At 40.7% G+C, this 230,686-nt stretch carries 189 protein-coding genes, 7 tRNA genes, 2 pseudogenes and 1 riboswitch (2 of these 199 cut by a window edge); of the genes and pseudogenes, 81 read left to right on the top strand and 117 right to left on the bottom strand.

All coding sequences use genetic code 11. The annotated features are described in order from the left end of the window. The 5 genes from gap to glk all read right to left on the bottom strand — a co-directional run. A protein-coding gene (gene gap, locus J3455_RS09145) for a type I glyceraldehyde-3-phosphate dehydrogenase (RefSeq protein WP_063705673.1) crosses the window boundary here: on the bottom strand, positions 1 to 847 show its 5' portion. Its footprint begins 158 nt before the window's first position; the window shows 847 of its 1,005 coding nt (coding positions 1–847); its start codon is at positions 845 to 847; its stop codon lies off the left edge, out of view. Positions 848 to 865: 18 nt separating this feature from the next. Next, on the bottom strand, positions 866 to 1,486 hold the full coding sequence (gene eda / locus J3455_RS09150; protein ID WP_130051350.1) for a bifunctional 4-hydroxy-2-oxoglutarate aldolase/2-dehydro-3-deoxy-phosphogluconate aldolase: 621 nt from the start codon (positions 1,484 to 1,486) through the stop codon (positions 866 to 868). Between the two features lie 34 nt (positions 1,487 to 1,520). Beyond that, positions 1,521 to 3,371 carry a phosphogluconate dehydratase gene (gene edd, locus J3455_RS09155; RefSeq protein WP_130052282.1) on the bottom strand — a complete coding sequence of 617 codons (1,851 nt, stop codon included), beginning with the start codon at positions 3,369 to 3,371 and terminating at the stop codon, positions 1,521 to 1,523. A gap of 431 nt (positions 3,372 to 3,802) precedes the next feature. Beyond that, complete coding sequence (locus tag J3455_RS09160) at positions 3,803 to 4,816, bottom strand: LacI family DNA-binding transcriptional regulator (RefSeq protein WP_130051349.1); 1,014 nt, start codon at positions 4,814 to 4,816, stop codon at positions 3,803 to 3,805. Positions 4,817 to 4,838: 22 nt separating this feature from the next. After that, positions 4,839 to 5,837, bottom strand: coding sequence for a glucokinase (gene glk / locus J3455_RS09165; protein ID WP_167657850.1), 999 nt, complete (start codon positions 5,835 to 5,837; stop codon positions 4,839 to 4,841). Positions 5,838 to 6,251: 414 nt separating this feature from the next. On the opposite strand from glk, the gene J3455_RS09170 reads away from it, so the two are divergent. Together J3455_RS09170 and J3455_RS09175 are read left to right on the top strand one after the other, a co-directional pair. Then, positions 6,252 to 7,271 (top strand): LacI family DNA-binding transcriptional regulator, encoded by a 1,020-nt coding sequence (locus tag J3455_RS09170; protein WP_130052281.1) that lies wholly within the window; start codon positions 6,252 to 6,254, stop codon positions 7,269 to 7,271. 192 nt (positions 7,272 to 7,463) lie between these two features. Then, positions 7,464 to 9,650: an OsmC domain/YcaO domain-containing protein gene (locus J3455_RS09175; RefSeq protein ID WP_178927037.1), complete on the top strand. Its 2,187-nt coding sequence runs from the start codon at positions 7,464 to 7,466 to the stop codon at positions 9,648 to 9,650. 70 nt (positions 9,651 to 9,720) lie between these two features. On the opposite strand, the gene J3455_RS09180 is transcribed toward J3455_RS09175, so the two are convergent. The 8 genes and pseudogenes from J3455_RS09180 to J3455_RS09210 all read right to left on the bottom strand — a co-directional run bounded on the left by J3455_RS09180 (position 9,721) and on the right by J3455_RS09210 (position 23,286). Further along, complete coding sequence (locus J3455_RS09180; protein WP_178927038.1) at positions 9,721 to 10,641, bottom strand: hypothetical protein; 921 nt, start codon at positions 10,639 to 10,641, stop codon at positions 9,721 to 9,723. 207 nt (positions 10,642 to 10,848) lie between these two features. Beyond that, positions 10,849 to 11,019 (bottom strand): annotated as a pseudogene (locus J3455_RS19835) (DUF1287 domain-containing protein); the annotation flags it as partial. Positions 11,020 to 11,183: 164 nt separating this feature from the next. Further along, positions 11,184 to 13,583: a glucan 1,4-alpha-glucosidase gene (locus J3455_RS09185; protein ID WP_349561577.1), complete on the bottom strand. Its 2,400-nt coding sequence runs from the start codon at positions 13,581 to 13,583 to the stop codon at positions 11,184 to 11,186. Between the two features lie 12 nt (positions 13,584 to 13,595). Continuing rightward, the gene (locus tag J3455_RS09190; RefSeq protein ID WP_167657846.1) at positions 13,596 to 15,080 is read right to left on the bottom strand and encodes an MFS transporter; all 1,485 of its coding nucleotides are present in this window, start codon (positions 15,078 to 15,080) and stop codon (positions 13,596 to 13,598) included. After that, positions 15,073 to 16,947, bottom strand: coding sequence for an alpha-amylase family glycosyl hydrolase (locus tag J3455_RS09195; protein WP_484581178.1), 1,875 nt, complete (start codon positions 16,945 to 16,947; stop codon positions 15,073 to 15,075). Before J3455_RS09195 ends, J3455_RS09190 begins: the two co-directional genes overlap by 8 nt. 94 nt (positions 16,948 to 17,041) lie before the next feature. Beyond that, a complete protein-coding gene (locus J3455_RS09200) occupies positions 17,042 to 18,892 on the bottom strand; it encodes a glycoside hydrolase family 13 protein (protein WP_349561579.1) in 1,851 nt (616 codons plus the stop codon). Between the two features lie 2 nt (positions 18,893 to 18,894). After that, positions 18,895 to 20,391, bottom strand: a complete 1,497-nt coding sequence (locus J3455_RS09205) for a tryptophan halogenase family protein (RefSeq protein ID WP_349561580.1) — start codon at positions 20,389 to 20,391, stop codon at positions 18,895 to 18,897. Positions 20,392 to 20,496: 105 nt separating this feature from the next. Continuing rightward, the gene (locus J3455_RS09210; RefSeq protein ID WP_130051338.1) at positions 20,497 to 23,286 is read right to left on the bottom strand and encodes a TonB-dependent receptor; all 2,790 of its coding nucleotides are present in this window, start codon (positions 23,284 to 23,286) and stop codon (positions 20,497 to 20,499) included. Between the two features lie 683 nt (positions 23,287 to 23,969). Between J3455_RS09210 and J3455_RS09215 the strand changes: the two genes are divergently transcribed. Further along, complete coding sequence (locus J3455_RS09215) at positions 23,970 to 25,595, top strand: alpha-glucosidase family protein (protein ID WP_130051337.1); 1,626 nt, start codon at positions 23,970 to 23,972, stop codon at positions 25,593 to 25,595. Between the two features lie 59 nt (positions 25,596 to 25,654). On the opposite strand, the gene J3455_RS09220 is transcribed toward J3455_RS09215, so the two are convergent. Further along, entirely contained in the window at positions 25,655 to 26,203 is a 549-nt protein-coding gene (locus tag J3455_RS09220; RefSeq protein ID WP_130051336.1) for a TIGR00645 family protein, read from the bottom strand. A gap of 240 nt (positions 26,204 to 26,443) precedes the next feature. On the opposite strand from J3455_RS09220, the gene J3455_RS09225 reads away from it, so the two are divergent. Further along, a complete protein-coding gene (locus J3455_RS09225; protein WP_054551458.1) occupies positions 26,444 to 26,686 on the top strand; it encodes a hypothetical protein in 243 nt (80 codons plus the stop codon). Between the two features lie 66 nt (positions 26,687 to 26,752). On the opposite strand, the gene J3455_RS09230 is transcribed toward J3455_RS09225, so the two are convergent. The 4 genes from J3455_RS09230 to J3455_RS09245 form a co-directional block, all read right to left on the bottom strand. Continuing rightward, complete coding sequence (locus J3455_RS09230; protein ID WP_130051335.1) at positions 26,753 to 26,938, bottom strand: YrhK family protein; 186 nt, start codon at positions 26,936 to 26,938, stop codon at positions 26,753 to 26,755. A 9-nt stretch (positions 26,939 to 26,947) separates the two neighbouring features. Further along, positions 26,948 to 27,403: a carboxymuconolactone decarboxylase family protein gene (locus J3455_RS09235; protein WP_130051334.1), complete on the bottom strand. Its 456-nt coding sequence runs from the start codon at positions 27,401 to 27,403 to the stop codon at positions 26,948 to 26,950. 147 nt (positions 27,404 to 27,550) lie between these two features. After that, positions 27,551 to 30,208: a type I DNA topoisomerase gene (topA, locus tag J3455_RS09240; protein ID WP_349561583.1), complete on the bottom strand. Its 2,658-nt coding sequence runs from the start codon at positions 30,206 to 30,208 to the stop codon at positions 27,551 to 27,553. Between the two features lie 308 nt (positions 30,209 to 30,516). Further along, on the bottom strand, positions 30,517 to 33,954 hold the full coding sequence (locus tag J3455_RS09245) for an Ig-like domain-containing protein (RefSeq protein WP_349561584.1): 3,438 nt from the start codon (positions 33,952 to 33,954) through the stop codon (positions 30,517 to 30,519). Positions 33,955 to 34,146: 192 nt separating this feature from the next. On the opposite strand from J3455_RS09245, the gene J3455_RS09250 reads away from it, so the two are divergent. Beyond that, positions 34,147 to 35,478 (top strand): dicarboxylate/amino acid:cation symporter, encoded by a 1,332-nt coding sequence (locus tag J3455_RS09250; protein ID WP_130051331.1) that lies wholly within the window; start codon positions 34,147 to 34,149, stop codon positions 35,476 to 35,478. A 77-nt stretch (positions 35,479 to 35,555) separates the two neighbouring features. Here J3455_RS09250 and sohB read toward each other — a convergent pair whose 3' ends face one another. After that, positions 35,556 to 36,572 (bottom strand): protease SohB, encoded by a 1,017-nt coding sequence (gene sohB, locus J3455_RS09255; protein ID WP_349561585.1) that lies wholly within the window; start codon positions 36,570 to 36,572, stop codon positions 35,556 to 35,558. A gap of 115 nt (positions 36,573 to 36,687) precedes the next feature. Beyond that, on the bottom strand, positions 36,688 to 39,120 hold the full coding sequence (locus tag J3455_RS09260; protein ID WP_349561587.1) for a VolA/Pla-1 family phospholipase: 2,433 nt from the start codon (positions 39,118 to 39,120) through the stop codon (positions 36,688 to 36,690). A gap of 228 nt (positions 39,121 to 39,348) precedes the next feature. On the opposite strand from J3455_RS09260, the gene J3455_RS09265 reads away from it, so the two are divergent. Further along, positions 39,349 to 40,092, top strand: coding sequence for a YciK family oxidoreductase (locus tag J3455_RS09265; protein ID WP_349561659.1), 744 nt, complete (start codon positions 39,349 to 39,351; stop codon positions 40,090 to 40,092). A gap of 205 nt (positions 40,093 to 40,297) precedes the next feature. Here J3455_RS09265 and pssA read toward each other — a convergent pair whose 3' ends face one another. After that, positions 40,298 to 41,623, bottom strand: a complete 1,326-nt coding sequence (gene pssA, locus J3455_RS09270; RefSeq protein ID WP_167657838.1) for a CDP-diacylglycerol--serine O-phosphatidyltransferase — start codon at positions 41,621 to 41,623, stop codon at positions 40,298 to 40,300. A 288-nt stretch (positions 41,624 to 41,911) separates the two neighbouring features. On the opposite strand from pssA, the gene trxB reads away from it, so the two are divergent. The 4 genes from trxB to infA all read left to right on the top strand — a co-directional run bounded on the left by trxB (position 41,912) and on the right by infA (position 44,691). Next, positions 41,912 to 42,862: a thioredoxin-disulfide reductase gene (gene trxB, locus J3455_RS09275; protein WP_054551466.1), complete on the top strand. Its 951-nt coding sequence runs from the start codon at positions 41,912 to 41,914 to the stop codon at positions 42,860 to 42,862. A gap of 106 nt (positions 42,863 to 42,968) precedes the next feature. Continuing rightward, positions 42,969 to 43,685 (top strand): leucyl/phenylalanyl-tRNA--protein transferase, encoded by a 717-nt coding sequence (gene aat / locus J3455_RS09280; RefSeq protein ID WP_167657837.1) that lies wholly within the window; start codon positions 42,969 to 42,971, stop codon positions 43,683 to 43,685. Beyond that, the gene (locus J3455_RS09285; protein ID WP_239978021.1) at positions 43,678 to 44,382 is read left to right on the top strand and encodes an arginyltransferase; all 705 of its coding nucleotides are present in this window, start codon (positions 43,678 to 43,680) and stop codon (positions 44,380 to 44,382) included. The genes aat and J3455_RS09285 overlap by 8 nt, the downstream gene beginning before the upstream one ends. Positions 44,383 to 44,472: 90 nt before the next feature. Further along, a complete protein-coding gene (gene infA / locus J3455_RS09290; RefSeq protein WP_002962494.1) occupies positions 44,473 to 44,691 on the top strand; it encodes a translation initiation factor IF-1 in 219 nt (72 codons plus the stop codon). 176 nt (positions 44,692 to 44,867) lie between these two features. Here infA and clpA read toward each other — a convergent pair whose 3' ends face one another. Together clpA and clpS are read right to left on the bottom strand one after the other, a co-directional pair. Next, positions 44,868 to 47,132, bottom strand: a complete 2,265-nt coding sequence (gene clpA, locus J3455_RS09295; protein ID WP_349561589.1) for an ATP-dependent Clp protease ATP-binding subunit ClpA — start codon at positions 47,130 to 47,132, stop codon at positions 44,868 to 44,870. Between the two features lie 69 nt (positions 47,133 to 47,201). Then, positions 47,202 to 47,510, bottom strand: coding sequence for an ATP-dependent Clp protease adapter ClpS (gene clpS, locus J3455_RS09300; RefSeq protein WP_175580379.1), 309 nt, complete (start codon positions 47,508 to 47,510; stop codon positions 47,202 to 47,204). 209 nt (positions 47,511 to 47,719) lie between these two features. Between clpS and cspD the strand changes: the two genes are divergently transcribed. Both cspD and J3455_RS09310 read left to right on the top strand, forming a co-directional pair. Then, entirely contained in the window at positions 47,720 to 47,935 is a 216-nt protein-coding gene (cspD, locus tag J3455_RS09305; protein ID WP_036968098.1) for a cold shock domain-containing protein CspD, read from the top strand. Between the two features lie 439 nt (positions 47,936 to 48,374). Beyond that, positions 48,375 to 50,597, top strand: a complete 2,223-nt coding sequence (locus J3455_RS09310) for an NADP-dependent isocitrate dehydrogenase (protein ID WP_349561590.1) — start codon at positions 48,375 to 48,377, stop codon at positions 50,595 to 50,597. Between the two features lie 119 nt (positions 50,598 to 50,716). Here J3455_RS09310 and J3455_RS09315 read toward each other — a convergent pair whose 3' ends face one another. The 3 genes from J3455_RS09315 to J3455_RS09325 form a co-directional block, all read right to left on the bottom strand. Next, a complete protein-coding gene (locus J3455_RS09315) occupies positions 50,717 to 52,999 on the bottom strand; it encodes an ATP-binding protein (protein WP_349561591.1) in 2,283 nt (760 codons plus the stop codon). A 9-nt stretch (positions 53,000 to 53,008) separates the two neighbouring features. After that, a complete protein-coding gene (locus tag J3455_RS09320) occupies positions 53,009 to 54,277 on the bottom strand; it encodes an ABC transporter substrate-binding protein (protein WP_349561592.1) in 1,269 nt (422 codons plus the stop codon). Positions 54,278 to 54,403: 126 nt separating this feature from the next. Next, a complete protein-coding gene (locus J3455_RS09325) occupies positions 54,404 to 56,422 on the bottom strand; it encodes a hybrid sensor histidine kinase/response regulator (protein ID WP_239978117.1) in 2,019 nt (672 codons plus the stop codon). Positions 56,423 to 56,635: 213 nt separating this feature from the next. On the opposite strand from J3455_RS09325, the gene J3455_RS09330 reads away from it, so the two are divergent. From J3455_RS09330 to J3455_RS09340, 3 genes are all read left to right on the top strand, one after another. Continuing rightward, positions 56,636 to 57,934, top strand: a complete 1,299-nt coding sequence (locus tag J3455_RS09330) for a diguanylate cyclase domain-containing protein (protein WP_250660973.1) — start codon at positions 56,636 to 56,638, stop codon at positions 57,932 to 57,934. Positions 57,935 to 58,022: 88 nt separating this feature from the next. Further along, entirely contained in the window at positions 58,023 to 58,916 is an 894-nt protein-coding gene (locus J3455_RS09335) for a TIGR01777 family oxidoreductase (protein ID WP_130051318.1), read from the top strand. 81 nt (positions 58,917 to 58,997) lie between these two features. After that, positions 58,998 to 60,140 carry a GGDEF domain-containing protein gene (locus tag J3455_RS09340; RefSeq protein WP_167657829.1) on the top strand — a complete coding sequence of 381 codons (1,143 nt, stop codon included), beginning with the start codon at positions 58,998 to 59,000 and terminating at the stop codon, positions 60,138 to 60,140. Here J3455_RS09340 and J3455_RS09345 read toward each other — a convergent pair. Continuing rightward, positions 60,137 to 61,111 (bottom strand): LysR family transcriptional regulator, encoded by a 975-nt coding sequence (locus J3455_RS09345; protein ID WP_297330539.1) that lies wholly within the window; start codon positions 61,109 to 61,111, stop codon positions 60,137 to 60,139. The two genes, J3455_RS09340 and J3455_RS09345, sit on opposite strands and share 4 nt — an antisense overlap. Before the next feature lie 109 nt (positions 61,112 to 61,220). Here J3455_RS09345 and J3455_RS09350 point away from each other — a divergent pair, with 109 nt between their 5' ends. Both J3455_RS09350 and J3455_RS09355 read left to right on the top strand, forming a co-directional pair. Continuing rightward, the gene (locus tag J3455_RS09350; RefSeq protein WP_349561593.1) at positions 61,221 to 62,162 is read left to right on the top strand and encodes a sodium-dependent bicarbonate transport family permease; all 942 of its coding nucleotides are present in this window, start codon (positions 61,221 to 61,223) and stop codon (positions 62,160 to 62,162) included. A gap of 83 nt (positions 62,163 to 62,245) precedes the next feature. Further along, positions 62,246 to 62,665, top strand: coding sequence for a hypothetical protein (locus tag J3455_RS09355; RefSeq protein ID WP_349561594.1), 420 nt, complete (start codon positions 62,246 to 62,248; stop codon positions 62,663 to 62,665). A 13-nt stretch (positions 62,666 to 62,678) separates the two neighbouring features. Here the strand turns inward: J3455_RS09355 and J3455_RS09360 are convergent, their stop codons facing one another. From J3455_RS09360 to J3455_RS09370, 3 genes are all read right to left on the bottom strand, one after another. Beyond that, complete coding sequence (locus tag J3455_RS09360; protein WP_130051313.1) at positions 62,679 to 63,059, bottom strand: hypothetical protein; 381 nt, start codon at positions 63,057 to 63,059, stop codon at positions 62,679 to 62,681. A 125-nt stretch (positions 63,060 to 63,184) separates the two neighbouring features. Then, positions 63,185 to 63,760: a hypothetical protein gene (locus J3455_RS09365; RefSeq protein WP_349561595.1), complete on the bottom strand. Its 576-nt coding sequence runs from the start codon at positions 63,758 to 63,760 to the stop codon at positions 63,185 to 63,187. Positions 63,761 to 63,849: 89 nt separating this feature from the next. Continuing rightward, the gene (locus tag J3455_RS09370; RefSeq protein WP_168990013.1) at positions 63,850 to 64,026 is read right to left on the bottom strand and encodes a hypothetical protein; all 177 of its coding nucleotides are present in this window, start codon (positions 64,024 to 64,026) and stop codon (positions 63,850 to 63,852) included. A 264-nt stretch (positions 64,027 to 64,290) separates the two neighbouring features. Here J3455_RS09370 and sbcB point away from each other — a divergent pair, with 264 nt between their 5' ends. Beyond that, positions 64,291 to 65,736 (top strand): exodeoxyribonuclease I, encoded by a 1,446-nt coding sequence (sbcB, locus tag J3455_RS09375; RefSeq protein ID WP_294087021.1) that lies wholly within the window; start codon positions 64,291 to 64,293, stop codon positions 65,734 to 65,736. A 38-nt stretch (positions 65,737 to 65,774) separates the two neighbouring features. On the opposite strand, the gene J3455_RS09380 is transcribed toward sbcB, so the two are convergent. Beyond that, a complete protein-coding gene (locus J3455_RS09380; protein ID WP_130051310.1) occupies positions 65,775 to 66,656 on the bottom strand; it encodes an NAD(P)-dependent oxidoreductase in 882 nt (293 codons plus the stop codon). Positions 66,657 to 66,770: 114 nt separating this feature from the next. Here J3455_RS09380 and J3455_RS09385 point away from each other — a divergent pair, with 114 nt between their 5' ends. Together J3455_RS09385 and J3455_RS09390 are read left to right on the top strand one after the other, a co-directional pair. Further along, positions 66,771 to 67,286: a glutathione peroxidase gene (locus J3455_RS09385; RefSeq protein WP_130051309.1), complete on the top strand. Its 516-nt coding sequence runs from the start codon at positions 66,771 to 66,773 to the stop codon at positions 67,284 to 67,286. After that, on the top strand, positions 67,252 to 68,235 hold the full coding sequence (locus tag J3455_RS09390; protein ID WP_167657868.1) for a 2-hydroxyacid dehydrogenase: 984 nt from the start codon (positions 67,252 to 67,254) through the stop codon (positions 68,233 to 68,235). The genes J3455_RS09385 and J3455_RS09390 overlap by 35 nt, the downstream gene beginning before the upstream one ends. 106 nt (positions 68,236 to 68,341) lie before the next feature. Here J3455_RS09390 and J3455_RS09395 read toward each other — a convergent pair whose 3' ends face one another. Then, positions 68,342 to 69,667: a sodium-dependent transporter gene (locus J3455_RS09395; RefSeq protein WP_349561597.1), complete on the bottom strand. Its 1,326-nt coding sequence runs from the start codon at positions 69,665 to 69,667 to the stop codon at positions 68,342 to 68,344. A 147-nt stretch (positions 69,668 to 69,814) separates the two neighbouring features. Here J3455_RS09395 and J3455_RS09400 point away from each other — a divergent pair, with 147 nt between their 5' ends. Beyond that, on the top strand, positions 69,815 to 70,552 hold the full coding sequence (locus J3455_RS09400) for a 4'-phosphopantetheinyl transferase family protein (RefSeq protein ID WP_239977622.1): 738 nt from the start codon (positions 69,815 to 69,817) through the stop codon (positions 70,550 to 70,552). Here J3455_RS09400 and lysC read toward each other — a convergent pair. Together lysC and nhaD are read right to left on the bottom strand one after the other, a co-directional pair. Then, the gene (gene lysC, locus J3455_RS09405; protein WP_349561598.1) at positions 70,529 to 71,908 is read right to left on the bottom strand and encodes a lysine-sensitive aspartokinase 3; all 1,380 of its coding nucleotides are present in this window, start codon (positions 71,906 to 71,908) and stop codon (positions 70,529 to 70,531) included. The two genes, J3455_RS09400 and lysC, sit on opposite strands and share 24 nt — an antisense overlap. Before the next feature lie 81 nt (positions 71,909 to 71,989). Continuing rightward, a riboswitch (Lysine riboswitch) is annotated at positions 71,990 to 72,162 on the bottom strand. An 87-nt stretch (positions 72,163 to 72,249) separates the two neighbouring features. After that, positions 72,250 to 73,500, bottom strand: coding sequence for a sodium:proton antiporter NhaD (gene nhaD / locus J3455_RS09410; protein ID WP_130051305.1), 1,251 nt, complete (start codon positions 73,498 to 73,500; stop codon positions 72,250 to 72,252). A 148-nt stretch (positions 73,501 to 73,648) separates the two neighbouring features. Here nhaD and J3455_RS09415 point away from each other — a divergent pair, with 148 nt between their 5' ends. The 5 genes from J3455_RS09415 to J3455_RS09435 all read left to right on the top strand — a co-directional run bounded on the left by J3455_RS09415 (position 73,649) and on the right by J3455_RS09435 (position 80,936). Next, on the top strand, positions 73,649 to 74,923 hold the full coding sequence (locus J3455_RS09415; RefSeq protein WP_130051304.1) for an MksB family condensin complex protein: 1,275 nt from the start codon (positions 73,649 to 73,651) through the stop codon (positions 74,921 to 74,923). A gap of 2 nt (positions 74,924 to 74,925) precedes the next feature. After that, positions 74,926 to 75,471, top strand: coding sequence for a condensin complex protein MksE (locus J3455_RS09420; protein ID WP_062564547.1), 546 nt, complete (start codon positions 74,926 to 74,928; stop codon positions 75,469 to 75,471). After that, positions 75,471 to 78,257 (top strand): Mks condensin complex protein MksF, encoded by a 2,787-nt coding sequence (locus J3455_RS09425; protein WP_349561599.1) that lies wholly within the window; start codon positions 75,471 to 75,473, stop codon positions 78,255 to 78,257. Before J3455_RS09420 ends, J3455_RS09425 begins: the two co-directional genes overlap by 1 nt. Before the next feature lie 122 nt (positions 78,258 to 78,379). After that, positions 78,380 to 78,934: a DUF4136 domain-containing protein gene (locus J3455_RS09430; RefSeq protein WP_130051302.1), complete on the top strand. Its 555-nt coding sequence runs from the start codon at positions 78,380 to 78,382 to the stop codon at positions 78,932 to 78,934. Between the two features lie 163 nt (positions 78,935 to 79,097). Beyond that, positions 79,098 to 80,936, top strand: coding sequence for a TonB-dependent receptor (locus J3455_RS09435; protein WP_349561600.1), 1,839 nt, complete (start codon positions 79,098 to 79,100; stop codon positions 80,934 to 80,936). A 173-nt stretch (positions 80,937 to 81,109) separates the two neighbouring features. Here J3455_RS09435 and J3455_RS09440 read toward each other — a convergent pair whose 3' ends face one another. Beyond that, entirely contained in the window at positions 81,110 to 81,358 is a 249-nt protein-coding gene (locus tag J3455_RS09440; protein WP_349561661.1) for a YkgJ family cysteine cluster protein, read from the bottom strand. A gap of 158 nt (positions 81,359 to 81,516) precedes the next feature. Here J3455_RS09440 and J3455_RS09445 point away from each other — a divergent pair, with 158 nt between their 5' ends. The 6 genes from J3455_RS09445 (at position 81,517) to J3455_RS09470 (ending at position 90,303) form a co-directional block, all read left to right on the top strand. Then, on the top strand, positions 81,517 to 82,689 hold the full coding sequence (locus J3455_RS09445; protein WP_130051300.1) for an efflux RND transporter periplasmic adaptor subunit: 1,173 nt from the start codon (positions 81,517 to 81,519) through the stop codon (positions 82,687 to 82,689). A 3-nt stretch (positions 82,690 to 82,692) separates the two neighbouring features. Continuing rightward, positions 82,693 to 85,845, top strand: coding sequence for an efflux RND transporter permease subunit (locus tag J3455_RS09450; RefSeq protein ID WP_130051299.1), 3,153 nt, complete (start codon positions 82,693 to 82,695; stop codon positions 85,843 to 85,845). Positions 85,846 to 86,003: 158 nt separating this feature from the next. Next, positions 86,004 to 87,620 carry a L,D-transpeptidase family protein gene (locus J3455_RS09455; protein WP_349561601.1) on the top strand — a complete coding sequence of 539 codons (1,617 nt, stop codon included), beginning with the start codon at positions 86,004 to 86,006 and terminating at the stop codon, positions 87,618 to 87,620. A gap of 8 nt (positions 87,621 to 87,628) precedes the next feature. Beyond that, on the top strand, positions 87,629 to 88,492 hold the full coding sequence (locus J3455_RS09460) for a D-Ala-D-Ala carboxypeptidase family metallohydrolase (RefSeq protein WP_349561602.1): 864 nt from the start codon (positions 87,629 to 87,631) through the stop codon (positions 88,490 to 88,492). 70 nt (positions 88,493 to 88,562) lie between these two features. Further along, on the top strand, positions 88,563 to 88,838 hold the full coding sequence (locus tag J3455_RS09465) for a hypothetical protein (protein ID WP_130051296.1): 276 nt from the start codon (positions 88,563 to 88,565) through the stop codon (positions 88,836 to 88,838). 22 nt (positions 88,839 to 88,860) lie between these two features. Beyond that, a complete protein-coding gene (locus tag J3455_RS09470; protein WP_256854843.1) occupies positions 88,861 to 90,303 on the top strand; it encodes a serine hydrolase in 1,443 nt (480 codons plus the stop codon). A 30-nt stretch (positions 90,304 to 90,333) separates the two neighbouring features. On the opposite strand, the gene J3455_RS09475 is transcribed toward J3455_RS09470, so the two are convergent. Then, positions 90,334 to 91,272, bottom strand: a complete 939-nt coding sequence (locus J3455_RS09475; protein WP_130051294.1) for a LysR family transcriptional regulator — start codon at positions 91,270 to 91,272, stop codon at positions 90,334 to 90,336. Positions 91,273 to 91,374: 102 nt separating this feature from the next. Between J3455_RS09475 and J3455_RS09480 the strand changes: the two genes are divergently transcribed. Continuing rightward, positions 91,375 to 92,031 (top strand): nitroreductase family protein, encoded by a 657-nt coding sequence (locus J3455_RS09480; RefSeq protein ID WP_130051293.1) that lies wholly within the window; start codon positions 91,375 to 91,377, stop codon positions 92,029 to 92,031. A gap of 36 nt (positions 92,032 to 92,067) precedes the next feature. On the opposite strand, the gene J3455_RS09485 is transcribed toward J3455_RS09480, so the two are convergent. From J3455_RS09485 to dapB, 6 genes and pseudogenes are all read right to left on the bottom strand, one after another. Further along, on the bottom strand, positions 92,068 to 92,706 hold the full coding sequence (locus tag J3455_RS09485; RefSeq protein WP_502935097.1) for a S66 peptidase family protein: 639 nt from the start codon (positions 92,704 to 92,706) through the stop codon (positions 92,068 to 92,070). Between the two features lie 69 nt (positions 92,707 to 92,775). After that, positions 92,776 to 93,110: pseudogene (locus tag J3455_RS09490) on the bottom strand (LD-carboxypeptidase); the annotation flags it as partial. A 119-nt stretch (positions 93,111 to 93,229) separates the two neighbouring features. Next, positions 93,230 to 93,706, bottom strand: a complete 477-nt coding sequence (greA, locus tag J3455_RS09495; RefSeq protein ID WP_054551507.1) for a transcription elongation factor GreA — start codon at positions 93,704 to 93,706, stop codon at positions 93,230 to 93,232. Positions 93,707 to 93,757: 51 nt separating this feature from the next. After that, positions 93,758 to 96,976: a carbamoyl-phosphate synthase large subunit gene (gene carB / locus J3455_RS09500; RefSeq protein WP_349561606.1), complete on the bottom strand. Its 3,219-nt coding sequence runs from the start codon at positions 96,974 to 96,976 to the stop codon at positions 93,758 to 93,760. A gap of 16 nt (positions 96,977 to 96,992) precedes the next feature. Further along, positions 96,993 to 98,129 (bottom strand): glutamine-hydrolyzing carbamoyl-phosphate synthase small subunit, encoded by a 1,137-nt coding sequence (carA, locus tag J3455_RS09505; protein WP_055020805.1) that lies wholly within the window; start codon positions 98,127 to 98,129, stop codon positions 96,993 to 96,995. A gap of 207 nt (positions 98,130 to 98,336) precedes the next feature. Further along, complete coding sequence (dapB, locus tag J3455_RS09510; protein WP_167657803.1) at positions 98,337 to 99,134, bottom strand: 4-hydroxy-tetrahydrodipicolinate reductase; 798 nt, start codon at positions 99,132 to 99,134, stop codon at positions 98,337 to 98,339. 294 nt (positions 99,135 to 99,428) lie between these two features. Here dapB and J3455_RS09515 point away from each other — a divergent pair, with 294 nt between their 5' ends. Beyond that, positions 99,429 to 100,742: a Na+/H+ antiporter NhaC family protein gene (locus tag J3455_RS09515; protein ID WP_130052276.1), complete on the top strand. Its 1,314-nt coding sequence runs from the start codon at positions 99,429 to 99,431 to the stop codon at positions 100,740 to 100,742. Positions 100,743 to 100,833: 91 nt separating this feature from the next. Then, positions 100,834 to 101,616: a nucleoside-binding protein gene (locus tag J3455_RS09520; RefSeq protein ID WP_130051289.1), complete on the top strand. Its 783-nt coding sequence runs from the start codon at positions 100,834 to 100,836 to the stop codon at positions 101,614 to 101,616. Positions 101,617 to 101,690: 74 nt separating this feature from the next. On the opposite strand, the gene J3455_RS09525 is transcribed toward J3455_RS09520, so the two are convergent. Next, entirely contained in the window at positions 101,691 to 102,488 is a 798-nt protein-coding gene (locus J3455_RS09525) for a M48 family metallopeptidase (protein WP_130051288.1), read from the bottom strand. A gap of 192 nt (positions 102,489 to 102,680) precedes the next feature. Between J3455_RS09525 and J3455_RS09530 the strand changes: the two genes are divergently transcribed. Then, complete coding sequence (locus J3455_RS09530) at positions 102,681 to 103,871, top strand: Bcr/CflA family efflux MFS transporter (RefSeq protein ID WP_130051287.1); 1,191 nt, start codon at positions 102,681 to 102,683, stop codon at positions 103,869 to 103,871. A gap of 102 nt (positions 103,872 to 103,973) precedes the next feature. Here J3455_RS09530 and grpE read toward each other — a convergent pair whose 3' ends face one another. Next, positions 103,974 to 104,582 carry a nucleotide exchange factor GrpE gene (grpE, locus tag J3455_RS09535; RefSeq protein ID WP_054551515.1) on the bottom strand — a complete coding sequence of 203 codons (609 nt, stop codon included), beginning with the start codon at positions 104,580 to 104,582 and terminating at the stop codon, positions 103,974 to 103,976. A 58-nt stretch (positions 104,583 to 104,640) separates the two neighbouring features. Then, positions 104,641 to 105,585 (bottom strand): HrcA family transcriptional regulator, encoded by a 945-nt coding sequence (locus J3455_RS09540; RefSeq protein ID WP_130051286.1) that lies wholly within the window; start codon positions 105,583 to 105,585, stop codon positions 104,641 to 104,643. 120 nt (positions 105,586 to 105,705) lie between these two features. Between J3455_RS09540 and nadK the strand changes: the two genes are divergently transcribed. The 4 genes from nadK (at position 105,706) to J3455_RS09560 (ending at position 109,427) form a co-directional block, all read left to right on the top strand. After that, positions 105,706 to 106,590, top strand: a complete 885-nt coding sequence (nadK, locus tag J3455_RS09545) for an NAD(+) kinase (RefSeq protein ID WP_130051285.1) — start codon at positions 105,706 to 105,708, stop codon at positions 106,588 to 106,590. A gap of 94 nt (positions 106,591 to 106,684) precedes the next feature. Further along, complete coding sequence (locus J3455_RS09550; RefSeq protein ID WP_178927118.1) at positions 106,685 to 107,248, top strand: hypothetical protein; 564 nt, start codon at positions 106,685 to 106,687, stop codon at positions 107,246 to 107,248. A 68-nt stretch (positions 107,249 to 107,316) separates the two neighbouring features. After that, positions 107,317 to 108,990: a DNA repair protein RecN gene (recN, locus tag J3455_RS09555; RefSeq protein ID WP_349561607.1), complete on the top strand. Its 1,674-nt coding sequence runs from the start codon at positions 107,317 to 107,319 to the stop codon at positions 108,988 to 108,990. 38 nt (positions 108,991 to 109,028) lie between these two features. Then, positions 109,029 to 109,427, top strand: a complete 399-nt coding sequence (locus J3455_RS09560; RefSeq protein WP_167657800.1) for a hypothetical protein — start codon at positions 109,029 to 109,031, stop codon at positions 109,425 to 109,427. A 74-nt stretch (positions 109,428 to 109,501) separates the two neighbouring features. On the opposite strand, the gene J3455_RS09565 is transcribed toward J3455_RS09560, so the two are convergent. Both J3455_RS09565 and J3455_RS09570 read right to left on the bottom strand, forming a co-directional pair. Beyond that, a complete protein-coding gene (locus J3455_RS09565) occupies positions 109,502 to 111,100 on the bottom strand; it encodes a hypothetical protein (protein ID WP_130051281.1) in 1,599 nt (532 codons plus the stop codon). A gap of 411 nt (positions 111,101 to 111,511) precedes the next feature. Beyond that, positions 111,512 to 113,107: a type 1 periplasmic-binding domain-containing protein gene (locus J3455_RS09570; protein WP_349561608.1), complete on the bottom strand. Its 1,596-nt coding sequence runs from the start codon at positions 113,105 to 113,107 to the stop codon at positions 111,512 to 111,514. Positions 113,108 to 113,419: 312 nt separating this feature from the next. On the opposite strand from J3455_RS09570, the gene J3455_RS09575 reads away from it, so the two are divergent. Then, entirely contained in the window at positions 113,420 to 115,462 is a 2,043-nt protein-coding gene (locus J3455_RS09575) for an ATP-binding protein (RefSeq protein ID WP_250660993.1), read from the top strand. 66 nt (positions 115,463 to 115,528) lie between these two features. Further along, positions 115,529 to 115,990, top strand: a complete 462-nt coding sequence (locus J3455_RS09580; RefSeq protein ID WP_167657796.1) for a hypothetical protein — start codon at positions 115,529 to 115,531, stop codon at positions 115,988 to 115,990. Between the two features lie 23 nt (positions 115,991 to 116,013). Here J3455_RS09580 and J3455_RS09585 read toward each other — a convergent pair whose 3' ends face one another. The 4 genes from J3455_RS09585 to gltB form a co-directional block, all read right to left on the bottom strand. Continuing rightward, complete coding sequence (locus J3455_RS09585) at positions 116,014 to 116,706, bottom strand: response regulator (protein ID WP_178927122.1); 693 nt, start codon at positions 116,704 to 116,706, stop codon at positions 116,014 to 116,016. A 13-nt stretch (positions 116,707 to 116,719) separates the two neighbouring features. After that, positions 116,720 to 116,932: a hypothetical protein gene (locus tag J3455_RS09590; RefSeq protein WP_233786743.1), complete on the bottom strand. Its 213-nt coding sequence runs from the start codon at positions 116,930 to 116,932 to the stop codon at positions 116,720 to 116,722. A gap of 274 nt (positions 116,933 to 117,206) precedes the next feature. Further along, complete coding sequence (locus J3455_RS09595; RefSeq protein ID WP_178927123.1) at positions 117,207 to 118,622, bottom strand: glutamate synthase small subunit GltD family protein; 1,416 nt, start codon at positions 118,620 to 118,622, stop codon at positions 117,207 to 117,209. Positions 118,623 to 118,631: 9 nt separating this feature from the next. Beyond that, a complete protein-coding gene (gltB, locus tag J3455_RS09600) occupies positions 118,632 to 123,089 on the bottom strand; it encodes a glutamate synthase large subunit (RefSeq protein WP_167657793.1) in 4,458 nt (1,485 codons plus the stop codon). A gap of 694 nt (positions 123,090 to 123,783) precedes the next feature. Between gltB and J3455_RS09605 the strand changes: the two genes are divergently transcribed. From J3455_RS09605 to J3455_RS09630, 6 genes are all read left to right on the top strand, one after another. After that, positions 123,784 to 125,037 carry an efflux RND transporter periplasmic adaptor subunit gene (locus tag J3455_RS09605; protein WP_130052275.1) on the top strand — a complete coding sequence of 418 codons (1,254 nt, stop codon included), beginning with the start codon at positions 123,784 to 123,786 and terminating at the stop codon, positions 125,035 to 125,037. Positions 125,038 to 125,058: 21 nt separating this feature from the next. Then, positions 125,059 to 125,766: an ABC transporter ATP-binding protein gene (locus J3455_RS09610; protein ID WP_130051273.1), complete on the top strand. Its 708-nt coding sequence runs from the start codon at positions 125,059 to 125,061 to the stop codon at positions 125,764 to 125,766. Positions 125,767 to 125,768: 2 nt separating this feature from the next. Beyond that, the gene (locus tag J3455_RS09615; RefSeq protein WP_349561609.1) at positions 125,769 to 127,082 is read left to right on the top strand and encodes an ABC transporter permease; all 1,314 of its coding nucleotides are present in this window, start codon (positions 125,769 to 125,771) and stop codon (positions 127,080 to 127,082) included. 11 nt (positions 127,083 to 127,093) lie between these two features. After that, the gene (locus J3455_RS09620; RefSeq protein WP_349561610.1) at positions 127,094 to 128,299 is read left to right on the top strand and encodes an ABC transporter permease; all 1,206 of its coding nucleotides are present in this window, start codon (positions 127,094 to 127,096) and stop codon (positions 128,297 to 128,299) included. Positions 128,300 to 128,380: 81 nt separating this feature from the next. Beyond that, positions 128,381 to 129,709, top strand: coding sequence for a sigma-54-dependent transcriptional regulator (locus J3455_RS09625; RefSeq protein ID WP_130051270.1), 1,329 nt, complete (start codon positions 128,381 to 128,383; stop codon positions 129,707 to 129,709). Beyond that, positions 129,709 to 131,010 (top strand): sensor histidine kinase, encoded by a 1,302-nt coding sequence (locus J3455_RS09630; protein WP_239977555.1) that lies wholly within the window; start codon positions 129,709 to 129,711, stop codon positions 131,008 to 131,010. The genes J3455_RS09625 and J3455_RS09630 overlap by 1 nt, the downstream gene beginning before the upstream one ends. Before the next feature lie 68 nt (positions 131,011 to 131,078). Here J3455_RS09630 and J3455_RS09635 read toward each other — a convergent pair whose 3' ends face one another. Beyond that, on the bottom strand, positions 131,079 to 131,417 hold the full coding sequence (locus J3455_RS09635; protein WP_054551536.1) for a Grx4 family monothiol glutaredoxin: 339 nt from the start codon (positions 131,415 to 131,417) through the stop codon (positions 131,079 to 131,081). 264 nt (positions 131,418 to 131,681) lie between these two features. Between J3455_RS09635 and J3455_RS09640 the strand changes: the two genes are divergently transcribed. The 5 genes from J3455_RS09640 to J3455_RS09660 all read left to right on the top strand — a co-directional run bounded on the left by J3455_RS09640 (position 131,682) and on the right by J3455_RS09660 (position 138,160). Then, positions 131,682 to 132,263 carry a superoxide dismutase gene (locus tag J3455_RS09640; RefSeq protein WP_054551537.1) on the top strand — a complete coding sequence of 194 codons (582 nt, stop codon included), beginning with the start codon at positions 131,682 to 131,684 and terminating at the stop codon, positions 132,261 to 132,263. A 239-nt stretch (positions 132,264 to 132,502) separates the two neighbouring features. Further along, positions 132,503 to 134,425: a PrkA family serine protein kinase gene (locus tag J3455_RS09645; RefSeq protein WP_130051268.1), complete on the top strand. Its 1,923-nt coding sequence runs from the start codon at positions 132,503 to 132,505 to the stop codon at positions 134,423 to 134,425. Positions 134,426 to 134,451: 26 nt separating this feature from the next. Then, entirely contained in the window at positions 134,452 to 135,738 is a 1,287-nt protein-coding gene (locus J3455_RS09650) for a YeaH/YhbH family protein (RefSeq protein WP_130051267.1), read from the top strand. Between the two features lie 20 nt (positions 135,739 to 135,758). After that, a complete protein-coding gene (locus J3455_RS09655) occupies positions 135,759 to 137,273 on the top strand; it encodes a SpoVR family protein (RefSeq protein ID WP_130051266.1) in 1,515 nt (504 codons plus the stop codon). Positions 137,274 to 137,278: 5 nt separating this feature from the next. Next, the gene (locus tag J3455_RS09660) at positions 137,279 to 138,160 is read left to right on the top strand and encodes a universal stress protein (RefSeq protein ID WP_130051265.1); all 882 of its coding nucleotides are present in this window, start codon (positions 137,279 to 137,281) and stop codon (positions 138,158 to 138,160) included. 50 nt (positions 138,161 to 138,210) lie between these two features. Here the strand turns inward: J3455_RS09660 and J3455_RS09665 are convergent, their stop codons facing one another. Then, entirely contained in the window at positions 138,211 to 139,173 is a 963-nt protein-coding gene (locus tag J3455_RS09665) for a sensor domain-containing diguanylate cyclase (protein WP_130051264.1), read from the bottom strand. Between the two features lie 3 nt (positions 139,174 to 139,176). Beyond that, on the bottom strand, positions 139,177 to 140,181 hold the full coding sequence (locus tag J3455_RS09670) for a response regulator (RefSeq protein WP_130051263.1): 1,005 nt from the start codon (positions 140,179 to 140,181) through the stop codon (positions 139,177 to 139,179). A gap of 205 nt (positions 140,182 to 140,386) precedes the next feature. Here J3455_RS09670 and tpx point away from each other — a divergent pair, with 205 nt between their 5' ends. Beyond that, positions 140,387 to 140,968: a thiol peroxidase gene (gene tpx / locus J3455_RS09675; protein WP_130051262.1), complete on the top strand. Its 582-nt coding sequence runs from the start codon at positions 140,387 to 140,389 to the stop codon at positions 140,966 to 140,968. 80 nt (positions 140,969 to 141,048) lie between these two features. Here tpx and adk read toward each other — a convergent pair whose 3' ends face one another. The 10 genes from adk to J3455_RS09725 all read right to left on the bottom strand — a co-directional run bounded on the left by adk (position 141,049) and on the right by J3455_RS09725 (position 150,453). Next, positions 141,049 to 141,693, bottom strand: a complete 645-nt coding sequence (gene adk, locus J3455_RS09680; protein ID WP_036967590.1) for an adenylate kinase — start codon at positions 141,691 to 141,693, stop codon at positions 141,049 to 141,051. A gap of 179 nt (positions 141,694 to 141,872) precedes the next feature. Further along, complete coding sequence (gene htpG, locus J3455_RS09685; RefSeq protein WP_167657787.1) at positions 141,873 to 143,786, bottom strand: molecular chaperone HtpG; 1,914 nt, start codon at positions 143,784 to 143,786, stop codon at positions 141,873 to 141,875. A 160-nt stretch (positions 143,787 to 143,946) separates the two neighbouring features. Beyond that, positions 143,947 to 144,555 carry a recombination mediator RecR gene (recR, locus tag J3455_RS09690; RefSeq protein ID WP_063705901.1) on the bottom strand — a complete coding sequence of 203 codons (609 nt, stop codon included), beginning with the start codon at positions 144,553 to 144,555 and terminating at the stop codon, positions 143,947 to 143,949. A 10-nt stretch (positions 144,556 to 144,565) separates the two neighbouring features. Beyond that, the gene (locus J3455_RS09695) at positions 144,566 to 144,892 is read right to left on the bottom strand and encodes a YbaB/EbfC family nucleoid-associated protein (protein WP_036967566.1); all 327 of its coding nucleotides are present in this window, start codon (positions 144,890 to 144,892) and stop codon (positions 144,566 to 144,568) included. A 59-nt stretch (positions 144,893 to 144,951) separates the two neighbouring features. Then, the gene (dnaX, locus tag J3455_RS09700; RefSeq protein WP_349561612.1) at positions 144,952 to 147,387 is read right to left on the bottom strand and encodes a DNA polymerase III subunit gamma/tau; all 2,436 of its coding nucleotides are present in this window, start codon (positions 147,385 to 147,387) and stop codon (positions 144,952 to 144,954) included. A gap of 3 nt (positions 147,388 to 147,390) precedes the next feature. Next, the gene (gene apt, locus J3455_RS09705; RefSeq protein ID WP_130051259.1) at positions 147,391 to 147,936 is read right to left on the bottom strand and encodes an adenine phosphoribosyltransferase; all 546 of its coding nucleotides are present in this window, start codon (positions 147,934 to 147,936) and stop codon (positions 147,391 to 147,393) included. 151 nt (positions 147,937 to 148,087) lie between these two features. Next, positions 148,088 to 148,210, bottom strand: coding sequence for a hypothetical protein (locus tag J3455_RS09710; protein ID WP_254907726.1), 123 nt, complete (start codon positions 148,208 to 148,210; stop codon positions 148,088 to 148,090). Between the two features lie 91 nt (positions 148,211 to 148,301). After that, positions 148,302 to 149,054, bottom strand: coding sequence for an HvfC family RiPP maturation protein (locus tag J3455_RS09715; RefSeq protein ID WP_256854835.1), 753 nt, complete (start codon positions 149,052 to 149,054; stop codon positions 148,302 to 148,304). Continuing rightward, a complete protein-coding gene (locus J3455_RS09720; RefSeq protein ID WP_349561614.1) occupies positions 149,047 to 149,910 on the bottom strand; it encodes an HvfB family MNIO-type RiPP peptide maturase in 864 nt (287 codons plus the stop codon). Before J3455_RS09720 ends, J3455_RS09715 begins: the two co-directional genes overlap by 8 nt. A gap of 54 nt (positions 149,911 to 149,964) precedes the next feature. Further along, positions 149,965 to 150,453, bottom strand: a complete 489-nt coding sequence (locus tag J3455_RS09725; protein WP_349561616.1) for an HvfA family oxazolone/thioamide-modified RiPP metallophore — start codon at positions 150,451 to 150,453, stop codon at positions 149,965 to 149,967. 172 nt (positions 150,454 to 150,625) lie between these two features. Between J3455_RS09725 and J3455_RS09730 the strand changes: the two genes are divergently transcribed. Both J3455_RS09730 and J3455_RS09735 read left to right on the top strand, forming a co-directional pair. After that, positions 150,626 to 151,603, top strand: coding sequence for a tRNA-dihydrouridine synthase (locus tag J3455_RS09730; RefSeq protein WP_130051256.1), 978 nt, complete (start codon positions 150,626 to 150,628; stop codon positions 151,601 to 151,603). Between the two features lie 51 nt (positions 151,604 to 151,654). Beyond that, positions 151,655 to 151,990, top strand: coding sequence for a TraR/DksA family transcriptional regulator (locus tag J3455_RS09735; RefSeq protein ID WP_130051255.1), 336 nt, complete (start codon positions 151,655 to 151,657; stop codon positions 151,988 to 151,990). 14 nt (positions 151,991 to 152,004) lie between these two features. Here J3455_RS09735 and J3455_RS09740 read toward each other — a convergent pair whose 3' ends face one another. From J3455_RS09740 to pyrC, 10 genes are all read right to left on the bottom strand, one after another. Further along, entirely contained in the window at positions 152,005 to 153,009 is a 1,005-nt protein-coding gene (locus J3455_RS09740) for a hypothetical protein (protein ID WP_349561617.1), read from the bottom strand. A gap of 56 nt (positions 153,010 to 153,065) precedes the next feature. Next, positions 153,066 to 154,325: a tetratricopeptide repeat protein gene (locus tag J3455_RS09745; protein WP_130051253.1), complete on the bottom strand. Its 1,260-nt coding sequence runs from the start codon at positions 154,323 to 154,325 to the stop codon at positions 153,066 to 153,068. 11 nt (positions 154,326 to 154,336) lie between these two features. Next, positions 154,337 to 154,954: an energy transducer TonB gene (locus J3455_RS09750; protein WP_054551556.1), complete on the bottom strand. Its 618-nt coding sequence runs from the start codon at positions 154,952 to 154,954 to the stop codon at positions 154,337 to 154,339. Continuing rightward, positions 154,954 to 155,358 carry an ExbD/TolR family protein gene (locus J3455_RS09755; RefSeq protein WP_054551557.1) on the bottom strand — a complete coding sequence of 135 codons (405 nt, stop codon included), beginning with the start codon at positions 155,356 to 155,358 and terminating at the stop codon, positions 154,954 to 154,956. The genes J3455_RS09750 and J3455_RS09755 overlap by 1 nt, the downstream gene beginning before the upstream one ends. Positions 155,359 to 155,372: 14 nt before the next feature. Next, positions 155,373 to 155,897, bottom strand: coding sequence for a MotA/TolQ/ExbB proton channel family protein (locus J3455_RS09760; RefSeq protein ID WP_062570716.1), 525 nt, complete (start codon positions 155,895 to 155,897; stop codon positions 155,373 to 155,375). Further along, complete coding sequence (locus J3455_RS09765) at positions 155,897 to 157,261, bottom strand: MotA/TolQ/ExbB proton channel family protein (protein ID WP_130051252.1); 1,365 nt, start codon at positions 157,259 to 157,261, stop codon at positions 155,897 to 155,899. The genes J3455_RS09760 and J3455_RS09765 overlap by 1 nt, the downstream gene beginning before the upstream one ends. Before the next feature lie 6 nt (positions 157,262 to 157,267). Further along, positions 157,268 to 158,038, bottom strand: coding sequence for a DUF3450 domain-containing protein (locus J3455_RS09770; protein ID WP_054551560.1), 771 nt, complete (start codon positions 158,036 to 158,038; stop codon positions 157,268 to 157,270). A 474-nt stretch (positions 158,039 to 158,512) separates the two neighbouring features. Next, positions 158,513 to 159,127: a response regulator transcription factor gene (locus J3455_RS09775; RefSeq protein WP_130051251.1), complete on the bottom strand. Its 615-nt coding sequence runs from the start codon at positions 159,125 to 159,127 to the stop codon at positions 158,513 to 158,515. A gap of 430 nt (positions 159,128 to 159,557) precedes the next feature. Beyond that, positions 159,558 to 159,767 (bottom strand): cold-shock protein, encoded by a 210-nt coding sequence (locus J3455_RS09780; protein WP_036967526.1) that lies wholly within the window; start codon positions 159,765 to 159,767, stop codon positions 159,558 to 159,560. A 345-nt stretch (positions 159,768 to 160,112) separates the two neighbouring features. Then, positions 160,113 to 161,159: a dihydroorotase gene (gene pyrC, locus J3455_RS09785; protein WP_349561618.1), complete on the bottom strand. Its 1,047-nt coding sequence runs from the start codon at positions 161,157 to 161,159 to the stop codon at positions 160,113 to 160,115. Positions 161,160 to 161,350: 191 nt separating this feature from the next. Between pyrC and J3455_RS09790 the strand changes: the two genes are divergently transcribed. Next, a complete protein-coding gene (locus J3455_RS09790) occupies positions 161,351 to 163,720 on the top strand; it encodes an EAL domain-containing protein (protein WP_130051249.1) in 2,370 nt (789 codons plus the stop codon). A gap of 58 nt (positions 163,721 to 163,778) precedes the next feature. Here J3455_RS09790 and J3455_RS09795 read toward each other — a convergent pair whose 3' ends face one another. Continuing rightward, positions 163,779 to 166,058, bottom strand: a complete 2,280-nt coding sequence (locus J3455_RS09795; protein WP_349561619.1) for an acyl-CoA dehydrogenase — start codon at positions 166,056 to 166,058, stop codon at positions 163,779 to 163,781. 168 nt (positions 166,059 to 166,226) lie between these two features. On the opposite strand from J3455_RS09795, the gene J3455_RS09800 reads away from it, so the two are divergent. After that, positions 166,227 to 168,077, top strand: coding sequence for a M2 family metallopeptidase (locus tag J3455_RS09800; RefSeq protein ID WP_130051247.1), 1,851 nt, complete (start codon positions 166,227 to 166,229; stop codon positions 168,075 to 168,077). Positions 168,078 to 168,134: 57 nt separating this feature from the next. Here J3455_RS09800 and J3455_RS09805 read toward each other — a convergent pair whose 3' ends face one another. The 11 genes from J3455_RS09805 to J3455_RS09855 all read right to left on the bottom strand — a co-directional run bounded on the left by J3455_RS09805 (position 168,135) and on the right by J3455_RS09855 (position 178,679). Continuing rightward, positions 168,135 to 168,923 carry a putative porin gene (locus tag J3455_RS09805; protein WP_349561621.1) on the bottom strand — a complete coding sequence of 263 codons (789 nt, stop codon included), beginning with the start codon at positions 168,921 to 168,923 and terminating at the stop codon, positions 168,135 to 168,137. 220 nt (positions 168,924 to 169,143) lie between these two features. Further along, positions 169,144 to 169,518 (bottom strand): PH domain-containing protein, encoded by a 375-nt coding sequence (locus J3455_RS09810; RefSeq protein ID WP_130051245.1) that lies wholly within the window; start codon positions 169,516 to 169,518, stop codon positions 169,144 to 169,146. 2 nt (positions 169,519 to 169,520) lie between these two features. Beyond that, the gene (locus J3455_RS09815) at positions 169,521 to 170,429 is read right to left on the bottom strand and encodes an ABC transporter ATP-binding protein (RefSeq protein ID WP_349561622.1); all 909 of its coding nucleotides are present in this window, start codon (positions 170,427 to 170,429) and stop codon (positions 169,521 to 169,523) included. Next, positions 170,426 to 171,244 carry an ABC transporter permease gene (locus tag J3455_RS09820; protein WP_167657779.1) on the bottom strand — a complete coding sequence of 273 codons (819 nt, stop codon included), beginning with the start codon at positions 171,242 to 171,244 and terminating at the stop codon, positions 170,426 to 170,428. The genes J3455_RS09815 and J3455_RS09820 overlap by 4 nt, the downstream gene beginning before the upstream one ends. Before the next feature lie 114 nt (positions 171,245 to 171,358). Beyond that, on the bottom strand, positions 171,359 to 172,537 hold the full coding sequence (locus J3455_RS09825) for a cystathionine beta-lyase (protein WP_130051242.1): 1,179 nt from the start codon (positions 172,535 to 172,537) through the stop codon (positions 171,359 to 171,361). A gap of 19 nt (positions 172,538 to 172,556) precedes the next feature. Beyond that, positions 172,557 to 173,474, bottom strand: a complete 918-nt coding sequence (nudC, locus tag J3455_RS09830; protein WP_130051241.1) for an NAD(+) diphosphatase — start codon at positions 173,472 to 173,474, stop codon at positions 172,557 to 172,559. 114 nt (positions 173,475 to 173,588) lie between these two features. Then, on the bottom strand, positions 173,589 to 174,383 hold the full coding sequence (gene nagB, locus J3455_RS09835) for a glucosamine-6-phosphate deaminase (protein ID WP_349561624.1): 795 nt from the start codon (positions 174,381 to 174,383) through the stop codon (positions 173,589 to 173,591). Positions 174,384 to 174,593: 210 nt separating this feature from the next. Continuing rightward, positions 174,594 to 175,724 carry a transmembrane glucosamine N-acetyltransferase NagX gene (nagX, locus tag J3455_RS09840; RefSeq protein WP_130051239.1) on the bottom strand — a complete coding sequence of 377 codons (1,131 nt, stop codon included), beginning with the start codon at positions 175,722 to 175,724 and terminating at the stop codon, positions 174,594 to 174,596. Between the two features lie 61 nt (positions 175,725 to 175,785). Further along, positions 175,786 to 176,898 (bottom strand): N-acetylglucosamine-6-phosphate deacetylase, encoded by a 1,113-nt coding sequence (gene nagA / locus J3455_RS09845; RefSeq protein ID WP_349561625.1) that lies wholly within the window; start codon positions 176,896 to 176,898, stop codon positions 175,786 to 175,788. Further along, complete coding sequence (gene nagK, locus J3455_RS09850) at positions 176,898 to 177,812, bottom strand: N-acetylglucosamine kinase (RefSeq protein WP_130051237.1); 915 nt, start codon at positions 177,810 to 177,812, stop codon at positions 176,898 to 176,900. Before nagK ends, nagA begins: the two co-directional genes overlap by 1 nt. Positions 177,813 to 178,184: 372 nt before the next feature. After that, the gene (locus J3455_RS09855) at positions 178,185 to 178,679 is read right to left on the bottom strand and encodes a LabA-like NYN domain-containing protein (RefSeq protein WP_167657775.1); all 495 of its coding nucleotides are present in this window, start codon (positions 178,677 to 178,679) and stop codon (positions 178,185 to 178,187) included. Positions 178,680 to 178,834: 155 nt separating this feature from the next. On the opposite strand from J3455_RS09855, the gene J3455_RS09860 reads away from it, so the two are divergent. Next, positions 178,835 to 179,452, top strand: coding sequence for a hypothetical protein (locus J3455_RS09860; protein WP_167657774.1), 618 nt, complete (start codon positions 178,835 to 178,837; stop codon positions 179,450 to 179,452). Beyond that, positions 179,449 to 180,195, top strand: a complete 747-nt coding sequence (locus tag J3455_RS09865; RefSeq protein WP_167657773.1) for a DUF3307 domain-containing protein — start codon at positions 179,449 to 179,451, stop codon at positions 180,193 to 180,195. Before J3455_RS09860 ends, J3455_RS09865 begins: the two co-directional genes overlap by 4 nt. Before the next feature lie 62 nt (positions 180,196 to 180,257). On the opposite strand, the gene J3455_RS09870 is transcribed toward J3455_RS09865, so the two are convergent. Further along, positions 180,258 to 181,664, bottom strand: coding sequence for a DEAD/DEAH box helicase (locus J3455_RS09870; protein WP_130051233.1), 1,407 nt, complete (start codon positions 181,662 to 181,664; stop codon positions 180,258 to 180,260). Positions 181,665 to 181,867: 203 nt separating this feature from the next. Next, positions 181,868 to 182,710: an isopenicillin N synthase family dioxygenase gene (locus J3455_RS09875; RefSeq protein WP_130051232.1), complete on the bottom strand. Its 843-nt coding sequence runs from the start codon at positions 182,708 to 182,710 to the stop codon at positions 181,868 to 181,870. A gap of 238 nt (positions 182,711 to 182,948) precedes the next feature. Here J3455_RS09875 and J3455_RS09880 point away from each other — a divergent pair, with 238 nt between their 5' ends. Continuing rightward, positions 182,949 to 183,836, top strand: coding sequence for an MBL fold metallo-hydrolase (locus tag J3455_RS09880; RefSeq protein WP_349561628.1), 888 nt, complete (start codon positions 182,949 to 182,951; stop codon positions 183,834 to 183,836). 7 nt (positions 183,837 to 183,843) lie between these two features. On the opposite strand, the gene J3455_RS09885 is transcribed toward J3455_RS09880, so the two are convergent. The 5 genes from J3455_RS09885 to aspS all read right to left on the bottom strand — a co-directional run bounded on the left by J3455_RS09885 (position 183,844) and on the right by aspS (position 187,851). Then, positions 183,844 to 184,548 (bottom strand): alpha/beta fold hydrolase, encoded by a 705-nt coding sequence (locus J3455_RS09885; protein WP_502935093.1) that lies wholly within the window; start codon positions 184,546 to 184,548, stop codon positions 183,844 to 183,846. Positions 184,549 to 184,576: 28 nt separating this feature from the next. Then, a complete protein-coding gene (locus J3455_RS09890; RefSeq protein ID WP_349561631.1) occupies positions 184,577 to 185,164 on the bottom strand; it encodes a GNAT family N-acetyltransferase in 588 nt (195 codons plus the stop codon). Positions 185,165 to 185,178: 14 nt separating this feature from the next. Beyond that, complete coding sequence (locus J3455_RS09895; RefSeq protein WP_502935094.1) at positions 185,179 to 185,769, bottom strand: pentapeptide repeat-containing protein; 591 nt, start codon at positions 185,767 to 185,769, stop codon at positions 185,179 to 185,181. After that, entirely contained in the window at positions 185,766 to 185,972 is a 207-nt protein-coding gene (locus tag J3455_RS09900) for a hypothetical protein (RefSeq protein WP_058585269.1), read from the bottom strand. The genes J3455_RS09895 and J3455_RS09900 overlap by 4 nt, the downstream gene beginning before the upstream one ends. A gap of 109 nt (positions 185,973 to 186,081) precedes the next feature. Further along, the gene (aspS, locus tag J3455_RS09905; RefSeq protein WP_349561632.1) at positions 186,082 to 187,851 is read right to left on the bottom strand and encodes an aspartate--tRNA ligase; all 1,770 of its coding nucleotides are present in this window, start codon (positions 187,849 to 187,851) and stop codon (positions 186,082 to 186,084) included. 227 nt (positions 187,852 to 188,078) lie between these two features. Between aspS and J3455_RS09910 the strand changes: the two genes are divergently transcribed. Further along, complete coding sequence (locus tag J3455_RS09910; protein WP_349561634.1) at positions 188,079 to 188,927, top strand: DUF72 domain-containing protein; 849 nt, start codon at positions 188,079 to 188,081, stop codon at positions 188,925 to 188,927. Between the two features lie 34 nt (positions 188,928 to 188,961). Further along, positions 188,962 to 189,456, top strand: coding sequence for a M48 metallopeptidase family protein (locus J3455_RS09915; RefSeq protein ID WP_250661015.1), 495 nt, complete (start codon positions 188,962 to 188,964; stop codon positions 189,454 to 189,456). Positions 189,457 to 189,465: 9 nt separating this feature from the next. Here J3455_RS09915 and J3455_RS09920 read toward each other — a convergent pair whose 3' ends face one another. Together J3455_RS09920 and J3455_RS09925 are read right to left on the bottom strand one after the other, a co-directional pair. Continuing rightward, entirely contained in the window at positions 189,466 to 190,482 is a 1,017-nt protein-coding gene (locus tag J3455_RS09920) for a DUF5924 family protein (protein ID WP_348708801.1), read from the bottom strand. Positions 190,483 to 190,829: 347 nt separating this feature from the next. After that, complete coding sequence (locus J3455_RS09925; RefSeq protein ID WP_349561635.1) at positions 190,830 to 191,510, bottom strand: DUF3334 family protein; 681 nt, start codon at positions 191,508 to 191,510, stop codon at positions 190,830 to 190,832. Between the two features lie 118 nt (positions 191,511 to 191,628). On the opposite strand from J3455_RS09925, the gene cmoA reads away from it, so the two are divergent. The 5 genes from cmoA (at position 191,629) to J3455_RS09950 (ending at position 195,986) form a co-directional block, all read left to right on the top strand. Next, the gene (gene cmoA, locus J3455_RS09930; RefSeq protein ID WP_063706202.1) at positions 191,629 to 192,354 is read left to right on the top strand and encodes a carboxy-S-adenosyl-L-methionine synthase CmoA; all 726 of its coding nucleotides are present in this window, start codon (positions 191,629 to 191,631) and stop codon (positions 192,352 to 192,354) included. Between the two features lie 27 nt (positions 192,355 to 192,381). After that, positions 192,382 to 193,350, top strand: coding sequence for a tRNA 5-methoxyuridine(34)/uridine 5-oxyacetic acid(34) synthase CmoB (gene cmoB, locus J3455_RS09935; RefSeq protein ID WP_130051225.1), 969 nt, complete (start codon positions 192,382 to 192,384; stop codon positions 193,348 to 193,350). 191 nt (positions 193,351 to 193,541) lie between these two features. Beyond that, complete coding sequence (gene purM / locus J3455_RS09940; protein ID WP_130051224.1) at positions 193,542 to 194,594, top strand: phosphoribosylformylglycinamidine cyclo-ligase; 1,053 nt, start codon at positions 193,542 to 193,544, stop codon at positions 194,592 to 194,594. Further along, entirely contained in the window at positions 194,594 to 195,241 is a 648-nt protein-coding gene (gene purN / locus J3455_RS09945) for a phosphoribosylglycinamide formyltransferase (RefSeq protein ID WP_130051223.1), read from the top strand. Before purM ends, purN begins: the two co-directional genes overlap by 1 nt. Further along, a complete protein-coding gene (locus J3455_RS09950; RefSeq protein ID WP_130051222.1) occupies positions 195,186 to 195,986 on the top strand; it encodes a DUF3108 domain-containing protein in 801 nt (266 codons plus the stop codon). The genes purN and J3455_RS09950 overlap by 56 nt, the downstream gene beginning before the upstream one ends. Before the next feature lie 17 nt (positions 195,987 to 196,003). Here the strand turns inward: J3455_RS09950 and J3455_RS09955 are convergent, their stop codons facing one another. Next, positions 196,004 to 196,768 (bottom strand): class II glutamine amidotransferase, encoded by a 765-nt coding sequence (locus tag J3455_RS09955; protein WP_138599717.1) that lies wholly within the window; start codon positions 196,766 to 196,768, stop codon positions 196,004 to 196,006. Between the two features lie 337 nt (positions 196,769 to 197,105). Here J3455_RS09955 and fadE point away from each other — a divergent pair, with 337 nt between their 5' ends. The 4 genes from fadE (at position 197,106) to J3455_RS09975 (ending at position 202,947) form a co-directional block, all read left to right on the top strand. Next, complete coding sequence (fadE, locus tag J3455_RS09960; RefSeq protein WP_130051220.1) at positions 197,106 to 199,562, top strand: acyl-CoA dehydrogenase FadE; 2,457 nt, start codon at positions 197,106 to 197,108, stop codon at positions 199,560 to 199,562. A gap of 198 nt (positions 199,563 to 199,760) precedes the next feature. After that, positions 199,761 to 201,686, top strand: a complete 1,926-nt coding sequence (locus J3455_RS09965; RefSeq protein ID WP_294091364.1) for a S9 family peptidase — start codon at positions 199,761 to 199,763, stop codon at positions 201,684 to 201,686. A 303-nt stretch (positions 201,687 to 201,989) separates the two neighbouring features. Beyond that, entirely contained in the window at positions 201,990 to 202,427 is a 438-nt protein-coding gene (locus tag J3455_RS09970) for a SulA-like leucine-rich domain-containing protein (RefSeq protein WP_130051218.1), read from the top strand. A gap of 40 nt (positions 202,428 to 202,467) precedes the next feature. Beyond that, the gene (locus tag J3455_RS09975) at positions 202,468 to 202,947 is read left to right on the top strand and encodes a YchJ family protein (RefSeq protein WP_130051217.1); all 480 of its coding nucleotides are present in this window, start codon (positions 202,468 to 202,470) and stop codon (positions 202,945 to 202,947) included. Here J3455_RS09975 and J3455_RS09980 read toward each other — a convergent pair. Beyond that, a complete protein-coding gene (locus J3455_RS09980) occupies positions 202,944 to 203,768 on the bottom strand; it encodes an alpha/beta hydrolase (protein ID WP_349561641.1) in 825 nt (274 codons plus the stop codon). The two genes, J3455_RS09975 and J3455_RS09980, sit on opposite strands and share 4 nt — an antisense overlap. 2 nt (positions 203,769 to 203,770) lie before the next feature. Further along, positions 203,771 to 204,415 (bottom strand): alpha/beta fold hydrolase, encoded by a 645-nt coding sequence (locus J3455_RS09985; RefSeq protein WP_240701309.1) that lies wholly within the window; start codon positions 204,413 to 204,415, stop codon positions 203,771 to 203,773. Positions 204,416 to 204,777: 362 nt separating this feature from the next. Between J3455_RS09985 and J3455_RS09990 the strand changes: the two genes are divergently transcribed. Further along, a complete protein-coding gene (locus J3455_RS09990) occupies positions 204,778 to 205,665 on the top strand; it encodes a LysR substrate-binding domain-containing protein (RefSeq protein ID WP_054551603.1) in 888 nt (295 codons plus the stop codon). Positions 205,666 to 205,720: 55 nt separating this feature from the next. Then, positions 205,721 to 206,485 (top strand): YdcF family protein, encoded by a 765-nt coding sequence (locus J3455_RS09995; protein WP_349561642.1) that lies wholly within the window; start codon positions 205,721 to 205,723, stop codon positions 206,483 to 206,485. A 6-nt stretch (positions 206,486 to 206,491) separates the two neighbouring features. Here J3455_RS09995 and J3455_RS10000 read toward each other — a convergent pair whose 3' ends face one another. Next, a complete protein-coding gene (locus tag J3455_RS10000) occupies positions 206,492 to 207,244 on the bottom strand; it encodes a Nif3-like dinuclear metal center hexameric protein (protein WP_349561643.1) in 753 nt (250 codons plus the stop codon). A gap of 150 nt (positions 207,245 to 207,394) precedes the next feature. On the opposite strand from J3455_RS10000, the gene J3455_RS10005 reads away from it, so the two are divergent. Continuing rightward, positions 207,395 to 207,772: a hypothetical protein gene (locus J3455_RS10005; protein WP_054561783.1), complete on the top strand. Its 378-nt coding sequence runs from the start codon at positions 207,395 to 207,397 to the stop codon at positions 207,770 to 207,772. Positions 207,773 to 207,802: 30 nt separating this feature from the next. Here J3455_RS10005 and J3455_RS10010 read toward each other — a convergent pair whose 3' ends face one another. Further along, on the bottom strand, positions 207,803 to 208,279 hold the full coding sequence (locus J3455_RS10010; RefSeq protein ID WP_130051213.1) for an HPP family protein: 477 nt from the start codon (positions 208,277 to 208,279) through the stop codon (positions 207,803 to 207,805). A gap of 99 nt (positions 208,280 to 208,378) precedes the next feature. On the opposite strand from J3455_RS10010, the gene J3455_RS10015 reads away from it, so the two are divergent. Further along, positions 208,379 to 208,921 (top strand): TetR/AcrR family transcriptional regulator, encoded by a 543-nt coding sequence (locus J3455_RS10015; protein WP_294091359.1) that lies wholly within the window; start codon positions 208,379 to 208,381, stop codon positions 208,919 to 208,921. Between the two features lie 55 nt (positions 208,922 to 208,976). Here J3455_RS10015 and J3455_RS10020 read toward each other — a convergent pair whose 3' ends face one another. The 6 genes from J3455_RS10020 to J3455_RS10045 form a co-directional block, all read right to left on the bottom strand. Beyond that, entirely contained in the window at positions 208,977 to 212,162 is a 3,186-nt protein-coding gene (locus J3455_RS10020) for an amidohydrolase family protein (RefSeq protein WP_349561644.1), read from the bottom strand. 107 nt (positions 212,163 to 212,269) lie between these two features. After that, positions 212,270 to 213,094 (bottom strand): M90 family metallopeptidase, encoded by an 825-nt coding sequence (locus J3455_RS10025; RefSeq protein ID WP_130051210.1) that lies wholly within the window; start codon positions 213,092 to 213,094, stop codon positions 212,270 to 212,272. Positions 213,095 to 213,183: 89 nt separating this feature from the next. Beyond that, on the bottom strand, positions 213,184 to 216,090 hold the full coding sequence (locus J3455_RS10030) for a ligand-binding sensor domain-containing protein (protein WP_130051209.1): 2,907 nt from the start codon (positions 216,088 to 216,090) through the stop codon (positions 213,184 to 213,186). A 131-nt stretch (positions 216,091 to 216,221) separates the two neighbouring features. Next, positions 216,222 to 216,878, bottom strand: coding sequence for a CatA-like O-acetyltransferase (locus J3455_RS10035; protein WP_502935095.1), 657 nt, complete (start codon positions 216,876 to 216,878; stop codon positions 216,222 to 216,224). Positions 216,879 to 217,014: 136 nt separating this feature from the next. After that, entirely contained in the window at positions 217,015 to 218,055 is a 1,041-nt protein-coding gene (locus J3455_RS10040; protein ID WP_294091355.1) for a Leu/Phe/Val dehydrogenase, read from the bottom strand. 400 nt (positions 218,056 to 218,455) lie between these two features. Beyond that, the gene (locus tag J3455_RS10045; RefSeq protein ID WP_062570698.1) at positions 218,456 to 219,982 is read right to left on the bottom strand and encodes a fumarate hydratase; all 1,527 of its coding nucleotides are present in this window, start codon (positions 219,980 to 219,982) and stop codon (positions 218,456 to 218,458) included. Between the two features lie 181 nt (positions 219,983 to 220,163). Here J3455_RS10045 and pabB point away from each other — a divergent pair, with 181 nt between their 5' ends. The 3 genes from pabB to J3455_RS10060 all read left to right on the top strand — a co-directional run bounded on the left by pabB (position 220,164) and on the right by J3455_RS10060 (position 223,581). Beyond that, positions 220,164 to 221,507, top strand: a complete 1,344-nt coding sequence (pabB, locus tag J3455_RS10050) for an aminodeoxychorismate synthase component I (protein WP_349561645.1) — start codon at positions 220,164 to 220,166, stop codon at positions 221,505 to 221,507. 17 nt (positions 221,508 to 221,524) lie between these two features. After that, positions 221,525 to 222,103: an NUDIX hydrolase gene (locus tag J3455_RS10055; protein ID WP_349561646.1), complete on the top strand. Its 579-nt coding sequence runs from the start codon at positions 221,525 to 221,527 to the stop codon at positions 222,101 to 222,103. Between the two features lie 101 nt (positions 222,104 to 222,204). After that, on the top strand, positions 222,205 to 223,581 hold the full coding sequence (locus tag J3455_RS10060) for an L-serine ammonia-lyase (protein ID WP_130051204.1): 1,377 nt from the start codon (positions 222,205 to 222,207) through the stop codon (positions 223,579 to 223,581). Positions 223,582 to 223,637: 56 nt separating this feature from the next. Here the strand turns inward: J3455_RS10060 and cysB are convergent, their stop codons facing one another. After that, on the bottom strand, positions 223,638 to 224,615 hold the full coding sequence (gene cysB / locus J3455_RS10065; protein ID WP_130051203.1) for an HTH-type transcriptional regulator CysB: 978 nt from the start codon (positions 224,613 to 224,615) through the stop codon (positions 223,638 to 223,640). Between the two features lie 298 nt (positions 224,616 to 224,913). Between cysB and J3455_RS10070 the strand changes: the two genes are divergently transcribed. Beyond that, a complete protein-coding gene (locus tag J3455_RS10070; protein ID WP_130051202.1) occupies positions 224,914 to 225,672 on the top strand; it encodes a hypothetical protein in 759 nt (252 codons plus the stop codon). A gap of 26 nt (positions 225,673 to 225,698) precedes the next feature. On the opposite strand, the gene J3455_RS10075 is transcribed toward J3455_RS10070, so the two are convergent. After that, positions 225,699 to 226,991, bottom strand: a complete 1,293-nt coding sequence (locus tag J3455_RS10075) for an NCS2 family permease (protein ID WP_349561648.1) — start codon at positions 226,989 to 226,991, stop codon at positions 225,699 to 225,701. Positions 226,992 to 227,112: 121 nt separating this feature from the next. On the opposite strand from J3455_RS10075, the gene J3455_RS10080 reads away from it, so the two are divergent. Next, positions 227,113 to 227,577 (top strand): SEL1-like repeat protein, encoded by a 465-nt coding sequence (locus tag J3455_RS10080; RefSeq protein WP_239977563.1) that lies wholly within the window; start codon positions 227,113 to 227,115, stop codon positions 227,575 to 227,577. Positions 227,578 to 227,600: 23 nt separating this feature from the next. On the opposite strand, the gene J3455_RS10085 is transcribed toward J3455_RS10080, so the two are convergent. The 9 genes from J3455_RS10085 to J3455_RS10125 all read right to left on the bottom strand — a co-directional run. After that, positions 227,601 to 228,326: a helix-turn-helix domain-containing protein gene (locus J3455_RS10085; RefSeq protein ID WP_130051201.1), complete on the bottom strand. Its 726-nt coding sequence runs from the start codon at positions 228,324 to 228,326 to the stop codon at positions 227,601 to 227,603. 229 nt (positions 228,327 to 228,555) lie between these two features. Next, positions 228,556 to 228,632 (bottom strand) — tRNA-Asp (locus tag J3455_RS10090). Positions 228,633 to 228,682: 50 nt separating this feature from the next. Next, positions 228,683 to 228,759, bottom strand: a tRNA-Asp gene (locus tag J3455_RS10095). Positions 228,760 to 228,790: 31 nt separating this feature from the next. Then, a tRNA-Asp gene (locus tag J3455_RS10100) sits at positions 228,791 to 228,867 on the bottom strand. 37 nt (positions 228,868 to 228,904) lie between these two features. Continuing rightward, positions 228,905 to 228,981: transfer RNA gene (locus J3455_RS10105), tRNA-Asp, on the bottom strand. 29 nt (positions 228,982 to 229,010) lie between these two features. Further along, positions 229,011 to 229,087 (bottom strand) — tRNA-Asp (locus tag J3455_RS10110). 41 nt (positions 229,088 to 229,128) lie between these two features. Further along, positions 229,129 to 229,205 (bottom strand) — tRNA-Asp (locus J3455_RS10115). 27 nt (positions 229,206 to 229,232) lie between these two features. Next, positions 229,233 to 229,309 (bottom strand) — tRNA-Asp (locus tag J3455_RS10120). Between the two features lie 98 nt (positions 229,310 to 229,407). After that, positions 229,408 to 230,686: the 3' portion of a TIGR03503 family protein gene (locus J3455_RS10125; protein ID WP_178927157.1), read on the bottom strand. Its footprint extends 95 nt past the window's final position; 1,279 of the gene's 1,374 nt are visible here — the last part of the coding sequence; its start codon lies beyond the right edge, outside the window — the gene reads right to left on this strand; the stop codon is at positions 229,408 to 229,410.

Here is a 230,686-nt window from a genome sequence, read left to right on the forward strand (position 1 = left end):
AAACAAGCGGTAGTTCGTTGTATTCAAGAATACCTTGCATTGCACCTTCTGATGCTGCTTTAACTACTTCGTTGATTTCTGCTGCAGTTGTTTCACGCTTAGCAACGAACGTTAAGTCTACTAAAGAAACGTTGATTGTTGGTACACGTACTGCCATGCCGTCTAGTTTACCCGCAAGTTCAGGAAGTACTAAGCCAACTGCTTTAGCAGCACCTGTTTTAGTTGGGATCATTGACTGAGTTGCGCTACGTGCACGATATAAATCTGGGTGATAAACGTCAGATAAGTTTTGATCGTTTGTGTATGCATGAATTGTCGTCATGCTACCTTGCTCGATACCTACTGTGTCGTTGATTGCTTTTGCAATCGGCGCTAAACAGTTTGTTGTACACGATGCATTTGAGATAATGTTGCTGTCAGCGTTTAATACTTCACTATTAACACCATGAACAACAGTTGCATCCATATCAGTACCAGGAGCAGAAACGATTACTTTTTTAGCACCTGCTTCAATGTGTTTAGCCGCTGCCTCACGTGAAGTGAATAAACCAGTACATTCTAGAACGATATCTACGTTTAGAGCTTTCCAAGGAAGGTTTGCAGGATCACGCTCTTGCGTAAGGGTAATTTCGTCATTACCAATTAGCATGGTGTTTTCAGCAAGTGTTACTTTTTGAGAAAATTGACCGTGAACTGAGTCAAATTGAGTTAAATGCGCGTTAACATTTGCTGGTGCTAAATCGTTAATTGCAACGATTTTGATTTCGTTGTTTTGAGCTGACTCATAAAGGGCACGTAATACGTTACGACCGATACGTCCATAGCCATTAATTGCAACATTAATCATTCTAATATCTCCCGTTAATTATTTTACTTCACTTGCTTGGCGAGCAAGCGCTTCAATGGCTTGCCAGTCTTTGTTTTCAATAAGTTGTTTGTCTAACATCCACGTACCACCCACACAGATTACGTTTTTAAGTGCGAGGTAGTTAGGTGCTGTTTCAAGGCTAATGCCGCCTGTTGGACAAAATGTTACTTGTGGTAAAGGGCCACCAATTGATTTCAGCATTGCAGTGCCACCCGCTGCTTCTGCAGGGAAGAACTTTAGAAACTTAAAGCCTTGGCTTGCTAATTTCATTACTTCACTTGGTGTCGCAGCACCTGGTAAAAATGGAATATCAGACTCTTTAGCCAGTGCTAATAATTCGTCGTTTACGCCAGGGCTAACCATAAAGTCAGCACCGGCTTCAACTGATGCATTAAATGTCGCTTTATCAACCACAGTACCTGTGCCAACGTATGCTTCTGGTACGGCTTCTTTCATTAGCTTCACTGCTTCTGCCGCAATTGGCGTACGCAAAGTAATTTCTAATGCTTTTAAGCCACCGTTATAAAGCGCACGTGCAAGGGGTGCTGCATCTTCAAGTTTTTCGATAACAACAACCGGTACCACAGGTGCCGATGATAAAATTTTCTCAATGCTCATTGTTTGTTCCTCATAGCCCAGTAACGGCGTATTATTATTCTAAACCAAAGGCGCTAGCGCCTAGGTCTGCACTACTTACTATATTTCTGAAACCTGCAAATAACTCTCGACCTGTGCCGTATGTTTGGCTTGGTTGGCTAAGTTGTAATTCACGTTTTGCTAATTCTTCATCGCTTACATGTACTTTCAATACACCTGCTGGTGCGTCAAGCGTCACTAAATCACCTTCGTGAATTTTAGCGATTACACCACCTTCAACAGCTTCTGGTGCTAAGTGGATTGCAGCAGGAACTTTACCAGATGCACCCGACATACGACCGTCTGTGACAATCGCCACTTTGTAGCCTTGGTCTTGCAGTGTTGCCATTACTGGCGTCAACTTATGAAGTTCAGGCATGCCTTTCGCTTTCGGACCTTGCTCTTTAATTACAGCAATAAAGTCTGTGTTTAATTCACCGCGGCTATACGCTTCTTGTAACTCACCTTGTGAGCTAAATACTTTAGCTGGTGCAGAAACAACTTGGTGTGACTCTGCCACTGCTGATACTTTAATAACTGCTTTACCAAGGTTACCAGTAAGAAGCTGTAAACCACCCTGCTTACTAAACGGGTTATCAATTGGGCGCAATACTTCTTCGTCGTGTGACTTTTCAGGACACGACACCCATTTAACTTTGCTTGGGCCTGTGCTGTTAGTCATAATCACCGATGAATCTTTATCTAACATTGGCTCCGTGGTGTATGCTTCTAACCCATCACCGACAATCGTTTTCACATCGTTATGTAAGTAACCTTTGCTAAGTAGTTGCTTCATTAAGAAGCCCATACCGCCAGCTGCTTGGAAGTGGTTCACATCAGCTGAGCCGTTCGGGTAGATACGCGTAAGAAGTGGCACAACTTCAGATAAGTCAGCCATGTCTTTCCACGTTAGGATCACACCTGCAGCTTTCGCAATAGCCACTAAGTGGATTGCGTGGTTTGTTGAGCCGCCTGTTGATAACAAGCCAACTAAACCATTAATAATTGTTTTTTCACTTACTACATCTGCAAGGCAGTTAGCATCTTTTGTTTCGATTAACTGCTTTAACATAGTTTCTACAGCATGACCTGTTAAACCATCACGTAGTTCTGTGTAAGGGTTAATGAAAGAGCTACCTGGTAAATGTAGACCCATGATTTCCATTAACATTTGATTCGAGTTTGCCGTACCGTAGAAAGTACATGTACCGGCACTGTGATAAGATGCGCTTTCAGCTTCAAGAAGCTCTTCACGACTTACTAAGCCTTGTGCAAATTTTTGACGAACACGAGCTTTTTCTTTATTCGGGATACCCGATTGCATTGGACCTGCTGGTAAAAAATACGTTGGTAAATGACCAAATGATAAAGCACCAATTAAAAGTCCTGGGACGATTTTGTCACAAACACCTAAACAGAAAACACCGTCGAATACATCATGCGATAAAGAAACCGCAGTAGACATTGCAATCACGTCACGTGAGAACAATGATAACTCCATACCGTCACGGCCTTGTGTTACGCCATCACACATTGCTGGTACACCGCCAGCAACTTGTGCTGTTGCATCGTACTTAGTCGCAAGGTTTTTGATGATTTCTGGGTAATCTTTGTAAGGGACATGCGCAGAAAGCATGTCGTTATAAGCGTTGATGATAGCTAGATTTGGTTGCTCGTCTGCTTTTAAACGATCTTTGTCATCGCTGCTACAAGCAGCCATAACATGTGCAATATTACCACAGCCTAAACCTGCACGAACTCTTGTTTGTTTTTTTGCGTGCGAGATTCGCTCTAAATAAGCTTGGCGGGTCTCTTTACTGCGTTCGATAACGCGTTCGGTGACTTCTTGAATACGAGGATGCAACATATAAATTCGACTCATCTCTATAGTTAGAGGATAAAGGCTCAGTAACAATTACAGACTCCACGAAAATAATTGTACTGAGCATCTTTGATTTACCCGTTCAAAGGTACGCTGACAGGCTGTCTCTCACAACCAACCTGACACCGGTGTCACTGTATTAACTCATGACTGTGACACCGGTGTCAACCTTATCTGTTAAATTTAGTTTAATTTTTTTAAATGACCAAATAATGAACAACTTTATTTTAGTAGAATATGAGCAGAATTCATATGAAGTACTACTATCAAAGGCGTACCCTCTAGCCTAAGTTTGTAGTTAGTTCTATTTTAAAACAATGAGTTAAAGTGTTGTTATCCATTTTTCCCATCTGAAATAAAAAAGCCCGAGAACGCGTCACTCATTCTCGGGCTACTGTGAAAAAACAAGATGAAATTTATTTAATTGCAGCTGTCGACTCACGAGTAATGAGTTTTGCTTCAAGGGTTACTTGATAAGGCGACTCTTGTGGGTCACTAATATGAGTAATCAATTGCTTGACTGCTTGCTGAGTCATTTCTTCAACTGGTTGAGCAATGGTAGTTAACCCTGGCCAGATATGACGAGCAATTGGAGCGTTATCAAATCCAGCGATAGAAATATCATCTGGCACTCTTAACTGCATTTGCGTAGCAAGTTTTAACACCGCTGCTGCCATGTAATCATTTGAAGCAAATACCGCCGTTGGCCGAGGATTTAAATCTAGAATAGTACGGGCACTGTCAACACCAGAGTGATAACTGAAGTTACCTTCTTCAACTAAGCGCTCATCAAACTCAATGCCGTTTGAAGCAAGTGCTCTTCGGTAACCTTTAAAACGTTGCTCTGTAGCACTGTGATCAGGGTGACCTTTAATGAAAGCGATTTCTTTATGACCAAGCTTAATAAGATGCTCAGTTATTTCAAAAGCTCCCTGCTCATCATTACTTCTTACAGAAATAGAGTCGTCTTCAAGTACCGCTGATGCGACGCGAGCATACGGGATCTTTTTCGATTTTAAAAAGCTTACAAGTTCAGGAAAATCTGAAAATGGAGGGGTCAGTACAATACCGTCTAAACGCGAGGTTTGAATCAACTGCTCAATATTACTAATTAATTCGTCGCCACGTAACTCACAAGGATGGATCAATAAGTTGTAATTAAGCTCATGACAGGCAGCTAAGGCACCAGTTTGGACACGGGTAATATAGCTTTTACTAGGATTATCGTATAAGCAACCAATAATAAAACTACGGTTTTGTGCCAAACCTCGTGCAATTGGGTTTGGCGTGTAATCAAGCTCTTTAAATACTTTAAGTACTTTTTCGCGCGTTGCATCACTCACGTTTGGCTCGTTGTTGAGAACGCGAGATACTGTTTTTTTCGATACACCGGCATAGCTGGCGACACTGTTGATGGTTACTTTCTTCATCCGCTCTACATCCAACTGCTAATTACGCGTTACTTTTAACATGTATACACGCAGCAGCACCAATGAATGGAATGTTGTCTTGTGTTACAAGCGTAACAGGGATCTGTGAAGTATATTGCGACATTATGCCTTTGTCTGCAAAACGTTCAACAAATCGACTAGATAATAGACGTTGTTGCATGCGAGGTAAAATACCACCACCAATAAATACGCCACCTAATGCGCCAAATGTCAGGGCTAAATCCCCTGCTACGCTACCAATCCAATCACAAAATTGATTTAGCGTTGCATCACACACTTCACATTGACCTGTAGTTGCCAACTCACTGATTTGTGCTGCATCTAAATTCTTAGCTTCAACGCCTTTTACTGCAGCCATAGCACGATATAAATGCGCTATACCAGGGCCTGAGAACACAGTCTCTACAGACACATGATTTAATTGCTTTTTAAGTTCAGTAATTAGCAACCGGTCTAATTCAGTTACTGCTGCAAGAGTAATATGGCCTGCCTCGCAGCTAAGAACAGCGCTGCCTTGAGATGTTCGAACTAAACACGCAGCACCAAAACCTGTACCAGGTCCCATTACGGCAATATTAGCATTTTCATCAGCTTGGCCTGCTTTAACGGCCATATTTTGTGAATCATCTAAATAAGGAGCCGCATAAGCAAATGCAGCAAAATCGTTGATTACTTCAAGTTGCTCAAATGCGAATTCAACTTTTAAGTCTGCAACATTAAAGTGCCAGCCAAGGTTTGTTAAATGTACTTGACCTGCTTTAATCGGACCCGCTACCGCTAAACATGCACGGTTTGGCTTTGGAAATGAAATTTGGCTGAAATACTGAGTAATTGCACTTTCTAAAGAGCCAAAGTCAGCACTTGGGAATGTTAAATTATGCTCGATAACAAACTGGTTAGTTTGTGCATTAAAGTCAGTGATTAAAGCGAAACGAGCGTTAGTGCCGCCAATATCGGCAACAAGAATAGGAGCGAATTCTGTCGTTGTCTGTGTGTTCATGTTGTTTTCTCTATTTGTCTAAGCTAGTTGCCGCTTATTTTTCTAGTTTTCAATGGCAAAGCCATTGTGTCTGCTAAACTTTGGGTCATTGCCTCAAGGAAGCTATCTTTTGTATTAAAAAAATGCTGCCCAATTGAATGGGCAGCCAAATACGTTTTGACAACAAAATGATAAAACAGTGACATTATGACACCGGTGTCAGATTGGGATCAATAAAAATTTTCATTATTTGTGCATGCATACGTATTTATTAAGAAAACCTGCGTATTAAGTATCGAAAAAGCATATATATACGCATAAAAAATGCCTAGCTGTGTACAGAACAGTCACACACACGCCGCTTGTCACAAATAGCTTGAAAAAAATATTAAATAGCCGAAAATGGAAATACTTCTTCTGTTATTTGGTAACCATATGAAAGGTAAGGCGACATCATTTGACATTGCACATTATGCGGGTGTGTCACAGTCAACCGTGTCTCGCGCGCTGCGAAATAGCCCTTTGGTCAACGAAGAAACGCGTCGACGTGTTCACGAGGTAGCAAAGCAGCTCAACTATAAAGTTGATAAAAATGCCAGTAACTTAAGAACACAACAAAGTAGCACCCTGGCACTTTTATTATTTGAAGATCCAACCTCGGATGAATCACAAATAAATCCTTTCTTCTTAGCAATGCTAGGCAGTATTACAAGAGCCTGTGCAAAAGAAGGCTACGATTTACTCGTATCGTTTCAGTCTAGCAGCTCTGATTGGCAAGCTGATTACGAAGACAGCCACCGTGCAGATGGCCTAATTTTGCTTGGTTATGGTGATTACCTCGATTATCAGCCTAAGTTTAAAACCTTAATTGACCAAAACACTAAGTTTGTATGTTGGGGGGCAAGCGTAGATAACCGCCCAGATTTAACTGTCAGCTGTGATAACTACGGTGGTGGTAAATTAGCTGCTGAGCATTTACTCGCAACCGGAAGAACTGATTGTGCATTTATTGGTGATGCCTCTGATCATAGCCCTGAGTTTTTTGCTCGCTACCAAGGTTTTAAAGATGCATTCTTAGCCAAAGGCGTGGCTTTAAACGAACGTAAGATGGCTAATGCTATTTCAACAGAAGAATCTGGCTATCACGCGACTCGTTCCCTCATAGCAAATAACATTCGTTTTAACTCATTATTTGCGGCCAGCGACTTGATTGCTATTGGTGCTATTCGCGCGTTAAAAGAAGCAAAAATCAAGGTCCCTGATGATGTACATGTTGTTGGTTTTGATAACATTGCGGTTGCCAGCTTTGTAAACCCACCACTTACCACTGTTCAACAAGACACTACCCTCGCCGGACAAATGTTGGTAGATAACCTGCTCAAACTCATTCGGGGTGAAGATGTAGAGAATACCCTTTTACCACCACGGTTAATTATTCGTGGTTCGAGTGTTTAATTTTTAGCGATAACAGCTTTGTTATCGCCTACTCCCTTCCCAACCAGAAACTTATTGCATTAAAATTAGTTTTTTTTCGATTTACCCAAGACTATTACTTCGAAAAAGCAGATAATTACACCTATTATGATGAAAACGCTTATCTGGCACACAAAGCTTAGATAGCAACGCGCACAAAGGTGGAATTTTTTAATGGAAATTAAAGTTAATTTTCTCGACAACCTCAGGCTTGAAGCTAAGTTTGATGATTTCTCTGTCATTGCAGACCAACCTATACGCTATAAGGGTGATGGCACTGCACCAAGTCCATTCGATTACTTCTTAGCTTCATCTGCATTGTGTGCGGCTTACTTCATTAAAGTGTATTGTAATTCGCGCGATATCCCGACAGATGGTATTCGTGTTGCGCAAAACAATATCGTTGACCCAGAAGACCGCTATAACCAAATTTTCCAAATTCAGGTTGAATTACCAGAAAGCCTTTCTGAGAAAGACCGCACGGGTATTTTACGCTCTGTTGAGCGTTGTACAGTAAAACGTGTTATTCAAACCGGCCCTGAATTTAAAATCGATACTGTTGAAAGCATTGAAGCTGATGCGCAAGCAATGCTGATGGCAAAACCAGGTGATGACAGCAACACGTTTATTTTAGGTAAAGATTTACCGCTTGAAGAAACCATCGCAAATATGACGACCATCCTTGAAGAGTTAGGGATGAAAATCGAAATCTCTTCTTGGCGTAATATTGTGCCAAATGTGTGGTCTTTACATATCCGTGACGCTGCGTCGCCAATGTGTTTTACCAATGGTAAAGGTGCGACCAAAGAAAGCGCGTTATGCTCAGCTTTAGGTGAATTTATTGAGCGCTTAAACTGTAACTTCTTCTATAACGACCAGTTCTTAGGCGAAGACATTGCCAATAGCGAGTTCGTACATTACCCAAATGAAAAGTGGTTTGCACTAACTGACGATGACTCGCTACCAGAGGGTATTTTAGATAATTACACCCGTGAAATTTATAATCCAGATGGTGAACTTTGTGGCTCACACCTAATCGATACCAACTCTGGTAATAAAGATCGTGGTATTTGCTCTATTCCTTATGTTCGCCATTCAGACGGTGAAACTGTTTACTTTCCTTCAAACCTGATCGAAAACTTATTCTTAAGTAATGGTATGAGCGCAGGTAACAATTTTGCCGAGGCAAAAGTACAATGTTTATCTGAAATTTTCGAGCGTGCCGTTAAGCGTCAAATCATTGAACAAGAAATTGTTTTACCAGACGTACCACAGGAAGTATTAAATAAATACCCAGGTATTGTTGCGGGTATTAATGGTCTTGAAGAACAAGGTTTCCCTGTTGTAGTAAAAGATGCCTCGCTAGGTGGTCAGTTCCCAGTGATGTGCGTAACACTCATGAACCCTAAAACAGGAGGGGTATTTGCCTCTTTTGGTGCGCACCCAAGCTTTGAAGTTGCGTTAGAGCGCAGTTTAACTGAGTTATTACAAGGCAGAAGCTTTGAAGGCTTAAACGATGTACCTAAGCCAACGTTCAATAGCATGGCGGTTTCTGAGCCTGAAAACTTTGTAGAGCACTTTATTGACTCAACGGGCGTGATCTCATGGCGTTTCTTCAGCGCTAAACACGATTATGATTTTGTTGAATGGGATTTCTCTGGCAGTAATGAGGAAGAAACAGCGAGCTTATTCGGAATTTTAGAAAGCTTAGGTAAAGAAGCTTACATTGCTGAGTTCTCAGACCTTGGTACTGCTTGCCGCATTTTGGTGCCCGATTACTCAGAAGTTTATCCTGTAGAAGACTTAATCTGGGACAATACCAATAAAGCACTGAACTTCCGCGAAGATATCTTAAACCTACACCGTTTATCAGAAGATCAACTTGCCGATTTAGTTGAACGCCTAGAACAAAGTGAACTAGATAACTACATTGATATCATCACCTTAATCGGCATTGAGTTTGATGAAAACACAGTGTGGGGTCAGTTAACGATTCTTGAGCTAAAACTGCTTATTTATTTAGCACTCGGTGATTTAGAAGCGGCAATGGAGCTGGTTGAAGCTTTCTTACAATATAATGACAATACCATTGTTGAACGTGGCCTATTCTACCAGGCAATGCACGCAACGTTAGAAGTAGCACTAAGCGATGACCTTGAGATTGAAGATTACATTCACAGCTTCACTCGTATGTTTGGTCAAGAAACCATGGATGCTGTAGTTGGCTCAATCAATGGCGATGTGATGTTTTATGGCTTAACAGAAACCAGCATGAAGCTTGAAGGTTTAGATAGACACCTTCGTTTAATCGAAAGTTACAAAAAGCTACACGCTGCTCGCGCGAAAAAAGCGGGGCTGTAACCAAGGAATATCCGAGCCGCACGTTTTCACAACGTGCGGCTTTACTTTTTCGCGACACTTAAATGTTAACTTAGCGAAAATGCACGCCTGTAATATCATACTCAGCAATAAAGCGGCCACCATAAGTGTCTACAAACATAAACTCCATCTCTACTTTTTCTCGTTGGCCTTTATGTTCAAGCAATTCAATAATAAAGTATTTATTCGAATTAAGGTCAAAAGAACGGCCTTGCGTTTCTCGTATAATATTAAACTTTGTAGGGTTACCGATTCTGTCAAAGTACTCAAAAAGTACGTTTAAACCGCGCGCATAAATCCCTGAGGCTCTTTGTGAGGAATTAGGTTGTTGTTGGGCCAACAACCACGTTTTGTCTTTTTGATTTACAGCTTTAATAAACTCAGTAATTAATTGTTGGTGTTCAACCAAAGGCGGCATATTTACTTTTTTAAGTGCTTGTATGAGTTTATCACCCGCTATACCTGTTCTCGCTATGTAATTATCAAATCCGGCCTCTATCGACATATAACTTAGATAGTCAGCAAGACCATCTCTGTACACCTGTTCAAATGTGCCATATTCTTCCGAGAGAATACGTTCAAGGCGATTATAGAAAGAAAAAGCATGCGCAGAGTCTAATTTTTTCAATTCCGAAGTATCTATCAATTGACCAAAAAGTAGTGCATTTAAGTCAATTACATTCGTTTTGTCGTCAAACGTAACTATTTCTTTAGCCCACTCTTTATTGGCTTTGGCAAGTTGCAAATAGTAACGTTGAAAAGGTGCACCATGCTCATCAGCGATGGTTATTTTCTTTGTCGAAAAGTCATAAATTTTAGCGTTTTTTGTAGGGCCAGTTCTAACACTTACCTTAAAGCCTTTTGACAGTGCAGTAAATTTATCAGACTTCTCAATCACAACTTCCTTTGAAGCAAAAACAGTCGTCGTAAAGAGCAGTAAAAAGCTGGCAACGAACCATCTAGCAGTTTTCATATTAATTCCTTTTTATGCTAAATTCAGGTTTACCTAGTACAGGTTCAAAGATAACTTAAATGTATATTAAAATGGTAAGTAATTGAAGCCCAATGCAAATGCTAGGGTTTTAGGTTTATAACGTTAATGTCCTGTCATTTTGTAATTAAGTAACATATCTTAGTGATTAGGCCATATCGTTACTATGAGTGGCCTTGTTGTAACTCCTTATAGTTCAGCTGTCACTATTCCAACATGGGGTAAGTTGCCAGATAGTATCCAAGTTACAATATCTCTCCTTTTATAATTACTAACGTCTTCACTTAAAGTCAGGCTCTGCACATGTCGTTGAAATAAATGCTGTAAGTAAGGGACACGAAGGTGATCAATATTTGAATCCGACTTTGTTAGACCTCATATTCTGCTTGATGGATATAAAGTAAAGTTATCACGCATGCCTTCATTAACAACGCAGTGATTTGTTCGCTACTTAGAGGCAGGCGACTTTAAAAACAAAAGCCACAGCAAGTGCTGTGGCTTTTGTGTCAATGCGTTAGTAAAACTTACTTCAATGCGTCTTCAACAACTGGGTAATGATCCCATACTTGTTTATCGCTCACTGAACGAAGTAACTTGATGTATTCAGCGTGAGTCCAAGCAAGCGGTGTTGCCGAGTTTGTGCCCTCACCTAGCTGATAACCAGCTTTATTGTTACCTACGCCATCCCAAACTTGTTCAGGTAACATCATGCCTTCATTGGCAAAAGCTTCCATTCCTTTTACATAGGTGTCTTTAATCGCTTGTTGCTTCATCGCATCTAGGCTATTGGTTGCGTTTGCCGCAGCGATTTCATAGTGACCACGCTCACCCGTGAAAAACGGCCATACACGACCACGTTGACCAGGGGTGTTGTTACCACCTTCAGCGTAGTTGTTACCGGTCACTTCATCTTCACCGTAACCATCGTTACCATAGCGACGGTAACCAGGGAATGAACCTGAGCCATCAGCAAAGTTAAAGGTATAGCGTACTTGAAGGTTATCAACTAAGGTTTCGTCATCATACTCTGGTAATGTTTTTACAATGCTCGGAGCAAGTGCATCACGTACACCATAGCGTACAAGCTCTAAGAAACCACCATCAAGGATTTGCTTTTTATCAAAGCCTTCACGACCATTATTGGCATTAAGCGTAGTTGATGAGTTTGGATCTTTGTCTTGACCGATACGAATGAAGTATTCACCATCACTGTCTTCAGACTTAAGATTACCTTGAGTCGTAAACATCGTGCTTTCAATTTCACTGTTATAGGTTTTAGCCGTTGCTAGGTAACGCTCTGCATTTTTAGTGTCACCTGCTTTTTTAGCAATATCAGCAGCTGTCACTAGACCTGCAACAACCGCAGCTGTTGTTGATGGAGAAAAACCATTTTGTTCTTCCCAGCGCTCTTGTTGCGTTGCTGGAGGTGTAATTTGCGTGTCGTTCCAAAGAATTTTGGCAAGGCCACCATCAACCAAGAAATCAGCAGCTGGTTTTAACATTTTGCCATACCAATCTGTCAGCTCTTGATCGCTAAGTACGCCTGCTTGATGAAGTTTCCAAGCTAACATAATTGGCATTGCTGTTTGGTCAAGCTGTACACCTACCCACTCAAGTTCACCATCAACATGTGTCTTTTGTAAGAACCAGCCAGTGTCACCACCATTGCCTAGTGTGTTATCTGTTACTTGTACTTTTTCTAGATACTCAAACGCCGTTTTAGCAGTACGTGCATCACCCATGGCCATAAATGCCATTGCAACTTGATAGAAATCACGAACCCAAACCGCTTTATAACCGGTAGAACCTGTTTTAGCCGAAACCGTTTCACCCCAAGGGTTAGAAAGTGACGCAATTAAAGCACCTGCATGAGTTTTATCTTCTTGCGCTTTTAACACCATAGCACTGGTATAGAGCAACTTACCATTATCAGCAGTGCTGTTAGTTAATGTGCTCAAAGGTTCAAGGCTTGTTAAGTAGTCTTGCCAACCAATGGCAGCACCTTCACCGTTATATGCAGCAAGCACTTTTTGATAGCCTTGGTTTAAACTTGCTTGACCTTCTTTGAGGCTTGCAACTTCAGATTTACCAAAGCTTAAAGCTAAATCAAAGGTGGTGTTTTTTGATACTTCGCCCAGCTCTGCAAGTAAGCTTACATTACCCGACTTATCACCGGTATTTTGGTAAGTAGTTGGTAAAGATTGCGATGCTCTCAACTCTTTTAAGTCATCACTTACACCCGTAAAGCCAACGCTTGCTTGTTTGAATGGTTGAGCGGCTTGTAAAGATAAAAAGTTATCATCTTGCCAAGCAACTAGACCCTTGTCAGTCACTTTTGCAAAATCATCTAAGCCATTGTTATCGATATAAGGATTCACATTAACGTAGGCTTTCACATCTTCAAGGTCTGTATTAAATACACTACGAACAAACAGTGTTTGCCCGTTAGGATCTGTAAAGATATGTTTTTCTAAGGTGAAACGACCTTGCTTGTCTTTACTTACTACTTTGTACGCAAGCGATAATGGGCGACCTGCGTCATCTTTATATAAATAATCAATGCTTACATCCAGATCATCGTTCTCTGTTACGGTAAAATCTTTACCAACGACAACAAATTGCATATCTTTGATTTGTGCTTGGTGAATTAAACCAAACATGGTTTCTGTGATCATGCCTTTAGCAATTGAAAACCAAACTTTTGATACTTTGCCGGTAGCAGCTGCGTCGCTATAGTGACCGTCTTGGTATTGCTCATAAGAGGTACCAATACCTGTTTTACCAGAATATGCCCAAAAAGGCTCAACACCCGGTGCACCCGGTGCAGAAACTTGGTCTACCGCTATATTTGCTGATTGTTCTGAACTACAAGCTGTTAAACCTAATGCTAAAAAGCTTGCTGTAATTAGATTAAATTTTTTCATTGTGTGTCCTTATTATTGTTGCTTAACGCGCAGTACGGCGACCGCTGCTAGTACGAATGACACTGCACCTAGCACTAACGCATAAATCGGTTGATTATCAAAAAGGTGGCGTAAAATTAGGCCTAATACGCTTGCCGCTAAAAGCTGCGGGATAACAATAAAGAAGTTAAAGATACCCATGTACACACCCATTTTCTTACTTGGTACTGAGGTACTTAACATTGCGTATGGTAAAGAGAGAATTGACGCCCAAGCAAAACCGACCCCAATCATTGGCCAGATCAGTAAACTTGGATCTTTAATAACAATAAAGCTGACCAGCCCTAATGCACCTAACACTAGGTTGATAGCATGGGCCATTTTTAGTCCCACTTTTTTAACGACAATCGGAATACACAGTGCTGCAATGGCAGCAAAGCCATTGTAAGCGGCAAATAACACACCAACCCAATCCGCACCATTGTTGTATGCAAGTGAGCTTGTATCACTGCTGCCATAGTGGAAACTTGTTACCGCCGAGGTGGTATAAATCCACATTGCAAACAATGAGAACCAGCTAAAAAATTGTACCCAAGCTAATTGCTTCATTGTTTCTGGCATAGTGAATACATCATTCACAACTTGATAAAAGCCACCACTGGTTGCATTTTTAGCTTTTAGAGCACCGGCTATAAATTGAATAACACCAAAACTAATCAAACCACCAGCAAGCAAATAAAGCTCTTTTTCAAGAGATAGACCTGTAACAATTCCAAGAACGACAAGGCCAAGAACCGTAAAAATTGCAGCCCCTTTGTTAAAATTCACATCGCTTTGAACATCGCTCGAGTCATTGCTTTGCTCTTGCTCATGAAAACTTTCTAGCTCTTCTGGGGAATATTCTTTAGTGGTAAACACAGTCCAAAACACTGCAATAATTAAAACTACTGCACCAAAGTAAAACGAAAATTTTACAGAATCTGGGATTTGTCCAGCTGGTGCTGTATTGGCAATATCGAACCAGTTAGTCATCATCCAAGGTAATGCCGACGCGACAACCGCACCGATACCAATGAAGAAGCTTTGCATTGCATAACCAGTTGCACGTTGCTTTTTAGGCAGGTTATCACTAACAAGTGCACGGAATGGCTCCATGGTCACGTTAATTGACGCATCCATGATCCATAGCATACCCGCTGCAATCCAAAGGCTTGGTGAGTTAGGCATAATGAATAACGATAACGTTGTTAGAATAGCCCCATAAAAAAAGAACGGACGACGGCGACCTAACTTATTCCAAGTTTTATCGCTCCAATAACCGATGATCGGTTGTACAATAAGACCTGTAAGCGGCGCTGCAACCCAAAGGATTGGAATGTCATCAACATTGGCACCTAAGGTTTGAAATATACGGCTCACATTACCGTTTTGTAATGCAAAGCCAAATTGGATCCCTAAGAATCCAAAACACATATTCCATATTTGCCAAAAGCTTAGCGTTGGTTTGTTATTAGTCATAATCAGCCTTTAGAGTAAATACTGCACTGCTTAAACCATTCATTTGTAATTGAATTGGCCCATTCGTTGTTGCCTCAGAAATCACAATGTCGGCATGATTTTCTAGGTTATCAGTTAACGTTAAATCACTGTGGTTAAGCTTAGGTAACAACGCTTGGTTAAGGTTAAGCTCAACATTTTGTGGGTTCTCTGAAAAATTACTTACTACAAGCACCAGTTGTTGGCCAAGCTTACGCGTAAAGGCAATGACTTGCTCTGAACCCGTCAATTCAACCGCTTGCATGTCACCACCAACAATGGCAGGAAGCGTGTTTAACGACATTAACTTAGTGTAGTAAGCGCGTAGATCAGCTTGCTGCTTTGAAAGCGCACCACCATCGAATTTACCATTATTCATCCACGCTTGATGCGCAGGTACACCCATGTAATCGAAGATACTTGTGCGGGTTGGGTCGCCAAAGCCACCATCTTCAGAGCCATCTTCACCGACAGCTTGACCAAAATAAAGTAATGTTGGCGAACGCGACATTAATGTAGAAACCACCATAGCCGGCTTACCTTTTTCACTGCTGCCCGCGAAATCTGGGCTAGCAATACGTTGCTCATCATGGTTTTCTAAAAAGTGCAGCATGTGCTCTTCAATATCAGCCACTTGGCTTTGGATATCGAAAATAGTATCCGCTGATTGCTTGCCTTGCATCACAGCTTTAACTGTGTCGTAAAAACCGACTTTGTCGTAAAGGTAATCCATCTTACCTTGCTGGATATATGGGCGGTAAAGCGTTGGGTTATAAACCTCAGCCAAAATAAAAGCATCGCTTTTTTGCATCTTGATTGATGAATTTAAAAAGCTCCAGAACTCAACAGGCACCATCTCTGCCATATCATAACGAAAACCATCGACACCTTTATCTAACCAATAAAGCGCGATATCGCGGAATTTATACCAGCTATTTGGTAGCTCTTTATCTTGCCAAAATGCGTAGTGCGCACGGTAATCTTTATCAGCGTAATCAGCAGGTAGCGTCGGGAAATCGTAGCTGCCATCTGGTTTCACGCCGTAATTAATTTTAACTGTTTCGTACCAATCATTGATGTCAGGTTTAGCTGCACGTGCCCCATTACCCGTCCATTTTGCTGGTGTTTCAGCAAACTGATTATCTGCTAGAGGATGCGGGTTACCACCTAACACTTGGTAGCTATCGCTGGTAGGAACTTGAAATGACTGCCCTGTTACATAGTAAAAGTTATTATCGCGAGCATAAGTTTTCGTCGTGTCATCTTCAGCACCAAAATCTTTAACACCTTCAGGCTTTGCGACCGACTCATAGTTACGCGCTACATGGTTTGGCACAATATCAATAACAACTTTCATACCGTGCTCATGAGTACGATTGATTAGCTCTTCGAACTCTTCTAAGCGGCGCTCAGGGTTAATTGCTAAATCAGGATTAACATCGTAATAGTCTTTCACTGCATAAGGTGAGCCTGCACGGCCTTTTACAACATCAGGGTCATCTTGTGACAAACCGTATTCGGTATAGTCAGTTACTAAAGCATGACGCGGTACACCTGTGTACCAAACATGTGTTGTACCTAGCTCTTTAATGCCTTGTAATGCAGCATCATTAAAATCAGCGAATTTACCTACTCCATTTTCTTCTAATGTACCCCACGGTTTATTGGTGGTATTTGTATTACCAAATAATCGAGTGAATACTTGATAAACCACAGGCTTAGAGATAGCTGCTTGGCTCGATTCTGATTGCTGCTTTTGCGTGTTCTGCTGTACTGGCGCATCGTTACCACAGGCAGTTAAACCTAAAACCGAAGCCACTACTAACGCAGTTAGTTTGTATGTTGTCATCATTACTTCATTTTTCTGTAAATATCAGTTAATACTAATGTTAAGGGCTGCATACGGACAGTAAATGCATACGTATTCAGCCTATTAGTTGCAATTATTCAAGCTCGATTAAGCGTGCTTGCATAGCTTTTAAGCGGATTGGCGCTGCAAGTTCAACGCGTTTTTTGCTGATTAAATCTCGTCCTTTATTATTGCCTTTCAGCACTTCTTGCATGTAGCTTAAATCCCAATCAATAGCTTGTTGGTTTTTGTTAAGAACGACCAATACAGTTTGGCCATTATGCTCTCTCACATAGCTGTAAACGCCTTGCTTTGGTGAAAAATGCATTAAACGACCTTCACTTAGCGCTGGTTTTTCTTGGCGCAGCTTAAGCAGTTTTTTAATGGTACTTAACATCTCTTGCTGATCAGTTGAAAGGCCTTTGCCTGTGAATGCATTTGTTTTTTGACCCGTAAACCCACCAGGGAAGTCAATGCGAATATCACCGTGGTCATTACTTGGCGTGTTATCAAGCAAAAGCTCTGTACCGTAATAGATTTGTGGAATACCGCGAGTTGTTAACAGCAGCGTCATGGCTAATTTAGTTTTTGCGAGGTCTTGACCAAGCTCAGTGTAAACACGGCTCATGTCATGGTTATCAGCAAACACTAAAATGTTATCTGTATCAGCATATAAAAAGTCATTCGCCAGCGATTGATATACTTTTATCCAACCTGTATTCCAGCTTTCTTCTTCGTTAAGTGCATGGATTAATGCTTCTTGTAATGAAAAGTCCATCACACTTGGTAAATCAGAGGTATATCCATCTTGATTGACTTTGCCGCGCTGCCAATAAGATGCAATTGCCGGGTTGGTTGTCCACTCTTCGCCAACAATATTAAAGTTTGGATACTCGGTCATAATCGCTTTAGTCCAATCGGCTAAAAACGCTTTATCTGAGTATGAATAGGTATCAACACGAATGCCGCTTAAGTTGGCGTATTCAATCCACCAAATGGCATTTTGAATCAAATAAGTTGAGAGTAACGGCTGGCGCTGATTTAAATCAGGCATCGACTCAACAAACCACCCATCATTAAATTGACGTTTATCGTATTGGCTGGCATGAGGGTCTTGAATTGTTTGTCTGGCGTGGCTTGTGGCATTTTTACCGTTTTCAAACTTGCCATCAAAATTAACCCAATCTACTGTTGGCATGTCAGTCATCCACTGATGCGATGAACCAAAGTGGTTAAGTACCATGTCCATCACTAAGCCGATACCATGCTCTTTCGCTTCTGCTGATAAGGTTTTATAAAGCGCATTACTGCCCATACGCGGATCAACCTTGTAGAAGTCAGTAATAGCATAACCATGATAAGAATAACTTGGCATGTCATTTTCAAGCACAGGTGTTAACCAAAGTTGCGTTACACCTAAGTCCTCAAGATAATCTAAGCTATTAATAACACCTTGAATATCACCGCCATGACGACCTCCTTTGAAGCTCGGATTTGCAGCCTCCTGCATACCTGCAACGCTGTCGTTACTTGGGTCACCATTTACAAAGCGATCAGGATTGATTAAATACAGCGTATCTTTGTTTGTAAAGCCATCGCGGTTGGCACTTTGCTTATCTCGAGCATTTAATGGGTAAGTAAACGTTGTGCCATCTTCAGCTTTAAAAGTCAGTTTTCCCGGCTTTGTATTATCGCTGATGTTTAAATCTAAAAAAGCGTAGTTAGGGTTATTTGTTGTTGTCACCCCTTTAAACTCAACGCCCTTGTAAGGCATCATTTGCCACGCTTTGTTAGCAATATTGTTATCGTAAAGCATTACTTGCAAAGAATCGTTTTGCATTCCAACCCACCAATTTTCTGGTGAAGCGGTAAGTGCAAAACTCGCTGTCGAGTTAAAAAGTGTAAATGCGGTCGTTAACGCTAAAAATGTCTGTGTTTTTTTCATAATTAATTTTGTACTTTTTCTAAAAATTGACTGTGACTCGGTAGCTGCTCTACGGTGTTATTAATCAACGTTTTTAAATTACTAAATAACTCATTTAACTGCTCATCAGATAAGGCATCAGTTAATGGATGATGATCGTCTGCAATAAGACCTTGCCCTATCATGACTTGCTGCCAAGCAACTTCAGCAAATAGCTCTTCGTCTTCTCTTACGAGCTTGCCGCTGGATTTAAATAGCTCAATTTTATTTTTAAGACTGCTTGGAATATCCATGCCTTTGCAAAAACGCCAAAATGCAGTGTCATCACGTTCAGTTAGCTTGTAATGAAGGATAATAAAGTCACGAATTCGCTCAAATTCTGTTTTACTTTGTTTATTAAATTCATCAACTAAGCTTTGCTTAATACCTTGATGAGGAAAAAACTTAATTAAACGAATGGCTGCACTTTGAATTAAATGAATACTGGTCGATTCTAAAGGCTCTAAAAAACCACTCGATAAGCCAACCGATACCACATTTTTATGCCACTGCTTTAAACGACGCCCTGTTTTAAATTTAATAATACGTGGCTCTGTCAATGGCTTAGCTGGTAAGTTGTCCAGAAGCTGTTGTTTAGCTGATTCATCAGATAAGAAACGAGACGAATATACAAGGCCGTTTCCTACACGATGCTGTAATGGAATTTGCCATTGCCAACCAGAGTCTTTTGCAATTGACCGTGTATAAGGAATTGCATCCGTAGCGGATTCACTTTGCACTGCAACAGCACTATCACAAGGTAGCCAGTGTGACCAATCTTCAAAACCTGTATTGAGTGTTTGTTCTATCAATAAGGCACGCAGGCCTGTGCAATCAATAAATAAGTCGCCATCCATTTGCTTGCCATTTTGCATCAGCAAAGAAGTAATATATCCGCTTTGATGGCATTGATTAATCGATTCAATTTTGCCTTCGATACGTTTTACGCCCCGTGATTGCGCTAATTCTTTTAAGAATTCGCCATATCGTGTGGCATCAAAGTGATAAGCATAATGTAAGCCTGCTAATTGGGTATTAGGAATATGACTAAGGTGGGAAAATTTATGTGCTTTTGCAGCTTGGTAATTAAGTGAGAAATCCCAAAAATCAGGCGCGTTTTGTGTTTGATTTGCTTTTAGCCAAAAATGATAAAACTCACAAAACGGAAAGTCTTTACCTATCTCACCAAAGGCATGCATATAGCTATGGCCTTGGCTGCGCCAATTTTCAAACTCGATACCTAGTTTAATCGTTGCGCCAGTGGCCTTTATAAATTCTTTTTCAGAAATGCCAAGCGCACCATTTAGATGCAAGATAGGTGGAATGCTCGCTTCGCCTACACCAACAGTGCCAATTTCTGCTGATTCAATAAGCGTGATATCAAGCACTTTCCCAAGCACTTTATTAAGTAACGCAGCGGTTATCCAACCAGCGGTACCACCACCGGCAATCACTACCTTTGTAATTTTTTTTGATTCCATAGTACACCTAACGCCAAATTCAATTCATTGAGTGTAGCTCACTGATAAAAAAAAGCCCTTGTAAAACAAATCACAAGGGCAATTTTCTATCGCTGTTTTAGCTAATTACAGCTTATAGCTGAAGCCTAACAGGAATGTACGACCGTAGTCTTGGTAATCACGTACTTGAAGTGAGTTATCACCTTGTAGTGATGTAAACGGCTCTTCAGTGATGTTCTGTACTTGGAAAGTGACAGATAAACCGTCAAGGCTCTCTACACCACCTTCGCTGAAGTCATAACCAATTTGAGCATCCCAAATTGTTTCGCCTTTAATATCAACTTGTGTAGTAGCAAAACCTAAACCGTATACGTCACCTTTAAAGTCGCTACGCTTACGCATGCTGGTACGCGCTTGGAAACCATTACGCTCAAAGTAAACTGTTAAGCTATCGATTTGATCAGATAGGCCAGGTAGCTCATAGTCGTTACCATTTTGGTCAGTTAAGTCTTGCTCAACACCTGTATGGCTTGCGATTAGGCCAAAACCGTCTAAAGATTCGCTGAACATTGTGAACGGTAGTGTTAATGAAAGCTCATAACCCCAAAGGTCACCAGAACCACCATTTACTTTACCAGAACCAGTACCAGTTGAAGTCGCAGGGATTTCACCAGTAGACGGGTCAGCTACACCACTCATATCAATTTCATAAGTACCATCGAAAATCCACTGAGTGATATCTTTGTAGAATACAGCTGCAGCGAAATAACCTTCTTCATGGAAGTAATTTTCGTAGCTTAAATCAAAACCAGTTGCTTCTTTAGGCTCAAGCTCTGGGTTACCACCAGATACACTCCAGTAGTTACCGTTTTCATCTGGTTGTTGATTATAAGATGCATTAACTGATGAGTTCATTTCGTCTAAGCGAGCACGAGAAATCGTTTTCGCTGCGCCGAAGCGTACAGTTTGCTCTTCATCAATTGCAAACGATAAATTGATGCTTGGTAAGAAGTGGCTGTAGTCATGGCTTACATCGGTCTCTGATACAACAACTAAACCATCAACAGTGTTTGCAGCAAAACCCTGTGAAGACTGTTCAGTTTTCACATAACGAACACCAATATTACCTGTTACAGGGATTGAACCCAGCTCAGCATTGATATCAGCTTGAGCAAAGAATGCTGTTACTTCTTCTTGTACAGTCCAAGATTGTGTTTTGTGCTTTGAATCAGTAAGGCTTTCTTGAAGAAGGTTATAATAACCATCATTTACTAAACCATTGGTATCATAAGCAACCATGTTACCCATGCCGATGAAATCAAGACTCGCTGTACCTAAGCGGTATTGCTCCGGGATTGATACCATGCCAGGGTTCGATAAAGAGAAGTCTTTTAATGTCATGAAGTAACCTTCCGACAACTTACTCTTTTCACGGTCACGGTATGACATACCAAATGACACTCGGCTGATGTAAGCATTATCAAGTACTTTGCTTGCAGCAAGTTTTAATGTGCTTAGTTCATCATTAATTTCTGGCGCATTAATAAAGCCATCTTGCGCTGTATTTTGATACTCAGTACCTGTTAAACCATACTTATCGTTAAGTGCAGCACTTGCACCCCAAGATAATGGGCCACCAAGTTGAATTAAGTCGTAGTCACTGTAATCAAGGTTATGACTAAATTGCGCGCCAGTGTTACCACCGTCAAACTCATAGCCGATTGTATCAGCAACACCATTCGCGTCACCTCGACCTGTACCTGAGTAGCTTTCGATACTCCAAATTTGACGTTCAACCTCAGAACGGCTTACGTCAAATTCTACTGACCAATCATCGCTAATGTCATATTTTGCATTAAAACCAAACTGAGTGAGCTCAGCATTACGCTCTTCGTAGTCATTACGAACAACAACACGTTGGCCTTCTGTTACTGCACTAGTAATGAAACCAGTGTCAGCGTCAACAACTGCTGAACTTGGGTCGATTGAACCTTGGCCCCATGCGAATGGAACTTCTATACCACGTAGGATTTTTTCATCTGAGAAATCTACATATAAGGCATCAAATGTCATGTTTAAGCGATCAGTCGGCGCAGCTTCAATTACAAGCATTGCTGTATCACGCTCAAGAGTCGATGAACGTACAAATGGCTTAGCACCACCTAAAATTGAGTATGTATTGCCATCTTCACCCGTAAACTCAGGATAACCCCACGAGTTCCAACGTTTTTCTTGGTTTGGTGAGCTCATCGTGTTGTATGCAAATGCAACACCGATTGTGTCATCAGCAAATTGGTCAATGTATGAGAACGTACCGCGGAAACCTTGGTCGTCACCGTCTGGATTTAATTTATCAAAACCTGTTTGCTCATATTGACCGTTGAACATGATAACTTGTTCACCTTTACTTAAAGGTTTCACAGTTTGCATGTCGATTACACCAGCAATACCTTCAGCTTCAATACCTGCACTTGGTGTTTTGTATACCGTTACGCCACTCATAATTTCTGATGGATAAAGGTCAAATTCTACACCACGGTTGTCACCGATTGATACTTGCTCACGACCGTTGAATGTCGTTGCACTTTCGTTTTCACTGAAACCACGAACACTTACACGGCTAGCTCGACCGTCTAGGCGTTGTGCTGTTAAACCAGGAAGGCGTGCGATTGATTCTGCAATTGATGAATCAGGTAATTTACCGATATCTTCTGCAGAGATTGACTCAACAACTTCAGGAGTGAAGCGTTTAGTATTAATAGATTCTACAACACTGCCACGAAAACCTTTAACTTCGATAACTTCAACGTTATCGTTTTTCGCTTTTTGGTCTTCTTCTGCAGCATACGCTACAAAGCTATTTAAACCTGCGGCTGTTAAAGCCAGAGTTAATATACTTGGTTTGAACATAGACATGATGTTTTCCCATTACCCAAATTGTAATGCCAACGTGTTGCAGTTATTCATTAACATAATAGCTGAAATTCGCTGACTGATTTTGTTGTCGAATTGAATATTAACGCTCTGATTATTTTCTTAACAAATTTATGCATACGTATTCAGCGTAGCTCACCCTCACAAAAATTAACAACATTTTTACAAAACCAACCTTCAAGCCACTGAATTTAAAGTGTTTAATGATTTTTACGTCTTAGTTAATAGTAATGAAACATTTTTGCTATATTTAAGAACCTAATTTGGTTACAGAAATGGATACTAAGCCATTTATCTCGCTTAAATAGCGACATGACGCAATTATATTAGGAACAGACCTGCAAGAATGATAATTGGTCTTACCAATTGTGATGGTGCACCATTCTGGTGTAATCCAGCTATTTTATGCACCAAGCTGGAGTTTTCATTTGTTGATAAGAGAAGGAATATCTAATTGGTAAGTTTTATTAATTGATATTCGAGTTGTTTACTTTTAAATCAAGTTAATGAATTTTACTGAGCACATAGATGAATTTGGCGTGCATACGTATGCAGAGTTTTTACAGTATCTCACCCTTCACGTATGCTTTTGACATTCCGGCAACATATTGCATTAACGGTTGCCTAACAGTTTACATACACTGAGTGTCACGATGGAGAAAAACATGGCTCAAAAGCAGTGGTATAAAGGTGCGGTTATTTATCAAGTTTACCCGCGCAGTTTCCAAGACACCAATGGCGATGGCATTGGTGATATCAAAGGTATCATTGATCGCATTGATTACATTAAAAGCCTGGGTGTTGATGCTATTTGGGTTTCACCTTTCTTTAAATCGCCAATGAAAGACTTTGGTTATGACATCAGTGACTACCGTGATATCGACCCATTGTTTGGTAACCTTGATGATTTTGATGAACTCATTGCACAAGCGCACCAACGTGATATTAAGATCATTATTGATCAGGTATTGAGCCATACCTCTGATCAACATCAATGGTTCCTTGATAGCCGTGAAGATAAAACTAACGACAAAGCTGATTGGTATGTATGGGCTGATGCAAAGCCTGATGGCACACAACCAAATAACTGGTTATCAATTTTTGGTGGCCCTGCATGGCAATGGGAACCGCGTCGTGGTCAATATTACTTACATAACTTCTTTGCTGAGCAGCCAGATTTAAACTTCCATAACCCTGAAGTTCGTAAAGCAGTATTAGATAATGTTGAGTTTTGGCTTAAGAAAGGCGTTGATGGTTTCCGCTTAGATGCAATCAACTTTTGCTATCACGATGCTCAATTACGTGATAATCCAGCTAAGCCACCAGAGAAGCGTCAAGGCCGAGGCTTTAGCGAAGACAACCCATATGCGTTCCAGTATCACTACTACAATAATACGCAACCTGAGAACCTTAGTTTTATGCAGGACATCCGCGCCCTACTAAACAAGTACCCAGGCACAGTTGCTCTAGGTGAGATTTCATCAGAAGACTCACTAGCAACCATGGCTGAGTACACATCAGGTGGTGACAAACTTCATATGGGTTATAGCTTTGAGCTACTGACAAACGACTATAGCGCGGAATATATTCGTAATACAGTTAGCACTTTAGAGCAGCGCATGACTGAAGGTTGGCCATGTTGGGCATTTAGCAACCACGACGTTGAACGTGTTGCTAGCCGTTGGAGTCAAGGTGAAAAAATTGAGCCTCAGCAATGTAAGATGCTAACAGCCCTACTTGCTTCATTACGTGGCAGCGTATGTATGTACCAAGGTGAAGAGCTTGGTTTAGGTGAAGCTGAAGTTGCATTTGAAGACTTACAAGACCCATATGGCATCACATTCTGGCCAAACTTTAAAGGCCGTGACGGTTGTCGTACACCGATGCCTTGGGATGCAACGGATGCAGAGCAAGCTGGCTTCTCATCAGTAAAACCTTGGTTACCTGTGGGCGATGCGCACAAATCAGTTGCGGTAAATACGCAAGATCAAGATAAAGATTCGATTTTGAATGCCTACCGTGAATTTATGGCATGGCGTAAAGATAAAAACGTTCTCTTAGAAGGCGATATTGAATTTATAGATACGCAAGAGCCTGTGCTTGCTTTTTATCGAACGCTTAACGACACTAAAATGCTTTGTGCATTTAACTTGGCTGCGCAAAGTAGTGAACTGACAATCTCTGACTCTGTGTCTTCACAGCATACTGAGATCTCTCATCACACAGCTGAATTAAACAATAATACAGTCACTCTGCCCGGGTTCGGTTGCTTTTACGCAACCCTGAATTAAGAATCAGTTGTTAAAAACCAAGCCCTGCTATTGCAGGGCTTTTTTATGGAAGATTGCTATTAATGGTTCATGGTTTTACTATTTATGTAATCCGTTAGCGCAAATAACACCCCCGACACCACAAAAGTAACATGAATTAACACCTTCCAGAGTAACTCATCTGTGGAATGATTGTTTGAGCTGATAAACACTTTTAAAAGCTCGACAGCCGATATAGCAACAATTGCACTGATCAATTTCATCTTAAGACCCGAGAAACCAACCTTACCCATCCAAACAGGTCGATCTTCGTGATTTTCTATATTTAACTTTGAAACAAAGTTTTCGTAACCACTGAAAATGATAATAAGCAAAAGCCCTGCTAGTAGCGCAGTGTCAACTAAAGTCAAAATGCCCACCAAAAGCTCTTGGTTTGACGCAGTGAACGTATTTAAGGCCATACTGTATAAGTATTTAAAGAACTTTAGCAGCAGTAATACCACAGCGACTAATAAGCCAATAAAGAATGGCGCTAATAACCAACGCGAGCGAAAAATAAAACTCTCAACAACGTGTTCTAGCTTGCTTGGTACTTTCTTTATTTTTGAATGAGTCACTTGTTCAGACATAACTTAATTCACTTTTCTTTTTAAAATTAGCGCGATAATACGTGTATTAGCCTCACCATTGCTAGCCTTAGAGGTAAAAAGAGTGGTTATTTTTTGCTTATCTTTACGATAAAAAAATTTCGTTATCTTTTTTTGAAATTTAGTTTATAAATTCACTCAAGCAAAGTGAGATACACATTGCGCACCATTACTGTGCAATTGAGCCGGTAATAATTACTTTTGTTGATTAGGAATAATTAAATGAAAAAAGCATTGCTAGCACTAATTTTGGCACCTGTTTTAAGCGTGTCAGCAACGAATGCAATCGCTAATGAAGCACCAGAAGCATCAGCTGAAATGATCAAAGAATACACCGAAATGTGTTTAAACTGGGCAAAAGATGATGACATCAGCAACGAAGAATTAAAGCCATACGTATTAAAGTGTGTGAACGATGAGCTTGAAGCTGAAGGCTATAAAAAAGTAAAAGACGTACAAATCTAATTTTACGCCAGCTTAGAATATGGAAAACCGGAATGACACAAAGATGTGCGCTCCGGTTTTTTGTTATTAATGGCTGTAATAATCAGCGAATGCACTTAATAAAAATAATAACGAACCTATCATGAATAACACCACCCCCAATGTGGCATATTCTATAAATGCAGGTAAAAATAAGGTACTACCAAAGAAAAAGGCGCATGCTGATAATATATTTACCAACGCATTAACCCTAGGTGCGAGTGTAAACTTCATAATTATTCTCTACTCCGTTAACTCAGGGATAAAGTGAAACGCTTTAACGATACGGTTCCAACTATTAATCTCTAACACAATTGCCGTCAGTGCCACGACATCTTTTTCAGTAAATATTAAAGACACTTGGTTGTACACATTGTCTTCAACATGCTTATCAATGATATTTGTTAATGCTTCTGCCCAGGCTAATGCTGAAACTTCTTCCTCTGAGAACACTGGAACTTCACGCCAAGCAGCCAATACATCTAATCGTTGCTGATGCTCTCCATGGCGTCTTAACTCTGCTGAGTGCATATGCTGACAAAATCCACAGCCATTTATTTGCGACACTCTGAGTCTTACTAGATCTACAATCCTACTAGTTATTTTTGAATCTTCTGGTAGTGTGCTCAGTCCAGTTAAATGTTCAACAAGTCCTGGGTTAAGTGAATATACCTGCTGTTGGGATAAACGAGTTTGCATTATAAATCTCCTATCTTAATAATGGAGACAGAATAGCAACTGATTAAAAGCAAAGATTGGTAAAAAACGACATTAGCAAATGTCATAAAAGCACAAAAAAAAGGATTGCAACTGCAATCCCTTTTTATGATCTAAATAGATGTAAACTTACTTTTTAGTCGCCGCTTTTTTCTTAGGCGCTTTCTTTTTACTCTCTTCTACCCATTTTCCATTTTGGTAGTGAGCAGTCCAGCCTGTGGCTTTGCCATCTACTTCACTCATTACATACTGCTCTTTATTTTTACGGCTGTAACGTACAATTGAAGGATTGCCATCAGGGTCTTGTGCCGGCGCATCGGCAAGATAGTAAAACTTTTCAGAAATGCGGTCTCTGAAGCGTTTTAACTCTTCAACTTTAGGCGCACGCGTTTCACGTGATTTAGGGAAGGTATTTGCAGCTAAGAAAATACCCGATGCACCATCACGCAGTACAAAATAAGCTTCTGATTTTTCACACTCTAGCTCAGGTAAATGAACTGGATCTTCCTTCGGCGGTGCAGCTTCACCATTTTTAAGTAACTTACGAGTATTTTTACACTCTTCATTACTACAGCCAAAGTACTTACCAAAACGACCTGATTTTAACTGCATATCTGAACCACATTTATCACATTCAATAATGGGGCCGTCGTAACCTTTAATTTTAAAGGTACCTTGTTCAACGATATATCCTTTACACGCAGGGTTGTTACCACATACATGTAATTTGCGTGTTTCATCGATTAAGTATGAATCCATTGCCGTTTCACAGATTGGACAACGCTTCATTTGCATCAGTGATTCTGTTTCGACGTCTTCAACATCTGCAGCAATTGCTTCATCGCCTGACACCAAGTTCATAGTTGTTGTGCAACGCTCTTTTGGTGGCAGGTTGTAACCCGTACAGCCTAAGAACACACCGGTTGATGCAGTTCGGATACCCATCTTGCGACCACAGGTTGGACAATCGATGTCGGTTTCAACCATTTGATTTTGGCGCATACCGCCGTGCTCTTCATCACCTGAGGCAACTTCAAGCTGGGTTGAAAAATCCGCATAAAACTTATCTAGTACTTGTGTCCAGACACGTTCACCTTCTGCGATATCATCCAGACGACCTTCCATCTTAGCGGTAAAATCAAAGTTCATTAGATCTTCGAAGTTTTCAACTAACCGGTCCGTAACAATCTCACCCATTTTTTCAGCGAAGAAACGACGGTTCTCAACACGCACATAACCACGGTCTTGAATTGTTGAGATGATAGATGCATACGTTGAAGGACGACCGATACCACGCTTTTCTAATTCTTTAACTAAGCTTGCTTCACTAAAGCGTGCTGGTGGCTTTGTAAAATGTTGTTTAGGGTCTAACTCTACTAGCGTGAGTACATCACCTTCTTTAACTGCAGGCAGTGACTGATCTTCTTCGTTTTTCTTACGAACAGCTGGCTGAACTTTTGTCCAACCGTCAAAGCGAAGCACACGGCCTTTTGCTTTTAATTGATAATCACCCGCGCCAACCGTTAAAGTTGTTAAATCGTATTCTGCAGGGACCATTTGGCAAGCAACAAACTGACGCCAAATTAGTTCATATAACTTTTTAGCATCGGCCTCAACACCATCTAAATGACCAGATAACACAGTGACACTCGAAGGACGAATCGCTTCGTGAGCCTCTTGTGCATTGCCTTTAGAACTATAGCTGATAGGTGCTTTAGGTAAATACTTTTCACCAAATTGCTCAGTCACGTAATCACGACACATTTCAACGGCATCTTTCGATAAGTTAGTTGAGTCGGTACGCATGTAAGTAATGTGGCCAGCTTCATACAAGCGTTGAGCCAACATCATCGTCTTCTTAACACCATAACCTAGGCGCGTACTTGCTGCCTGTTGCATGGTTGAAGTAATAAATGGTGCACTCGGTTTACTCTTGCTTGGCTTTTCTTCAACACTAATGACCTTGTAGTCAGCTTTTTCAAGTTGACTAACGGCAGACATCGCCTGCTCTTCATTAACTGGCTTAAAAGGCTTGTCAGCGTGTTTGGTAACTTCTAACCTTAAAGCTGCTTCAGTATTTTTTACATCAGCGTGGACATCCCAAAACTCTTCAGGAATGAATGCTTTAATCTCACGTTCGCGTTCAACGAGTAGACGCACCGCGACAGATTGAACACGACCAGCTGATAAGCCACGAGCAACTTTTGCCCATAATAGCGGCGACACCATAAAACCTACAACACGGTCAAGGAAACGACGTGCTTGCTGCGCATACACCATATCAGTGTTTAGTTCGCCCGGTGTTTCGAATGCCTGTTGAATAGCATTTTTCGTAATTTCGTTAAAAACAACTCGCTTATATTTTTCAGGCTCGCCACCAATAATCTGTTCGAGGTGCCATGCAATGGCTTCCCCTTCTCTATCCAAATCGGTTGCGAGATAGATTTTATCTGCATTTTCAGCAAGTTTTTTTAATTCTTGAACAACTTTCTCTTTGCCTGGCAAGACTTCGTAATGTGGCTCCCAGCCTTTTTCAGGATCAATACCCATGCGGGCAACAAGATTTTTATAATCGCGTTGCTTTTTGTAGGCAGCTTTTTCTTCTGGTGACATTTTTCGAACTTCAGCAGGCGTTTTCGTCGCTGCAGTTTTCGTTTTGCCTGAACCTGAAGTTGGTAGATCACGCACATGCCCAACACTGGACTTTACGATGAAATCGTTACCTAAGTATTTATTAATTGTTTTTGCCTTTGCTGGAGACTCTACAATTACAAGTGATTTGCCCATAGCTGCCTATTTCTGACCGAATATTTTAAAAGTTTTTTGCCCTTATAAATGTATATCCATCACATTAAACAAATAAGTATGATTTTTTAACATTGGAGCACGAATATTTATAGGTATATCTACAAACACCAATTGTTACAAGCTTTTAATCGAAACTTTTCTTCATTGACTGAATAATTAAACAATTTTTGTTGCTAATTTAGTCAATGTGGCGTTTTGCGGTAATTTCAAGAGGAATATATAGAACAGCAACAAAAATGCCAACCTTCTGGTTGGCATTTTTTTAAATTTAAACAAATAACTACTTATTAGCCATCATCAGTAATTGCAATTCGAGCAGTTGAAATGTTGCCTTTTCCAGTTGTAAATTCAACAGTTAAAAAGCCTTCAGTTTTACCATTTCTTTCTGACTCTCGACTTATTGATAAAACTTCTCCAAACGCTGCTGTCGCAGCTGAATTTCGAAGCTCAAAGCCATCAGTGCCGCTGTATTCTCCATTATCTGCAGTTACTGAAACACTGGTCCCTGCAGGCATTGGATTATTAAAAATATCAGAGTAATAAACTGCAAAAGTTAATGCGGCTAATTCAGTACCAGAATCAGCAGTTGTAATGTTTATATTTCTCACATCACAATAATTAGTATCAGCTGTTTCCTCTAAATCGAGAACAAACGCACCTTTTACATCAGCTGCAGGAAAACGTCGGATTGGATTACATTCCTCAATATCCCTAGCAAGTTGCATTGCATTATCTGTGAAAACTGTAGGATCATCTTCAGTTGTTTCAGCAAGAGCATCAGCAAATCGGCTACGCAGCTCATTTTTTGTAACTACAAATCGACTGTACGCAGTACTACCAGACATAATAATTTCAAAAGAATCTCGAATATCAACTAATTCTTTAGTACATAGGCTTTCAAAAGTATCACCATCTGTTGGCGTTGTTGCCTCTGACTTACATACTAAACCATTATATTTTCCATCCGCTAGTGTATGCATGCCATTAAGGTCAATATCCCAGCTTTCTTCGAAGTGTCCGGCATTCGTATTTTCTGGACTACACGGATCATCAGTAGCACCTTCTTGACAATTTTCAGCAGCCTTTGTCACTGATGCAGTAACTGGGTCGTAAATTGCTGCTAAACCATCATAAAAACCATTTTCATTATGATCGATAAATGCTTCTGTCAGGTCATAGCCACTGTAATATTCGTTGGTGTCAAAACGGCCGTTACCATTAATGTCGATGAATGACTCTTGACCTTTTGCTGTGACAAGTACTGTGGCACGGCCTCCTAGCGGTACGCCATTTTCATTGAATGCAGCGTTTAAAATACCTGCCATACAAGGCGCTGCGGCTCCAAAGTAAAGGTCACAGTTAATTGCATCAGTTTTTGGATTAATGCTGTTGATTCTGTTACCCCACTTAGCTTCTGTAAATGGTTTTGGATTTTGTGAACGCCACTGGGCAACACATTGTCCATCAACTGTATTACACTCAAGCTGAGGGTTAAACTCTGTGCCATCAATTGTTCCTATAGCACCGCCTTCTGTTGTTAAATATACAGATGTGCCATCAGGTACAGGATTATTAAAATGATCTGCAAGATAAACGTTAATTTCCTCAAGAACACCGTTATAATTTAATGCTTCGACATTAAAGTTTGTTGGGGCAGCCGTAAAACTATTACCATCAGGTAAACCTGAACTAATTGAAACAAGATCAGATACGGTTGTTATTTGCTCATCTAATGAAACTAAAGAAAGCTGACCTGTTGGACATGAAACATTGTTATCTCGCTCAGATTCATCAAGAAGGCATTCATCATAAAGCTCTTTCCAACAAGTTACATTATCGTTTTGGTTTTCAGGAATCAGTTCATCTGGTATGTAGCACGCTTGTACGCGAACAGCTTGAGGTACAAAGCCTGAATTAACTTGAATTCTTGCTAAGCCCTCTGAATCTGTAGAAACACTTGCATGCGAATAACCTGTCGCATCTGTTACTTCAGAAAGTGAAATGCCACCATTAGTCGAGCTCAAACGAAAATCTAATCGCTTTTGTTTTGCCGTATTACCAATTTCGTCAGTTAACTTAAATGTAAGTTGACTAATTTCTTTGCGAGATACACCACCAGTCCCTTTTAGTGCAATTACATTCTCGGTAGCTTCAACAAACTCAATCGAACTTACAGCTGCGGCCGATACTGGCACATTCACTGAAACAACTTTTGGTGTTCCCCCGGTAAGGACTGTTGCTGTGACCGTATCACCTTGTGTTGTGTTACAGCCGTTACTTCTATATGTTGCAGTTGCAATACCGCTAATACTCGTTGCGGTGTCATCCATAACAGCGAGGTCAGATTCAACGCAACCAGATGTAAACTCAACATCTAATGGCGTTACAAACAGCTCACCGTCAGCATCATAAATACTAACTGTAATAACCGTTGTTGCACCCGCTGCAAGTGGCACAAATTCGTCATCAATTACATTACCGGCGTCATCTACCTTGTTATATAAGCCATTTGAAATTTCTACACTTAACTCAGCAGTTGCAATTTCGAATGCTTTCGATGCAGTCACCGATTTAGCAGATACAGATACTTCACCTGCACCACTATTTGCGCCAGGTTGTAGTTTTAAAATTGCAAAACCAAAGTTGTCAGTAAGCGCTTTTCCTGATTCTGGTAATAAAGCGCCAAGATCAGTCGAAAGCTCAGCGATAATACCGTCGATACCATCACCCGAACTTGTATCAGTCACTTTTACCATAACGTCGATGAGTTCGTCAGATGAAAACTGATTTACGACGCTACACCCTGAAGCTAGGTAAGTTGTTTCAAGTGATGTTGTATTACGATTAGCCTCCCAGTTAGTTGCGCACCCTTGTAACAGCTTGATATCAAGTTCCGCTTCGGCACTTTCAACAGGGGCATCATCACCATTTGAAATAAAGCCTGCAATTTTAGTGATTGTGTTACCGCTTTCATCCGTGTATGTAGCAACTACTTGACCAGCCCCTTTAGAATCACCACTACTTAACGTTACTGAAGCTTCACCATTTGCATCAGTTAATGCAGTGCCTAATACAGGAGTGATTTTGCCTGTATAATTTGTTGTAAAAGAAATTAGCTGCCCCTGTAAAGGCTGTTCTTCTTCTAATAAGGTTGCAGTAACTGTCCCTTTATTATCTTTGCTAACAGGGTTTTCTACTGTAAATGGCGAGCCTGTGCTGTCTAAAATTGACACATCAAGAGTAATACTGCCACTAACACTTGAGTCATCTGTTTCAGAGCCATCTGATGTAAAGCCAAAGGTATCACTGAATGTTTCATCACCAACAACATAAGTAGCAGTAATAATCCCTGCACCCGCAGTATCACCCGCAGTTAGTGTAATTGACGCGACACCACCAGCATTAGTCAGAGCAGTTCCAGAAACAGGATCAAGCAAGCCAATGTCACCATCTAAACTAAAGCTTATAACTTCACTTGAAACCGCATCACCATTACTGGTCAGAGAAACTAATATAGTTAATGGTGTATCAGATGTTACTGAGCTCGATTCTTGATCTGTGTCCTTTACGAAACCTTGAACAGCAACGACAAAACTTGGGTTATCGGTTGTACCATCATCCCCACCACCAAGTGAACCACTATCATTCTCTAATGACCCACCGCCGCCACAGGCAACTAACAATGAGCTGAAAACTATAATACTTAGCCATCGCAATAAAGGCATTGACCTCTCCCTAGTTAGCTATTTTAAAATTATTTATATATTTACCTAATATTAACCTAAAAATTAAACGAAGATCATAATTTTTTTCCTTTAAAGGCAACGAAATTCTTTAACTATTTATCGAATTTTTCTGTATAAAAATCTTCATGCTGGTAGTCTATGGCAAAATTTATAAAAAAATAGACTGTGTGTATGTCAAAAGTACGATCTTTAAGCCTTACATCTCGTATCATGGTAGGTATGGTACTGGGTGTAATCGTTGGTTTTATCTTTCAAGCCATTTTAGCGGGTGAAGACGATTTCCTTATTCCACTAGGGTTATTCTCTTTACCAATTAAAGCATTTTTCGTTGATGGAATTTTCCATGTTGGTGGTCAAATATTTATCGCAAGCTTGAAAATGCTTGTGGTACCACTGGTTTTTGTATCATTAGTCTGTGGTACTTGCAGCTTAAGCGACCCCAAGAAATTAGGACGTTTAGGTGGTAAATCAATTTTGCTTTATTTAGCGACTACTGCAATCGCTATTACCGTTGCTATTACCTTAGCGTTATTTGTAAATCCAGGAGAAGGTATCAATCTACCTTCAGATGCTAATTACAGTGCAAAAGAAGCGCCAACTCTCGCACAAGTTATCATTAGTATGTTCCCGACAAACCCTATTGATGCAATGGCAAGCGGTAATATGCTACAGGTTATTGTTTTTGCATTATTATTTGGCGTAGCGATGGCGCTTAGTGGTAAAGCGGGTCAACGAGTAGCAAATGTATTTGAAGACTTAAATACCGTTATTCTAAAGCTAGTTACTTTGCTTATGAATATTGCACCCTATGGTGTTTTCTTTTTAATGGCAAAACTATTTACTACTATAGATTTAAAACTAATAAAGAGCCTTGCATTGTACTTTGGTGTAGTTGTTTTTGCCCTACTCTTCCACGGTATTGTTAACTACAGTGTGTTGTTAAAAATGTTTACAGGTCTTAACCCTATTACGTTTTTAAAGAAAATGAAAAATGCCTGCCTATTTGCATTTAGCACATCAAGCTCAAGTGCAACCATGCCTATTACCCTAGAAACTGCTAGCAAAAAATTAGGCGCACATAATTCAGTTGCCTCATTTACCGTGCCTTTAGGTGCAACCATTAACATGGACGGCACAGCAATTATGCAAGGTGTTGCTACCGTATTCATTGCACAAGTATTTTCTGTTGATTTAACAATTTCAGATTACTTAATGGTTATTTTAACCGCAACACTTGCATCTGTAGGTACTGCTGGTGTGCCTGGTGTTGGTCTTATTATGTTAGCGATGGTGTTAAACCAAGTAGGCTTGCCTGTAGAAGGTATTGCTATCATTATTGGTGTAGACCGTTTACTTGATATGACGCGTACTGCTGTCAACGTTACTGGTGACTGTATGGTGACTTGTGTAGTTGCGAAATCTGAAGGGGAATTTGATGAAGACGTATTTAACGACCCAAATGCCGCTAAAGATTTAGAAGACTATCATAAATCGATTAAGTAATTATTTACTGGCTATTTATAAGTAAAAAACCCGCTTGAACAGCGGGTTTTTTATTTTAATTTTATATTTAGCACAACCTAAGGGTTTAAGCCTTTTAAGCGAGACATTAAACTCACACCCGCTTTACTTACACCCGAACTTAAACCTATAGCTAATTTGTCACTTAAATTTTTCTTAATACGGTATTTCACTTTAAAGATTTGGCGCTCTTTAGCTTGGCTCAATAAAATGTCATCACTGGTATCAATCTTGTCAACTAAGCCTTTATCAAACGCTTGAGTTGCAAACCAGTGCTCACCTGTAGCAACAGTATCAATATCAAGAGATGGACGCTGCTTACTAACAAAGGTTTTAAATAAACCGTGAGTTTGTTCAATTTCTTCTTTGAATTTTTCACGACCTTTATCGGTATTTTCACCAAAGATAGTTAAAGTACGTTTGTACTCACCCGCTGTGATTTGCTCAAAATCCACATCATTCTTTTTCAAGATTTTATTAAAGTTAGGAATTTGTGCAATAACACCGATTGAGCCTACAATTGCAAATGGTGCTGCGACAATCTCATTGGCAACACACGCCATCATATACCCTCCACTGGCTGCTACTTTATCTATGGCAACAGTTAAATGAATTTCGGCATTACGTAAGCGCTGTAACTGTGATGCTGCAAGACCATAACCGTGAACCACACCACCACCACTTTCTAGACGAATAAGCACGCGATCTTTTTCTTTATTAGCAATAGTTAAAATAGCCGTAATTTCTTCTCTTAGGCTTTCTACTTCATGAGCATCAACACTGCCGTTAAAATCTATGACATATAAGCGCGCTTTTGGCTCGTCGCTTTGCTGTTTTTTTGCCTCGAGTTTTTGCTGCTTGTGGTGTGCTTTAAGCTCTTTCTTTGAAAGGGTGTTTTCAATAAAACTTTGCTTTAAATCGTCAAGTTGTTCACTTAAGTCATCAATTGTTATCTCACCTTTTTTAGCTTTGGGTTTCACTGCAGCGCCCATAATAATGGCAACAATCACTGCAATTGCGATGACAAATGTGAGGGTCTTGGCAAAAAATAACCCATATTCGTATAAAAATTCCAATCAAACTCTCCATTTATTAATGATTCGCCACAATTTACCACGCTTTAAAGCAAAAAAAAGCCACATGAAGTGGCTTTTTACTTAATTGGTTATTACTTAATTAACAAGGTTTCGTTTATTCAGTGACAACATCTGAGTTTGTAACCTGAAGATACTGACCACGGCTTGCTAAGAAAGTCGCGATTTGCAATTGCATTTCAGCCGTTGCTGCAGCACTTTCTTCGGCCGTTGCGCCTGAGTCAGGTGTAGCAACAGGTGTTAATACTGAGCTGTGGTGACCTTTGGTAAATTTAACAACATAGCTCATTGCGTCCGCTGTTGGGCCTTGTGTTTGTGCAACTGTTGTTAAACCCATTAGATTAGCAAGAGGTAAACTACCTGCAATTGGATTACTCGCTACCATTGGTGGAATAACCATATCAGCATTATTGTTCGCACCATCACCGACAACTACACTCATGTAAACTGGTGTGCCAAGAGCTGCAACTGATGCTGCATAGTTAGAAGGGTCGCCACTATCAAGCGCTGTTTGAGCTGCAAATGCAAACTGAGTTACCACACTTTGAATGTTAGCTAATTTTTCGGTTTCACCAGCTACTGTTAACGAACCTATGTACTCTTTATAAGCACATGTAACATAAGCTGTTTGATTTGAAGCAAGTGAACCACAGTTAGATAATGCTTCATTTTGAGTATAAGCGCCAAACTCTGCTGACTCTGCAGTACCAGCCGCAAGTAATATAGAACCTTGTACAAAAGGACCAAATGTATTTGATTCAATCAAGAAGTTTGCAATACCACCGCCACCACTGGCAAGAGCTACACTTTTAACGTTGAACATTGGGTCAACTTGAGCTGCTAAAGGTGCATTAGTCACAGCAACAAAAGCTGGTGCAACAACAGAGCCTAATGAATGTCCTAAGAATGATACATCTTGCGCATTTAAATCAGCAGCACCAGTAAAGTTCAAGCCTAAACGCAAACCAAGCAAATCAGCTACAGACTGACGTAAACTATCACGAGCTACCAATAAAGACTGTAAATTCATGTAACTTAGTACAGAACCTGTAGAGGCATTAAAGTCGTCAGTACCGTCGCCGTCTACATCTACACCACGCTCACCATGCATTGGGTGATCGATTGCAGCCGTTGCAAAACCTTGCATTGTTAATTGCGCTGTAATTGCTAGCATATCTTCTTTTTTAGAAGTAATGCCGTGCTGAAGGATAACAACAGGCCAGCCTGTCTCAGGCATGCTCAATGCGTCTAAGCCAAGCTGAGCTCGCACTGCATTAATAACAGGTAAAATTGGTTTAGTAATTTGCACTGGCACATTAGCAATGCTTTGTGTTTTTGGAATTGTGTTGTACTTAGTTAAGTGTTTTGTTTGATCTAAGCCTAAATCACGTAACTTGCCTCCACTTAACGCCATACAAAGGCCATCAGTTTCGCTAATAGGATCGGTTGGGAATGAATCACCCGCTGCAGCTGCATAGCCTAAAACAGCAACACCACTGTCACAAAGCCCTTGCCAATAAGTCGCAGATAAATCATCAACCGTTTTACCTGTAGGAGTTGCTAAATACATAGGTAACATCACGCTACCTTTTTGATATTGCACCCCACCAAAAACGGGTGAAACACCTGTAATACCTTGCGATGCAAATACTTGCTCGACTGTAATAACCGGTTGCTCAGGAATTTGAACCATAGGTGTCGGCAAGGCTGGTTGCGAAAGACTCGCTGCTAGGAGTTGCTTAACTGTACCAAGCACTTGACCTGCTGACTGCATTGTCATCGCTGCTGAATAGATAATTTCATCTTTTGTGATTGCACCACCTGATGTCACTGCATCTTCATAGCTATTGATAACAGCTTGAAGTGACTTCTGTGAATCAGTGATAAGTGCTGTCTCTTCGCTCACTAACGCGTAAGTTGAAGAAGGCTCAATTGAACGTCCTTCAGAGTCCATTAATGACGTTGTTAAAACGTTAATATAGGTACTACCAGCTTTGAACGGTTTAAGTGGGATCACAGCCACAGCATCGCCAGAACCTTGAGTAATAAAGTCAACACCAAAGGTTAATTCAGACACCAATTTACAGGCAATACCCGCAGGCACTTGCGAACAAGTTTCATCTGTTTGGCTTGCGCCCATGATTACTTCAAATATACGTACTGCACCAGGAGAAGCAGCAGATGCCGTATCAAGAGAGATACCCGCAGGAAAAGTTAAATCGATTTTAAACGGAGTTTGTGTTGACCAACCATCAAGTGCGCCAAGTGCAAGTTGTGGATCAGCATACGCTGCACGTTCAACACTAACATTGTTGTCATCTAATTCACCTGGCATGTTTAAAGTGCCATCAAGAGTACCACTCATTAATAAATCATTTGGTACTGAGATCACACTATTTGCTGGGTCAAATTTTACTGTCGCGGTTGGGAGAACAGGTGGATTATCATTTTTTACATCTTCTAATGTTTCCCCTCCACCACAGCCAGTAATGGCTGACGCAATGGCTAGTGAAAGTAGCAGTTTTTTCATAATTTCGCTCCGCGCAAATCTTATTGTTATTGTGTGTTCAAGGTAAAAAGTAGTTATTCTACTACCATTATTCTAAGTTAATTTAATGTAATTGGAATATTAATAAGACATTAGACCAGTTAAAGTTAACGTAAAGTTTCGATTTTCGCCACCTTAATTTGCAATAAATTCGATAACTTGGCTTTTTGCTATGGTAAAATGGCGAAAAATCTAATCAATGGTACGTTTATGCATACTTATAAAGCCGCAGAGAATGCGCTAAAAGACAAAGTAATTTTAATAACAGGTGCCGGTGATGGCATTGGCCGTGTTGCCGCATTAACTTATGCTAAGCATGGTGCCACTGTTATTTTACTCGGGAAAACAACAAATAAACTAGAATGTGTATATGATGAGATCGTAAATGCAGGATATCCACAACCTGCTATCGTACCGATGGATTTAAAAGGTGCGACTAAACAAAACTACCGAGACTTAGCGGCAACCATTGAAATGCAGTTCGGTAAGTTAGATGGCTTATTAAATAACGCAGGTATTTTAGGATCATTAGGTCCGCTTGAGCACTTCTGCGTTTCAACCTTCGAAAATATTATGAAGGTTAACGTAACTGCGCAAGCTATGATCACTAAATTTATGTTCCCACTGCTTCGCAAATCACCAAGTGCATCTGTTATTTTTACTTCGTCAGGTGTAGGCCGCCAAGGCCGTGAACATTGGGGTGCTTATGCTATATCAAAATTTGCTGTTGAAGGTATGATGCAAACTTGGGCTTGTGAAGTAGGTAAAACCAATATTCGTGTTAACTGTATTAATCCAGGTGCTACCCGTACATCAATGCGTGCTTCTGCTTACCCTGGTGAAGATAGAGATAAATTAGCAACACCTGAAGATTTAGTGCCAACTTACCTATACTTAATGAGCGATGACTCAAAAGAGGTTAACGGTAAATCTTTAGATGCCCAACAAAAGTAAGCTAATAACTAAATATAAAAAAAGCAGCATTTCGCTGCTTTTTTTATATTTAGGCAAGACAGAACCCATATAGTGTGATCGTTCCACAAAAATAGGCGATAACGCAGTATCAATGTCAAACGCGCTCTGCCGTCCGGGGTCTTCCTAAAGGCGATTAAATCGCCCCTAGAGAGAACAAATTTTAATCTTCAAAGGTCAACACGCCCTAAATAAAACGCTTGATAATAAAATCAACTTTTACACGTTTTGCCTGACCTAATAGTTTTTTAACCGGTGCTGGGTAATCATCCATCGTTTCTAAATCTTGCGGACCTGTTAAGCGGCGGCAATGTTTCAAAATAGCTTGTTTTTCATTCTCTATTTGCTTAAGGATATGCTGTTTAGGGTCGTCGATTAAAATACCATTTTCAATATCTAAGCCCCATGCACGTGGGTTTAAATTATGCCCACTAAGCAAGTGTAAACGTTTATCAGAACAAATTCCTTTTAAGTGGAAAGAGTTACTTTCATGCTTCCAAAGATAGACATTCAAATTGCCGTTACTGATATGTCGTTTCTGAGACTTTAAAAACTTATATAAAATCGTTTCGTATAAATATGGTAATGCACCAATTTTACTAAACGGCTCACTTGGTGGCAGATAAAAATCATTCGCGGTTTTATCACCTACGACAATAGTCACTTGCTTGCCTTGTTTTAATAAACGTCGTAATGACCGCATTAAAGGTGCAGGAAAGTTAAAGTAAGGGGTATAGAGAACAAGCTCTTGTTCTGTCGTATCAAATAACGATTTGATTAAACGATTCAGCTTATTGCTACGGCGCCCTAAACCTAAGAACAATCGGACACCAAGCTCACCAGCACTTGCTTCTGCGGCGCTTGCGTAACTTGCCGATTTAAGGTCGCGCATCAATTGCTTCTGCGCGACTTTAATATCGTTAAATTTTACGAGTGGGCGCATATCGATGCGTGGTACCGCAACAGAACTTAAAAGATGAGTTTCAATAAATTCGATGACCGAATTGCATAATCCAGCTTGATGAACTAAAAAATAGCGATCTAAACGATAACGCTCATCTTGCTGAAGGTACACATTATTTAAGCTTGCACCGCTGTATAACAATGTATCGTCAATTACAAAGCCTTTTAAATGCAGAACCCCGAAAAGCTCTTTTGCCTTTACAGGTACACCATATACTTCCACATTTGACTGATACTGCTCTTGAAAATCACAATACATGCTGGCATTGCCATCAGATTTAGCTGCTCCAATCAAACCACGTTGGGCACGATGGAAATCAACCAACACTTTTACTTCTAAATCAGGATTAGTAAGTGATGCCTGATGTAACGCAGTTAATATTTCGCGCCCAGCTTCATCGTCTTGAAGATACAATGCGGTAATATAAATCCTGTTTTTTGCTGAACCAATTAAACGCAATAGTTCAGTGCGATACTCTTTTGCATTGGTTAAGACTTGTACGTCTTGTGTAGTCAGCCCAAAAGCGGGCTTTTCCTGCCAAAATACCATAATTGCCTGTTCGTTTAGTTAGCTCATAGCACGAGCTAATATCAAAATTAGCTAAAACATATCAAAAAATTATTGCTTGGTCATGAATTACCGTACTTTGAAGGCATAACAATTGGCAATTAGACCATTTTGTGAGCAAAAAGAGCTATTTAAATTATAATAAGTAAGGATTATTTGACAGCTTAGCGATTTGACTAAAAAAATAATCAGGGCTTTTGTTTACATCCGCCTTGTTTTTCTTAGAATCGGGCGCATAGACATCGTATTGAAACGTTTTTAGGAAAAAACATGAGTGACGCAAAACACTGTAAACTATTAATCTTAGGTTCTGGCCCTGCGGGCTACACAGCAGCGGTATACGCAGCACGAGCTAACCTAAACCCTGTCCTTATCACTGGTATTCAACAAGGTGGTCAGTTGACTACGACGACTGAAGTTGAAAACTGGCCAGGCGATGCACACGGCTTAACGGGTCCTGCATTAATGGATCGTATGAAAGAGCATGCTGAACGTTTCGAAACTGAGATTGTCTTTGATCATATCAACAAAGTTGATGTATCAAAACGCCCTTTCACTTTAACTGGTGACTCTGGCACATATACTTGTGATGCATTAATTATCGCGACAGGCGCATCTGCTAAATACTTAGGTTTAGAATCAGAAACTAACTTCCAAGGTCGTGGTGTTTCTGCTTGTGCAACCTGTGATGGTTTCTTCTACCGCGGTCAAAAAGTAGCGGTTGTAGGTGGTGGTAACACAGCTGTTGAAGAAGCGCTTTATTTATCAAACATTGCTGATGAGGTTCACGTTATTCACCGTCGTGATAGCTTCCGCAGTGAAAAGATCTTAGCTGATCGTTTAAAAGAAAAAGCAGAAAACGGTAACGTTGTTTTACATTACAACCGCACTTTAGATGAAGTGCTTGGTGATGAAATGGGCGTAACTGGCATTCGTATTAAAGCAACTGATTCTGAAGAAACAGAAAATCTAGATCTTGCGGGTGTATTCATTGCAATTGGCCATAAGCCAAATACTGACATGTTTGAAGGTCAGCTAGAAATGAAAGACGGCTATTTAGTAGTTCAGTCGGGCTTAAACGGCAACGCAACGCAAACAAGCGTACCAGGTGTATTTGCTGCAGGTGACGTGTCAGATCACATTTACCGTCAAGCAATCACATCAGCAGGTACTGGCTGTATGGCTGCGCTTGATGCTGAACGTTTCTTAGATAACCTATAAATTAGTTGATCTAAAACACTAATTACTGGGGCTGTTGCAAAAACAGCCCCTTTTTTATAACTAAAATTTTGTTAAAATTAGAACAAATAACAACGATAACGCTGATATGATCAAGCAACTTTACCAACTCTCGCCCGAGACAGTTGATTTTCCAGATCCAGAATTAGCCCTTGATGAGCCTGATGGCCTGTTGGCGATTGGGGGTGACCTATCAGTTGAGCGTATCCAAAGAGCCTACAATACAGGTGTTTTCCCTTGGTTTAGTGATTATGAACCCATTATGTGGTGGTCGCCTAGTATGCGCGGTATTCTTGAGCTAGATGAATTTCATGTTAGCCGCAGTTTAAAAAAGTATTTAAAGCGTTTTCCTGTGCGTGTCACTGTTAATCACGCATTTGCGCACGTTATCAATGCTTGTCGTGAACAGCGTATCGATGCAGAAGGAACTTGGATCACTGAGCAAATGATGCATGCCTATATCGAAGCACACCATCAAGGTATCGCTCATAGCCTTGAAATTTGGCATGAAGATAAATTAGTTGCTGGCCTGTATGGCATCATGCAAAACGGTATATTTTGTGGTGAATCAATGTTTCATGAAGTCAGTAATGGTTCGAAACTGGCAATGTGGGCATTAGTTAATTGGCTTAAGAAACACCAAGCTCATTTTATTGATTGCCAATTAGAAAACCCTTATTTAATCACTTTAGGTGCAAAAGTTATCCCACGCAGGGAATTTTTAACTAGACTTAAATTAGCGCACAGTTTTGTGCCTAAAAGACATATGTGGCAACCACAAGAGTTGATTAATATTTATGACTGAGCACTTACCCGCTAGGCTTGGTTTAAGCCAGCAATTTGATTGCAGCTATTTACCAGACCGTCAGGAGCAACTACTTGTTATTCTTGACCCAAGTTGTTATTGCCCTGATAAATTTGAGCAATTATTAGCATTGGGATTTAGGCGCAGTGGTGACCAAATATACCGTCCTCATTGCCCTGTTTGTAAGGCTTGCAACTCAGTACGCGTATTAGCCCAGCAATTTACTCCATCTAAATCTCAAAAACGTAAACTAAACAAAGCAAAAAATATATTTACTGTAAGCTACAGTGATTACGAACGGGCTGAGTACTACCCGTTATATTGCAAGTATATCACGCAAAGACACCAAGATGGTTCTATGTTTCCACCTGATCAAAATCAGTACGAAAGCTTTTTGTTTTGCCAATGGCTACCTGTAATTTTTATAGAGTTACGGGATGATGATAAGTTAGTTGCCGTTGCTGTAACCGACTGTATGAGCAACTCAGTCTCTGCGATTTATACATTTTTTGATCCTGATTATGAGCAGTACAGTATTGGTAGCATCATGATCATGGAGCAAATTAAATTTGCAAAACAACAAGCAAAACAATTCGTCTATTTGGGTTACCAAATCGACGAATGCAATAAAATGAAATATAAAACCCAATTTTTGCCTGCACAAAAGCACATTGGCGATCAGTGGTTGGCGATTTAATTTACAAAAATGAGCCCTGTAGCTTTACTTATTGCAGTATTTTCGGCAAAATCTGCAGCGTTTAACTATTAAAGAGGTGTTACGCTAAACATGGCGAAAGAAGACGTAATCGAAATGCAAGGTACGGTCCTTGATACTTTACCAAATACAATGTTCCGAGTTGAGCTAGAAAATGGTCACGTTGTTGTGGCTCATATCTCTGGTAAAATGCGAAAAAACTACATCCGCATCTTAACTGGCGACAAAGTAACCGTAGAAATGACTCCTTACGATTTATCGAAAGGTCGCATCGTATTCCGTGCTCGCTAAGTTAGTGCGTTAACGAGAGATTTAGCTTTTTGCTGCTTTGAATGAGCAGGTGTGTTTATTACAAAGAGCTAAAAGCGTTTGTTAAATGGTGTTAAAACTAACTTAGTTTTAATTCCATTTAATAAACAAAAAGCCCAGCATTAGCTGGGCTTTTTGTTTGTACTTAACTTATTAGGCTAAGCAGTTTCTAGGTTGATCTCAAAATCAAAATGAATTTTTTTATCTTTGACCGATACTTTAACCGAACCACCATCAGCTAACTCACCAAACAAAATTGCATTTGCTAGAGGCTTTTTAAGCTCATCTTGAATAACACGAGCCATTGGACGCGCGCCCATAGCTTTATCATAGCCTTTGTCAGCCAACCACTCTCTTGCTTTTGAAGTTAGCTCAAGATTAACTGATTTCTTATCAAGTTGTGCTTGCAATTCGACAATAAACTTATCAACCACTTGCAAAATAACTTCTTTTTCAAGGTGATTAAACCAAATAATGTTATCTAAACGGTTTCTAAATTCAGGTGAAAACACTTTATTGATTTCAGTCATTGCATCGTGAGAGTGATCTTGCTCAGTGAAACCAATCGACTTACGAACTGTTTCCTGAACACCTGCATTGGTTGTCATCACTACAACCACATTTCTGAAATCGGCTTTACGGCCATTATTGTCTGTCAGTGTTCCATGATCCATTACTTGCAACAGAATATTATAAATATCTGAGTGCGCTTTTTCTATCTCATCCAATAGTACAACTGCATGTGGGTTTTTGATCACAGCTTCAGTAAGTAAACCACCTTGTTCAAAACCAACATAACCTGGAGGTGCGCCGATTAGTCGACTTACCGCATGCCTTTCAACATATTCAGACATATCAAAGCGAATAAACTCAACACCCATACACTTAGCAAGCTGTTTAGTAACTTCTGTTTTACCAACCCCTGTTGGGCCAGCGAACAAGAATGAACCAACCGGTTTATCTTCGTTTGCAAGACCAGAACGCGATAAACGTATTGCCGAAGTGAGCGCATCGATTGACTGATCTTGACCAAACACCAGCATCTTCAGGTTGCGGTCAAGATTTTTCAGTGTTTCTTTATCACTTGAAGAAACGCTTTGTTGTGGAATACGAGCCATTTTTGACACAATTAGTTCAATATCAGCCACACCAATGGTTTTCTTACGCTTCGATACAGGCTGTAGACGCTGATTAGCTCCTGCTTCATCGATGACATCAATTGCCTTATCAGGTAGGTGACGTTCATTAATGTATTTAGCACTCAGTTCTGCTGCGGCTTTTAAAGCTTTTTGTGTATAACGAATACCGTGATGTTCTTCATAACGCTCTTTTAAGCCGTTAAGAATTTTAGTGGTATCAGCAACACTTGGTTCAAGCACATCAATTTTTTGGAATCGACGAACTAAAGCACGGTCTTTTTCAAAGATGTTCTTAAACTCGTTGTAAGTTGTCGAACCCATGCAGCGTAGCTTACCACTTGAAAGTAGTGGCTTGATTAAGTTTGATGCATCCATTACGCCACCCGATGCCGCACCGGCACCAATAATGGTATGAATTTCATCAATGAATAAAATTGAACCTGGTTTAGCTTGTAACTCTTTTAATAGTGATTTAAAGCGTTTTTCAAAATCACCACGATATTTGGTCCCCGCTAATAATGCACCCATGTCCAGTGAGTAAACTACTGCATCAGCAATCACTTCAGGTACTTCCTTGTTCACAATACGATAAGCAAGGCCTTCAGCAATCGCTGTTTTACCCACCCCAGCTTCACCAACCAATAGTGGATTATTTTTCTTACGGCGACATAAAACTTGCACCGTACGTTCAACTTCGTTGTCACGACCCACTAAAGGATCAATATTGCCATCAATAGCTTGCTGATTCAGGTTAGTGGTAAAGTTTTCAAGCTTAGTCGGTTCTTCACCTTGTACTTCTTGTACTTCATCATGAATATCATCATGGTCTTCACCACCGATATCATCATCTGCTTTAGAAATACCATGTGAAATAAAGTTAACAATATCTAAACGATTAATGTCTGATTTTTTGAGTAAATAAACTGCTTGGCTTTCCTGCTCGGAAAAAATTGCAACCAGCACGTTAACACCAGTTACTTCGTTTTTCCCTGATGATTGCACGTGAAATACAGCGCGTTGTAATACACGTTGAAAACCTAGCGTCGGTTGTGTTTCTCTGTCTTCTTCAAGATCAGGAATCACCGGTGTTGTTTCATCAATAAAATCTGATAACTCAACTTTTAATGCGCTCATATCAACGCCACAGGCGTTTAACGCTTCTCCAGCAGAAGGGTTATCGAGCAGTGCAAGTAAAAGATGCTCGACGGTCATAAATTCATGACGACGTGTTCTCGCTTCGCGAAACGCCGCATTCAAGGTTAGTTCTAAGTCTTTGTTTAGCATTGGCAACCCCTTACTGAGATAATATTTATATACCGTTGTGACGGGCTAATTGATCACCCACCTTGGTATTTATTCCTGCTCACAACTACAAAGCAGTGGATGCTCGTTGTCTCGTGCGTAACGATTGACTTGTTCAACTTTGGTATGAGCTACATCAGCGCTGTACACACCGCATATCGCTTTACCATTATGATGAACTTGAAGCATCACATCTGTTGCTCTATCGCTATCCATATTAAAAAACGTCATTAGTACTTCTATCACAAAGTCCATAGGCGTGTAATCGTCATTATTTAAAATGACTTTATATTTTCGCGGTGGTTGCAATTTTTGCTTTTCACTATCGCGAACTGTTTCAATAACACCAGAATCTTTCATGCCACTCATAATTAAATATAGTCTTGTCTTTAGAACTCAAGCAAACTTGAATAAAAAAATAAATAAATTGTTAAAAAATAGTCTAAAACACTTGACTGACTGGCTAAATAAACTACAGTCAAATATAGATTGATTAATCATTAGTCAGTCTAGCAAATTACACGGTTTAGAATAACTAAATTAGTCAACTTATAGAAGGATGTAGAAGTATGGCTTGTGGAAAAGTCAAATGGTTCAATAATGCCAAAGGTTTTGGCTTCATCGTAGAAGACGGCAGCGAGACTGATATATTCGCTCATTACTCAACGATTGTAATGGACGGTTATAAAACACTTAAAGCTGGTCAAGATGTAACATTCGAATTGCAACAAGGTCCAAAAGGGTTACACGCAACGAATATTGCGCCTAACGATGAAATCTCCTAGGTAAAACCTATTCGAGTATCAAGCGAGAGACCTTGTTAAGTTCCTCGCTTACTCTTCTGCTCTAAATATATCCTTACACTTCTCTTGAAATTACATTTCTTAACCCCAATTGTTTAATTGTTATTAGCCCTTTAGAGCCAAGCTTGTTACACTCTTGTTGCTTAAATTTAGCTTTTTCGTCATTTTGACGTAAGGCTTTTGGCTAATTTCATAATTTGCTTATTTAAGCTATAAGAATTTTACAGTCTGTCAGCTGTGGTTATTTTAATACTTTGTATTGAGTTGCAACAGCTAACAGACTGCTTGCTGTTGTTTTATCAAGGCACTTAATTTTAAGCTTGGTATTTCAAAGCTATCTATTGCATTGTTGAATATGGCTAATTAAGGGTTACTGTTAGCAGTCATTACCAAACATTACGCCAACTATCTAGGAATGATGATGACATCAAAAATTATCTATACTAAAACAGATGAAGCGCCAGCTCTTGCGACGTATTCATTGTTACCAATCATCCAAGCGTACACTAACGCTGCTGGTGTTGAAGTTGAAACTCGCGATATTTCATTAGCGGGTCGTGTAATTGCAAACTTCCCTGAGTACTTAACTGAAGATCAACGTATTGATGATGCACTTGCTGAATTAGGTGAAATGGCAAAAACACCTGAAGCTAACATTATCAAACTACCTAATATCAGTGCTTCTATCCCTCAGCTACGTGCAGTAATCAAAGAGTTACAAGAAAAAGGTTACGCGTTACCAGACTACCCATCAGAGCCAAAAACTGATGAAGAAAAGAAAGTTAAAGCAACTTACGACAAAATCAAAGGCTCTGCTGTAAACCCTGTACTTCGTGAAGGTAACTCTGACCGTCGTGCACCTAGTTCAGTTAAAGAGTATGCTCGTAACAACCCACATTCAATGGGTGCATGGAGCAAAGATTCTCAATCTTACGTTGCAAGCATGGAAGAAGGTGACTTCTTCGGTTCTGAGAAATCAGTCACTGTTGCAGAAGCTACTGACGTACGTATCGAGCATGTTGCACAAAATGGTGACATCACAGTGCTTAAAGCAAGCACACCATTACTGGCTGGTGAAGTAATTGACGCTTCATGCATGAGCGCAGCTAAGCTTCAAGCTTTCCTTGCTAAAGAAATTCAAACAGCAAAAGACAAAGGCGTGTTGTTCTCATTACACATGAAAGCAACTATGATGAAAGTGTCTGACCCAATCATCTTCGGTCACGCTGTAAAAGTTTTCTTCAAAGACGTATTCACAAAACACGCTGATCTTTTCAAAGAGCTAGATGTTGACGTAAACAACGGCTTCGGCGATGTATTCTCAAAAATCGAAAGCCTAGATGCAGCTAAAAAAGCTGAAATTGAAGCAGATATCCAAGCGGTTTATGAAAACAACCCAGCTATCGCTATGGTTGATTCTGATCGTGGTATTACTAACCTTCACGTGCCAAGTGATGTGATCATCGATGCATCAATGCCTGCTGCAATTCGTTCTAGCGGTCAAATGTGGAATAGCGAAGGTAAATTACAAGACACAAGCTTTGTAATTCCAGATCGTTGCTACGCTGGTGTTTACCAAGCAACTATCGATTTCTGTAAGGAAAACGGTGCATTCGATCCAACAACAATGGGTAGCGTACCTAACGTTGGTCTTATGGCACAAAAAGCTGAAGAATACGGTTCACATGACAAAACGTTTGAAGTAGCTGCTGCAGGTACTATCCGTGTTGTTGATACTGCTGGTACAACTTTACTAGAGCATGCTGTTGAGCAAGGCGATATCTGGCGTATGTGTCAGGTAAAAGACGCGCCAATCCAAGATTGGGTTAAGCTTGCTGTTAACCGCGCTCGCGCAACTAACACACCGGCAGTTTTCTGGTTAGACGAAAATCGTGCACACGATGCTGAGTTAATCAAAAAAGTAAACACGTATCTACCTCAACATGATACTGATGGTCTTGAGATCCATATCTTAGCGCCGGTTGAAGCGACTAAATTCTCTTTAGAGCGTATCAAAGAAGGTAAAGACACTATTTCAGTAACTGGTAACGTTTTACGAGACTACCTAACTGACTTATTCCCAATTCTTGAACTTGGTACAAGTGCTAAAATGCTTTCAATCGTACCACTTATGAATGGTGGCGGTTTATTCGAAACTGGTGCAGGTGGTTCAGCGCCTAAGCACGTTCAACAATTCGAAAAAGAAAATCACTTACGTTGGGATTCTTTAGGTGAGTTCTTAGCCCTTGCTGCTTCTTTAGAGCATTTAGCGGTTAATACAGATAACAAGAAAGCACAAGTGCTTGCTGACACACTTGATAAAGCAACAGGCACATTCTTAGCTGAAAACAAATCACCTTCACGTAAAGTGAAAGAGATTGATAACCGTGGTTCGCACTTCTTCCTTTCATTATTCTGGGCACAAGAACTTGCTGCACAAAATGATGATGCGGAATTAAAAGCACAGTTCACACAAATTGCTGCTGATCTTGAGTCTCAAAAAGACCAAATCGTTAATGAATTAAACGATGCACAAGGTCCAGCTATGAGTGTAGGTGGTTATTACCAACCTAATGATGAGCTAGCATTTAAAGCAATGCGTCCAAGTTCAACATTCAATGACATTCTAGCTAAGCTTGTTTAATTATTTAAATCTTATTTATCTAGTTAACTAGCTACAAGAGAGTTATCTCAAAGCGCTTATTCGCGAAAGAGATAACTCTTTTTTTTGCTCTCGTGACTAACGAACCTGTTAGGTTTTCACTAATTTGATTGCTTTTCAGAGCGGTCATTCTCATTAAAACACCACTTGAATAAAACTGTTTTCACACATTGGTAGTCTATTGGTTTAGCAATAAAATCACTCATTCCCGCTTCAAAACATCGCTGCTTATCCGCCTCAAGCACATTGGCTGTTAATGCAATAATGGGCGTATCTTCATAAGCGGGGATTTTTCTAATCAATACGGTAGCTTGAGGGCCATCAAGTACAGGCATCTGCATATCCATAAAAATAATATCAAAGTTGTTTTGCTGACTATTTTCCTTACATAGCGCTACGGCCTGCTCACCATCCCCTGCTATTTTTATAGTTCTTATCCCGAACTCATTCAACATGGCTTCGATAACGACCTGGTTAATATCATTGTCTTCGACTACAAGTACATTAAGTGATGAAAAGTCTGCCTGTTCCTCTTCGGTTTCTTGTATATTTGCGGCTTCAAACTCAGACTGCTCAAAAACCTGTGTTGTTTTTAACTCAAAATAAAAGTGAGAGCCCTGCCCTAAATCACTTTCTACATGCAAAGGAGCATCCATCAAATTTAGTAATTTACTTGATATAGCCAATCCAAGCCCTGTGCCACCGAAGCGCCGTGTAATTGACGTATCAGCTTGCGAAAACGCTTCAAAAAGCTTGCTGAGATTTTCTTTCGCGATGCCAATTCCCGTATCAACCACAGAGAATTTGATCTTTAGATTGTCGCTCTGACCTCGATTAATTCTTATATCAAGCGAAACACTTCCTTTTTCGGTAAATTTAATCGCATTCCCTAATAGATTTATTAGCACTTGTTTTAAACGGGTTTCATCGGCAAAGAAAATACAATCTTGCTGTGCTTCGGCAATAGAGATATTGAAGTTAATATGTTTATTTTGAGCTTGCTCTTTAAATAAGTGCATAAGCTCATCTAGCATAGAGTTTAAATGCACTGGTATCGATTCTAGCTCAATCTTAGAAGCTTCAATCTTACTAATATCTAAAATATCATTGATGATCACTAATAAACCAGACCCTGAGGATTGAATGATATTTAGCATCTTCACTTGCTCAGGTGTTAACGTGGTGCGCCTCAATTGACGTGCCATCCCGAGAATACCATTCATAGGAGTGCGAATTTCATGACTCATGTTCGCAAGGAATTCTGATTTTACTTTCGTTGTATGCTCTGCTGTTGTTTTTGCCTCTGTAAGGTCTTGGCTCAATATACGGAATCTATCAGCGGCAGTTGCAAGCACACCAATTTCGTCTTTACGATTTAAATCATAAATAGGAGCAGATAAGTCACCTCCTAAAAAGTGTTGAAAGCTAATCGTTAAACGCTTTATTGAGTGAGTTATTTGTAGGTGGAAAAATGCAGCTAGCCCGATGATATAAATCAGTATACCTATAGAAAGAAAACGAAGTGTTTGATCTGCCTTTATTACTATATCTTGCGCTTCTCTTTTTATTTTTTGTAATCGAGTCAATGATTGCTCGCGCAACTTATCTGCGAGCGTACTGAATTCAATTGCATCTCCAGCCATAACAACATTTACTAAACTCAAGTAATTTCTATTAGCTTGTACTCCCTTGGAAAAAACTTCTTGATACGCTGTAGCCAGTTCACTACTTTTAATATATTTAGTATTTGATAGTCTATTATTTGATAAGACAGTAAGCGCTTTATTAACCGCCGCTCTTTTTGAGTAATCTTTTTTCGCAAGAAACAATGAGGCATCTCGATGTAACTCATGCCAAACGTTCAGCTGCTCTGAGATAGCTAACTTTTCTTCGCTTGAAGCAGTGTTTAATTTAAGGGTGTTTAGATAATTAATGGCTTGGAAATAAATATTAGGAAGTTTGTCGTCGGTAAGCTCTTTTTTTATCTCATAACGTTTAGCAAGCACACTCAAATTATCGCCATACCTAGTTATAAGCTGTGTCATCGAGTCTAGGTAAACTTGGTTTTCAAGTTCGTCACTTTTTAAATCGACACTCTCTAAGCGTACTTTTATACTTTTAAAGTTTTCTATTATTTTACTGAATACTGTTTTGCTTCCTGAAACCCCATAAACCGAGATATCTCGCTGAATTTCAACAATATCCTTGTTGATGCGCAAAATCCCAACTGCATAGTTACTAATACGGCTTATATCGTTAATAGAAGCTTCAATGCTTTGTAGCCGTTTACTCAGAACAATGTAACTCGCTCCCATTGCAAGTAAAACTAGCGTCAACGCTAATAACACCTTGGCCGCTAATGACCGAGAAATAAATGTCAGCAAAGTACTTCCTTATGAATTTAGTAATTCATACCATTTATCTAAACTGTAATCATAATTAGGCATAACCGTATTCCATACAGCTATGTTCGAAAAGCGCTTAATGTAGCTACCTCCATCACGTACCTGACCAGCTTGAACCGAAATTTTTCCGTCTGTTCCTCGTAAATCAGTGGATGCTTCTTGCCCTTCGTACCAATATTGCCATTCAGGCTTTGACATCAGTGGCTTGCTGCGCTCAGGGTTAGAAATGTAATACCCTTGCCTTGCGATAAACGCTCCCGGATAGCCCGACAGCCACCAATTCATGTACTCATAGGCAGCATCTTTAACATACCCTTGGGTATTGGCAGATAAACACATTACCCCATGCCATGCACGATAGCCTTCTTTGGGGGAAGCATAAACAACTGGAATACCTTGGCCTTTACATGCACTAACACCTGGCGAAAACATGCTTTGAATAGTGACTCGTTTCATTTTCATGAAGTCGACAGATTGCGGCACCGAAGTCCAAAATCCAGCAAAGTGACCTTCTCGTTTCTTATGTTGCAAGATAGCGAACAACTGATCAATCTCACTAATGCTCATATTTCCCATATCTTTAAACGTCATCAGGCCTTGCGCTTGGGCAGCCAATGCCGCATCAAAAATACCGATAGTTGGTGCATTTACTAGCGCTACTTTGCCTTTATTCTTATCGTCGAGTAACCAAGACCATGACTCTGTTTCGTATGGGGTACCCTTTTCTATGAACTGTGTGTTGTAACCAAAGGAATCAACGTTATGCACATAAGGCATGAAACTAATTGCATTAGTTGGTGTAGTTGAAAGCGTGCCATCTGCTTGTACATAAAGCAGTTTATTAGGTGAATCACCAGCACCTAATTTAGCGTCAGGAGCAATTTTTCCTGTTTTAGAAAGAGGGTTAATTTCATGCCAATACCTTAACCGCTCAGTTTCAATAGGTTGAATAGCGCCAGCTTGCCATAAAATGTTAATTGAATCTGACCATTGCTCGTATAAATCAAAGCTACTTGGATCTGCAGCCGCTTTTTGCAACACAGCTGCACTGCCCATTGGCGTAAACTCAATATTAATACCCAGCTCAAGCATGGCTTTTTGCCTAAGTTCTTCTTGTAACGTAACATGGGTGCCCATCACTCTAATAGTAGGAGTGCTTTTAGCGAATACATAGGGGACTTTAAAAGCAAGTGTTGATGCAACAGCACCAGCCCCTAACGTTTTAAGAAAATCTCGGCGGTTATCAGAGTGGTCCATTTAGCATTCCCAATATGTTAAGCCCGTTAAAAGTATAGGTTAAATTTGGAAATTACCTAAAGTAAGTATAAATTTACAATATAGAAAATACCCAATGCAGTTGAATCATAAGCCAACCACAGTTAGCTAGATTAAAAAATGTTCTTTTGCACTCGCAATTGCTTGTTCAATGGCCGTATTTTTAACTGGCTTAGAAACAAATAAATCCATTCCTGCTTCTTTACAGGCAGCTTTATCATCCGCAGAGGTATTTGCAGTCAAAGCAATGATAAAAGTTTTATCTGTCGGGCATATTTTTTCATTTCTCAAAACCCGTGTTGCTTCAATACCGTCCATTTCAGGCATAACACAATCCATAAAAATCAAGTTGTAGTTATTTTGTTTGCACTTATTTACCGCATCAATTCCATCGCAAGCATAATCAGCAGTCAAGCCCAACTTCTCTAAATGAGCTTTCAACACGAAGCGATTAATTTGGTTGTCATCAACAACTAATATCGATAAAGGCAAGGTTGAAAAGTCGATATCACTGGCATGTAGCGTATCATGTGATTGTGGCTGCCCAAGCTTTAGAGGTAATTGAATATCAAAGCAACTACCTTTTAGATATTCGCTGCTGACCTTTATCGTGCCACCCATGTAGTCAATGAGCTCTTTTACAATAGCAAGACCTAGGCCTGTTCCGCCTTTATTACGATCTTTATCTTGCTCTTGGGTAAAAGGCGAAAACAGTGATTTCATAAAGGTTTCAGTCATACCAATGCCTGTATCGCTGACTCGCATATTTAAGATCACATCGCCATTTTGCGGTTTAGCCGATACGTTTAGTTTAATAGTACCTTGCTCAGTAAACTTTAATGCATTGCTAAGTAAGTTAGACAAAATTTGAGTGATACGAGTATTATCGCAATAAGTCCAACATTCATCACTAATATCAATATCGACCTCAAAATTAAGATTCTTTTCTTGATATAAAGGTAAATATAACGACGCTAAATCAACAAAAATTGTTTTTAATAAAAAGTGACTAGGCTCTAATTTGAGTTCACCATGATTTATCTTAGAAAAGTCGAGTACTTCGTTAATGATGTTTAACAAAATATCAGCACTTCGCAGTGCAACTTTGAGTTTTTCTTCACGTTTTTGCTCTGACTTTTCATATAGAAGTGTCGTAAGCATGCCTACAATACCATTGAGCGGCGTGCGCAATTCATGACTAATTTTGGCCAGCAAGATGCTGCGCTCTTCAAGTGTTCGCAGTGCATCAGCTTTTTGCTTTTTGAGCTCTTCGCGCAGCAATACTTCTTTAGTAATATCCTGAAACGTCCCGATTAATCGAACGCACTGGTTGTTCTCAAATTCTGCTTCACCATAGGTTGACACCCAAACAATATTACCTTTAGCCGTAACCAATTCAATTTCAAGATTCCAATCCTTTCCTAGCTCAACCGCTTCTTTAACAACTTGTTGTATTGCATTACGACTTTCGCCTTCTTTATAAAACTTAATAGCAGTTTCGAGGTTAGGTGCATAATCAGCAGGAACCTCATGGATGGCTTTAGTTTGTTTACTCCAGTACAGCTTATTTTCTAGCAGGTCGAACTCCCAAGAACCAATACGAGCAACTTCTTCAACTTGCGCTAACATATAGTTCTTTTTTAATAACCGTTCAGACGATGCATTACGTGCCAGTTCATTGCCTAGCCACTGAGCAAATAGCTCAACATAATCATGTGATTCTTCATTGAACGGTTTTGATACATTAGGTGCTGAGAAATTAACGGTACCAAATACTTTTTTGCCAACAAAAATAGGGGCGCCAATGTATGATTCGAGTTGAAAATTGACATAACAAGGGTGCTCTGCAATAGGGCTTTTTGAAGCGTGATGAAATGAGAGCGCCTTATTGGCTTCAAGGGTATGAGCACAATAAGTTCCCGAGACATCAAATTGCGTACCAACAGCAATCGCATTATCAGGAGTAAGAGCATGAATGACCGTATAAACCTGACCATCTACCCGACTCACAATAGCAAACTCAAGATTAAAAACGTCTAAACCAAACTTTAACAGCTTGGTTACTTTGTTTGAAAAATCAATTTCTTGGTTGGATACTATATCGTGAAATTGGCGCAGAAAGTTCACAGTCACTCCTTGTTACTTAAAACTACATATTGTCAAAACAGCATATCAATAATTTATTGAGTGTTCACTTAAAAAGAGGTAAACAGCCTAAACTTGCCAAATACGTTATAAAATATCATTAAAATGACTATTTTTATTGATAAACTGGCAAAACTCTATGCTTAGTCAATACTTTATTATTAAAGTTAGTAATTGTAGGCACTTACCATTTCAATGTCGCTTAGAGCCAAATTCACCCTTTTACTGTCAACTGTTTTATTAGTGATAGTAGCTAATACCTTTATCATCTATTTATTAGATAAAGAGGGTCAGGCTAAGCTTGAAACAGTGATCCGCACTCATGATGTACTTGATGAGTCAGAAAAGCTTTACAAGCAACTCATAAACGCTGAAACAGGTCAACGAGGCTATTTATTAACACAAGACATCAGTTATTTAACGCCCTATTACTCTGCTCTTGATCAAGTAAAAGAACATTTTCTAAACATCAATAAGCTAACCATAAACAACCCAGAGCAAAAGAATACACTTGCATTAATTGATGAACTAATAAGTAAAAAGCTAGCTGAGTTGGCATTAACTGTTGAACTTGTTTTGCAGGGCACACCCTCTGCGCTTGAGAGAGCAAAAGTCGTTGTGTTAACTAATAAAGGTAAGCAGTTTATGGATCAAATCCGCACGCAGATTGAACTATTTCAAGATACGGCACGAGCAAAACTAGAACAACAAGATGCTGAATACCAAGAATCCAAAATTTTTATTACGCGTTTCGTCACTATGCAAATTCCACTAGCCATTATCTTATTATTGTTTTGCGCCTTTTATATAAATTCTAAGCTTTTAAAACCCCTCAAACTATTAATACACATTACCAAACAGGTTGAAAAAGGCGAAAAGCCGAAAGCTTTAACAATTGATATCCACGATGAAATAGGCTACTTGATAAAACGCTTTGTACGCATGAGTGACATTGTTTATGAACGAACGAGAAAATTAAACTTTCAGGCAAGTCACGATCACCTAACAGGAGTTTTAAACCGTACAGAATTAAAACCAGCATTAAAGCATGCTATCAACCTTTGCTCCGAAAAAAATAAGCTTGCGGTTATATTCATTGATATAAATAAGTTTAAACAACTTAATGATGAATATGGTCATTTAATCGGGGATCAAATACTAATAGAAACCGCAAAACGCATTACTTCATCTGTTAGAGCCGATGATGATGTATATCGCTATGGAGGAGATGAATTTGTTATTGTTACGCATAATATAGCCAAAAGCAGATTTATTGATGCAATGATTGATCATCTATTGGAGTGCTTCAATCATCCTTTTATGCTGGAACAACACACAATAAATATTTCAATTAGTATTGGAGTAGCCTTAGCCCCAGATCACAGTACAGAGTATAAGCAACTACTCGAACTCGCTGACCTGGCGATGTACAAATCTAAAAGACACCCTAAAAAGAGTTATCACATTTATCAAGAAGGTGAAAAAAAAGAGTAATCTAAATTACTGCTTTATCCGTATAAATTTGCAAAAACACTCATCAGAATGTATAAAAAATACACAGTACTTTCATTAAGGTAGCACTATGCATATTTTTTTAACCGGTGGAACAGGCCTTATTGGTAGACATTTGTGCCCTTTCTTATTAAACCATCATAAAGTCACTGTACTTACTCGCAACCCAATTCAAGCAGCCGTAATCCTGACTCATCAAGTGCATACTGTGAAGTCACTAGATGAAGTTAATTTTGAAGAAATTGATGCCATCATCAACTTAGCTGGTGAACCTATCGTTAATAAACGTTGGAGCGAGTCTCAAAAGCAAACTTTACTTAATAGTCGAATTAATCTTACTTTACAGATCTCTAAAGCAATTAGCCGATGTGAATCTCCACCCCATACATTTATTTCAGGCAGTGCTATTGGTTTTTATGGACGACAAGATAATCAGCCGATTGATGAGAGCTTCAATGATATTTACCCTGAATTTAGTCACGTTCTTTGTCGAGACTGGGAGCATGCAGCTACGAAAGCACATTCTGATAAAACCCGGGTGTGCTTACTTCGTACTGGTATCGTGTTAGCTAAGCAAGGTGGTGCACTTGGTAAAATGCTTCCTGCTTTTAAGTTTGGCTTAGGTGGGCCATTAGGCCATGGAAAGCAAGGAATGTCATGGATTCATATTGATGACATGATCCAACTAATCCTTTTTGTTCTCTCACATCAAAATATCCATGGGCCAATAAACGCGACTGCACCTAACCCTGTTGATAATAATGAATTTAGCCAGACATTAGCTAATGTCATTTCGCGTCCGGCTATGTTGCGTATGCCTAGTTGGGTGTTAAAAATGATGATGGGTGAAATGTCTGATCTACTGCTTTACGGTCAATTTGTGCTCCCTAATAAGCTACTAAGCCATAATTATCGATTCCACTACCCGACATTAAAACCAGCATTAGAAAGTCTAAAAATATAATTACTATGTCTAGGTTGATTAGAGGTAACTAATACATAATAATTAACCTGATATTAGTCGAGTGATTATTCAGGGAAAATCATGATGCAATTACCCACCATAATCAGCATTTCAATTTTATTGAATGTGATTATTGGGGCTTTCTTACTGTCTTTATACTTTCTAAGGCAACAATCAAGCTATTTATACTGGGGAAGCTCGTGTCTAATTTTTGTATGCGCACAAATTACAGCCTCTCTACGAGCTATTATTGACTTTCCTTTAATTACGCACTATCTGGCCGATTTACTAATTATTGCAGCACCATTATCAGCAATATTAGGAATTCATGCTTATTGCCAGTCTGACAAAAAATACCAAAGTGCATGTGCATTCGTGCTAGTTTCATCTTCTGCCATATTACTTCCTCTTTATAATCTGCCAATAAGTCAGTTGCTCACAACGGCCATCATTGCCGTATGCTTTGGTTATGCTGCTTACGCGCTTAAAGAGCTACATGTGAAGCGCATTATGCATTTAGCATTACTCAAGGTATGCTTTGTAATTCATTCTTTAATCATGGCTATACAGTTTTTGCTGCTACTTTCTGATTATCTAGGTTTGTTAAACATAGACTTAAACCAAATAATAGCTGTTATTCTGATAAGTCATATCATTATCACTACCCTAACAGCCATGATTTGGCCACTAATAATGTTTCTAGAATCTGAGCAAACATTGAGTGACCTTGCTAATCGCGATCCATTAACTGATTTATTAAACCGCCGGTCATTTATAACTATTAGTAACAATTATTTAGAAAAAGCAAATAGCAGCCTTACAGAACTCTGTGCTTTGATGATTGATATCGACTTCTTTAAAAGAGTAAATGACCTACATGGTCACGAAACAGGTGATGAAGCACTCAAATGGGTTGCGAACAAGATTAAAAGCCAGCTTCGTGAACACGACTTAGTTGCTAGAATAGGTGGTGAAGAGTTTGCAGTAATACTACCCAATACCAGTCAAGTTAAGGGTGAAATTCTATCTGAAAGAATTCGCTTAGCCATCCACAACGATAGCTTTCACCATAACAACCAAGAAATTAATCTGTCTATTAGCATTGGTATAATCACCCACAAGTCGGGTACTAATAATGTAAATGAACTACTTGCAAAGGCCGATAAAGGTTTATACAAAGCTAAATTAAATGGCCGAAACCAAGTTGTGACAATGGCATTTTAATGATGCCTTTTTTCTAGCTGAACATTAATGCTCGCATTTAGCTGACTCAGCTCATTATTTACCCACACTTTGTCTAAGCACTGCTCTAAATTTAACTCGGCAAATTTTAAAAAATTTCGCGCAGCATGCGACAAATGGCGATCGGTTCGTACCACAAAATACCAATGACTCGCTAAGTTCACATCTTGCACATTTAGCATACAAAAGCTGCTATCGTGTGGTGGTAAGACATGACGAGACACGACTCCCAGACCCATGCCAGAGCCGACAGCAACACGAATAGCTTCATTACTTGCCATTTGCACTGTATTACTTAATACAACCCCCCGACTTTGTAGCTCGCTTTCAAACAGCATTCGCGTGGCAGAGCCCTGCTCTCGAAGTAAAAATCGTTCTGAGATTAAATCATGCAATGTAACGTTGTTTTTACTTACAAGCGGGTGATTAGTTGGCGCAATAAATACCAATGGATTTTGTAAAAACCGGCCAGCCTTGGCGTGCTCTAATGAGGGGGGATGACTAAATACATAGATATCATCTTCGCCTCTTTCGAATCGAGCAAGCACCTCAGCACGATTACCAATTTCAAGTGGCAGCTCAACATGAGGGTGTAAGTTACTATAAGGACCTAATAATTTCGGCAAAATATATTGTGCAGTATTCACAATTGCAATTTTACAGCGACCGCGCTCACCACCTCTGAGCTCAGCTAAGTAATCTTGATAATCATCAAAATGACCAAACACCTGCTGACAAGTTTGAAATAACGCGAAGCCAGCTTCAGTAACATGAAGACGCTGCTGGTTAACCATCACTAAAGGTTCATTAACGGTTTCTTGTAGGCGTTTAATTTGTTGCGATACAGTCGGTTGAGTTAAATGTAATTGCCTTGCTGTCTCACTAATTGAGCGTGTTTTTACTACGCACATAAACACTTCAAGTAAACGAAAAGAAATATGTCTCAAGTCCATTAACAAACACCTATAGATAATTATCTATATGATATTATCATTTATTTAATTATTTACTATGTGAATTTTTAATTAAAATAGCGTCGCTTTTAACCTAGAGGAGAACAAAGTGCCTGATATTGTTGTAATGTTTTTTGTTTTAGGAGTCACAGCTGGATTACTTCGCTCTGACCTAAAGATCCCGCAAGCGACCTATGAAACCCTTAGCCTATTGTTAATGCTCACCATTGGTTTAAAAGGTGGTATGGTGCTGCATGGCAATTTGCATTGGCAACTTTTACCTGAAATGGGTGCTGTTTTACTACTTGGCGGTTTGATCCCACTAATGCTTTACCCTGTTTTAAACAAACTGCTTAATTTATCTGTTGCTAATAGTGCAAGTATCGCAGCACATTATGGTTCGGTAAGTGCAGGTACATTTGCGGTCGCTTTAGCTTTTGCCGAATCTAACTCGTTAAATGTTGGTGCGGAAGTCACTCTTTATTTAGTAATGCTTGAATTACCAGCGATCATCGTTGGCTTATTACTATACCGTCGCCTTGGGAATGGCTCTGGGCAAAACCTCTCGCTCAAAGCGCTTTGGCATGAAACACTAACGAACAAAAGCGTGATACTCCTTGTTGGTGGTGTAATTATCGGCATGATGTACGGTACACAGCAAGGTAGCCAAGTAACAAGCCTTTTAACAAACAGTTTTAAAGTTGTTCTGGCATTATTCCTACTGGAAATGGGTTTAATGGCTGCGCAAACACTGCGCCCTATTCCATGGCATCACTGGCGTTTAGCATTATTCGCACTTATAACACCTAACCTATTAGGAGCCATTGGCGTCTGTGTTGGTACAGCTCTACAACTGGAATTAGGCTCTGTAGTGATATTGGCAAGCCTTGTTGCAAGCGCTTCTTATATTGCAGCTCCTGCGGCTATTAAAGCAGCTATTCCAGATGCAGACATAGGTTTAGCCATGTTATGTTCCTTAGGGATCACCTTTCCTTTCAATGTATTACTTGGAATTGGTATGTATCATCAAATAGCATTATTCATGAGTTAAAAATTTAACTCACTATCACTTTATGCATGAGATTTTTTTAAAAGTCGTTTAATATAAATAAAAAAGCAGTGCAAGGACATGCTATGTTCAATCAAACGCTCAGCGCCGAGCAACAGCATGTAAGTGATATTTTTATGCGCTTATGTAAGCTTTGTGAGGTGCAAAACAATGCTGAGTTAGAGCAACATTTATCGTTAACGCCTGGTTTTTGTGTGCAAAGTATCAAACTTGCTTCAGTGCCTTATCAATTGATTGATAAAGTGACTAAAGCTACGCAAGTTAGCTTTGATTCATTACTTAATGGTTACGAACATAAAACGCTCGCGCTCGATGGACCACTATTAGAAGCAGTTAGTAGCGGTATTATCAAGAGTATAAAAAAGCTATCTATAGCGGGGTTAATTAAGGGTGATAATCAAACTCAAGAAGCACTTAGTCAACTTGCAGAAATTCAGCTTGAACAAATAGAAAAAGAGCTAAAAATACAAAGCCAGGTTAAATAACCTGGCTTTTTAATTAATTCTTACCTTTGTACATTTTGTCGTAAATGTCGGAAATGTTGTTTTTCTCATCATAGTATCGCTGTAACTCTCCAAGCGATAACTCCTTTAGGCTTTCACTATCAAAACCCATTGGCTCTACCAATTTAAAATGAGCTGCTGTTGGTGAATTTTCAATTAAAGCTGCAACCTCATTTTTTAATTCTTCAGCTTTATTAAATAGTTTAATTGCTTTGCTGATATCTGTTTCGTGCTCGGCTTGCAACGTGCACCAAACCACCTCAACAGACTTTGACCTGATTTGATCTTCAAAGATATTCTTGCGCGCAATCAACCATGTACTTGCAATCAGCAAGATGGCTAAAACAGCAATGGCTATATAAATTAGTTCAAGCATTACGATCCCTCGGTAAACTAAATGTTACTATACACCCAAACTTGGTCCGTAATACATCAGGAAAAAGCATTATAAATTTTAGTATGGGACTGAAAACCATCAATTAATTCATGTTAACTTTTTGTTCAAAGCGGCCAACTTGGACTAAGCAAAAGTTTTAACCTAGTTTTTAGAAGACCAGGAAACAACATCACCACTGCAAGAGCAATACTTATGTAAAGCACAATAAAGCTATACATGTAGTGTATGTAAGCGTGCTCAGCTTGAATATCTAAGACTACAAATTTAAACCAAAGTACAAAGTGAGCTATAGCAATAACTATGGTAAGTTTGAATACACAAAAGAAGAGTAAGCCAAATTTATAGCTAAACTTTTTATGAAGTTTTGCAAGCACATACATGCTAAACAAAGAAGTAGCGCTCAAAGCAAGGTAAACATTTTGAACATTATCAACAGCATGATTTTCCTGAATATATGTTAATGCATACTCCATCAATAATGTTGTAAGCATATATTTCGTGACGACAACTGCTATTGTTAAAAAGTCACTGAATAATTCTTTATCTTTAACCGCTCTTACCATTGATAGTATGAGAGCTAAAAGGTAAGACAATGATATGAGTACTTGATATGAAAACACTTCTCTGTTTTCACTGACTAGTAATGCCTTATTGTATAATTCTGCTAAGTATTCAAACATAGTTTACCCTTTGTACCAAACATTAGGATATTACTATGAAGCAAAAAAAACCAGCTGTTTGAGCTGGTTATTTTTGAATAGTCTATTGTTTAGTTAGGTTTTTTTTCTTTAATGATAACTATTCCACCAGAACCTTGTAGTTCTTCCTTTTTCTTTTCTTTAATAATTACGATTCCACCTGAACCTTGAAGTTTTGTTGTATCAAAACTTGAAGCTGGTACAGCGTCGAATGCTAAAGTAGATAGTAATAAAGCTGATAAAGTCATTTTTTTGTTCCTTCATTGTTAAAGATAGGTTTCGTTAGCAAATACCGAGCCACTAAAATACAAATAAGGTAAAAACTAACGACTAGGCTCTATATAAGCATAAAATTAGCCTTTTAGGCCATTTTTTATACTAACCATGTATTTAAAACATACACTGAACAGCCTCGACACCTTTAGCCCTATAATCTAACAAGCCTCTATGCCATAATTCTGTTAATTCAAAAAATAAGTCAAAGCGGCCCGACGCTTAGCAAGGTTTAATGCATGGCATATCCAGAACAACAGCAACCAACAATTTATTGGCACGACTACGAAACATTTGGCGCAAGCCCGCAAAAAGACCGCCCGAGTCAATTTGCAGGTATTCGTACTGATCTCGATTTAAATATTATTGGTGAGCCGTTAATTGAGTATTGTAAGCCAGCGGCTGATTACTTGCCCCATCCTGAAGCGTGTTTAATAACGGGCATCACACCGCAAGTTGCGATGCAAAAAGGCTTGATTGAAGCTGAGTTTATGGCAAAGATCCATGCTGAGTTTAGTCAACCGAACACCTGTGTAGCGGGTTATAACAGCATTCGCTTTGATGATGAAGTCACGCGTTACAGCTTATACCGTAACTTTTATGACCCTTACGAGCGCGAATACAAAAACAATAATAGCCGCTGGGATATCATTGATCTGGTACGAGCATGTTATGCGTTACGCCCAGAAGGCATTGAATGGCCGCTTAAAGAAGATGGATCACCTAGCTTTAAACTTGAACACCTTACTGTTGCCAATGGTATTGAACACGCTGCGGCTCACGATGCATTAAGCGATGTAACGGCAACTATAGCCTTGGCTAAATTAATAAAAGAAAAACAACCTAAGTTGTATCAGTTTTTCTTTAGCTTACGCTCTAAAAAAGCACTGGCTGATTTAGTTGATGTATTTAACATGACACCATTGGTGCACACCTCATCACGAATTCCGGCAAGTCAAGGCTGCACAAGCTGGATTGCCCCAATGAGCTTTCACCCTGTCAATAAAAACGCCATTATTTGCTTTAATTTGACTGAAGATCCGCAAGTCTTATTAGATTTATCTGTTGAAGAGCTGCGCACGCGTCTTTACACAAAACACAGTGACCTTGGTGAAGGTGAAGCACCTGTAGGCTTAAAACTCGTGCATTTAAATAAATGCCCTATTCTTGCACCAGCAAAAACCTTGTTACCAGAGAACGCAGCTCGATTAGGTATTGACCGCGAAAAATGCTTACAAAATCTCGCTATTTTAAAAGCCAACACTGAGCTTCGCGACAAAGTAACCGAAGTGTTTAACGAACAACGTGATTATGGCGAAACCACTAACCCTGACTATCAACTTTATGATGGTTTCACCAGTCATGCTGATAAAGCTAAATTTGCCATTATTCGAGATGCAAGCCCTGAGCAATTAGCCTCGATGCAACTAGACTTTGATGATAAAAAGTTTGCCACCTTACTATTTAGATACCGAGCTCGAAACTGGCCTCAAACACTCAGCCAAGATGAACTGGCTAAGTGGCGCCAATATTGTCAAAACAAACTAATGCATGGCGAAGATAATCCATCAATTAGTGGGCAAGATTTCATGATCACACTTGAGAATCTGGCTCATGAAAATGATGATAACGAGAAAAATCTGCATATTTTAAAAGCCTTGTACAATTACGCACAAAGCATGTAATTGAAAACGCGACAATCATTGTCGCGTTTTTATAGGTATTACTTCTTATGTAACGCTTCGATGCGCGCTAATAAACTTGAGGTGTCATAGCGTCCACCACCTAAAGCTTGTACATCAGCGTAATATTGATCAACTGTTGCCGTCATCGGCAAAGTTGCGCCGTTTGCCTTTGCCTCATCTAGAGCAATGCCTAAATCTTTACGCATCCAATCAACAGCAAAACCAAATTCGTATTCGCCAGCCCACATGGTTTTGTAGCGGTTTTCCATCTGCCATGAGCCTGCTGCACCTTTAGAGATGGTTTCAATGACCTTTTCACCATCAAGGCCGGCTTGTTTTGCAAAGTGTAATCCCTCGGCTAAGCCCTGCACCACACCGGCAATACAAATCTGATTAACCATTTTACAAAGTTGGCCAGAGCCTACTTCGCCTAATAATTGGCTAAAGCGACTAAAAGCAGCCATCACAGGCTGAACAACATTAAAATCAGCTTCATCGCCACCAACCATCACGGTTAACACGCCATTTTCTGCACCTGCTTGACCACCAGAGACTGGCGCATCTAAAAATGCAATACCCTGCTGTTTAGCTTGAGCTCCTACTTCACGTGCAACTTCAGCCGACGTTGTAGTGTGGTCTACTAAATAGCTCCCCTCATGCATACTTACAAGAACACCATTTTCACCATAAACAACTGAACGTAAATCGTCATCATTGCCTACACACATGAAAACGATATCAGCACCTTTAGCTGCTTCACTTGGCGTTTCACAATAACTACCTTGATATTCTGAAACCCACTTTTGCGCTTTAGCTGTTGTGCGGTTGTAAACTGTCACGTTGTGACCTGCGTTAGCAAGGTGACCCGCCATTGGGTAACCCATTACACCTAATCCGATGAAGGCGACTTTCATTGACATAAAACTGACCTATTTGAGTGATAAATTAGTAACAATTTCATTATCTCAACCGATTAACTAAAAAGCGAATGAAAAAAAGTTCATTTAAACCAGTCAAAAACACACAGGTAACACATGGATAGTATATATCGTTTCAACGCCCAGCTTGCATCTGGTGAAAATTTTAGCCTTGAATCGCTACAAGGAAAAACAGCGCTTATCGTCAATATTGCCAGTAAATGTAATTTTTCAGTGCAAATGGCAAGCCTTGAAAAGCTCTATCAAGACTATAAACAGCAAGGATTTACTGTGCTTGGGTTTGCATGTAATCAATTTGGCCACAATGAGCCCCTTGATGGCAATGAGCTACAAGCTTTTTATCAGCAGCACTTTGATGTCAGTTTTCCTATTTTTAACAAAGTATTAGTTAACGGCCCTGATGCCCACCCTTTATTTAATCATTTAAAGTGTCATACCCGTGGAATTGCACAAAACCGCGCAATTAAATGGAATTTCACCAAATTTCTTATAAACTCAGAGGGTCAACTCGTTGCGCGATATGCCCCGCGTACCAAACCCGAAACCCTCAAAATGGTGATAGAGAGTAATTTAAATGATGAAACTGGCCTTATTCAGTGCGCAAAAATATGAGCAACCGTTTTTTGAAAGGAATCTAACTGAATTCGCTGACTCTGTTTCGCTCAGTTATTTTGAGCAGTCTTTAAACATCAATACAACTCCTCTTTGTAAAGGCTTCGATGCGGTGTGCGTGTTTGTAAACGATACTGTCGACAAGCACGTCATTGCAGATATGGCAGCTGTAGGCGTAAAAGCAATCTTATTACGCTGTGCAGGTTTTAATAATGTAGACCTTGATGCAGCCAAAGAGCATAACATCAAGGTTTGCCGCGTCCCGGCTTATAGCCCCGAAGCTGTCGCAGAGCATTGTATTGCTCTAATGCTAACGCTCAACCGTAAAACCCACAAAGCCTTTAACCGTGTACGTGAAGGTAACTTTGATTTAAACGGCTTACTTGGCTTTAATCTGTTTAAAAAAACCATTGGGATTATAGGCTGTGGCAAAATCGGTTTAGCTTTAGTGAATATTTTAAATGGCTTTGGGGCTAAAGTACTCGTCTGTGACCCAATGGCAAGTGAAGGCCCTTATACTTTATGTGATTTAGACACATTGCTCACACAAAGTGATGTCATCTCTTTACATTGCCCACTCAACGAGCACACCCATCATTTAATTGATAGCAGTGCATTTAAAAAAATGAAAGACGGTGTTATGTTAATTAACACCTCTCGTGGTGCACTTCTCGATAGCCAAGCATGTATTCAAGCGCTTAAGTCTAAAAAGCTCGGACACTTAGGACTTGATGTGTATGAGCAAGAGTCAGAGTTATTCTTTAAAGATCATCGCGAAGAAATCATGCAAGACGATATTTTTTCACGCCTTATTAGTTTTCCTAATGTGTTAGTGACAGGCCACCAAGGCTTCTTCACCCAAGAAGCGCTTAGCGAAATAGCCTGCACCACACTACAAAGTGCTAATGAGATAAGCCAAGGCTTACCATTAACTAACGAAGTTAGTTAATGAGTGCGTACCTTAGACTAAAAAAGGCGTGAGGTTTAAACCCCACGCCTTTTTACTTTTGTCTTTTACCTCGAAACTAGAAACTTGTAACTCGCAGCTCAAGACTCTATTTCAACAACGCCACGTTCACAAATACTGCTGTCATTAATAACGGGCACACAAAGCGAATATACTGAGCAAACCAATAATGAGGGCCGCTCGAGACTTGATGCAATTTATTACCACGTTGCCATAACCAGCCTACAGTAATGAAATAGAACAGTCCCATTAAAGGAAGTTGGTACTGCGTAAGCACCATAATCACCAAACCAAATAACCAGTCAAAATTTAAGATAATAACTGATGAAGCGATAAAGACGATTAAAGTTACAAATAAAGTCGCTTTTTTGCGCTCTATACTGTGGTTCTCAACTAAAAATGCCACTGGAATTTCAGTTGATGAAATTGTTGATGTAACAGAAGCTATTGACATTAACACGAAAAACAATAATCCAACGAGTAAGCCCATTTGCCCCATAGTACTAAACAGCTCAGGTAAAATTGCAAAAATTAACTGCCCTTCACCTACTAATTTACCGTTGCTAAACACTTCTACACCGTTATGCTGAGCAACAAAAATAGCTGGTATAATCAATAAACCCGCTAAAAAGGCAACCCCTGTATCTAGCAACGCCACTGTTCCGGTTAGTTTAGGCAGGTTCGCATCAGGCTTTAAATATGAGCCATAAACCATCATACAGCCTACACCTAACGACAATGAAAAGAACGCTTGCCCCATTGCCGCAATAATTAAGTTTGCATCAAGAATTTGACTAAAATCTGGCACTAAGTAGGCTGCAAAGCCATCCATCGCACCATCTAGGGTCGCGATATAAGCAATTAACGCCACTAATAACACTAGCAATAATGGCATTAAGCGGCGTGACCAAGTCTCGATTCCTGATTTAACCCCTTTTAAGATAATACTCGCAGTTAGAATAAGCATCAGCGGCGTAAACACAAAGTTGCGTACCATTGAATCACTATGCAAAAAGTTACTTAACTCAGTAAAACCCAAGAAGCTAGCGATTGGCTCAAGTGCATACGCTAACATCCAACCTGCGACTATCGAATAAAAGCTTAACATCACAATTGCACCAAACAGACCTATGTAGCCTGCTGCAGCGCCCACTTTAGGAGCCGTATCTTGCCATGCATTGGATAATGCTTTTACCGGATTAGCTTGCGCTTGGTGGCCTAAATACAGCTCAGTATAAAGGGCTGGAAGCGCTAATAAGAAGATAACAATGAAGTAAACAAGTAAAAATGCACCGCCGCCATGGTTTGCCGCTTGTGTTGGAAAGCCCCAAATATTACCTAAACCTACCGCCGCACCTGAAGCGGCTAATACGAAACCTAGTCGGCTGTGAAAGCCGTCACGAACTTGTGCCATACATCTATAAATCTGTTATTATTTTTCCTCATTAAACCATAATTACAGCCAACTGCGTAAACTATTTGAGTTGTTCGTGCTCTTACAAGTTCATTTGCTGTAAAAATAAACAAAACTAAATACGAACCCCCGTATAAGCGTTAAATCATGAGCAGCCACTATTTTTCAAACACCTTAGTTATTAATCTGCAGCCGAACAACACGGCACAGCAAATTATGCTAATGGAAGCATCAAACATCGATATTTCAAGCTTAGCTATTGAAAAATTGCTCAGTGAGTTTGAATTATGTGTACTTGAAAAACGCAAAGTGCCCGCAGCTAAACAAGAGTATTTAGCGACTCGCTTAACGTTAAAGTATTTATACAAACATACTTACCCTCATGATGATTTAGCGCTCAATGAAATATCAAGCCAATTTGATGACAAAGACAGTAAGCTGAAACTACATACACCCGTTAGAGAGTCTGTTTGGGCTTGCTTATCTCATTCAAATGGTTTGATAGGTGCTGCCCTCAACCCAGCTCAGCAGCTGCTTGGTTTTGATATTGAACAAAGCAACAAACCTCGCCCTTTTATCAAGCTTGCAAAGCATTTTTATCATCAAGATGAAGTTGACTTAATCAGCAGTTTTGATGCACCCGATGAACAGGCACAGTGTTTTTTTAGAATTTGGACATTAAAAGAAGCCCTTGCTAAGGCAAGTGCTCAGCCGATTGCGAAACTGCTCGCTCCCAATGTATTTGAAGAAATACGTAAACATAATTTCTGCGCTAGAAGTAATTGTATTGAAGGCTTTGACATAAGTGTTGTGGCACAAAAAAGCACTGACTGGCAGTGCTCTTTTATTAGCTTTAGCGACTTACGCCGCGACTTGGCTTTCTAATAATCGGCTGTGAATTGCCTGCACAACGTCATCTGACTCGCTTTGCTCCACCAAAAAGCACAGGTTATGTTTACTTGCACCGTGGCAAATTAAACGAATATTAAAGTCGCTTAATACCTGCATTAAATTCATTTCTTGCTGACGTAATTGAATTTCAGAACCAATTAAAGCCACCAGCGTTAAGTTATTCTCGACCGACACATGACAAAACTCAGAAAGCTTATCTAAACAAGCTTGATCCAGCTCAGGGCGTGATGCATTTGGCGCGTTATCTAAAGTGATTGCAACACTGATCTCGGAGGTAGTAACCAAATCAACCGAAATATTAAACTCACTTAAAATAGTGAAAACACGCGCTAAGAAACCACTCGCTAGGAGCATTTCTGGGCTTTTAACCGTTAACAGAATTTGGTTTTTACGCTGTGTTACTGCACGAATACCTGGTTGCTGAGACTTTTCTTTTTCAATCCATGTACCACCTAATTGTGGCTCACGGCTTGAACCAACAAACACACTAATATGACTACGGCTCGCAGGTAAAATGGTTGCAGGATGCAGTACTTTTGCACCAAACGTTGCCATCTCTGCCGCTTCATCAAAACTCAAGCGTGCAATTGGGCTTGCTTTAGCGCATAAACGCGGATCAGTACTGAAAATACCCACAACATCAGTCCAAATATGCACGCTTTTTGCGTTAATTGCTTCTGCAAGTAATGCCGCGCTGTAATCTGAACCTCCACGCCCTAAAGTGGTTGTTTGATTATGTTCATTGCTACCAATAAAACCCTGAGTTACTACAACGTGGTCCTCAAGTAGCGGCACTAAATGCTCTTTAGCAGCCGCAGCGGTTGCTGCAACATTCGGTGTTGCTTTAGCAAATTGGCTATCTGTTTTTAGCACCTTGCGTACATCAAAACGCACCGCATCAAGACCATGCCCACGCAATACTTGTGTAAATAAATACGATGATAAACGCTCACCAAAGCTAAGTAGCTCATCTTGCTCCGCTACTGACTTAACCCCTTCTGATGCCAGTTTTTGAAAGGCTTTGAGGGTTTCATTAAAGCCATGAGCTAAGTCAGCATCAAGCGATAGCTCAGCTAAAATAGCTTCTTGAATGGCGACCACACCAGTAATGTGCTCGTCACGCTCAGCCGCACTCAAATCAGCTTTACACAATGCAACTAAATGATTGGTCACGCCTGCACTGGCACTCACAGCAACAATACGTACTTGATTATCAGCACAAATGATTTCTGCGCAGCGGCTCATAGCATCAAAGTTAGCTACACTGGTGCCACCAAATTTTGCAACAACGTAATCTGATTTTGTGTTGGCGGCTAATTGGGTATTCATGTCGTCTCCTTTTGTGGAAAACTATCCACAGTAATTCAAGAAGAACTCGGCAAGGGGGTGCTTTGAAAATAAAGAGTAGTCCATGCCAGAAGCTCTCCACCTAGTTTGGTGACAGTTTTGAGGATTCAGCCCCATAAACCGAAAAGTAACCGTGACGTCCGGCTAATTTTCTCGGCGAGTACTTCCCTCATTAATGGTCATCGGCGTTCGTCACCTCACATTAACTACCTAAGTATCGCACCTCTTCTGAATGTTAAGTTAACACCTGGTTAAAATAACAAAGCCTGCTAAAAAAGCAGGCTTTGAAAGTTAACGTTTAGACGTCTAGCTGTCAAGTTGTTTTATGAAATTAAACTGCCTGCTAAGTGCGACCCGTAATAGCCAACGGTATAAGCAATTAATAAATAAACCGACATTTTAAGATAGCTCATAAAGGTCAGTGCTTTTACTTTACTCATGGCGATAATACCTGCCGCAGAGCCGATAATAAGCATTGAACCACCTACCCCTGTTGCGTATGTAAACGACAACCATTGCTGTGGACTCATCACAATATCTGCTTTTAAAAGTGCTGCAGTTAAAGGTACATTATCTACCGCTGCTGATAATAGCCCCATCATGTAGTTTGCATACTCAGGCGCCATCAACTCATATAGGTGAGTAAACTTAGCAAGCATACCTACTTCTTTTAATGCACCAACCAGCAATAACACACCTACGAAGAACAATAAGGTGTCGTACTCAATCTCACGAATATAATCGATAATTTTTTTGTTGACGTCTTTTTTGCGCATTAAGAATTGCGCAACCAAAAACATTAGTGATAAACCAAATAAAAAGGTTAAAAGCGGTGGCACATTATAAAGCACGCTCAAAGTTAACGTGGCAATAATCGTCGAGAAGAAGATAACCGCAATGGTAATATCTGTTTTTTCAATACGACGAGCTGTTTGCTTTTCAAATACTACATTACCCGACATACCTACAGATAACATTGCCGCAAGCAGTGCAACACTTGTCAGTGCAGGCGCAATTAATAATAGTAAATTAGCAATGGTGACCTTTTCGTCTAAGAAAATCATCAGAGTTGTAACATCACCCGTGATCAACGACACCCCACCCGAGTTAACACTAAATACAATCAAGGTTGCATATTTTATTAATTTTTTAGGATCTAATTTTAGTGACATCACCACCGCAAGTGAGATTAAAGTCGCAGTTATATTGTCTGATATCGATGAAAATAAGAAAGAAAAGCCACCAATCAGAAACATCAACTTTCGTTCACTGATTTGATTTGGCATAATTTTATGAACAATATTCTGGATAAAGCCTTTAGAGTTTAAATACGCAACAAAGGTCATCGCTGCCATTAAAAACAGCCACAAAGTCGCGATCTCTAATATATTGTGATCCAGTTGATGTTGTATGGTTTCTGGGCTTTGCCCATGAATTGGAGAGATAAATAAGATAATCCAGCATAAAGTGCCAAAAAAAAGCGTCGTTTTGGCCTTGTTTACATGGATAATATCCTCTATAACGATAAGCAAAAATGCCACCGCTATCAGGGTTAGGATAAGTGGGGTTACCATGGTGTTTGAACAACCTTTATAATAATGTAAAAATTGTAAGTCGAGTGTTTCGGCGCGGATTCTAGCAGCATAGAAAGCATAAAACTATTATCAATTACATAATTTACTACTAATCGCTAACACCTAAGTCTGAATTTACTGGAGCCTTATGATCCCAGCTAAAAAGTTATTAAATACCCTTACTGAACATTGGGGGGTGTTAGAACTGCTATTTAAACGTTTTAAGATGGCTGATTTCAGTTTGAAAGACGTACAAAATGCGATAAAACAAAAACAACCTTCATGGTCAAATGAACGCATTTATAAGGAAACAAATCGTTTATTAAATCAAGATATTATCATTCCATTAGCGAAATCATCGCAATTAGAAATCAATCGAGCGATTGCTGATTTTGCGACTTTCTTGCTACAAGAAGAACACCTAGGTCTTGCCCAAGAAATTAGTGTACTAGTTGATGATTTAGCTCGCCTTGGTAGTCGCTTGGCTAAAGCAGGTGAAATTGAAGATTACGACGAGCTACGCCGCTTTAGCCGTATTATGGATGATCGGGTACGTAAAATAATGAAATTGTTTGCCCACAATGAAAACGCAATTTTAAATATTGTTGAGCAAGCTAAAGCAAACAACGCCGTGCAATCTTTGCAAAAGCGCTATCAAGCAGTGATCGAAGCGTTTGATGAATACATTGAACCTATGCTTGAAATGGTTGATATACGTGGTGACTTCCACGCTTGCTTTAACACCATTGAAACGCAAATAAGCGCACAAATCGAACAAATTGACCGCCTAGGTAAGTCATATCAAGACAAACGCATGCTTGAGCAATTGCGAACCCGTATTTTAGAAATGCATTTAGTTGGTCGTGAAAGCTTACGTAAAAGCGCCGATATGCTAATGCCGCTACGTGAAGAATTACGCCGTAACAACCTAATTACTCGCCAAGCAGCCAAAGTACTTGGTTTAGTGCGTAAAAATGGCGTCGATAACATGCTAAGTGCGGTACAACCTAACTTTGTCTCGGATGCACAACGCTTTTCACTTGGTCAACAACGTCATATCGTGGCCTATATGGCAGGCTTAGTCGACTTTGAGCACGATGAATATCAGCTACCAGAGCATGATGATGTGCCCGCCTATCAAAGCCCGCATATCCCTGATTACAACGACGTTAAAACACAATTTAGAAAACGCTTTAAAAAAGCCAGCAAAAAAGCTCAGCCGCTGCTTAGTTTCTTAGATGAAAGCTACCCAGATCTAGAAGCTGACGAAATGCTGTTCTTGTATCAAAAATTAATTAGCGATGGCGACCTTGAAATTAGCCAAAGCCAAGAGAAAGTAAAAATAAAAATTGCCCAGCAACACTTCTCTCTTTACCCATTTAACTCATCGATTGCTGACGATAAAAAAGCAACAGAGCAATAACCATGACAGATATTAATTTAGATGATTTAACGCATCTGCAAGCTATTAATAAAAAGCTCACGTCAGGCTACCACATTAGTGAACAAGACACGCTGATGTGGCAAGAGCTTGACCAACACATTGATGCCTACCGTGCCCTTTTTAATGCACTCGGCCATGACCTACAGCATGATAGCCGTGGCTATTACTATTTTGGTAGTGACGAGAGCACCCCAAACATGGGTAAAATTTCACGTGCCATCGCGCTGACTATCTACATCTTGATTGAGCACTATGCCAATACTGGTAAAGATCCTATGCGTGCCTTATTTGACGAGGTAAACGACCTTGAACTGATGCAAACCTTAGTGCAAATCAACAAGCACTTGTTTGATCAATTAGAAATATTCTCTGGCTCAGATTTACGTAAAGATGTGTACCTACGTATGGTGCGTTTAGGCCTTGCTCGCGAAGTAGAAAATGGCTTTATGCTGCAAGCGCCAATTTATCGTTATATCGATGCATTAATGGAAGTAAACGAAGAAACCTATCTAGGAGATGACGAATAATGCAAAGCCAAAGCCTTTACGGACTCAGCAAACTTGCGCTTTTAAATACCGCAGGCTATGCAAAATGCGTGATCCCACTGGATAAAAGTAGCTCAATTTGTGCACCGAATAATACCGGTAAAAGCTCGGTTATTAATGCTCTGCAATTTCCGTTAATTAATGATTTACGCTTAACAGAATGGGATGGCCACGATTTAGACGAAACTCGTAAGTTCTACTTTTCGTCAGATCAATCCTATATTTTACTTGAAGCTGACCTACCTAATGGCCCTGTGGTTATTGGTGTTGCTGGCCTTGGTAAAATTGCTGGTTATGCGCATCAGTTTTTTTGCTATCAAGGTAAGTTAAACCTAGATCACTACACCCTAGGCAAGACAATTGTTAAATTCACCAAGCTTTTTAATCACTTAAAAGAGCAAGGTTTCAACCCAATTGAATTAAAAGCGCAAGAGCTGAACGCCCTACTTACTGGCGGCGCAACCCCGTTTGATGGCGATATCAATTTAAAGATGATCCCACTCAATAACGTGCAAGACTCTGCAATTTACAAAGAAATTTTCCGCCGTATTCTTAACTTGCACAAGTTAGGAGCCAGTGATGTTAAGCGCTTTATGTTACGTGTATTTGAGCGTCATATGTCAAATTCACGGGTCGATTTTTATGAAGTATGGCGACGTTCATTCGATAAGGTAAATCGCGCTAAACGTGAATTAAAAGCCCTTGAGTCAATGCAAGAGCCTATCGCAGCCCTTGAATCTATGCTTGAGAATCAAACGGTTTTAAAAGGCAAACTTGCCGCCTATGCGCCAAAAATTGACCAAGCACTGATTGACTTTGAAACCTATCAACAAGAGCAACTTACTGAGCTAAATATTGCCCTTGAAGATATCGAGCACGAAAAACATGAGTTCGACCAAAAGCAGCAGCTGTATATTCAGCAATCACGTGACATTGAGCGTAAGCAAACTCAAATTGAGCAGTGGTTTTTAGACTATCGAGCACTTAAATCTGAGTTTGAACTAGTTAACAAAGCCACCTTAAAAGTAAGCCTTACGCAGCTTAAACAAGATTATGAGTCGCTTTCGCATTCATTAAGCAGTGCCCAAGGTCAAAGCTTACACACGCTTGATTACCGTATTAGCGAAACACAAAAGCAAATTAAGAGCTTAAAACTACAGCTAAAGAACCTCGAGTTCAATTTATTCACCCGTATGCGTGAAGATTTATCTTTAAAAGAAGTTGAAGAAATTTCGCGTATTTTAAACCCAGATATCTTATCGTTTGCCACCACCAGCAATGGTGATGTTGATATCACAGACGAAGATGCCTTCGGTGAGTTTTTAGAGCAGTTATCGGCAAACGTAAAAGGCGGTGTACTGACTCTTCCAGGTGCGACGATTAAACTAAAAAAGCTAAGCCCTGTGCAAATGCAAACGGGCGAAAACAAAGAGCAATTAACTGCGCAACTCGCTGCACTTGAAAACTCCCTGAAAGAGTTTAAACAACAGCGCGAAGTAGCTGCTAATGTCGCTGAAAAGCAAAAAGAAAAAGATGCCTTGTATGATGAGCTAATGGCCTCTGAAGAAGCATTAAAACGCTTTGAACAATTTGAAGTGATGCAGCAATCTGTCGATGCTCAAACTCTGCTAAAAGAGCAATTAAATGCAGAACGCGAACAAGTTGACGACTACCTGCAAGACATTCAAAAGAACAGTGGCTCAATTAGCGATCGTCGCTCAATTATCAAGTCGAAAAAAGATTTGCTTGCGCGCCAAGCTGACCGCTTACGCCAAGTTAAATCTGAACGTATCGATCACACACTTGATTTTTACTCAGGCAAAGTCACACCATACATGATTGAAATCAGTATTGATTTTGATAACTTAAGTGACCTCATTCATCACTTTAACAAAGACTGCCAAGAGCTACGTAACTTTGATATCAACGTACGTAACACCTACATGCATATTTATAATGCGGGTATTACTAAATTTGATAACGAAAACGATGAGTTTACTAAATACGAAAAGCTTATCAGCGCGTTTCATAACATTGATAACGAGCGCGATGCTGTTGAGCGTCAAGGCCGAGTTGCATTAACCGAAGTGGCAGCTACCATTAAAGGCTTGCGTGAAGACTTAGACCGCTTGCGCCGTGAAATGAATAGCTTTAATAAAGGCATTAGTCAACATCGGATCTCTAACCTTCAAGCATTCAAAATTAATGTTATCCCGCGCAAGATGCTGGTTGATAGCATTGATACCATCATTAGTACCTCAAATCAGTTTGAGCAAGGCGATACCCTCGACTTATTAAGCCAAGAGCCTTATAGCGAGTCTGCGGTAAACGAAGCAAAAGATCATTTAATTAAGCTTGCTTCTGAAAAAGCAGGTTTAACACTGACAGACTTGTTCGATATTCGCTTTGAAGTGGTAAATCGTGCTGGTGACACTGAGCACTTCGAGAAAATCGACTCAGCCGGCTCTAACGGTACCCGGATTACCATTAAGCTACTTTGTGGCATGCTGTTTATTCGTTACTTATTAAGCGATCAAGAGCAAAACCTGTATCGTATTCCGATTTATATCGATGAAGCTGCCGATATCGACCCGCAAAACCAAAAAGCAATTATCGAAACAGCACTTAGCTTTGGCTTCGTGCCGATTTTTGCCTCAGTTAAACCACAAGTTAGCTGTGATTACATTGTCCCTATTCGTACTGTCAAAGATGGGGTGCAAAACTGGGTCGATGAAAAAGACTGGATAGAAGTTGAACACAGTGCTTAATTACAAACTATTACAGTACTTATTTGTAAATGTGCCATAGTATTTAAATAATCATTCAGTTGAGTATTATTTGTGTTATGTTATCAATCAAGTAGTGGAAATTTTGCCAAGGAGCAAACAATATGAAGAACTTATTAATCGCGACGGCTGTATTATTTTTAGCGGCTTGTGCTAAAACGCCTGATTGGGATTACGACAAATCTGCAGATTTTAGTAATTATAAAACCTTCTCTTGGGTACCTAATGCCAGCTTGACTAAAAACGTAGCGAACTACCAAATTAGTCCTTTAATGGAAAAACGTGTGCGTGAAGCAGTTAATGCCGAACTTGAAAAAAGCGGCATGAAGCTTGTTGATGTAGCGCAAGCAGATGTACTTATTAACTATCATGCATCAGTTGATACTAAAATTGATGTAGATACCTTCAACGTAGGTTACGGTGCACGCTGGAATTACTGGGGTATGGGTTATAACACGCAAACAACAACTCGCGAATACGAAGTCGGTACGTTAATTTTAGACGTAGTAGACCGTGCTTCTAACCAATTAGTTTGGCGTGGTGCTAAAGAAGGTCGTTTGCAAAAGAACCAATCACCTGAAAAGCGCACTGAAGTTATCAAAGAAACTGTTGCTAACATTCTCAGTAACTTTCCACCGCAATCAATTAATCAAAACTAAATGCCGTTTTAGTAAAAAGACCGCGCACTTGGCGCGGTTTTTTATTGCCTGCTGAAATCTGGTTGGAGTGGTATAACCCAGTGATTCAGATACAATACCCGCAATTTTCAGTGCGCCTAACTAGCCCACTACCCCAGATTAAACAAAATCAAGAGAGTTTTAGATGGTACGCGCAGTACAGCTTACACTTCCCGCTTTATTCGTCACTTGCTCAGTGCTAGCAGAAGACACCAACAATATTGAACAAATCACCGTTGAAGTTTCAGCAACCGCAAATAAAGAACCGGTTGGTACTTTTGATGCGCCGGTATCAAACTTAGAATATGACCCACGTGTCGATTTGCAATCACGCAATATGGCTGAAGCACAAGCTGATGTCACTATTCGTGGTGGTATCTTCGAAAATACTGGCTTTCGTGTCGGTAGCAGTACATTATTTGACCCTCAATCTGGTCACTACTTTGCTGAAATTCCTATTGCCCCACAGATGCTAACAGGCCCTTCAGTACTTACAGGGGCTGATAATGCCCTTTATGGTATGAATAGCTCGGTTGGCACGGTTTCATTTGGCTGGCGCCCTATCACAAGCACTGGCAGCGTTTCACTTGGCACAGGTACGAATGGCTTTAATTTACAAAGCATTCATGCTGCCCATAGCCAAAAGCTGGATAGCAAACCTGATTGGCGATTAGGTTTTGAGGGTGAATACTCGCACTCAAAAAGCGATGGCTCAATTGATAATGGCGACCACGACTTTGAACGTGCCTCAGCACGCGTTCAACTTGCAAGCGATACCTCGCAAACTGATTTAATGTTCGGACGCCAAGAAAAATTTTTTGGTTGGCCAAATCTTTACACGCCATTTAACTTTAACGAAACCGAAGATCTTGAAACCAAGCTTTTCATGCTCAATCACAAGCAAATGTATGGTGATAGCAGTACCTTTGAAGTGACTGGTTATTATCGTAAACATAACGACCATTATGTATTGTCTCGTGAAAACCCAGCTATTTTTGAAGCGTTTCACGAAACCACCGTTAAGTCATTGGCACTCTCTGGACGTCACCGTTTAAATGACCACTATGCAATTAATTATGCTGGACAATTTATTGCTGATGAGATTGAATCAACATCTCTTGAAAACAACTTTACGTCACGCAATTACACTAAGCTAAGTATCTTGCCTGAATACAAGACGGCCCTTACAGCTAACAAAGAGCTTATGGTTCGTGTTGGTGCTGCTTTTGATGATACTAACCGTGATAGTTCAGATACCTCCTTTATTGCAGATGCAAGCCTTAAAGTAGCTAATCAAAATGGCAGTGAACATACTTGGTACGCATCATACGCCGAAGCAACACAAGTTCCCGGTTACACCGCAATCGGCGGCAGTGAAACGGGCGGGTTATTCAGAAGTAATTACAGCCTTGAGCGCGAAACCACCGATAACCTTGAATTAGGTTTGCTAATTGAACAATCTTCGTGGCGTTTAGATTCAGCTATTTTCTACCGCAAAGATAAAAACCTTACGGATTGGACATATCGCTTTGATGCAACTTCAGCACGTTTTGCAAACCCGGTTGATATAGACACCTTAGGCGTTGAGTTTTTAGCGAATAAATCGTTTGAAAGCGCTGAGTTGATTGCCAGCTACACCTATTTAGAAAAGTCAGAAGACTATGGCACGGCAGATATTGATGCGAGCTTTTATGCGCTTAACTACCCTGATCACCGTGTAACACTGGGTGCAGTATGGCAACCAATGGATGTGCTTGAGTTGCGTATCGATAACGAATGGCGTAAACAACATAGTAACCGCCTACGTAGCTCTGATGATGAAGCCTTCTTCACGCAGTTAACAGTAAAGTTCACGCCAGCCCAGCTTGATAATGTGTTTGTTACCTTTGCAGCTGACAATATCTGGGATGAATCATTCGAGGAAGTCCCGGGTACCCCAGGCCGCGGCGAACAATATACTTTAAGCGCTACCTATACGTGGTAAGTAAAAACAACAATGCCAGTCAATTGACTGGCATTGTTGTGACACGTTTTCTTCTAAGATCTTTAAAACACCACAGTCAAATTTATTTAAAATGCCATAGCGAAAACTGTGACTTTAAAAAATAACCTAATTTATCCCAGTAACTGTTAAAAAATGTTAAGGGTTTAATTTTTTTAAGTCATCTGCTCAAGTTCGGTAATTAAATACAATGCTTGTTCATTTGTCGTGCCACACACATCAATAGTGGCAGAAAAATCACTACACACCTTGGGCCTTGATTCATCACCAAATAATTTACACAGGTTATTATTATCCAGTTGAATACAGCGCTCTCCCGCCGCTTTCCCGTTGGGCATTTCTGGGATCGGTGAGCTAATACTGGGTGCAATACAACAGGCGCCACAGCCTAATCTACATGCCATTTTATCTGTCATTGAGTACCTCTTATAGAACCTTTGTAGCGCCTTTGTAATATGTGTAATGGTTTGTTACATCTTCGAACGCCTTGTAAACACTTTATTGCGTATGCTTAGCCTATCAAATTTATTTTTAATTACCGTCAACCGTGAGGGACTATCCCGTGGCTAGTAAAAAACAAATCATTCTCCCTATCGCCGTATTAGTCGGCGGACTTGGAATGGCATTCGCATTTGCCTCTATGAAGCAAGCGCCGGTCGAAAAACCAGAACAAGATTTGCGACCGCTTGTATCAATTAAACCGTTAAGCTTTGACGCCATTACCCTTGATGTAAAATCATACGGTATCGTTAAACCTAAAAACCAAACTGAACTTGTTGCGCAAGTGAGTGGTCAGGTTGTCTCGCTGTCAGATCAATTTGTACAAGGCGGATTTGTTAAGCAAGGTGATATTCTAGCACGTATTGACCCAAATGATTACGAAGCTGCACTCATTGAAGCAGAAGCAGGTCTGGCGCAAGCAAGCTCTGCTCTTGAAATTGAACGCGCGCAAGTATCTGTTGCACAAGCTGAGTGGGACCGCATCAAAGGTGACTCAAACCAAGTTATTCCATCTGAGCTGTATTTACGTAAACCGCAACTCGCTGAAAAGCTTGCAAACTACCGTGCTGCTCAAGCCAGTGTAAAACGCGCAAAACGTAATCTTGAGCGCACATACATTAAAGCGCCATACGATGCCATTATCGACGAGCGCCTGATTAGTTTAGGTAGTGTGGTAAACCCGGGTAATAGCTTTGGTAGCCTAAGCTCAACATCACTGGCTGAAATTCGTTTACCTGTTGCTGATAAAGATCTGCAATACCTAAATAACCAAGGAATTGGTGCAAGCGTATCAATTAATGCTGAATTTGCAGGTAAACAAACAACGTGGCAAGCGACTATTGTACGCAGCGAAGGGGTCGTTGACCAACGCAGCCGCATGAATTACCTAGTAGCACAAGTAGCAACGCCTTATGAGCAAAAACAACCACTGCGTTTTGGCTCATACATTAATGCCACTATCGAAGGTCGAGCGCTGGACAATGCGATTGTTGTTCCGCACCATTTAGTTAAAGACAACAAGGTAGCTGTTTTACAAGATGGCGAAACACTTACTTTTAAAACACTTAACATTGTGCGCGAACAAAATGGCATGGTGATCGCCGATAATGGCCTTGCTAACGGTGAGCAACTTATTACCTCAGCACTTGAATACCCAACTGAAGGCATGGCAGTCAAGCTAGATGACGCAAAACTAAGTGTGCCAACAACACAATTAGCGTTAAAAGAGGAATAAGCCATGACCACGCACAGAGAAAAAGGGCTTATTGCCTGGTTTGCACGCAACCCAGTTGCTGCAAACTTACTTATGATCTTTATTTTAGTGGGCGGCTTATTGACTGCAATGTCAGTGCGTAAGCAAATGTTCCCACAGTTTGAAAGTAACTGGATCAGTATTCAAGCTGTCTACCCAGGGGCTGCACCACAAGAGGTAGAAGAAGGCATAACCATAAAGGTCGAAGAGTCTTTAGAGGGCCTCGAAGGCATTAAACGTTTAATTACTTATTCGAACCGTGGTTTTTCACAAGCTTGGATAGAAATCGAAGAAAAGTACGACCCGCAAGAAGTACTCGATGAAATCAAGATGCAGGTTGATTCAATCAATACCTTCCCTGCTGAGATGGAACGCCCAATTGTTCGCCGTGAAAAGTTTGAGCAAGAAGTTATGATACTCGCGCTGTATGGCGATATGAGTAACTACCAGCTCAAAGAACTTGGTAACGACATAAAAGATGAACTACAAGCTTTACCACAAATTAACTTGGTCAACTTTTACAGTGGCTTAAACTACGAAATTGGCATTGAAATCAGCCCAGATAAACTACGTGAGTATGGTTTAACTTTCCGTGATATTGCCACAGCTGTGCGCAGCTTCTCTGCAAATATGTCTGCAGGTCAAATTCGCTCTGAAAATGGCTACATTTCAATGCGTGTTGAAAACCAAGCGTATCGTGGTAAAGAGTTCGAAAAGCTGCCTTTATTACACTTACCTGATGGCGCCCAAGTTTTCTTAGGTGATGTGGCAACAATTAACGATGGCTTTGAAGAAGGCCTGCAATATTCTAAGTACAATGGTAAAAATTCACTGACTTTTGAAGTAAATGCTTCGAAAGATCAAGACATCACTAAGGTTGCTGCAGTATTAAAAAAATACCTAGCAGATAAAGCGCCACAGTTACCAGCAGGTGTAAAGCTATCGCCAATTGTTGATTTAACTTATTACCTTGAAGGTCGTCTAAACATGATGATCGACAACATGATTTGGGGTGGTATTTTAGTTATGGTGGTACTTGCCCTATTCTTGCCACTGCGCTTAGCGTTTTGGGTCATGATGGGTTTACCTGTATCATTCCTAGGTGCATTTTTAATGATGCCACTTGGCTTTATAGACATCACTGTTAACTTAGCTTCTTTATTCGCATTTATACTGGTGCTAGGGATAGTCGTTGATGATGCTATCGTCGTAGGTGAATCAGCCAGTGCTGAAATTGAAAAGCACGGTCATAGCCTAGATAATGTAGTGCGTGGTGTAAAACGCGTTGCAATTCCTGCAACCTTTGGTGTATTGACTACTATCGCCGCATTCTTACCGCAAACACTGGCATCAGGGCCTGGTTCTGCCTTTTCTAAAGCCATTGGTGGCGTAATTATCCTATGCTTAATTTTCTCATTGATTGAATCAAAACTGATTCTACCGGCTCACTTAGCGGCCATGAAAAATAAACCTGCGAACCCTAAAAATCCATTACACCGCTTGCGTTTAGGTATGGATAATGGCCTGAAGAACTTTGTCGATAATTACTACACACCATTTATAGGTCGCTGTATTCATTACCGTTATACCGTAATTGTTGGCTTTATCTGTGTACTTATTGTCAGTGGCGGTATGTTCGCTGGTGGTTTAGTGAAATTTGTTGCGAATCCTAAAATTCCACATGATTTCCCACGTATCTCAGTTGAAATGAACTTATCTTCTTCTGAACAAGCGACCCTTGAAACAGCACAAACAATTGAAAAACTGATTTTAGATGTCGATAAGCAACTTGAAGAGCAATATGGTCAAGCGATGATCCGTGACTTATCTGTTAGCTTACGCGGTCGTACAAGTGCACGCATTATGGCGATTTTAGTCGAACCAGACTTACGCCCTATTGATACTTTCCAATTAAGTGCAATGTGGCGCGAACAAATGCCACCACTGCCAGGTGTGAAAACGCTTAATATTGAAGACAGTATCATGAACGGTGGTCGTGATGACGGTGATGTGAGCTTCCGCTTAGAAGGTAAAGATATCAATAAACTAAAAGAAGTTGCAGCTAAGTTAAAAGAAAAGCTAAATAGCATGCAAGGTGTAGGTGATGTAAATGACTCACTACAATCTGCAACTGACGAAGTTCAACTTGAACTTAAACCACTTGCTTACAGCTTAGGCTTAACCTTATCGGATGTGGCATCACAAGTTAGCTTTAGCTACTACGGTTTAGAAGCACAACGTATTTTACGTGACGGTGAAGAGATTAAAGTAATGATCCGCTACCCTCGTGAATCGCGAAATGCGGTAAGTGACATCACTGATGCGCGTATCATTACGCCTACAGGCGTTGAAGTGCCTCTTGCAGAAGTAGCGAAGGTCAACATCGTTGATGGTGTGAACCGTATTCGTCGTGAAAACGCAAAACGCACTGTCAACGTTTGGGCTGCGGTTAACACTGATCAAGCAGAACCATTTGCCATTGCAAAAGAAATTCGTGACGAATACTTACCTAGCCTATTGAAAAGCTACCCAGGTGTAGAAAGTAATGTGGCTGGTCGTATTCAAGAAGAAATGGATAGTGTGGCAGAACAAGTACGTGATTTTGCTTTGTCTATGATGATTATATTTGCGTTACTTGCTATTCCACTGCGCTCATACTCGCAGCCATTCATTATTATGTCGGTTATTCCATTTGGTGTAATTGGCGCGATGTTCGGTCACATGATCTTAGGTATGACAATGAGTAGCTTATCGGTATTCGGTATCATCGCTGTTGCTGGTGTAGTAGTAAACGATTCGCTAGTAATGGTCGACTTTGTCAATAAGGCCCGCGCTGAAGGTGTTGCAATCAAAGAGGCTGTGATGCAAGCCGGTGCTCGTCGTTTTAGAGCAATATTACTAACCTCAATTACGACCTTTATTGGTGTATTACCAATCATTATGGAAACAAGCTTACAAGCAAAAATAGTTATCCCAATGGCTGTATCTCTAGCATTCGGGGTGTTATTTGCGACTGTCATTACACTTATTTTAATCCCTTGTCAGTATGTAGCGTTAGAAGACTTTAAACGTTTGATTGGCAAGTTTAGAGGTAAAAAAGTAGAGCCAGAAGCAAAATTACAAACAACCAGTAATTAAACCCCTCTCAAAATCCCAACCGAACGCTTGGCAAACTCATTTGCCAAGCGTTTTTATTTAAAAAATATGTTCCTATAAATTGTATTGCTTTGCTAAGCTTAAATGAGCAAAAAAGAAACAATTCAAGCAAATTACAAACTTGTTATAGGGACATAGCTATGAAGATTCTGCGCTACACCGTTTTGGTCAGTTGTTTATCCATTTGCATGCCTGTATTGGCTGAAAACCAATACTTACAACAACAGTTAGAACCTATCCTGATTGGTGAATCTCACAGTATTGAAAGAGAACACATCCATTCTCCTGACATGACCGTTGCCACCTATAAAGCAAATGGTTTTGAACGTGTTTGGAATGATACCAAATATGCAAAACAAGCTCTCAAGTTAATTGCTCAATCAGAGCTTGAAGGCCTCTCACCCAATGACTATCACTTTGATACATTAATGGCGCTGGCCAACGAAATAGATAAACGCGGCGCAGAGGCAGTCGAAGCTCAGTTTGATGTACTTATGACAGATGCTGTCATGACGTATGCAAAACACTTAATACGCGGAAAAATAAACCCAAAACAACTTACTGCAACATGGAATTATGGACAGTTTGACGTTAGTCCTGATGCTGCAGCTGCCTCTTTACTTAAACACGTTAAGTCTAAAAGCCTTGATAAAGGCCTTGAAAACCTTAAGCCCGTATTACCTCATTACAAACGCTTAAAAGATGCTTTAGTGTTTTACCGAGAACTTGATGCAACTGGCGAGTTACCTGCCATCACATTGCAAAACAATATATTAAAACCGGGTCAATCAGACGCAGCTGTACCGCTGTTAAGACAAAAGTTAAAGCGCTTAAATTATTTTCAAGGCAGTGGTAGTGATGATACTGATTATGACAACGAGCTAGTTGCAGCAGTTAAGAATTTTCAGAATGCTCATCAAGTTACTGACGACGGTGTGATTGGTAACGCAACGTTAAAATTACTCAACAAAGATTACAGTGAATACATTGATGATATTTTAGTAAACCTAGAGCGTATTCGTTGGGTTGATAATACTCTCACAGAGCGCTTCTTAGTGGTAAATATCGCTGGTTTTAAACTATTTTTATTTGAAGACAACAAATTAAAATGGCAAACCAATGTGGTCGTTGGCAGAAACTACACCAAAACCCCAATATTTAAAGGGCAAATGAGCTATATCGTGATGAATCCAACATGGACAGTACCGCGGAGTATTGCAGGTGGCATTATCAAAAAAATGAAAGAAAACCCAAACTACTTAAACGAGAAAGATTTTGTTGTGGTTGATAGTCGCCGTAACCCAGTGGATAGCAAGAGTATTGATTGGGCAAATGCTAGTCGTAAGAACTTTCCGTACTGGTTTGTACAACAACCTTCAGAGAATAATTCATTGGGACAAATTAAATTTATGTTTCCTAATAAATACTCAATTTATTTGCACGACACCCCTGCAAAAACATTATTCCAGCAAGACCAACGTGCATTTAGCCACGGCTGTGTAAGAGTTGATGAACCATTCACCTTAGCTGAGAAAATATTAGAAACGTCAGATAATTGGAGTCGTAGCGACATTGATGACGCCATTGCTGCAAAAGAGACTACAAAAATCAGCTTATCAAAACCGCTAGATGTACTTTTAATGTACTGGACAGTCGCAGGTGACGACGAGAGCTTACAATTTTATACCGATGTCTATAATCGCGATGGCGCGTTATTAAAAGCACTCACCACGCCATTAGCAAACAATACAATTTAGAGGTAACTATGTATTTCAGCCGTATTATTTTAAGTGTGTTCTTCGCGTTAACTACATGCTCTGTTGCTGCCATTGAATTAAGCGACTCGCTGCACAGCATTGTTCTTGATGCAAAACAGGTTCTAACACTTGATAACACGGCTGATTTTGCTCCAACAGCAGTATCAGACGTTGAGACTGAGCGATTAGGGCCAAATAGCATTGCAATTTACGCCCCAGAAAATGTAGGGTTTTATAACCTAGTATTGAGTAACAATGAAACCAGTAAACACCTACTTGTGATTGTTAAAAAACCATTCAATGCAAACAATAAACAGTTAAATAATTACCAAATAGGCCTCTACCCTACGCCTTATAAAGGCTACACACAATACAGTGCACCAAACGGGTTTATAGAAATTTTTGAGAAAGACTTATCACGCCAGCTGACTCCTCATGTGCAAGTTAAAAATATAATTTGTAAGCAAGTGAGTGGCTTTCCAAAATATCTTTATGTCAACAACGGTGGCTTGATGATGCTCGAAGAACTACTCAAGTTTGTACAAAGTGAAGGGATTAAAGTCAGCAAGTTTGCCTTTATCAGCGGCTATAGAACACCCCACTACAATCGCTCAATTGGTAATGGCAAACATAGTCGACACCAATATGGCGATGCTTTCGATTTATACATAGACGAAGATAGTGATGGCCGAATGGACGATTTAAATGGCGACGGCAAACTGACAGTTGCTGATGTAGATGTACTTTATAAAGTGTTCGAAAAATTTCAAAAACAAAGCCGTTATAATGGTGGTATAGGGCGCTATAGACCCGCCTCCCATCACGGTGGTTTTGTACATATAGATAACCGAGGATTTACCGCGAGGTGGTAATACAACCTTCATATAATCCTTGTTTAAAGATCATCCGATTGCATTATTTTTGCTTGATTGCTAAGTTATTGTGAACAAGGGAAAATCGCAGCAAAAAAATGTAATTCAAAACAGTGGTATTGATGAAACACAACTTGATTTAATCGCCCTACTCAATGACAGACAACCATCAGTTAGTACAACTCTCTATGTCAGTAACGGTGATCTAATAAGCCCCGCTGATTATTGGCAAGCACTTCAAAATGAGAGCGTCTCTGTTGTGCATTACAGTGATTTAGACCACACAAGAATGGTAAGCCTTATCAATCAAGCCATGCGCAATGAGGTTTTACATAGATTAATGTAACCAACAAATAACAAGGATAGCAATGAACATACACTTTAAGAAATTAAGGTTGCTTGTAGTTTTTTATTTACTCGCAATTTCAAGCCTTGCCCATAGCCAAAATATGCAAACAGAGATGGCCGACTTTATTCAAGGTTTTCATGAATACAAGCAGTTTAACGGCAATGTATTAGTTGCAAAGGATGGAAAAGTACTGTTTGAAAAAAGCTTTGGCTATGCCAACTTTGAGTGGGATATAAAGCATAGTGATAAAAGTAAGTTTAGAATTGGCTCAATAACCAAACAGTTTACCGCCATGTTAATCCTGCAATTGGCACAAAATAATAAGCTTAAACTCGATGATCATCTTGCAACATACCTTCCTGAATACAGACAAGATATTGCCAATAAAATTACTCTTCGCCAAATACTTAATCATACCTCTGGTCTTGGTAATTATACCCAAGCAAAATCGTTTCGTGATGAGTACAGCCGAAACCCCTACAGTGTTGATGAATTTATTCGCTTGCTATGTAGTGATGATCTAGTGTTCGAACCTGGCACTGAATTTCGTTATAGCAATTCTGGCTATTTTATTTTGGGTGCGGTAATTGAAAAGGTAACTGGCCAAAAATATAAAGAGGTATTACAGCAGAATATTTTAGACCCACTTAAAATGGAGGATACAGGCTATGATTCCCACAATAAAATCATTAAATTTCGCGCCTCTGGATACGACAACGGGCTAGCTGGTTATAGCAACACCGATTATTTAGATATGTCTATCCCGTATGCAGCTGGGTCAATGTATTCAACAGCGCGGGATTTACTAAAATGGGATCAAGCCCTTTACTCAGATAAGTTATTAAACGACGCATATAAAAAGCAGATGTATCAAGTTTCTGGGCAAAGAAATTATGCGCTTGGTTGGGAAGTAACAAAGCTCGATAAAAACATTTACGGAAAACCCCTTACACGTATTCAACATGGCGGTGGTATCAATGGTTTCAATGCGTTTATAAGTAGAATTATCGAAGACAAATTACTCATTGTCATTCTAAATAACACGGGTGGTGCACCTCTCACCCCCATGACTAACGGTCTCTTGGCAATCTACTATGACAAACCTTATGAAAAAGCGACAGAACATGTAGATAGCAAGCTTTATAAAGCATTTAAAAGTGAAGGTATTAAAGGGCTCAAGAAAACCTATAAGCAAATGGTGAATGATGGGAATACGCCAAGAGAAAGGTCGTTAAACTACTTGGGTTATGAATTAATGCAGATGAAAGAACTAGATGCCGCAATTACTGTATTTGAACTCAACAATCAATCTTATCCAGAATCAGCAAACACTTATGACAGTTTAGGTGAAGCATATTTAGCAGTCGGCGATAAACAAAAAGCATTAGCAAGTTACAAAAATGCTCTTAACTTGAATCCTGACAGTGAAAGCGCTAAACAAGCAATTGAGAAATTACAATAAATAAGCCTTGTAACTCAATACCTAAAATAATTAGTTATCGAGTACCCGCTTATCTAAAATGTCTTTTTCAATCAGTTGAGTGAGAATCGCCTTGGTTTTTGCTCGACATATATCACGAACTAAACGAACCGCAGGTGTTATGGATTGTCGACTTGGACAGATTAACCAAAGCTCGGCACATAAGTGAGGGTAATTTTGCATAACCGGCACGACCCGACCTTTAAGTAAATCATCACTGATATCAATGCATGATTTAACAGCTAGACCTTTACCAGCCACACACCAACGTCTTACCAAATCTCCATCATTAGACGCTCGGCGACCTTGCATTTTCACTTTAAAACGCTCTGTTCCATCGGTAAATTCCCAGACATTGTTGATGATATCTTGAAGTTGATAAAATAAACCTTGATGCTGGTTTAATTCATCAGGATGTGTCGGCGCTCCATATTCGGCAAGGTACTCTGGGGTTGCACATAACAACCGAGGAACATTACAAATTTTAAAGCCATATAAGTTTGAGTCTGATGGCGAGCCATATCTGAGCGCAAAATCAACAGAGTCTCGGTAAAAGTCGACATTACTATCGCTAATATGAGGACGCATACTCAGCTTTGGATATTCATCAAGTAACTCATCTAACCAAGGAATAATAATGTTGCGGCCTAAATCTGAAGATAATGCAACTCTTAGCTCACCTTCTATTTCATCATGCTCGCCTTTTAAGGCAAGTGTCGCTTGCTCTAGCATGAGCACCGCTTGCTGACACTGAGGCAAAAAACGCTCCCCTGACGCCGATAAACGTAAATGGCGAGTAGTACGAACAAACAATTCAGTACCAAGAGCTGCTTCAACGCGCTTAATTGCTGCACTAGCGGTTGCAGCACGCATGTCTAATTTTGCCGCAGCGGTTGTAATACTGCGAAACTCTGCAACCTTGAGGATTAATTTGAGATCTTCAACCAGCATATTAACTAAAAATTTTTGATAATGTTTATTCGATTATGCGCTTTATCGTAAAGTATGCAAAGCGTAAACTGCACCTAATTGTTATACATGCGGGAGCAAATCATGACACACCCTATTATTTCTGACTTACAACGCCGATACACAAGTAAGCGCTACGACGCATCAAGGCAAATTAGCCAAGCAGACTTAGCTGTAATTTTAGAAGCTTTACGCTTATCGCCATCGTCTATTAATTCTCAACCATGGAAGTTTATAGTCATCGAATCAGAGCAAGCAAAACAACGTTTCCACGATAGTTTTGCAAATAAGTTTCAGTTTAATCAGGTACATGCAAAAACTGCATCACATACTATTTTATTTGCTTATAACCCAAGTTATAAACGTGATGACTATGAAAAAGTCATCGATGCAGATATTGCTAATGGTCGCACGAAAGCTGAAAACAAAGAGCAGGCGTTTGGTGCGTTCGCATTTGTTGATTTAAATACTGATGACCATGGCGATAACGCTGCTTGGACTAAATCTCAAACCTACATTGCATTAGGTAATACTATGCATACTGTGGCTCGTTTAGGTTTAGATTCAACACCGATGGAAGGCGTCGATAAAGACCTACTCGGTGAGCTATTTGCTGATGAGTTAGATGGTTATGTATGTGAAGTGGCACTCGCTATTGGTTATCACGAACCAGAGCAAGATTATAATGCTACATTACCAAAATCTCGTTTAGATAAAGACGCGGTAATTACTGTAGTATAAAACCTATAAATTATGCAGGCTTTGCCTGCATAATTGTTATTTTAAGTCTGTCTTTACAATGATATTACTCGCCATACCTTCACATAAGTCTGCAGTTATTGTGGCAACTGCTCCATTTATTAATGCTAAATTAGGGGCAACGTGACCAATGTCCGCATCAACAATAACTGGGAACAAATTACCTTTAAATGCGAGTTCGATTGCTTGGTATTCATCAAAATAGCAGTCGTTATTAATTGCTGGACTGCGACCAAATACCACCGCATTTACATCGGTGAATACATCATTCAACTTTAACGATAACAAACAACGTGCTAATGCCATCGGGCTGAGCTCTGCATTTTCTAAATATAAAATTAAGCCCTCTGGTGCATACTGCTTTTTAAATTCATGCAATGCATAGTAATTTGAGGGTAGCAACAAGCCAAGAGTATCTAAGCAACCGCCGATTAAACGCCCTGAAACTTCAATCTGGCGTTTATCTTTATAGTTAATACATCGCCATTGACTCGGGGCTGTATAGTCAAATTGAGCTTGCGGATCGGCTTTATAATCAATTGGTTTTTGCTGATAATAAGGAGACGCGACTTGGTGCAGTTGCTGTTTTTCTTCAAGTGACATTGCACTGAATATATTTGCTAAATAAACATCTGAATCGTCAGGGTGAATTTGCATTAAATTCGCAGCGTGCAAGGTTGCCCAGCCACAACGAGTTGTTAATGCACATGCAAAAGTGCTTATATCTGAAAAGCCAACCAACCATTTAGGCCTTGCTTTACTTATCGCATTAAAGTCGAGAAGCGGTAAAATCTCCATGGTGAGATCGCCCCCCAAGGTGGCATGATGGCTGCTATTGAATCATCAGTTAAATACTCCATTAGCTCATCAGCACGTTGCTTTGCACTATTGTGTGACTGACGCAAACAGGCACCCTCAATGACAGTAAAACCTTTGGCTGTTAAGCCATTAAGTACTAAGTCTAAACGCGTATGAAACGCTGTATCTACACCTGATGAAAAAGCACATATGGCTATTTTATCGCCTTGAACAAGCGGTTTAGGATACTGAATTTTCGCCATTATTACTCCTTCATTACGACTGTCTTGTAGTCAACGTACCGAATAAATTCACGCATGTAAACAGGTATAAAAAAACCGCAGTATATAACTGCGGTTTTTATCAATGCTTGGTTAAGCTACTAAATATACTCAACTTCAATGATTTCGTACTCTACTTCACCGTTTGGCGTTTTAATGATAACGGCATCATCTACCTCTTTACCAATTAAACCACGCGCGATTGGTGAGTTAACAGAAATCAGGTTGTTTTTGATATCTGCTTCGTCATCGCCTACGATTTGGTATTTTACTTCAGCATCGGTTTCAACATTAACGATAGTGACCGTTGTGCCAAAAATAACTTTACCTGTGTTAGGCATTTTAGTTACATCAATGATTTGCACATTTGAAAGCTTCGCTTCAATTTCTTGAATACGGCCTTCGCAGAAACCTTGTTGCTCACGAGCAGCATGGTATTCAGCGTTTTCTTTCAAATCACCGTGCTCACGTGCTTCAGCAATATCAGCAACGATTTTTGGACGGGTAACTGTTTTTAATTCGTTAAGTTCTTCGCGCAGTAATGCTGCACCACGAACTGTCATCGGAATTGATTGCATATTATTCTCACTTAATCCCAAGGGCGATTGCCTCGCCCTTGGCACATTTCCTTAGTTCATTCGCTGGTGTAGTTCCTGAACTGACGTCACCTTGCTACGGTCGTCTGCTTGGTTTGCAGTACAGTTAGCAAATGCCGCGTTCAGAGTCGTTGTGTAGTTAGTCTTATGCTGTAACGCACCACGACGTAACACCTTCGAATCTTCAATCGCTTGGCGGCCTTCAGTAGTGTTTACAATGTAGCTGTATTCACCATTTTTAATTCTATCAAGAATATGAGGACGACCTTCGTATACCTTGTTCACGCGACGAACTGCAATGCCTGCTTCTTCAAGTGCTTTTGCAGTGCCACCTGTCGCATCTAGCTCGAAACCAAGTTCAGTCATGGTTTTAGCTAGTTCAACAATACGTGGTTTGTCACTGTTGCGTACCGATAGTAACGCGCGACCACCGCGTGGTAAAGTGTTGCTTGCACCTAATTGTGCTTTAGCGAATGCTTCGGCGAAAGTTTCACCAACACCCATTACCTCACCCGTTGAGCGCATTTCAGGGCCACGGATTGGGTCAACACCTTGGAACTTAGCAAATGGCAGTACCACTTCTTTTACGCTGTAGTAAGGTGGGATTACTTCTTTTGTAATACCTTGACTTGCCAGCGACTGACCTGCCATACAACGTGCCGCTACTTTAGCAAGTGCAACACCTGTCGCTTTTGAAACAAACGGTACTGTACGCGCAGCACGTGGGTTTACTTCGATTAAGTAAACTTTACCGTCTTTCACAGCAAACTGAGTATTCATTAGACCTACTACGCCAAGCTCTAGAGCCATATCAGTCACTTGCTTACGCATCACGTCTTGCACTTCGGCTGTTAATGAATGAGCTGGTAATGAACACGCTGAGTCACCTGAGTGAACACCTGCTTGCTCGATATGCTCCATGATACCACCGATGATTACTTGCTCACCGTCACAGATAGCGTCAACGTCAACTTCGATTGCGTTATCTAAGAAATGGTCAAGTAGTACTGGCGCTTCATTTGATGCAGATACCGCTTCAGTCATGTAACGACGTAAATCGTCTTCATCATAAACTACTTCCATCGCACGACCACCTAGTACGTACGAAGGACGAACTACGAGTGGGAAGCCAATTTCAGCAGACTTAACAATCGCTTCTTCTAAAGAAGTAACCGTTGCATTCTCTGGTTGAAGAAGGTTTAGACGCTCAACAAGCTGTTGGAAACGCTCACGGTCTTCTGCACGGTCGATTGCATCTGGTGAAGTACCAATTACTGGCACACCATTCGCTTCAAGTTCACGAGCAAGTTTCAGTGGAGTTTGACCACCGTACTGAACGATAACACCTTTTGGCTTTTCAACACGTACGATTTCTAATACATCTTCTAGCGTGATTGGCTCGAAGAATAGACGATCAGATGTATCGTAGTCAGTTGAAACAGTTTCAGGGTTACAGTTAACCATAATTGTTTCGTAGCCATCTTCACGTAAAGCTAATGCAGCGTGAACACAACAGTAATCGAATTCGATACCTTGACCGATACGGTTAGGGCCACCACCGATTACCATGATTTTATCTTTGTCAGATGGATTCGCTTCACACTCTTCATCATAAGATGAGTACATATAAGCTGTGTCAGAGCTGAACTCTGCAGCACAGGTATCAACGCGCTTGTATACAGGCACGATATCTAATTGGTGACGCTTCTTGCGAATTTCTGCTTCAGAAACACCTGCAATTTCAGCGATACGCGCATCAGCAAAGCCTTTACGCTTAAGCTTACGTAAGAACTCAGCATTTAAACCAGCCATACCTACTTCGCTGATTGTTGCTTCGTCTTTTAAGATGTCTTCGATTTGCACTAGGTACCAAGGGTCAATCTTAGTTAGTTCGAAAACTTCTTCAACGCTCATACCGTGACGCATTGCATCTGCTACGTACCAAATACGCTCAGCACCTGGCTCGCGTAATTCACGGATGATTTTTTCTTTCGCTTTCGGATCATCCAGGGCTACAACTGGGTTGAAGCCTGTTGCGCCTACTTCTAAGCCACGTAATGCTTTATGCAGTGACTCTTGTTGATTACGACCAATCGCCATAACTTCACCCACAGATTTCATCTGTGTTGTTAAACGGTCGTTTGAACCTGCGAATTTTTCGAAGTTAAAACGTGGGATCTTAGTAACAACGTAGTCGATCGACGGTTCGAAAGACGCTGGTGTTTTACCGCCAGTGATGTCATTTTGTAGCTCATCAAGCGTGTAACCAACAGCTAGTTTCGCTGCGATTTTCGCAATTGGGAAACCTGTTGCTTTTGATGCTAGTGCAGACGAACGCGATACACGTGGATTCATCTCGATGATAACCATACGGCCATCAACTGGATTCACACCAAACTGTACGTTTGAACCACCTGTTTCAACACCGATTTCACGAAGTACCGCCATCGATGCATTACGCATGATTTGGTATTCTTTATCAGTCAGTGTTTGCGCTGGAGCAACCGTGATTGAGTCACCAGTGTGAACACCCATAGGGTCAAAGTTTTCGATAGAACATACGATGATACAGTTGTCGTTTTTGTCACGAACAACTTCCATTTCGTACTCTTTCCAACCGATTAATGATTCATCGATTAAAAGTTCATTTGTTGGTGATAAATCTAAACCACGCTCACAAATTTCATCAAATTCTTCTTGGTTGTATGCAACACCACCACCAGTACCACCCATCGTGAATGATGGACGAATGATACATGGGAAACCGATGCGACTAAGAACATCGTGTGCTTCTTCCATTGAGTGAGCGATTTCTGCACGCGGACACTCAAGGCCAATGTTCTTCATTGCTACGTCAAAACGCTCACGGTTTTCAGCTTTATCGATTGCATCAGCAGTTGCACCGATTAGCTCAACACCGTGTTTTACCAGTACGCCGTGCTTATCTAAGTCAAGCGCACAGTTTAATGCTGTTTGACCACCCATAGTAGGTAGTACTGCATCTGGCTTTTCTTTTTCAATGATTTTCTCTACCACTTCCCAGTGAATTGGTTCGATGTACGTCGCATCCGCCATTTCAGGGTCAGTCATGATAGTTGCAGGGTTCGAGTTTACAAGAATTACTCGAAAGCCTTCTTCTCGTAGTGCTTTACACGCTTGTGCACCAGAGTAGTCAAATTCACAAGCTTGACCGATTACGATCGGGCCTGCGCCTAAGATAAGAATGCTTTTTATGTCGGTACGTTTTGGCATTGTTACTCCGGTTAAATTAGTTAGAACGTGCTTGCATCAAGTCGATGAAGTGGTCAAATAATGGCGCCGCATCATGTGGACCTGGGCTTGCTTCTGGGTGACCTTGGAAGCTAAATGCAGGCTTATCTGTGCGGTGAATACCTTGTAGGGTGCCATCGAATAATGAAACGTGAGTTGCACGTAAATTCGCTGGTAATGTTGCTTCGTCAGCTGCGAAACCGTGGTTTTGCGCTGTGATCATTACAACATTGCGGTCAAGGTCTTTAACTGGGTGGTTACCACCGTGGTGACCAAACTTCATTTTCACCGTTTGTGCACCTGAAGCAAGTGCAAGTAATTGGTGACCTAAACAGATACCAAAAATTGGCGTGTCTGTTTCTAGGAAAGTTTTAATGGCTTCAATCGCGTAAGTACACGGCTCAGGGTCGCCTGGGCCATTTGATAAGAAGATACCGTCTGGGTTTAATGCCAGTACATCTTCTGCAGATGTTTGTGCAGGAACGACAGTTAATTTACAACCGCGGTCAACTAACATACGTAAGATATTACGTTTAACACCGAAGTCATAAGCAACAACGTGGAACTTCTCGTCTGCTGCTTCTAGCGTTTTAAAGCCTGAACCTAAAGTCCAGCTTGATTCGCGCCACTCAAAATTTTCCTTGGTTGAGACAACTTTTGCTAAATCCATGCCTTTTAAGCCTGGGAAGGCTTGCGCAGCTTCAAGCGCTTTATTCTCATCTAACTCGTCGCCTGCAATGATACAACCATTTTGAGCGCCTTTATCACGTAAGATACGTGTTAATTTACGAGTGTCGATGTCTGCAATACCTAAGATATTGCGTTCTTTTAAGTAATCACTTAACGATTGCTCGTTACGGAAATTACTTGCTAGCAGTGGCAAATCACGGATCACTAGGCCTTTAGCCCAGATTTGACCCGCTTCTTCGTCTTCGCTGTTAGTACCCGTATTACCGATATGTGGGTACGTCAAAGTTACGATTTGTTCCGCGTATGAAGGGTCAGTCAAAATTTCTTGATAACCAGTCATAGACGTATTGAATACTACTTCACCGACTGACATGCCGTCAGCGCCGATTGCAGTACCGCGAAACACTGTGCCGTCTTCTAGGACTAACAGAGCGGATTTAGTCAAGTTAACCTCCTAACAGTAAAAAACGGGAGTAAAGTCATTTGCTCTACTGCCCGTTTAAAGCGATTGGAAACACGCATTTATGAATTTTTGGCAAATTGGCACTATTCTACAGTAAATTAGCTTTCAGATCTAATCTTAATTAATAAAATAGTAAAAATAAGCGTTATTAACTAAAAATTCACTGAAACTGCCAAAAAAGAAACTAAACTACTTCAAGTCAAGCACATCTTGCATGTCATAAAGTCCAGCTGGTTTATTTTTCAACCAGCCCGCAGCTCTTACAGCACCTAACGCGAAGGTCATTCTTGAACTTGCTTTATGAGTTAATTCTAGCCTTTCGCCAGAAGTTGCGAAATATGCGGTGTGTTCACCTACTATATCTCCGCCTCTCATGACCGAATAACCGATTTCATTTTGCGATTTTGCGTGTTCGTCATTGCTTCTATCAAAACGCGCGACTTCATCATGCTGCCAGCCTTTTGCCTCGGCAATAGCTTCACCAATTGCCAATGCAGTCCCTGATGGCGCATCAATTTTATGACGATGATGGGCTTCAAATATTTCAATGTCCATGTCATCACCAAACTTCACAGCCGCAGTCTGCACTAAGTTAAGCAGTAAATTCACACCTACGCTATAGTTGCGAGCAAAAACAATCGGAATGTGTTTCGCTGCTTCATTGAGGGCATCAATATCATCTTGGTTGAGGCCCGTGGTACCAATTACCATTGCGATATTTTTTTCGACCGCTGTTTGCAAGTGGTTGCGCATTCCTGCCGGTAAGGTGAAATCAATTAATACATCAGCATCTTTTACTTCTGTTTCTTTACTAAATGATACATCCGCTGATGCAGCACTGTTTAATTGATTAACCGCTATATCTAAAAGTGGCGAGTTATCACGCACGTACGCGCCCGTTAATGTTGCGTCATTTTTTTTTGAGACTGCTTCTAAAAGTGCAAGTCCCATGCGGCCGTTTGCGCCAAATACACCTATGCGGTTCATATAGTTACCTTATCTATTCTTCTTAGCTGGCTGGATTTTATCGAAAACTCATGTAATAGTCAGGTTAGCTTATAAAAAATACAGAGCTAATTTTAGATTTATTAATAGAACAACAATAATAACAGATAGTCTTTGCATTTAGCCATCTATACATTTAAACTTCTTCCTTTGCGCCGATTTGGTCTTTGGCTTGCGGGCGCTGTTGCAACAGCATTGTCTTTTGAGAATGCAGGCAACTAAATACAGCTAAAAGAAGTATTTGGCTGTGTTATTGGTTATCTAACGAGGAATATGATGCAGCCATCATTTAATAAAACAAAAGCAAAACTTTCTTTGCTGCCGCTTTTGGTGTTTGTCGGCTTATTTTTAGGCGCTGGCTTATACTTACAGTCTCAAGGTGTCGATTACGCCTTCTATCAATTGCCTGCCCCTGTGGCAATTTTACCTGCCATCATGCTGGCTTTTATCTTAAATAGAAATACCATCAACCATAGTGTTGAAACCTTTATTAAAGGTGCGGGCCATAGCAACATCATCACTATGTGTTTGATTTATCTGCTTGCCGGTGCGTTTTCTGCCGTTGCAGGTGCAACGGGTGGTGTCGATGCCGTTGTTAATGCGGGTTTATCACTTATTCCGCCAGCTTTATTACTACCTGGATTATTTTTAATCGCTGCGGTTGTGTCGACTGCAATGGGTACTTCAATGGGGACTATCGGTGCTATTGGCCCGATTGCTTATGCAGTCGCCCAAAAAACAGGCATTGATCCATCATTGATGGCAGGCACGATTGTATCAGGTGCAATGTTTGGTGATAACTTATCAATCATCTCTGACACAACTATTGCTGCAACCCGTACGCAAGGCTGTGAAATGAAAGATAAATTCCGTGAGAACTTAAAAATTGCCTTACCCGCTGCAGCATTAACTATCGGTTTGTTATTCTTTTTAACGCCTGCAGCTGAAGCTGTAGAAACACAAGATTTCGATATTTTATTAGTGTTACCTTATGCCTTTATCTTAGTACTCGCAGTAATGGGCTTTAACGTCTTTGTGGTGCTGTTTAGCGGTATTATCTTCGCTGCCCTAATGGGCTTTACTGGCAGCTATGAAGGTGCCAGTTTTGTTAAGGATGTCTATAAAGGTTTTACTGATATGCAGGAAATTTTCTTGCTATCGATGTTTATTGGTGGCCTTTCAGAGTTTATCCGTATTAATGGTGGACTTGATTATATTGCTAACAAAATTCAAGCAATTACAAAAATCATTGCTAAATGGCATCGTAAAGTAGCAGATCAATTAGGTATTGCTGCACTGGTTATGACTAGTAACTTATGTATTGCCAATAATACGGTATCAATCATTGTTGCTGGCCCAATTGCTAAAAAATTAGCGGATGATGGCGAAATTACTGGTAAGCGTTCAGCAAGCTTACTTGATATTTTTGCTTGTGTAACACAAGGCTCATTACCGTATGGCGCACAAGCTCTTCTGCTTGGCGCGACCTTCAAAATTAGCCCTTGGCAGGTGTCTACTTCATCTTACTACTGTTTTATTCTTGCCTTTACAGCTGTGGCTGTAATTTGCTTACGTCGGAATAAAGCATAAGTTAAATAATTTTTGCCAAGATACGCCCAAATATGGGCGTATCTGCTATAATCCTCCCTTTGTATCCCCTTTACACCATCAATATTGAGATATGAACTTGAAAAAGATCCTTTCTGTTGCTGCGCTATGTGCAGTAAGTACTTCAGGCTATGCCGCTAATTGGAGCTCTACGCAATTACACGTTAATAACGGTGAACACAAAAATCCGTTTTCATTAACTAAGTCAAATACCACGGTTGTTTCATTGCAACACGCTTCTGGTTACGACTATGGCGATAACTTCTTTTTTATTGATTACAGCAATGACGACCGTCAGGATGGCTATCAAGATAAAGACTTTTACGGCGAGTGGTACTCAACATTCAGCTTATCAAAAATCTCTGACAGTGACTTCTCATACGGCGCAATTGCTGATGTAGGTTTAACTGCAGGCTTTAATGCTGCAGGCGATTCTAAAGTTCTTAAGTATTTACCAGGTGTAAAACTTAGCTGGCAGGCACCTGGCTTTAGCTTTTTATCTACTTTATTTACCGCTTATATCGATGACAGTGAAGGCGTAGCACGCGGTGGTGCCCCCACTGAAACAAATAGCTGGATGATTGATGTTGCATGGGGCTACCCATTCACTATCGGCTCACAAAAGTTCAACGTAACGGGCCATGTTGAATACATTGCTGAGCGTGAAAACGAATTTGGCGAAGATGTTAAAGCGTGGATTTTAGCGCAGCCAATCATCACGTGGGATTTAGGTCACGCAATGAGCATGAAAGAAAATACGCTACTGCTAGGCCTTGAGTGGCAATACTGGCACAACAAACTAGGTACAGACACAACTGAATCAGTACCACAACTTCACGTTGAGTGGACGTTCTAATAAGCTGAAAGCTGAATAATTAAAGCCTGTAGTCAGCTAGACTACAGGCTTTTTTAATTTCTAGATAATATTTATTACAGTTTACACTGTGGGTTTTTGCCTTTTGCTTTAGCAGCTTTTTGGGCTTTTAATGCATCCGACATATGCTTTTGTAGTTCTTTAATTCGGTTACCCGGTGCTGGGTGAGTCGACATAAACTCTGGGGTGCCGCTACTGCCTGCTGCACTCATATTTTGCCAAAGCGATACTGATTGCTCTGGGTTAAACCCTGCTTTTGCCATTAAATCTAGGCCGACAATATCTGCTTCTGATTCATGTGAGCGGCTAAACGGCAGCACTACACCAAATTGGGCACCTAACCCCAAAGCTTGCATAATTTCGCCGCGATATTGCACATTACCCATATCAAGTGCTGCACCACCAACTTGCAGGCCTGTTTGTAACAGTGCATTTTGTGATACACGTTCATTAGAGTGCTCAGCAATAACGTGTGCTACTTCGTGACCTAGTACTGTTGCAAGTTGGTCTTGGTTTACAGCAACTTTTAATAAACCTGTATGAACGCCAATATAACCACCTGGTAATGCAAATGCATTCGCTGAATCTTCTTCAAACACAACGACTTCCCAAGACTGCTTTGCATACTCGTTAGGTAAAACTGCAATAACATCATCAGCAATACACTTCACATAAGCATTGACACTTGGATCAGTATTAACAGGTTGCGTTTTTTTCATTTCAGCAAAACTTGCTTGACCCATTTGACTCATCTGTTGGTCTGAATATAGCGCGATTTGCGTGCGCCCTGTTGGAGAGGTTTTACAGCCAGCTAAAACAGCGGTGGCTAACACTGCCATGATTAACTTTTTCATACTAGTCCTTCAAATACTTAGTGTAATTTTGATCAATATAGCAAAGCATTGCTTAATTTTATATGAAAATGAACAATCACCCACTCAGTTGTTATTATTTAGTTAATTCTTTTACTTAGCAGGCAAACTAAGTTCACCACAGTGATTCACACTGCTACAATAGTGACCTAATGTTTGATGAATGAGTAAACAATGCCTTCCCCTGAGACTTTAAATAAACGCATTTTATTGCCTTTACTGGCAAGTATTGTCGCGATTACGCCTTTGGCAATTGATTTATATTTACCGGCAATGTTGGTAATTGCTAACGACCTACAAACAACCATGCCAAATGTGCAAATATCACTCAGTATTTATTTAGCGGGTTATGCCCTTGGTATGCTTTTTTTTGGCCCGATAGCCGATGAACTTGGCAGGCGATTACTCGCTAAGGTTGGCTTAGCACTATTTGGTATAAGCTCATTAGCACTGGCGTTTTGTTCTAATATCGAATTATTTTTATCTCTCAGGGCGGTACAAGCATTCACTGGCGCCGCTGCAACGGTCGTTGTGCCGGGTATTATTCGCCACATTTATCGAGAAAACACCGCCAAGGGTATGTCTTACGTATCAATGATCATGATGGTTGCCCCGCTCATTGCTCCTACTCTTGGCTCATTGATCATGGGTATTTCAACCTGGCAGGTCATTTTTATTACCTTAGCTGTCTATAGCTTTGCAATTTTAGCTTTAGTGCAAATTCATTTAATCGATATTCCAATCTTTAAGAGTCAGCAACGTGGCTTGGCACTGTTCTTTAATAGTTATAAAACGGTATTTTCCCGTCGTAGCGCCCTTGCCGATATTGCCAGCTCAATGTTTGCCTCATTTGCATTCTTTTGCTTTTTAACATCGGTACCTTATGTATATCTCGATTTTTTTAAAGTAGATGAGCAATTGTTCGGGGTGTTATTCGCCTTTAACGTGTTGGCTTTAATGTTCGGTAACTTTATGAATACACGTTTAGTGCCGCGCTTGGGTTCTCGTAAGCTTTTATTTATTGGCCTTGCCATTGGCTTCGTTTCTGGTGGGGCATTACTGTTATTCAGTGTGATGCATTTATCATTGTATTTTATCGTTGCAAGCATCGCACCACTGATGATGAGCTTAGGTATTGTAGCGAGTAATGCAGACTCTTTGATACTAATGCAGTTTGAGGAAAAGTCAGGTACTGCAACAGCCGTTATTGGTACATTAAGATTCGGCAGTGGCGCTTTAGTTGGCCCTATCCTTGCCTTTGTTCACCCTCAAAGTGCCATTCCATTTTCTGCGATGATGTTCAGCGCACTGATACTTATCTTACTAGTGCAGCTTTGGCATCGAAAACGATACCAATCGACTTAAATATTTAACCATCCTAGCGAGCTAAATGGTCGGTAACTTAACACGATTGCTATCAAAAAAAATGCCTGTAATTAACAGGCATTTTTTATATCTCTTTAAAGCTTATTCAGCTTCTTTCGATACCATAACCATTGCTGGACGTAATAAACGGCCATTTAATGTATAACCTTTCTGCATTACTGCAAGAACAGTATTAGGTGCTACATCATTGCTTGGCTGAATTGACATTGCTTGATGGAATTCAGGATTAAATTGCTCACCCTGAGGGTTAACAATTTCAACACCGAATTTTGATACTGCATCATTAAAGCTTTTAACTGTCATCTCGATACCTTCAAGGACAGGCTTAAGCTGCTCATTTTCTTTATCAGAAAACTCAATAGCACGCTCTAGGTTATCGATAACTGGTAGTAATTCGTTAGCAAACTTTTCAAGTGCAAACTTATGCGCTTTTTCTACATCTTGAGCGGCACGACGACGCATGTTCTCAACATCTGCTGCAGCACGAACAACACTGTCTTTTTGGTCGTTAATCGTTTGTTTAGCTGCCTCTAGTTCGCTGTGTAGTAATGCAATTTCAGCTTCAGGGCTCATTTCTTCGCCATCAACTTGCTCAGCTGCTTTTTCTGCAGCTTCTACTTCAGCTTGCATTTGCTCAAATTCTTCGTTTAGTTCAACTTCTTGCTCTGGTGATTTTGTCTGCTCAGACATAGCTTACATGCTCCAATTCTTTACAACTGCGGTAATTATGGGGATTGAATTAAAAGATTCAAGAGGCTGATGAGCCGATTAACTTAAATTCTTGGATGATTGCTTCTATTTGCGCTGATTTTGGACAAATTACACAAAATCGACTCTGGTATTCATGGTTATTAAAATATGGAACGCTGATCACCATCAGCTCATTACAATCTGTAAATGGTAATTGTTCTGTATTTAAAACCGATAAACCATTTTTAAATGCGAGTTTATCTTCAACAAAATTTAAAAATGATACACCTATATTTAAACTGGTCTGGCAATCAACTTGGCGGTAAAGGTAGTTTTCACCCACTACAATGCTATTGTCTGAACCAAGCTTTTGACTTAATTGCCGAGTCCATTGTGTCAGTGAGTCATGGCAATTATGTGGTGCAGTACCTGCCATTGCCTGCATACGATATAAACCTTCCATTAAGGTTTGCTGGCTAAATACAGTATTGAGCCAAGTGGCAAACTGATAGCGAACGGCATCAGATGAGTCTTCAGGTTTGGTAATACAAATATTATGGCTCTGCCCTGCTCTATCAATTAATAAAATAAGCCAATTACTACCATCAAAATCTAGCACCTCTACTCGGAAAACCAGCTGTGAGCTGACTTGAGGTAATCCCACACAGCAACACACTTTATAGCGTTGACTTAAACCATGGGCAAGCTCAACTAATTGTGCTTGTTCAGGCTGCCAATATGTTGCGATTTCAGGCAGAGCAAAAAACTCTGTGAGCCAATAATCAAACCCAGCATTGGTAGGCACACGGCCTGCTGAAGTATGGGGCGAATATAATAAGCCCACTTTTTCAAGCCGTGCCATTGCATTACGCACTGTAGCTGAACATACTGCCATACCTTTTTGTTTGGCAATACGAGTTGAGGCAACAGGCTGACCTTCTCCATTACAGTAAAGGCTCATTACAGCTGAAAAAATTTGTTGGTCACGCGGATTTAATTTCATAATTTATTCATTTAGCTTCTTGCCAGTGGATATTTGGGCGCATCAAGTTTATTTCAAGTTATTTTCAAAGCATTAATTTTTAATGTAATCTAGCGATATGAAAGTTTAAGTGCAAAAAACATGGATTCACCGTTTAAAACCATAGGTCTAATTGGCAAACCTAATCACAGTGCCGCGGCTGCCACACTTGGTCGCTTGCACACATTCTTGCGTGCGTTAGGATTTGAAGTACTAGTAGAACAACGCACTGGCCGCCAGCTTGAAGACGTACCTGCTGAAAACCTAGTTAAATTGGTAGATTTAGGTGAACGTGCAGACTTAGCCATAGTAGTGGGCGGCGATGGCAATATGCTTGGTGCAGCAAGAGTTTTAGCACGTTTTGATGTAGCCGTAATAGGTGTAAACCGTGGCAATTTAGGCTTTTTAACCGATTTAAACCCTGAAGGTTTCGAAGCCAGCCTTGAACAAGTGCTAAGTGGCCAATTCCTCGAAGAAAAGCGCTTTTTGCTTGAAGTTGAAGTATATCGTCATGCTGAACTAAAAAGTGCGAATTTGGCGGTTAATGAAGCTGTATTACACGCCGATAAAGTCGCTCATATGATTGAGTTTGAGGCCTTTATAAACAACGATTTTGTGTTCTCACAGCGCTCTGATGGATTAATTGTATCAACGCCAACGGGTTCAACAGCTTATTCACTTTCTGGTGGCGGTCCTATTTTAACTCCAGAGCTGAACGCAATTTCACTCGTTCCGATGTTCCCGCACACTCTATCAAGCCGTCCCCTTGTGGTTGATGCGGATAATGAAGTGCGCTTAAAACTTAGTCTTGAAAATACCGATAGCTTACAAGTCAGCTGCGACAGTCATGTAGTTTTAGCTGTGTTACCTGGTGATGAAGTGGTGATAAAAAAAGCAGATAAAAGACTGCGTTTAATACATCCAAAAGAGTACTCTTACTACAACGTACTGAGAAAAAAGTTAAACTGGGGAAGCCGCTTATTTTAAGCGGCTTTTTTATCTTAAATGATTGCCAAGGCGCAGTGATTAGCGCAAAATAATCAAACTTAATGCTGTATTTTTTTAAGGATTATAAGGCAAAATGAGCTATATCGTTTTTCTTGCTCTATTATTACTGATCACCTTACTAGGTTGCTACTGGATGGTTGAGAGCAACCGTCGTAAAGCTATTGAAGCTGAAAAAAAACACTTTAATCAGCGAGTAAAAAAAATCAACAATGACTTTAAGGATAAATTAATTGATTTTAGCGAAAGTAAGATAATTCGTCCGAAGAATATTCAACGCTTAAGTATGATCACCAGCAATTATTTTGTTGTTCAAGCTCATAATGAAGAAAACCTGACCTACCTTGAGTACATTAGCGATTTACTGCTCAACACTATCATTATGGAAGCCAGCAAAGCACAAAGCCCTGAGCAGATTGATCAGCTTGCAGACAGACTACAATATTTTATGGCTGAATTACCTTACAATGGCATTGAATATAACAAATCGTTTTACCAAGAAGCCCTACCATCACTGATTGAAGTAATTAAATATCAGCCTCCAGTGGATTTACAAGACGATCAGCTGCCAGCCCAGAGCACACAAGCGCCAGATGATTCCACAGCACAAAATCAACTGTCAGAATTAAGCAAAGCTTAAAAATTTAATTTGCAAAAGCCGAAAACACTGTATAAATTAACAGTTAATTAGCTGGATGGATAAACAGTATGTTAATCGGGTTAGAAATTAAAAACTTTGCCATTGTAAGTAATTTAAGTACTGAGTGGCACAATGGTATGACAGCCATTACAGGTGAAACAGGTGCGGGGAAATCAATTGCAATTGATGCCCTCTCTTTATGTTTAGGCGAACGCGCTGATGCTGGTGCTGTTCGCCCAGGTACTGATCGTGCAGAAATTTGTGCACAATTTGATATTAGCCAACTCCCTCTTGCCCAACACTTTTTAGAGCAACATTTACTTTCAAACAGTGAAGGCGAATGTTTACTACGCCGTGTTATTTGCAAAAATGGCCGCAGCAAGAGCTATATTAATGGCAGCTCAGTTACAGCTGCACAGTTAAAAGAGTTAGGTCAGTATTTAATTTCTATTCACGGACAACATGCCCATCAGCATTTATTAAAAGCTGAACATCAATTACATCTGCTTGATGCCTATGCTGGCCACAATCAATTATTAGCTGATGTTAAAGAACGCTTTAAAGCCTACCAAGCATTACTCAAAGAGTTTAACCAGCTTGAGCAACAACAACAGCAACAAGCCGCTCAAAAGCAATTACTTGAATATCAAGTAGCTGAGCTAGATGAATTTGCCCTGCAACCTGGCGAGTTTGAAGAGATTGAAGCTGAGCATCACAAGTTAAGCCATAGTCAAACCATCTTAGAGTCATGCCAACGTGAGCTACAACACTTATACGAAAGTGATGAACAAAGTGCTTGTTCGTTATTGCAACACAGCGCACAGCAATTTGCTGAGCTTGCGAACTACGATGAAAGCTTATCAAGTATTGCATCACTACTAAGTGAAGCTGCAGTGCAAGTTGAAGAAGCAAGTCGTGAAATTCGCAGCTATGTTGATGTTACTGACTTAGATCCTGCCCGTTTAGATGAAGTAGAAACCCGCTTAGCAGGTGCTATGGACCTTGCCCGTAAACATCACATAAAACCTGAAGAGCTTGTTAAATTTCATCAGTCGATTGCAGAAGAATTAGCATCAATCAGCTATAACAGTGACCGCCTTGTTGCTCTTGAAAGCGAAATTAGTTCTGCCCTTAAGCAATACAAACAAGCAGCTCAACTATTGAGTGAAAGCCGTTATAGTTACGCTGAGACACTTAATCAGCTAATCAGCGATAGTATGGCGAATTTATCTATGGAAAACGGCAAATTTGCGATTGATATTCAACAAACTACCGATAAAGCACCAAGTGCAATGGGCTTTGATACGGTTTCGTTTTTGGTGTCGACGAACCCAGGTCAACCAATGCAAGCCCTCTCTAAGGTAGCCTCTGGGGGTGAGTTATCACGTATTAGTTTAGCTATTCAGGTTATTATTGCTCAACGTGTTACTACGCCTACACTGATTTTCGATGAAGTAGATGTGGGGATTTCAGGCCCAACCGCCTCTGCTGTCGGCAAGCTTTTACGCCAACTAGGTAAATCAACTCAAGTTATTTGTGTGACTCACCTTCCGCAAGTTGCTAGCTCTGGGCATCAACAATTTTTTGTAGCAAAAGAAATTGCAAATGGCGAAACCTTTACGCAAATGAATAAACTTTCAAAAGATGGTCGTATTGATGAAATTGCACGACTACTCGCAGGCGATAACATTAGTAAAATGGCAAGAGCTAATGCCAAAGAGCTTATTAGCGCACATGCATAAATTGGTAGTTAAGTCTGTTTAGAGTTTAGAGTTTATAAATGAATATTAAAAATATATTTACTGTTGTGATACTTGGGTTGATTACGCTAAGTTCAAGCCATACTCAGGGTGCTACTACAAATTCAGCTTATCAAAGTACGCAATTATTCATTATTTTATTTGAATGTATATTAGTTGCACTCCCTACAACCGCTTTTTTGTTGGTTGTTTGGAGTCGCTGGAAACATTTGCGTTTTAAACAGTTGCTACAAGCCGTGTTAAATTCATCTTTGATTTTAATGCTACTTAGCATGGTAACAGTTACTCAGTTAACACAAGGCTTATCGTCATGGTTAATTTTTTTAGCAATCAGTCATACATTACTTGTTGGTATTAATTATTTATTTCTTAGACAGCATTCTAATAAAGTAAAAAATACCCTTACAGGCTGCTGGTAATAGAATCAACGTTAGTTTTATAAAAAATCGCGAAGCTTTTAACACTTCGCGATTTTTACATAACTTGGCAATAATTAATCTATCTCACTGGCATAGTTAAACAAGTTCATTAATAGACGATCCGCCATACTTGTCACTTTTGGGCCTTGTGTAATATTTTCTAATTTATATTGAATTGTTAGCATTCCACTATCAGCCAAGATAATATCGCCTGTAGCAGGGTCTTTTACGATAGTTGGCAAGCCTTGTTGGTTTACAGCTAAGACTTGGGCCCCCGCAGGCATCTCTGAAAAATAACCTCTTGCTGTACCTGATTGATAAAACTCAATTACCTCTCCAAATGGTCCTGCGAACATTCTTTGCTGTGCTTTGGTACTCTCTCCTGCTGGATTAGGCATACTTGGTCCATCAATGTAACCTTCTGCTGTTACTTTATAACCCCATCTTGTGTATATTTTTTCCTCTGGGTAATCAGCATCACCAGCAATAATGGCAACATTACCTTTCTTTAATGACCAATTATAGGCTTCATCGAGCTCTGCATCTGTAAAATTACTTAACCTGAAACTACCAATAAAAAAGATATCGGTGTTGTAATTATTTAACGCTTCCTCTGTAATTGAATTTGCCGCTGCAAAATCATGATTTATTGATAGAGGTTTACGAACAACACCATTTTCACCGAAATTGTCTGTACTAGTTAACTTTTCTAGGGCCCAAAGCATTAGCAAGCCGTTAAGCGTATACCCTTGCCAAGTGGCTTGTCTGTTTTGGTCAATGCTAGTGATGACTATCGATTCTGGCTCAGTGCTACATGTATACTTTTTATTATAGCAAGCAACTGGTTTTATCGTATCCATAGCTAAATCATTGACACGCACTGGGAATGAACCTACTTCACAAGTATTACCAGTTTCGATAGATGCCTTATAAAGTTTGGTAAGATTGAAGTGTCCTTGATCATTAATTACTTCACGAGAAATCAATAATTCACCGTTTTGATCTACCGCAGCGCCTGTTACAGTTACTAACCCATGATTTGATATTCGAGTTAATTGTAATGTTGATAAATCAAGTGAAAAGATACTTTTAGAAGAGATCAAATAAATCTTTGAATCTTTTATAACTATGTCGCCCCGAAGGATATCAGAGCTGCTACCATAACCCGTCATTTCACCTACGTACTGAGTCTCTCCTGAATCAGGGTAGATAATGTAAAACTTGCTACCCTTTGAGCCATACATAACATCTCGCTCAGGATCATAAGCAAGTCTTGTCATTGGGCTGCTACGACCAACTTCTACGTGCTCACCAGTTGCCATATCCACATATGCAAGTTTGGTATATTTAAATTTATTACCTTTAATCGGTAAGCCTTTTAGTTCTTCATCGGTCAAATTTAAAGAGCCAGGATCTAGCTGATATGTTAGTGGTCTAGGGGCAGATACATAATATAAACGGTTACGAGTACTATCAAACGCCATAGCTGCTGAGGAAAACTTAGCTTTCGAATGAATCGCAGCACTTTGATCTTGTTCATTCAAGGAAAAGACAATCCCTAAGTCACCTCGCCCAGAATTAATTCCATATAGCTCACCGGTACACGTATTTGCATAGGCACCCGACGAAAGTGCAGTGCAAAGTGTCATTATCGATAACATAGAGATTTTCATTTTATATTCACCTAAAAAGATAAAATCAAACTTATTTACTAATAATTAAAAATAAAAAGTTAGCAAACATTAATTTATATATATAGCACAAGGTAAATACTTACTTTTAAATCACAACAAAACAATAGGAAAATTTTGATTTTAACAACAATCCATAATAATCAATAATTAAAAATGATAAAACAAAAATAAAGTAACAAAAAAGAACCATTCGAAAGAAAGACTTTAAAATCAAGGCAGCGCTGTAAATAAATCATAAAAATAAGCGTACACATCAATTTAAATTTAAATCAGATTAAAAAGAAAACTAAACACTACTATTATTTATTAGAATGAATTTATGATGGGAGACGATTTATATAAATTACCATCGTGAAGTAAATGACTTCACGATAGTTTAAATAAGGATAATTAATCTATATCACTTGCATAGTTAATTAAGTTTAAGAATAGACGTTCGGCCATGCTAGTTACACCTGTACCTGGAGTGTAGTTCTCAACTTTATCTTGAGTGTTAACAATACCATTATCAGATAATAGAATATCGCCAGTTTCTGGATCCATAACTATTGTAGGCAGACCATCTTGATTAACTGCTAATACTTGAGTACCTGCTGGCATTTCAGAGAAATAGCCTTTCGCACCACCCGCTTGATAAAAACTCGTTACACCACCAAATGGGCCTGCAAAAATAGCCTGCTGAGCATGAGTACCCACACCATCAGGGTTTTGCGTATTTGGGCCGTCGACATAACCATCACGCGTGACAGTATAGCCCCACTTTGCATACACTTTTTCATTCGGCAAGTCAGAGTCAGCTGCAATAATAGTTACGTTACCTGGTTTCTTTGACCAATTGTAAAGCTCTGAAACTTCAGCGTCTGTGAAATCTGTATCATGAAAACTCCCCACAAAAAAGATATCTGTGCCATAAGAATCGATTGCAGCTTCTGTAATGGAGTTTGCAGCGGCAAAGTCATGATTAATTGTAAGTGTTTTATTTACAATTCCACCTTCACCAAAATTTGCTGCACTCTTAAGTTTTGCGACAGGTTTATCAAATAAATAAGCATTCAATGTGTAATTTTGCCAAGTCGCTTTTCGTTGCTTATCAATACTCGTGATAACAACTGACTCTGCACCGGTACTACAGGTTGGTTTGGTATAACAAGCAACTGGTTTAAGTGTGTTTAACGCTAAATCATTAATACGCATAGGATACGTACCCATTGCACATGTTTTACCCGTTTCAATTGATGCTTTATACAGCTTAGTTATATTGTAATTACCTTGATCGTTAATAACTTCTCGAGCAATAATCAGCTCACCATTTTGATCAAGCGCAGCACCGGTCACTGTCGTTAAACCATGTTCAGATTTTTTCGTTAACTCAAGTGTAGAAAGGTTCAAAGAGAAAATGCTTGTTGCAGAAACTAAATAAACTTCTCCGTTTTTAACAACCATATCACCACGAAGAATATCTGAACTATTCCCATAGCCAGTCATATTACCTACAAACTGGGTTTCACCAGAATCTGGGGAAATAATATAAAACTTACTGCCTTTAGAGCCGTAGATAACATCACGATTTGGATCATAAGCTAATCGAGTCATCGAATTAGAGCGACTAAACACTGTGTGCTCATTTGTATCCATATCAACGTAAGCGAGACGAGTATACTTATACTTTTCACTTTTAATTGGCAGGTCAGCTAGTTCATGACTTGCTAAATTAAATTCACTTACATCAAGCTTATACGAAAGCGGTCGTGGAGCTGAAACATAATAAAGTCGGTTTCTTGTACTATCAAATGCTATAGCTGCTGACGAGAAAGCAGCTTTTGAATGAATCGCTGCACTTTGCGTATGTTCATCAATAGAAAAAACGAAACCTAAATGGCCTCGACCAGAGTTAATACCATACAGCTCGCCAGTGCAGCTATTTGCCGAAGCATCTGCAGCCACGGCTCCGCATACCATCAATATTGACAGGATAGATTTTTTCATTGTATTTCACCTGAAGAATTAACTAAAACTTTATCATTAACAAAAATAGCAAATAAATTATTTACTATTAATTTAATGGAGCATAAATTATCCAAATATAGATTTTAGGATTCCGTAGGTTGAATACAATCAGAAATTTTTGATACTGAGACAAAAAGATGAAAAACCATAACATCTCAGGTGTAACTGAATTAAGGATAAAACTTTATCATTAATTGAAGTTTAGTTGTGATAAACGCTAACTAATAACTCCATAATTTGCACACATTTGCTGGTTAGTATAAGCACACTTTAAGCTTATTCTAACTGCAAATGAAATACTCTTTACTTATCGCTACATGTTTACTGTCTTTTTCCTGTGTAGCAACCTCACTACCAAGCTCTCTATTAAATCAAGTCACTGACCTTGAGAACCAAGGCAAGCTCATTGAAGCGCTCACTATTCTAGAGCAATACAAACATAAAAATAGCGCTACATCGAGCCCTGTAATTGTGATGGCACAAGCGCCTCTGTTACGTAAACAAGGTCATTACAATAAAGCGATTGAACTATTATCGCCATTACAAAAGCTTGCTAGTTTAAGCAAAAAGGACCAATACCACATCCAAAAAGAGTTGGGGATCAACTATCGTCGCCAATTAAAAACAATAGAAGCAAAAAAACACTATATGGCAGCCTTAGCGCTTGCAAACGAGCTTGAAGACAAAAACCTACAAGCACAAAGCCATAGCAATTTGGGTTCACTATACGACACACTAAATGATCTTGAACAATCAATGCATCATCAGGTAAAAGCACAAGCGTTATTAGAAAACAGCGATAATTATGAACTTGTTGCCACTAACTTTTATAACTTAGCAAACCTTGCTCACAGGCTTGATGACCTCACGCAATCTGAGTACTTCTATAAAAAAGCACTCGAGTTTGATATTAAAACCAAAAACCAAATGAATATTGCTGATACCAGTTTACAACTTGCCAAGCTGGTGTATAAACGAGGCGATTTAGAGCAGGCTCTTCCCTTATTAAATAACGCCTTTACCCGTTTAGCCGACGTCAAAGCCTATGAAAATATGGCGACGGCGAAGCATACGTTAATGCAATTGTATTTGAAAATAGGCAACCAGCATATGGCTCTCAGTAGTGCTGAGTCTGGGCTCAATGCAGCGCTTAAATCTGGCTCGGCGTTAAGTAAGATCTACTCTTACTTTAATTTAATTGAATTGCATTTAGTCCTTAAAAACCCTGAGCTAATTGGTCTTTATTTAAGTCGAACAAAAGAGTTGTTACTAGGTATCAATAACCGATTATTGAATCAAAAGCAGCACGGCTATACCGCAATTTATGCTGAATTGATAGGTGATTACAAGCTAGCAGCTGAGCAGCTAAAGCTTGAAAATGAACTGGCCGAGTCTTTGTTTGAAGAACATCTAAATCAAGCTGTCGAAAAGAATAAAAAGCAATTAACAGCAATCGAGCAACAGCAACGAATTGATGATGAAATACAAAAAAACAAACTCGCAACTGCACAAATGAATAACCAGCGACTAGAAAAACAGATTTGGTTGTTGTCTGCTGGTATTGTTTTGTTGTTTAGTATCCTTGCGTTAGTACTCTATTACTTCAAGCATCGAAAAGCGTTATTTAAAGCCAAGCTTTATCAATATAACTTAATTGAAAAAGACAAAATGCTCGCTGATATCTCTCATGAATTACGCACCCCATTGAGCGTATTGAAACTGCATATAGAAGCACTCGAGCTCGACATACAAGAAAACCGCGATCTCGCCTACAGCAAAATTAATGGCAAGATAGCACAACTTAATAACTTAATTTCAGATGTATATCAGTTATCGCAAGCTGAAAATAAAACCCTTACATTGAACCTTCAACAATATAATGCCGCACAAATTTTTGCTGAATACGAGCAAGACATGCGCCGTTATGTTTGCAGCCATCAGCTAACTTTTTTGGCTGACATTGTTATTGCTAATGATGTTGAGATCACGGTAGATAAACAAAAACTCGACCAAATCCTCAACAATATTTTTACTAATGCGTGTCTATATACAGACACCCCAGGCCATGTTCGCCTAAAGGTGAGAGCGAATAAACAAGAGCTGTTTATACAAGTCGATGATACTTCTCCGGGTGTAGGTAAAGCTCATATAGGCAAGCTCTTTGACCGTTTATATCGTGTTGAAGAGTCTCGTAGCCGCGCATCAGGAGGCTCAGGTTTAGGGTTATCAATTTGTCAGAGTTTTGTCGAATTGATGTCAGGTACTATTAACGCATTACCGGGTAAGTCAGGTGGCTTATGTATTAGAATCTTACTGCCTTTAGGTAATAAATAAGCCTCTCCATTTTTCCACCACATTTTATTGCTTAAATAGCACTATAAACTACTGTGGAATGGAACCATGTCAGAGTCATTAAAGCACGCCCAATGGGCAAAATCTATTGAGCGTAAACATCGCCAAAGCAATGTTAAAAAAACCAAAAAGTCCCCACTGCCAATTTATGCGGCCCTTGCCAGCATGCTGTTAAGTGCAGCACTCTATTATGCAAGCTACGAAAAGCCAATAGAGTACCCTCCACTGTCTGAAGCTGCAAAACAACGTATTTCTCAGTTTTTTGCAAAGCAATTTTTACTAGGCCAGTGGCGATTAGATCAAATTAAGTACTCAACTGATGCGATTCAGGTCTATGTACGAACGCCCTATTCGATAGCCCTTGAAGGTGAAGCGCTTAGCCAATATTTACATTACGCGCTGTGCCCTGTTCCTAGCAAACAAATTTGGCAAGATATTCAAGCAAGGGAATTATCAGTGTATGTGTTTACCCATTCGATTCGAAAAGGTGAACGTACAGTGTGTAATTAATAGTAAAGGCGATGAACGCCAAATCAATTGATTTGACGTTCATCATAGCGATAGCCTGCACCATAAACGGAAGCGACTATCTTAGGAGAGAACTGTAAATTCTTCAGTTTTTTACGAATATTTTTGATGTGACTGTCGATTACGCGGTCGGTAATATCAAAGTTATTGGGCTGAATGTGATCAAGTATCTGCTGCCTTGAAAAAACACGCTTAGGGGCTTTGTACAAAAGCTTGAATACGTCAAATTCTACTTTAGTTAAACCCAAAGACACGCCCTTTATTTCAACTTCAAGCGCATCTTCGTTTAAGCAAATAGTAGCAGGCGTTTCAACAGTTTCCTTGCTAATAGATACTGGCGCGCAGCGTCTTAAAATAGCTTTAACACGCATCACCAGCTCTGCACCGCTAAAAGGTTTACATACATAGTCATCTGCGCCATGTTCTAACCCTTTTAACCTATCAGCTTCTTCGACTTTAGCGGTTACCATAATAATAGGCACCATTGAAAAAGCGCGGATCTGCTTCATGCATTCCACGCCATCTAAATTAGGTAACATTACATCTAGAATTATTGCATCTGGATTATTTTCTTTAACCCACGACACCACAGCACTGCCATCAGTGATGTGGTGAGTAGTAAAACCAGATGCATTAAAGAACAACAGTACTTGTTCTGCAATATCTAAGTCGTCTTCAACGACTAATATCTGCGGCATTTTTATTTCCGTTTTATATTTTTTTTATTGTTTTCAGTTGTTGCTTCACCATCGCTTTAAGGGCGTCTGATAAGGTTTCATCTAGTAAAACCATAGTCAGAATATCGTGCAGGTCTTCACTATTCATGACCTCATTGAGTAAATCATTTTCAGATTTTGAATTCGGCTGAAAAAAGCTTAACTGCTCGTTATTAGTGTGTTCGCAAAACATTTTCTTTTTATCCATGTTGTTAGCATCAAATATTCAGATGGGCTTCTGCCTCTGATAGACATTTAAACGCAACAATGTGGAGTAAATATGGAGTTAATACGAAATAATGAACTTTTATATTCTACTGTAGAATTCATTCGAAGATTGTAGGTAATAAGCGCTATTTTTTCATTATCTTTCTGGATCTTGCTTAAATTATCATAACAAGAAATAAGTATATTTTATGGCAGGTAATAAAAAAGCAAGCTAGGTAGCTTGCTTTTATAAATATTAAATGAACCCCTTAGGATTAAACTTCCAAATAATCCATAATCCCTTCTGCGGCGTTTCGGCCTTCGAAAATAGCGGTTACCACTAAGTCTGAGCCGCGAACAATATCGCCACCAGCAAAGATTTTAGGGTTCGTTGTTTGATGGGTAAATTCACCTTTTTCTGGTGCGTTGATGCCACCCCAATGATTGATTTCAACACCGTACGGCTCTAACCAATCCATTTTATGAGGTTTAAAACCAAAAGCCATAAGCACTTTGGTAGCTTCAATAACATGTTCAGAGCCGGCAACTTCTTCAGCACGACGACGACCATTTTCGTCCGGCTCACCAAGCTGGGTTTTCACCATCTTAACGCCAGCAACTTTACCTTGCTCGTCAACAACAATGCCTTTCGGCTGTACATTGAAGGTAAATTCTACCCCCTCTTCACGGGCATTTTTAACTTCACGCTTTGAGCCTGGCATATTTTCTTCGTCACGACGATAAGCACAAGTTACTTTTGCAGCACCTTGTCGAATAGAGGTTCTCACACAGTCCATTGCTGTATCACCACCGCCTAACACGACAACTTTTTCGTTCGCCATATCGAGGTAAGCTTGTTTGTCTTCTGCATAGCCCATAACACGGTTTGTGTTACCAATTAAGAACGGCAGTGCATCAAACACACCATCAGCATCTTCATTCTCAAGCCCTGCACGCATACTTTGATACGTACCGACACCTAAGAAAACGGCATCATATTCAGCCAAGATTTCATCAAGAGTAATATCAACGCCAACTTCAGTGTTTAGCTTAAACTCGACACCCATTTCAGTGAAAATTTCACGACGCTTCTGCATTACTTCTTTTTCAAGTTTGAATGAAGGAATACCAAATGTAAGAAGGCCGCCAATTTCAGGGTGACGGTCAAACACCACAGGTTTTACACCGTTACGTACTAAAATATCCGCACAACCTAAGCCTGCCGGACCAGCACCAATGATAGCCACTTTTTTGTCAGACCAAACCACATACGACATATCTGGTTTCCAGCCCATCTTAAAAGCGGTATCTGTGATGTACTTTTCGATATTACCGATAGTGACAGCACCAAACTCTTCATCAAGTGTACAAGAGCCTTCACACAAGCGGTCTTGTGGGCACACTCGACCACACACCTCTGGTAAGCTGTTTGTACGATGAGACAACTCTGCCGCTTCTAAAATACGGCCAGTACGAATTAATTTTAACCACTGTGGAATATAGTTATGTACTGGGCATTTCCATTCACAGTACGGGTTACCACAATCTAAACAGCGATCCGCCTGTGAGTTAACTTGCGTCTCAGAAAACGGCTCGTAAATTTCTACGAAAGATTGTTTACGCGCTGAGATTGGCTTTTTACGCGGATCAACACGTTGTACATCGATAAATTGGTATACATTTTCGCTCATACTACCCCCTTACTGAGCCTGAACACGAAGCTCTGCGCTGCTGCGCGCTCGGTGCCCAAGTAAACTTTTTACATCACTAGATTTTGGCTTAACTAATTTAAACATCGGAATGTATAAATCGAAGTTAGCTAAAATCTGCTCAGCGCGGTTTGAGCCTGTAAGTTCTAAATGCTCAGCAATTAGACCGCGTAAATGTTCTTGATGTGATGCCAACCCTTCAAGCGTGACAATCTCAACAAGTTCAGGGTTAATGCGTTTTTCAAAGTCATTACCTTCGTCAAGAATATAAGCAAAACCGCCTGTCATACCTGCACCAAAGTTGATACCCACTTTACCAAGTACGCAAACAACACCACCTGTCATGTATTCACAACCATTGTCACCCACGCCCTCTACAACCGCTTGGACGCCTGAGTTACGAACTGCAAAACGCTCACCGGCACAGCCTGCGGCAAATAATTTACCGCCCGTTGCACCATATAAACAGGTATTACCGGCAATGGTCGCTTTGTGGCTTTCGAAAGAAGAACCCAGCGGTGGGCGAATTACTAGCTTACCGCCAGCCATTCCTTTACCAACATAGTCATTCGCATCACCAACAAGCGTCATTTCAAGACCACCTGCATTCCACACACCAAATGATTGACCTGCTGTACCATGGAGCTCAATAGAAACAGGATCAGCAGCCATACCTTGGTTACCATGTTTTGACGCAATATAACCCGATAGCATAGCCCCTACTGAGCGGTCTGTATTGCAAATACGGTTAACCAGCGAGATACCAGATTTTTCATCAATTGCTTGCTTCGCTTTTTCAAGTAAGGTTTCGTTTAGCTGACCTAAGTAGTGTGAGCTATTAGGCACACTACAATACAAGGTTTCACCCGTTGGGTTGTTTGGTACGGCAATAACTGAAGACAAATCAACTTTCTTTTGTTTCTCTGTCTTGCCTTCAATTGCTTCAAGTAAGTCCAAACGACCTATTAAATCTGTTAAACGAGTTACACCAAGGCTTGCCATAATTTGGCGCGCTTCTTCGGCAATAAACTTAAAGTAGTTCATCGCCATTTCTGGCAGACCATGATAATGCTTTTGACGCAGCGTATCGTCTTGCGTTGCAACACCGGTCGCACAGTTATTTAGGTGACAAATACGTAGGTATTTACAACCAAGAGCTACCATAGGCCCAGTACCAAAACCAAAGCTTTCAGCACCTAAAATAGCCGCCTTAATGATATCTAGACCCGTTTTAAGGCCACCATCTGTTTGTAGACGAATACGGTGACGTAAACCATTTTCTACTAACGCCTGTTGAGTTTCAGCAAGACCAAGCTCCCAAGGACTACCTGCATACTTAACAGAAGTGAGCGGGCTTGCACCTGTGCCACCGTCATAACCAGCAATAGTAATCAAATCGGCATAGGCTTTAGCTACACCTGTTGCGATAGTACCTACACCTGGTTCAGAAACTAGTTTCACCGAAATAAGTGCATCTGGATTTACTTGTTTTAAATCGAAAATAAGCTGAGCTAAATCTTCAATCGAGTAAATATCGTGATGTGGCGGAGGCGAAATCAAAGTCACACCCGGCACTGAATAACGTAATTTTGCAATATACGGCGTTACTTTTTCACCCGGTAATTGACCACCCTCACCTGGTTTTGCACCTTGCGCAACTTTAATCTGAATTACATCAGCGCTACGTAAGTAATGTGGTGTTACACCAAAACGACCTGAGGCAACCTGCTTAATACGCGAGTTTTTCTCTGTGCCGTAGCGAAGCTTGTCTTCACCACCTTCACCCGAGTTTGAGCAACCACCTAAACGGTTCATTGCAATTGCGAGTGCTTCATGCGCTTCTGGCGATAACGCACCAATACTCATTGCTGCAGAGTCAAAACGTTTGAACAGCTCAGTTGCAGGTTCAACATCATCAACACTCACACCTGTATCAGGGATCTTGACTGCCAACATGTCACGTAAATTGGTGATCGGGCGGTTATTTACTAAATCAGCATACGCTAAGTAATCTTTGTAATCCCCAGAGCGTACTGCTTTTTGCAGTGTTTGAATAACATCTGGGTTATAAGCATGGTACTCACCACCGTGAACATATTTTAATAATCCGCCATGGCTCAATAATTTACGCTTACTAAAGGCCAGCTTATGAAGCTTACGTTGGTCATCATCAAAATCTGTAAAACAAGCCCCTTTAATACGACTAGCTACACCGTTAAAACAGGTTTCTACAACCGCATCTGATAAACCAACTGCCTCAAATAACATTGAACAGCGGTACGAAGCGACAGTACTGATGCCCATTTTCGACATGATTTTATACAGACCTTTGTTAATCGCATTACGATACGCAAGCGTTACTTCGCAATAGCTCTTATTCAGGGTCTTGTTATCGCTCATTGCAACTAATGATTCATAAGCAAGGTACGGATAAATTGCCGTTGCACCAAAACCAAGTAATACCGCAAATTGATGCGCATCACGGACACTGCCCGATTCGATGATGATATTAGATTCACAACGTAAGTTATTATCTACTAAACGCTTTTGAATTGAACCAACCGCCATCGCCGCAGGAATCGGTAAATGCGTTTCGCTAAAGTTACGATCACTTAAAATAAGCATGACACAGCCTGACGCCGCTTTTTCTTGTGCTTCATCACAGATACGTGTGATTGCTTTTTCTAAGCCTTCTTCTGCGGTGTAAGTGATATCAATTTTACAGTAGCTGTAGTGCTCATCGTCAGCATTGATCAGCTGTTGCATATCAGCATACATCAAAATTGGCGTATCAAACTGTAAACGCTTAGCATGGCCGGTGGTTTCGTTAAATACGTTTTGCTCACTACCAATACAGGTTGCTAGTGACATAACGTGATTTTCACGAAGTGGGTCAATCGGTGGATTCGTTACTTGCGCAAACTTTTGTCGGAAGTAATCAAACAGTGAGCGATGGCCTTCTGACAGTACCGCAAATGGCGTGTCATCACCCATAGAACCCGTTGCTTCTTGACCATTTTCACCCATAACACGAATCACGCTATCAAGTTCTTCATTGGTATAGCCAAACATCTTTTGATACTTAAGCAGTGTTTCGTCATCAAAAGAACGGTTACCCGCATCTTTTTCAGATAACTGTTCAAATGGCGTTAAACGCTTAACGTTTGCCTCTAACCATGCTTTATATGGGTGGCGAGATTTAAGGTCTTGGTCAATCTCATCTGAATGCCATATTTTCCCTTGATGAGTATCAATAACTAACAGCTCACCTGGTCCGACACGGCCTTTTTCAACGACTTCGTCTGGTGCGTAATCCCAAATGCCCACTTCAGAGGCAAGCGTGATAAATCCATCTTGGGTAATTACATAACGCGCCGGACGCAAGCCATTACGGTCAAGGTTACAAGCCGCGAAACGGCCGTCAGACATTACAATACCAGCTGGGCCATCCCATGGTTCCATATGCATTGAGTTGAAGTCATAGAACGCACGTAGGTCATCATCCATGGCACGGTTTTTCTGCCATGCTGGTGGCACAAGCATACGCATTGCACGGAATAAATCCATGCCTCCCGCTAAGAACAACTCAAGCATATTATCTAAGCTTGAAGAATCTGAGCCGCTTTCGTTAACGAATGGTGCGGCTGATTGCAGATCTGGAATAAGTGGTGAGGCAAACTTATAAGCACGGGCACGTGCCCATTGGCGGTTACCTTGAATCGTATTAATTTCACCATTATGCGCTAAATAGCGGAAAGGTTGAGCTAAAGGCCAACGAGGCTGTGTATTAGTAGAAAAACGTTGGTGGAATACACAAATCGCACTGGTCATGCGAATATCAGCTAAGTCTAAATAAAAGTTAGGTAAGTCTACAGGCATCATCAAGCCTTTATAGACAGTGACCAAACCAGATAAACTGGCAATATAAAAGTGTTCATCGTTTTCGAGGCGCTTTTCAGCACGACGACGCGCTACATATAAGCGACGCTCTAAATCTTTTGGACGCCAGCCTTCTGGTGCGCTAACAAAAATTTGTTCAAAGCCTGGTAGTTGTTTTTTTGCAATTGGCCCTAAACATGACGCATCGGTAGGTACTACGCGCCAGCCTTGAATACTCAAGGTTTCTTTTTCGAGTTCTTCACTCAACACATCTTTAGCTGTTTGCGCAAGTACAGGATCGGCATTTAAAAATACCATGCCAACGGCGTAGTTCTTACCTAAGTGCCAATCATGTTCGCTGGCAATAGCACGAAAGAAACTATCAGGTTTTTGCATTAATAAACCACAGCCATCACCAGTTTTACCATCTGCAGAAATACCACCACGGTGTTCCATGCGATCTAAGCCAGTGATTGCTGTTCGAATCAAGCGGTGACTCGCCTGACCATTGACCTGGGCTATTAAGCCAAAGCCACAATTATCTTTTTCTAATTTTGAGTCGTATAACATAGACCCCTCCCCTTGCTACAACGACTAGCGGTTCAGTCTTTTGTGACAGTGCTAGCAGACGAACAAAACTATCGCCAAATACCTCATGAGTCAATAGAGTTTTGAATACATATTCATATTCATGAATATTTCTCACTTAAAGGCACTTTCTAAATTCTATGCTATTTTTTTACATTTAGGCGTATTTCACCCGTTATTTTTTTATGACACTGGTGTCAAATTTAACAACTTGTAAAAAAACAATCTAAAACCCGCCTCTTTACGTTAACGTAAACTGCGCTTAATTATGAATAATTATTCACGATCTGAATATCAATGCAGTTTTTATGAGGTATCACCTAACGCTGCTGCATCATTATTTACTCTTGGCTTTAGCATAGTAACAAACTAGGTCTCTGAGCAGCCGACCTTAGTCGCAATGACTGACTTTCTTTACCCTCGCGTCAATAATCAGCAATTTAAAAGTGTCCGCAGCGGACACTTTTTCTGTCCGCGGACAGACATCTACTCATCAAAAAAATAAAAACACAATAATATCAGAAACTTAACAATTGGCACGCTACTGGTATAGATAAGTCATCAGCGAAATTAAGGATTTCAAAATGTTCACTATCAGTTTGTTTATGGCTTCTCCGCTTACCATGATTGCCGTTGGCTTCATGATTGTATGTTTTGAGAATCGTAAGGAGTTATGATGATAAAGGATACCAGTGCCCAAGATATTACTGTGGCTAAAAAAAACACCATTAAGAAACCACTTATATTAGCAGTAGGTGTAATACTTGTTGGTGCGCTTGGCTTTCAAGCATTGTTTGCCAGTAGCGATGGCAGCATTTCGGTTGATGCAGCAAGCCTACAAATTAGTGAAGTAAGCCAAAAGACGCTTACTAGAGATGTGGCAGCGAGCGGTAAAATCGTTGCAGCTAATGCGCCAAAAGTTTATAGCCCTGAACGAGGTTTTGTTGATTTAAAAGTAAAAGCCGGTGACAGCGTTGAAGTAAACGAAGTAATCGCCACCGTAACCAGCCCTGAGCTTACTAACGAATTAAAACAGCAACAATCAGTATTAGCACGATTAGAAGGTGAACTACAACGCAAGCAACTTGAAGCACGTCGACAAAAACTAAGCCTTACTAAAGCCCTTGATTTAGCACAGGTTGAACTAAATGCCGCAGACAGAGAAAACCGCCGAGCTAAACTCTCTATCGAAAAACATTTAATCAGCCAAATAGATTTAGAAAAAGCCGTTGATGACTTGGCCCGCGCCAAACTTTCCTTTAAACATGCAGAGCAAGAAGTCAGCTTAGCTAAAGATACCCTCGCATTTGAACTAAAAGCTGCAGAGCGCGATCTGACGCGTCAGCAACTCATCGTTGATGACTTATTTAGGCAGGTGAATGAACTCACAATTACTGCCAGTGTAAGCGGTATTGTTGGTAACTTATTAGTGCAGCAAAAAGAAGCCGTTACACAAAGCCAACCATTAATGACTTTGGTGGATTTAAGTAACTTTGAAGCTGAACTACAAGTACCTGAAAGCTATGCCAATGAGCTAGGTCTTGGTATGCAAGTTGAACTGACTTTAGGTGCCCGTCATGTAACAGGAACCTTATCGGCTATTTCACCGGAGGTTAATAATCGCGAGGTAACTACCCGCGTACGCTTTGATAGTGAGGTTTCTGGTATTCGCCAAAACCAACGCTTAACCGCACGTATTTTATTAGAGAATCGCGATGATGTATTGCAAGTAAAACGCGGTGCATTCTTACAGCAAGGTGGCACCCAGGCTTATAAAGTTGAAGGTGACATGGCTTATTTAATCGATATAAAAACCGGTGCTAGCAGTATCAATGCTGTCGAGATAATAGAAGGCGTAGAGCCTGGCGATAAGCTAATCATCTCGAATTACGACCGCTTTAAAAAAGCATCCACACTGGTTTTACGTTAACAAATAAAAGGAAAAATCAACATGCTTACAATGAACGACATCAGCAAAGTGTATCAAACTGACATGGTACAAACTCATGCCCTTCGCGACTTCAACCTACAAGTAGATGAAGGTGAATTTATTGCAGTAACTGGCCCAAGTGGCTCGGGTAAAACCACTTTTTTAAACATCGCAGGTATGTTGGAGCCATTTAGCGAAGGCCAGTACATGTTAGATGGTATTGATGTGGGGAAACTAAATGACAACCAACGCGCTGATCTACGAAATCAAAAAATTGGTTTTATATTCCAGGGTTTTAACCTCATCCCTGACTTGAACTTATATGAAAATATTGAAGTGCCATTGCGTTATCGTGGCATTAAAGCCGCTGAGCGTAAACGCCGTATTGAGCAATGCCTTGAGCAAGTTGGTTTAGCTTCACGAGCAAAACACTTACCGCAACAACTTTCTGGTGGTCAACAACAACGTGTGGCCATTGCCAGAGCACTAGCCGGTGAGCCTCGCTTTTTACTTGCCGATGAGCCGACGGGTAATTTAGATAGCTTAATGGCACGCCAAGTAATGGAACTACTTGAGCAAATCAACCGTGACGGCGCAACCATCATCATGGTAACCCATGATCCAGAACTTGCGCGCAGAGCCCCACGCAATATCCAAGTTGTTGACGGCCAGCTAGCTGACTTCACCTTATATCAAGGTACCCAAAATCTCAAAGCGGCTGGAGTATAACCATGTTCCTTCATTATTTAGATTTAAGCTGGCGCAGCTTTAAGCGCACGCCACTTGTAAGCTTTTTAATGGTATTGGCCATTGCTATTGGTATTGGCGTAACCATGACAAGTTTATCTGTGTATCACATGATGTCGGCAGACCCTATTCCTGAAAAAAGTAGCAGCCTTTATTCTGTGCAGTTACAAACCATGGATGAAGGCCGTACTTGGTGGACAGTCGATAACATGCCACTTCAATTAACTTATCAAGATGCAGTCAACCTTAATAAAGCAAAAGCCGGTGGTAAACGCGTCACTATGGTAAGAACGGGTTTTTCGGTTTATTTAGACTCAGACAAAGTAAAACCATTTATTGGTCAAGCGCGCCTAACCACTCCTGACTTTTTCGATATGTTTAACTTATCGTTTATTTATGGTGGAGTGTGGACTGAGCAACAAGAAGCAGATGCAGCCCCTGTAGTGGTGATTAATAAAGATTTAAACGACAAGCTTTTCGCAGGTCAGAACCCCGTAGGTAAAATGGTTTATCTAGATGATGCCAGTTATGAAGTTATTGGCGTGATTGATGATTGGGATATCACCACAAAATACTATGACCTTAATAACGGCGCATTTAATAAAACCGAACAACTGTTTTTACCATTTAGCCTAATGAAAGCCCGCAAGCTTGAAAATTGGGGTAATACCAATGGTTGGAAACATGAAAAAACCAACACCTTTAACGACAAACTAAATTCAGAAATGGTGTGGTTGCAGTTTTGGGTTGAGCTAAAAACACCTGCAGAAAAACAAGCTTACCAAGACTTTTTGATGGCCTATATGCAAGAGCAACAAAAGCTCGGTCGTTTTAATCGTGAAAAACTAACGGCCACCTTGCGCGATGTAAATGAGTGGATGCAATACAACAATGTTGTCAGTGAAGACAACGAAATTTTAGTCGGCCTAAGTTTTATGTTTTTAGCCGTGTGCCTTGCTAATATTTTAGGCTTATTACTGGCGAAGTTTTTACGTCGTGCTCCTGAAGTGGGTGTACGCCGCGCATTAGGCGCCAGTAAGCGCCAAATCTTCTTTCAACATATCGTTGAGGTGGCAATGTTAGGCTTCTTGGGTGGCATCTTCGGTATTATTTTGGCGCAAATAGGTTTATTAGGCGTACGCCATAGCTATAGCTACTACAAAAGCTTAGCCACGATGGATTTAAGCATGCTATTAAGCGCGCCAGTGATTGCAATTACCACCTGTATTATTGCTGGCCTTTACCCTGCATGGCTAGTGTGTAAAACCAACCCTGCTATTTACCTTAAGAGCCAATAAGGATGACACCTATGTTAGAAATTAAACCTATCTTTCACGCCTTATGCCGCTCAAAAGTTGGCGCTATTTTATTACTGATACAAATTGCCATCACCACTGCGATTGTCAGTAATGCCGCGTTTATTATTCAAGACAGGGTCAGCTACTTAAGCCAAGAAACAGGCTACCCTGAAGAAGATATTTTCGTTTTTAATGTCATGATGTTTGGCAAAGACGTGTCTCCATCTCAGCAGTACGAGCTAGATGAAACTATGCTCCGTCAAATCCCAGGTGTAGTTGATGCGGCTTACTCTAGTAATACACCGCTTTCAGGCAGTGGATCTTCGTCAGATTTTAGTTTAAAGCCTGCACCTGAAGAGAGTAAATCCGTCCGTACGTCTTACATGTTTATCGATGAGCATGGCATTAATACCTACGGTGTTAAGCTCATTGCTGGGCGTAACTACACCGAAGATGAAGTCATCGTGACCGATAACTATGATGAACTTTCAAAAGTAACTGTTGTAACTAAAGCCCTAGTTGATGAGCTATTCCCTGACGGAAATGGTTTAGGTCAAACAGTTTATTTTGGTGACATTCCAATGAAAATTATTGGTGTTATTGATCTTATGAAAGGTCCATGGCTAAAAGACAGCCGCCCAGATAACGTAGCACTGCTACCTTTTATCAAGCCAGGTACAAATGCACGTTTTGTGGTCAGAACTGAGCCAGGTCAACGTCAATCAGTTATGAATCGCGTTGAAGAGGCCATGCTTAAAAACTACAACAAACGTGTTATTTCTCGTATCCGTGGTTTAGATGATGATAAAGAACAGTACATGGCTGAAGACACATTAATGATGAGAATGCTGGTTGTACTCATTGCAATCTTAGTGTTAGTAACTGCACTGGGTATCTTCGGACTTACCTTATTTAATATCAGTAAACGTACAAAACAGATTGGTACTCGCCGCGCTTTAGGTGCAAGAAAATCAGCCGTTATTAACTACTTCTTAGTTGAAAACGCCATGATATGTGTAGTTGGTTTAGTGATTGGTGTTATTGCTGCCATATATTTAGGCCAGGTGCTGATGCAGCATTTCTCAATTGCTCAACTTGATATTAGCTACGTGCTAGTAACAGCATTAGCAGTATTTATTATGAGTCTGTTGGCAGTACTTGCTCCAGCAAAACGGGCGGCGAACATCTCTCCGAGCATTGCAACTCGAACAATTTAGTTCTCCCAACCTATGCTACACTGGATTTACAGTGTAGCATTTATCTTGCACCCTTATTAGGAAAATAACTAAAACAATTATATGGAAAAAATACTTATCGTCGATGATAACCCAGCCATCTTGGATGCGTTGTCATTATTACTTGAAATTCACGATTTTGAGGTCGTTACAGCAAGCAATCCTCTTGAGGCAATTCAAGCTGTGCAATATCAACGTATTGCGCTTGTTATTCAAGACATGAACTTTACCGCCGACACAACCTCAGGCGAAGAAGGCAAAGAGCTCTTTTATGCCTTACGAGACATTAACCCTCATTTACCAATTATCTTGATTACCGCATGGACTGAGCTGTCAACAGCCGTTGAACTCGTAAAAGCGGGTGCAGCTGATTATCTACCGAAACCATGGGACGATACCAAGTTACTTACCTGTGTAAATAACCTGATAGAGCTGGGTAAAGTAAAACAACAAAACGAAACCTTTACCCGCCACCAGCAAGAACGTGATGCATCTGTGCATAACGCTAATTTAGTGGGTCTTATATATAAAAGTACCGCTATGGAGCACATTGTTAATCTTGCAATTCAAGTTGCTAAATCGGATATTTCGGTGCTTATCACAGGTCCTAACGGCAGTGGCAAAGAGCGAATTGCACAAATAATTCAGGCTAATTCATTATTAGCAGACAAACCCTTTATCACTGTTAATGCTGGCGCCCTGCCAAGCGAACTGATCGAAGCTGAGCTATTTGGTGCAGAAGCCGGTGCGTATACAGGAATTACTAAACAGCGTATTGGTCGTTTTGAAGCCGCCGATGGTGGCACCCTATTTTTAGACGAAATTGGTAACTTGCCACTCTCTGGGCAAATGAAACTATTACGCATTTTACAAACCGGCGAATTTGAACGCTTAGGTTCAACACAAACACGCAAAGTGAATGTTAGGGTAATTTCAGCAACCAATGAAGATTTAAGTCATGCAATTAAAACTGGTCAGTTTCGTGAAGATCTTTACTACCGTTTGAATGTCATTGAGTTAAATTTGCCAAGCCTTGCTGATCGCCCAGATGACATTTTAGCTTTGGTCGCACACTTTTTACCTGAGCGAGCATTCTCACTCAGCACAGAAAAAGCCCTACTTGCCCACAGCTGGCCTGGTAATGTTCGCGAACTTGAAAATGCCTGTAAACGTGCTGGGGTTTTAAAGCCCACAGGGATGATTGAGCTTGCCGATTTTGGCTTACAAGTTGAAGTAAATAGCCCCGCACAAACAAGAACAGAGCCAAACAAGCAAGAGATTGAACTTGCCATGCGCGAGTACCAAGGTGTTATTGCGAAAGTGGCTCGTCATTTTGGATTAAGTCGCCAAGCCCTTTATCGTAGACTTGATAAATTTAAGATTGATTATTAATGACAACACAGCGTTTTTCGTTTCGATATAAAATCATAACCTTATGTATTACAGCGTCTGTATTGCCGCTGATATTGGTTTGTTACTTTTCGGGCATAAGCTTGTTTTACAGCATTTTAGCTCTACTTGCATGCGTGTTGATAAGTGCTCTTTTTGCCGCCCAGTTATCTGCCCCGCTCATTGATGGAATGAACTCTCTCGAAACCGGGCTACTTAATTTTAAAGATGGCGAGCTGGCTACATTATTAGCATATGAGGGCAGTGATGAGCTTGGCGATTTATGTCGGCTTTATAACCAAACTGCAAAACAGCTTCGCCAAGAAAAACAATGGATATATCAGCGAGAGCTGATGCTCGATAAAGTTTTACAAAGCTCGCCACAAGCAGTGCTTTTGACTAACGACCAAGGTTTTATCGTTTATAGCAACCACAGTGCACGCAGCTTACTCGATGCTAAATCAGCTCTTGAAGGCGCTAAACTTGAACACTTTTTAGAATCTAGCTGTGAGCAATTAACGCGCGCGATTCACAAAGGGGTCGATGGTTTATTTACCCTTGATAAAGAAGACCAAGAATCGCAAACTTGGCATATGGCGACAGGCCGATTATTACTTAATAATCAGTTTCACCAACTGTTTGTATTTAAACAGCTCACTCGCGAGCTAAGCCGTCAAGAAGTTGAAGTGTGGAAAAAAGTCATTCGCATCATTAGTCATGAGCTGAATAACTCACTCGGCCCAATGTCATCCATGCTTCATAGCGCTCAGTTATTAACTAAAGAAGTCGACGAGCCACGCTTGAAGCGGGTCTTTACTACCATTGAGGACCGCATCAAGCATCTTAATGAGTTTGTGCAAGGTTATGGCAAATTTGCCAAGTTACCAACACCGCAACTATCGACGGTTAACTGGCATACTCTTATTGAACAGCTAAAAAGCCAGTGGCAGGTTGATGTATCACTAGATGAGGGTGTAACAACTGAAGCTGATCACACACAACTAGAACAATTACTGATCAACCTATTAAAAAATGCCTATGAATCAGGTTCTAACCCTGAAGATATCAATTTAACTGTGCAACAAGAAGCAAACGGCACTCACATCACAGTGAGCGACAAAGGCAAAGGCATGAGTGAAGCTGTGATGGCTAATGCGCTTATCCCCTTCTATTCAACCAAGACAACTGGTAGTGGCCTAGGTTTAGCACTTTGCAGAGAAATAGTTGAAGCACACCACGGGCAAATTAGCTTACACAACCGCGAGCAAGGTGGCTTAAGCGTGCATGTTTTATTACCCGCATAATACCTATAAGCAATAATATTGGTATAAAAAAAGCCGCAATCAGCGGCTTTTTTCTACACTAAATTCGATTATTCAGCGTCTTTTTCTTTGTACTTTGCAGCTGTTTCAGTAATTAGTGGTTGTAATTCACCACGCTGAAACATTTCGATGATAATGTCACAACCACCGATAAGCTCGCCTTCTACCCATAATTGTGGGAATGTTGGCCAGTTTGCGTATGCAGGTAACTCTGCACGGATGTCTGGGTTAAGTAGAATGTCAACGTAAGCAAACTGCTCACCACATGCCATAAGTGCTTGTGATGCTTGTGAAGAAAAACCACAGTTAGGTAACTTTGGTGATCCCTTCATGTAAAGAAGGATTGGATTTTCAGAAATTTGCTGTTTAATTTTATCGATGGTTTCCATTTACAACCTCAAAAAAGACATTGGCTTACTACATTGGCCTTGAAAAAGTTTCACTGTGGCCTCAGATATATAACTTAAAATCGGCATTCGTAGCCACAATTTTAAATAGTCTTTAGCAATAGCATTGCTGTTTGCTAAAACTTGAGTAAAATACTCAACAATTATAGTAACACTATAATACCACTTGGTATAGGGAAGTACGCTGTTTACCTTGCTATTACCTATAACTGAGTGGACTATCAACCAAGAAGATGGAGATAAAAAATGGCATTTGAACTACCGTCACTACCATACGCAATCGATGCATTAGAGCCACATATTTCAAAAGAGACTCTAGAGTTTCACCACGGTAAACACCACAACACTTACGTTGTGAAATTAAACGGTCTGATCCCAGGCACAGAATTCGAAAACAAATCTCTAGAAGAAATCGTATGTTCTTCAGAAGGTGGCGTATTTAACAATGCTGCACAAATCTGGAACCACACTTTCTACTGGAACAGCCTATCTCCAAACGGTGGTGGCGAGCCTACTGGCGCAATCGCTGACGCGATCAATGCTAAATGGGGTTCTTTCGACGCATTCAAAGAAGCGTTAAACGATAAAGCAGTAAACAACTTTGGTTCAAGCTGGACTTGGTTAGTTAAACTAGCTGACGGCACACTTGACATCGTAAACACGTCAAATGCTGCAACTCCATTAACTGATGAAGGTGTTACACCAATCCTAACTGTGGATCTTTGGGAACACGCTTACTACATCGATTACCGTAACGTTCGTCCAGATTACCTAAAAGGTTTCTGGGCATTAGTTAACTGGGACTTCGCGAACGCTAACTTCGCTTAATCTTCTGTTACTAACAGTAATCCAAAAAAGACGCTTCGGCGTCTTTTTTATTGCCATTGCACGCCCCCTCTAAGTCGCAGCCAAGTCCTCAGCCAAAAAGCGTAATCAAGATGAGCTTTTTTCAATTAAATTCTTAATTTTCTTGCGCAAAAATTCAAAATCGTGACTAAGCTTTAATTAGCCTTTGCTTTTCTCTTAATCTAATTACACGTCATTTTAGCGGGTTTTCGGAGGTCTCTATGAGTATTTTTGAGCATTACCAATCACGATACGAAGCAGCGCAAGAAGAAGAATACAGTATTGAGGAATTTCTCGAAATCTGTAAGAAGGATAAATCAGCTTATGCCAGCGCACCTGAACGTCTATTGATGGCGATCGGTGAGCCGGAAATTATCGACACATCGACCGATGCGCGCTTAAGCAGGCTGTTTTCAAATCGCGTAGTTGCACGCTACCCTGCATTTCACGATTTTTATGGTATGGAAGATGCCATTGAACAAATCGTCTCTTACTTAAAGCATGCTGCGCAGGGCTTAGAAGAATGTAAGCAAGTGCTGTATTTACTTGGCCCAGTAGGTGGTGGTAAATCATCAATTGCTGAAAAGCTTAAATATTTAATGCAACAAGTACCAATTTACTCAATAAAAGGCTCGCCCGTCAACGACCACCCTCTAGCGTTATTTGACCCAAATGAAGACGCTGAGCTTTTAGAAAAAGAATACGGCATTAAGCCACGTTATTTAAAAACAGTGATGTCACCATGGGCTGCAAAACGCTTAAGTGAGTTTAATGGTGATATTAGCCAATTCAGAGTAGTTAAGCGCTACCCATCAATTTTAAATCAAATCGCAATTGCCAAAACAGAACCCGGCGATGAAAACAATCAAGATATTTCAGCTTTGGTAGGTAAAGTAGATATTCGCCAGCTAGAGCACTTTGCGCAAAACGACCCTGATGCATATGCATACTCTGGTGCCCTTTGCTTAGCAAACCAAGGCTTAATGGAGTTTGTGGAAATGTTTAAAGCGCCAATCAAGGTGCTACACCCACTGCTTACAGCCACTCAAGAAGGCAACTACAACGGCACAGAAGGTATTAGTGCCCTACCGTTTAATGGCATGATATTAGCTCACTCAAATGAATCTGAGTGGCAAACATTTAAGAACAACAAAAATAATGAAGCATTTTTAGACCGTGTTTACATCGTCAAAGTACCTTATTGTTTACGTGTGTCTGAAGAAGTTAAAATTTACAATAAACTACTTGAAAACAGTGAGTTACATGATGCACCATGTGCACCCGGCACATTAAAGACATTGGCGCAATTTACCACACTTTCGCGGATTAAAGAGCCAGAAAACTCAAGCATTTATTCAAAAATGCGAGTCTATGATGGCGAAAGCTTAAAAGACACCGACCCGAAAGCTAAGTCGTATCAAGAATACCGCGACTACGCCGGTGTTGATGAAGGCATGACAGGGCTATCTACCCGCTTTGCGTTTAAGATTCTATCGCGGGTATTTAACTTCGATACCACAGAAGTAGCTGCTAACCCCGTGCACTTATTCTATGTGCTGGAGCAGCAAATTGAGCGTGAGCAGTTTACTGCCGATGTTGAGGAGCGTTACTTAAGCCACTTAAAAGGTTACCTCATTCCTCAGTACGTTGAGTTTATCGGTAAAGAGTTACAAACGGCGTATTTAGAATCTTATTCTGAATACGGACAAAACATCTTCGACCGTTACGTCACTTATGCAGATTTCTGGATCCAAGATCAAGAGTATCGTGACCCAGATACAGGCCAGCTATTTGACCGTGCAGCACTCAATGCAGAGCTTGAGAAGATTGAAAAACCTGCGGGTATTTCAAATCCTAAAGATTTCCGTAATGAAATTGTCAACTTTGTATTGCGTGCGCGTGCACACAACCAAGGCAAGAACCCGCTTTGGACCAGTTACGAAAAACTTCGCACTGTTATTGAGAAAAAAATGTTCTCAAACACTGAAGACCTACTGCCTGTTATTTCTTTCAATGCGAAAACCTCGGCTGAAGATCAGAAAAAACACGAAGACTTTGTCAATCGTATGGTTGAGAAAGGCTATACCCAAAAACAAGTACGTTTACTTTCTGAATGGTATTTACGCGTTAGAAAATCGCAGTAAAAAACGTTTGTTTTAAGGGGGTTGTTATGGCGCATTTTATTGACCGACGCCTGAATGGAAAAAACAAAAGTACCTTGAATCGTCAACGGTTCATCAGGCGTTATAAGAAACAGATTAAAGAAGCGGTATCTGATGCCATTAATAAGCGTAGCGTAACCGATACTACCAGCGGCGAGAGTATTTCTATTCCGCAACGTGATATCAGTGAACCTATTTTTCATCAAGGACGTGGCGGTGACCGCGAACAAATCCACCCAGGTAATGATCAATTCTCTACGGGCGATAAAATCAAGCGGCCGCAAGGGGGTGGTCAAGGTGGAGGCAGTGGCGAAGGTGAAGCCAGTGACTCGGGTGAAGGACAAGATGACTTTGTATTCTCCATTTCAAAGGATGAATACTTAGACTTACTGTTCGAAGATCTTGAACTGCCTAACCTACAACAAAATCAGCTAGATAAACTCGTACAAATGAAAACCCATCGTGCAGGTTTTTGTAATGATGGCATGCCAAGCAATATTGATATAGTGCGCTCATTACAAGGCTCACTTGCTCGCAGAGTAGCAATGACCGCAGGCAAAAAGCGCCACCTTGCTGAGCTTGAAGGTCAGTTAGCGTTGCTAAAAGCAGAGGAAGAACCAGACAAAGCTGCCATTGCGTTACTCGAACGTCAAATTGAGGAACTACAAAGTCGCATTAACGCAGTGCCATTTATTGATAATTATGACCTACGTTTTCGTAATTATGAAAAACAGCCACATCCTACAAGCAAAGCAGTGATGTTTTGCTTAATGGATGTCTCAGGTTCGATGGACCAAGCTACTAAAGATATGGCAAAACGCTTTTATATTTTGCTTTATCAATTTCTAACCCGCAGCTACAAAAATATAGAAGTCGTCTATATTCGCCATCATACCCAAGCGAAAGAAGTAGATGAGCAAGAGTTTTTCTATTCTCAGGAAACGGGTGGCACAATTGTATCGAGCGCATTAAAGCTAATGAACGAAATTATCGCTGATCGCTACAACCCAGAAGAGTGGAACATTTATGCAGCACAAGCCTCTGATGGCGACAACTGGGCAGACGACTCACCGAACTGTGGCGAAATTTTACGTAATAAACTACTAAAGGCGGTGCGCTATTACGCCTACATCGAAATTACAGCCCGTGCCCATCAAAGCTTGTGGCGAGAGTATCAGTCGATAGCGCAAACCCACGACAATTTTGCAATGCAACATATCCGGGGCGTTGAGGACATTTACCCTATTTTCCGTGAATTATTTAAAAAGAATCGTCAGCAGCAAGGCGCCGCATAGCCTTGCGAGTGAGGTAAAGTATGGCCGATAAACGTATTAGTGACGGTCCTGATTGGACCTTTGATTTATTAGCAGAGTATCAAACTGAGATTGAGCGGGTTGCGAAAATTTATAAACTCGATACCTACCCAAATCAAATTGAGGTGATCACCGCAGAACAAATGATGGATGCCTATTCCAGTGTAGGGATGCCGATTGGCTACAGCCACTGGTCGTATGGTAAAAAATTCATTCAAACAGAACAAAACTATAAACGAGGACAAATGGGCCTCGCTTATGAAATTGTTATTAACTCAGACCCTTGTATTGCTTATTTAATGGAAGAAAATACCCTACCAATGCAAGCTTTGGTAATGGCTCATGCTTGCTATGGCCACAACTCGTTTTTTAAAGGTAATTACTTATTTAAAACCTGGACCGATGCCAGCTCAATTATCGATTACTTGTTATTTGCAAAAAATTACATAGCTAAATGCGAAGAAAAATACGGCATTACCGAGGTCGAAAACCTGATTGATTCATGTCATGCCCTTATGAATTATGGTGTAGACCGTTACAAGCGTCCGCAACGAATTTCACTGTATGAAGAACAAAAGCGCCAACAAGAACGTGAAGATTACCTACAATCACAAGTGAATGAACTTTGGCGTACTATTCCAACCTCACAGCAAGAGTCTAAAAAGCGTGAGCGCCGCTTTCCTGATGAGCCACAAGAAAACATTTTGTACTTCATCGAGAAAAATGCCCCGCTGCTTGAGTCATGGCAACGGGAAGTCATCCGTATTGTTCGTAAGATTTCTCAATATTTTTATCCACAAAAACAAACTCAAGTTATGAATGAGGGCTGGGCAACATTTTGGCATTACACCATTTTGAACCACCTTTACGATGAAGGAAAACTCACAGATGCCTTTATGCTCGAGTTTTTACAAAGCCATACAAATGTAGTGTATCAACCACCATACAACAGTAACTATTATTCAGGTATAAACCCTTATGCCCTTGGCTTTAACATGATGGTTGATATCCGCAGAATGTGTGAAAACCCAACTGATGAAGATAAAAAGTGGTTCCCTGAATATGCAGGCAGCGATTGGTTAGAGACGCTGCATTTCGCAATGCAAAACTTTAAAGACGAGAGCTTTATAAGCCAGTTTTTATCGCCGAAAATAATTCGTGATTTTAAATTATTTACCATTATTGACCATGAAAAAGAACCGACTCTTAATGTGGGGGCAATTCATGATGAGCTAGGTTATCAACAAGTTCGTGAAACGCTTTCGGCTCAATATAACTTAAGTAATCTCGAGCCAAATATTCAAGTCTATAACGTTGATATCAGAGGAGATCGTTCATTAACTCTGCGCTATGTCCCCCATAACAATATTCCCTTAGCTAAATCAAAAGATGAAGTGCTAAAACACCTTTACAGGCTATGGGGCTTTAAGGTAAAACTGGAACAAGAAACCTCAACAGGTGAAGTTTCATTACTGGGTGAATGCCCAAGCAGTGATACCCGACACACAACAGAGTAGCCAAAATGAATAAAAAAATACTGGTGATCATCGACTCAATAGCCGATGCTAAAACGTCTATTTTACATGCAAAGCAAAAAGCCAAAGGCGTTAAGCATATTGATCTTGTTGCTTTTAGTTATGAAGATACCAATAACATTTTATTCTCTATTCCACCAGATGAAGCGCTTGCGATACAAGACAAAGAACTCGCTAAAGTCCGTGCAGCGCTTAGCCCTCTGATCAGTGAGCATCTAGATGACGGCAGTTATACATTGCAAAACCTGTGGCATGAAAGCCCAGTACAGTGGCTTGCAAATGAGCTTGATACGTCAAACTATGATATGGTGATTAAAACCCGTCACATTGACGAAGAAACGCAATTTAGCGAACTAGATTGGCAGCTTATCCGTTTTAGCCCACTCCCCCTTTACCTAGCCGCCGATAACAAATGGCGTAACAATACCAATGTACTCGCGGCTCTTGATTTAGGCAGCGAAAAAGCCACTAAATACTGTTTAAACGAGGCAATTATTAAAGCAGGTTTGGCCTATGCTAAAGACTACGAAAGCGAATTTTATGCGTGTTATACCGTGCACGTGTCACCATTTTTACGTGATTTAGGCATTGTATTTTCAGATGAACAAGTGACAAATGCTTTTGAAAAACTCCCCGTCGCGCAGCGTACCTTAATTGAAGCACACGACTTAAAAGAAAAACTAAAAATCAAAGCTGGTGTGGTTGAACAAGTGATTCCAAGTGTTGCAGCAAAATTAAATGCTGATTTAGTGATTATGGGCTCGGTTGGTAATACAGGTATTAAAGGTCATTTAATTGGTAATACTGCTGAAAAGGTCATGAAGCTACTTAAAACAGATATTCTCGTTTTACCGCCACTTGGCATTTAATCGGCAAAATCTTAAGAAAATTAATATAAAAAAGGGGCTTTTGCCCCTTTTTATAAATCTGTATAAGCAGTAACCATGTTACGGCCATTTTCTTTAGAGTGATACAAGGCTTTATCTGCCGCTTCAACCCACTTTTCGTAGCGATCAAACTTTTCGTCAAAGCAGGCAAAACCAATACTGACCGTCAGTTGAATTTGTTTGCCATCAAAGTATATTGATGAGTTCTCAATCAGTGTTCTTAATCGCTCAGCAAAAATATGCGCACCTTCATGATCAGTATCTAGCAAGGTTACCGCAAACTCTTCACCACCATAGCGGCCAGCTAAATCGGTTTCACGCAAAGTCTTACGCAGAAGGTCAGCAATATGACGCAACGCCTCATCACCTCCGCGATGGCCATGCTCATCATTAACCTTTTTAAAATGATCAATATCAAACATCAACAAACTGCTACACCCGCCACTGCGAACAATACGCATATACTCTTTACGTAATTTTTCTTCCCAATAACCACGGTTGGTCAGTTTAGTCAGCGCATCTGTTCGACTCATTTGTTCAAGCTTACTGTTGGCTTCTTCTAGCTCTTTTTTGTTTACAGCTTCATCCGTTACATCATAAATAATGATACAGATATGCGACACTTCACCTGTGGTCGTTGTCAGCGGAATAAAGGTAGCATTTTGATACATATGATCCGCTTTACCGGTAATTGGGCGGTAGTTTTTGAAACGGAAAATATATGGCTGCTGCTCCCAAATAGTAAATGAACGATTATTTAGTATGAACACAGACTCTGATTTACTGCGAAACCACTTTTCATCAATTGATGGAAATAAATCAAACAGATCTTTATCTTTCACCGCGCTTGGTAGCAAGCCTGAATGGTTTTCCATAAAACCATTCCAGATGCATACTTTGTAGTCTCTATCGAGCACTACTAGGCCTACATCAACGGTATTAAACATATCCATTAACCAATGGAGTTCATTCATATTAAAATCGGCTGCAGGCATAGTTTAGTCTTCTAATAAATAAGCTACTTTGTACTTAAGGGTTTTAAGTGAGTCCTCAGTGAACAGCAACATCAAATCACAGTTAATATTGTGATTTTCGATGCCATAGCTGATCTCAATCGCCAGTGTTCGTTGCCAGCGAGATTTATTGGCTTTTACTAAATCGGTGACATCACAATGCTGCCCTAGCACCACAGGATGACCTTGGCTAAAACGCATATCTAGCTGTTTAGAAAGCCCTGATAAAATCGCACCGATCAGGATGTTGCTCACATCCATTAACAGCTCAAGCTCGACATTATCGTTTAGCTCACCTTCGTAATTCATCAATGACGCGATTTCTTTAAAACTTGAATCGTTTAAAAGTAGTAATGCTTCGCCAGATACCCCACCGCCGATAAAACCTTGGCATACACCCGATGTAGTTGCATTAGCATCAATAGAGCGCAGAGCCATATCAAGCTCATTTACTTCTAATACATTTACATTAGGGATAGGCAGCTTTACGAATACATTAAGAAGACGCGCTAATAAGTCCCCTGCTTGCCCCATAGCGACGTTAGTGAGCTCTTGATAGATATCACGGACATCAGGGTCAACTTGCTCACCTAGCTTATTAGCAAGGCGCTCACGCATGGCTTTATCTTTAATACCATGGTGTTCGATGATATTAGCGAGCTTTTCCGCAGAGCAAGGTTTTTGAATAAAGTCGATGGCACCTAACTCTAGCACTCGTTGATGCGCATTAGGTTGAATATCACCAGACACAACCACGGTGAGAACATGAAGGTCCTGTTCTTGAATGGCTTGAAGCACTTCATAGCCATCCATTTCAGGCATGTTTAAATCGAGAAATAGAATTTCTGGCTGAATTTTTTTAATCTGCTCAATACAGTGCACACCATTTTCAGCGAACTCAACTTTAATATCCCAATCATCGGGTAAAGAGCGCGCTAATTGTCGACGTGCTAACTTTGAATCATCACAAACTAATACCGATGTTGACATACCTTCTCTCTAAATACGCACTTTTAACTAGATACTAACTAGTGCCAGTAACTTTATTATTATTTTTCTATATAAAAAATCGGTTCACGAACACATGTTAATCAAACTATTGGTTATTTACAATTTTAAATTGTACTAATCCTTTGAGCCACTCTATGAGTATAATACACTGATGTTAAATGCGTTAATTTGAAGGAATCTTATTATGTTACGTCCGCTAATATTTGCACTAGGTGCTGTATGCACGTTTAGTTATGCTGGTGATTTATCAGAAAATAGTTTAGATGCAGGTAAGGTTTCTGCCCAATCTAAGCCGGTCACTTTACTAGGTCAAGGTGTTGAAGTTGGTCAAAAAGCGCCTAATTTTAAAGTAGTAGATGGCAGCTTTACACCTGTCACACTAGATAACTACCAAGGTCAAGCAGTGCTTTTAAGCGTAGTGCCAAGTTTAGATACGGGTGTGTGTAGTATTCAAACCAAACACTTTAATGAAAAAGTAGCTACTGAGTACCCAAGTGTTGCTATGCTTACCTTAAGCGCAGATTTACCGTTTGCACAAAAGCGTTTTTGTAAAGCCGAAAATATCGACAAAGTGGTGACTTTGTCTGACTCAGTGTGGCGTGACTTTGGTAAGAACTACGGTTTGATTATCAAAGATATGGGCTTATTAACCCGTGCGGTGTTTGTGTTAGATAAAGAACATAACATCGTTTATAAGCAGCTAGTTGATAATTTATCAAAAGAGCCTGATTACGACGGTGCCATTGCGGCATTAAAGAAACTGTAAAGCGCAATTTTACTTGCAGTGAGACAGACACAAAAAAACCGCCCAGAGGCGGTTTTTTATTTGTGATTCTAAAAGGTAAATTAACCTAGCAGCTCACCAAGTTGTTGGCTAACAGCTTCAACAGCTTGAGTACCGTCTAATTTGTGGTACTGAGTGTTGCCTGCTTTTGCTTCAGCTTGGTAGTAATCAACTAATGGTTTAGTTTGGTCGTGGTAAATACCTAAACGCTTACGTACTGTTTCTTCAGTATCGTCATCACGAATGATTAGATCTTCACCTGTGATGTCATCTTTGCCATCGACTTTAGGTGGGTTATAAACAACGTGATAAACACGACCAGAACCAGGGTGTACGCGACGGCCGCCCATACGCTCAACGATGATTTCGTCAGCAACGTCAAATTCGATAACGTGATCAACTACCACGCCATTCTCTTTCATTGCATCTGCTTGAGGAATAGTACGAGGGAAACCATCTAGTAAGAAACCTTTTTCGCAATCTGGCTTAGCGATGCGCTCTTTAACTAGACCGATAATAATTTCGTCAGATACTAATTGACCTGCATCCATTACTTTTTTAGCTTCAAGACCAAGTGGTGTACCTTCTTTGATTGCTGCACGCAGCATATCGCCCGTAGAAATTTGTGGAATACCGTATTTGTCCATCAAAAACTGAGCTTGAGTACCTTTACCTGCACCCGGCGCGCCCAAAAGAATAATGCGCATATCATTGTCCTCTGTGTGATACTAATCTTAAAAATGGTCGATCAGTGGAGTTTTGTTTTTAGAGCCTGAATTCTTCCACAACTAAGGCTATACCTCAAGTAACTTATACCAATTGCCTATATTAGCGGCAATAAAAAAGGGAGCCTTGCTCCCTTTTCCAACTCATTATGCTAAAACGCTTATTTGCTTAAATCTAGCATAAGTTTATTCAAACGAGTTACAAAGCCTGCAGGGTCTTTTAAAGTTCCGCGCTCAGCCAGTAAAGCTTGATCTAGAAGTACTTGTGACCACTGGGCAAACTTGTCTTCATCTTGTTCAACATTTAAGTGTTTAACAAGCTGATGCTCTGGGTTAAGCTCAAAAATTGGCTTTTGCTCAGGCACAGTTTGACCAACTGATTCCATTAACTTTTGCATTTGTGAGCTCATATCATGCTCATCAGCAACAACACATGCAGGAGAGTCCGTTAGACGATGCGTAAAGCGTACGTCTTTAACGTTATCACCTAGTGCAGTTTTAATGCGCTCAACTAGGCCAGCAACTTCTTTTTCTGACTCTTCTTGCGCTTTTTTCGTTTCTTCGTCATCCATATTGCCTAAATCTAAGTCACCACGGGTAATTGACTGGAATGACTTTTCGTTGAACTCTGTTAAGTAGCTCATCATCCACTCATCAACACGGTCACTTAGTAGCAATACTTCGATGCCCTTCTTACGGAAGATCTCTAAGTGTGGTGAGTTTTTCGCTGCAGCGAATGAATCAGCAACGACATAGTAAATCTTATCTTGCTCTGGCTTCATACGCTCAATGTATTGTTCAAGCGATACATTTTGTGTGCTTTCGTCAGTATGTGTAGAAGCGAAACGCAGTAGCTTAGCAATGGCTTCTTTATTTGCCATATCTTCCGCTGGGCCTTCTTTTAACACCTGACCAAATTCGTTCCAGAAAGATTGATAATCTTCTTCGCGGTTTTTCGCCATGCGCTCGAGCATTTTAAGTACGCGCGATGTACAACCTTTACGGATTGCCTGTGTTACTTTGTTGTCTTGCAAGATTTCACGCGACACGTTAAGTGGTAAGTCGTTTGAATCAAGTAAACCTTTCACAAAACGTAGGTAGCTTGGCATGAACTGCTCTGCGTCATCCATAATGAAAACGCGTTGCACATACAGTTTTAAACCTGATTGACGCTCACGGTTCCATAAATCGAAAGGTGCTTTTTTCGGGATGTATAACAGGCTAGTGTATTCTGTTTTACCTTCAACCTTGTTATGTGCCCAGCTTAGTGGCTCTTCCCAATCATGACCGATATGCTTATAAAACTCTTTGTACTCTTCGTCTGTTACTTCTGACTTATCACGAGTCCATAGTGCTGTCGCGCGGTTAATACCTTCCCACTCGCCTGGCTGTGCTGGAATCTTCTCGCCATCAGGACCTTCAGATTCAGGTACTTCTGCTTTATACATTTCAACAGGAATCGAAATATGATCAGAGTATTTAGTTACGATACTACGTAAACGGAACTCATCAGCAAACTCTGTTTCGTCTTCACGAAGGTGAAGAATAATTTCGGTACCGCGTGATGGTTTATCAATCTCTTGTAATGTGTACTCACCTTCACCTGCAGATTGCCATTCAATACCTTGGCTTTCACCTGCTTTACGAGTACGCACTGTTACTTTATCAGCAACGATAAATGCTGAGTAAAAACCAACACCAAATTGACCAATCAATTGTGAATCTTTGCTTTGGTCGCCTGTTAGGTTTTGGAAAAACTCTGCAGTGCCAGATTTTGCAATGGTACCTAGTGAATTAATCACATCTTCACGGCTCATACCAATACCGTTATCAGTAATGGTGACCGTGTTTGCTTCTTTATCGGCACTGATACGTACTTTTAGTTCCGCATCATTTTCATATAAATCGCCATTAGAAAGCGCAAGGAAACGTAATTTATCTGCCGCATCTGAGGCGTTTGATACAAGCTCACGTAGGAAAATCTCTTTATTAGAGTAAAGAGAATGAATCATCAGGTTTAATAGTTGTTTGACTTCTGTTTGAAAGCCTAATGTTTCTTTTTGTGCTGCAGTCATTGTGTAAATCTCCAATTAACAAAGTGTCTAATCTGCACTATGACTCTTTATATGGGGTAGGCTTTTGGAACTTCAAGGCAAAAAATTAAATTAGCGGGTAAATTAGGGGTTAAACACAAAAAAGCCTGCTTCAAGCAGGCTTTTGATACCATTTGCGGTATTAGTTTTGGTTTACGGCGCGTCGTCCGCTAAATGCGTGCATAAGCGTCATACCATCGAGTAAATCGAGCTCACCACCAACAGGGACACCATGAGCTATCCGAGATGCACTCACCTGATACTTATGACAAAGCTCTGCAATATAGTGGGCTGTGGTTTCACCTTCAACACTTGGATTGGTTGCTAGGATCACCTCATTAATGCCACCTTGTTGCAACTTGCTTTCAAGAATATCAAGGCCAATTTCTTTTGGTCCTATGCCATCAATTGGCGACAAATGACCCATTAAAACAAAGTAAAGGCCTTGGTACTGACCAGTTTGCTCAATAGCAAGTACATCGGTTGGTGATTCAACCACACACAATAAACCACTATCTTGGCGTTTAACACTAGAACAAATATCACACACAGCTTGCTCTGTAAAAGTACGACAAGATTGACAATGCCCTACTTCATCCATTGCTTTAGTTAATGCATGGCCAAGTTGTTTACCACCTTGACGGTCACGCTCAAGCAAATGAAAAGCAATGCGCTGTGCCGACTTAGGGCCTATGCCTGGCTGGCATCGTAGCGCTTCAATTAGCTGTGTTAAACTAGGAGATAGTTGCATACAAAATCACTTAGAATGGCATTTTCATACCTGGTGGTAATTGCATACCGCCAGTTACTTTACTCATGCGCTCTTGCGTTTCTTCAGCAACACGACGTACAGCATCGTTACACGCTGCCGCTAGTAAATCTTCGATCATGTCTTTGTCGTCTTCCATTAGGCTTTCATCTAATTCAACACGACGTACATTGTGGTTACCAAGCATAGTTACTTTAACTAGGCCTGCACCTGCTTCACCTACTACTTCAAGGTTTGCGATTTCTTCTTGGGCTTTTTGCATGCGCTCTTGCATTTGCTGCGCTTGCTTCATCATGTTACCCATTCCACCTTTAAACATAACTGTCTCTCTTTCTAAACTACTTTAATTGGCATGAAGATAAGGGCTATTGTAACGAATTACAATGCCTGAATACTGTTTTCATCGATTATAGCGCTAAATAACTGTTGAAATTGCACTATGTTTTCGTCGCTATTTATTACATCAATTGCTTGTTGATGACGTCCGGCATCAATTTTTTGTTGAATCAAATACGGTGAATCAATTACGCCATCAGCAAACTCGATACTAAGCTCTACATTATGGCCGTAAATTTCACTTAATGCAGCATTGAGCTTTTGTCTTAGCACTGCGCTGTCTAAATGGCGCTGTGACGAGTCAACCTCAATGTGCAGTTGGTTATTCTGCTTGGTAAAAATTGAATGCAGTGCAAATTGGCGCATCCGTCCGCCGAGCCCCATGCGCTTTATTAAATACGCCCATTCATCTTGTTCGTGTGCAAATTTAATACTGCTGATCGGACTTTCAAAATCATCAGGGACCGGAATACTGGCTTCTTCTACTACTGGCTCTGGCATTTTTTGCGGGTTGATCTGCTCAAGCAGCTCAGGCGCTAAGTTTTCAGTAATTGTTTGATGCTTTTCTCTAAAGTCGACTTTTTTTACTTTATTACTGCTCTCCCCCGTTTGCTGGGGGATGGGCTTTTTTACTTCAGCAGCCATTGCTTGCTGCTGAGGCTGAATATTGGTCGTGGCTGTGCTTTGTTGCGCTGGCGGCTCTGCTTTGGGCTTCGCTTCAGATTGTTGTTCTGCTTTAGCATTCGTTTGCGTTGCAGCACCACTTAAACGCCCAGCACCTGAGATATTGCGGTCTTGTAAAATACGAGCAATGGCCGACTGCGCCTGACTTTGCTGCTGTTGTAATTGCACTGGTGCAGTTTGCTGTTGCTGAGGTGCTTCATTTGCAGTAAAGCCCTGATCATAGGCGCTATTCATCACATCATCGTATTGCGCAGCAAGTGATGAGTCCATTTGTGCATCATGATCGTCTATATAATCTTGCGAAGAATACTCCTGTGGAGAGTATTCAGCTGCAGGTACTTGCTCTGAGTAGCTTTGCTCTTGCTGTTGTGGCGCTGATTCAACTTCAGCGGTCATTGCAGTTTCAACAGATTGCTGAGGCTGTTGTTCAACACCAGGCTGTACTACCGCTGTTGCTTCAACTTGCTGGTCAGGCTCTTGGCTATGCACTGTTTCTGCTTTAGCTGCTTGAACAGGTTCAGCTTCAATAGGCTCAGCTTGAATTTGCTGAGGCTCTGAAGGAACAGCAGTTGTCTGTGCTAAAAGTGCTTGCTCTGACGCTGCTTGTTCACGTTGCGCCGTTGATTTTTTCAAAATATCACGCAGTGCACCGGCACCACTTGGCTTAACCTGCTGCTGGGTATTCGTTGGTGTTTGGCTTTGTGCAAATTGCGTAGGTTGGAATGCCAACAAACGCAACATAATCATTTCAAAACCTAGTTTAGCATCGGGTGCCCACTGCAAATCTTTTTTACCATTTAATAGCAATTGGTAGTAAACCTGCATCTGCTGTGCATCAGTGGTTTGCGCTACTTGCTCAATAAAATCACGGTTAGTATCATCAAGTGCCGCTGCACTAGGCACGAGTTGCACAAGCTGAATAAGGTGCGTCAGGGCGATTAAATCGTCGAGCAAGGCTACAAAGTTAGGGTTTCGACTTACGACCGCTTTTACTTCTTGAAGTAGTGCATCGCCATCTTGGCACAGTAGCGCCGCTAACATGGTTTGGCTATATTGAGTATCCATCAAGCCAAGCATGGTTTGTACTGCCTGATGATTTATACTGCCGTTGGTTTGCGCAATTGCTTGGTCTGTAAGGCTCAGTGCATCACGCATACTACCATCAGCGGCCTTAGCTAAAATAGACAATGATTTATCATCAAAACTTAGCTGTTCTTGATTAAGAACATGGGCAAGCTGATCATGAATTTCTGATTGCGACAAAGCATTAAGATTAAACTGTAGGCAACGCGATAAAATCGTCACGGGCAGTTTTTGCGGATCAGTTGTCGCTAATAAAAATTTCACATGCTCTGGAGGCTCTTCCAATGTTTTTAGTAATGCATTGAAACTATGCTTTGACAGCATGTGAACTTCATCGATTAGGTATACCTTGTAACGACCACGTGTTGGTGCGTACTGAACGTTATCAAGGATTTCGCGGGTATCTTCTACTTTGGTACGCGATGCCGCATCGATTTCTAATAAATCAATATAACGACCTGCTTCAATGTCAGTACAACTTGAACATTGGCCACATGGCTCTGCAGAGATACCCTTATCGCAGTTGAGGCTTTTTGCGAATATACGTGCGATGGTTGTTTTACCCACCCCACGGGTTCCAGTAAAGAGATAAGCATGATGGAGTCTATTTTGTGTTAATGCATTCACTAATGCTTGTTTAACATGAGACTGCCCCACTAACTCGTGAAAGGTTTGTGGTCGCCATTTCCTTGCTAGAACCTGATAACTCATTAATTATTCGCCTTCGAATTCAACCAACTTTAAGATTTTGATGCCCATCTCAGCAACACGTTGCTCACCACCAAGCTCTGGTAAAGAAACAACAAATGCCGCATCAGTTGCGTTACCGCCTAGTTTAGCAACTAATTTTGCAGTTGCTTCGATTGTGCCACCTGTAGCAAGTAAGTCATCTACTAGTAACACTTTATCACCAGGTACAATTGCGTCTGTATGAAGCTCAAGAATATCTTCACCATACTCTAATTGGTAGCTTTGTGAAATCACTTCGCGAGGAAGTTTACCTGGTTTACGAACTGGAATGAATGGAATACCTAGTGCGTATGAAAGTGGTGCACCAAAGATAAAACCACGAGATTCAGTACCGATGATTTTTGTAAAACCTTGGTCTTTGTATGCTGCGATAAAGCTGTCGATAGTTGCTTTAAATGCGTCAGCATTAGCCATTAATGTTGTTACGTCGCGGAACATAATGCCCGGCTTAGGGTAATCAGCGATCGTTGCAATGCTCTGTTTGATGAGCGTTGAAGTTGCTTGAGTCATAATTATACTGCTCAAAAAGTTTATCTAACAAAGCTCGAGAGTATAACATCACCTTAGTGGAAAGTCGGTAGCAAGTTTCGAAATTAATCACTTAACTACAACAAAAAAGGCTGCATGGTGCAGCCTAGTGTCTTAAATTTGCTTGCGCAGATTAAGATAAAGAAGTGATCCAACCAAGAATAGCGTTAAGGCAGCCAATGCCACCGAATACAGCTAAAAACGCAATGAAATAAGTTGCATTGAACGGATCTTTAAAGTCTTTATCATTCGACATAGTTACTACCTTTATTTAAGCACGACAAAATAAGGTGCACATAATAGTCGAACAGCCCTCATCAATAAAGAGCTTTAGCCGATTTTTAAACCTATGTATTAGTAACCACAACACCGCGCTCTGCCATAGCGCTTAAGGTATTGAGGGCCCCTTGATACAGCTGCTCTTGGCTAAATTGAGGAGCATGCTCTGCAACTGCTTGGCATACATCATTTAAATCTGCACCAGGCTTAGATTCAATAATATTTAGCAGTAATGCGGTCATCGCATTTGTTGATAAAAACTGTACTTCATCATCACTATCACGATAAACCACGAAGTAACTTGCTTGTGCTGTCGGCTCACTTGGTTGATTATCCACACTGATAGTATGAACTGGGAAGCTATAACTTAAATTGCGAGCAAACGAACTTAAATATAATGGGGAGCTTGTCACTTTATGAGCTGATAATTTCACTTCTTGTGCCACCTCTTGAGCAACCGACACATCAAGCTCAACCCATTCATAATGCGCCAGTTCGAACATAAAAGCAGGATCATCACTTTGCATTTCATAGTCATTTGCAAGAAAAGTCAAAAACTCCCCTGCTATATCTAAAAAGTAAGGTGATTTACAGTCATGCATACTAAAGAAATGCCTAATGAGTCTCTGCCAAGCTTGCTCAGTATATAAACTTTTTAGCACTGGGTACGCAGAGCTGACAAAACCATCCACATTATTAAAAAATAAATCGCGGTAAATCGCCATGCGACGCTCTTCAACATCGGCTGGCTTCTTATTATTTTCTGGGTCGCGAATATGCGCCATAAACTCTTGCTGTACTTGCGTAAAATGATTAGGCACTGTGTTTCACCGTTGCTTGATTTCGATGAGCAGCAGCCTCTTGCAACGCTCCAATGGTTCTCAGCTCTGTTAATAATTCACTCATAGGAGGAATATTAAAATCACGCTCTAATAAGGTGGGAAATACCCCATGAATTTCATAGGCTTTTTCGAGCAATTGCCAAACGGGATCGATCACTGGCGCACCATGAGTATCAACGAGTAAATCCTCAGCCTCAGTGTAATGACCAGCAACATGCCCATAGGCAATGCGATTAGTTGGTAATGCTGCTAAGAATTTCCCTGCATCATAACCATGATTAATCGAATTGACGTAAATATTATTAACATCGAGCAGTAATTTACAATCCGCCTCTTCTAAAACCGCATTAGTAAATTCAAGTTCCGTCATTTGTTGACCGGGCGCGCCATAATAAGAGACATTTTCAATTGCAATAGGCTGCTCAAGAATATCTTGAACTTGCCTAATTCGAGAGGCAACATGCTTAATAGCATCTTCAGTAAACGGAATTGGCATTAAGTCGTACATGCGCCCTTCTCCCGAGCAGTAACTTAAGTGCTCACTAAACAGACGAACATTATGCTCTTTGAAGAAAGTTTTAAGCGATTGCACAAACTCAATATCAAGTGCTGAAGGTGACCCAATCGATAAAGACAAACCGTGACATACAAAGGCATGTTGCTCGGTTAGCTGCTTAAATTGCTTACCAAATCGACCCCCAAGCTTTAGCCAGTTTTCTGGTGCAACTTCTAAAAACTCAATGGGTTTAGGAACATCGATAAGCATTTCATCAAGCATTTCTCGGCGCAAACCTAGCCCAATCTGCCCAAAATCAGCTACTGATTCTTTTAACATACTACCTCCTACTAAAAAGGGCCTTTACGGCCCTTTCAAAAGCTAAGTGAGCGCTTAGTGGTTAGAACCACATTTACCTTCACCACACTTACCTTCTTTAGCTTTCTTTTTGTCTGCGCCACATTTGCCTTCGCCGCACTTACCTTCTTTAGCTGCTTTTTTAGCTGCACCGCATTTACCTTCGCCGCACTTACCTTCTTTAGCTGCTTTTTTGTCTGCGCCACATTTACCTTCGCCGCACTTGCCTTCTTTTGCTGCTTTTTTGTCTGCGCCACATTTACCTTCGCCGCACTTACCTTCTTTAGCTGCTTTTTTGTCTGCGCCACATTTACCTTCGCCGCACTTACCTTCTTTAGCTGCTTTTTTGTCGCCGCCACACTTGCCTTCTCCACACTTACCTTCAGCCGCGTCTAACTGATACCCTGCTTGCATTTGCTGAAATTCAAATGGATTCGCGTTCGCATCAGTGGCTGCAAAACTTGACGCACCTACTACAACCGCACCTAATGTTAATGCAATTGAATTTTTCTTAACTGTGTTCATTCGATGACTCTCTTTTTTATAAAGGGTTATTAAACAAGACCTGTGAACTACAAATATCTTTCAATTTTTTCTAATTATTTTCTGAAAGTGCGCAGAAAGCAAATTACGATTTATAAAACAATCTAGAACAGCTAGAATACGCGTCCTATTTTTTGATAAGTAAACAGGTATCATGCGACTAGTTTTAGCACCGATGGAAGGTGTTGTAGATTTTAAAATGCGACAACTCCTAACTGATTTAGGTGGATTTGATTTATGCGTTACAGAGTTTGTTCGTGTCGTCGAAGACACGCTACCCGAGCGCGTGTTTCATCGCTATTGTCCTGAGCTAAAAACCGGTGGCTATACCCGTGCAGGTACACCTGTACGTATTCAATTACTGGGTCAAGTTGCCAATGCTTTAGCTGAAAATGCAGTTAAAGCAATACGCCTAGGCTCACATGGAATCGACTTAAACTTTGGTTGCCCTGCTAAAACGGTAAATAAAAGTAAAGGTGGTGCGGTACTTTTAAAAGACCCTGAGCATATGTACGAGATAATCAAAGCCGTACGTGATGCTGTCGACCCACGCCATGAGGTGAGTGCTAAAATCAGACTTGGCTTTGATGATGATAGTAATAGCCAAGAAATTGTTGATGCTGTTGTAAGCGCAGGCGCTTCAAGTCTTGCTATTCATGCCAGAACTAAACGAGATGGTTATAACCCTCCTGCTTACTGGGAAAAAATCCCCCCATTAATCAAAAACAAGAATATTTCAGTAGTTGCTAACGGTGAAATTTGGCAAGTTAAAGATGCTATACTTTGCCAAAAAAGAAGCCATTGCCAAGACTTAATGCTTGGTCGTGGCGCACTAGCAATGCCTGATTTAGCAAAACAAATAAAGTCACATGCACAAAACGAACATTATACTCCTATGTTATGGGAGCATGTGATATACCACATTATTCATTCATCAATGCACCAAGACGAAAGTAAATGTGAAAAGTACTTTGCTTCTCGAACTAAGCAATGGCTCGGTTATTTAAAACGCCAATACCCACAAGCAAGCGTACTTTTTGATGAGATACGTCGCTTAAAAGCCAAAGATGAAGTAGCTGATGTGCTAAGAAAGTATGCCAAAGCGCCGAGTATTGATACAAATCATAATTAGCAAACGGATTTTGTTTGATAATACTAGTATTGCCCACTTGGAAGAAACGCGATGAACAATACTGAAATTCAAACAAAGTTATCTGCGGAACTTGCGCAGGTCAGACAACGTTTACTTGATATGCTGGCTAATTCTGAACAAAGCTATCATCAGCAACTACTATCGCAACTCAAAGATAACCCTCCTTCGGATTGGTTAGAGCTGACAGCAAATAACCTTGGCTCTGAATATCAAATATTGATTGCTCGGATAGAAAAGTTGGAAGCAGCACTTTGCCAAATTGATATCGGGCAGTATGGCTATTGCTGTGATTGCGAAGAAAAAATCGATGACGAACGTTTACTTGCAGATCCTGCAAGCCAACGTTGTCGGCGTTGCGCTCCATAGAGCGCAATGCTGTACTAATTTATAAAAATAAAACTCATTGCAGGATAAAGTATAATATCCTCAATTAACCAATCCGCTTGCAGCTGATCTACGCCTAAACGCTTCATTAAATTGACACGTGCTTGCTGTTCACTCCAAGTGTGATAATGAATACCTAAGTCGGTTTCCATCATAACTAGCCAGAAGTATTGCTCGCCTTGCGTTAACTTACGTTTACTTTTTAGCGGGTCTATATAATCAAGCTGCCAATCAAGACCACTGTGCTGATGATTTTCCACAAAATAAGTCATCACTAATGGGCTAACATGAGAATCTGATACAGGTAATACAAAATCTGCTCTTTGTAACTGCTTAAGTGAACTTTGGACCTCACTAAGCCAGTTTAAAGGAGACTTAGTCTCACCACTGAAGTAATTAAGTTTACTTTGGTACCAGTCTTTACCGTTCGCTAAACCAACTAAACCAAGCTTTGTACGAGGTTTATATTGAGTTAAGTATTGATTGAGTTTATAAAGCGCTGCTTGGACACTGTCATCGCTGTTATCCAGATGCGATTTAACCATATTATGCAATAACGTTAACTCAATTTTATTTAATTTAAGGTTGCTTTGTTCAGCAGCAATTAACTGCATTTCAACTAACTCTAACCAATTAGCTAGTGCATTTGCTGAATAGTTATCCTGTGAACGAGCTTGACTAATAACATCACGTTGTACAGGCCAGACAAAATAACGTTCAGGATAACGCTCGGCAATAATTAAATAATTTAATTGCGCCTGTTGTGACTCATCTAAAGACGTCGCTTTTAGCTTTTGATAAGCTTGGTGACGTGCTTGCAAATAACTTTCAGAGAAAGGCCAGCTAGTAGCTTCAGTTTGCAGTTCTTGATTAGATAATAAATTATTAATTCTTTGCAGCGCTTGCTGCCCTTCCCTAAAAGTCTTGAAACCTGAAGATTGCTCAGAGCAAGCTATCAGCATCACACTTGCGACAAGTAATAATACGATCTGTCTTAGCATTTTAAAATTCCATAAAAAAAGCCCCAGAGGGGCTTTTTAATTTAAAACAACATCAATTAGATTTTTACACCGTTACGAGCGGCTTTATCTTTGATGAAGGCTGACCAGCTCTTCGCGAAACGACGCGTGCGCGGATCATCCATTGCCTTAGTGATAGCGTTGTAAGCTTGCTTGTACTTCTCTTGGTAGTAGTAAGCTTCAGCTAAATCAGAATAGATAGTTCCTTTTTTATCAGAACCTAACTCTAATGCCTTGTTCAAACGAACAACGGCTGCACTATAATTTTGCGATTGTAAAAGTAATGAACCTGCTTTGCGGTAAAGCTCTGCATCGTCATCAAATTTAGCCGCTTCTTCATAGTATTTAGCTGCTTTTTCAATATCTTTAGAACGGTGGTAATTAGATGCCACTGCGCTGATATTTTGCTTGTTACGCTTAACTTTTTCTTCGTTGATTGCCTTTTCAAGCACGACTGCTGCTTTGTAAGGAATATCATTTAACGAATAGAAGTTAGAAAGTACTTTGTATTCAACTTCGTTTTCAAAATAGCCATTTTTGTAGGCAACTTCCATGGTCGCTAGACCTTTTTTGAAGTCTTCGGTTTGTAGGTAGTATTTACCTAAACCAACCCAGGCTTTTTTGTCTTCAGGCCAAACACGAACAATCTCTTCAGCTACTTCTACCATGTTTTTGTACTGTTTAAGTTCAAAATAGGCAGCTAGCTTTAATTGGTAAGAAGCTTTTGCAGGTTCTTTTGCCAATTCAATTGCTTTGTCTGCAGCAGGAAGAACGTCTTTGTAAAGTTTTAACTCGTAGTTTGCTTGCGCAATACGTGTATAAACTTTGTCGTCTTCCTCACCTGTGAAGTCCATCCAAGCTGCATAAGCTTCTTTCGCTTTTGCATATTGCTCAGTACCCGCGTACATATCACCTAGAAGTTTTAGGCCTTGCTCTTGGTCAGCAAAGTTTAAAACGTCAGGCTTAACTGCCGCTGAGATGTGCTTAATAGCCAATTGGTACTGCTCTTTTTGAGCGTACATCTGACCTAAGTAACGATCAACTGTTGCCTTATCGAAGTCATCCGAAGGATCGATTTCTTTAAGTAGTGCAATCGCTTCATCAAGCTTATCTTCATTGTACAAGTCAAACGCTTTAATAACTTTCTTACCAACGCGCTCGCCCATAACTTTAGTTTTTGCTTTTTTACGCGCTTCAATCTTCGCGTAATCTGGCGCTGCTAAAGCAGGTGCAGTGAAAGCTACACCTGATAGAGACATAAGAAGCGCAAGTGCAGTTACTTTAGATAAATTTCTCATTACTCGCCTCCTTAGTTGCCTTGGTTAAGTTTAAAGTCTAATTGTACTTGAAGACCAAATTGCTTCTGTGGTTTACCATCGATGATTTTCGGACGGTACTTCCACTTACGTAGCGCACGTTTAGCTTCGCGGTCGAAGATACGTTTTGGATCGGCGTCGATCACTTCAACATCTTCTACACCACCAACTTCATTGATAGTGAATGAAAGTTGTACCCAACCTTCCTTACCATCACGCGCTGCTTGCGTAGGGTATTTTGGTTCAATACGAACGATAGGTGTCGCATCACCATCACGTCCAAATGCACCTGGACCACTTAGGCCACCAGCTGTGCTACCCACATCGATGCTTGGCATATTAAATGACAAACCACCAGTGTTCGGGTTGCTGTTTTCCGGCTGAGGCGGCTGCGGCTTAGGCGGCTGCTTTGGCGGTGGCGGAGGCGGAGGCGGAACACGCTTCCTCTCCTGCACCTTAGATTCAGGCGGATTCGTCATAATTTCGACTACGATCTGTTCTTTTTGTTCAGTCGCACGATCAGCTCCACCGGAGATGAGGTACGCCATGAAGTAGAACAAGCCGAAAGTAACTGCCCCACCTGCAATCAGTGAAAACAGAAAACGAATCATTACTGATCTCCAGCTATTGAAATTTTAAGGTTATCACCCGTCGCTTTGATCTGGTCCATAACTTTAACCACTACGCCGTGTTTTGCTTCTTTATCAGCTTGCAAAATCACAACTTCAGTAGGTTGTTCTGCTAATAAACTTTCAAGTTTAGCTGATACACGCTCAACGTCTACTTGTTGTTTATCAATCCAGATCGCACCGTCAGCACGGATAGCAACAAAAATGTTTGCATTTTTTTGCTTCGTAGCTGCAGCTGCTTTAGGTTTATTGACTTCGATACCAGCCTCTTTAACGAACGATGTAGTTACGATAAAGAAAATAAGCATGATAAATACGATGTCAAGCATTGGCGTCATGTCAACCGCTGCTTCTTCTTCTTCACGAAAACGTTGTTTACGTGCCATATTTAATTCTCTCTCTAGTGATGAGGCATGCTATCTACAAGTTTAGCTTTCGCCATTCTCGCTCTCGCTTCTAGACGTGAGCTAAAGAATACTCCAGATAGTGCCGCAACCATTCCAGCCATTGTTGGGATTGTTGCCATTGAAATACCTGATGCCATTAAACGTGCGTTACCTGTACCTTGAGTAGCCATGGTTTCGAAAACCGCGATCATACCCGTTACAGTACCTAGTAAGCCTATTAAAGGACAAATAGCTACCAATGTCTTAATCAACAACATACGCTGATCTAATTTTTCAGACGCTTCAGAAATCCATGCTTCACGGATTCTGTGTGCGTACCAAGACGTAGTGTCTTGGCGGGCATCCCACTGAGCTACAATGTTCTTCGTCATACGAGGAAACTCAGCTAGTAGGAACCAATAGCGCTCAATCATTAAAACCCACATAAGAAAGAGTGCTATCGCGACCACGTATAAAACCTGGCCGCCTGTGCCAACAAAATCCCTGATAGATTCCCAGATCTCCATCAGGACTAGCATTAGGCTTTCTCCTTCTCCGCGTGAGCAGCGATGATACCTGCGCTTTGCTCATCAAGGACATGTAGAACCGACTTACTACGACCCGCAACAATTGAGTGAAGTAGAATAAGTGGTAGAGCTGCAATTAGACCTAACGCTGTAGTAACAAGTGCTAGAGAGATATTACCAGCCATGATCTTCGGATCACCTGTACCGAACAATGTGATTGTTTGGAACGTAAGGATCATACCGATTACCGTACCTAGTAGACCTAGTAATGGAGCGATTGCTGCCAAGATCTTGATGATGTTGATACCAGCTTCAATGCGAGGCGTTTCACGTAAGATTGCTTCGTCAAGTTTAAGCTCAAGGTTTTCAACGTCTTGATTCTTGTTGTCAGCATAAACCTTAAGAATACGACCCAGTGGGTTGTTTGTATTCGGAGTAGAAAGGTTTTTAAGCTGGCTCTTAATCTTAGTGCTAGTAAGCGCAAGATCAATGAAACGAACGATGAAGATAAGTAGACCAACAACAAGTAATACTGTGATGATGTAACCTACTTCAGCACCTTGCTCGTAGTATTCCATTAACGATTTCTTCTGCGTGTTGATACGTAAGATCGCGCCACGAGTCGGGTCGATGTATACGCCAGCATAGTTGTCAGAAGAAGTATTTTCTAAATCGCTGATACCAGCTAGGATGTAGCTATCAGGTTGCTTACCTAGTGGTTGGATTGCTTTAGTTTCTGGTGAGTAGATTAAATAACCATCGTCAGTTACTAAGTTGAAGTTACCGATACGCGTTACTTTCTTCACAGAAGATGAACCGTCAAGACCCGCAACTTCAGTTTCAAAAGTTGAAACTTTAGCTGACTCAGTCATTTCAGTTTGAAGAGAAATCCAAAGCTCTTCAAGTTCACGTACAGTTGGAAGTTCTTTCGCAGCAGCTAGTGAGCGAAGTACTTCAGCACGTCCTGGTTTTTCAGCAGAAACAAGTGATGCTTCGATTGAACCGATTGCATCAGCAGCTGCACGACGTACAACACCGAACATCTCACCTAACGTACCTTGAGCGTTTAAAAGAGCTTGCTCTTTCTCAGCTAAAGTATTTTCGTTTTGTGCATATTCTTTAGCTAAACGATCACCACGAGCTTTTTCAGCAGCTAGGTCACTTTTAGCTTTGTTAAGTAACGCTTGCTTATCAGCACGAGCTGAAAGGAACTCTTGTTCACGTTGCTTATTTAATTTGCCTTCAGAGATACGTTCTTGCTTAACTTGCTCAAGAATTTTGTCTAAAGCATCAGTGTTTGCATGTGCATTAAGCGCGGTACCTGCAGAAACAGATAGTACTGCTGCAACAGCAAAACCTTTAAATAGTTTCTTCATTATTGATTACTCCGCGCCAAAGATTGGTAGTTTAACAAGTTCTAATGTCGCTTGTTTACGCGCCATACGAATAACTTCTTTAACAGGTTTTAGGTATTCTTCACCTAATTCTTTCCACTGTTTAGTGTTGTTATCCCACACCCACGCGTGCTTAAGGTCAAAAGACTGAGCAACGTAAGTGATACGACCTAAACGACCGAAGTCAACGTTGATGCTCTTACCGTCGATCTCAAGAGTACCTTGTGAAGCAGTTACAGCTGAGCTGTATGCAGTTTCAACAGTGTAAGCTTCAAGAACTTGGCGGAATTTTTCAGATGTAGTAACTGATGCTGACGCCATGATGTCACGAAGTCTTTCAACACGTGCTAGACGGTTTTCAAGATTGAACGGAACGTCCGCTTTGATGAATTGCTCAAGCGTATCGATCATGCGATACATCAAAGGCACAACGTTTTGTTTCGTGTTATCGATAGTTGCGATTTGACGGTCAAACGACTCGATTGAAGCATTTTGGTCAGCGACCAAACGTGCTACGTGATCGTTATAAACCTTCATTAGCTCAGTTTCGTCAACAACGCTACGGTACTCAGCGATTAGCTCTTGAGTTTGACCATATACATTGTCAATTTTAGTTTGAGACTTAACAGCAGCCTTTTGAATTTGTTGACCTGCATCTTGCACATCTTTCAAAGGATCTGCAATCACATTGCTGCTTGCAAATGCAAAAGCGCCAACCAACGCTGATGCTACAAGACTCTTTCTGATTTTAACAGACATAGTTCCCAACCAATTAAGTAATGTTACTTTTATAATTTAATTACCCCCCGAAGAGGACAACCCTGATATCTTTTAATAGATATCAACCCTCCAATAATGCTAAATGCATCAGAGTCTGTCAACTTGATGTTCGGCTTTCGTCGGAAAAATTTGGTGACTCGTCGTTGAAAGGAAAAGAACCAAAACAACGAATTAACAAAAATATAACAGAGGTGTTCATATGATACTTCTATAGCCCTTTGCTGGCGAACATTGCATTCATATTAGGTTCAACCTTAAACATAAATGTAACATTTTATGAAATCTGAAAATGCTGAAGAAAAATGAAAAAAAAATTCCGTTTATTCATCTAAAAAATCTATTTTGAAGAATTTTTATGCACTCTCCACGTGTAACCGCTCAATAAGCAGCCAAATCAGGCACTAAACACAAGAATGAGAGAGTTGAAATCTCTCACCGCTATGGGTGAGAGAGTTAAAATATTGCGCGGTCTTTTACAAGCTTGGCAAGTGAAATAATTGAATCAACTTCAAGCTTTTCAAATATTTTCGCTTTGTATGTACTTACTGTTTTGTTACTAATAAAGAGCTTTTCACCGATATCTTTGTTCGATAAGCCTTGTAGTAAATAATTCATCACCGCAAGCTCACGTTCAGTTAGTAACTCGTCAATGTCTTTTTCCGAAGCGATTAAGTGCTCTTGCGGGAAGAATGTATAACCACGCAAAATCATTTCAACGGCTGAAGAGATATCTTCAAGGCTCTCTGCTTTGTTTACAAACCCCTGCGCACCAAGTTTTGCAGCTGTACGGATAATATGCTTGTCTTGCTTAGCTGATAGAAACAACACTTTACCAGTAAAACCACTACTGACGGCGCGCTTATATAAACTAAAGCCATCGGAGTCTTCTAACTCGATGTCTAAAATCGCTAGCGCTACATTATTACTTTTTAAAAACTGCAACGCTTCTTTTTGACTTGCAACAGCTTGTACTTCGTTTACTAGTGTAGACTTGGCAAGTGCCATTTTAATTGCTGTTGCCACCATTGGGTGGTCGTCTACCAAAAGTATATTGTTTCCTATGCTCATCGATTAGCAAACCTTCATTATATTTCATCAAACAAGTATAAGTTACTCAGCATTATTTCCACATGTGGATAAGTTAAGTTTAGCGGGTTATTTCTAGTTTGGTGAAAAATAACTGTAAACATTTTGCTGCTAACTTTCGAGTTCAATCAAAACTACTAACTAACATAACAGACGCTGTTATGTTTAATAAATTACATCGTTACAGCATATAATACTTTAGTTATGGAGAGTAGCTTTTAGAGCATAGATCGTGAAGTTCTAGCTTATCGTCTGATTAAATTAGTCGCTTTCAATGCCTTTGGAGGAATATAATTTCGGTACAGCTAATTAATGTTTGGTGAGATATGAGTGTTGCGATTTTTTGTGAGGTAATGATGAATTTTGGTGAAACAGAAACTGTTCCACCAAAATGAGAGGTTCACATAATAAATTATGCTACTTCTACGTTCTCAGCTTCAGGGCCTTTTTGACCTTGTTTGATGCCGAAAGATACTTGTTGACCTTCGCTAAGAGTGCGGAAGCCTGTACCTGTGATAGCACTGAAGTGTACGAATACATCAGGGCCATTTTCTTGTTCAATAAAACCGAAGCCTTTAGCTTCGTTGAAGAACTTAACTTTACCAGTAACCGTGTTTGACATACCAAATTTTCCTGTAAGTCAATTATTAAAATTCAGCCATAATGGCTCTATCCTCCCTGAGTGAATGCCCAATAAACTTGGGGTAAAGTACAGGAAGAACCAATAACCTAACCGGTAACCGTACAGCCGCACATTATCCGTAAATTCAATACGCAAAAACTCAAAGCAATTTAAGACTAACACATTAAATAGTTTTTAGCTCTATTAATCGAAAATAATTTTAAGGTCAACTGCCGAAACAAAAATATATGACAGTATTATTTATAAACAATTAATAATAAATGAAAAAAGCCCATCAAAATGATGGGCTTCTAATTTTCAAGAAAAGAGTGCTATTGCTTTAGATTATTTTACTTGCCAATCCATTTTCGCTTCAGCTTTGATTGGCACCACTTCTGAATCACCTAGTTTATAGCTTGCTGGTACCGTCCAGCTTTCTTTAAATAGTGTAATAGTATCTTGGTTACGAGGCATACCATAGAAGTCTGGACCAAAGTGGCTTGCAAAACCTTCTAGTTTATCTAAAGCCCCCGCTTCTTCAAATGCTTCAGCATATAACTCAATCGCAGCATGTGCTGTGTAAGCACCTGCACATCCGCAAGCTGCTTCTTTTTTATCTTTGTAGTGCGGAGCAGAATCAGTACCTAAGAAGAACTTTTTACTACCACTTGTTGCAGCAGCAATCAACGCTTGTTGATGGATATTACGCTTCAAAATAGGTAAGCAGTAATAATGAGGGCGAATTCCACCCGCTAACATGTGATTACGATTATAAAGTAAGTGATGAGCAGTAATTGTTGCTGCTACATTTTCAGGTGCACTATTAACAAACTCTACCGCATCTTTTGTTGTGATGTGCTCAAGCACAATTTTTAAGTTAGGGAAATCGTTCACTACGTCCGCTAAAATTGTTTCTAGGAACACCTTCTCACGATCAAAAATATCAATAGATGAATCTGTCACTTCACCATGAACAAGCAACAACATACCCACTTCTTGCATTGCTTCAAGTACTGGGTAGATGTTTTTGATTGAAGTAACCCCTGAATCTGAGTTTGTAGTCGCACCAGCTGGGTACAACTTAGCTGCAACAATTTTACCCGTTGCTTTCGCTTTTTTGATTTCTTCTGGCGTAGTTTTATCTGTCAGATAAAGCACCATTAACGGTTCAAAGTTACCCTGTGGGCCGGCAGCTTTAATTCGCTCATAGTAAGATAACGCAGTTTCTGTACAAGTTGCCGGTGGAACAAGATTAGGCATGATAATTGCGCGACCCATGTAACGGCTTGCGTCACGAACGGTATCAACGAGTTGCTCACCATCACGTAAATGAATGTGCCAATCATCAGGGCGTGTAATTGTTAGAGTTTGCATCGAATTTAAATCTGACATTGCTTGTTTCCACGGCTAAAGTTAGGGGGATAGCGTAAACTTTGAGCAAATAACCTTGCTAAATTACCCAAGTTCATATTCAGGTGCCTAGTTTACACCAGTTCCAGTTTTTTTTGAAAATAACTTTGTGGATAGTTTGATAGTAGGTTAACGTAATAAATTAATACAACATTTCGGTTACCTTTTATTCTATGCCTAAGAGTTTAGACACTGCTTTTGCACTTGAGGTCAAAACAGACCAACTACATATAATTAATCAATTTTCATCATCTGTAATGCAATTAGACACAGTTGAAGAATTATTAGAATATGTTACGTCTGAAGTGGTTAGCCGCCTAGGCTTTATTGAATGTGTAATTTACCTCGCAGATGATAAAACTCGCACCCTAAAAGAAATGGCTTCTATAGGCACAGCTGGCAGCCATGATACTTACCATATTGACCGTACAGAAATCAGCTTTGATCAAGGCATTACGGGTTATGTCGCAAGTACTGGTAAACCTTTGATGATTGCTGATGTTAGCCAAGATCCACGTTACATCGCAGATTCTCGCCCAGCTCTTTCTGAGCTTTGCGTACCATTAGTTTACAAAGAAAAAATACTGGGTGTGATTGACTGTGAGCATCCGCAAAAAGATTACTACAATGACGCGCATTTAGAGATTTTATCAACTGTCGCGCATTTATTAAGTGCCAAGATCAATCAGGTTCGCACCATAGAAAACTTACAGCAAACCGTCATGCAGTTAAACGATGCGCAAAAGCTAGAACGATCGATGCTGCAAATCGCCAATTTGACGTATCAATCAAGTGAACTAGATAGTTTTTTTGAGTCATTACACGGCATTATTACTTCTTTACTCAGGGCAGATAATTTCTTCATTGGCCTTTATGACAAGCAGCTCGATGTGCTTGATTTAGTTTATATTATTGAAGAAGGCGTGCGCTCAAATGCTCATAAAAAAATATCGAAAGAACAACTAAAAGACACTGCGTCTTATTACTTACTAAATATAGATCAGTCACTTCTTTTTACTAAAGAAGAATTTCAGCAGCACATTGATGCTGGGCATTTTAAAATGGTCGGTCGTCAGGCTGAGTCTTGGCTAGGTGTACCGTTTAAAGTGAATGAGCGTATTAGCGGTGTCATTGCCGTACAAAGCTACAGTAAAAGTTACCATTATGACGAGCATGATCGTGCCTTACTCACTTATGTTAGCCGTCAAATCAGCATGGCAATAGACCGTCAATTATCAAGGCAAGAGCTTGAGCATCGAGCTCTTCACGATGAATTAACAGGACTTGCTAATCGTTCTTTACTGATTGAGCGAATTAAACATGCAATACTTCGCCTTGCAAGAGCAAATAAGCAACATAAGCATGCCCTACTCTATTTAGACTTTGACCGCTTTAAAAGTATCAATGATTCGTTAGGCCATGAAGTTGGTGACCATTTTTTAGTTAAAATTTGTGAATTGATCTTAAGCACTATTCGTAACACCGACACCTTCGCCCGCTTAGGAGGCGATGAGTTTGCCATTTTTATGGAAAACATTACCGATAAACAACAAATAAATGATGCCCTTGAACGGATCCAGCATGTGCTCGCACAGCCCCTTGATATTGATGGACACCTTCTACAAGCATCGACTAGTATAGGTGTTGCTTTTTGTGAAAGTAGTCGCGATCAAGCGTATAAGCTATTGCAGCATGCTGATGCAGCAATGTACGAGGCGAAATCATCTGGCCGTGGTAAAGTTAAGTTTTTCAACAATACAATGCGTAAAAAACTTAAAAATCATGCCGATATAGAAAATGATTTACAGCATGGCATTGAGCATGACGACTTTGAACTTTACTACCAGCCAATTTTTACTATTCAAGACACAAGAGTTGTTGGTTTTGAGGCCCTTGTGCGCTGGCATCACCCAAGCAAAGGCTTTGTCTCGCCAAATGATTTTATTCCGGTAGCAGAAGACACAGGTCAAATTATCAACCTAGATTTACATTTACTTCAGCTTGCTGCAAAGCAAATTGCAAAGTGGACGAGTGAAGGAAAAGCATTTGGCCGAATTACCGTAAATGTGTCATCGCGTCACTTTGCTAGCCTCGATTTTGTGGAACAAATACATGCCTTATATAAGCAATATAAGTTACCTCTTGGCTCACTATGCTTAGAAATAACCGAATCTGGACTTATCGGTAATCTAGAGCTGGCGACAAAAATCATCAAGGGTCTTGAGCCTCTTGAAGTGAAACTGTGTTTAGATGACTTTGGTACAGGCTATTCCGCGCTTGGGTATTTACACCAATTACCGATTCATATAATGAAAATTGATAAAAGTTTCATTGACCATTTAAACAAAGCGCACAACCCCTTAGTCGATGCTATTTTATCGTTAGCGCAATCATTAAAGCTCGATGTAGTCGCAGAAGGAATTGAAACGGAAAAACAATTGGCTATTTTAAAGCAAACTCAATGTAAATTTGGCCAAGGCTTTTTAAAAGCAAAGCCTATGCCCGCTAGTGAAGCAGAAAAAGTGATAGCAAACGGCCTGTAACTAAGTATAAAAAAGCCTTGCGAATGCAAGGCTTGGCTCTATTAAATATTAGGAACGTTTACAGCTCCCCAGGAGCGAAGTTATCCACAGCTATCGCTTTTTTGCGCAGCTCATTGGCTTTGTTCATTCGCTCAGCAACGGTTTCGTTAATCAAGTTTTTCTCTGCCGCTACGACTATTGCATCCTCAAGTTCAAGGTTTTTAGCAATAGTGCCTTCTTTTTGCCATTTACGAAGCTGCTTAAAGTCATCGTGGGTATCAATCATGGCTAGAAAGGCATTTTCCATCACCCCTGTACCGGCATTTTCATCAACATAACAAAGGTGAGTTAATCTGTCTCTGAAGACACCTGGCTTGCTCATGTGCTCACACATAGTTTGTGCTAACTCGTCACTTGGGCGGTGATAATGATTACCTACCGGGAACACAATGCGTTTCAGTAAGAAATTAATAACAGGATTAGAGAAGTTTTTAAAGAAACCATCGAATGCCTGACCTATGCAAAATAACGAATGCTCAACAGCATATTGTACAAATGATAAATCAGCTTGTTGACGGCCTTCATCTTCGTAGCGTTTCAGTACACATGAAGCTAAATATAAGTGACTAAGCACATCACCTAGGCGCGCCGAAATCATCTCTTTACGTTTTAACTCACCGCCTAAAACCAGCATAGCAACATCAGTACAAAACGCTAAGCCACGACTCATGCGGCTTAATTGTTTGTAATACACAGCTGTTGCACCAGATACCGGCGCTTTTGCGAAGTAACTACGTGTTAACCCGTGTACAAACGCCATACCTGCGTTGCTACCAGCAAACAAAATATGTTGCAGTAGTAATGAGTCAAACTCTTTTAAAGCAACATCATGATCTTCCATTGCAGCCGCTTCCATTTCTTTAAGAACAAAAGGATGGCAACGCGTAGCACCTTGACCAAAAATCATCAAATTACGAGTGAGGATGTTTGCACCTTCTACAGTAATAGACACCGGGATCCCCATATAGCCATGAGCTAAATAGTTATTTGGGCCCACTTGGATCCCTTTACCTGAGTGAATATCCATAGCGTCATTCATAACAGTACGACCCATTTCTGTCATATGATATTTTGCAATTGCAGTAACCACAGACGGACTCAACTTCATATCAATCGCGCCTGCAGTCATTAGTCTTGCAGACTCTAAGGTGTAAGTTAAACCACCTATGCGCGCAAGAGCCTCTTGCACTCCTTCGAATTGTCCAATTGAAACACCAAATTGTTGACGCACAGTTGCATAGGCTGATGTCATTCTTGAAGCCAAATGGCCTGTTGCTGTACTAAGCGCAGGTAACGAAATACCTCGGCCTGCACTTAAACACTCAACTAACATGCGCCAACCTCTACCTGCGCCTTTTTCGCCACCAATGATCCAATCAAGTGGAATAAACACATCTTTACCGTAAGTTGTGCCATTCATAAATGCCATATTCAACGGGTAATGACGCTCACCTGTCTGTACACCTTCGTGATCAGTAGGAATTAGCGCACATGTAATGCCAAGCTCTGTTTTATCACCTAATAAGCCGTCAGGATCGTACATTTTAAATGCAAGACCCAGCACTGTAGCAATTGGTGCAAGAGTGATATAGCGTTTTGACCAGTTAAGTTTTAAGCCAATCACTTCTTCACCGTTATGCATGCCCTTACAAACTACACCAGTATCTGGAATACTACCCGCATCAGAACCCGCCTCAGGGCCCGTTAAAGCAAAACAAGGCACATCATCACCTTTCGCTAGGCTTGGTAACCAACGCTCTTGTTGCTCGGTAGTACCATAATGAAGCAGTAATTCGCCTGGGCCTAAGCTATTTGGCACCATGACGGTGACCGCAGCGGTTAAGCTCTTAGTGGCAATTTTCGATACGATGGTTGAATTAGCTATGGCTGAAAACTCACGGCCACCAAATTTTTCAGGAATAATTAACGCAAAGAAACCTTCTTTTTTTAGGTAGCCCCACACTTCTTTTGGTAGGTCTTTATCTTTTTGCACGATTTGATAGTCATCAAGCATAGCTAACAAGGTTTCGACTTGCTCGCTCATAAATGCGCGTTCTTTTTCGCTAAGTTCGGGTTTAGGGAAACGATGCAGCTTTTGCCAATCAGGGTTACCGCTGAATAATTCACCATCCCACCAAACATCACCTGCTTCCATGGCTTCACGCTCTGTTTGCGATAATGGCGGCAAAACTTTTTTAAACATACTAAACGTAGGTCGTGTAACAAGATTGATGCGAATGTCTTTCACAGCAAAAATTACAATCACAGCAACTAGTAACAGAATAATTACGGTCGTCATTGTGCAATCCTTTTATTTTATTTAACTGCTTCAAGTATGACTGATCGTGCCATAAATACAACGTAAGCAGCTCTTACTAAGGTTGTTTTTAGCGATGCTGTTTGTTGTTTACTAAGACACTGCTATTATGCATGTGCAATAAATAACAATAAACTTCTAGGGAACGTTATGAAAAAGACTCCATTTAAGCTCAGTATGAGCGCACTTATGGTAGCGAGTGCTCTTGCACTTACTGGCTGTAATGATGACGCTGCGAGTACTAAAACGACAACGACTGAAGTCCAAACAAGTCAAGTAACCGCACAAGATGCCGCTAAATTTATCGCCGATACTGAAAAAGAATTAAGTGCGCTTTATTTAGAAGCAAGCCGCGCTGAGTGGATTTATGCCAACTTCATCACCTATGATACTGCTGAGCTATCTGCTGAAGTTAATCGCAAAATGACCGAAGCCGTTGTACGCCTTGCTAATGAAGCTGCAAAATTTGATAGTTTAGAACTTGATTACGATGCACGCCGTAAACTTGATAAGCTAAAACTAGCGCTCACTTTACCTGCACCACAAGATGCTGAAAAAACAGCAAAACTCTCGCAGTTAGTTGCTGAGTTAGGTGGTATATATGGTAAAGGTAAATACTGTAAAGAAGATGGTAGCTGTTTAAGCCTTGGCGAAATGACCGCTAAAATGGCAACGAGCCGTGATTACAATGAATTGCTTGATTTATGGCAAGGTTGGCGTCAGGTTTCAAAACCAATGCGCCCACTATATGAACAACAAGTTGCTTTAACCAATGAAGGCGCAAAAGAGCTAGGTTATGCGGATACAGGTGCTATGTGGCGTAGTAAATACGACATGCCAGCAGATGATTTTGCAAAAGAGCTTGACCGTATTTGGGGCCAAGTTAAACCGCTTTATGACTCATTACATTGTCATGTTCGTGCCAAGCTAGGTGAAAAGTATGGAGAAGATAAAGTACCTCAAGACCAACCTATCCCAGCACACCTTTTAGGTAATATGTGGGCACAGACTTGGGGTAACATTTACGATGTTGTCGCACCTGAAAATGCCGATCCTGGTTATGACGTAACAGAGCTATTAGCTGAGCACGATTACGACGAACTTAAAATGGTACGTGGTGCTGAGAAGTTCTTTACATCGATGGGCTTTGCGCCACTGCCAGATACTTTCTATGAACGCTCACTGTTTACTAAACCACAAGACCGTGACGTGCAGTGTCATGCTTCAGCATGGGATATTGATAGCAAAGATGACCTGCGTATTAAGATGTGTATTCAACGTACAGGTGAAGAATTCTCTGTTATTCACCACGAGCTAGGCCATAACTTCTATCAACGTGCATACAAAAATCAGCCTGTTTACTATCAAGAGAGTGCGAACGATGGTTTCCACGAAGCGATTGGTGACACCATTGCGCTTTCGGTTACACCGGGTTATTTAAAAGAAATTGGTTTATTAGACGAAGTGCCTGATGAGTCAAAAGATATTGGCCTACTAATGAAAATGGCATTAGACAAAGTAGCATTTATCCCATTTGGTTTATTAGTAGACCAATGGCGCTGGAAAGTTTTCTCAGGTGAAGTAACGCCAGAGAACTACAACAAAGCGTGGTGGGAATTACGTGAAAAATACCAAGGTGTACAAGCGCCTATCGCACGTAGCGAAGCAGACTTCGATCCGGGTGCAAAATATCACGTACCAGGTAACACGCCTTACACGCGTTATTTCTTAGCACACATTTTACAATTCGACTTCCACAGAAGTTTATGTGAAATTGCTGGTAACAAAGAAGCGATACACCGCTGCTCAGTTTACAACTCTGCTGAGGCGGGTGAAAAACTAAATGCGATGTTAGAAATGGGTTCAAGCCGCCCATGGCAAGAAGCTCTTGCGACGATCACTGGTAAAGAAGAAATGGATGCAACAGCAATCTTAGATTACTTTGCACCGTTACAAAAATACCTTGATGAGCAAAATGAAGGCCGCCAGTGCGGTTGGTAATGATAAAAACGAAAAAGCCCGCATAATGCGGGCTTTTTTATGTCATCAAATTAATGATTAAAACTGTAAGCTTACGTTTGCAAAGTATGCATCGTAATCTGAGTCATCCCAGTTGTTTGCATAACCTGCTTTTAAGCCAACGTTTTTGTTAAAGAAGTGCTGTGCACCAAAGCTGTAGTCATCTTCTTTATTAAAGGTTACAAAAGCTGATGTTGCTTTAGAGAAGTAGTAGTTTGAACCTAGTTCCCAAGAGCTACCGCTATCGTCTGTATCTAAGATTGTACCTTCAATTGTTAGGTAGTTACCTTGTTTAAGATCCATGAAGTATTTCGCATTTACTGCACGGTAATCAAACTCGTCGTCAGCTGTGAAAGTAAAACCTAAGTAATCAGTGCTGTTAAGCTGATGATTGTACTTAAGGTCAAACATTACTGTGTTATCACCGTCTTCTACGTCAATAAATGTCGCTTTAAGAAGAAGGTTAGGATTAAAGAAGTAACCTGCAGACACGTTGAATAAATCAGTATCTGAACCGTAATCGTAGTTGCTGTAACCTGCACCGATTACGAAATCTTTTACGAAGTATTCACCACCGATGTTAGTCACATCACCAAAGTCATCATCAGCGTACGAACCAAACACGTTGGTTGTTCTGTTGATGTATTCAAACTGGTCGTATGGACCCATTGTTTTCTTTGGTGCGAAGTAATATGTTGAATCAACACTTACTGTGTCGTTGCCATCGGTGTCCATGTACCCTAAATGGCTGATTGATTGGTAACTATCCGCAGCAGTCGCGGCAGTTGACAGAAGCATACTCGAAATAATAACTGCTAACTTTTTCATAAACAGATTTCCCTATTAACATTGTTTCATTGCTGTTGAAAACTAGCCTGATGGCTAAGTTGGGCACATGCTAACGTGAGAAAACTGAATGAGAACTTAACTAAGCATTTGTTTTTACTTGATTAATTGTAATAAAGTGTCGGCAAATGTAAAGAAAAAGTTGGCCGAAACTTTCGCCTCTGAGCCAACTTTCAAAGAAAAAATAAAGTGTGTCAGTACCTTATAAAGCAAACTGGCTTATAATTCTATAAACCTCATTAATGTTATCTCCTGCTTTAAAGTCTTTACTAATTGGTGTTGGATCTGAACCAACCCAAATTTTCAGTTCAGCATCTAGGTCAAAATGCCCGGCACTTTCTTTACTAAACTTAGTAATTTTTGAGTAAGCAATGCTCAACATTTCAACTTTTGAACCAGTAACACCTTGTTTATCAATGATAATCAATCTTTTATTTGTAAAGATGAACATATCACGAATGACTTTATAGGCTCTTTGTACTGTTTCACCATCAATCAGGGTATTGGCAAGCAGTTCTTCTAAATCGTCGTTATCAACTTCACTTGCGTTACCCATTAATCCACTTAATAGCCCCATAACTAGCTCTCCTTATGAAAGATTTGGTTTTCGAGTGTGTGACCATTCACCAGTTGACGATACTGCCAACCTTGTTGATAACAAAAGTGTAGAAGATTGATATCAAAAGGCTCGGCTGTTTTCTCAAACTCGATCACATATTCTTTTGCTTGGCTCATATAAACATGATGTACGTGGGCAAGGCCAGCAAGCTTTGCTTCTACATCATCATATTGTTGATTCAACTGTAGCGTAATAAAGTGTTTGTTATCTTGAGTGCTTGAACGGGCTTGATGTTCACTTAAAATACCTTTATCAAGGTGTAACACCTGAGAACATAAACGCTCAAGCTCAGTCAAGTCATGGGAGCTTAAAATAAATGTTGCTTCGTTACTTAAAGAACTTACCAGCTCTCTCACCTCACGAGCATGAATTGGGTCAAGGCCCGCAGTTGCTTCATCAAGCATCACTATTTCTGGTGAACCAATCAAGGCTTGTGCAATCGTCACTCGCTTACGCATACCATGAGAAAGGTCATCTGGTCGCTGCTTAGCCACCTCTGACAAACCAACGAGCTCTAAAACACGAGCCGTTTCTTTTTTACGAGCCGCACCACTTAGCCCTTGTAATTGACCATAAAAGTTAAGTTGATGCGCAATACTAAAGCGAGGATCAAGCTGTGCATCTTGTGGTAATGCCGTTAGCTTACCAAATAACTCCGCACTCCCTGGGGTATGTCCCATTACCGATAATTTTCCTGAACTAGGTAAAATATAGCCGCATAACAAGCTAAATAAGGTCGTTTTACCCGCACCATTTGGACCAACCAGCGCCACTGGAGCCCCTTTATTTATTTCAAAGCTGACGTTATCTAGCGCTCGTTTAGCCCCATAGTTTTTTGACAAACCTTGTGCTTGAATTAAAACGGTCATAGTGAGCTCCTCGAAAAAATTCGTTCACCAGCAATCAATAACACTGCAGTTTGTAAGAGTGGTAAACCAAGAGCAAGTGTTACGCCGGCACGTTGACCAGCCATTAAATCAAGTTGATAGCCCGGAAATATGTAATTTAAAACCTCAAATGCAGGCCATTGCCATGTTAGTAAGCCAATCACAATATTACCGCCAGCAAAGAACAAAATAGCCAATACAAATGCAAGACGCGATGAACGAGCAAAGGTATTCAAAAAGCTCATTAGGGCAATAAAAGGCATAACCGCAACAAGCAAATAAAATAACAACATAAAGCTTCGCGATAAGCCAGAAAGCAGCAAACTTGGCTCACGATAACCGAGCATTGCAACCGTTGCCATCAAAGTAACAAACAACAGTGCCGCTAAAATTAATAGCTGTCCTAAAAAGCGGCCAATGATAATTTCTGAGCGAGTGGCTCTAAGTGATAAAAAGCGTAACGTACCTCGTTGTCTGTCGCCCACTGTCTGGTCACTACATAAAAACAAACAAAAGCTTGGGAAACTAAATAAAGCAATCAGCCAATAAACGGCCAGTTCAGATTCAGGCCAATCAAGTAATTTACTGATGCCAATGGCGCCAAATGCCTGCCTAGCAAAGTCGGCAAAATCAGGTGAGCTAATCAAGGTCACAGATTGGGCAATGGGATAGCGTAAAATAAGTAGCCAACAAATGGCAAAAGCGGCAACCGCCAACAAACCACGCTTGGTCAAAAATAGTCGTACCAGCTCAAATTGGGCAATTTGTGCAAGACGTTTAGGATGTAACTGCGTCACTCATAATCCTTAATGAATTTTATTATTAGAATTACACTAAGTTGAAACAGCTTGAATTACCAGAAAAAAAAGACCCGACTAGCAGGTCTTATGTAACAAAGTATAAACTTTAACCTAGAGGTGGCTTTCGTACACAGCCAGTGCTTGATCAAGGTCGGCTAGTAAATCAGCCACATCTTCAAGACCAATGTGTAGCCTTATCACTGGGCCCTGCGACCAACCAGTTTCAGAGCGAAGACCTTTCATGCTCAAGTTTGCCGTGACTAAGCTCTCATAACCGCCCCATGAAAAGCCCATTTTAAAATGGTGCAGGCTATCTAAAAAGGCATCAATCGCTTGTTGATTACCCTGCTTCATTACAAATGAAAATAAGCCGTTACTGCCATCAAAGTCTCGTTTGAAGAACTCATGACCAGGGCACGTTGCAAAGGCTGGATGGCGAATATGATCAACCAAAGGGTGTGTTTCAAGCCATTTAGCCACTTCTATGGCTGCTTGTTCATGTTGTTTTAAACGCACAGCCATAGTACGCAGACCACGTAGCGCTAAATAGGCATCATCTGCAGAGGTACATTGACCAAGTAGGTATGAATTTTCTCGAAGTGTTGGCCAATACTTTTTGTTGGCAACAGCAACACCCATCATCACATCTGAGTGACCAACAATGTATTTTGTAGCCGCTTGAATACTAATATCAACGCCATGCTCGAGCGGTCTAAAATGCAGACCATTACCCCAAGTGTTATCTAGCATGGTCATAACACCGCACTCATTTGCTTTAGCAACCATCGCTGGGACATCTTGCACTTCCATGGTGATTGAGCCAGGTGATTCTAAAAACAATACACGGGTGTTATCTTTAATAAGCTCACTAATCCCTGCGCCGATCCCCGGCGGGTAATAGGTTGTTTCAATCCCTAAGCCAGCAAGTATTTTGTCACAAAAATCACGGGTAGGTTCATAAGCTGTATCCACCATTAAAATATGATCACCCGTTTTCACAAACGATAGCAAGGCATTACTGATTGCAGCCGCACCTGATGGGTAAAGCGCACAACCCTCACCACCTTCAAGCTCTGCAATTGCTTCTTGCAGAGCAAAATGCGTCGTCGTACCGCGACGGCCATAAAATAAAGTTTTATCGCCACGTTTCTTAGCCGCAGCTTTTAAGTCGGCAACTGAGTCAAATACCACAGTTGATGCACGTTGTACGACAGGGTTCACAACCCCTTGTGTATACGCTTTTTTACGCCCTGCAGAGACGATTTGGGTATTTTTATTTGTCTTTGTCATAATTTGTCCAAGCTGTGCTTTACAGGTTGCGCCAGTGCTCAACCAAAAATCGAGAAATAGAATCTTGCCGGGTTAGTTTAAGATGGCTGCCCTGCTCATGCCATTGGCCGAATTCATTAAGTTCAGCACGGCTAAACCATCTTGCATCGTCTAACTCGTCTTTATCTACCTGAATATCTTCTGAAACTGCTGTGGCCATAAAGCCAAACATAATTGATGATGGAAATGGCCAGGGCTGTGAAGCTATATATTGAATATCTGTAACAGCAACACCCGCTTCTTCCATTACTTCACGGGCAACGGCTTGCTCTAGTGTTTCACCTGGGTCAACAAAACCTGCAAGTGTTGAAAAAACACCCTCAGGCCAGCTTGCTTGACGGCCCAGCAAGCAACGCTCTATTCCGTCTGAAAAAGTTTTCGTAACGATCATAATAACGGCAGGATCGGTTCGCGGAAAAGTTTGATGCTGACAAGTTTGGTTTTCACATAAACGCGAATGCCCAGCTTCAACCATATTATTTTCATGACCACAACGACCACAAAAACGGTGCGTTGCGTGCCAAAAACACAAGCCTCTTGCCAGTGCTGCAATTGAGCCTTGTTTAAGCTCAACTTGTGGGCCCAACTTGCGAATATCAACAAACTCAGCGCCGTTGAGCATTGGCTCAATAAGTGAGTCTGGTTCATGGCTGACATCTAATGCAAAATGAGCCACATCATCGTCGTCTAACCCCAATAAAATGCCTTTTGATAAATCGAGATGATCCACTTGAGATAAGCGTAAATAACACACTTCAGGACTGTCTTTAACAAATAAACTTTGATTGTTATTGACTAATAACCAGCGACTCTGAGAATTCATTTGAGCCTTTAGCCACTTAGGATCTTTGCGGCGGTTTGATGCACGATCCAATGGCATTTGAGAGTAATTCAGCATGGCGTTCCTTGAAAATAGTTTACTTAGTAAAACTACCATAAGCGGATGATAAACCCAATTTATTACAGGCATAAAAAAAGCCCAAACAGGGCTTTTTTATTCTCTCTCACAATTTTACAAGGTCGCTAGATGCGCTTGTAGTTTTTGGTTCTCAGCTTCAATATGCCGATAGAACTCTAAATCTTCTAATTTACTCGCTGCTGCTTTATCAATGATGATTACGGCATCTTTATGAAGTTGCAGTGCTGAGGCTGGGCATTTAGCCATTAACGGACCTTCAACCATGGCGTGAACGGCATCTGCTTTACTTGCACCGGTTGCTAAAAGTACCACTTTTTTAGCTTCTAAAATGGTGCCAATACCCATAGTGATTGATAAATGTGGTTGATATTCGCCTTCGGCAAAAAATCGTGCATTGTCTTCAATTGTCGCTTTCGTAAGTGTTTTAACACGCGTGCGTGATGTCAAACCTGAAGATGGTTCGTTAAAACCAATATGACCATTACGGCCAATACCAAGTAGCTGTATATCAACACCACCAGCTGCTGCGATTTTTTGTTCGTATTCAGTACAAGCAACAAGCGGGTTTACTGCATCACCCGGCGGTACATGGGTGTTCTGTTTGTCGATATCAACATGGTTAAACAGCTGCTCATTCATAAAGTAGCGGTAACTTTGTGGATGTTCGCCAGTTAAGCCTAAGTATTCGTCTAAGTTAAATGTTGTCGCTTGGCTAAACGAAATATCGCCTGCTTTATTTTTTTCGATCAGTTGTTGATACAAGGCAACGGGTGTTGAACCTGTAGCAAGGCCAAGCACTGATGCTGGTTTTTTTAGTAATTGTTTAGCAAAGATGTTGGCACCATAAGCTGCAACTTGGGCTGCATCATCAAGAATCACTATTTGCATATCGATTAGCTCTAATTATAAGTTGGAAAAAAATGGGACCTAAAACCCAACCCCACGTGCAATCGAGCTGGGTTTTAGATCAAACCACTGCCAGGATACGATGCAGTAGCTATAACCATTATGACAACGCTGTCATTATCACTTCTAGTTTTACCTTTGTAAAGTAAAAGTGAATAAAAAATTACTCTTTTTGTTAGTGTTTAATAATTATCAAACACTAACAAAGATCTTACGGCGATACATCCAATGCAATACCAGCATTTGTACTGCTAATAACGCAATCACCGCCATCAGGGGTTGCCATACCTCTGGCACAGCTCGAACCACACCACCAAAAACGCTTTGGCTTACATAACCCCAATTCACAAGACTTGACGCTAAGTAAATAATAATTGAGTTTGCACCTATGATCACAAAAGGATACGCGGCGCGCTGGCCCGGCAGAATATCAACCAGTGCATAAAATACGGCTAGCAACATGGCACTCCAACCAACCGTTACAAGCACAAATGAACTGCTCCAAAGCTCTTTATTTACTGGGAACTGTAAGTCCCATAACCAACCTAAACAGACACTTACAATCCCTGCAGCAAACAATAATGCGGTCATTTTCCACTCGCCAATTTGCTGAGCACGGGCGACTAATTGACCTGCAAACACGCCCATTAAAGCATTGACAATCGCTGGGATATTCGACAATACACCTTCTGGGTCTACCACACGGTTTTGATAACTAATACCTGGCAGTAAGTGTGCATCAAACCATGCATTCCAACTCCCTGCTGCTGAAAGGTCACCAGCACTGCCGCCTGGCACAGGCACAAAACAAAGCAGTAACCAATAGCCCACTAAAATAGTCGCTGCGGTTATAATTTGCGTTCGTAAACTGGTGTGCCAAACCAACATAGCACAGAAGAACCATGCAATGGCGATTCGCCCAAGTACACTGGCATAGCGAATTTCATCCAAAGCCATTGGCATCCCAGTGCCCCAGCCGTGGTTATACAAAATACCTAATAAACACAATAGTAAAAGGCGTTTTCCCGCCTTACGGTAATAAACTTTGCGTTCCTCAAAAGGCAAATGGTCAATGCGTTTCGGGGCTAGCCCCATCGCCACACCCGATAAGAAGATAAATAATGGGAAAATCAGATCGTAAAATGTGAAGCCATGCCAGACGCTATGTACTGTATGTGCTTCAAAAACTTTCCAGCCAGTCCAGCCTGTTAAAACGAATAGCGCTGCGAATAGTGACTGTCCGCCTAATATCCAAAACATATCCATGCCACGCAATGCATCCAGCGATGCCAAACGTTTTCTTGTTGGTTGTGTTGTTGTCATTGTTTACCTTTAATACAAAAAGCCCCGCGATACTTCGGCGGGGATTTTTCCAGGGAAGTTCTTACAAAGCTTTACCAGCTATATATGTCGCTTTTACATATTGATTATCATCTAGCACAACAAAATCAGCATCAAACCCGCTCAGCAAGCGACCTTTTTTATGTAAACCTAAATATTGTGCAGGATAAAGTGATGCCATACGTAAGCTCTCAGCAAGGCTAACATCCAATGTATTCACTGTGTTGCGCACCGCACTTGCCATATCAAGTACGCTGCCTGCTAATTCACCGGTAGTTGAATTTAATCGATCGCCAGTACGAATGACTTTACGACCATCAAAGAAATCAAACTCCATATCGTCAGTACCCACAGGTGGCATTGCATCTGTGACTAACATAATTTTTCCGCGCTGCTTGGTGCGAATTGCTAATTTTGCTGATGATGGGTGTACATGATGACCATCAACAATTAAGCCGCACCAGCTGTTATCATCCCAAAGTGCTGCACCAACAACACCCGGTTCTCGTGATGTAAATGCTGACATAGCATTAAATAAGTGGGTGAATCCATCAGCACCAGCAGCAAGTGCTGCATTGGTAGTCGCAAGGTCCGCATTAGTGTGGCCAATAGATACTTTTACGCCACACTCAACTAAGCGAGCGATATCATCAGCACTAACATTCTCAGGAGCCAAGGTAACGATTTTAATGCCTAGATCTTGGCGTGCATAAATTGCAAATTCTTGCTCTGTGATTGGACGAATGAATTGCTCGCTGTGGGTACCTTTTTTAGGAAAGGAAAGATGTGGCCCTTCAAAGTGCACGCCCATAACGCCCGGAACCTCTTCAGCAATTGCTTGTGCGATTGCATCAGCGGCCTTTGCCATTACTTCTACTTTGTCGGTAATAAGCGTTGGCATAATCGCTGTTGAACCAAACTGACCATGCGCTTTGGCTATTCTATCTAAGCAATCTGGCGTTTGTTCTGCATTAAAAAATGCCCCGCCACCGCCATTAACTTGAACATCAATAAAACCAGGGGTAACTAAACCTGTTAATTCAACAGCATCAGCATGTGCTTCAACACGTTTAAAGACACCATTGTCGACGCTAAAATACACATCTGATAAAAATTCTTCACCGGTAAACAATGTACTCGCATGATAAATCGTCATTACAAACCTACCTCTTGACTTTGTTCTAGTACAGATTGCTGAGCAAAATAAACAGCGCCCATTTCAGGTGGTTGAATAGGTGTCTCAACTCGTTTAGCAATATCTTCTGCAAGCCACTTATTCAGAGGCTCAGCTAAACCGCCAATCATAGATAAACGTGGAGGCTTATTCTCAAGTAAGCGCTGCGCTAATTTGCTCACGTAATCTGCGCCTTCTTTGACTATCGCAACGGCAACTTTGTCATTGTTATTGGCTGCTTCAAATACATAACGGGCTAATTTAGCAAAACTGCTCGAAGGCTGACCAGACATTTGCTCAACAATTGCCATCGCATTATCAGCAGCAAAATGCTCAGTGATCACTTTAGTTAAATTTGTTGATTCGCCTAGGCCATCAAGGTCTAGCAAGGTCGCTTTTATTGCTTCAAGACCCATCCATGCGCCACTGCCTTTATCTCCTAGGGCAAAACCATGACCACCAAAGTTAGTTGTACGACCATTTACACATGAAAAACCACAAGAGCCCGTGCCAGTGATAATCACCGCACCATCACTGCCTTCATGTGCACCAATGCAAGCAGTATGTAAATCAGTCGTGAGGAACATTTGTTTGAATGGATGTTCCCATTCCATAATCTTGTCATACAAGCTAGGTAGGTTAACACCCGCCAGACCTAAGCCGGCATAAAGCTGATGAACTGTATCAAGTGGTAAACCAGCATCACGAAGCGCTAATTGTGTTGAGACCATAATTGATTCGAGAGTACGTTCCAAACCATGTAATGGATTTGCAGGACCACCTAGGCCAGTTCCTAATACACCTTGTTTAACAGAGTAGATAGTTGCTCGACATTTCGTTCCGCCACCATCAATACCAATAAACAATTGGTCCTCATTCACACTCTTCGCCATCATTTAACGACCCCTAGCCTTCGTTTAGTTTTTATCTAAATCGCATTATTTTTATTATCTGAATGCGAAATCATCTCAACCTTTGTTGATTTAATGTTACACAACAAATGACAGCGTTGTCATTATATTTTTTATAAAATTTCGTATAACTTTTATATTTATTTTTAATTTGTTGAATTAAATAGCTTTATTTAATAGAAAAGAAAATTAGAAACCACATCAACGATGTCCTATAACACCTTAAATTATACTTTTTTGCATAATTTAGCGCATTGTGAGTGACTATTCTTTTATTCATCATCAAGTTTAACTAATGCAAGCTTAGCCGAAATAATACTTTAGTTAAACATTTTATTTAAAATGGAATATTTTTTTCTACCTTGATAACAACAGTGAATCGTCAATACAGTGAAATTCAGCTGCGGCTTGCTTTAAAATATCGGCAGTGAGGTGCTCTGCCCCATAGACATCACACGGTAGCTGATACTTATTCGCTAAATGGCCAAGCAATAACGCAAAATCTCCATCACCCGAAAGTAATACCATTTTATCGAGCTGCTTGGCATGCTCTAGCATATCAATGGTAATGCCAACATCCCAATCCCCTTTCGCACTACCATCTCTGCGCTGAATAAAAGGTTTCAGTTTTACCTCAAAGCCAATTGCGCGCAGAATATTTTGAAACTGCGATTGCTTTTCATCACCACGATAAATTGCATACGCAATGGCGCAATCAATTTCATAGCGTTCGCTCATCTGTGCCCAAAAGGCATTGTAATCAAAGTTTTTCTTGTAGCTTTCTTTACAGGTGTAATAAATATTTTGTACATCTACAAAGATACCGACTCTTGGCTTATCAACTGCTGACATAATTTTTCTGTTTTTAGTGATTTGTGTTCACTGTAGCATATCTAGGTTGATATTTACGAAAAAGTAACCTAAATTGGTTACATAAAACAAAGTAACCAAATTTGGTTACTTAACGCGATGTAACTAAATTAAGTTACTTAACCTAAGGGATCATAATGATTGCGGTGATCAGCGGTGATTTAATTAAATCACAAAAAATTCCACAACAAGAATACGATGCCATGCTGTATCAGCTTGATCAAAGCTTACGCTTTGTTGCCAAGCGCTTTAATGCAAGTTTTAGCATATATCGTGGCGATGCATTGCAAATACAGTTAACAGAGCCAGAGCAGGTCTGTCATGCTGCAATTTTGTTGTATTTGCAAATGAAAGCAGCCAATTACGAACTGCGACAAAGTTTGGCTATTGGCTCACTCGATAACTCCCGTGCCGATATAAAAACAGCCACAGGCAGCGCCTATACTCTATCTGGCCGGGGGTTAGATAATATGGGCCATCAACGGCTCACTTTACAAATAGACAATCAACCCCTTGAAGAGGGTTTTTTACTCAATATTGAACTAATAGAAGTATTACTTGAAAAAATGAGTCAAAAACAAGCAAATGCATTGTTTTATTATTTAACAGCAGAACACAACAACCATGCCGAACTTGCTAAAGAACTCGCAACAAGCCGAGCCAATGTCACAAAGCTATTAAATTTGGCTCACTACCAATTAATTGAACGTTTTATACAGTACAGCCAAACCACACTCAAAGGAATGACAACATGAGTTTTTCATTACTTATCGTAAGCTTAATTTTAGCGCATTTAATTGCCGACTTTTACTGGCAACCTATGAGCTGGGTACATGACAGAAATACGCGTCACTTTCGTGCCAGTAAACTTTACTTGCACGTGCTCATCCACGGTGCTAGCTCATTTTTGGTACTATTATTTTGGGAGTTTAATTATGGCTGGCAAGCGCTTTCAAACGTCGTTATCGCCACGGCAGTGATTATGGTTACACACTATCTAATCGACCTTGCTAAATCTTACTCAAGTAAAGGTGTGGTTCCTTTTATTGTCGACCAACTTGCACATTTAGTTATCTTGTTCTTACTGGCTATATGGTTAAGCGAAAACGATGAGTTTTTTACACATAGCTGGCAATGGCTGATGCAACCGGCAACATTATGGGTGCTGTGTGGCTATTTATTAATTTTAAATCCAACAGCGGTGTTTATTCGAATGATGTTAGAGCGGATCACATCTGGCTTTAGCACCACGGGCAGTTTACCAGCTGCGGGGCAAAGTATCGGCATGCTTGAGCGGGTATTAATGCTAACATTTATCTTACTGGACCAATTTTCAGGCGTTGGCTTTTTACTTGCGGCAAAATCCGTATTCCGCTTTGGTGATTTAAGTGCCAGTAGAGATAAAAAACTGACTGAATACGTTATGCTCGGTACCTTACTCAGTGTCAGCGTGACTTTATTTATTGGTTTAGCCGTTAATTACCTTAAAGCCGTGTGACTTTGCAGACCCATAAAAAAACGCGCCAACACAGGCGCGCTTTATATTAATTAACCAATAAATTAGCTGTTATTTGAGCCATCATTCTTAGGGCGACGTCTGCGCTGAGAATTCCCCCCTACAGACTGACGCTTAGCCCATGGACTTTGTGTTTGCTCGTCACTTGCTTTCTTGGCATTAGATTTTTTCCCAGAACCACCACGGCGTGGACCTATGCCACTGCCATTGCTATTTGGTTTTTTACTATCCGACTTAGGCTTAGAAAACGGCTGTTTGGCTTTTTTCGGCTTTTTGGGTTTAATTGGGCGTGCATCAAGCTCTCGTTCAGGCACGGGATTGCTTGGTTCAAAACCTGCTTCAGTCGCGCGTGGGATCAATTCACCAATAAAACGTTCGATACCGTAAAGATCAACTGCATCTTCAGCTGTCACAAACGAAATAGCATGACCCGATGCACCTGCTCGGCCTGTACGGCCGATACGGTGTACGTAATCTTCATAAATATTCGGTAAATCGTAGTTAACAACGTGAGGTAGCTCAACAATATCAAGACCTCGGGCAACGATATCGGTTGCCACTAGTACGCGCACTTCACCTGATTTAAAGCCTTCGAGTGCTTTAACACGAGCGCCTTGCGATTTATTTCCGTGAATGGCAGCACCCACAATATCATCGCGTTCAAGCTGCTTAACTAAACGGTTAGCACCATGTTTGGTACGACAAAATACCAATACTTGTTGCCAATCGTTAGTACGGATCAAGTGGCTAAGTAATGCTGTTTTGCGCGATTTATCTAGTGCATAAACTGATTGAGTAACCGATTTAGCGGTCGTGTTTTTTGCTGCAACTGAAATTTCAACCGGATCGTTAATTAGCCCTTTTGCAAGCTCACGAATTTCATCAGAGAAAGTCGCTGAGAACATCAGGTTTTGACGTTTAGTTGGCAGTTTAGCAATGATACGTTTGATATCATGGATAAAGCCCATATCAAGCATACGATCGGCTTCATCAAGGATCAGTACTTCTAAATCATCAAACTTAAGAGCATTTTGATTGTGTAGGTCTAATAAACGACCTGGTGTTGCCACTAAAATATCAACACCTTTGCGAAGGCGCATCATTTGCGGGTTAATTTTAACACCACCATACACTACAAATGAGCTGACATTTGAATGCTTAGCATATTGCTCAACATTTTCGCTTACTTGCAAAGCAAGCTCACGAGTTGGTGCCAATACTAATGCACGTACTTTATTGCCACCTGCTTTAGGGCCTTTTGACAAGCGCTCAATTAGCGGCAGCGTAAAACCCGCGGTTTTGCCTGTGCCAGTTTGCGCTGCGGCCATAACATCGCGACCTTCAATGATCGCAGGGATAGCTTGTGATTGAATAGGCGTTGGTGCTTCATAGCCCTTTTCTAAAACTGCATTTACTAAAGCTGGTGATAAACCTAACCCATCAAAACTCATACTATCTCTCTTTAAAAAATTCAGCCGATACGGCGAAGTGGGCGCATTATACCTAGGATAGTCAATAATGCATGGAATTATTTACAAACTAGTACTTAATGGTGGATTTAGCAGAATAATTTTAGGTATAAAAAAAGCGGCTTTGATGCCGCTTTATCTTATATACCCAAACCACCTTGAGGTGGTTTGGGTATAGCTAAACTTTACTTAACACCAAGTTCGCGTAAACGCTCTTGTAAATAGCTGTCTGCAGTGTAGCGCTCAGAAAGCACAACATCAGGACGCGGGTGTAAGAATAGTGGTAACGAAATACGTGATTTCGTTGACGCTTTACCCGTTGGGTTGATCACGCGGTGAATAGTTGATGGGAAGTAACCACCTGACGCTTCTTGTAGCATGTCACCAATATTGATGATCAGGTTACCAAAATCACATGGTACGTCTAACCAACCACCATCTGTTTTTTGTACTTGTAAACCGGGTTCATTCGCCGCTGGTAATACAGTTAATAAATTGATGTCACCGTGTGCTGCCGCACGGATTGCACCAGGCTCTTCATCACCAGTCATTGGTGGATAGTGAAGAATACGCAGGAGTGTTTGCTCAGAGTCAGCAATCATATCTTTAAGGTCGATAGAGAACTTAGCACGCACCTCTTCTGGTGCTTCTGCCTGAACCCAACTTAATAATGTTGCCGCAAACTCATTGGCTAATCGATAGTACTCACGGATTTCTTCTTCTAGCTGTGCTGGAACACGGCCTTTTGGATAAACGTGGTAGTACTCTTTAATATCTTTAACGGTAAAGCCTTTTGCAACTTCTGACACTGATGGTGGGAAGTAACCATCTTGTGTTTCTTTTGAAAATAAAAACTCATGCTTTTGCTCAGAATTAAAGAATTCTTGCCAATTTTTGTAAATAGACTCAACTAATGACTGAGGTATTGGGTGGTTTTTTAATACACCGAAACCTGTGTTTCTTAGTGACTCAACAAATTGAGCGGCCGCATCGCTCGCTTTATAATCAACGGTAGGTAAATGTTGCATTGTCTTTTCCAGTGAATAAGGTTCTAGAAGTCTGTGCTAAGCATAGCATTTCTTCATTATAGCGCTTCGCGAGAATAGAGAAACACAAGCAAAAACATAAGGACTTATGTCCGCCCCTGCCTAGCTTAGCTCCTTAAGTTTGATACAGATCAACTAAGCCTTTAAGTAGTATAATGCGTACTATTACATAAACTTTGATATGGTTAATAAGACACGTTTCAACACGAAAGGATCGCTTATGTTCACAAGGCTGCAAATTTTACTTTTCAGTGCGCTCATACTCGTTACCAATCCGGTCATCTCAGCTGTGCAAGCAAACTATAAAGTCGAAAATATTAAAGATAATGTATATCGCTTTACTGTCGGCCATTATCATAGTGCTTTTATGATTGTTGATAACCTTGCCTTGGTAACGGATCCTATCAATAGCGATGCCGCAAAATACTTAAAACGCTATATAAAGAAAACCTTTAACGCAGATATCAAATACATGCTATACAGCCATAGCCATGTTGACCATGCGATGGGCGGTAATGAGCTAATCGATACCAACACAACTGTCGTCGCTCATCAGTTTGCAGCTGAGGACCTTAAATTGAATAAAGTGCCTACTGCCCTGCCTGATCTTACTTTTACCGATACACTCAAAGTCGATTTAGGTGATAGCTACGTGCAGCTTAATTACTATGGGCCAAATAATGGCCGTGGTAATGTCAGTATGCGCTTTATGCCTGCCAATGTACTTTATGTTGTTGATTGGATTGTACTTGGCCGCATGCCATATAAAAACCTGATTGGTTACGATATTAACGGCATGCTGCATTCAACCAAAGCCGTGTTAAATGAACCTGCGTTTGCTGCATTTATAGGTGGCCATGCTGATACAGGCAACCGCGATGATGTTGTCTCTTACTTACACTACATTGAAGACTTACACACTGCCGTTCGCGATGGCATGTTAAAAGGTAAAAACCTTGCTACCTTACAAAAAGAAATAAGCTTGCCCCAATACAGCCATTTAAAAATGTACCAGCAATGGCTACCACTGAATATTGAGGGTGTGTATAACAACCTTGTTGAGATGGGCTATTTTAATTTTCGCAGCGATATTGATGCTCAGTTTTAACTGAGCATCAAAAACGTGCCAAAAACGTATTAAGTTCTTTACTCATACGTGCGACAAGCGCTTCTGGGCCACCATCATACATATCGTTATGGCGCGAATCTTTAAGCTTAATTTGCGTCACTGGGTATACAGCGAGTTCTTGCTGCGTAAGCAATACGTTGTCATCTGCTGGGTAATCGCTACCACGTAGTGTCAGTACAGCAATATTTTTGTTCCTTGGGGTCAGCATACGACGATGATCGAGGGTGATCAATTTAGAAACCTTAGCGGGATAAATAGCGGCATATAATGCTGCAATATCACCCCCATTTGAGTGACCAAATAAAGTGAGCTGATTAAAGTCATACTCAGCATAACGCTTTGCAAGTTCAACGGCTAAAAACTCAAGGGTTTGTACACCACGGTGCCAGTTTTCCATGCGTGTGGTCATGTATGGTGGCTCAGGGTTTAAACTCGGATCGCCTTTTAACTCATGAGCAACTTCAACCGTGAAATAACCATGCTGATGGAAGGCCTGCTGGGCAAATTGATAGTCTGTATGCGCCATACCATAGCCTGCCCCAATAAACGCCACTGGGCATTTTTTCTTTATCGTGCATTTGCTATCGGCTACTGTAATGGTCACCGGAATATGGCGAGCTCGCTGTGTATCAAACAGTATCTCTGTTTGATTAGCAAAGGCTGTCTGCCCGCTAAGGGTTAACGCGAGCATTAGCGCCGCCTTTTTAATATTTAACATGCTATGACTGCTCTAATTTGAATTCTAAGCTGCGTTTAACCATCGGCCACTCACCATCAATAATTGAAAACACCACGGTGTCGCGTACACATCCATCGGCCATTATTTGGTGATTACGAAGAACCCCATCTTGTTTTGCTCCTAAGCGAGCAATGGCATTGCGCGAAGCCTGATTATGCCAATGGGTACGAAACTCAACAGCAATCACATTAAGCGTTTCAAATGCATAACTCAGCAGCAGTTTTTTACATTCAGTATTAACCCCAGTACGCTGAAAACGCTTGGCATACCAGGTATAGCCAATTTCTAAACGGCGATTTTTACTGTCAATATTACAAAAGCGAGTTGAGCCTATCACCTCATCAGTGTGTTTATCGATGACAGCAAATGGTAATGCGCGACCAAGTGCTTGTTGTTCAAACGCCATAGTTAGATAATCGTCAACACGTTCTTCATTGGGCACCGAGGTAAACCAAAGCTCCCAAAGCTTTCCATCTGAAGCGGCGCTTACTAAAGCATCACGGTGCTCAAGCGTTAACGGCACTAATTTAATAAATTGACCTTCCAAAAAGATGGGACTTAAATCCATAACTTTCCTTAACTTTAATCCACCAGCTCGATGTCGAGCCCTGCTAATAAATCCAAAGCGGCATAACGTTCAAATTTGGCCTTACTGATATTGTTAGCTGTTATATCAATAGCAAAGTGACTAGCACCTATAAAATTAGCTTTACTGAGATTGGTTTGTTGAAACAAGCTGTCACGAAAATCAGTATCAGTAAAATCAGCAGAAGATAAATCTGCATGTCTAAAATCAACATCTTTGGCAAAACAGCTACGCATTTTTAAAGCTTTTAAGCTAAGCTCAAAAAAGCTGCTGTGGCTAAGCTCACAGCCAATAAAACTCACTGGAGCACGGCTAGCGAGTAGCGGCCAATCAACATCAGTAAAGCGTACACTGGTTAATTTACACTGTTTAAAGTTCACTTCTTCGAGTGAGGTGTATCTAAGCCCAAGCGCAGCTAAATTACAGTTTTTAAACTCACACTCTATAAACCGGCAGTTCTCAAACTGACTATTGCTAAAGTCACAGTCGATAAATTCACATTGCTCAAATTCGCAATGCGAAAATGTTTGGTCTGCTAGGTTTACTTCAAAGGTGTGTTCAAAATAAAGCGAGTGGCTTACGATCACGCGGTGGTCTCAATATCTTGTTTAAGCGCAAGAACTGCAATAAAAATAAGACCAAACAAGGGAATAAGCGCTAATAATCCACCAATAACGGCCACCACGATTGGTGTTGAGGTTTTACGCTTGCCTAAGTAATAGCTGATAGCGGCAAACACAGGGATTAAAATAACAATTATTTGGCCGATTAAAGTTGCATTGATATTCATTTTCTCTCCTTGAAGAACATACTAAATATTCATTTAAGCACAAAAAAACCCTAAGGCATATACCTTAGGGTTATTATTCATTAAGTCTTATAATTCAGTTTATTATGAATTATTCAGCGTCTTTCGCTACAACATTAATTGCTAGCTCAGTTAATGCATCTGCATTTGCTTTGCTTGGTGCATCTGTTAATAAACATGATGCTTGCGTTGTTTTAGGGAAAGCAATCACGTCACGAATGTTGTCAGTACCACATAACAGCATAACTAAACGGTCAAGACCAAACGCAAGACCCGCATGCGGAGGTGTACCGTACTTAAGTGCATCAAGTAAGAAACCAAACTTGTCTTGTTGCTCTTGTGCATCAATACCTAAGATTCTGAATGCTGTTTCTTGCATATCGGCATTGTGAATACGTACCGAACCACCACCAACTTCGTAGCCATTTAATACCATGTCGTATGCATCTGATAATGCTGCAGCTGGGTTTGCTTCAAGCTCTTGGGCAGAAATACCTTTCGGTGCAGTGAATGGGTGGTGAACCGCATGCAATGTACCTTCGTCGTCTTCTTCGAACATTGGGAAGTCAACAACCCATAAAGGTTTCCAGCTATCAAGATCAGTAATGCCTAAATCAACACCAATCTTAAGACGTAGTGCACCCATTGCTTCGTTTACAACGTTGCGCTTATCAGCACCGAATAAAATGATATCACCAGATTGCGCATTAGTACGCTCAAGTAATTGGTTGATCACCTCTTCGTTTAAGAATTTAGCGATTGGTGATTGCACACCTTCAACGCCCGCAGCACGGTCGTTCACTTTCATCCAAGCTAGACCTTTCGCACCATAGATACCGATGAATTTAGTGTAATCGTCGATTTGTTTACGAGAAAGCTCAGCACCGCCTGGTACAGTTAATACTGCAACACGGCCTTTTTCGTCATTAGCAGGACCTGAGAATACTTTAAACTCAACGTCTTTTACTAAATCAGCAACGTCAACAAGCTGCATTGGGTTACGTAGGTCTGGTTTATCAGAACCATATAAACGCATTGCTTCGCTGTATGGCATCACTGGGAAGTCGCCTAAGTCAACGTCTAATAATGATTGCCACATTTCTGTAATCATTTTCTCAGTCATTGCACGCACTTCATCAGAGCTCATGAATGACGTCTCTAAATCGATTTGTGTGAATTCTGGCTGACGGTCTGCACGTAAGTCTTCGTCACGGAAACATTTAACAATTTGATAGTAACGGTCAAAGCCCGACATCATTAATAATTGCTTAAATAACTGTGGCGACTGAGGTAAAGCGTAGAAGCTACCTTTATGAACACGGCTAGGTACTAAGTAGTCACGCGCACCCTCTGGTGTTGCTTTTGTTAGTACCGGTGTTTCGATATCTAAGAAACCGTTGTCATCCAAGAAACGACGCACAAAGCTGCTCGCTTTTGCACGAAGTTTGATACGGTCGCTCATTTCAAGACGACGTAAATCTAGGTAACGGTATTTTAAGCGGCGCTCTTCAGAGTTTTGCTGATTAAAATCAAGTGGTAATGGCTCTGAACGGTTGATGATAGTTAAGCTTGTGCCTAAAATTTCAACTTCACCTGTTGCCATGTCTTTGTTTACTTGGCTATCAGGGCGTGCGCGAACAACACCTTTTAACTGCACACAAAACTCTTGACGTAGTTTATTCGCAGTATCCATTAATCCTTCTACTTCAGGATCAAAAACAACTTGTACTATACCTTCTCTGTCACGTAAATCGACGAAGATAAGTCCACCAAGGTCACGGCGTTTGTTGATCCAACCACATAGTTCAACTTCTTGATCTACGTGAGATTTATTTAGCTGTCCGCAATATATAGAGCGCATAGTATTCCTGTCAGTTAAAGACTTATAGCCGCCTGCTCTTAAGAGTTCGCTATTTTGAGAGCAAAAGCCACTATACAAAGTAATCATTTAAGGCAGAGCATTATACCCAAACCATCTCAAAATGCGAGTGCCAGCAGTGCCTGTCGGGGGCTAAATATACACCCCGACTTCTGAGCAAACATTTCTTTTGTTACACTAGGCATAACTTAAATTTATTGGTTGATTTAATGCTGTACTTAGGTTGTCCGCAGTGGTCTAGCACCGCATGGAAAGGAAATTTGCTCTCTAGCCACTGTAAAAGTGCCGACATGCTCAGTGAGTATGCGCAATGCTTTAACTCAGTTGAGGGCAACACCAGTTTTTATGCTGACCCAAGTCATGAGTCATTAGTGCGCTGGCATGATGCGGTACCCGAAGATTTTAAATTTACTTTTAAGTTTCATCGTCGTTTTAGTCACGAATTACAACTGACAAATATAAATAATGAACTTAATACATGGCTAAACTTATTTGAGCCAATCTTTGCTAAAACGGGGCAAGTCATGTTGCAGCTACCCCGCGCCTTTGGACCAGAAGCACTGCCACTGCTTGCTAATTTTATTGCACAACTCCCCAAGCAACTTAGTTACGGTGTAGAAGTACGTCATCCAGGCTTTTTTAATAAAGATGATGCTGAAATTCGTTTAAATCAGCTATTAATTGAAAACAATATAGACCGCATCAGCATGGATACCCGCGCTTTATTTGCTGTTCCCGCCGATACCGATGCACTCATTGATGCGCAAAAGAAAAAGCCTTATTTACCTGTGCATGCCATTGCAACAGGAAATCAGCCAATGCTGCGCTTTGTGATTGCCAGTCTTGAACATGAATACAAGTCGTATTACCAGCCATGGCTGAAAAAAGTAAAGCAATGGCTTGATGAAGGAAAATCACCCTATTTGTTTTTCCATACCGCAGATAATCGCCAGTCACCACTTTTAGCAAGACAGTTTTGCCAAGATTTAGGTTACAATCACCCCGCGCTTGCGCCGTTTATAGGTGAACGCGAAGCAAGCCAAAGCAGTTTATTTTAGCGCCCAGTATAAAGCCCGATTTGTCAGAGAACATATGAAAGATTACAGCCGTTATTTTCAAGGTTACCCGCCCCACATCATTGAGCAAGTGTTACAGTTATTTAAGGGTGACAGAGCCGCAAAATACCTTAAAGGCAAATACCCTAATGCGCATAGCATTACCAGCGATAAAGCTTTATACAATTACGCCACTGAATTGAAAAAGCGTTACCTTAAAAATGCCCTGCCATTTGGCCGTGCCGCGTTCAAAAAACAAGGCGATATGGTCACAAATGCCTTAGGCACCCATACTTTCCGTATGCAAGGTAAAACCCGAAAACACGACCTTGCCATTAATAGCGATCTACTTCGCGCACCTGAACCACTTCTCAAAGCACTCGTCGTACACGAGCTGGCTCATTTTAAAGAAAAAGACCACAACAAAGCCTTCTATCAACTTTGCTGCCACATGGAACCGCAATACCATCAACTAGAACTGGATTTGAGAATATTCAGTGTGTTGGTAGGTGAAGGGAAAAATCCGTACTAAAGCTATAAGCTAGACTTTAGTTACCTCAAACCTTCTCTGTCCTATCAGCTGACCTGACTCGGTAACCACTTTAACGACCCATTTTCCTGCAGCATTTGCAGGGAAATTAGTTTTATGACTCCAGGCACGATAGCCCTCTTTGCGACCACCAGAAATATCCAAGGCTATGCGGTCAACTTCTTTACGATTATGTACCCATACATGGAAGATTTTTTCATCTAAACCTCGAGGGGCTTTTACCGCACTAAAACTATATAAACCTTTTCCATGCAAGCTCTGCTCATTGAGCTCTGTAATTGGTGCAAGAGGTTTACGGGCTTGTTCATCAAGCTGATACGACATGCTCATATCAGTTAAACGCAGTGCCGCAGGGGGTACAAAACTGCGTAATTGCCAAAGCCCAGCACTTAAAGCGCAAAGCAATAACACCAACAGTGGGAAACGCCACCATTTCGCATTTGGCATCAAATTGCCAAGACTTGGAATCGTTAAAATAACAGCCGTGATCAGCGCAATTTCAAAACTCTGGCTGGTCGTTAACTTTAATAAAATAGGTAAGGTAACCGACAGCACGACAAATAAAGAAAAGCTATGAAACACACTAAACCAGACACTGTGCCTTGCAAGCTTTTTGTAATAGAGGGGATCAACAACAGAAACGAACGCACAAAGTATAATTAAAGCGGTAAACGCGGCCTGACCATGGTCCCAAGTTGTCACCGCCAAGAAAAATGGTAAGGCAAAAAACAAACTTTCTTGCTGCACAACTTGCAGCGCAAAGCGCATCACGTTGGGCGACACCGCCACACCAAAACGCTCCTCTACTTTATCTCTTAGCCAGTTATCTATTAACAACCACAACCAAGTAACTAATAACAAAATAGAGATAAGTTGCGAAAACGACTCTTTTCGCTCAACAAAGACAAAACTTGCCACACCACTGCAAAAAGCCAACACAGCCATCAACCCCGGCCGCTTCTGCATCATGAAAACAAATTTAGTTATAAAGTTTTTTAAGTAATTCATGCAATCATCAAATCCATTTAAGGCTTAATGAGTAAAGCATAAATTGGATGAATGTAGGCTTTAAATGGAGCTTTAAGTTCAGCTTTAAGCCAAGACTAGTTACTCAACTGCCTATTGAGTTATTTCAGTTATTTAATTTATGTATAACGCACCAAAGCATTAACTTAATAAAAGCTGCAAAACCATATTTCAAACTCCGAGTTTAGTGCCCTCAATTGAATTTTACAGTTGCAATATGCTTAATATAAAGCACTGAGTGTTTAGCATTTTAAACACAAAAAAAGCGCGGTCTGACCCGCGCCTCTATTGTATCTGACGGCTGATAGCTGATAGCTCAAGTCTTTGGGTTACAAACCAAGTTCTGCCATAAAATCATCATCTGCATCGCCTGCTTGTGATGATGCTTTTTGCTTTTCAGCTTTTTGTTTAGCTTCGTTCTCAATGATGTCATCTGGGTCAACGGCTTCTGAAATATCAAAGTCATGTAGCTTGATGAATTCAGTTTTATCCATTGCCAGCTCAAGATAGAAGATATTTTGCTTAGCTGTGGTGAATGTCACACGGCGTGCTTGCGGTCTATCCATGGTAGTATCAACAGAGATTTGCACCTGCTTGTTAATTGCCATCATCTTAGGTTGGTTTTGCGTGATAGAAGTATGCAGCTGGTCACGTACTTTTGACGTAAAGTCACCAACGATTTGGTTCATCAGCTCTCCGAGTACGTTCGCCACATCATCTGATAAATGGCTTTGTGCAATTTCGTCTTCTGGCATACCCATGTTACGCATGTAATCATGGTAAATTTCCATGGCTGCTTGCGCTGTGAAGTTTGTTACCACAAGACCGGTAAAGCCACCATCGAACAATACAAAACAGCCAATATCTGGGCGCATACAGGTGCGGGTGATTTTTTGAACCATAGCAGAATAACTAATACCGTTACCACTTGCTGAAGACAGAACTCCAGTCACTGAATGACACAGAGTTGATAAGATATCTTCTGTACTGATCACTTTGCTTTTTGTCATTAAACTTCTCTTTTTTGTACTTGTTATTGATAATTCTAGCCAAGCTACTGAATTTATCACTGACTATCCAGTTAAAAATGCTAAAATAGCGGTATTATTTTTTAAAGAGACTGTTCACGTGACGCAAAAAGACAGTATTTATGCCACTGAGCAAGCGGTTAAAGACTTTAGCTTTGACCAACATGTAGTAGAAGTTTTCCCTGATATGATCCAGCGTTCGGTGCCGGGTTACGCAACCATTGTTAGCACCATAGGTAAACTGGCTGGCGAGTACGCGCAAAGTAATTCAAACCTATACGACCTAGGCTGTTCACTTGGTGCTGTAACGTTAAGTATGCGCCGTAATATTCGCACCGATAACTGTAATATTATTGCCGTCGATAACTCAGAAGCGATGGTTGAACGCTGTAAATTACATTTACAAGGTTTTCGCTCTGACGTGCCGGTCACTGTCACGCTGGGTGATATAAACGATTTAGCAATCGAGAATGCTTCTGTGGTAGCGATGAACTTTACACTACAGTTTATTCCACCTGAAAAGCGCCAAGCAGTGCTTGAAAAGATTTATGCAAATTTAAAACCTGGCGGCGTTTTGCTGCTTAGCGAAAAAATTAGAGGTGAAAATGAGCAATGCGATAATTTGCTCATTGATTTGCACCATGATTTTAAACGTCACAACGGCTATTCAGAACTGGAGATCAGCCAAAAGCGCACGGCTATCGAAAATGTCATGCGCCCTGATCATTTATCTACCCACTTAAACCGATTAAGTGAAATTGGTTTTAGCCAAACGCAAGTGTGGTATCAATGTTTTAACTTCTGCTCGATGATTGCAATCAAGTAATCATCACAACGATATAAAGAGTATTTCATGTCTCAATGGTTTAACCAATTTTACGCTGCGATTGCACAAAGCCCGCTTAGCCACTGGCTCGAAACTTTGCCTGGCCAATTAAAGCACTGGGAACTAGAAGCTAGCCACGGTGATTTACCAAAATGGCAAAAAGTGCTGAAAAACTTACCTGAGGTAAGCACAAACCATGTGAACCTTCAGGATAAAGTACAAATTGGCACCGGTGATGAGCTATCTGAAGGCCAGCAAAAACAGTTAACGCATTTATTAAAGCGCATGATGCCATGGCGTAAAGGACCATTCAGCTTACACGGTATCGAGATTGATACTGAGTGGCGCAGTGATTGGAAATGGGATCGTTTACTGCCTCATATCGAACCGTTAAAAGGCCGCACTGTGCTTGATATTGGCTGTGGCTCAGGTTATCACTTGTGGCGCATGCGCGGTGAAGGCGCTAATTTTGTAGTGGGCATTGATCCATCCGATTTGTTCTTATGCCAATTCCAAGCGATTAAACACTATCATCAAGATGACAACGTGCACTTATTGCCGCTAGGTGTAGAAGCCCTGCCAGAGCTAAAAGCATTCGATACAGTATTTTCGATGGGTGTTTTATATCACCGTCGTTCACCTATTGACTTTTTAGCACAATTAAAAGCGCAGCTTCGTCCAGGTGGTGAGTTAGTTCTTGAAACTTTGGTTGTTGAAGGTGACGAACATACAGTTTTAGTGCCAACCGACCGTTATGCGAAAATGCGTAATGTATGGTTTATCCCAAGCACCGCCGCATTAAAACTATGGATGGAGCGCGTTGGTTTTAAAGATGTGCAAGTAAAAGACTGCGCAATCACAACGCTTGAAGAACAACGCAAAACCCAGTGGATGGAAAACGAATCATTAGTCGACTTTTTAGACCCAAATGACACCAGCAAAACCATCGAAGGTTACCCAGCCCCTCTTCGCGCTATTTTAACCGCGAAAGCTTAACAAATATCAGTTACAAGGCTGAAGGGTCATTTGCTTGATACTTTAGCCTTGTAACTTGAAAGCAAAAAAAACCGGACAACTGTCCTTGTCAAGTCGGTTAAAGTGATTTTTCAACTAGCCGCGCCATTGCAATTGTTGTAAAATACGCGCGTTTCTAAGCAACCCACATGCAACTTTTTTGAGGAAAACCTGTGAGCGAACAAAAACAGTCTCTTAGCTATAAAGACGCGGGCGTAGATATCGATGCCGGTAATGCACTTGTTGAGCGTATTAAAGGCGTAGTTAAAAAAACCAGACGTCCTGAAGTAATGGGCGGTATCGGTGGTTTTGGCGCACTTTGCGAACTACCAACTGGCTATAAAGAGCCTGTACTGGTTGCTGGCACAGACGGTGTTGGTACAAAACTACGTTTAGCAATCGATCTTAAAAAGCACGACACAGTGGGTATCGACCTTGTTGCTATGTGTGTAAACGACCTTATTGTACAAGGTGCAGAGCCACTATTTTTCCTTGATTACTATGCAACTGGTAAATTAGACGTAGATACTGCGGCTGATGTTGTAACAGGTATTGGTAAAGGCTGTGAGCTTTCTGGCTGTGCATTAATCGGTGGTGAAACTGCTGAAATGCCAGGTATGTACGACGGCGAAGACTATGACATGGCTGGTTTCTGTACTGGTGTGGTAGAAAAATCAAAAATTATCGACGGTACTAAAGTTGCTGCAGGCGACCAATTAATCGCACTTGCATCAAGTGGTCCTCATTCAAACGGTTTCTCATTAATTCGTAAAGTCCTTGAAGTATCTGGCGCAGACACAAGCGCTGAACTTGAAGGCAAAGCACTTGGCGATCACCTTTTAGAGCCAACTCGCATCTACGTTAAACAATTACTTGAGCTATTCAAGCAAGTTGATGTACACGCGTTATCTCACATCACAGGTGGTGGCTTCTGGGAAAACATCCCGCGCGTACTTCCTGAGTCTGCAAAAGCAGTAATCAAAGGCGACAGCTGGGAATGGCCTGTAGTTTTCAACTGGTTACAAGAAAACGGCAACATCACAACACACGAAATGTACCGTACATTCAACTGTGGTGTAGGCATGGTATTAGTTGTTCCAGCTGACAAACTTGAGCAAAGCTTAACAATTCTTAAAGATCTTGGCGAAAATGCATGGCATATCGGTGAGATCCAAGATGCGAAAGCAGGCGAAGAGCAAGTAGAAATTTTAGGTGGTCGTGACTAATGACCCCTTGTCGTCTTGTTGTATTAATTTCTGGTAGCGGTTCTAACCTTCAAGCCATCATTGACGCGTGTGCGCGTGGTGAAATTAAGGCCGAAATCGCCGCTGTAATTAGTAATAAAGCCGACGCCTATGGCCTTGAGCGAGCAAAAAATGCAGGTATACAAACTCGTGTACTTAGCCATAAAGATTTTGACTCGCGCGAGGCCTATGATGCTGAGTTAATGGACATTATTGACAATTTTGAACCAAATCTAGTTGTATTAGCTGGTTTTATGCGTATTCTTACTCCTAGCTTAGTGCAAAAATTTAAGGGAAAAATGTTGAACATTCACCCTTCTTTGTTGCCTAAGTACCAAGGGCTGAATACCCACCAACGAGCGATAGATGCAAAAGATGACGTTCATGGTGTTAGTGTTCACTTTGTCACAGAAGAGCTAGACGGCGGTCCCGTTGTTCTTCAAGCCAAAGTTCCGGTACTCGAAAGCGATACCGCAGAGACACTCGCACAACGTGTTCATCAGCAAGAACATATAATCTATCCATTGGTGGTCAAGTGGTTCAGTGAACAACGACTCAAGATGGAAGCAGATTATGCAGTTTTTGACGAAAAGAAACTTCCTGCACACGGCGCGCACTACCCAGAATAAAAATCTAAGTGCCCTACTTGCTTGTGTGGGCACTTTATTACTTCCTACCAGTGTTTTAGCTGGCGACCTCACTCAATACCAAGCAGAATACGATGTACTTCGTAAAGGCGAAACCCATGGTAAAGCAGTCCGCGAGCTTAAAAGAGCCGCAGACGGTAATTACGTGATCACTTATCACAGTGAAATCGAATGGATGATTTTTTCGGACTCACGAAAAGAAACATCAATGTTTACTTATCATGATCACAAAATCTCTCCAGTAAGTTACACTATGGAGCGCTCGGGAACAGGGCCTGATAAAGAATACAGCTTAAAATTTGATTCAACTCAAAAGCAAGTGCAAAGCAATCAAAGTAAATACCCACTTAAAATTGATTGGTCTGATGATTTTCAAGATTCACTGTCTTATCAAGTACAAGTTCGCGAAGAACTAAAACAAGGCAAAACGCAATTATCGTATCCATTGATTGATAAAAAAGGTAATCTGCGAAATTACGACTTTGAAGTTGTGGGCACAGAAATGATTTCGCTGCCAATTGGTAATGTAGAAGCCATTAAAGTAAAACGTTTATACGATAACGATAAGCGTCAAGCGCTAGCTTGGTTTGCTCCTGAAATGGATTACATGTTAGTTCGTATGTGGAAAGGTGAAAAAGGGGTAGAACAATTTGAAGTGCAACTTAATTCATTCACTGTGACCACGCCAGTCTCGTTAACAAATGAAGAAAGTAAAGAAGCGCCCTAATAGCGCTTCATTCTTTTTTAGATTTTTTCGCCCATTTTAAACAGTGCAAACTCACCCGGTTCCATTTTTTGCCAACGCTCGTCATTGGTGAGTGGTCTTGTCGCAATGACAGTAACCACATCATTCGGTGTGGTTTCTTTTTGAAAATCGACCACCATATCAGCATCAATTAATGTTGCTTTACCAAACGGTGCTCGACGAGTGATCCAATGTAAGTTATTGGTACAATAAGCTAAAACATAAACACCATCGGTAAGTAGCATGTTAAATACGCCTTTTTCACGCAGTGTGTGAGCAAGCTTAGCAGCATAACGAAATACAGATGCCATATTTGATGGGCGCTTAGGGTATTTTTCGCGAATTTTATCAAGCAACCAACAAAACGCTAGCTCACTGTCGGTATTACCCACTGGCCGATAATAATCTGGCTTTAAATCATGATAATTCGATAATTGCCCGTTGTGAGCATAGGTAATTTCGCGTCCCCACAACTCTCGGGTAAATGGATGAGTGTTTTCAAGACATACACGGCCACGATTACCTTGGCGAATATGACTTATCACCGAAATACTTTTTATTGGATACGCTTTAACGAGTTTAGCAATTTCTGATTGGCAACTTGGCTCTGGATCTTTAAATGTACGACAGCCTTTACCTTCATAAAAGGTGATGCCCCAGCCATCTTTATGTGGGCCAGTATTACCACCCCGCTCTAATAATCCTGAAAAACTGAAACAAATATCCGTTGGTACATTGGCCGACATGCCAAGCAACTCACACATAGAACTCTTAACCTATAAAACTAATCGAAGGAAAGGCATGATGGGCTGATCCCTGCCTGCGCTCATTGTTAAACATAGCGCTAAAGATGGCAACTGCTATGCTGAGATTTTCAGAACTATCTGAGCAATTCACAACTAATAGCTGTTTTAGCGGCGATGATTATCAGTAATTACTCAACAATTTCTAATTTGCTGTAAATCTTTTTGCACTGATAGTCATTTTTAAATGAATAAAACTCACTGAACAGACTGTTTTAATCTCTGTTCTGCTCTTGATAATTCGCTTTTCTAGCGCTACTCTAAAAGAGGTGGTCTGACCTCTATTAAGGAATAATCAATGACTCTCATATTTTTACTTGGTTTACTCGTGCTGCTTAGTATTGCGAGTTACCACAGAGCAAGCTGGAATACCTGCTTAGGTATTACCATTGCGACTTTACTTGTTGGCACATTTGCTGGCGCGTTTGGCGCAATTAGTTGGCTACTATTCTTACTTATCGCTGTGCCACTTTCTGTGACTGGCGTTCGTCAACAATACATCATTAAACCTATTTTTGCTGCTTTCAAAAAAGTAACACCGACTATGTCGGATACTGAAAAATCAGCAATCGATGCCGGTACTACGTGGTGGGAAGCGGATCTGTTTTGTGGTCGTCCTGACTGGAACAAATTACACCAATACCCAGCTCCTAAACTGACTATCGAAGAACAAGCATTTATTGATGGTCCTGTTGAAGAAGTGTGTAGTATGCTAGATGACTGGCACGCAACTCACGAACTAACTGATTTACCGCAAGATGTTTGGCAATATCTAAAAGATAATAAGTTCTTTGCCATGATCATCAAAAAAGAATACGGCGGTTTAGAGTTTTCTGCCTATGCACAATCATGTGTACTGCAAAAACTAACAAGTAAATCAACGTTGCTATCTTCTATCGTAGGTGTACCTAACTCATTAGGTCCGGGCGAATTACTTCAGCACTATGGTACTAAAGAGCAAAAAGATCATTACTTACCACGCTTAGCGAGTGGTCAAGAAATTCCATGTTTTGCGCTAACCTCACCAGAAGCAGGTTCTGACGCAAGTGCAATTCCTGATTACGGTGTTGTTTGTAAAGGTCAATGGAACGGTGAAGAAGTTGTTGGTATTAGCCTAACATGGAACAAGCGTTATATTACTCTTGCTCCTGTTGCAACTGTACTTGGCCTTGCATTTAAATTGCAAGATCCTGACGGTTTACTAGGTGATGACAAAGAACCTGGTATTACCTGTGCGCTGATCCCAACAGATACTCCGGGAGTAGAAATTGGCCGTCGTCACTTCCCGCTAAACGTACCATTCCAAAATGGTCCTACTCGCGGTAAAGATATCTTTGTACCACTTGATTACATCATTGGTGGCCCGAAAATGGCAGGTCAAGGCTGGCGTATGCTTGTTGAATGTTTATCTGTTGGTCGTGCAATCACATTGCCGTCTAACTCTACAGGTGGCATAAAAACAATCGCGCTTGCAACAGGCTCTTACAGCCGTATTCGTCGTCAATTCCGTTTACCAATTGGTCAAATGGAAGGTGTTGAAGAATCAATGGCAAAACTTGCAGGTTACGCATATAGCTCTGATGCTGCAGTTAGTATGTCTACAGGGGCTGTTGACCTTGGTGAAAAACCATCGGTTGTATCTGCAATTATTAAATACCACTTAACTGAGCAAATGCGTGAAGCGACTATTCACGGCATGGATGTTCACGGTGGTAAAGGCATCATGCTTGGTCCAAACAACTATTTAGGTCGTGGCTACCAAGGTGCGCCAATTGCGATTACCGTTGAAGGTGCAAATATCTTAACACGTAACATGATCATCTATGGTCAAGGTGCAATTCGTTGTCATCCATTTGTGTTAACTGAGCTAGGTGCTTGTGCAATTGAAGACCGCGAAGAAGCCCTTGCAGTATTCGATAAAGCGTTAATGGGTCACGTTGGCTTTACTATTTCGAACCTTGTTCGCACTAAGTGGTTAGCATTTACAAATGCACGTTTTACGAGTACGCCGTACAAAGATGAAACCGCTGAGTTTTATCGTGTTGCGTCACGTTTCAGTGCATCGTTAGCATTAATGTCAGATATCAGCATGGCGGTATTTGGTGGTTCATTAAAACGTAAAGAGCGTATCTCTGCACGTTTAGGTGACTTACTAAGCTACTTATACCTTGTATCTGCAACACTTAAACGTTACAACGACGAAGGCCGTAAAAAAGAAGATTTTGCGCTTGTTCAATGGAGCTGCCAAGATCACCTTTACCACTGCCAACGTGCACTAGCTGACTTAATTAACAACATGCCATCTGCCCCACTTCGTGCGATGCTAAAAATCATGTTATTCCCATTCGGTCGTCCAGTTCGTAAGCCTACAGATAAGCTTGAGCACAAACTTGCTCACTTATTACAAGTACCAAGCGAAACTCGTAACCGTTTAGCTAACTACATTTACCTTAAAAACGAGCCGCTTAACCTTGTGGGTCGTCAGGAGCAAACGCTTAAAGACATTCTTGAAGTTGAGCCTTTGTTTGACAAGGTATGCCGTGAAAAAGGCGTGAAACTGCCTTTCTTCCAGCTTGATAAAGTAGCGCAAATGGGCCTTGAAGCAGGTATTTTAAGCCAAGCTGAAGCCGACAAATTAGCTGCTGTTGAAAAAGCCCGTCTTGATGTTATTAACGTTGACGACTTTGACCCAGCTGACTTAGTTGCCGGTAAGGTAGCCCGCGGCGAGAGCGATAAAAAAGCAGACGCCGCTTAAGCTAGCAAAACAATTCCAATTGTTATGAAAAACCAAACCAGCGCAAATTGCGCTGGTTTTTTCGTTTAAAAACTCTCTAGCACACTCATGTACCTATTTATTTACATGATTTGTAACAAATATCGAACGGGTAAAACTTGCGTTTAGATTATGAACAGGCAACACTTTATAACGAAAAATTAACAAGGAATAATTACAATGAAACCGAGTTTTCAAATAGCAGCAGTTGCATGTGCGCTTAGCCTTGCACTTGCAGGATGTTCACAATCAACCCCATCAACTAGCATCACCGAAAGCGTGCAACAAAGCCAAAATGTTAAACAGTATGATGCTGAAACTTTTTTTGATACAACCTCAATTATGGGCAGCAGCTTTTCACCTAAAGGCGACAAAATACTCGTTAGCAGTGACGAAAGCGGCATTTATAGCCTGTATGAAGTAGATATAAAAACTGCCAAAAAAACCCGTTTAACAGACTTTGAAGACAGTACTTATGCAGTGGCTTATTTCCCTCAAGATGAGCGCGTATTATTTACTAAAGACTCAGGCGGTAACGAGCGTTATCACATCTATGTTCGCGAAACAGATGGCACAGTGAAAGACCTCACCCCTGGTGAAGAAACCCGAGCAGGGTTTGCTGGCTTCACCGAAGACGGTAAACAGTTTTTTATAACCAGCAATCAGCGTGATGCTAAGTTTATGGACCTATATCGTGTTGATGCTAACAGCTATGAAGTAACACCTGTTTATCAAAATACCATGGGCCTTGATGTCGGCGCAATCAGCCCTGATGGCCGTTTTATTGCTTTATCGAAAAACAATTCGAACAAAGACAGCGATGTATTCATACTTGATACTCGTAAAAAAACTCTGAAACCAGAGCTCATTACCCGCCATGACGGCGACGCTAAATACGGCCCTGAAACATTTTCAAGAGACAGTAAATCATTGTACTACTCAACTGATGCTAAGGGTGAGTTTGCAGAAGTATGGCGTTATGATTTAACTACCGGTGAGCACAGCCCTGCCCTCAAAGATGAGTGGGATGTAAGCTTTATTTACTTCTCTAAATCTGGCCGTTACCAAGTAAGCGGTGTTAATGCTGATGCAAGCACTAAGGTGTCGATAATCGATACCACCACAGGTAAAGGTATTGCCATGCCATCACTGCCTGCTGGTAACTTACGCGGTGTAAATTTTTCAGCTGATGAAAAAACCATGGCGTTTTACCTAAATTCAGACACCTCTCCAAGCAACCTATTTGTATGGCAAGTCGGTGAGTCGAAAGCTAAACAATTAACCAATACATTAAGTGATGCAATTGATCAAAGTGACTTGGTTGAAAGCACCATTGTGCGCTTTAAAAGCTTTGATGGTTTAGAAATTCCGGGAGTTTTATACAAGCCTAAGCAAGCCAATAGCAACAACAAAGTACCTGCTTTAGTATGGGTGCATGGCGGCCCTGGTGGACAAAGCCGCACTGGATATAGTGCTATGCAGCAACATCTAGTAAATCATGGTTATGCCATTTTTGCAGTCAATAACCGAGGTAGCTCAGGTTACGGTAAAACCTTCTTCCATTTAGATGACAAAAAGCATGGCACTGACGATTTACAAGATATCGTTTACGGTAAAAAACACCTGCAAAGCCTAGATTGGGTCGATGCTGATAAAATTGGCATCATAGGGGGCAGCTATGGTGGTTTTATGACTGCTGCTGCACTTGCCTTCGAACCTGAAGAGTTTAAAGTCGGCATTAATATTTTTGGTGTAACGAATTGGGTTAGAACCTTAAACTCGATTCCACCATGGTGGGAAAGCTTTAAAAAGGCGCTGTATGACGAAATGGGCGACCCCGCGACAGACGGTGAACGTCACCGTGCAATTTCGCCACTATTTCATGCTAAAAACATCACTAAGCCTTTAATGGTGATTCAAGGTGCTAACGACCCTCGCGTTTTACAAGTTGAAAGCGATGAGCTCGTTGCCGCTGTAAAAGCAAATGGTGTGCCTGTCGAATATGTATTATTCGATGATGAAGGCCATGGGTTTACTAAAAAGGAAAACCGTATAAAAGCCTCAAACGCATATCTTGAGTTTTTAAATACCTACTTAGATAAATAGCAGAACTACAAAGATTAAGAGCCGGTTTCTATACCGGCTTTTTTATGCAAAATACCTGTATAGAAGCAAAACTTAGCTATTTACATAGTACTGTATAAAATACTGTATAGCTTTAGCGGTAAATTTCTCACCTTTTTCAACCTTCAAAACAAAACCATAACCAATTGTTTAATAACAACTAAATTATTTTAATTAAAATAAAACTGAATTATTGGTTAAAAAATAGCAAAAAAGCACTTGCGCAAGAACACTGTATAAACTACTGTATACACATACTGTATAAACAACCAGTGAGTGAAAGTTATGTTACAGCCAATTACCTTAAGAACAGTTAAAAGCTACCAACAAGATAACGACAAAGCGTCTGTTAACTTAATTCAAATTGAAGATGAAATATCAGCAACCTTTGAACTATTAAAGGTATTGCATCATTACAATAGCCAAAATGCATGGACCCTATTAATTGCTCCTGATCATGTTCCTAGTAAAGCGTTATTAGATTCGTGTTCGATTGATACCAGCAAACTGCTTGTGATAAGACAAAAGCATTTAGTTAACCTTGAGTATGTACTTAGCTCAGCATTACATAACGGTAATTTTGCTGCTGTAATCACATGGACAGATATTGTAAGCAATCATCAACTTGATTCGATGAACTTAAACCTTGAGCAGGCATCTGCTAAGTTTTATTGTTTTACAAAAAGCGCCCAATTAAACAATTTAGTACCGCAGCCACAATAGGCTTGTTAAAATAACAATTTATAGTTTTAGGTAAGTTGTTATGACATCACTCACACACTCCCTTTGTCCTTGTGGCAGCGAATTGACTTACGAGCTTTGCTGCCAACCTTTTCATACAGGTGCAAGCCAAGCTGATAACCCAGAGCAACTTATGCGTTCTCGTTTTAGTGCCTACGCGCTAAAAGATGCTAAATATGTATTTAGTACCTATGCACAAAGCCAGCAAGCCGCTAACCCGGTTCGCGAAATCAAAGATTTTGCTAATAGCTGCCGTTTTACCAAACTCAGTGTTTTAGATACTGAACATAATGATCAAGAAGGTTTTGTAGAATTTAAAGCAAATTACTTTTACCAAAACTTGTATTGTGAGTTACACGAAAAATCGCGTTTTATTAAAGAAGATGGCCTATGGCGTTACCTAGATGGTGATATAACGCCAGTTGCAGATATTAAAATTGGCCGTAATGATGAATGCCCTTGTGGTAGCGGCAAAAAATATAAAAAGTGTCACGCTCTTTAGTTATCATTAACCTGGTAAATCCAGTCTAAGGCTTGGGTAATCGTTGTTGGGAATGCTGTTGCATGGCGTGCCTGAGGGATAACAAATAAATTTGTTGTAACCAGCGCGCCGCTTTGTTTATTAATTTTAGCTGCTAATTGCCTTGCGCCCGAAACCATTTGTTCACCTTCACTTTCTTCAAGTTCTCCGATACCAATATACACTTTAGTTGTTTTGCTCGTGGCCACCACAGGTAAAGCTAAAAGGTCATGCTGCTTAAACCACACTGAAGGGCTACCTATGACATAACTAGAAAAAAGCGTAGGCTCAGTAAACAAGGTATAGGCTGCAAATAAACCACCAAGCGAGTTACCGACCAAGGTGTTTTTTTGGCTTGTTCTGTAGTGAGCATCAATATAGGGCAATACTGATTGTTTTAAATAATTGAGGTAGTTTCTTGCTCCCCCAGTCTGTCGCTGCCAATTTTTATCTTCAAATAGGGTGTAGTCATAAATACGGCTATTATGCCCAGACATGCCTTTTTGGTATCCTATAGCAACGATAATAACCTCTTCAATGGACCCCGAATTCATCATAAAGCGACTAGCACCAGAGGCAATTGGCAAACTATAATTTGCATCTAATAGATACACCACAGGGTAGCGTTTATGACTTTGCTTTTGGTAGCTAGGTGGCAGTTTAATAGTGATTGGGTATTCGTTGTCTGAATGTTTATCTTTAAGCAAAACTGTATCAGTGCGCGGCAACGTAAACGGCTCAGCATCGCTTGAAAAGCTTATTCCGAAAACACTAATCGCTAAAAATAACAATATATAAGGCATAGTTAATCCTTTAGCCACTTCTTAATAGGTAACACCCATTCATCTTTTGGCTTATAAAATGCGCCATGTGAAAGCCCTGTATTGATGCTTATTTCTTCGAACTTGGTTACCTCATTCCTATCAATTAAAAATTGGCAAGAGCCAACCTGATCTGAACGTTCAAAGATAGAGTAAACCTTGCCGTAAGCTTTAACTGATGGGAGCTTTTTAATTAAACCAGCACAACCAGCTAAAATAATTAAGTTGATATTTGTACGTTTAAGTTCATTGGCTGCCATTATCGACAATGCCCCACCCCTTGAAAAACCAACCAAACTGATGTTTGATTCAGCAACACCGGCAGTTATTAATGCTTCAACGTCTGCTGCAAGCTTTTTCGCAAACACAAAAGGTTCTGTGCCTTTTGGTCTATGGTAAGCAATTAAATGATAGCTCTCATCTGCAAGCGCTTCTTTTACGGCAACAAAATCATAAATCCCAAAGGTTTTGTGAACAGGCTTAGGGTTATGCCCTTCTACAATAAAACCATGTGAATAAAAAACATAGTGACCATGTGGGTCAATTTCTGTCGGAAACTGGCTGTTAATAGTGCCAGCAAAAGCAGGCATAACCCAACAAGCACAGAGTAAAAATACAGTACGCAACACAGACATCCCTATGAAAAATAAAACTACCATTGTTTTAGATAATAACATTATAAAAAATAATACCTTAGCGAACAGCTCTACCCTACTACTATTAATTGAGAATAAATATCAAGTTAGTTCTCGCAAGCTATAACACTATTAAAATAGCAAGTTTCAACTTGAGGTAAATTCATATAATTTCATAACTAAAATACAAAAAATTACATGACAACGCTGTCAATTATTTATAGGAAGGCGTAGTGTAAAAAAGCGGTTAAATTAATCGCCAATTTTAGACGTCTAGACGTTGAAAAAAATAATTCTAAGGCGTAGTATGTTCGTAATCTGAGTCAGACTCACATTTTTCATGAGATTTTTTAAAGATGATTGATATAAAACACTTAAAAACCATAGCGACCCTTAAAGAAACAGGCTCTTTGGTCAATACAGCGCGTGAGTTATTTCTAACTCAATCGGCTTTATCGCATCAAATTAAAGATCTTGAGAATAAGTTAGATTGCCAACTGTTTGAACGTAAGACACAGCCTGTGCGCTTCACACCACAAGGTATGTTACTTCTGGAACTTGCTAACGAGGTATTACCTCGAGTTGAAGCAACGAAATGTCGCTTAAAGGAAAGCCTGAATCAGCCAATATCAAATTTACGTTTAAGTGTTGAGTGTCATGCCTGCTTTCATTGGTTGCTACCAACCATAAAAGAATTTAATAACTTTTGGCCTGATATTAAAATTGATTACGAGCGCGGCTTTAGTTACGACGCTATCCCAGATTTAATTAATGATGAATTAGATCTTGTCTTAACTTCTGATATCCGTGAACCAGATCAGCTTGAATATGCACACCTGTTTGATTTTAAATTAAAACTAATCGTTGCACCGGATCATGAATTGGCAAAAAAAGCCTATGTCACGGCCCTTGATTTAAAGAACGAAACAATTATTTCTTACCCTATTCCGCGTGAGCGCCAAGATATCTTTAAACATTTCATTCAAAATGCAAGATTTGATGGCACCCTTAAAACTGTTGACCAAGGCTTATTGATTTTCCAATTAGTGAGCGCAGGTATGGGAGTTGCAGCATTACCAGATTGGCTAGTCACCCCTTATGAAAGCCAAGGGCTTATTAAGTCTATTCCGTTAGGTGCATTAGGTCTTACACGCCCTATGTATTTAGCGATGAAAAAAAATATGAAAGATAACCCTGTTTATCGCCACTTTTTAAATACGTGTAAGCAAAATAACGGTCGCTAAAGCAAGGCAAAATAACTAACATAGCATTATCTGTCACAGACAATAGCATTGATATATGTTTGAAATTAAAAAGATCATTGGCTCATTATTAATGCCCCTGCCGTTGTTGGGGCTGCTTACTTTAGTGATGGTATTTTTAGCCATTACACATAAACGCAGAGCACTCTATTTTGGCTTTGTTAGCATTTTAACTTTAATGCTGATAAGCACGCCATTTATTGGCCAGTCATTGATAGCTACAAGCAATAACCCTGCATGGCAATTTAACCAAGCAAAATATCCTAAACTTGATAATATTGTGGTACTTGGCTGCTCAATAATGCCCAACTCGCGCCTTCAAGCAAACCACCAGTTAGGCGATTGTGCGCTTGCTCGCTTACTTGAAGGTGTTAAGCTTGCTCACCATTATCCAAATGCCATCCTCTATGTATCAGGGGGCGGTTTTGCTAATACCACCAATAGTCAACTCATGTTTGAAACAGCAAAAGCGTTAGGTATTTCTGCAACAAGAATTAAACAAAATCCCCTCGCTATGGATACCGCAGAAGAAGCGAAACGACTTGCCATATATTTAGTTGATAAAGAAACTGCCCTAGTCACCTCAGCAAGCCATATGCCGCGAGCGAAAGACTTATTTAATGCACAAGGTGTTGATGTGATCCCAGCGGCAACCGACTTTCAAGATTTTAGTCAGTATCCAACGTATAAACAGTTTATACCTGATGACGCTGTACTTGTTGCAGTGACCAGAGTTGCTCATGAGAAAATTGGCAGTGCATGGGTGAGTGTGCGCCGCTGGATTGATCCAGAGGCGCTATAGACTTAATCAGACTGGATTGTCTATATCGATAAACGTTACATCAAAACCATGCTGCTCAGCTAAAAGTTCGCCTAAGGCTTTAATGCCATAACGCTCAGTAGCATGGTGTCCTGCTGCAAAAAAGTCGATGCCTTGCTCACGTGAACTATGAATAGTCTGCTCAGAGGCTTCACCAGTAAGATAAGCATCAATACCTTGAGCAGCCGCTAAATCAATATACCCTTGTCCACCTCCTGTGCACCAAGCGATGGTTTCGATTTTCTGTTCTCTAACCAAGCTAGTTAATGGTGCACGGTTAAGTACTTGAGTAATTTTGTCGGAAAACTCTTCACCGCTTAACGGTGTTTTTAAACGTCCCTTTACTGGCACACTATTTGGACCTGATTCAAGCCCGCCTGTGAACTCAATATCGAGTAACCTTGCCAATTGTGCGTTATTACCAATGTCGGGGTGAATATCTAGCGGTAAATGATAGCCATATAAATTAATATCATTTTTTAAAAGTGCCGCTATACGGCGCTTTTTCATGCCCGTGATTGGCTGTGATTCCCCTTTCCAGAAATAACCATGGTGTACCAAAATAGTATCTGCATTTTGTGTAATAGCAGCATCAATCAATGCTTGACTTGCTGTGACACCCGTCACTATTTTTTTTACTTCGCTCGCACCTTCAACTTGTAAGCCATTTGGGCAAAAGTCAGCGATAGAATCAGGTTTAAGAATGTCGTTTAATAATTGAGTAAATTGTTTGCGTTGCATATAAAAATCGTCCTTCAACCCTCTATTTTGTGCAAATTTTGGCGTTTATGAGTGAAAAATGGAAGGAAAATCGCAAAAAATTGAAAAGTAAGCTGAAAATAGGTATAAATATATATTCTTAATCTGTGTTTACAACGTATAGGGTCTCTGATGAGCAAACTAGACAAAACAGAAGTGTTAAATGCCTTCGAAGCAGCATACGAAGCAGCGAATGGTAAGAAACCTGAAATCACAACAAAACCTGGTTGGTATAGCATCGACGGTGGCAAAAATATGCGCCTTGCTGATGTTGCAGCGCTGACTGAAGAGCTCACTTCTGGTAAAACAGCTGAGCCTAAAGCAGAAGAAGCACCAAAAGCACCAGCGAAAAAAACCAAAACTAAAACCGCTGCGCCGGCTAAAACAGCTAAGAAAGCATCGTTCACTGTTGTTACAGCAAACGATGATGGTTACAAAGCTGAAGAGCTTTGGATTGTTAACCTAGCTGAAAAAGACCACGATTGTCGTTTACCGCGTGGTGTTGTGTAATTTAATTACACTTAAAAATTTTAAAAACCGCTACTCGTTAGCGGTTTTTTTATGCCCATTCAACTGAATATTTAATAGCCATTGACTTAAGTAACCGAATAACACAATAAACACAGTTCCAATCAGTACGGGCATCACTAAAAAATCCCAACTTTGTAGAGATTGCATAATCAAAATTGGGTTAGCGCCTGCTGCGGGATGAATTGTATCTGTCAACATCATCAGGCTAATTGCCAACCCTGTGGCTAAAGCAATTTCAACAGGCCCTACTCCAACATAATTTACAAATACAACGCCGATTAAAGCAGTCAAAATGTGCCCGCCGATGACATTCTTCGCTTTCGCTAAAGGACTGTGCGGTACACCAAACACCAGCACCGCAGTTGCACCAAATGGCGCCATCAACCAAACACCATAATTTCCTAATTGCTGCAAATACGCTAAAACAAAAATTGCCATACAAGCAAATATGCCAGCAATAGCAGCTTTACGAAATTTATTTTCCATAACACCTCCAAAAGTAGACCGAGTTGTCTACCTCGCAAATGGTAGACAACTCGGTCTACTTCTGTCAAGCTATCATTAGTCACCCAATGAGGCTTTGTTATGGATAAACGAACACATATTATTTTGACTGCCCTGTCACTTTTTTATCAAAAAGGCATTCATAGTGTGGGAATAAACGAAATTATTAATGTGGCTGGTGTCGCCAAAAAAACCATGTACCACCATTTCACAAGTAAAGATGAATTATTACTTGCGTGCCTTAGTGAGCGACATAACAGATTCTTAAATTGGTTAACGCATGCCACCAGCAAGCTAACCACTGTTGAAGAATTTAAAGTAGCTTTGATCAGCTGCCATGAAGCTTGGTTTAATTCTGAGGTGACTGAGTTAGGTGATTTCAATGGCTGTTTATTTATTAACACTGCAGCCGAGTTTCCTGATCCTACTAGCCCGATAAATCAAGCCTGTAAAGAACATAAAATGGCCATACAGCAGTTAATTAAACTGCGTCTGTCATCGTGTAATAACATGGAAAGTGCGCAGCTGGACACGCAAAGCTACTATTTAATGACGCTCGTTGAAGGCATGATCTGCCAAGCAAAACTAATAGGAACTAAACAGTTTCCTCACTTAAAACAATAAGTAAATCATAAAAAAAGCGGCACTATGGCCGCTTTCAGTTTAGATTTTTGCTATGTTAGATTTTTTCAAAATATAACTTTTCGCGTTTTTTCTCACCCACTTCGTTCATGGTTGCAGCATCAAATAGACGACCATTAATCATGGTGTAATCTATTTTATCTGTATCACGAATGTTAGTTAGCGGGTTACCGTCAATAACGATTAAATCCGCAAGTTTACCCGGCTCAAGAGAACCGATGTTGTTATCAAGGCCAATGTATTTAGCAGGATCTAACGTTGCTGCACGAATTGCTTCTAGTGGTGTCATACCACCTTGCGCAAACATCCAAATCTCCCAGTGTGCAGCTAAACCTTCACGTTGACCGTGTGCTCCCAGATTGACTAAAACACCTAAGTCTTGCAGCTCTTTGGCAACACGGGCATTGTTAAAGTGATTATAGTGATGATCGGGAGCCTTAACACGACGCATTGAACGAGGTAAAAGCTGATTCTTTGGTACAAACTTACTTAAACGCGGGTGATTCCACACATCAGTCTTATCGTACCAATAATTTTCACCCCAAATGCCACCGTATGCTACACCGAGTGTCGGCGTGTAACCAACATCGCTTTGTGACCAAAGCTGGCGAATATCATCGTATATATTGGCTACAGGAATTGAGTGTTCAATACCCGTATGACCATCAACCACCATGGTTAAGTTGTGCTGCAGTAATGATCCACCCTCAGGCACAACCATCATTTCAAGTTCACGGCCTGCTTCAATTACTTGCTGGCGCTGTTCACGACGCGGTTGGTTATATGATTTAACACTAAACGCGCCCACTTTCTTTAAGCGCTCAAGGTGGAACTTAGCATCTTCTAGCGAGTCAATGTGCGATGTATAACCTGGCATATTCGCACCATATAAAATGGTACCCGTAGAGAAGATACGAGGGCCGACAATCATGCCTGCTTTTTGCATTTCACTTGCAGCAAAAATCTCAGTGGTGTCGTTTGATGGATCATGAATCGTTGTCACACCTAACGCTAATCCAGCTAAGTTCTTCCAGTTTTGCTGTGGAATGATCTCATCGCTACCTTGCGAGCCATGTGCATGCGCATCAACAATACCCGGCATAATTGTTTTACCAGTCACATCAATTACTTCTGCGCCTTTAGGAATATCAACACTGTCTTTACTACCTACAGCTTTAATATGCTTACCGTCGGTAACAATAACGCCGTTTTCAATGACCTGCTCACCATTCATGGTAATAATGCGCGCGCCAGTTAATGCAAATACAGATTTAGGCTCCGCCATGGTTTTTGTAAAACCGATATTGTCGCCACTTTTAACTTTAAAATCAGTCTCAGCATTTTGGTTAATATCAAATAAACCCGCTAGGCTTGCATGATATAACTCAGGGCCCAAGCTCCAATAAAGTTTATCGCTTGTACCACTCCAACTGATATTTTCACCCGCACGAACAGAGAGCTGCTCAATTGGGAATTGGCTATCTTTCGGGCCAATATTAATGGTTTTACCACGTTCAACAAATGGCGTGACAAACACTTTAAATCGCTCTGCAAACGCTAAGTATTTACCATCTGGTGATACTCTAAACTCTGTTGCATGCTCTGATTCATAAAGTTTACGAATTTGTTTTGATTCAAGTTCAACAACGCTTAATGTTGGTTTTGGCCAAGGACTCATCACATAAATACGGTCGTTTGCTGCACCAAATTGTGGTTGATAGCCTGATTTAGTGATAAGCGTTGCTTTACCGCCTTTAGCACTTACTGAGTAAATACCTGGCTCTAATGACCATGTAGGATTAAGAATACTGCCGCCTGACGCTTTACGGTAAACAACCGTTTTGCCATCTGGGCTAAATGTTGGCTCTACATATTTACCCGGCTCTTTGGTAATAGTATCGCCACGACCACTACGCGCAGATACAACACGTACTGAGCCCTGCTCATTATCATCCCATGTTGTGTAAACAATTTTCTTTCCATCACGAGAGAACTGTGGGAATAATTCAAAGTGATCGTCTTGCTTAGTTAAGCGCTTCACTTTGCCAGACTCTAAATCACGCTTATAAATATGACCTAGCGCTTCAAATATAGCCGTTTCACCATCTGGTGAAATTTGTACATTGCGCAGCATTTTCACATCAAAATTATCGCTATCGATGTTTTGTGTAAAACGCACTGCTTTTTGAATTTGCTTATTGGTTTCAACTTTAAATGGAATAGTCGAAACAGACTTATCATCGACATCTAGCTTATGGATAGTACCACCAGCCCAAAATACCAATTGTTCGTTATCTGGTGTCCAAGCGATTGTTGGATATACGCCATGAATAGCCCATGTCTCTTGCATATCGCGCTCAAGCTCGCCATACAGCTTAGTATGCTCACCGGTGTGAAGGTCATATAAGTACAAGCTTGTTTGAAAATCATCACGCTTGATGTAAGCAAGCTTTTTACCATCTGGCGAAGGTGTAGGACGAATAGCCCCGCCCATGCCATCGATAATTGTTTCAATATCGCCAGTTTCACGGTCATAGCGTTTAATTTTATAAATACCCGCTACAGAGTCTTTAGAGTAATGAAATGTTTTACCCGGCGTTGCATCATGAGAGAAATAAACATAACGCCCATCTGGCGAGAACATTGGCTCACCTAAGTCTTTTTGGTCGTTTTCGCGTGCAGTTAGCTGTACACCTTTACCACCCGCTTTATGGTATAGCCATACTTCACCTGCACCCAAAGAGCGGCTTGCAGTAAAGTGCTTACGAGCCACTAAGTAGTCTCCATCAGGGCTCCAAGCTGGGCTATTTAATAAACGAAATGTTTCATTCGTTACTGCCTTTTGGTTTTCACCATTTATATCCATAACCCAAATGTTGTCGCCACCACCTTGGTCTGAAGTAAATGCAATGTGCTTACCATCAGGGCTAAAGCGCGGTTGCATTTGCCATGCTATATCACTGGTTAATTGCGTTGCAGTACCACCAGACATTGGCATGGTATAAATATCGCCGAGTAGGTCAAACACGACTGTTTTACCATCAGGGCTAATATCAACATTCATCCACGTGCCTTGCTCAACACTAATTTTAGCGTCTAAGAATTGGCCTTTTGGTGCGTCTACCTGCCATTTGTCATCATTTGATTGCTCAGCTGCAGCCACTTGCCCTGTTAAAGCAAGTGAAATCGATACAGCAAGCGCTGTATGAAGCATTTTCTTCATTGAAATCTCACTTTTTTATTGTTTTGCTTATATGCACACTTTTAGGATTGCACCAAATAGCATAGCAAGATTCCAGTGATTCGTGTTAAACAGACGTAAATAGTCGACTAATGCCACGCAATCGGATCAAACTGATAAAAGCCAACCAGTAAATGGTATATTTCTGGGTCAAACTGTCTGAGTTCAGCAGGCTTTTCTAAAAAGGTTTCAGTAATAACAGCAAAAAACTCTGCCTCATTGGTCGCGCCATAGCTGTGAATAACATGAGGCATGCCATAGGCTAAATGGGTTTTTAATTGATTAAACGCACGGCTAAATACTTTTGCCCACTTTTGGTAATCCTCATTACTCGAAAGCAATGGCGTGCCTGTAGTTTTGCCGGTTTCTTGGTCGAGCTGATGGGCAAATTCATGAAACACCAAATTATGACCATCACTTGGCAAGCGATTCCCCTCAAGGACATCATGCCAGCTCAATACCAGCGTTCCGCCCGGCCATGATTCACCTTGTCGCACAGTATTGTGATAACTGACAAGCCCAGCATTATCGCGGGAAGTTTGTGGTGCATAATAAGCACTAGGGTAAAGTAGGATTTCTTTTACATTGCGATACAATGGCCACGGTTTATTAAGCACTAAAACACAGGCATCTGCCGCTACAATCAGCTTCATTGCATCATTAAGCTCAAGGCCATCACAACCAATAAAGCGTTTTTCATTTAAAAACCAAACGATGTGACGCTCCAGCTTTTCACGATCGGCATCCGTCATCTTTCGGTAAATAGGCATATATTTTAACAGCAGATTTTTTTGCTGAACATTGAGGGAGTTATTGAGGTATTTTTTCTGCCAAAAGTGATTACGGATGTCGTCCCAGCGCCAGTAACACACAACAAAAATTATTAAAAAAAGTATCAAAACCAGGTTAAGCATTACTATCGCCTAAAAAACAATCTTGATACTTTAATGTGTGCAAACAAAAAAAGATCAATTGTTTACACACATTTTTATTTTCAGATTGGCTAATCTAGCGCAGTGCAACCTTGATTATAAATAAAAATTTTATTACGCCCGTTGTTTTTAGCGTGATAAAGAGCTGTATCTGCATGTGATAATAAACGGTCATAATCAGTAACTTCTGCATTATCTGCAACGCCAAAACTAACCGTCACTGAGAGCTCTTGTGCTAATTCTGAAAAATCGTAATCGGCTATTTCTAAACGGATAATTTCACACATTTTTGCAGCTTCTTCAGCATTTTTATAAGGGAACAGCAGAGTAAACTCTTCACCGCCCCAACGAGCGGCATAACCTTCATCAGGGAAGTTCAGGCGCAGCAAACGAGCAATTTCACAAATCACTTTATCGCCAATTAAGTGCGAGAAGTTGTCATTAATAAGTTTGAAGTGATCAATATCCATAATGGCAATACTAAGCGTTTTATTATCACGCTGAAATTGATTAAAGTTTTCAGATAACCAGCTATCGAAAGCTCGTCTGTTCGGTAATTGCGTTAACTGATCATGGTTCGCTAAATGAGCAAAAGCATCCGCTTGGGTTTGTAAATCATGCATTTGCTGTTCAACTTTTTCGGTTAACTCAATTTCAATACGCTTATAATGATATAAGCGGTATTTATAAATGACATAAGCAGTAAAAAGTACGGCAATTAAGATAAATAACTTAAAGCTAGTTTTTTGCCAAAAATAAGGGGCGATTTTAAAACGCAGTACTTGCTCATTATTTTGCCAATCACTATTAGGATACCCTGCACGCACTTTAAAGGTATATTCACCCGGCGGTAAATTGGTGTACTCCGTAATGGCCAGACGCCCCCTGTCTACCCATTGTTGATTATAACCACTTAATTGAGTTTGGTAGTTTAAACGCCCAGGCATGATAAAACTAAGCCCTGCATAGTTAAACGAAACACGAGAAACACCAGCAGGTAAACTCAAAACTTCATTACCAACAGGTAAAGTCATTGGTTTGCCATCGACTTCAAAGCTTTCAATAACCGTCGATAATCGTCGTTTACTAGCTTCTTTTAAGCGCTCTGGTGTTACGATAGCGACACCTTTAGCAGTAGCAACCCATATTTGTCCATCGGAATGAAGAACAGCTGCAGGGTTTGAACCGCCATTTGCTTGCGCGCTCAACATGCCATCGCCTTCATCATAAAGCTGCATCGAAATGCTCATTGGTTGAACTTTTTCAGGGTTATCTAGTATTGCAACTAACTGAGCTTTGTTGACTTGAATAACACCACGGTTACTGGTCAGCCATAATGAGTCACCTTGCTCAATTACTTGGAACAGCTTATCAACTGGTAAACCATGATCTCGACCAAACAAGCTCATTTTATCTGTGCTGAGATTGTAGCGAACTAGGCCTCTATCAGTAGCAAGCCACATAGTATCGTCATCTAAATAAAAGCCAAATGCATACTCAGTACTGAACTGCTTTGGAAACTCTAGCGTTTTAAACTGCTTTGTTGCTGGGTCATAAATTGAAACACCGACCCCCGTACCAACCCATAACCTGCCATGGTCATCTTCGACAAGGGCCATAATGAAATCACCAATTAAACCATCTTCTGTGGTGAATAATTCAGTTTGCCCGGCAGGATCTATTTTGGTTAAACCACCCGCGGTGCCAATCCATAAGTTATCCATTTTATCGAACAACACAGCGCGAACTTCATTACTAATCAAGCCATTACTGCGATTTCTTACTGGGTAAATTTGTTTGTTTACCACTTTCATTAAACCTGCAGTATAAGTGCCTAACCACACTGTGCCTTGTTTATCTTCGGTTAAACTTAAAACTGATAGCGGGTCTTTTTCATAGGCTTGGCTAAGAGTTGTGAGCTTGCCATTTTCAATACGGTTTAAACCATTACTACTGCCCACCCACAAACTACCATCAGAATGCGATAACACGGTACGCACATAGTCAGATGCAAGCCCACGACTTTGACTCCAATTTGTAAATGGCGCTTCGCGCAGGCGAAATAAACCAGCATTAGTGCCAACCCAGATACTTTTTTCGCGATCTTGCAGTAAAGATAAAATACGGTTGTTGGGTAAACCATCATCGGCGGCCAAGTTTTCAAGTCCTACACTGCTGAGTCTGAACACCCCTTTATTGATGGTACCAAACCACAAATCGCCTTCACTATCTTCAAGTAAGCTAGAAATAGATTCTTTATTCAGTACAGGGTCAACAGAAATGAATTTGTCTTGCTGCTTTTTCCATACTCCCTTTTCGGTCCCAACAATTAAGGTACCTGAACTAGTGAGTAACAAAGTAAAGACAGAGGCGTCAGGTAGGCCTGATTCTTGACCTACTCTACGAACTTGATTATTAATAATTTGATAGAGTCCATCACTGGTAGCAGCCCAGATCACCCCAGTTTTGTCCTGTAAAAGACGATATGCGCTCAGCTTATCAAGTAACTTTTGCTCAGTGGCATTTTCAGAAGCACGATAAGTAATGCCTTGTCCTTCTAGTGCTAACCAAAGCTCACCTTGTTCAGTGACAAGCGCATGATTTACCATCGCAGAAGAACTGGGTAATGCGCGCCACCCACCTTGTGAGCGAAGAGCAATACCACCTCGCGCACCAACGATATATAAATCTCCATTATCCATGGGAATAAGGCTACGTAAGCCTGAATCTGGTAAACCAGGAATTTCTGTGCGAGTGAAAAGTTTAAACTCACGGCCATTAAAGCGAGAAAGGCCTTCCCAAGTCGCTATCCAAATGTAGCCATCTTTAGTTTGCGTAACGCTATTAATACTATTATGAGGAAGTCCGGCGCGAGTACTCCAAGTCTCTGTAAAGTAGTCACTCAGAGAGAGGCGTGCAGAGTCTGCAAAAGCGCTGAAACATAAGAAAAGTAAAATACAACTAACTACCCGCACCATAAAACTAAAACCCTGATATTTATTATCGTTCTATTCAGTGATGTAGCTCTGTGAAGCCAAAGTCATCGCTAACTTCAGATAATACTACATTAGTTGCAATTCTTACTCACTTTAATGACATTTAGCAACAATCAATTACAAAAATTCGTAATTTTATCTTGCAGTATTTTCACAAATCGCGCCACATGTAAGCCATCCATCAAAGCATGATGCACATCAATTGAGAGTGGCATCTTGCCAGTTTTCGAGTCATATTGACCAAACACAAACTTAGGTATACCAAGGCCGTGCCCCTCACTCACGGCATGCGAGAAGCCTGTGAAGTTTAACCATGGAAGCACTGAGATATGAATAAGATCAGGCTGCCCTTCTGTTGCAGCAAATGCATCAGAAAAAAATGGCTTTGCTTTACTTGTTTTGCTCTCTGCAATGGCATGTTTTGAGAAATCGTCCATCGACGCTTGTTTTTCAAAATAACTAAAGCGGAATGTTTCATCTTCAGCAAGCTCTACAACACTGCCTCTTACCGATGACAGTTGTACTGGCAAACAATCAATAATACGTTGACGCATCGGCGCATAATCATGGCATGCTTCAAGTGTTAGGTAGACATAGCAGTGAAAAAACGAATAAGACTCTGTTTTACATTTAGTGTAGAGAGCTGCCATATCGAGCGAAACACACACATTAAAATAAGGCAGAGAAAATTCTTTGAAAAAAGCAAAATGCTGTTTACGAGGCCAAGTCGCTAGATCAATAGGCGTGATTTCACAAGATGGAGCTTTCATTAGGTGTCCTCGAAATTTAAAAGCTGAGTGTACCTAGCAAGCTTAACTTCGTCACCTTGATGCGATAAATAACAGATACAAAAAAGGTGCGACCTGCGCACCTTTTTTTGACTGTAAATTTAGTGAATTTACTAAATTATAAGCCGTTTTCGATGATTTCTAATGCTAGCTCATCTGCAATTAAATGCGTCGACTTTTGCTCTTTTTCTGAACGAGCAAAGATTTCAGTTAGGGTATCAAAGATGCCTTCAACGTGTTTCGTTGATGCTTCTGCACTATAACCTTCTGGCGCTGTTTCGTAGTAAACGTTGATGATACCACCTGCGTTAATTACGTAATCTGGAGCGTATAAGATACCTTTTTCACGAATAATTTCACCGTGACGAGACTCTGCTAATTGGTTATTCGCACAACCTGCAATAATCGTTGCTTTTAAACGAGGGATAGTCGTGTCGTTTACCGTTGCGCCTAGTGCACACGGTGCATAAACATCGACATCTAAGTCGTAGATTTCATCAATACCCACAGCCGTAGCGTTAAAGTCATTAACAACACGCTCAACAGCTTGCTCATTGATATCTGTTACAAATAACGTTGCGCCCGCTTCGTGTAAATGCTTACATAGGCCATACGCCACCGCACCTAAACCTTGAACTGCTACTTTAACACCTGCTAGGTCTTGGTGACCACGTTGATGTTGTAATGCAGCTTTAATACCTAAGAATGTACCATAAGCAGTGAAAGGTGATGGGTTACCACTTTTACCTTCAAGACCTAATACATAGTTAGTTTCTTTATTCATAATAGCAACATCGTCACAGGTGATGTTCACGTCTTCAGCTGAATAGTAGCTACCGCTTAATCGCTCTAATTGACGACCAAATGCACGGAAAAGTTGCTCTGATTTTATTTCTTTAGCATTACCGATGATCACTGACTTACCGCCACCAAATGGTAAACGTGCCACAGCATTTTTATACGTCATACCTTTTGATAAACGAAGTGCATCAGTAACAGCATCTTCATCAGTTGTGTAGTCCCACATTCTGCAACCACCAACCGCTGGACCTAACTTGGTATTATGAACCGCGATAATAGCTTTTAGGCCTGATTCTTTATCTGAACAAAACACCACTTGCTCGTGGTTATCAAAGTCGACTTTATTAAATACAGCCACAGTTAAATACTCCGAAATTTTCTTACCCTAAGGGGTGTGAGCGCTGAAAGTGCCGAGACTTTATCACTTCGTTTGCTCCCTTGCCACTATATGAGATGATAAAACTAAGCAAAGTTCCCCTGCCGAAATAACAACTCAAAAAATAACACTTTAAAGAAAAAACACACCATAAAAAGCACGCTTTAAGCATTGTTAATTCAAAACAAAATATTAACATTGCATACTTAATTACGTGAACGTAAAGGTAAAGTATAGCGTAAAGAAAATATTACAAAGAAATTGTATCGATAAAGCCAAGAAATATATGCTTTTTAAGGGTATGGTGAAGAAATAACTAAGACTGGTCAGAGCTGAAAAAAACGGCGCTGTTGCGCCGTTTATTTAAAGAGTTACAAGATGGTTATTTTAATTTGCCATCAAGTTCTTCGATCTTTGCTTTCCAAATAGCTGGACCTTGCGTATGCGCATTCGCACCTTCACTATCAACAGCAACGGTTACTGGCATATCTTCTACTTCAAACTCGTAGATTGCTTCCATACCTAAATCTTCGAACGCAACAACACGTGCTTTCTTGATTGCTTTAGAAACAAGGTAAGCTGCACCACCTACCGCCATTAAGTAGATAGACTTATTGTTTTTGATTGATTCTACTGTAGCAGGACCACGCTCAGCTTTACCAATCATACCGATGATGCCTGTGTTTTCTAACATCATATCGGTGAATTTATCCATACGAGTCGCAGTTGTAGGGCCTGCTGGGCCTACTGCTTCATCACCCACAGCATCTACAGGGCCAACGTAGTAGATAAACTTGTTATCAAAATCAACGCCTTCTGGTAAACCTTCACCTGATTGGATCATGTCTTGTAGACGCTTATGAGCTGCATCACGACCCGTTAAGATAGTACCAGACAGAAGTACAGTTTCACCCATCTTCCATTCTTGCGTATCTTCTTTAGTCAGTGTGTTTAAATCAACGCGACGTGTACCTTCGCCAACTTCAAACGTAACTTCTGGCCAATCTTCTAGTTTCGGTGCTTTAAGATCAGCAGGGCCTGAACCATCTAACGTAAAGTGAACGTGACGAGTTGCTGCACAGTTAGGGATCATAACCACTGGTTTAGAGGCTGCGTGAGTCGGTGCCGTTTTGATTTTTACATCAACCACTGTTGTTAAACCGCCTAGGCCTTGTGCACCAATACCTAATTTATTTGCACGTTCGAAGATATCGATACGCATTTTTTCTTCAGTTGTTTCTGCACCACGCTCAATAAGCTCGTGAATATCAACTGGGTCCATTAGAGATTCTTTCGCAAGAACAGCTGCTTTTTCTGCAGTACCACCAATACCTATACCTAGCATGCCAGGTGGACACCAACCCGCCCCCATCGTTGGTAATGTTTTTTCAACCCATGCAGCCACATCATCAGACGGGTTAAGCATAACCATTTTCGTTTTATTTTCTGAACCGCCGCCCTTAGCCGCCACCATTACTTCAACTTCAGCGCCTGGCACTAAGTCGATATGAACAACTGATGGTGTATTGTCTTTGGTGTTTTTACGCGTACCAGCAGGGTCTGCAACAATTGATGCACGTAATGGGTTATCTGGGTTTAAGTATGCGCGACGGGTACCTTCATCAACCATTTGCTGAACAGTCATGTCTGTTTTATCCCACTTAACATCCATACCTACTTTTACGAAACAAGTAATGATACCTGTATCTTGGCACAGTGGACGTTTACCTTCAGCTGACATACGAGAGTTAATTAATATTTGCGCAATGGCATCTTTTGCCGCTTTGCTTTGCTCTTTATTGTAAGCTTTTTCTAAGGCTTGTACGAAATCGAGAGGGTGATAAAAAGAAATGTATTGCAATGCATCTTCAATGCTATCAATGAAGTCTTGCTGACGAATTGTACTCATTACGGGTTCCTTAAGTTTTTATCGCGTAGCGCTGTACGTGATCCTGAGTAAACCGGTGACGAAGATTTACTCTACGGGTTAGTCATGGCATCACTATAAAGGAAATCATAACGCTGCCAATCAAATTTAACTTATGATACCCTCCTCGCCCGTTTCGGGCTAGTTATTCAGGGCAATGTAGATGATAAACGATGAAAATTTATGCATTAAATTAGAATTAAGCGGTGATTGCATCACGCTATTTACTCATTTCGCTCATTTGCCCCACGCCGTGTTACTTGATTCAGCTAATAGCGAGCATGTGAATAGCCGTTTCGATATCATTGCCATTGCGCCATTAAAGCAATTAGAGGTGCGCGACAATCAGTGCTTTGTAGATGGTAAATTACAATCAAGTGATTGCTTTAGTTTGATGAAATCTGGTCTTAGGGAGTTTAATCACACACCAAATTCAAAAAACCTACCTTTTACTGGTGGTTGGCTTGGTTATTTTGGTTATGATTTAGGTCGCGTGATTGAAAGCATGCCGACTACTGCCGAAAACGATATTAATATGCCGCAAATGGCAATAGGTCTTTATCCTGATGCCCTTATTTTTGATAAGCAACAACAAAGCTGGTTTTACGTCTGTCAGCCAAATCATAATCGCTTAGCACTCTATCAACAGCAGCTAAACGAAACACCAGAAAGTGCAGAGTTCGCTCTAACAAGTGACTGGCACTCAAATATGACCAAAGCCAGCTACAGCGAAAAGTTTGAACAAATTCAAGCTTATTTAAAAAGCGGTGATTGCTACCAAATCAACCTTGCTCAGCGATTTAAAGCTGAATTTTCGGGTTCAACATGGCAAGCCTATAAACAGTTGCGAGAAGCCAATAAAGCACCATTCTCAAGCTATATAAACCACCCTGATGGCGCTATTTTATCAATCTCGCCTGAGCGTTTTATTTCAGTTAATCAGGGCCAAATAGAAACCAAACCAATTAAAGGAACGCTTCCTCGTTTGGCCGACCATGAACAAGACCAAGCGCAAGCTTCTCGCTTACAACAATCTGAGAAAGACCGTGCGGAAAATGTCATGATTGTCGATCTTTTGCGTAATGATTTAGGAAAAGTTGCCCGTCCAGGTAGTGTCACCGTGCCGTCCTTATTTGCCATAGAGAGCTTTCCGGCAGTACATCACTTAGTAAGTACTGTGCGCGCAGAATTAGCGGATGGCAAAGATGCCGTTGACCAAATTCATGCTGCTTTCCCGGGTGGTTCAATTACCGGAGCACCGAAGATTCGCGCTATGGAAATCATAGAAGAGCTTGAACCGCATCGCCGTAGTGTGTACTGCGGCTCAATTGGCTACTTGAGTGCCTGTGGCAACATGGATACCAGTATAACAATTCGTACTTTAGTGTGTCATCAAGGTGCTATCTATTGCTGGGCTGGCGGCGGCATTGTGGCTGATTCAAAGGTCGACTTGGAGTACCAAGAAACTTACGATAAAGTAAATAAAATACTGCCTTTGTTAAAGTAAAAGTTGAAGTAACTACCTTGAATAGTCAGCAAATAATAGCTCGTTTTAGTTTAAGTAAAACCACACAGAGCCCTACCACCATTCGCTTTAATGCCGAAAAGCGCGCCAGTGCCGTGATGCTACCATTGCTTGATGTAAATGACGAAGCACATTTATTACTATGTAAACGACCAAGTTATCTGCTTCACCACCCGGGGGAAATTTGCTTACCAGGTGGTAAGTATGAAAAGCATGATGACTCTTTGATGCACACAGCCCTTCGAGAGCTCAATGAAGAGCTCAATATTGCGACACATCAAGTGACGGTTCACGGTAAATTACACCAATACGCGACCCTAACCGGTTTCACTATTGAGCCATTTGTTTGTGTCCTTAGCGAAGGCACAACATGGCAGGCAGATCCCAACGAAGTTGCTGCTAGCTTTTTACTGCCTTTATCTTATTTGAGTAATCAACAAAATTGGCAGCCCATGCCCTTTGAACGAAATGGTAAAATCATTATTTTACAAGGCTTAATGACCCCGCATGGTCTGCTTTGGGGGGCAACAGCCAGCATTATTAATAACTTTATCAAACAGCTCGCCCTACCAGTTTAATTATCCTGCTTTTAGGGTTACACAGACACGTTTAAACGTTATCATGTGGCACCGTTCAAAGGCAGGTAGTATGCCGTTAATAGAAAAATGAGTAGCAAATTATGATCAGTGCATTCGATATGTTTAGTATTGGTATTGGCCCATCGTCATCTCACACTGTTGGCCCAATGCGCGCTTCGCGTTTATTTGTAAACGAATTAGAAGAAAAAAACTTACTTGCAAACGTGACCGATATTAAAGTTGAGCTGTTTGGCTCATTAGGGCAGACAGGTATTGGCCACGGCTCTGGTAAAGCCGTAATATTAGGTCTTGCTGGTTATGATCCAGAAACCATTGATGCTGATTTAGTAGACGATATCCTCGCAAAAATCGAAAAAGAACAGGTTATTTATTTAAACCAAAGCCATAAAGCCAATTTCCCAAAGCAAGGGGCGATTGTATTCCACCGCCGTAAAACACTACCAAAACATTCAAATGCAATGGAAATCATTGCCAGCCAAAATGGCGAAAAATTATTTAGTAAGGTGTATTACTCAATCGGTGGTGGTTTTATCGTAAGCGATGATGAGTTCGAGAACGAAAAACAAAAAGCGCTCGAGATACGCGAAGAAAACCCAGCTCCTTACCCGTTTAATACTGCAAAAGAGCTATTAGATCTATGCCGTGAATCAGGTTTTAGTGTATCAACGCTTATGATGCACAACGAAAAAACTCTACGCAGCGAAAAAGACATTAAAGATGAGCTGTTTAATATTTGGCAAGTAATGAAAGCCTGTATCGAGCGAGGTATGCGTACAGAGGGTATCTTACCAGGTGGTTTAAAAGTAAAGCGCCGCGCACCAAGCTTACACCTTAAATTAAATATTGAGGTTAATAATGACCCATTGCGCGCAATGGACTGGGTTGATTTGTTTGCTCTTGCAGTAAATGAAGAAAATGCAGCAGGTGGCCGTGTTGTTACCGCACCAACCAATGGTGCTGCGGGTATCTTGCCAGCGGTATTAATGTATTATCACACTTTCATTAAAGAAGTAGACCGTGATATTGCAACACGTTATTTATTAACAGCTGCAGCAATTGGTATTTTATATAAAAAGAATGCTTCAATTTCGGGTGCTGAAGTAGGTTGCCAAGGTGAAGTGGGCGTTGCCTGTTCAATGGCCGCTGGTGCACTTACTGAAATAATGGGTGGTAATGTTGTGCAAGTTGAAAATGCCGCTGAAATCGGTATGGAGCACAACCTGGGTTTAACTTGTGACCCTGTTGGCGGTCTTGTGCAAGTTCCGTGTATTGAACGTAATGCGATGGGTTCAATTAAAGCAATTAACGCGTCACGTTTGGCAATGCGCGGTTCTGGCGAGCAAAAGGTTACGCTTGATAAGGTCATTAAAACCATGCTCGACACAGGAAATGATATGAAAACAAAATACAAAGAAACCGCGCGCGGTGGCTTAGCTGTTAATATCATCGAGTGTTAATTTATAGCACGTTTTGAGCACAATAAAAAAGCCGCTTTAACGCGGCTTCTTTATATCTATTTTACTGGTAATTCAATGTTTTCGAAGAGCTTATCAACATCTTCTTGATTACGTAATAAGCTTGCTTTTTCCACTAACTCTTTAGTTAAGTGTGGTGCAAAACGCTCAATAAAATCATACATGTAGCTGCGTAAAAAGCTGCCTTTTCTAAAACCAATTTTGGTAGTGCTCGCTTCAAATAAGTGGCTTGCATCAATACACACTAAATCAGAATCAGTTATTTGATCAATCGCCATAGACGCCACAACACCCACACCTAGCCCTAAACGGACATAGGTTTTGATTACATCAGCGTCGGTTGCAGTAAATACAATATGCGGCTCAAGCCCATGCGCATTGAAAGCTTTATCTAATTCAGAACGACCCGTAAAACCAAACACATAAGTAATAAGTGGGTATTTAGCCACATCGGCAACCGTTAAATTATCAGCCTTTTGCGCGAGCGGATGTGTTTTTGCCACAACAATACTGCGATTCCAGTGATAACAAGGCAACATGACTAAATCAGAATATAAATGCAATGCCTCAGTCGCAATGGCAAAGTCAGCATCGCCGCGTGCTGCAGCATCTGAAATTTGTTGCGGCGTACCTTGATGCATGTGCAGCGAAACAGCTGGGTACTTTTTCATAAAACCTTGAATAACATTCGGCAATGCATAACGAGCCTGAGTATGAGTAGTCGCAATATTAAGCTTACCTTGATCGGGTAAGGTATGCTCATTGGCAACCGCTTTAATACCTTCAACTTTCGACAGTATTTCCCGTGAGATATTAATAATTTCGTTACCTGCACTGGTTACATGGGTAAGGTGTTTACCACTGCGGCCAAAGATCTGTACACCGAGTTCGTCTTCAAGCATACGAACTTGTTTCGAGATCCCCGGTTGCGAGGTAAATAAACTTTCTGCTGTTGCGGATACATTCAGTTTATGATTTTGGACTTCGACTATATATCTGAGTTGTTGTAGTTTCATGGCTGCATTGTAGACGTTGTTATTGTTTATTTATAAAGGCTGTAAAGCGCAATGCCAAGCGATATTTCATCGCGCTATACATTTATATCGATTGTTTCTAAGGCTAACACATTAAATTACAGCTCGGTAGCGGTGTTTACTCGCAAAATATTCAATAAAGGTGCTAGTTTAAGGCTATACTCATTATAAAGTAGTAAGTGTAAGAAGTTTATTCGAGATAACTAACCGCAAAACTGTTCAGATCTAATCTTTTTAATGTAAGATAAAAAAATTAGATAGTTAAAACTGAGATTTAGTAATGATTGTTTCTATCATCATCATGCTCATTGTTGCATTAATTGTGATCGCACTATGGGTCAGTGCAGTGCAACAACATAAAGAAAAACAAGAAGCAGAGCGCCGTAAAGAGCTTACAAAACAGAAAAAAATCATTGAAGAAGCAGAGGATGTACTGCTTAACAGTGCCAATATCCCAATGTCTGAAAATATCCTACGTATTATTCAGCGTCGTATTTATGATGCTTTAGCAGGTATGGTAGAGCTCTCTCCAAGCTCAAAAGAATTGAAAAACAGATTAAAAGAATCAAAAGAACGTTTAGCCTCTCCAATCGAAGCTAATAATAGTGATGCATTAGCCCTACCAGATAACGACAAACAACTGATTGCCCTAATTCAAGGGATAAAGAAATTACGTGCCTTACTTCGCTCAGAGCATGGCAAAGGTAAAATAGATAGCCAAATATTTGTTGCTGAAGATAAACGTCTTGAAAAGTTACAACTGCGAATCAATGTAGAAAGCCAAATTAAGCGTGGTATCTCTGCCCGTTCAGCAAACATGGTGGGTTCTGCCAGACAGTATTTTGAAAAGGCACTTGCGACTCTCAGCGCAGTTAGCTATAGCGATGATTATGTTAATACCAAAAAGCAAGAAGTAGAGAATTATCTAGAAACGATTAGTTCTGAATTAAAAGCATCAAATGCAACGTCACTGAAGAAAAAAGCAGAACAAGAGCAAGACGATTTAGATGTATTATTCGCACCAAAGAAAAAGTGGTAAACCACTTTTTCTTTGCTTTGTGCTAATTAAGATAAAAACGCAAACTTAACAATAAACAGCGCTGTTAATACCCACACACTAATACTGATTTCATCTTTTTTACCACATACCAACTTCACCGCAGTATACGAAATAAAACCAAGTGCAATACCGTGTGCAATCGAGAAAGTGAGCGGTGTCATTAATAATACCACGCTGACAGGGATTGCATCTGTCATATCATCCCAATTTACCAGCTTTAAGTTTTGCATCATTAAAACAGCAACATACAAAATCGCACCCGCAGTTGCATAAGCTGGGATCATACTAGCAAGTGGCGCAAAGAACATCATTAACAAAAAACAAATGCCTACAACCACAGCAGTAAGACCTGTACGGCCGCCCACTGACACACCTGCTACTGATTCAATGTAAGACGTTGTTGTTGATGTACCAAGCATTGAGCCTGCAATGGTAGCTGTGCTGTCGGCACTTAATGCACGACCTAAATGAGGCATTTTACCTTGTTCATCAGCAAGACCTGCTTTTTGCGTTACAGCAACTAAAGTGCCTGAAGTATCAAACAAATCAACAAATAAGAACGCAAAAACCACTGTTAGCATTGAGATTTCGAATGCGGCTGCAAAGTCCAATTGCATAAAGGTTGGTGCAATTGAAGGCGGCATTGAAATAATTCCTTGATATTCCACAAGGTCTAAACCAAGCGCAATAGCCGTTACTAGTAAAATACTAATAAGCACGCCGCTTTTCATATCGCGATATAACAGCGCAGCAATAACAAAGAAGCTAAAAATCGCAAGTAGTGGACCTGGGGCTGTGATATCGCCTAACTGCACTAAGGTTGCAGGGCTTGCTACGATAATCCCAGCGTTTTTCAATGCAATAAGCGCTAAGAAAGCACCGATACCTGTGGCAATGGCACGCTTTAATACCAGTGGAATAGCATCAATGATCCACTCTCTCACCTTAAATAGGCTTAAGAATAAGAAAATACAGCCAGACATAAAAACTGCACCTAATGCAGCTTGCCAAGTGTAGCCCATGCCCAAAACAACACCATAAGTGAAGAAGGCGTTTAAGCCCATACCCGGAGCCAGTGCTAATGGGTAGTTTGCCCATAAACCCATGATAAAACAGCCAATTGCAGCAGCAATACAGGTTGCTACGAATGCCGCACCTTGATCCATTCCCGCTTCTGCTAGCATGGCAGGGTTAACAAATACAATGTAAACCATGGTAATGAATGTTGTGATGCCAGCAATAGTCTCGCGGCGCACAGAGGTGTTGTTTTCAGTGATTTTGAAAAGTCTTTCGAACATGTTGAACTTTAAGTTGAGATTAATTGGCTAATTTTATCATATTTTATCTCAATAAGAGGACATTTTGCCTTGCAATGTTCTAAACTAATAAGGTCTTTTAATTCAAGAAAATAACTAAACTATGTCTGATAATTCGCCAGTAGGCTTAGATTTAGAGCAACAGCTTGATAATGTACTTGCCTTTATTACCCAACCCGATAAAGGGTCGGTGCCAGATAAAAGTGCACAATCTGTTGAAAACGTGCTAAACAAAGCTTTGTATTATTTAAAAAATGAACAGCCTCCCCTTGCAGCCAAATGGATGCGCCTAGCTGCTATGGCGGGCAACCATAGAGCGCAATTTTATATGGGGCTGTTTTTCATCAAAGGGCAAGGTGTACCGCACAGTGTTTTTCATGGCGCGGTGTGGTTAAGTCTGGCAAGTAGCCAAGGTTATGAGCCTGCAACGGCAGCACTTGATGACCTTAGAAAGCACATTAGTACTCGCCGATTACATGATGCGCAAAGCTATGCAGCGACCTTATACGAACAAATCCACCAGCAACAGTTTGCTCATTTAATTCCTCGTGACCCTGACGCCAGCTAACACGCGTCAGGTTCTGCAACTCATTAATGCTGTCTTGTCAGTTTACTCTCAAATGTGATGAGACCTGCACCAACCACAAGCAATAAGATACCTAAAAACTCAAGCCACACATGGCCTTTATGCGGCTTGATAATAGGTGTTTTTGAAGTAAGGCTGTATAAGCGTCTGCTGTCTTGCTCGCCAGGCTCTACAAACGAGATGCCCTTATAGTCAGCTGAGATAATAAATTTAAAATCATGCCTGCTAATCATTTCTCGACGTTTTGCATCTATTTTCTCGCGGCTTTGTTCAACGAGTAGCGTTCGCCAATCATGAAAAATGCCATCTGGTTCATTATCTTTCACTTCACCGTATGATTTGTACTCATAGAACATTGTATTGAATAGCTTTTCTTGATGCCCTAAATAAAACATGGCACAGCCTAGCGCACTCAACAGTATGGCAACATATATCAATGAGCGCTGTTTAATGAATTGTTTATTACTTTGTCGCTTATACCAAGCTTCAATGTCAGGCACATTAATCAATCTCGCTTTATCTGCCGAGTGTTTTAATGGCTCCATAAAGTCACAAATTGTTAGGTTGAGCGCCGTTAGTATCGAACGAAATGTGTCATTTGAAGGCACTGATTTATCGTTCTCAAGTTTTGATAGGTAACTTTGCTCTATCCCTATTTGCTCAGCAAATTCTGGTTGGCTTAGTTTTAGCTCACAGCGATAGTGTTTTAGTTGTGTTCCGAATGTACTCATAACGCATTTCCTTTTGTTGTGAAGCCACTATTCTTTGCTATTCATGCAGATATAAGAAGCTGAATAAATAGGAATAATGAAGAATATTAGCAAGATAGGAAGAAATATACGAGATACGAGATACGAGATACGAGATACGAGATACGAGATACGAGATACGATGTCAGTATAAGAGAAAAGTACGCTGTAATGTAAAGATTTATCTAATCATTTGTTTGAGGAAAACAAATGGCGGAGTGGACGGGACTCGAACCCGCGACCCCCGGCGTGACAGGCCGGTATTCTAACCAACTGAACTACCACTCCGCAGTGGTATGTGCATGGGGTAATGCACTTAATTTGTTTATGATATCAAATGGCGGAGTGGACGGGACTCGAACCCGCGACCCCCGGCGTGACAGGCCGGTATTCTAACCAACTGAACTACCACTCCGCAGAGATATCATTGTTATTACTTAATTTGTTGGCGGAGTGGACGGGACTCGAACCCGCGACCCCCGGCGTGACAGGCCGGTATTCTAACCAACTGAACTACCACTCCGCGATACAAATTTTGTAATAAAATAGCGTTTAAATAGTGGCGGAGTGGACGGGACTCGAACCCGCGACCCCCGGCGTGACAGGCCGGTATTCTAACCAACTGAACTACCACTCCGCAGTATCTAATGCTATTTATTTTCCTATTGGCGGAGTGGACGGGACTCGAACCCGCGACCCCCGGCGTGACAGGCCGGTATTCTAACCAACTGAACTACCACTCCGCAAAGGAAAATGTTTTACAACCATAAGTTGTGCAAGTAATTGGCGGAGTGGACGGGACTCGAACCCGCGACCCCCGGCGTGACAGGCCGGTATTCTAACCAACTGAACTACCACTCCAGCGCATACTTACAAATTGTCGAAAATTGGCGGAGTGGACGGGACTCGAACCCGCGACCCCCGGCGTGACAGGCCGGTATTCTAACCAACTGAACTACCACTCCACATTTTCGTTGCTGACTGAGTCTCCCCTGACAGCGGCGTGAATAATACGAATCACCCTCTGGTTCGTCAAGGGGTTTTTTGTATTTTTACAGGTTTTTTAGTCATCTGACATCGAAAGGTTTAAAATTTCACCTGATTTGTCATTTTTTGAGCCGTTTTTGCCAACTTCATTTTCATTCGTTGCTTGCTCATCATTTTCGGTTTGATTTTTTTTCTTTAAAAACGGTAACGAAAATTTAAATTTAAGCGGTTTCTTTTGAACAAAAATTCTAATTGCTAGCCAACCCAATAAAAGTACGGTTAAATTTCCAACAACAATTAAGGTCACCATGAGCATGGTGGATGTTTTTTGTTCTTCTTCAAGAATTCGTTGTTGCTCCGCTTGCGCTTCTAAATCAATTTCAGGGCGAACAATTTCTGGTACAGCTTCAATTGGGCGCTCTATTTCAAATTTATAAGTAGGTAAAGTAGCCATAAATTCACGGTCATTTATATTGCTACCAAATACAGAAAGCTCGACACTGTATCGACCCCAATCATAATTTTTAATGGCAAGCTCACGTGTTTGCGATTTATCAGCATCTAAAGAGAACATTTGCTCTTCATTATTGGGGTAATATATTTTTCCTTGAATAAGCACTGTTTCTGGTTTGACGATTTCAGGATTTAAGGTGATCGTTAAAATGTGATCATCTTCATCTTGCTCAGCAAGTGCTATTTCGTAAGCAAAAGGCGGTTCGTGCACGACAATGGGTTTTTGTACCACGGTACGCTTTAATATAGGGGTTTCTATATAAAGCTCGGGTTGCCACTCCCCGGCTGGGAATATCAGCTTAAATTCACCGGTAAACACACCATCAAGAGGACGCTCATCAAAGCCACGCCCATCATCTCTAAAATCGGTAACACTTTGCGTACCTGCACCAAAGTTTGCAAAATCACTATTATTCGTGCTGACAAAATCAACGTGTAGACTTATTACATCACGAAACTGGCCAACTTCTATAGGCTCACCGTCATTTAATACGCGGCCAGTCAGTTTGACTGTTTCTCCACGAAACAGCATAGGCGGGAGTGGATCAACATTTAGCTCAATTTCACCCAGCACCATTATACGGCTATCTGGCAAAATGCTGCCGACTACTTGCCAGGGACCAGGCATTGGGTTGCTGATGGTGATCAAGTCATAGCTCAATTCATCATGCCAGTCGAGGTCATCATTTTTTACTGAGTCAGTAGCATAGTACTTAGTACCATCAGGGCGAACTAAAACAACGGCAGGCGCACCGCGCTTACGAAAGAAGAGTAAAGTAACTTTATCGATTTTATGGTCAATACGAAAACGGTTTTCTAGCAGGGGAATTTCATTTTGCACC

This window comes from Pseudoalteromonas sp. NFXS39, from assembly GCF_040148775.1.
Taxonomy (GTDB): domain Bacteria; phylum Pseudomonadota; class Gammaproteobacteria; order Enterobacterales; family Alteromonadaceae; genus Pseudoalteromonas; species Pseudoalteromonas apostichopi.

What these genes read in the sequence shown, in the direction of transcription:
- eda (WP_130051350.1), bottom strand. Translation starts at nt 1,486, where the DNA reads ATGAGCATTGAGAAAATTTTATCATCGGCACCTGTGGTACCGGTTGTT.
- edd (WP_130052282.1), bottom strand. Translation starts at nt 3,371, where the DNA reads ATGTTGCATCCTCGTATTCAAGAAGTCACCGAACGCGTTATCGAACGC.
- J3455_RS09160 (WP_130051349.1), bottom strand. Translation starts at nt 4,816, where the DNA reads ATGAAGAAAGTAACCATCAACAGTGTCGCCAGCTATGCCGGTGTATCG.
- glk (WP_167657850.1), bottom strand. Translation starts at nt 5,837, where the DNA reads ATGAACACACAGACAACGACAGAATTCGCTCCTATTCTTGTTGCCGAT.
- J3455_RS09170 (WP_130052281.1), top strand. Translation starts at nt 6,252, where the DNA reads ATGAAAGGTAAGGCGACATCATTTGACATTGCACATTATGCGGGTGTG.
- J3455_RS09175 (WP_178927037.1), top strand. Translation starts at nt 7,464, where the DNA reads ATGGAAATTAAAGTTAATTTTCTCGACAACCTCAGGCTTGAAGCTAAG.
- J3455_RS09180 (WP_178927038.1), bottom strand. Translation starts at nt 10,641, where the DNA reads ATGAAAACTGCTAGATGGTTCGTTGCCAGCTTTTTACTGCTCTTTACG.
- J3455_RS09185 (WP_349561577.1), bottom strand. Translation starts at nt 13,583, where the DNA reads ATGAAAAAATTTAATCTAATTACAGCAAGCTTTTTAGCATTAGGTTTA.
- J3455_RS09190 (WP_167657846.1), bottom strand. Translation starts at nt 15,080, where the DNA reads ATGACTAATAACAAACCAACGCTAAGCTTTTGGCAAATATGGAATATG.
- J3455_RS09195 (WP_484581178.1), bottom strand. Translation starts at nt 16,947, where the DNA reads ATGACAACATACAAACTAACTGCGTTAGTAGTGGCTTCGGTTTTAGGT.
- J3455_RS09200 (WP_349561579.1), bottom strand. Translation starts at nt 18,892, where the DNA reads ATGAAAAAAACACAGACATTTTTAGCGTTAACGACCGCATTTACACTT.
- J3455_RS09205 (WP_349561580.1), bottom strand. Translation starts at nt 20,391, where the DNA reads ATGGAATCAAAAAAAATTACAAAGGTAGTGATTGCCGGTGGTGGTACC.
- J3455_RS09210 (WP_130051338.1), bottom strand. Translation starts at nt 23,286, where the DNA reads ATGTCTATGTTCAAACCAAGTATATTAACTCTGGCTTTAACAGCCGCA.
- J3455_RS09215 (WP_130051337.1), top strand. Translation starts at nt 23,970, where the DNA reads ATGGCTCAAAAGCAGTGGTATAAAGGTGCGGTTATTTATCAAGTTTAC.
- J3455_RS09220 (WP_130051336.1), bottom strand. Translation starts at nt 26,203, where the DNA reads ATGTCTGAACAAGTGACTCATTCAAAAATAAAGAAAGTACCAAGCAAG.
- J3455_RS09225 (WP_054551458.1), top strand. Translation starts at nt 26,444, where the DNA reads ATGAAAAAAGCATTGCTAGCACTAATTTTGGCACCTGTTTTAAGCGTG.
- J3455_RS09230 (WP_130051335.1), bottom strand. Translation starts at nt 26,938, where the DNA reads ATGAAGTTTACACTCGCACCTAGGGTTAATGCGTTGGTAAATATATTA.
- J3455_RS09235 (WP_130051334.1), bottom strand. Translation starts at nt 27,403, where the DNA reads ATGCAAACTCGTTTATCCCAACAGCAGGTATATTCACTTAACCCAGGA.
- topA (WP_349561583.1), bottom strand. Translation starts at nt 30,208, where the DNA reads ATGGGCAAATCACTTGTAATTGTAGAGTCTCCAGCAAAGGCAAAAACA.
- J3455_RS09245 (WP_349561584.1), bottom strand. Translation starts at nt 33,954, where the DNA reads ATGCCTTTATTGCGATGGCTAAGTATTATAGTTTTCAGCTCATTGTTA.
- J3455_RS09250 (WP_130051331.1), top strand. Translation starts at nt 34,147, where the DNA reads ATGTCAAAAGTACGATCTTTAAGCCTTACATCTCGTATCATGGTAGGT.
- J3455_RS09260 (WP_349561587.1), bottom strand. Translation starts at nt 39,120, where the DNA reads ATGAAAAAACTGCTACTTTCACTAGCCATTGCGTCAGCCATTACTGGC.
- J3455_RS09265 (WP_349561659.1), top strand. Translation starts at nt 39,349, where the DNA reads ATGCATACTTATAAAGCCGCAGAGAATGCGCTAAAAGACAAAGTAATT.
- pssA (WP_167657838.1), bottom strand. Translation starts at nt 41,623, where the DNA reads ATGGTATTTTGGCAGGAAAAGCCCGCTTTTGGGCTGACTACACAAGAC.
- trxB (WP_054551466.1), top strand. Translation starts at nt 41,912, where the DNA reads ATGAGTGACGCAAAACACTGTAAACTATTAATCTTAGGTTCTGGCCCT.
- aat (WP_167657837.1), top strand. Translation starts at nt 42,969, where the DNA reads ATGATCAAGCAACTTTACCAACTCTCGCCCGAGACAGTTGATTTTCCA.
- J3455_RS09285 (WP_239978021.1), top strand. Translation starts at nt 43,678, where the DNA reads ATGACTGAGCACTTACCCGCTAGGCTTGGTTTAAGCCAGCAATTTGAT.
- infA (WP_002962494.1), top strand. Translation starts at nt 44,473, where the DNA reads ATGGCGAAAGAAGACGTAATCGAAATGCAAGGTACGGTCCTTGATACT.
- clpA (WP_349561589.1), bottom strand. Translation starts at nt 47,132, where the DNA reads ATGCTAAACAAAGACTTAGAACTAACCTTGAATGCGGCGTTTCGCGAA.
- clpS (WP_175580379.1), bottom strand. Translation starts at nt 47,510, where the DNA reads ATGAAAGATTCTGGTGTTATTGAAACAGTTCGCGATAGTGAAAAGCAA.
- cspD (WP_036968098.1), top strand. Translation starts at nt 47,720, where the DNA reads ATGGCTTGTGGAAAAGTCAAATGGTTCAATAATGCCAAAGGTTTTGGC.
- J3455_RS09310 (WP_349561590.1), top strand. Translation starts at nt 48,375, where the DNA reads ATGACATCAAAAATTATCTATACTAAAACAGATGAAGCGCCAGCTCTT.
- J3455_RS09320 (WP_349561592.1), bottom strand. Translation starts at nt 54,277, where the DNA reads ATGGACCACTCTGATAACCGCCGAGATTTTCTTAAAACGTTAGGGGCT.
- J3455_RS09330 (WP_250660973.1), top strand. Translation starts at nt 56,636, where the DNA reads ATGTCGCTTAGAGCCAAATTCACCCTTTTACTGTCAACTGTTTTATTA.
- J3455_RS09335 (WP_130051318.1), top strand. Translation starts at nt 58,023, where the DNA reads ATGCATATTTTTTTAACCGGTGGAACAGGCCTTATTGGTAGACATTTG.
- J3455_RS09340 (WP_167657829.1), top strand. Translation starts at nt 58,998, where the DNA reads ATGATGCAATTACCCACCATAATCAGCATTTCAATTTTATTGAATGTG.
- J3455_RS09345 (WP_297330539.1), bottom strand. Translation starts at nt 61,111, where the DNA reads ATGGACTTGAGACATATTTCTTTTCGTTTACTTGAAGTGTTTATGTGC.
- J3455_RS09355 (WP_349561594.1), top strand. Translation starts at nt 62,246, where the DNA reads ATGTTCAATCAAACGCTCAGCGCCGAGCAACAGCATGTAAGTGATATT.
- J3455_RS09360 (WP_130051313.1), bottom strand. Translation starts at nt 63,059, where the DNA reads ATGCTTGAACTAATTTATATAGCCATTGCTGTTTTAGCCATCTTGCTG.
- J3455_RS09365 (WP_349561595.1), bottom strand. Translation starts at nt 63,760, where the DNA reads ATGTTTGAATACTTAGCAGAATTATACAATAAGGCATTACTAGTCAGT.
- J3455_RS09370 (WP_168990013.1), bottom strand. Translation starts at nt 64,026, where the DNA reads ATGACTTTATCAGCTTTATTACTATCTACTTTAGCATTCGACGCTGTA.
- sbcB (WP_294087021.1), top strand. Translation starts at nt 64,291, where the DNA reads ATGGCATATCCAGAACAACAGCAACCAACAATTTATTGGCACGACTAC.
- J3455_RS09380 (WP_130051310.1), bottom strand. Translation starts at nt 66,656, where the DNA reads ATGTCAATGAAAGTCGCCTTCATCGGATTAGGTGTAATGGGTTACCCA.
- J3455_RS09385 (WP_130051309.1), top strand. Translation starts at nt 66,771, where the DNA reads ATGGATAGTATATATCGTTTCAACGCCCAGCTTGCATCTGGTGAAAAT.
- J3455_RS09390 (WP_167657868.1), top strand. Translation starts at nt 67,252, where the DNA reads ATGAAACTGGCCTTATTCAGTGCGCAAAAATATGAGCAACCGTTTTTT.
- J3455_RS09395 (WP_349561597.1), bottom strand. Translation starts at nt 69,667, where the DNA reads ATGGCACAAGTTCGTGACGGCTTTCACAGCCGACTAGGTTTCGTATTA.
- J3455_RS09400 (WP_239977622.1), top strand. Translation starts at nt 69,815, where the DNA reads ATGAGCAGCCACTATTTTTCAAACACCTTAGTTATTAATCTGCAGCCG.
- lysC (WP_349561598.1), bottom strand. Translation starts at nt 71,908, where the DNA reads ATGAATACCCAATTAGCCGCCAACACAAAATCAGATTACGTTGTTGCA.
- nhaD (WP_130051305.1), bottom strand. Translation starts at nt 73,500, where the DNA reads ATGGTAACCCCACTTATCCTAACCCTGATAGCGGTGGCATTTTTGCTT.
- J3455_RS09415 (WP_130051304.1), top strand. Translation starts at nt 73,649, where the DNA reads ATGATCCCAGCTAAAAAGTTATTAAATACCCTTACTGAACATTGGGGG.
- J3455_RS09420 (WP_062564547.1), top strand. Translation starts at nt 74,926, where the DNA reads ATGACAGATATTAATTTAGATGATTTAACGCATCTGCAAGCTATTAAT.
- J3455_RS09425 (WP_349561599.1), top strand. Translation starts at nt 75,471, where the DNA reads ATGCAAAGCCAAAGCCTTTACGGACTCAGCAAACTTGCGCTTTTAAAT.
- J3455_RS09430 (WP_130051302.1), top strand. Translation starts at nt 78,380, where the DNA reads ATGAAGAACTTATTAATCGCGACGGCTGTATTATTTTTAGCGGCTTGT.
- J3455_RS09435 (WP_349561600.1), top strand. Translation starts at nt 79,098, where the DNA reads ATGGTACGCGCAGTACAGCTTACACTTCCCGCTTTATTCGTCACTTGC.
- J3455_RS09440 (WP_349561661.1), bottom strand. Translation starts at nt 81,358, where the DNA reads ATGGCATGTAGATTAGGCTGTGGCGCCTGTTGTATTGCACCCAGTATT.
- J3455_RS09450 (WP_130051299.1), top strand. Translation starts at nt 82,693, where the DNA reads ATGACCACGCACAGAGAAAAAGGGCTTATTGCCTGGTTTGCACGCAAC.
- J3455_RS09455 (WP_349561601.1), top strand. Translation starts at nt 86,004, where the DNA reads ATGAAGATTCTGCGCTACACCGTTTTGGTCAGTTGTTTATCCATTTGC.
- J3455_RS09460 (WP_349561602.1), top strand. Translation starts at nt 87,629, where the DNA reads ATGTATTTCAGCCGTATTATTTTAAGTGTGTTCTTCGCGTTAACTACA.
- J3455_RS09470 (WP_256854843.1), top strand. Translation starts at nt 88,861, where the DNA reads ATGAACATACACTTTAAGAAATTAAGGTTGCTTGTAGTTTTTTATTTA.
- J3455_RS09475 (WP_130051294.1), bottom strand. Translation starts at nt 91,272, where the DNA reads ATGCTGGTTGAAGATCTCAAATTAATCCTCAAGGTTGCAGAGTTTCGC.
- J3455_RS09480 (WP_130051293.1), top strand. Translation starts at nt 91,375, where the DNA reads ATGACACACCCTATTATTTCTGACTTACAACGCCGATACACAAGTAAG.
- J3455_RS09485 (WP_502935097.1), bottom strand. Translation starts at nt 92,706, where the DNA reads ATGCAAATTCACCCTGACGATTCAGATGTTTATTTAGCAAATATATTC.
- greA (WP_054551507.1), bottom strand. Translation starts at nt 93,706, where the DNA reads ATGCAATCAATTCCGATGACAGTTCGTGGTGCAGCATTACTGCGCGAA.
- carB (WP_349561606.1), bottom strand. Translation starts at nt 96,976, where the DNA reads ATGCCAAAACGTACCGACATAAAAAGCATTCTTATCTTAGGCGCAGGC.
- dapB (WP_167657803.1), bottom strand. Translation starts at nt 99,134, where the DNA reads ATGAACCGCATAGGTGTATTTGGCGCAAACGGCCGCATGGGACTTGCA.
- J3455_RS09515 (WP_130052276.1), top strand. Translation starts at nt 99,429, where the DNA reads ATGCAGCCATCATTTAATAAAACAAAAGCAAAACTTTCTTTGCTGCCG.
- J3455_RS09520 (WP_130051289.1), top strand. Translation starts at nt 100,834, where the DNA reads ATGAACTTGAAAAAGATCCTTTCTGTTGCTGCGCTATGTGCAGTAAGT.
- J3455_RS09525 (WP_130051288.1), bottom strand. Translation starts at nt 102,488, where the DNA reads ATGAAAAAGTTAATCATGGCAGTGTTAGCCACCGCTGTTTTAGCTGGC.
- J3455_RS09530 (WP_130051287.1), top strand. Translation starts at nt 102,681, where the DNA reads ATGCCTTCCCCTGAGACTTTAAATAAACGCATTTTATTGCCTTTACTG.
- grpE (WP_054551515.1), bottom strand. Translation starts at nt 104,582, where the DNA reads ATGTCTGAGCAGACAAAATCACCAGAGCAAGAAGTTGAACTAAACGAA.
- J3455_RS09540 (WP_130051286.1), bottom strand. Translation starts at nt 105,585, where the DNA reads ATGAAATTAAATCCGCGTGACCAACAAATTTTTTCAGCTGTAATGAGC.
- nadK (WP_130051285.1), top strand. Translation starts at nt 105,706, where the DNA reads ATGGATTCACCGTTTAAAACCATAGGTCTAATTGGCAAACCTAATCAC.
- J3455_RS09550 (WP_178927118.1), top strand. Translation starts at nt 106,685, where the DNA reads ATGAGCTATATCGTTTTTCTTGCTCTATTATTACTGATCACCTTACTA.
- recN (WP_349561607.1), top strand. Translation starts at nt 107,317, where the DNA reads ATGTTAATCGGGTTAGAAATTAAAAACTTTGCCATTGTAAGTAATTTA.
- J3455_RS09560 (WP_167657800.1), top strand. Translation starts at nt 109,029, where the DNA reads ATGAATATTAAAAATATATTTACTGTTGTGATACTTGGGTTGATTACG.
- J3455_RS09565 (WP_130051281.1), bottom strand. Translation starts at nt 111,100, where the DNA reads ATGAAAATCTCTATGTTATCGATAATGACACTTTGCACTGCACTTTCG.
- J3455_RS09570 (WP_349561608.1), bottom strand. Translation starts at nt 113,107, where the DNA reads ATGAAAAAATCTATCCTGTCAATATTGATGGTATGCGGAGCCGTGGCT.
- J3455_RS09575 (WP_250660993.1), top strand. Translation starts at nt 113,420, where the DNA reads ATGAAATACTCTTTACTTATCGCTACATGTTTACTGTCTTTTTCCTGT.
- J3455_RS09580 (WP_167657796.1), top strand. Translation starts at nt 115,529, where the DNA reads ATGTCAGAGTCATTAAAGCACGCCCAATGGGCAAAATCTATTGAGCGT.
- J3455_RS09585 (WP_178927122.1), bottom strand. Translation starts at nt 116,706, where the DNA reads ATGCCGCAGATATTAGTCGTTGAAGACGACTTAGATATTGCAGAACAA.
- J3455_RS09590 (WP_233786743.1), bottom strand. Translation starts at nt 116,932, where the DNA reads ATGGATAAAAAGAAAATGTTTTGCGAACACACTAATAACGAGCAGTTA.
- J3455_RS09595 (WP_178927123.1), bottom strand. Translation starts at nt 118,622, where the DNA reads ATGAGCGAAAATGTATACCAATTTATCGATGTACAACGTGTTGATCCG.
- gltB (WP_167657793.1), bottom strand. Translation starts at nt 123,089, where the DNA reads ATGTTATACGACTCAAAATTAGAAAAAGATAATTGTGGCTTTGGCTTA.
- J3455_RS09605 (WP_130052275.1), top strand. Translation starts at nt 123,784, where the DNA reads ATGATAAAGGATACCAGTGCCCAAGATATTACTGTGGCTAAAAAAAAC.
- J3455_RS09610 (WP_130051273.1), top strand. Translation starts at nt 125,059, where the DNA reads ATGCTTACAATGAACGACATCAGCAAAGTGTATCAAACTGACATGGTA.
- J3455_RS09615 (WP_349561609.1), top strand. Translation starts at nt 125,769, where the DNA reads ATGTTCCTTCATTATTTAGATTTAAGCTGGCGCAGCTTTAAGCGCACG.
- J3455_RS09620 (WP_349561610.1), top strand. Translation starts at nt 127,094, where the DNA reads ATGTTAGAAATTAAACCTATCTTTCACGCCTTATGCCGCTCAAAAGTT.
- J3455_RS09625 (WP_130051270.1), top strand. Translation starts at nt 128,381, where the DNA reads ATGGAAAAAATACTTATCGTCGATGATAACCCAGCCATCTTGGATGCG.
- J3455_RS09630 (WP_239977555.1), top strand. Translation starts at nt 129,709, where the DNA reads ATGACAACACAGCGTTTTTCGTTTCGATATAAAATCATAACCTTATGT.
- J3455_RS09635 (WP_054551536.1), bottom strand. Translation starts at nt 131,417, where the DNA reads ATGGAAACCATCGATAAAATTAAACAGCAAATTTCTGAAAATCCAATC.
- J3455_RS09640 (WP_054551537.1), top strand. Translation starts at nt 131,682, where the DNA reads ATGGCATTTGAACTACCGTCACTACCATACGCAATCGATGCATTAGAG.
- J3455_RS09645 (WP_130051268.1), top strand. Translation starts at nt 132,503, where the DNA reads ATGAGTATTTTTGAGCATTACCAATCACGATACGAAGCAGCGCAAGAA.
- J3455_RS09650 (WP_130051267.1), top strand. Translation starts at nt 134,452, where the DNA reads ATGGCGCATTTTATTGACCGACGCCTGAATGGAAAAAACAAAAGTACC.
- J3455_RS09655 (WP_130051266.1), top strand. Translation starts at nt 135,759, where the DNA reads ATGGCCGATAAACGTATTAGTGACGGTCCTGATTGGACCTTTGATTTA.
- J3455_RS09660 (WP_130051265.1), top strand. Translation starts at nt 137,279, where the DNA reads ATGAATAAAAAAATACTGGTGATCATCGACTCAATAGCCGATGCTAAA.
- J3455_RS09665 (WP_130051264.1), bottom strand. Translation starts at nt 139,173, where the DNA reads ATGCCTGCAGCCGATTTTAATATGAATGAACTCCATTGGTTAATGGAT.
- J3455_RS09670 (WP_130051263.1), bottom strand. Translation starts at nt 140,181, where the DNA reads ATGTCAACATCGGTATTAGTTTGTGATGATTCAAAGTTAGCACGTCGA.
- tpx (WP_130051262.1), top strand. Translation starts at nt 140,387, where the DNA reads ATGTTACGTCCGCTAATATTTGCACTAGGTGCTGTATGCACGTTTAGT.
- adk (WP_036967590.1), bottom strand. Translation starts at nt 141,693, where the DNA reads ATGCGCATTATTCTTTTGGGCGCGCCGGGTGCAGGTAAAGGTACTCAA.
- htpG (WP_167657787.1), bottom strand. Translation starts at nt 143,786, where the DNA reads ATGACTGCAGCACAAAAAGAAACATTAGGCTTTCAAACAGAAGTCAAA.
- recR (WP_063705901.1), bottom strand. Translation starts at nt 144,555, where the DNA reads ATGCAACTATCTCCTAGTTTAACACAGCTAATTGAAGCGCTACGATGC.
- J3455_RS09695 (WP_036967566.1), bottom strand. Translation starts at nt 144,892, where the DNA reads ATGTTTAAAGGTGGAATGGGTAACATGATGAAGCAAGCGCAGCAAATG.
- dnaX (WP_349561612.1), bottom strand. Translation starts at nt 147,387, where the DNA reads ATGAGTTATCAGGTTCTAGCAAGGAAATGGCGACCACAAACCTTTCAC.
- apt (WP_130051259.1), bottom strand. Translation starts at nt 147,936, where the DNA reads ATGACTCAAGCAACTTCAACGCTCATCAAACAGAGCATTGCAACGATC.
- J3455_RS09710 (WP_254907726.1), bottom strand. Translation starts at nt 148,210, where the DNA reads ATGTCGAATGATAAAGACTTTAAAGATCCGTTCAATGCAACTTATTTC.
- J3455_RS09720 (WP_349561614.1), bottom strand. Translation starts at nt 149,910, where the DNA reads ATGTTAAAAGAATCAGTAGCTGATTTTGGGCAGATTGGGCTAGGTTTG.
- J3455_RS09725 (WP_349561616.1), bottom strand. Translation starts at nt 150,453, where the DNA reads ATGAACACAGTTAAGAAAAATTCAATTGCATTAACATTAGGTGCGGTT.
- J3455_RS09730 (WP_130051256.1), top strand. Translation starts at nt 150,626, where the DNA reads ATGCGACTAGTTTTAGCACCGATGGAAGGTGTTGTAGATTTTAAAATG.
- J3455_RS09735 (WP_130051255.1), top strand. Translation starts at nt 151,655, where the DNA reads ATGAACAATACTGAAATTCAAACAAAGTTATCTGCGGAACTTGCGCAG.
- J3455_RS09740 (WP_349561617.1), bottom strand. Translation starts at nt 153,009, where the DNA reads ATGCTAAGACAGATCGTATTATTACTTGTCGCAAGTGTGATGCTGATA.
- J3455_RS09745 (WP_130051253.1), bottom strand. Translation starts at nt 154,325, where the DNA reads ATGAGAAATTTATCTAAAGTAACTGCACTTGCGCTTCTTATGTCTCTA.
- J3455_RS09750 (WP_054551556.1), bottom strand. Translation starts at nt 154,954, where the DNA reads ATGATTCGTTTTCTGTTTTCACTGATTGCAGGTGGGGCAGTTACTTTC.
- J3455_RS09755 (WP_054551557.1), bottom strand. Translation starts at nt 155,358, where the DNA reads ATGGCACGTAAACAACGTTTTCGTGAAGAAGAAGAAGCAGCGGTTGAC.
- J3455_RS09760 (WP_062570716.1), bottom strand. Translation starts at nt 155,897, where the DNA reads ATGCTAGTCCTGATGGAGATCTGGGAATCTATCAGGGATTTTGTTGGC.
- J3455_RS09765 (WP_130051252.1), bottom strand. Translation starts at nt 157,261, where the DNA reads ATGAAGAAACTATTTAAAGGTTTTGCTGTTGCAGCAGTACTATCTGTT.
- J3455_RS09770 (WP_054551560.1), bottom strand. Translation starts at nt 158,038, where the DNA reads ATGTCTGTTAAAATCAGAAAGAGTCTTGTAGCATCAGCGTTGGTTGGC.
- J3455_RS09775 (WP_130051251.1), bottom strand. Translation starts at nt 159,127, where the DNA reads ATGAGCATAGGAAACAATATACTTTTGGTAGACGACCACCCAATGGTG.
- J3455_RS09780 (WP_036967526.1), bottom strand. Translation starts at nt 159,767, where the DNA reads ATGTCAAACACGGTTACTGGTAAAGTTAAGTTCTTCAACGAAGCTAAA.
- pyrC (WP_349561618.1), bottom strand. Translation starts at nt 161,159, where the DNA reads ATGTCAGATTTAAATTCGATGCAAACTCTAACAATTACACGCCCTGAT.
- J3455_RS09790 (WP_130051249.1), top strand. Translation starts at nt 161,351, where the DNA reads ATGCCTAAGAGTTTAGACACTGCTTTTGCACTTGAGGTCAAAACAGAC.
- J3455_RS09795 (WP_349561619.1), bottom strand. Translation starts at nt 166,058, where the DNA reads ATGACGACCGTAATTATTCTGTTACTAGTTGCTGTGATTGTAATTTTT.
- J3455_RS09800 (WP_130051247.1), top strand. Translation starts at nt 166,227, where the DNA reads ATGAAAAAGACTCCATTTAAGCTCAGTATGAGCGCACTTATGGTAGCG.
- J3455_RS09805 (WP_349561621.1), bottom strand. Translation starts at nt 168,923, where the DNA reads ATGAAAAAGTTAGCAGTTATTATTTCGAGTATGCTTCTGTCAACTGCC.
- J3455_RS09810 (WP_130051245.1), bottom strand. Translation starts at nt 169,518, where the DNA reads ATGGGGCTATTAAGTGGATTAATGGGTAACGCAAGTGAAGTTGATAAC.
- J3455_RS09815 (WP_349561622.1), bottom strand. Translation starts at nt 170,429, where the DNA reads ATGACCGTTTTAATTCAAGCACAAGGTTTGTCAAAAAACTATGGGGCT.
- J3455_RS09825 (WP_130051242.1), bottom strand. Translation starts at nt 172,537, where the DNA reads ATGACAAAGACAAATAAAAATACCCAAATCGTCTCTGCAGGGCGTAAA.
- nudC (WP_130051241.1), bottom strand. Translation starts at nt 173,474, where the DNA reads ATGCTGAATTACTCTCAAATGCCATTGGATCGTGCATCAAACCGCCGC.
- nagB (WP_349561624.1), bottom strand. Translation starts at nt 174,383, where the DNA reads ATGCAAATAGTGATTCTTGATGATGCAGCCCAAGTTGCAGCTTATGGT.
- nagX (WP_130051239.1), bottom strand. Translation starts at nt 175,724, where the DNA reads ATGACAACAACACAACCAACAAGAAAACGTTTGGCATCGCTGGATGCA.
- nagA (WP_349561625.1), bottom strand. Translation starts at nt 176,898, where the DNA reads ATGACGATTTATCATGCGAGTACATTGTTTACCGGTGAAGAATTTTTA.
- nagK (WP_130051237.1), bottom strand. Translation starts at nt 177,812, where the DNA reads ATGATGGCGAAGAGTGTGAATGAGGACCAATTGTTTATTGGTATTGAT.
- J3455_RS09855 (WP_167657775.1), bottom strand. Translation starts at nt 178,679, where the DNA reads ATGTCAGCAGTTGATAAGCCAAGAGTCGGTATCTTTGTAGATGTACAA.
- J3455_RS09860 (WP_167657774.1), top strand. Translation starts at nt 178,835, where the DNA reads ATGATTGCGGTGATCAGCGGTGATTTAATTAAATCACAAAAAATTCCA.
- J3455_RS09865 (WP_167657773.1), top strand. Translation starts at nt 179,449, where the DNA reads ATGAGTTTTTCATTACTTATCGTAAGCTTAATTTTAGCGCATTTAATT.
- J3455_RS09870 (WP_130051233.1), bottom strand. Translation starts at nt 181,664, where the DNA reads ATGAGTTTTGATGGGTTAGGTTTATCACCAGCTTTAGTAAATGCAGTT.
- J3455_RS09875 (WP_130051232.1), bottom strand. Translation starts at nt 182,710, where the DNA reads ATGCAACATTTACCTACCGTTGATTATAAAGCGAGCGATGCGGCCGCT.
- J3455_RS09880 (WP_349561628.1), top strand. Translation starts at nt 182,949, where the DNA reads ATGTTCACAAGGCTGCAAATTTTACTTTTCAGTGCGCTCATACTCGTT.
- J3455_RS09885 (WP_502935093.1), bottom strand. Translation starts at nt 184,548, where the DNA reads ATGCTCGCGTTAACCCTTAGCGGGCAGACAGCCTTTGCTAATCAAACA.
- J3455_RS09890 (WP_349561631.1), bottom strand. Translation starts at nt 185,164, where the DNA reads ATGGATTTAAGTCCCATCTTTTTGGAAGGTCAATTTATTAAATTAGTG.
- J3455_RS09900 (WP_058585269.1), bottom strand. Translation starts at nt 185,972, where the DNA reads ATGAATATCAATGCAACTTTAATCGGCCAAATAATTGTTATTTTAATC.
- aspS (WP_349561632.1), bottom strand. Translation starts at nt 187,851, where the DNA reads ATGCGCTCTATATATTGCGGACAGCTAAATAAATCTCACGTAGATCAA.
- J3455_RS09910 (WP_349561634.1), top strand. Translation starts at nt 188,079, where the DNA reads ATGCTGTACTTAGGTTGTCCGCAGTGGTCTAGCACCGCATGGAAAGGA.
- J3455_RS09915 (WP_250661015.1), top strand. Translation starts at nt 188,962, where the DNA reads ATGAAAGATTACAGCCGTTATTTTCAAGGTTACCCGCCCCACATCATT.
- J3455_RS09920 (WP_348708801.1), bottom strand. Translation starts at nt 190,482, where the DNA reads ATGAATTACTTAAAAAACTTTATAACTAAATTTGTTTTCATGATGCAG.
- J3455_RS09925 (WP_349561635.1), bottom strand. Translation starts at nt 191,510, where the DNA reads ATGACAAAAAGCAAAGTGATCAGTACAGAAGATATCTTATCAACTCTG.
- cmoB (WP_130051225.1), top strand. Translation starts at nt 192,382, where the DNA reads ATGTCTCAATGGTTTAACCAATTTTACGCTGCGATTGCACAAAGCCCG.
- purN (WP_130051223.1), top strand. Translation starts at nt 194,594, where the DNA reads ATGACCCCTTGTCGTCTTGTTGTATTAATTTCTGGTAGCGGTTCTAAC.
- J3455_RS09950 (WP_130051222.1), top strand. Translation starts at nt 195,186, where the DNA reads ATGCAGTTTTTGACGAAAAGAAACTTCCTGCACACGGCGCGCACTACC.
- J3455_RS09955 (WP_138599717.1), bottom strand. Translation starts at nt 196,768, where the DNA reads ATGTGTGAGTTGCTTGGCATGTCGGCCAATGTACCAACGGATATTTGT.
- fadE (WP_130051220.1), top strand. Translation starts at nt 197,106, where the DNA reads ATGACTCTCATATTTTTACTTGGTTTACTCGTGCTGCTTAGTATTGCG.
- J3455_RS09965 (WP_294091364.1), top strand. Translation starts at nt 199,761, where the DNA reads ATGAAACCGAGTTTTCAAATAGCAGCAGTTGCATGTGCGCTTAGCCTT.
- J3455_RS09970 (WP_130051218.1), top strand. Translation starts at nt 201,990, where the DNA reads ATGTTACAGCCAATTACCTTAAGAACAGTTAAAAGCTACCAACAAGAT.
- J3455_RS09975 (WP_130051217.1), top strand. Translation starts at nt 202,468, where the DNA reads ATGACATCACTCACACACTCCCTTTGTCCTTGTGGCAGCGAATTGACT.
- J3455_RS09980 (WP_349561641.1), bottom strand. Translation starts at nt 203,768, where the DNA reads ATGCCTTATATATTGTTATTTTTAGCGATTAGTGTTTTCGGAATAAGC.
- J3455_RS09990 (WP_054551603.1), top strand. Translation starts at nt 204,778, where the DNA reads ATGATTGATATAAAACACTTAAAAACCATAGCGACCCTTAAAGAAACA.
- J3455_RS09995 (WP_349561642.1), top strand. Translation starts at nt 205,721, where the DNA reads ATGTTTGAAATTAAAAAGATCATTGGCTCATTATTAATGCCCCTGCCG.
- J3455_RS10000 (WP_349561643.1), bottom strand. Translation starts at nt 207,244, where the DNA reads ATGCAACGCAAACAATTTACTCAATTATTAAACGACATTCTTAAACCT.
- J3455_RS10005 (WP_054561783.1), top strand. Translation starts at nt 207,395, where the DNA reads ATGAGCAAACTAGACAAAACAGAAGTGTTAAATGCCTTCGAAGCAGCA.
- J3455_RS10010 (WP_130051213.1), bottom strand. Translation starts at nt 208,279, where the DNA reads ATGGAAAATAAATTTCGTAAAGCTGCTATTGCTGGCATATTTGCTTGT.
- J3455_RS10015 (WP_294091359.1), top strand. Translation starts at nt 208,379, where the DNA reads ATGGATAAACGAACACATATTATTTTGACTGCCCTGTCACTTTTTTAT.
- J3455_RS10020 (WP_349561644.1), bottom strand. Translation starts at nt 212,162, where the DNA reads ATGAAGAAAATGCTTCATACAGCGCTTGCTGTATCGATTTCACTTGCT.
- J3455_RS10025 (WP_130051210.1), bottom strand. Translation starts at nt 213,094, where the DNA reads ATGCTTAACCTGGTTTTGATACTTTTTTTAATAATTTTTGTTGTGTGT.
- J3455_RS10030 (WP_130051209.1), bottom strand. Translation starts at nt 216,090, where the DNA reads ATGGTGCGGGTAGTTAGTTGTATTTTACTTTTCTTATGTTTCAGCGCT.
- J3455_RS10035 (WP_502935095.1), bottom strand. Translation starts at nt 216,878, where the DNA reads ATGAAAGCTCCATCTTGTGAAATCACGCCTATTGATCTAGCGACTTGG.
- J3455_RS10045 (WP_062570698.1), bottom strand. Translation starts at nt 219,982, where the DNA reads ATGAGTACAATTCGTCAGCAAGACTTCATTGATAGCATTGAAGATGCA.
- pabB (WP_349561645.1), top strand. Translation starts at nt 220,164, where the DNA reads ATGATAAACGATGAAAATTTATGCATTAAATTAGAATTAAGCGGTGAT.
- J3455_RS10060 (WP_130051204.1), top strand. Translation starts at nt 222,205, where the DNA reads ATGATCAGTGCATTCGATATGTTTAGTATTGGTATTGGCCCATCGTCA.
- cysB (WP_130051203.1), bottom strand. Translation starts at nt 224,615, where the DNA reads ATGAAACTACAACAACTCAGATATATAGTCGAAGTCCAAAATCATAAA.
- J3455_RS10070 (WP_130051202.1), top strand. Translation starts at nt 224,914, where the DNA reads ATGATTGTTTCTATCATCATCATGCTCATTGTTGCATTAATTGTGATC.
- J3455_RS10075 (WP_349561648.1), bottom strand. Translation starts at nt 226,991, where the DNA reads ATGTTCGAAAGACTTTTCAAAATCACTGAAAACAACACCTCTGTGCGC.
- J3455_RS10080 (WP_239977563.1), top strand. Translation starts at nt 227,113, where the DNA reads ATGTCTGATAATTCGCCAGTAGGCTTAGATTTAGAGCAACAGCTTGAT.
- J3455_RS10085 (WP_130051201.1), bottom strand. Translation starts at nt 228,326, where the DNA reads ATGAGTACATTCGGAACACAACTAAAACACTATCGCTGTGAGCTAAAA.